128 protein-coding genes, 1 pseudogene and 1 riboswitch (1 of these 130 running past the window's edge) are annotated in these 167,431 nt (G+C 64.9%); of the genes and pseudogenes, 45 read left to right on the top strand and 84 right to left on the bottom strand.

Features of this window, described 5'->3' with window-relative positions:
- Window positions 1-92: 92 nt before the first annotated feature.
- The 54 genes from flhA to LN450_RS09130 form a co-directional block, all read right to left on the bottom strand.
- Complete coding sequence (gene flhA / locus LN450_RS09395) at window positions 93-2,165, bottom strand: flagellar biosynthesis protein FlhA (protein ID WP_029819345.1); 2,073 nt, start codon at window positions 2,163-2,165, stop codon at window positions 93-95.
- Window positions 2,166-2,182: 17 nt separating this feature from the next.
- Window positions 2,183-3,313, bottom strand: coding sequence for a flagellar biosynthesis protein FlhB (gene flhB / locus LN450_RS09390; protein ID WP_008572477.1), 1,131 nt, complete (start codon window positions 3,311-3,313; stop codon window positions 2,183-2,185).
- A gap of 139 nt (window positions 3,314-3,452) precedes the next feature.
- Window positions 3,453-5,534 (bottom strand): putative bifunctional diguanylate cyclase/phosphodiesterase, encoded by a 2,082-nt coding sequence (locus tag LN450_RS09385; protein WP_011347260.1) that lies wholly within the window; start codon window positions 5,532-5,534, stop codon window positions 3,453-3,455.
- A 270-nt stretch (window positions 5,535-5,804) separates the two neighbouring features.
- On the bottom strand, window positions 5,805-8,726 hold the full coding sequence (locus tag LN450_RS09380) for a ligand-binding sensor domain-containing diguanylate cyclase (RefSeq protein WP_011347261.1): 2,922 nt from the start codon (window positions 8,724-8,726) through the stop codon (window positions 5,805-5,807).
- A 379-nt stretch (window positions 8,727-9,105) separates the two neighbouring features.
- The gene (locus tag LN450_RS09375; RefSeq protein WP_011347263.1) at window positions 9,106-12,057 is read right to left on the bottom strand and encodes a diguanylate cyclase domain-containing protein; all 2,952 of its coding nucleotides are present in this window, start codon (window positions 12,055-12,057) and stop codon (window positions 9,106-9,108) included.
- Between the two features lie 201 nt (window positions 12,058-12,258).
- Window positions 12,259-13,050 (bottom strand): flagellar biosynthetic protein FliR, encoded by a 792-nt coding sequence (fliR, locus tag LN450_RS09370; protein WP_008572484.1) that lies wholly within the window; start codon window positions 13,048-13,050, stop codon window positions 12,259-12,261.
- Between the two features lie 13 nt (window positions 13,051-13,063).
- Entirely contained in the window at window positions 13,064-13,333 is a 270-nt protein-coding gene (locus tag LN450_RS09365) for a flagellar biosynthetic protein FliQ (RefSeq protein WP_005917968.1), read from the bottom strand.
- 860 nt (window positions 13,334-14,193) lie between these two features.
- Window positions 14,194-15,039 (bottom strand): flagellar type III secretion system pore protein FliP, encoded by an 846-nt coding sequence (fliP, locus tag LN450_RS09360; protein ID WP_057680414.1) that lies wholly within the window; start codon window positions 15,037-15,039, stop codon window positions 14,194-14,196.
- 1 nt (window position 15,040) lies between these two features.
- Window positions 15,041-15,448 (bottom strand): flagellar biosynthetic protein FliO, encoded by a 408-nt coding sequence (gene fliO, locus LN450_RS09355; protein ID WP_011347264.1) that lies wholly within the window; start codon window positions 15,446-15,448, stop codon window positions 15,041-15,043.
- On the bottom strand, window positions 15,445-15,783 hold the full coding sequence (gene fliN, locus LN450_RS09350) for a flagellar motor switch protein FliN (RefSeq protein ID WP_007969679.1): 339 nt from the start codon (window positions 15,781-15,783) through the stop codon (window positions 15,445-15,447). Before fliN ends, fliO begins: the two co-directional genes overlap by 4 nt.
- Window positions 15,780-16,793, bottom strand: coding sequence for a flagellar motor switch protein FliM (gene fliM / locus LN450_RS09345; RefSeq protein ID WP_011347265.1), 1,014 nt, complete (start codon window positions 16,791-16,793; stop codon window positions 15,780-15,782). Before fliM ends, fliN begins: the two co-directional genes overlap by 4 nt.
- A gap of 10 nt (window positions 16,794-16,803) precedes the next feature.
- The gene (locus LN450_RS09340; protein ID WP_011347266.1) at window positions 16,804-17,355 is read right to left on the bottom strand and encodes a flagellar basal body-associated FliL family protein; all 552 of its coding nucleotides are present in this window, start codon (window positions 17,353-17,355) and stop codon (window positions 16,804-16,806) included.
- 165 nt (window positions 17,356-17,520) lie between these two features.
- A complete protein-coding gene (locus LN450_RS09335) occupies window positions 17,521-18,813 on the bottom strand; it encodes a flagellar hook-length control protein FliK (RefSeq protein WP_011347267.1) in 1,293 nt (430 codons plus the stop codon).
- A complete protein-coding gene (fliJ, locus tag LN450_RS09330) occupies window positions 18,810-19,265 on the bottom strand; it encodes a flagellar export protein FliJ (RefSeq protein ID WP_005918178.1) in 456 nt (151 codons plus the stop codon). Before fliJ ends, LN450_RS09335 begins: the two co-directional genes overlap by 4 nt.
- A 3-nt stretch (window positions 19,266-19,268) precedes the next feature.
- The gene (locus LN450_RS09325) at window positions 19,269-20,645 is read right to left on the bottom strand and encodes a FliI/YscN family ATPase (RefSeq protein WP_005918170.1); all 1,377 of its coding nucleotides are present in this window, start codon (window positions 20,643-20,645) and stop codon (window positions 19,269-19,271) included.
- Entirely contained in the window at window positions 20,642-21,262 is a 621-nt protein-coding gene (locus LN450_RS09320; protein WP_011347268.1) for a FliH/SctL family protein, read from the bottom strand. The genes LN450_RS09325 and LN450_RS09320 overlap by 4 nt, the downstream gene beginning before the upstream one ends.
- On the bottom strand, window positions 21,259-22,248 hold the full coding sequence (gene fliG / locus LN450_RS09315; RefSeq protein ID WP_005918162.1) for a flagellar motor switch protein FliG: 990 nt from the start codon (window positions 22,246-22,248) through the stop codon (window positions 21,259-21,261). The genes LN450_RS09320 and fliG overlap by 4 nt, the downstream gene beginning before the upstream one ends.
- Before the next feature lie 10 nt (window positions 22,249-22,258).
- Complete coding sequence (gene fliF, locus LN450_RS09310) at window positions 22,259-23,983, bottom strand: flagellar basal-body MS-ring/collar protein FliF (RefSeq protein ID WP_011347269.1); 1,725 nt, start codon at window positions 23,981-23,983, stop codon at window positions 22,259-22,261.
- A 13-nt stretch (window positions 23,984-23,996) separates the two neighbouring features.
- Window positions 23,997-24,368, bottom strand: a complete 372-nt coding sequence (gene fliE, locus LN450_RS09305; RefSeq protein ID WP_011347270.1) for a flagellar hook-basal body complex protein FliE — start codon at window positions 24,366-24,368, stop codon at window positions 23,997-23,999.
- 220 nt (window positions 24,369-24,588) lie between these two features.
- The gene (locus LN450_RS09300; RefSeq protein ID WP_011347271.1) at window positions 24,589-28,089 is read right to left on the bottom strand and encodes a glycosyltransferase; all 3,501 of its coding nucleotides are present in this window, start codon (window positions 28,087-28,089) and stop codon (window positions 24,589-24,591) included.
- Between the two features lie 570 nt (window positions 28,090-28,659).
- A complete protein-coding gene (locus tag LN450_RS09295; RefSeq protein WP_129111546.1) occupies window positions 28,660-29,028 on the bottom strand; it encodes a hypothetical protein in 369 nt (122 codons plus the stop codon).
- A gap of 244 nt (window positions 29,029-29,272) precedes the next feature.
- A complete protein-coding gene (locus LN450_RS09290) occupies window positions 29,273-30,040 on the bottom strand; it encodes an FkbM family methyltransferase (protein ID WP_228729387.1) in 768 nt (255 codons plus the stop codon).
- Complete coding sequence (locus LN450_RS09285) at window positions 30,037-30,786, bottom strand: 3-deoxy-manno-octulosonate cytidylyltransferase (RefSeq protein WP_011347274.1); 750 nt, start codon at window positions 30,784-30,786, stop codon at window positions 30,037-30,039. Before LN450_RS09285 ends, LN450_RS09290 begins: the two co-directional genes overlap by 4 nt.
- A gap of 41 nt (window positions 30,787-30,827) precedes the next feature.
- Window positions 30,828-32,102, bottom strand: coding sequence for a hypothetical protein (locus LN450_RS09280; protein ID WP_011347275.1), 1,275 nt, complete (start codon window positions 32,100-32,102; stop codon window positions 30,828-30,830).
- A gap of 184 nt (window positions 32,103-32,286) precedes the next feature.
- Window positions 32,287-33,516, bottom strand: coding sequence for an FkbM family methyltransferase (locus LN450_RS09275; RefSeq protein ID WP_011347276.1), 1,230 nt, complete (start codon window positions 33,514-33,516; stop codon window positions 32,287-32,289).
- A gap of 54 nt (window positions 33,517-33,570) precedes the next feature.
- Window positions 33,571-34,185, bottom strand: a complete 615-nt coding sequence (locus LN450_RS09270; protein WP_011347277.1) for an LbetaH domain-containing protein — start codon at window positions 34,183-34,185, stop codon at window positions 33,571-33,573.
- Entirely contained in the window at window positions 34,182-35,321 is a 1,140-nt protein-coding gene (locus tag LN450_RS09265) for an aromatic ring-hydroxylating oxygenase subunit alpha (protein WP_011347278.1), read from the bottom strand. The genes LN450_RS09270 and LN450_RS09265 overlap by 4 nt, the downstream gene beginning before the upstream one ends.
- 30 nt (window positions 35,322-35,351) lie before the next feature.
- Window positions 35,352-36,011 carry an acetyltransferase gene (locus LN450_RS09260; RefSeq protein ID WP_011347279.1) on the bottom strand — a complete coding sequence of 220 codons (660 nt, stop codon included), beginning with the start codon at window positions 36,009-36,011 and terminating at the stop codon, window positions 35,352-35,354.
- Window positions 36,008-36,787 (bottom strand): SDR family NAD(P)-dependent oxidoreductase, encoded by a 780-nt coding sequence (locus LN450_RS09255; RefSeq protein WP_087944902.1) that lies wholly within the window; start codon window positions 36,785-36,787, stop codon window positions 36,008-36,010. Before LN450_RS09255 ends, LN450_RS09260 begins: the two co-directional genes overlap by 4 nt.
- The gene (locus LN450_RS09250; RefSeq protein WP_041855049.1) at window positions 36,784-37,551 is read right to left on the bottom strand and encodes an SDR family NAD(P)-dependent oxidoreductase; all 768 of its coding nucleotides are present in this window, start codon (window positions 37,549-37,551) and stop codon (window positions 36,784-36,786) included. The genes LN450_RS09255 and LN450_RS09250 overlap by 4 nt, the downstream gene beginning before the upstream one ends.
- Window positions 37,548-38,588 carry a ketoacyl-ACP synthase III gene (locus LN450_RS09245; RefSeq protein WP_011347282.1) on the bottom strand — a complete coding sequence of 347 codons (1,041 nt, stop codon included), beginning with the start codon at window positions 38,586-38,588 and terminating at the stop codon, window positions 37,548-37,550. Before LN450_RS09245 ends, LN450_RS09250 begins: the two co-directional genes overlap by 4 nt.
- Before the next feature lie 5 nt (window positions 38,589-38,593).
- Window positions 38,594-38,818 carry an acyl carrier protein gene (locus tag LN450_RS09240; protein WP_011347283.1) on the bottom strand — a complete coding sequence of 75 codons (225 nt, stop codon included), beginning with the start codon at window positions 38,816-38,818 and terminating at the stop codon, window positions 38,594-38,596.
- Window positions 38,819-38,882: 64 nt separating this feature from the next.
- Complete coding sequence (locus tag LN450_RS09235) at window positions 38,883-39,992, bottom strand: DegT/DnrJ/EryC1/StrS family aminotransferase (protein WP_011347284.1); 1,110 nt, start codon at window positions 39,990-39,992, stop codon at window positions 38,883-38,885.
- A 117-nt stretch (window positions 39,993-40,109) separates the two neighbouring features.
- On the bottom strand, window positions 40,110-41,594 hold the full coding sequence (locus tag LN450_RS09230) for a sigma-54 dependent transcriptional regulator (RefSeq protein ID WP_011347285.1): 1,485 nt from the start codon (window positions 41,592-41,594) through the stop codon (window positions 40,110-40,112).
- Entirely contained in the window at window positions 41,587-41,970 is a 384-nt protein-coding gene (locus LN450_RS09225) for a response regulator (RefSeq protein ID WP_003482992.1), read from the bottom strand. The genes LN450_RS09230 and LN450_RS09225 overlap by 8 nt, the downstream gene beginning before the upstream one ends.
- An 8-nt stretch (window positions 41,971-41,978) precedes the next feature.
- A complete protein-coding gene (rpoN, locus tag LN450_RS09220) occupies window positions 41,979-43,382 on the bottom strand; it encodes an RNA polymerase factor sigma-54 (RefSeq protein ID WP_011347286.1) in 1,404 nt (467 codons plus the stop codon).
- Between the two features lie 216 nt (window positions 43,383-43,598).
- Complete coding sequence (locus LN450_RS09215) at window positions 43,599-44,231, bottom strand: response regulator transcription factor (protein WP_003482986.1); 633 nt, start codon at window positions 44,229-44,231, stop codon at window positions 43,599-43,601.
- A 68-nt stretch (window positions 44,232-44,299) separates the two neighbouring features.
- Window positions 44,300-44,866, bottom strand: coding sequence for a PilZ domain-containing protein (locus LN450_RS09210; RefSeq protein WP_008575948.1), 567 nt, complete (start codon window positions 44,864-44,866; stop codon window positions 44,300-44,302).
- Window positions 44,866-45,159: a hypothetical protein gene (locus tag LN450_RS09205; protein ID WP_008575949.1), complete on the bottom strand. Its 294-nt coding sequence runs from the start codon at window positions 45,157-45,159 to the stop codon at window positions 44,866-44,868. The genes LN450_RS09210 and LN450_RS09205 overlap by 1 nt, the downstream gene beginning before the upstream one ends.
- 8 nt (window positions 45,160-45,167) lie before the next feature.
- Window positions 45,168-45,581, bottom strand: a complete 414-nt coding sequence (gene fliS / locus LN450_RS09200) for a flagellar export chaperone FliS (protein WP_008575950.1) — start codon at window positions 45,579-45,581, stop codon at window positions 45,168-45,170.
- Between the two features lie 150 nt (window positions 45,582-45,731).
- Window positions 45,732-47,057 carry a flagellar filament capping protein FliD gene (gene fliD, locus LN450_RS09195; RefSeq protein ID WP_008575951.1) on the bottom strand — a complete coding sequence of 442 codons (1,326 nt, stop codon included), beginning with the start codon at window positions 47,055-47,057 and terminating at the stop codon, window positions 45,732-45,734.
- Between the two features lie 271 nt (window positions 47,058-47,328).
- Complete coding sequence (locus tag LN450_RS09190) at window positions 47,329-48,528, bottom strand: flagellin (protein WP_011347288.1); 1,200 nt, start codon at window positions 48,526-48,528, stop codon at window positions 47,329-47,331.
- Between the two features lie 317 nt (window positions 48,529-48,845).
- Window positions 48,846-50,051, bottom strand: a complete 1,206-nt coding sequence (gene flgL, locus LN450_RS09185) for a flagellar hook-associated protein FlgL (protein ID WP_008575954.1) — start codon at window positions 50,049-50,051, stop codon at window positions 48,846-48,848.
- Complete coding sequence (gene flgK / locus LN450_RS09180) at window positions 50,051-51,925, bottom strand: flagellar hook-associated protein FlgK (RefSeq protein ID WP_008575956.1); 1,875 nt, start codon at window positions 51,923-51,925, stop codon at window positions 50,051-50,053. Before flgK ends, flgL begins: the two co-directional genes overlap by 1 nt.
- A gap of 11 nt (window positions 51,926-51,936) precedes the next feature.
- Window positions 51,937-53,115 (bottom strand): flagellar assembly peptidoglycan hydrolase FlgJ, encoded by a 1,179-nt coding sequence (locus LN450_RS09175; RefSeq protein ID WP_008575959.1) that lies wholly within the window; start codon window positions 53,113-53,115, stop codon window positions 51,937-51,939.
- Window position 53,116: 1 nt separating this feature from the next.
- Complete coding sequence (locus tag LN450_RS09170) at window positions 53,117-54,235, bottom strand: flagellar basal body P-ring protein FlgI (RefSeq protein WP_007971976.1); 1,119 nt, start codon at window positions 54,233-54,235, stop codon at window positions 53,117-53,119.
- A gap of 10 nt (window positions 54,236-54,245) precedes the next feature.
- The gene (gene flgH / locus LN450_RS09165) at window positions 54,246-54,938 is read right to left on the bottom strand and encodes a flagellar basal body L-ring protein FlgH (protein WP_005914445.1); all 693 of its coding nucleotides are present in this window, start codon (window positions 54,936-54,938) and stop codon (window positions 54,246-54,248) included.
- A 38-nt stretch (window positions 54,939-54,976) separates the two neighbouring features.
- Complete coding sequence (flgG, locus tag LN450_RS09160) at window positions 54,977-55,762, bottom strand: flagellar basal-body rod protein FlgG (RefSeq protein WP_003482961.1); 786 nt, start codon at window positions 55,760-55,762, stop codon at window positions 54,977-54,979.
- A 759-nt stretch (window positions 55,763-56,521) separates the two neighbouring features.
- Window positions 56,522-57,277 carry a flagellar basal-body rod protein FlgF gene (flgF, locus tag LN450_RS09155; protein ID WP_011347289.1) on the bottom strand — a complete coding sequence of 252 codons (756 nt, stop codon included), beginning with the start codon at window positions 57,275-57,277 and terminating at the stop codon, window positions 56,522-56,524.
- Between the two features lie 144 nt (window positions 57,278-57,421).
- Window positions 57,422-58,645, bottom strand: a complete 1,224-nt coding sequence (gene flgE, locus LN450_RS09150; RefSeq protein WP_011347290.1) for a flagellar hook protein FlgE — start codon at window positions 58,643-58,645, stop codon at window positions 57,422-57,424.
- Between the two features lie 31 nt (window positions 58,646-58,676).
- Window positions 58,677-59,342 (bottom strand): flagellar hook assembly protein FlgD, encoded by a 666-nt coding sequence (locus tag LN450_RS09145; protein ID WP_011347291.1) that lies wholly within the window; start codon window positions 59,340-59,342, stop codon window positions 58,677-58,679.
- 37 nt (window positions 59,343-59,379) lie between these two features.
- Window positions 59,380-59,787, bottom strand: a complete 408-nt coding sequence (gene flgC, locus LN450_RS09140) for a flagellar basal body rod protein FlgC (protein ID WP_005914451.1) — start codon at window positions 59,785-59,787, stop codon at window positions 59,380-59,382.
- 3 nt (window positions 59,788-59,790) lie between these two features.
- Window positions 59,791-60,192 (bottom strand): flagellar basal body rod protein FlgB, encoded by a 402-nt coding sequence (gene flgB / locus LN450_RS09135; RefSeq protein WP_003482950.1) that lies wholly within the window; start codon window positions 60,190-60,192, stop codon window positions 59,791-59,793.
- 333 nt (window positions 60,193-60,525) lie between these two features.
- Entirely contained in the window at window positions 60,526-61,470 is a 945-nt protein-coding gene (locus tag LN450_RS09130; RefSeq protein WP_003482947.1) for a chemotaxis protein CheV, read from the bottom strand.
- Between the two features lie 350 nt (window positions 61,471-61,820).
- Here LN450_RS09130 and flgA point away from each other — a divergent pair, with 350 nt between their 5' ends.
- The 4 genes from flgA (at window position 61,821) to LN450_RS09110 (ending at window position 64,584) form a co-directional block, all read left to right on the top strand.
- Window positions 61,821-62,465, top strand: coding sequence for a flagellar basal body P-ring formation chaperone FlgA (flgA, locus tag LN450_RS09125; RefSeq protein WP_008575794.1), 645 nt, complete (start codon window positions 61,821-61,823; stop codon window positions 62,463-62,465).
- 66 nt (window positions 62,466-62,531) lie between these two features.
- Complete coding sequence (flgM, locus tag LN450_RS09120; RefSeq protein WP_003482943.1) at window positions 62,532-62,843, top strand: flagellar biosynthesis anti-sigma factor FlgM; 312 nt, start codon at window positions 62,532-62,534, stop codon at window positions 62,841-62,843.
- A 15-nt stretch (window positions 62,844-62,858) separates the two neighbouring features.
- Window positions 62,859-63,191, top strand: coding sequence for a flagella protein (locus tag LN450_RS09115; protein ID WP_003482942.1), 333 nt, complete (start codon window positions 62,859-62,861; stop codon window positions 63,189-63,191).
- A 166-nt stretch (window positions 63,192-63,357) separates the two neighbouring features.
- Window positions 63,358-64,584, top strand: a complete 1,227-nt coding sequence (locus LN450_RS09110; RefSeq protein ID WP_008575791.1) for an ATP-binding protein — start codon at window positions 63,358-63,360, stop codon at window positions 64,582-64,584.
- Between the two features lie 135 nt (window positions 64,585-64,719).
- Here LN450_RS09110 and LN450_RS09105 read toward each other — a convergent pair whose 3' ends face one another.
- Together LN450_RS09105 and LN450_RS09100 are read right to left on the bottom strand one after the other, a co-directional pair.
- Complete coding sequence (locus tag LN450_RS09105; RefSeq protein ID WP_008575790.1) at window positions 64,720-66,441, bottom strand: EAL domain-containing protein; 1,722 nt, start codon at window positions 66,439-66,441, stop codon at window positions 64,720-64,722.
- A gap of 3 nt (window positions 66,442-66,444) precedes the next feature.
- Window positions 66,445-68,577: a sensor histidine kinase gene (locus tag LN450_RS09100; protein WP_008575789.1), complete on the bottom strand. Its 2,133-nt coding sequence runs from the start codon at window positions 68,575-68,577 to the stop codon at window positions 66,445-66,447.
- 119 nt (window positions 68,578-68,696) lie between these two features.
- On the opposite strand from LN450_RS09100, the gene LN450_RS09095 reads away from it, so the two are divergent.
- The gene (locus LN450_RS09095) at window positions 68,697-71,483 is read left to right on the top strand and encodes a sensor domain-containing protein (protein WP_011347293.1); all 2,787 of its coding nucleotides are present in this window, start codon (window positions 68,697-68,699) and stop codon (window positions 71,481-71,483) included.
- A gap of 948 nt (window positions 71,484-72,431) precedes the next feature.
- On the opposite strand, the gene LN450_RS09090 is transcribed toward LN450_RS09095, so the two are convergent.
- The 5 genes from LN450_RS09090 to LN450_RS09070 all read right to left on the bottom strand — a co-directional run bounded on the left by LN450_RS09090 (window position 72,432) and on the right by LN450_RS09070 (window position 76,347).
- Window positions 72,432-72,716 (bottom strand): hypothetical protein, encoded by a 285-nt coding sequence (locus LN450_RS09090; RefSeq protein ID WP_011347295.1) that lies wholly within the window; start codon window positions 72,714-72,716, stop codon window positions 72,432-72,434.
- 86 nt (window positions 72,717-72,802) lie between these two features.
- A complete protein-coding gene (locus tag LN450_RS09085; RefSeq protein WP_014090132.1) occupies window positions 72,803-74,080 on the bottom strand; it encodes a methyl-accepting chemotaxis protein in 1,278 nt (425 codons plus the stop codon).
- 61 nt (window positions 74,081-74,141) lie between these two features.
- The gene (gene hflD / locus LN450_RS09080; protein ID WP_011347296.1) at window positions 74,142-74,756 is read right to left on the bottom strand and encodes a high frequency lysogenization protein HflD; all 615 of its coding nucleotides are present in this window, start codon (window positions 74,754-74,756) and stop codon (window positions 74,142-74,144) included.
- Entirely contained in the window at window positions 74,756-75,892 is a 1,137-nt protein-coding gene (gene mnmA / locus LN450_RS09075) for a tRNA 2-thiouridine(34) synthase MnmA (protein ID WP_011347297.1), read from the bottom strand. The genes hflD and mnmA overlap by 1 nt, the downstream gene beginning before the upstream one ends.
- On the bottom strand, window positions 75,889-76,347 hold the full coding sequence (locus LN450_RS09070) for an NUDIX hydrolase (RefSeq protein ID WP_008575782.1): 459 nt from the start codon (window positions 76,345-76,347) through the stop codon (window positions 75,889-75,891). The genes mnmA and LN450_RS09070 overlap by 4 nt, the downstream gene beginning before the upstream one ends.
- 250 nt (window positions 76,348-76,597) lie before the next feature.
- Here LN450_RS09070 and clpS point away from each other — a divergent pair, with 250 nt between their 5' ends.
- A complete protein-coding gene (gene clpS / locus LN450_RS09065; protein ID WP_039417147.1) occupies window positions 76,598-76,924 on the top strand; it encodes an ATP-dependent Clp protease adapter ClpS in 327 nt (108 codons plus the stop codon).
- A 142-nt stretch (window positions 76,925-77,066) separates the two neighbouring features.
- On the top strand, window positions 77,067-79,349 hold the full coding sequence (gene clpA / locus LN450_RS09060) for an ATP-dependent Clp protease ATP-binding subunit ClpA (protein WP_008575777.1): 2,283 nt from the start codon (window positions 77,067-77,069) through the stop codon (window positions 79,347-79,349).
- Between the two features lie 274 nt (window positions 79,350-79,623).
- On the opposite strand, the gene infA is transcribed toward clpA, so the two are convergent.
- From infA to trxB, 5 genes are all read right to left on the bottom strand, one after another.
- On the bottom strand, window positions 79,624-79,842 hold the full coding sequence (gene infA / locus LN450_RS09055) for a translation initiation factor IF-1 (RefSeq protein ID WP_002813418.1): 219 nt from the start codon (window positions 79,840-79,842) through the stop codon (window positions 79,624-79,626).
- A gap of 80 nt (window positions 79,843-79,922) precedes the next feature.
- Window positions 79,923-80,675, bottom strand: a complete 753-nt coding sequence (gene aat / locus LN450_RS09050) for a leucyl/phenylalanyl-tRNA--protein transferase (RefSeq protein ID WP_011347300.1) — start codon at window positions 80,673-80,675, stop codon at window positions 79,923-79,925.
- Between the two features lie 130 nt (window positions 80,676-80,805).
- Window positions 80,806-81,849 (bottom strand): NAD-dependent epimerase/dehydratase family protein, encoded by a 1,044-nt coding sequence (locus LN450_RS09045; protein WP_011347301.1) that lies wholly within the window; start codon window positions 81,847-81,849, stop codon window positions 80,806-80,808.
- A 268-nt stretch (window positions 81,850-82,117) separates the two neighbouring features.
- Entirely contained in the window at window positions 82,118-83,239 is a 1,122-nt protein-coding gene (locus LN450_RS09040; protein ID WP_011347302.1) for a GNAT family N-acetyltransferase, read from the bottom strand.
- Between the two features lie 57 nt (window positions 83,240-83,296).
- Window positions 83,297-84,265, bottom strand: coding sequence for a thioredoxin-disulfide reductase (gene trxB, locus LN450_RS09035; RefSeq protein WP_011347303.1), 969 nt, complete (start codon window positions 84,263-84,265; stop codon window positions 83,297-83,299).
- 283 nt (window positions 84,266-84,548) lie between these two features.
- Here trxB and LN450_RS09030 point away from each other — a divergent pair, with 283 nt between their 5' ends.
- The 3 genes from LN450_RS09030 (at window position 84,549) to lolA (ending at window position 89,721) form a co-directional block, all read left to right on the top strand.
- Window positions 84,549-86,906 carry a DNA translocase FtsK gene (locus LN450_RS09030; protein WP_011347304.1) on the top strand — a complete coding sequence of 786 codons (2,358 nt, stop codon included), beginning with the start codon at window positions 84,549-84,551 and terminating at the stop codon, window positions 86,904-86,906.
- A 171-nt stretch (window positions 86,907-87,077) separates the two neighbouring features.
- Window positions 87,078-88,985, top strand: coding sequence for a DUF3857 domain-containing transglutaminase family protein (locus LN450_RS09025; protein ID WP_033478956.1), 1,908 nt, complete (start codon window positions 87,078-87,080; stop codon window positions 88,983-88,985).
- 64 nt (window positions 88,986-89,049) lie between these two features.
- Window positions 89,050-89,721: an outer membrane lipoprotein periplasmic chaperone LolA gene (gene lolA, locus LN450_RS09020; protein ID WP_039417145.1), complete on the top strand. Its 672-nt coding sequence runs from the start codon at window positions 89,050-89,052 to the stop codon at window positions 89,719-89,721.
- Window positions 89,722-89,836: 115 nt separating this feature from the next.
- On the opposite strand, the gene xopZ is transcribed toward lolA, so the two are convergent.
- The gene (xopZ, locus tag LN450_RS09015) at window positions 89,837-94,003 is read right to left on the bottom strand and encodes a XopZ family type III secretion system effector (RefSeq protein WP_011347306.1); all 4,167 of its coding nucleotides are present in this window, start codon (window positions 94,001-94,003) and stop codon (window positions 89,837-89,839) included.
- Here xopZ and LN450_RS09010 point away from each other — a divergent pair.
- The 3 genes from LN450_RS09010 to crcB all read left to right on the top strand — a co-directional run bounded on the left by LN450_RS09010 (window position 93,932) and on the right by crcB (window position 96,188).
- Window positions 93,932-94,237: a hypothetical protein gene (locus LN450_RS09010; RefSeq protein ID WP_223648267.1), complete on the top strand. Its 306-nt coding sequence runs from the start codon at window positions 93,932-93,934 to the stop codon at window positions 94,235-94,237. The genes xopZ and LN450_RS09010 overlap by 72 nt on opposite strands.
- A complete protein-coding gene (locus LN450_RS09005) occupies window positions 94,234-95,607 on the top strand; it encodes a replication-associated recombination protein A (RefSeq protein ID WP_011347307.1) in 1,374 nt (457 codons plus the stop codon). The genes LN450_RS09010 and LN450_RS09005 overlap by 4 nt, the downstream gene beginning before the upstream one ends.
- A 2-nt stretch (window positions 95,608-95,609) precedes the next feature.
- A riboswitch (Fluoride riboswitch) is annotated at window positions 95,610-95,678 on the top strand.
- 108 nt (window positions 95,679-95,786) lie between these two features.
- A complete protein-coding gene (gene crcB / locus LN450_RS09000; RefSeq protein WP_008575332.1) occupies window positions 95,787-96,188 on the top strand; it encodes a fluoride efflux transporter CrcB in 402 nt (133 codons plus the stop codon).
- A 313-nt stretch (window positions 96,189-96,501) separates the two neighbouring features.
- Here the strand turns inward: crcB and LN450_RS08995 are convergent, their stop codons facing one another.
- The 3 genes from LN450_RS08995 to LN450_RS08985 form a co-directional block, all read right to left on the bottom strand.
- Complete coding sequence (locus LN450_RS08995; RefSeq protein ID WP_011347309.1) at window positions 96,502-97,707, bottom strand: acetyl-CoA C-acyltransferase; 1,206 nt, start codon at window positions 97,705-97,707, stop codon at window positions 96,502-96,504.
- A gap of 154 nt (window positions 97,708-97,861) precedes the next feature.
- Window positions 97,862-100,234, bottom strand: a complete 2,373-nt coding sequence (locus LN450_RS08990; protein ID WP_011347310.1) for a 3-hydroxyacyl-CoA dehydrogenase/enoyl-CoA hydratase family protein — start codon at window positions 100,232-100,234, stop codon at window positions 97,862-97,864.
- Between the two features lie 24 nt (window positions 100,235-100,258).
- On the bottom strand, window positions 100,259-100,891 hold the full coding sequence (locus LN450_RS08985) for a TetR/AcrR family transcriptional regulator (RefSeq protein ID WP_003482890.1): 633 nt from the start codon (window positions 100,889-100,891) through the stop codon (window positions 100,259-100,261).
- Window positions 100,892-101,109: 218 nt separating this feature from the next.
- Between LN450_RS08985 and ndk the strand changes: the two genes are divergently transcribed.
- The 8 genes from ndk to LN450_RS08945 all read left to right on the top strand — a co-directional run bounded on the left by ndk (window position 101,110) and on the right by LN450_RS08945 (window position 109,272).
- Window positions 101,110-101,535 carry a nucleoside-diphosphate kinase gene (gene ndk, locus LN450_RS08980; RefSeq protein WP_002812972.1) on the top strand — a complete coding sequence of 142 codons (426 nt, stop codon included), beginning with the start codon at window positions 101,110-101,112 and terminating at the stop codon, window positions 101,533-101,535.
- Between the two features lie 18 nt (window positions 101,536-101,553).
- Window positions 101,554-102,759, top strand: a complete 1,206-nt coding sequence (gene rlmN, locus LN450_RS08975; protein ID WP_039417727.1) for a dual-specificity RNA methyltransferase RlmN — start codon at window positions 101,554-101,556, stop codon at window positions 102,757-102,759.
- Window positions 102,760-102,769: 10 nt separating this feature from the next.
- Window positions 102,770-103,558, top strand: a complete 789-nt coding sequence (gene pilW / locus LN450_RS08970) for a type IV pilus biogenesis/stability protein PilW (RefSeq protein WP_011347312.1) — start codon at window positions 102,770-102,772, stop codon at window positions 103,556-103,558.
- A complete protein-coding gene (locus LN450_RS08965) occupies window positions 103,555-104,415 on the top strand; it encodes a RodZ domain-containing protein (RefSeq protein ID WP_011347313.1) in 861 nt (286 codons plus the stop codon). The genes pilW and LN450_RS08965 overlap by 4 nt, the downstream gene beginning before the upstream one ends.
- A gap of 70 nt (window positions 104,416-104,485) precedes the next feature.
- Window positions 104,486-105,124, top strand: coding sequence for a YfgM family protein (locus LN450_RS08960; RefSeq protein ID WP_011347314.1), 639 nt, complete (start codon window positions 104,486-104,488; stop codon window positions 105,122-105,124).
- Window positions 105,124-106,341: an outer membrane protein assembly factor BamB gene (bamB, locus tag LN450_RS08955; protein ID WP_008575359.1), complete on the top strand. Its 1,218-nt coding sequence runs from the start codon at window positions 105,124-105,126 to the stop codon at window positions 106,339-106,341. The genes LN450_RS08960 and bamB overlap by 1 nt, the downstream gene beginning before the upstream one ends.
- A gap of 10 nt (window positions 106,342-106,351) precedes the next feature.
- Complete coding sequence (gene der, locus LN450_RS08950) at window positions 106,352-107,749, top strand: ribosome biogenesis GTPase Der (protein WP_011347315.1); 1,398 nt, start codon at window positions 106,352-106,354, stop codon at window positions 107,747-107,749.
- A 302-nt stretch (window positions 107,750-108,051) separates the two neighbouring features.
- On the top strand, window positions 108,052-109,272 hold the full coding sequence (locus LN450_RS08945) for a molybdopterin molybdotransferase MoeA (protein WP_011347316.1): 1,221 nt from the start codon (window positions 108,052-108,054) through the stop codon (window positions 109,270-109,272).
- 339 nt (window positions 109,273-109,611) lie between these two features.
- On the opposite strand, the gene moeB is transcribed toward LN450_RS08945, so the two are convergent.
- On the bottom strand, window positions 109,612-110,817 hold the full coding sequence (moeB, locus tag LN450_RS08940; RefSeq protein WP_011347317.1) for a molybdopterin-synthase adenylyltransferase MoeB: 1,206 nt from the start codon (window positions 110,815-110,817) through the stop codon (window positions 109,612-109,614).
- 185 nt (window positions 110,818-111,002) lie between these two features.
- On the opposite strand from moeB, the gene LN450_RS08935 reads away from it, so the two are divergent.
- From LN450_RS08935 to LN450_RS08915, 5 genes are all read left to right on the top strand, one after another.
- Window positions 111,003-113,666 (top strand): TonB-dependent receptor, encoded by a 2,664-nt coding sequence (locus tag LN450_RS08935; RefSeq protein ID WP_011347318.1) that lies wholly within the window; start codon window positions 111,003-111,005, stop codon window positions 113,664-113,666.
- 97 nt (window positions 113,667-113,763) lie between these two features.
- Complete coding sequence (locus LN450_RS08930) at window positions 113,764-113,979, top strand: hypothetical protein (RefSeq protein WP_008575367.1); 216 nt, start codon at window positions 113,764-113,766, stop codon at window positions 113,977-113,979.
- 495 nt (window positions 113,980-114,474) lie between these two features.
- Window positions 114,475-115,053: a DUF4142 domain-containing protein gene (locus LN450_RS08925; protein WP_011347319.1), complete on the top strand. Its 579-nt coding sequence runs from the start codon at window positions 114,475-114,477 to the stop codon at window positions 115,051-115,053.
- 3 nt (window positions 115,054-115,056) lie between these two features.
- Window positions 115,057-115,587 carry an SRPBCC family protein gene (locus tag LN450_RS08920; protein ID WP_008575371.1) on the top strand — a complete coding sequence of 177 codons (531 nt, stop codon included), beginning with the start codon at window positions 115,057-115,059 and terminating at the stop codon, window positions 115,585-115,587.
- 13 nt (window positions 115,588-115,600) lie between these two features.
- Complete coding sequence (locus tag LN450_RS08915; RefSeq protein ID WP_011347320.1) at window positions 115,601-116,770, top strand: zinc-dependent alcohol dehydrogenase; 1,170 nt, start codon at window positions 115,601-115,603, stop codon at window positions 116,768-116,770.
- A gap of 197 nt (window positions 116,771-116,967) precedes the next feature.
- Here LN450_RS08915 and LN450_RS08910 read toward each other — a convergent pair whose 3' ends face one another.
- Window positions 116,968-117,738 (bottom strand): OBAP family protein, encoded by a 771-nt coding sequence (locus LN450_RS08910; protein WP_039417725.1) that lies wholly within the window; start codon window positions 117,736-117,738, stop codon window positions 116,968-116,970.
- A 145-nt stretch (window positions 117,739-117,883) separates the two neighbouring features.
- Here LN450_RS08910 and xth point away from each other — a divergent pair, with 145 nt between their 5' ends.
- Window positions 117,884-118,879: an exodeoxyribonuclease III gene (gene xth, locus LN450_RS08905; RefSeq protein WP_008575375.1), complete on the top strand. Its 996-nt coding sequence runs from the start codon at window positions 117,884-117,886 to the stop codon at window positions 118,877-118,879.
- 34 nt (window positions 118,880-118,913) lie between these two features.
- Here the strand turns inward: xth and LN450_RS08900 are convergent, their stop codons facing one another.
- Window positions 118,914-119,189, bottom strand: a complete 276-nt coding sequence (locus tag LN450_RS08900; protein ID WP_008575377.1) for a PQ-loop domain-containing transporter — start codon at window positions 119,187-119,189, stop codon at window positions 118,914-118,916.
- Window positions 119,190-119,372: 183 nt separating this feature from the next.
- On the opposite strand from LN450_RS08900, the gene LN450_RS08895 reads away from it, so the two are divergent.
- The 4 genes from LN450_RS08895 to LN450_RS08880 all read left to right on the top strand — a co-directional run bounded on the left by LN450_RS08895 (window position 119,373) and on the right by LN450_RS08880 (window position 122,909).
- Window positions 119,373-120,647 (top strand): molybdopterin molybdotransferase MoeA, encoded by a 1,275-nt coding sequence (locus LN450_RS08895; RefSeq protein ID WP_109298528.1) that lies wholly within the window; start codon window positions 119,373-119,375, stop codon window positions 120,645-120,647.
- A 37-nt stretch (window positions 120,648-120,684) separates the two neighbouring features.
- On the top strand, window positions 120,685-121,254 hold the full coding sequence (mobA, locus tag LN450_RS08890) for a molybdenum cofactor guanylyltransferase (RefSeq protein ID WP_011347323.1): 570 nt from the start codon (window positions 120,685-120,687) through the stop codon (window positions 121,252-121,254).
- Window positions 121,238-121,600 carry a hypothetical protein gene (locus LN450_RS08885; protein ID WP_008575384.1) on the top strand — a complete coding sequence of 121 codons (363 nt, stop codon included), beginning with the start codon at window positions 121,238-121,240 and terminating at the stop codon, window positions 121,598-121,600. Before mobA ends, LN450_RS08885 begins: the two co-directional genes overlap by 17 nt.
- A gap of 226 nt (window positions 121,601-121,826) precedes the next feature.
- Window positions 121,827-122,909: an AraC family transcriptional regulator gene (locus tag LN450_RS08880; protein ID WP_011347324.1), complete on the top strand. Its 1,083-nt coding sequence runs from the start codon at window positions 121,827-121,829 to the stop codon at window positions 122,907-122,909.
- Window positions 122,910-123,010: 101 nt separating this feature from the next.
- Here the strand turns inward: LN450_RS08880 and LN450_RS08875 are convergent, their stop codons facing one another.
- The 3 genes from LN450_RS08875 to LN450_RS08865 form a co-directional block, all read right to left on the bottom strand.
- Window positions 123,011-123,943 carry an SDR family NAD(P)-dependent oxidoreductase gene (locus LN450_RS08875; RefSeq protein WP_011347325.1) on the bottom strand — a complete coding sequence of 311 codons (933 nt, stop codon included), beginning with the start codon at window positions 123,941-123,943 and terminating at the stop codon, window positions 123,011-123,013.
- Entirely contained in the window at window positions 123,936-125,369 is a 1,434-nt protein-coding gene (locus tag LN450_RS08870; protein ID WP_039417726.1) for a flavin-containing monooxygenase, read from the bottom strand. Before LN450_RS08870 ends, LN450_RS08875 begins: the two co-directional genes overlap by 8 nt.
- A gap of 349 nt (window positions 125,370-125,718) precedes the next feature.
- Window positions 125,719-126,696 carry an NAD(P)-dependent oxidoreductase gene (locus LN450_RS08865; protein ID WP_011347327.1) on the bottom strand — a complete coding sequence of 326 codons (978 nt, stop codon included), beginning with the start codon at window positions 126,694-126,696 and terminating at the stop codon, window positions 125,719-125,721.
- 80 nt (window positions 126,697-126,776) lie between these two features.
- On the opposite strand from LN450_RS08865, the gene LN450_RS08860 reads away from it, so the two are divergent.
- The 8 genes from LN450_RS08860 (at window position 126,777) to LN450_RS08825 (ending at window position 138,060) form a co-directional block, all read left to right on the top strand.
- Window positions 126,777-127,349: an ANTAR domain-containing response regulator gene (locus LN450_RS08860; RefSeq protein WP_008575394.1), complete on the top strand. Its 573-nt coding sequence runs from the start codon at window positions 126,777-126,779 to the stop codon at window positions 127,347-127,349.
- 4 nt (window positions 127,350-127,353) lie between these two features.
- Entirely contained in the window at window positions 127,354-128,442 is a 1,089-nt protein-coding gene (locus LN450_RS08855) for a CmpA/NrtA family ABC transporter substrate-binding protein (RefSeq protein WP_011347328.1), read from the top strand.
- A 926-nt stretch (window positions 128,443-129,368) separates the two neighbouring features.
- The gene (locus LN450_RS08850; RefSeq protein WP_029819404.1) at window positions 129,369-130,538 is read left to right on the top strand and encodes a nitrate/nitrite transporter; all 1,170 of its coding nucleotides are present in this window, start codon (window positions 129,369-129,371) and stop codon (window positions 130,536-130,538) included.
- A 58-nt stretch (window positions 130,539-130,596) separates the two neighbouring features.
- Entirely contained in the window at window positions 130,597-133,014 is a 2,418-nt protein-coding gene (gene nirB, locus LN450_RS08845) for a nitrite reductase large subunit NirB (RefSeq protein ID WP_029819406.1), read from the top strand.
- Entirely contained in the window at window positions 133,011-133,379 is a 369-nt protein-coding gene (nirD, locus tag LN450_RS08840; protein WP_008575400.1) for a nitrite reductase small subunit NirD, read from the top strand. The genes nirB and nirD overlap by 4 nt, the downstream gene beginning before the upstream one ends.
- Complete coding sequence (locus tag LN450_RS08835) at window positions 133,376-136,186, top strand: nitrate reductase (RefSeq protein WP_039416790.1); 2,811 nt, start codon at window positions 133,376-133,378, stop codon at window positions 136,184-136,186. The genes nirD and LN450_RS08835 overlap by 4 nt, the downstream gene beginning before the upstream one ends.
- An 81-nt stretch (window positions 136,187-136,267) precedes the next feature.
- Window positions 136,268-137,014, top strand: coding sequence for a uroporphyrinogen-III C-methyltransferase (cobA, locus tag LN450_RS08830; RefSeq protein ID WP_170808543.1), 747 nt, complete (start codon window positions 136,268-136,270; stop codon window positions 137,012-137,014).
- A 788-nt stretch (window positions 137,015-137,802) separates the two neighbouring features.
- Complete coding sequence (locus LN450_RS08825; RefSeq protein WP_005916070.1) at window positions 137,803-138,060, top strand: KGG domain-containing protein; 258 nt, start codon at window positions 137,803-137,805, stop codon at window positions 138,058-138,060.
- Between the two features lie 81 nt (window positions 138,061-138,141).
- On the opposite strand, the pseudogene LN450_RS08820 reads toward LN450_RS08825, so the two are convergent.
- Window positions 138,142-138,342: pseudogene (locus LN450_RS08820) on the bottom strand (hypothetical protein).
- Between the two features lie 367 nt (window positions 138,343-138,709).
- Between LN450_RS08820 and LN450_RS08815 the strand changes: the two are divergent.
- From LN450_RS08815 to LN450_RS08805, 3 genes are all read left to right on the top strand, one after another.
- A complete protein-coding gene (locus LN450_RS08815; RefSeq protein WP_008575404.1) occupies window positions 138,710-139,219 on the top strand; it encodes a ferritin-like domain-containing protein in 510 nt (169 codons plus the stop codon).
- Between the two features lie 101 nt (window positions 139,220-139,320).
- Window positions 139,321-140,241 carry a M14 family metallopeptidase gene (locus LN450_RS08810; RefSeq protein ID WP_011347332.1) on the top strand — a complete coding sequence of 307 codons (921 nt, stop codon included), beginning with the start codon at window positions 139,321-139,323 and terminating at the stop codon, window positions 140,239-140,241.
- A gap of 332 nt (window positions 140,242-140,573) precedes the next feature.
- Window positions 140,574-141,272: a DUF1349 domain-containing protein gene (locus LN450_RS08805; protein ID WP_011347333.1), complete on the top strand. Its 699-nt coding sequence runs from the start codon at window positions 140,574-140,576 to the stop codon at window positions 141,270-141,272.
- Window positions 141,273-141,402: 130 nt separating this feature from the next.
- Here the strand turns inward: LN450_RS08805 and LN450_RS08800 are convergent, their stop codons facing one another.
- Complete coding sequence (locus LN450_RS08800; protein ID WP_011347334.1) at window positions 141,403-143,214, bottom strand: EAL domain-containing protein; 1,812 nt, start codon at window positions 143,212-143,214, stop codon at window positions 141,403-141,405.
- A gap of 752 nt (window positions 143,215-143,966) precedes the next feature.
- Here LN450_RS08800 and LN450_RS08795 point away from each other — a divergent pair.
- Window positions 143,967-154,160: an autotransporter-associated beta strand repeat-containing protein gene (locus LN450_RS08795; RefSeq protein ID WP_011347335.1), complete on the top strand. Its 10,194-nt coding sequence runs from the start codon at window positions 143,967-143,969 to the stop codon at window positions 154,158-154,160.
- 300 nt (window positions 154,161-154,460) lie between these two features.
- On the opposite strand, the gene LN450_RS08790 is transcribed toward LN450_RS08795, so the two are convergent.
- From LN450_RS08790 to LN450_RS08765, 6 genes are all read right to left on the bottom strand, one after another.
- On the bottom strand, window positions 154,461-155,072 hold the full coding sequence (locus LN450_RS08790) for a response regulator transcription factor (protein ID WP_008571961.1): 612 nt from the start codon (window positions 155,070-155,072) through the stop codon (window positions 154,461-154,463).
- Window positions 155,069-156,091 (bottom strand): sensor histidine kinase, encoded by a 1,023-nt coding sequence (locus LN450_RS08785; protein WP_046934763.1) that lies wholly within the window; start codon window positions 156,089-156,091, stop codon window positions 155,069-155,071. Before LN450_RS08785 ends, LN450_RS08790 begins: the two co-directional genes overlap by 4 nt.
- A gap of 118 nt (window positions 156,092-156,209) precedes the next feature.
- Window positions 156,210-157,694 carry an efflux transporter outer membrane subunit gene (locus tag LN450_RS08780; protein WP_011347337.1) on the bottom strand — a complete coding sequence of 495 codons (1,485 nt, stop codon included), beginning with the start codon at window positions 157,692-157,694 and terminating at the stop codon, window positions 156,210-156,212.
- Window positions 157,691-160,783: an efflux RND transporter permease subunit gene (locus LN450_RS08775; RefSeq protein WP_011347338.1), complete on the bottom strand. Its 3,093-nt coding sequence runs from the start codon at window positions 160,781-160,783 to the stop codon at window positions 157,691-157,693. Before LN450_RS08775 ends, LN450_RS08780 begins: the two co-directional genes overlap by 4 nt.
- Window positions 160,776-161,891 (bottom strand): efflux RND transporter periplasmic adaptor subunit, encoded by a 1,116-nt coding sequence (locus LN450_RS08770; protein ID WP_011347339.1) that lies wholly within the window; start codon window positions 161,889-161,891, stop codon window positions 160,776-160,778. The genes LN450_RS08775 and LN450_RS08770 overlap by 8 nt, the downstream gene beginning before the upstream one ends.
- 487 nt (window positions 161,892-162,378) lie before the next feature.
- Window positions 162,379-165,114 carry a S8 family serine peptidase gene (locus LN450_RS08765; protein ID WP_039416781.1) on the bottom strand — a complete coding sequence of 912 codons (2,736 nt, stop codon included), beginning with the start codon at window positions 165,112-165,114 and terminating at the stop codon, window positions 162,379-162,381.
- A gap of 1,104 nt (window positions 165,115-166,218) precedes the next feature.
- Here LN450_RS08765 and LN450_RS08760 point away from each other — a divergent pair.
- Complete coding sequence (locus tag LN450_RS08760; protein WP_008571932.1) at window positions 166,219-166,494, top strand: hypothetical protein; 276 nt, start codon at window positions 166,219-166,221, stop codon at window positions 166,492-166,494.
- A 203-nt stretch (window positions 166,495-166,697) separates the two neighbouring features.
- Window positions 166,698-167,431: the 5' portion of a sensor histidine kinase gene (locus LN450_RS08755; protein WP_011347342.1), read on the top strand. The gene runs 307 nt beyond the window's last position; 734 of the gene's 1,041 nt are visible here — the first part of the coding sequence; its start codon is at window positions 166,698-166,700; its stop codon lies off the right edge, out of view.

Genomic DNA, 167,431 nt, shown 5'->3' with positions numbered 1-167,431 from the left:
CGATCGCCTTGGATGTCGTAGGAGCGCACCCGGGCGCGACGGGCCGTCCCGGCAAGCCCGGCGGGCGATGGGTGCGTTGTTGCTGGACGGTCTCAGCTGATCGTGCCGACCAGCTTCAAGCGCTTGTCTTCTGGCACTTCGCTGTAGGCCAGCACCGACAGGCTGGGCACGCTGTGGCGCACCAGACGGGCCAGTGCGGCGCGCACCTGGCCGGGCACCAGCACCACCGCCGGTTCGTTGCGGGCTTCCTGCTTGCCCACGCAATCGGCCAGGCTCTGGTGCAGGCGTTCGGCCAGCCCGGGCTCCAGCGCCACGCCGTTGCCGTGGGTGGATTCCTGCAGGACGCGCTCCAGCTGCGGGGCCAGGGTGAACACCGGCAGCTCGGCCGACATGCCGGCGATTTCCTGCACGATGAAGCGGCCCAGCGAGGTACGCACGGCGGCGGTGAGGGTGGCCGGGTCCTGGCTATGCGGGGCGTGTTCGACCAGCGCTTCGACAATCTTGCGCAGTTGCCGCACCGGAATCTTCTCGATCAGCAGGTTCTGCAGCACGCGCACCACCACCGACAGCGGCAGTGCCTTCGGGGTGAGGTCTTCGACCATCTTCGGCGCGGTCTTGGCCAGCGTGGCCAGCAATTGCTGCACTTCTTCATGGCCGAGCAGTTCGGGCGCATGCTCGCGGATCAGGTGCGACAGGTGGGTGGCGACCACGGTCGCCGGGTCGACCACGGTGTAGCCCATCGATTCGGCATAGGCGCGCTGGTGCGGCTGGATCCAGGTGGCGTCCAGGCCGAATGCCGGGTCCTTGCCGGGGATGCCGTCGAGCTGGCCGAGCGCACCGCCCGGGTCCAGTGCCAGTTCGCGGTCGGAATAGATTTCTGCGGTGGCCACCGGCACGCCATGCACCAGTAGCCGGTAGGCATTGGCCGACAGTTCCAGGTTGTCGCGGATATGCACCGGCGGCACCAGGAACCCGATGTCCTGGGTGAGCTTGCGGCGCACGCCCTTGATGCGCGCCATCAGTTCGCCGCCCTGGTTCTTGTCCACTAGCGGGATCAGCCGGTAGCCCACTTCCAGGCCCAGCGGGTCGATCGGGCGCAGTTCGTCCCAGCTCAGCTCGGCGCTGGCCTGGGCGGCGGTCGCCGCGGCCGCCGCCTGCGGATCGGCCGCCGGATCGCCGGCCGCCGGCTTTGCCAGGCTGCGCTTGTACAGCTTCCAGGCGATCACGCCCAGGACCAGGCCCAGCGTCAAAAACGCGACGTTCGGCATGCCGGGCACCAGGCCGACCAGGCCGAGGATGGCCGCAGCCACCGCCAAGGCGCGGTGCTGGCCGAACACCTGGCTGACCATGGCCCCGCGCATGTCCTGCGCACGCGAGGCGCGGGTCACCAGCAAGGCGACCGAAGACGAAACCAGCAGGGCCGGCAGCTGCGCCACCAGGCCGTCGCCGATGGACAGCAACGTGTAGGTGGAGGCGGCATCCATGAAGCTCATGCCGTGCTGGAGCATGCCCACCGCCATGCCGCCGATGAGGTTGATGAACAGGATCAGGATGGCGGCGATGGCGTCGCCGCGGATGAACTTGTTGGCACCGTCCATCGCACCGTAGAAGTCGGCTTCCTCGCGCACTTCCTCGCGGCGGGCCTTGGCCTCCTCGCGCGTCAGCAAACCGGCGTTGAGGTCGGCGTCGATGGCCATCTGCTTGCCGGGCATGGCGTCCAGGATGAAGCGCGCGGTCACTTCCGACACGCGTCCGGCACCCTTGGTGATGACCACGAAGTTGATGATGGTCAGGATCGCGAACACCACGATACCCACGGCGTAATTGCCGCCGATCACGAACTGGCCGAAGGCCTCGATGACCTTGCCGGCGGCGGCGTGACCGTCCTGGCCGTTGATCAGGATCACGCGGCTGGAGGCGACGTTCAGCGCCAGCCGCAGCATCGTGGTCATCAACAGCACGATCGGGAAAATGGTGAATTCCAGCGGGCGCTGCACGTACACCACCGCCAGCAGCACCATCAGCGAGATGGCGATGTTGAAGGTGAACAGCGCATCCAGCACCGGCGCGGCCAGCGGCACCATCAGCATGGCCAGCATGGCCATCAGGGCCAGCGGGGCGCCCAGGCCGTTGCGCAGCAACTCCATGACGCGGCGGGCGTTCATCGGGGCGGGGCGGGCGCTCATGCGCTGGCTCCCTTGCCGAACTCATCCACCTCAAGCGAGGGCAGTTCCGGCATCGGGCCGCCGTTCCAGCCACGCAGCTGGTAGACGTAGGAGAGCACCTGGGCCACGACCGAATAGAGTCTCACGGGAATTTCCTTGCCGATTTGCGCTTCCCTATACAAGGCGCGTGCCAAAGGCGGGGCGGTGACGATCGCCACCCGGTGCTGTTCGCCGGCTTCGCGGATGCGGAAGGCCATTTCGTCCACCCCCTTGGCCACCACGATCGGGGCGCGCATCTTGCCGCCTTCGTACTTGAGCGCCACCGCGTAGTGGGTCGGATTCATCAGCACCACGTCGGCCTTGGGCACCGCTTCCATCATCTGGCGCTGCGACATCTGCATCTGCATCTGGCGGATGCGGCCCTTCACTTCCGGGCTGCCCTCGCTTTCCTTCATCTCGCGCTTGATCTCTTCGCGCGTCATCTTCAGCTTCCGCAGCCAGTTCCACTTCTGGTACGGCGCGTCGATGGCGGCCAGCAGCACCAGCGCGCCGGCGGTGTAGAACAATAGGCTCTTGGTGAAGTCCAGCCCGTTGCCGATGGCCTGTTCCAGCGGCTGGTTCACCAGCGAGCGCAGGCCGTGCAGGCCCTTGGAAATGCAGAAGCTGGCGGCCAGCCCGACAAACAGCAGGCGCAGCACCGACTTGATCAGCTCAGCCAGGCTGTTGCTGCCCCACATGCGCTTGATCCCGTTGGCGGGGTTGAGCTTGCTGAGGTCGGGCATGATGGCTTTGCCGGAAAAGCGCAGGCCGCTCATCATCAGCGGGCCGGCCAGCCCGGCAGCCAGGCAGATGCCGATCAGCGGCAGCATCACCCACAGCAACTGCAGCAGCAGATCGCCGAAATGGCCGAACAGCGCCATCGGGGTCTCGCGCAGCTTCGGGTCCGGGCTGAGCGCGGTCTTCATCCACACCGCAGCGCCATCGCCGATGCCGCGGGCCAGCACCATCAGCGCGAATACGCCGGCACCGAACACCGCTGCGGTCGACAACTCGCGCGACTGCGGAATGTTGCCCTGCTCACGGGCCTCGCGTAGGCGTTTTTCGGTGGGAAGCTCTGTACGCTCGCCGCCGTCTTCGGACTCGGACATGGAGGTGCCGGTGGGGGATTAATCCAACCGATGCAAGCGGCGTTCCAGTTTGTGGAGCTGGGAATCGGGATTCGGGATTCGGAAAAGCGGTGGCTGCGGGTTGCACCGTAGGCCAGACGCCGGGGCTGCAGCAAGCGGCTCAGCTGACCAGGCGGCGCGGGCCGTCGCGCTGGGCGACCACGGTGGCGATGAAGCGTTCGGCGTCCATCGGCCGGCCCAGCAGATAGCCTTGCAGCTGGTCGCAGCCCAGCCGTTCCAGGGTGTTGCGCTGGGCGAGGGTTTCCACGCCTTCGGCCACCACTTGCAGGCGCATGGTGTGCGCCAGCGCGACCACGGCCGCCACGATGGCGATGTCTTCGGCGCTGCCGTCCATGGCCTGGACGAAACTGCGGTCGATCTTGAGCTCGTGCGCCGGCAGCTTGCGCAGGTAGAGCAGGTTGGAATAGCCGGTGCCGAAGTCGTCGATGGCGATGCGCACGCCCAGCGCGTTGAGCTGGCCCAGGGTGCGCAGGCAGGCCTCGGCGTCGCGCATGGCCATGGTTTCGGTGATTTCCAGGGTGAGCTGGCCAGGGGCCAGCGCATACTCGCTCAGCGTGGTGGCCACTTCGTCCAGCAGGCTGGGCGAGGCCAGCTGGAGGGCCGACAGGTTGACCGCCACCCGCCAGTCGCCGTGCCCGGCCTGCCGCCAGTCGCGCATCTGGCGGCAGGCCTGCCGCAGTACCCAGCTGCCGAGCAGGCCGATCATGCCGCTGCGTTCGGCCAGCGGAATGAAGCTGTCCGGCGGCACCAGGCCGCGCTCGGGGTGCTGCCAGCGGATCAGCGCTTCGGCGCCGATCGGGCGGCCGTCCTCGGCACAGTACTTGGGTTGGTAATGCAGCACGAACTGCCCCAGTTCCAGCGCGCGCGGCAGTTCCTGCAGCAGCTGCAGGCGGTCGCGGGTGGTGGCCGTCATCGAGCGTTCGAAAAAACTGTAGCGGTTGCGGCCGGCATGTTTGGCATGGGTCATTGCCGCATCGGCATGCGTCAGCAGCTGGTGCTCGCTACCGGCGTCTTCCGGGTACAGCGCAATGCCAATGCTGCTGCTCAGGCGCAGCTCGTGGTTGGCCACCAGGAACGGCACCGCCAGCGCCTGCACCAGGTGCGCGGCCAGCGCAGCGGCATCTTCCGGGTCGGCGATGTCGGCCACCAGCACGAATTCGTCTGCGCCCAGCCGCGCCAGGCTGCCATGCGCGCGCCGGTGCGCGTTCAAGCGCTCGGCCACCACCACCAGCAGGCGGTCGCCCAACGCATGACCATAGCCGTCGTTGATCACCTTGAACCCGTCCAGGTTGATCAGCATCACCGCAAAGCGCTGCCCCTGGCGCTGGGCGCGTTCGATGTTCTGCACGAGATGCTCGTGCAGCAGGATGCGGTTCGGCAGCCGGGTGAGTGGGTCGTGCAGCGTGGCCAGTGCCAGTTCGGCATTGGCCTTGGCCAGCGACTGCGCCAGCACATCGGTGCGCTGCTGAAAGCGGCGCGACAGCAACGAAATGACCAGCGCCAGCATCAGCAGGACCAAGGTCACCAGCACCACCACCGCCGTCAGCCACGACAACGGCAGATGCGTATCGGCCACCGCGCCACACACGCTACCGGGCGCGAACCGGGCGGCGGCCATGCCGGTGTAATGCATGCCCACGATGGCTACGCCCATGATCGAGGCGGCGATCAGGCGCAGGCTGGAGCGCTGCCCATCGTGGCGCAGCCGGAACGCGATCCACAACGCGGCGGCAGAGGCGCCGATGGCGATGGCGATCGACAGCCCGAACAGCAGCGGGTCGTAGCGAATGGCCGGCACCATGCGCAGCGCATCCATGCCCATGTAATGCATCAGCGCAATGCCCAGTCCCATCAACAGCGCGCCCAGGCCCAACCGAAGCGACGGCAGGTCCGCGCGCGAGGTCAGCCAGAGCGCCAGCGCCGAGGTCAGGATCGCCGCCAGCATCGAATAGCACGTCAGCGCCAGGTCGTAGCCGACCGGAATCGGCAGGCGAAACGCCAGCATGCCGACGAAGTGCATCGACCAGATGCCCATGGCAATGGCGCCGCCCACCAGCCACGCGGCTGCGATGCCGCCACGACTGGCAGTGGTGCGTGCGGCCAGATACAGCGCGGTGTAGGAAGCCAGCACGGCCACTACCAGCGACAGCATCACCATGCCAGGGTTGTAGGTTCCGACCACCTATCCACTTCCCACGTCGAAAGACGCGTTGCCCAAGACCTAGCGACCCCTTGCGCGACTTCTTGAGCGCGGGGAAGCGGCCAAGGCCATCAACCCGGCGTTGCCGCCAGAGACGGCACGCTCGAAGGTCCTGCGGCCGCCCTGCGTGCGCTGTCGGCGTACCCAATCACGGCATGGTCGCGCATCGACTGCCGGTGCGCCGTGGCTTGCCGATGAGACGCGTGCGCTGCCTGCCTGCGCGTGCCCGCCGGGCCTGGCCGCCTGCGCGGCTCATGCCACCGAACTTTCCGGTTCCTCCGGTTCGATCCGGTTACGGCCGGAGCGCTTGGCCCGATACAGCGCCTCGTCCGCACGCGCCAGCTGCGAGGCGGCGGTATCGCCGACGCGGAACCAGGACACGCCCACCGAACAGGTCACCTGCAGCGGGCGTGCGGCGCCCACTTCGTAGGGCGCAATGCTGAGCGCTTCGTGGATGGCGCGCAGCCGGTGCTGGCTCTGTTGGCTCATGCCTGGCAGCAACAGCAGCAATTCTTCGCCGCCGTAGCGGCCCACCTTGTCCGAATCGCGCAGGCAGGCCGTCAGCCGTGCGCCCACCTTGGCCAGCACCGCATCGCCGACCAAGTGCCCATGTTCGTCGTTGACCTGTTTGAAGTGGTCCAGATCGATCAACACCACCGCCAGCGGATGCTCGCCGTGCGCGCAGCCCTGCAGTTCTTCGGCCATCGCTTCCAGGATGCCGGAGCGGTTGAGCAGGCCGGTCAGCGCGTCGTGGCTGGCCTTCAAGGCCAGCGCCGCACGTGCGTTTTCCAGTTCGCGTTTTTCGCGCTCCAGCTGGTAAGTGCGCTCGGACACCAATTCGGCCAGCATGCGTTCGCGCGCCACCAGATGGCGGTGCCGCCAGCGCCACAGGCCGATCAGCAGGCCGCCGCCGATCAACACATACAGCGCGATCGCCGGCGGGCTGCGCCACCACAGTGGCGCGACCGCGAAGGGCAGGTCGGCGATCGGCGAAGCGGTGCGACGGTAGCGGTCCAGCACCTGCACCTGCAGGCGGAAGTGCCCGGAAGGCAGCGGTGGCTGGTCGATGGAGAGGTTGTCGCTCTGGATCCATTGGTCGTGCAGGCCGAGCAGGCGATAACGTACCGTCAGGCGGCTGGGGTCGTCGTAGACCTCCATCGTCGACAGCTCGATGTGCAAGGGCTTGTCGCTCCAGCCCAGCAGCTGCCCGCGCTGCACCGGCATGCCGCCGCGGCTGACGCTGTCGATGCGCACGCTGGGTTGGCGTTCGTCGAACAGGCGCGCCGGGTCGCTCACGTGGCTCACCCCGCGTGCGGTGCCGATCCACACCGAACCGTCCGGATCTTCGGCAAACGCGGCCTCGGAAACGTCATCCCAGATCAGCCCCTGCGACTGCGACAGATGCGCCCAGCGCTCGCCGTCGTAGACCTCGACGCCGCGCGCATGACCCACCCAGACCCGGCCGAAGCTGTCGCTGCGCAGCAGGTACACGCCGACATCGCGCAGCGCCTCGTCGCTGATTTCCTGCAGGTCCAAGCCGTCGTGCAACAACATGCCGTGCCACAGGCCGGGGCGATAGAACGCCAGCCACACCTCACCGCTGTCGCTGATATGGAACTTGGCGATCCATGGCTCCGGCGCGCCGCCGTTGACCTTGACCCTGACCTTGGACCACCGCCCATCGCGCAGCTGGAACAAGCCGTTGGAGCTGGAAACCCACAGCGTGCCGTCGGCGGTTTGCTGGATGTCGGTGTAGGCGATGGCGGGCACATCGGCCACGGCCTGCATGCTGCCGCTGTCGAGCGGGTGTTCGATCACGAACAAGCCGCCGGCGCTGAGCATCCACAGCCGGCTCTGGCGGTCGATCAGCAGGCGACGCGCAGTGCGCGGCAACTTGGCGATCTGCGCGCTGCGCCCATCCGGCCAGGTGCGGCGCAGGAAACCGGCCGAATTGAGCGTCCACAAGCTGCCGTCTGCGCAGCGCTGCATGCCTACGACCTGGATCCCGGCGCTTTGCAGGGCCGGGACGAAGCGCTTGTCCGGCTCGGCCTGGCGGCCGATGCCGTGCTCGTTGCCGACCAGCAGTGCGCCCTGCGTGTCGCGGGCGATCGACCAGGTCGGCGCGGCCGGCATGCCTTGCGAAGCGTCCCAGTTTTCGATCCATTCGTAGCCGGCCCAGCGCACCAGACCTTCGCCGTCCACGGTCATCCAGATATCGCCATCGCGGTCCACCAGGATCGCGTCGCTGCTGCCGGGTGGTAGCCCATTGTCTGCGCCAAAAGTGCGCCAGTGGCCGTTTTCCCAACGCGCCAGGCCGTCGTTACGACGCACCAGCACGCGTCCTTCGCTGTCCATCACCAGCGCCGCCGGCCGCCCGACCGTGCTGCCATCCAGCAGCGGCAGCGAGCGAACACTGAAGGCACTCGCCCCGCGTGCGCGATAGAGCAGGGTGCCCGCACCGCGCACCCACAGCCCGCCGTCGTGGTCGCGCAACACGCTATACCACCGGTCGTCCGGCACCCCGTGTTCGGGTCCGAATACCTGCACCTTGCGCTGCGCATCGATGGCGCACAGCTTGCGTGCGCAGCCCACCCACAGCGTGTCGCCGTCCACCGACAGGCTCAGCGACTTGGACAACTCGGGAACGCGTACGCGGGTTGCGGTGTCCAGCAACGGTTCGCTGTGCCAGCGATCGTTGGCGCGGCCCTGCAGGATTTCCAGCGTGCCGCCATTGGCCAGCACCGTGCCCCAGGGCAGGCTGGCGAGCTGCATCTGGTCCCCCAGGTGCTCGGCTTCATCGGGCTGCAGTTTGCGGAAGCCGTGCTCGTCGCCGACGAACAGTGCCTGGAAGCCGGCCACCCACAACCGCCCATCGGCGGTTTCGGCGATCGAGGTGGTGGGCTCGTTGCGCAGGCCATCCAGCGGCACCTGTTGGAAGATGCGCCCGTTGTAGCGATACAGCCCGCTCTCGGTGCACACCCACAGCAAGGTGGCGCGGGTCTGCAGCAGGCAGGTACCGGCAAGCCCGAGCAGGCCCTGGTCGTGGGCATAGCGGCGGATGCTGGCGCTTTGCGCACCGGCCAGGTCGGCCAACGACAGCAATGCCAACAGCACCACGACGGCAAACGGTGCACGCCGGTGCGACGACCTCCATTGGCGGTGCTCAAACCCCACGGACGTTGCAGTCTCCCACGCATCGGCAATGCGGTCCGCGCCCCTCGCGCGGTGTCTCAGGCTTGCCTTGGCAGCCCCCCGTTGCAGGCCGCATTGGAATCACTAGCGGCTGCCAACGCGTAATCCTTTAATGCTTCAGCGAGCACGACGGCGTGAGGAACTGGCATACGCGGCTGGTTGCTGGCGTGTTGTAGGACGCAGGTCACACGGGTGCGCAAGCGCGATTCACCTGTCGTCCCTGCCGGGCTTTGCATGGCGCGGTACTGGGCAGGCGCAGGCTTGCGCTTGACCAGGCGTTGCAATCGATTGTCGGCGCTTGTGCGTCTCCGGCGTGCGGGTGGAACAGGTGCAATGCGCGGCAAGCTCAGCTGCGCTGCCGTCACACCTGATCGAACGTATCCAGCGGCACGTGATCGTAATCGATGCGATTGCGGCCACTGCGCTTGGCCCTGTACAGCGCTGCGTCGGCGCGAGCCAGCAGTTGCTCGAGCGTTTCGCCACGCTGGAACCAGGCCACGCCAACCGAACAGGTGACATGCAGCCAGCCGCCATCGATGGGGTAGTCGCCGCAGATGCCGTGGTGCAGGGCGTCCAGCCGATGGGTGGCATCCAGGTTCAGGCCTGGCAGCAGCGCCAGCAATTCTTCGCCGCCATAACGGCCGATGCGGTCGTCGCCGCGCATCAGCGTGTCCATGCGGCGGCCGACCCCGGCCAGGACGGCGTCGCCGGCCAGATGGCCATGCTGGTCGTTGACCAGTTTGAAGTGGTCCAGATCGATCAACACCACCGCCAGCGGACGCCCGGTGTGTTCGGCGTGCAGCAGCATCTCGCGCAACGCGGCCAGGATGCCGGCGCGGTTGAGCAGGCCGGTGAGTTCGTCGTGGGTGGCCTTGAGCGAGAGTTCGGCGCGCGCCGCTTCCAGATCGCGCTTGTCCTGTTCCAGCTCGGCGGTGCGCTTGGCCACCAGTTGCTCCAGTTCGCGCTTGCGTCGCAGCAGTTTGGCAGTGCGCCAACGCAGCAGCGCGATCACCGCCGCGATGCTCAGCAGCACGTACCCGACAATCGCCGGAACGCCCCGCCACCACGGTGGCACCAGCTCGAACCCGAAGCGGGTGATCGGGCTGCTGCTGCGCTGGTAGGCATCCATTGCCTGCACTTCCAGCGTGTAACTGCCTGGCGGCAGCAGCGGGTAGGTCAGGTGGCTGAGCGAGGTGCTGGTCCAACTGGCCTGATGGCCTTCGACCCGGTACCGGAAGCTGATGCGGTCCGGGCCGCCTTCCGCCCCCGGGGTGCTGAGCTCCACATCCAGCGGCACCTGCGACCACTCCACCCGGGATTGCGGCAGCAGCGGTTGGCTGCCGCGGCGCACATGCAGGATGTCCACCCGCAGCGGCGGTGCGGCGAACAGGCGCATCGGATCCAGCAGGTGGGTCAGGCCACGGCTGCTGCCGAGCCAGACGCTGCCATCGGTGTCTTCGAAAAATGCATTGGCCGACATGTCGTCCCACAACAGCCCTTCCGTGCGCGTGGCCCGCGACCAACGACCGTTCTGGTACACATCCAGGCCCTGGCTGCTGCCCAGCCACAGCCGGCCCTTGCTGTCGTGGCGCAGGATGAAGGGCATCACCCGCGCCACCAGCGGGTCGTCCACGGCGGCAAGCGTCAGCACGCCGTCGGCCTGCAGCCGGCCATGCCACAGCCCGGTATCGCGCAGCGACAGCCAGACCTCGCCATCGGCGCTGAAATCGAGCAGGAAGAAATCCTGGCTGGGCAGGTCGCCGCGCACCTGCACGCGCTGCCAGTTGCCGTCTTTTGCCTGCAGGAACAGGCCTTCGCGCGTGCTGGCCCACAGCCGCCCCTGCGGATCCAGGTCGATATCGCCCACGAAGGCTGCCGGCAGGGCCGTTTCGCGCTCGGCCCGCAGCGGCGTGTCGCGCTGTACGCGGTACAGCCCACGCGGGGTGGTGATCCACAAGGTGCCGGCCGTATCGAACATCAGCCTGTTGATCGGCAGGTCGAGCTGCAGCACATCGGTGGTCTTGCCGCTGCGCGGGTCGCGCCGCGCCACGGCTCCGGACGAGCGCGCCACCCAGGCCGCACCATCGTCCGGCGACAGTGCAATGGAAATGGATTGCAGCAGGGGTTGGCCGTTCTCCAGCGTCCACGGCTGCATGCGCCCGCTACGCGGATCGAGCATATTGGAACCGGCATCGCCACCGACCAACAGCTCACCGCTGGGCAGTCGCTGGCTCACCCAGGTCGGCGCTTCGGCCAGCCCCTGGCTTTCGTCCCAGTGTTCGACGGTGCCGTAGCCCAGCCAGCGCTGCACACCCAGGCCGCGCGTGCCGATCCACAGGTGGCCGGTGCTCTGCATCATCAACGGGCCAACCATGGGGCTGATCTGCAGCCCCTGGCTTTGGCCGAAGTAGCGCCAGTGGTCGCCTTCCCAGCGCACCAGGCCGCGGTCCGAACGCGTCAGCAGGCGGCCCTGCGCGTCTTCCGACAGCGTCGTGGCACCGGAGAGGGTGTTGAACCGGGTGCCCGCCGGCGCCGGACGATTGCGGAACACGCGCTCGCCGGCAGCGCGTGAGAGCACCAGCCCGCCCCCACGCAACCACAAGGTGCCCAGGTGATCGCGAAAGATCGCGCGCCATTGCCGTTCGGGCACGCCATCGTCCTCGGACAGCAGGGTGATCCTGCCGCCGGCATCGATCCGGCAGACGTGCTGGCCGCAACTGGCCCATAACGCGGTTCCATCGGCCAGCAAGGCCCTGCCGGCCGGCAAGAGGCGTCCATCGTCCATCTGCAAGGGCAGGGGGTTGACCGACCAGCCGCCTGCGGCATTGGGCGACACCCGCAGCAGGCTGTTTTCGCTGACCACCACCACGCCATCGGCGTAGGCGGCAACGACATTGCCGCTGTCGGCACGGATCGGCTTGCCCTCGCGCAGCACCTGCACGAAGTCGTTGCCCTCGCGCACGAACAGGCCATTGGCGCTGGACACCCACAGACGTCCGGCCGCATCCAACCCGAGCGCGCGGATATAGCGCGCATCCAGCCCGCTCTCCTTGCCGACCGGGGTGAAGTGTTCGCGTTCGAAACGGTGCAGCGCCAGCTCGGTGCCGACCCAGACCACGCCCTGGCGATCTTCGAGCAGGCTGTTGACGGTCATGCCCTGCAGGCCATCGGCCTGGGCGTAATCGCGGAAGCTGTAGGTTTGCGCCCAACTTGTGCCGCAGATCAGCACCGCTGCCAGCAACAGCCACGCCCTCGCACGCAGGCGAGCGCCTTGCAATCGCATCGGGGCCAACAGCGCAGGCACAGTAAGCATCGATTCCCGTGGGATGGGTAAGTGTTGGACGACGATACGCAGCGTCAATCGTGTAGGGGCTTTAGCGGCTGCGCGGCTAGAAACTTGAGGCGTGTCACGGTTTGAAACGGTGCAGGCGGGGCGGCCCGTCGAAGTGGTGGCGGCGCCGGCAAGTTGGCGGCCTGCCGTGCTTGCAGTGGTCGGCCATTGTTCTAGTGTGGGTCAGGCCGTCAGCTCTCTGGCGGCATCGAAGGCGGTATCGAACATGCGTTGCACCGGCGGGGCGAACTCGCTGGCGAAACTCGACAGTAGGAACAGCCCCAGCAACACCGTCAGCGGCAGGCCCAGTTGCATGGGATTCAATGCCGGCGCCGCCTTGGCCAGCGCGCCGAAGGCCAGGTTGACCGCCAGCATCGCCACCATCATCGGCAAGGCCAGGGTCAACCCGCCGCGCAGGATCTGCAGGAACAGGGTGGGCGCCACTTCGGCGAATGCGCCGGCATCGGGCAACGCGGTCCCGATCGGCAACGCCTTGTAGCTGTCCACCAGCAATGCGATCACCGCCAGATGCCCGTTGGCCGCGAAGAACAGCAGCCCGAAGCCGAGATAGAACCACTGCGCGATCACCCCCGACGTCACGCCGCGCATCGGGTCGGACATCTGCGCGAACGACAGGCCGGTGGACTGCGACACCAGTTCGCCGGCCAATGCGCCGGCTTCGAAAATCAGCTTCAGCATGAAGCCCATGCTGGCCCCGACCGCCAGCTCGCGCGCAATGCTCAGCACTGCCTGGGCGGTAAAGCCGTCCCACTCCGGCACCGGCGGCAGGATCGGCGCCAGCACCATCGCCAGCGTCCCGGCCAGCATCACCCGCACCCGTCCGGGCACCGCCCGCGTACCGATCAACGGCATGGCGGTGAGCAACGCACCGGTGCGCAGCATGGTCCACATGATCGCCCCGACCATCGCGAACGCGCGCTGGCCATCGATCACCATCTGGGTTGCAGAATCCATCCGGTCTGGCCCGCTAGCCGATCAGGTGTGGAATGCGCTGGAATAGCGCGATGGTGAACTCCACCAGATGCCCCAGCAGCATGCTGCCGGTGGCAAACAGCGTGGCCGTCAGCGCGACCGCCTTGGCCACGAAGGCGATGGTCGGCTCGTTCAACTGGGTGGCGGCCTGCACCACGCCAATCACCACGCCGACCACCAGCACGGCCAGCAACATGGGCCCGGCGATCCACAGGACGGTGACCAGGCCACCACGCAATTCAGTCAGGGCGATTTCAGGGCTCATGGGAGGTGCTGATGCAAGTGGGGTGCCAAAGGGGCGGGGATTCGGGATTCGTGGTTCGGGATTGGTTGGCGAACGGGGATCTGAGTTGCCTCGTGTTGCACTCGCTGTCGCTGTCGCTGTCGCTGTCGCTGTCGCTGTCGCTGTCGCTGTGCTCTGGCTTTGGTTTGCTGTTGCCTTGCTGTCGGCTTTACGGGCCCCCATACCGCAGCGGCGGGCCGCGTGGGTCAAACCCCGAAGGGGCGGCGCGCATGGATGCGCGACGTTTTTCAAAGGGACATGGATGTCCCTTAGAAAAATTCCCACGTGGACTGCGTACCCGTAGCGCCTTGGCGCGTAGGGGCGCGAGGACGGGGTGTGTTTCTTTGGTTACTTTCTTTGCACAAGCAAAGAAAGTGACTCGTTCCCCGAAGGGGAGCGAAAGCCCTGTACTTGAGTTTGCTCGGTTTGCAGTTTCGTTTTTGGTGTGAGACAGAGAAATCAACGGCTTTCACGCCCTGCGGGCGCGAGTCACTTTTCTTTGCTTGTGCAAAGAAAAGTAACCAAAAGAAAGCACACCCCGTCCTCGCGCCCTCCGCGCCTACGGCGCTGCGGGTGCGCAAGTCCGGCAGAAATTTTTGTAAGGGACATCCATGTCCCTTACAAAAACGACGCGCATCCATGCGCGCCGCCCTGCGGGTTGTATCTGCCGGCCTTGCCGCTGCGGTATGGGGCCCTGGAGAAGCTAGAAGCCAAAGCGAAGCACAAAGGCAAAAAGCGGAAGGCAAAAAGCGGCAAGCGGAGCTGATGGTTGAGCAATGCAACCCCGCAGTGCGCGAAAATCAGTCAACTGACAAGCGCTACCGCGCACCGCGCGTCCACACCTACGACGCATTAAAGCTCGCAGCCAGCGTCCCCACCACCAATACCCACCCATCCACCAGGATGAACAGCAGGATCTTGAACGGGGCGGAGATCAGCATCGGCGACAGCATCATCATGCCCATCGACATCAGCACGCTGGCGACCACCAGGTCGATGATCACGAACGGAATGAAGATCAGAAAACCGATCTCGAAAGCGGTCTTCAGCTCGCTGGTCACGAACGAGGCCACCAGCACCGTGAACGGTACTGCGTCCGGGCCAGCGTACTTGCCGTCGCCGGCCATGCCGGCGAAGGTCATCAGATCGGTCTCGCGGATCTGGGCCAGCATGAAGGCGCGCAGCGGCTGTGTGGTGAGCGTCCAGGCAGTGGAAAAATCGATCTGGTTATTGAGGTACGGCTGCAGTCCGGCGCCCCACATCTTCTGCCACACCGGCATCATCACCAGCGCGGTCAGGAACATCGCCAGGCCCAGCAGTACCTGGTTGGAAGGGGTCTGGCCGGTGCCCAACGCCTGGCGCAGCAGGCCCAGCACGATGGTGATGCGGGTGAAGGCGGTCAGCACCAGCAGCATCGACGGCAGCAGGGTGATCGCCGTCATCAGCAGCAAGGTCTGCAACGGCAGGCTCACCGGCTGGTCGCCGATGCGGCCCACGCTCACGTTCGGCAGCGACGGCAACTGATTGGAACCGGCCGGTACCGCGGCAGGGGTCGCCGCCGGTGCCGCGGCCTGCGCCATTGCCGGCAGCGCGGCCGGGCTGGCCGCGGCCAGCAGCGGGCAACTCATCACCAGCAGGATCAGCACCAGGCGCACACTGCGCCCCCAACGATTCCAACGGCTCAACATGTCACGGGTCCTTGCGCAGCTTCTGGGCGAGCAGCTGGGCGAAATTGGGAAGTTGCTTGAAAGTGGGCAGGGTGGGTGCGGGCGTGGGCGGCAGCGGTTCGGGCAAGGTGTGCAAGGTGCTGATGCCGCCGGCGGTGACGCCCAGCAACAACTGCTGGCCGTTCACCTCCACCACCACCACACGTTCCTTGGCACCGACTGCCAGGCTGGTCACCACGCGCAGGCCCTCGGTGCTGCGGAATCCGCTGCCGGGCATGCGCTTGAGCAACCAGCCCAGGCCGACGATCAGCGCGAGCACCAACAGCAATGCAAAGACTGCGCCAAACAGGCTGGGCGAGGACGGTGCCTGCGCGCCGACCCCGGTCGCCTTGGCCGCGACCGGCGCGGCAGTGGCCAGCAGGCCGATCACCGCAGCCTCCGGATCCGTTCGCTGGGGCTGACCACGTCGGTCAGGCGGATGCCGAAGCGGTCGTTGATGACGACCACCTCGCCGTGCGCAATCAGGGTGCCGTTGACGTAGACATCGAGCGGTTCGCCGGCGCCGCGTTCCAGTTCCACCACCGAGCCCTGGTTGAGCTGCAGCAGGTTGCGGATCGGGATGCGTGCGCGGCCCACTTCCAGCGACAGGGTCACCGGTACGTCCAGGATCACGTCCAGGTTGAGGTCGGCGGCGTTCTGGTCCTGCTCGGCCTGCAGGCTGTCGAAGGTGGCAGGCGAGGCGTCGAGGATGTCGGAGTTGATCATTTGCTGGGGTCCTGGGAGGGAACGGCGCGTGGGGCTTGCACGCCGGGCGGGCGTACGGCGGTGATCTTGACGGCGTTGTTGCCATTGGAAACGCCGAATTCGCCGGTGAATAACGGGATGTCTTCCACGCACAGCGGCACCTGGGCGGGCAGGTCGATCGGCAGGATGTCGCCGACCTTCAACCCGGTGAGCTGGCGCAGGCTCATGCGCTTGCTGGCCAGCACGCTGGAGAGCGTGACCTCGGCGGTGTCCAGCTGCTCGCGCAGCATCACGTTCCACGAGTCGTCGCGGTCGTTGCGGTCGCTCTGGATGCCGGCATCGAGCAGTTCGCGGATCGGCTCCAGCATCGAATACGGCAGGGTGATGTGGATCTCGCCGCCGCCGCCTTCCAGCTCCACATGGAACCGGCACACCACCACGTACTCGCGCGGGGTGACGATGTTGGCGAAGTGCGGGTTGATCTCGGAGTTGATGTACTCGAAGTCCACGTCCATCACCGGTGCCCAGGCTTCCTTCAGGTCGGCGAAGGTCTGCTTGAGCATCAGCTGGATCACACGCATCTCGGTGGCGGTGAATTCGCGGCCTTCGATGCGGGTGTGGAAGCGGCCGTCGCCACCGAAGAAGTTGTCCACCACGGTGAACACCAGGGTGGGTTCGAACACGATCAGCCCGGTACCACGCAGCGGCTTGAACCGGATCAGGTTGAGGTTGGTCGGCACGTACAGCGAGTGCATGTACTCGTTGAACTTGACCAGGTCGATGCCGCGCACCGACAGGTCGGCCGAGCGCCGGATCAGGTTGAACAGGCCGATCCGCCACAACCGCGCGAAGCGCTCGTTGACCATCTCCAGGGTCGGCATGCGCCCACGGATGATGCGGTCCTGGCTGGACAGATCGTATTGGCGCGCCTCGCCGGGCAGCGGCTCCGGCTCGATGTTGACCGCGCCCGAATCCACGCCATGCAGCAGGGCATCGATCTCGTCTTGGGAAAGCAGATCACTGACGCTCATCGGACAGGCCTTACTGGGTCACGAAACTGGTGAACAGCAATTCTTCGACGCACTTCTTGCCGGTCTCGCTGGTCATGACCTTCTGCGCTTCGGCCAGGGCGGACTTCTGCAGCTTCTGCTTGCCAGCCAGGTCGGCCACTTCGGCGGCCTTGACCTGCGACAGCAGCATCAGCAGGTGCGCGCGAATGGCCGGCGCGTTCTCGGTGATGAGCTTGAGCTCTTCGGGGTCGCGGGTGACCAGCTGCACTTCGACCTGCAGGTACTGCGGGCCATCGCCGGGGTCGGCCAGGTTGACCACGATCGCCGGGTCCATCGGGAAGTACTGCGCCGGCTTGGGCACTTCGGCCACCTTGGGGGCGTCGTGCTTGCCGCCTTTTTCCTCGCCCTTGTGGCCCAGGAAGAACCAGGCGCCGCCGCCAGCGGCTGCCAGCACCACCACGCCGATGGCGATGAGCAGGATGGGCTTCTTGCCGCCCTTCTTCTTCTCGCCCTTGTCGTCTTTGTCGTCGGTCTTCTTGGTTTTTTCGGCCGCTGCCACAGTCTGCTCCAGGGGAATGCTCACCCTGTCAATGCAACTGGCATGCCAAAACCGCGTCGGTTTCCTGGCGCGGGCTGCGTGGAAACCAGAAAACCCCCGCAGGCCTTGCGCCGCGGGGGTGGGAGGGCGTCATCGGCCAGCGGCCGAGCGCGAGGATCAGCGGCGCCGGGGTGTGCCCGGCGCGTCGTTTCAGGCGTAGGCGTCCAGCAATCCACGCTGGCGTAACACCACCGACGGAATTCCGACGGGCGGGGCGTCGTCCAGGGTCAGGCCGTTGCCGCTGTCGTTGCCGCCATTGCGATTGCCCGCCGACTGCTGCTGTTGCTGGCCGACATCGGCCTGGCCAAGCTGGAAGCCATTCTGGCCGAGCATTTCGCGCAGCCGCGGCAGGCTCTGTTCCAGCGCCTGGCGGGTGTCGGCATTGGCGGCGGTGAAGCTGGCATTGACCTTGTCGCCCTCCAGATGCAGGCGCACCTCGACCGGACCCATCTCGTTCGGAGTCACCTTGATGTGGGCATGGCCGATTTTCTGGTCCGCCAGCCAGCTCATGCGCGCGCCGATGGCATCGTCGAAATTGTCGCTGCCCAGGTCCGGGGTGGGCGTGGGCGAGGCGCTGAAGATCGGTGCGGCGTCCTGCAGGCGGGTGAGTGCCGGCGCGGTGGTGGTCGGCAACACGAACGCCGGGGCGTCCGGCGCTGCGGCAGCGGCGCTGTCGTCGGCGGCCGGCTCCAGCGCCTTGGCGGCCATGCTCATCAACGCGGCCGTCTGCGCATCGCCGCTTACGGCGGTGGTCGAGGTCGGCTTGGCGCCTGCAGCAGCGGCCGGCACCAGCGCTCCCAATGCGGGCAGGGCGGCGCCGGCGTTTGCCGTGGCGGCGGCTGCGGTTGCATCGGTGGGCAGTGCGGTGGCGGTCGCCGCAGCGCCGTTGGCGCCGGCCATGCTGGCCGTCAGTGCGGCTGCTGCGGCCGCCAGCACGTCGCCACCCGGCAGCGCCTGCGCCAGCAGGCCCATGCCGAAGCCACCCAGGCCTGCCGGCGGCCAGCTGGCATCGGTCGCGGTGGCCGCTTCTGCGGGCGCGTCTTCGCCGGTCGCGGCGGCCTTGGCCGGTTTGCCGGTCTTGCTGGCAGTGGCGGCTGTGCTCTTGTCGGTGGTTGCCGCGTCCTTGGCGGCACCTGGCTTGGCCTGCTTGGCATCGCCGTCCTGCGCCCGCGGCCGGGCAGTGGCATCGCCGGCCGCATCGTCGTGGGTGTCCTCGTCGCCGCGGTTCTTGTCGGGCTGGTTGGGCTTGGGCGCGGCCTGCTTGGCAGGCACGCGCTCGGGTGCCTGCGGCGGGGCCTGGTTCGGCGTGTAGGCCGGATTGAGCATGCGCGCAAACTGGTCCTGGCCCGCGTCCGGTTCGGACGACGGGTCGCTGTAGCTGGATTTCTTGCCGGTGCCGGCAAGCGCACCAAGGCCGGCGGCGAAGGCGGACAAGGGGTTCATGCGGATTCTCCGTGGGTGTCTTGGCTGCGGGCCAGGCGCGAACGACGCGCGCCGAGGTCGTCCATCTCACGCTGGTCGCGGCGTTCGATCACTTTGTTTTCCTGGGCACGGTAGCTGGCGGCCAATTGCTCCAGCACCTGCTTCTCGCGGCTGGCCAGCAGCAGGCGGGTGCGCTCGGCTTCCACCTTGGCGATGTTGCTTTGCACGGTCTGCGCCTGTTGCAGCACGGCGCTGTCCAGGCGGTCCAGGAAGGCGCGGCGGTTGCTCAGCGCCACCGCGCTGGTGCCGGCCATCTGGCTGTTGGCGTATTCCTCGGCGTAGCGGCGCAATTCTTCCAGGCGCGACTGGTGGGTTTCCAGGACGCGCTGGCGCTCGGCCAGATCGCGGGCGACCTTGTCTTCCTGTTCCTGCGCGCGGCGCAGCAGTGGGTCGATCCGTTTGGACTGCATCATGGATTAGTTCTCGGGTTCGACCAGTTGTTGCAGGGCGGACAGGCTGTCGCTCAGGAGCGAGGCCTTGTGCACGTCCTGGCCGAGGAATTCGACGATTTCCGGCCAGCGCGCCAGCGCTTCGTCGGTGGCCGGGTCGCTGCCACGCTGGTAGGCGCCGATGGCGATCAGGTCGCGGTTGGCGGTGTAGGCCGAGAGCAGCCGCTTGAGCTTGCGGATGCGCAGGCGCCAGGTGTCGTCGGCGATGTCCTGCACCACGCGGCTGACCGAGGATTCCAGGTCGATGGCCGGATACAGGCCGCTGTCGGCCACCCGACGCGAGAGCAGGATGTGGCCGTCCAGGATGGCGCGGGCAGCATCGGCGATCGGGTCCTGCGGGTCGTCGCCTTCGGTCAGCACGGTGTAGAAGGCGGTGATCGAACCGCGCCCCTTGGCGCCGTTGCCGGCACGTTCCACCAGCGCCGGCAATTTGGCGAACACCGACGGCGGGTAACCGCGGGTGGTCGGCGGCTCGCCCACCGACAGGCCGATCTCGCGCTGCGCCTGGGCGAAGCGGGTCAGCGAATCCATCAGCAGCAGCACGTTCAAGCCCTGGTCGCGGAACCATTCGGCGATGGCGGTGGCGCGGTAGGCGCCATGCAGGCGCGCCAACGGCGGGCGGTCGGCCGGTGCGGCCACGACCACGGCGCGGCGCAGGCCTTCTTCGCCCAGGGTGGTTTCGACGAAATCGCGCACTTCGCGGCCACGTTCGCCGATCAGCCCGACCACGATCACGTCGGCCGAGGTGAAGCGGGTCATCATGCCGAGCAGCGTCGATTTACCGACGCCGGAGCCGGCGAACAGGCCCACGCGCTGGCCACGGCCGATCGGCAGCATGGCGTTGATGGCGCGCACGCCGACATCCAGCGAGGTGGTGATGGGCTCGCGCGCCAGCGGGTTGATCGACACGCCGGCCATGCCGATGCTGCCTTCGGCGCGGATCGGGCCCTTGCCGTCCAGCGGGGTGCCGTCGCTGTCGATGACGCGGCCGAGCAGGCCTTCGCCCACTTCCACGCCGCCGCGGCGGCGCGAGGGCACCACCCGGGCATTGGGCAGCAGGCCATGCAGTTCGGCGCTGGGCATCAGGTAGGTGCGTTCGCCGGCGAAGCCGACCACTTCGGCGTCGACCCAGCCGCCATCGACCTCGACCTTGCAGGTCGCGCCCATCGGCGCTTCGCAGCCGGTCGCTTCCAGGGTCAGGCCGACCGCGCGGCGCAGGATGCCTTCGCGGATCAGGGTGCGACCGGCGGTGGGCTCCAGGCCAAGGGTGCCCAGGCGCGTGGCCAGGCGCAGATTGCGTGCATCCAGCCAATCGGCCGGGGTGGCACCGAACAGGGCGCTCACAGGCCCGCTCCGGATTTGCGCATGACCGTCTCCAGCGCAGCCCGCAGGCGCGCGTCCAGGGTGCCGTCGATGCGCACGCTTTCGGCGTGCACACGCAGGTCGCCGCGGCTCAGGCTCATGTCCGGGGCCACGCGGGTGGTGCTGCTGGGCGCCAGATGCGGCAGCAGCGCGGTGATGTCGTCCGGGTGCAGGCGCACTTCGACCTCGCGGCCGGCGCCGCCAACCGCATCGACCGCCTCGCCGACCAGGTCGGCCAGCAGTTGCGGGTCGGCCTGGTAGGCACGGCCGACCAGCTGGCCGGCAATGCGCACGGCCAATTCGCCGAGCGCGCCGACCACTTCGTTTTCCAGCCGCGCCAGCGGGCGGGTGAAGTTGTCCAGAATGCCGTCGATCTGCGCGGTGAGGCGGCGCACTTCCGACTGGCCCTGGGCGAAGCCTTCGGCATGCCCACGCGCGAACCCTTCGTGCTGGGCGGCATCTTCGATGGCCTGGATCTCTTCCAGGGTCGGCGGGCGCAGCACCGGCTCGAGCATGGCCGGTTCTTCGTAGTCCGGTTCCGGCAGGGCCGGGACGAGCTGCAGGTCCGGGGCCAGCCAGCGGGTGACCACCTCGTTCATACCATGGCCTCCGCACCGGCGCCGCCCAGGCTGATGGCGCCTTCGTCAGCCAGGCGGCGGACGATGGTGAGGATTTCCTTCTGCGCCGCTTCCACGTCTGCAAGGCGCACCGGGCCGCGCGCTTCCATGTCCTCGAGCAGGATTTCGGCCGCGCGCTGGGACATGTTGCGGGTGATCTTTTCGCGCACCTTGACGTCGGCGCCGCGCAGGGCCAGCCCCAGGCGCTCGCCGGAGACTTCGCGCAGCAGCGTCTGCAGGCCGCGGTCGTCCAGGTCCACCAGGTTGTCGAACACGAACATCAGGTCCTGGATCTTGCCGGCCAGGTCGGCGTCGATCTTGCCGATCTCGCCCAGCACGCCCTGGTCGGCGCCGGTGTCCAGGAAGTTGAGGATGTTGGCCGCCACCTTGATGCCGCCCACGTTGGACGACTTCAGGTTCTGGTTGCCGGCGAATTGACGCTCCATGATGTCGTTGAGCTCGCTCAGCGCATTCGGCGGAATGCCGTCCAGGGTGGCGATGCGCAGCAGCACGTCGGCGCGGGTGCGCTCGGGCAGCAGCTTCAGCGCCTCGGCGGCCTGGTCGCTGTCCAGGTGCGCCATGACGATGGCGATGATCTGCGGGTGCTCGTTGCGCACCAGGTCGGCGACCGCGCGCGGGTCCATCCACTTCAAGGTGTCCAGGCCGGTGGTGTTGCGGCCCAGCAGGATGCGGTCGATCAGCCCGCCGGCCTTGTCGGCGCCCAGCGCCTGGATCAGCACGTTGCGGATGTAGTCGTCGGCGCCCACGCCCAGCGAGGTCTTGCCGGCCAGTTCGCCGTTGAACTCGTCCATCACCTTCTCGACCTGGTCGCGCGAGATGCCGGTCATGGTGGCCATGGCGATGCCGATCTTCTGCACCTCCTTGGGGTCCATGTGCTTGAGCACTTCGGCCGCGTCGCTCTCACCCAGCGACAGCAACAGCACCGCGGCGCGCTGCACTCCAGTCATCGGTTGTGTATCAGGCTTCACTGGCGACCCATCCCTTCACGACTTGTGCGACACGTTTTGAATCGGCTTTGACGGCCTCGCGCGCCAGGCGCATGCGCTCTTCGTAGGCGTCTGGCAGAGCGATCGGGGTCTTCTTGTCCTGACCGATCTGCGCGGTGTCTTCTTCCAGGCGGGGCATCAGGTCGTCGTCTTCGTCGACCATCCGCACGTCGGCGCTCTGTGGAGTGCCATCCTTGCCAGCCTTGCCTTGCTTGTCCTTGACCGCGGTCACGCCGGTGAGCTGACGCAGGGTGGGGCGCACCACACCGAACAACAGCGCCAGCACCACCACCGCACCGACCAGCAGGCGCAGACCGTTCTGCACGCGCGGGTCTTCCCACCACTTCGGGCCTTCCTCGCCCGCCACCGCTTCGCGCACGAACGGGGCATTCATCACCGACACCGTGTCGCCGCGTGCCGCGTCGAACCCCACTGCCTGCTTGACCAGGCCTTCGATACGGGTGAGCTCGGCAGCGGTGAGCGGCTGTTCGACCATCTTGCCCTTGGCGCCTGGGCGCGGGACGTTGTCCAGCAGCACCGCCACCGAGACGCGCTTGATGCGACCGGCCGGCTGGCGGGTGTGTTGCAAGGTTCGGTCCAATTCGTAGTTACGCGTGGCGCTCTTGGAACTTTCGGTCGGCGTGGCCGGGGCCGCGGCCTGGCCATTGGCGGCCGCCGGGGTGCCCGGCGCGCCGGCCACGGCCGGTGCCGGCGGCTGGCCGGGGCTATTGCTGGTGGCGCCCGGAGGGCCCTGCGGGCCGGTGGCGCTGGTGCTGGTGTCGCTGACCTGCTCGCTGCGCAGCTTGGCCGGCTCGCCGTTGTAGAGCTCGCGGGCTTCTTCGACCACCGAAAAGTCCATATCCACGCTGGTTTCCGGATTGACCCGGCCCGGGCCGGTCATCGGCTCCAGCAGCTCGCGGATGCGCTGGTTGTAGGAGCTTTCCTGGCGGCGCACCTGTTCGAACTGGGCGGCGTGCTGGGCCGCATCGCTATTCGGGTCGGCAATGGAGAGCATGCGGCCGCTCTGGTCGACCACGGTCACGCGTTCGGGGGTCATGTCCGGGATGCTGGACGCCACCAGATTGACGATGGCATCGACCTGGTTGCGCTCCAGGCCCTGGCCGCCGCGCAATTCCAGTACCACCGAGGCGCTGGCTACATCGCGCTGGCGGGTGAAGGCGCTGGGCTTGGGAATGGCCAGGTGCACACGGGCCTCGCGCACCGGGCGCAGGGTGCCGATGGTGCGCGAGAGTTCGGTTTCCAGCGCGTGCTGGTAGCGGGCGTTTTCCACGAACTGGCTGACGCCGAAGCCCGGGTCCTTTTCCATCAGTTCGAAACCGCCGCCGGTTTCCTTGCCGGTCAGGCCGGAGCCGGCCAGCTTGAGGCGGGCGTCGTACAGACGGTCCTGCGGCACCGAAATGGCGCCGGTGGCCTGGTCGATCTTGTAGGGAATCTGCGCGGTGCGCAGCAGGTCGGCCGCTTCGGCATTGCCCTTCTCATCCAGGCCGGTGTACAGCGACTGATAGCCAGGCTTCTGCGACCAGAAGAACACCGCCAGACCGGCCGCGACCGCCAGGGCGATCATCGCCATCATGGTCAGCTTGCGGGTGATCTGCAGGCTGCGGACACGGTCGAACCATTGCCCCGCCTTTTCGGCGTTCTGGTTCATGTTTTCTTTGCTGATCGCGAGTGCCATGTGTCGTCAACCTTTACAGCGGCATGTTCATGACGTCCTGATAAGCCTGGACGAGACGGTTGCGGACTTCCACGGTGGCGCGGAAGGCCACCTGGGACTGCTGGGAGGCGACCATGACCCGTGCCAGATCGGCATTGGGGTCGCCCATTTCGAATGCTTTGGACAGCGCGCCGGCCTTCTGCTGGGCCTCGTTGACGCCGCCGATGGCGCCGCGCAAGGTCTCGCTGAAGCTCGGTGCCTGCGTCGCCGGTGTTCCCTGTGCGCCGGCCAGGCCCTGGATCTGGTTGCCAAGCGCCGCATCGCCCACCGCGCCCATCGGGCCTTGGCCCATCTGCGTCTGGTAGCTGCGGATCTGCGAGAGGATGGAGGTGACGGAATCGCTCATGGGTGCGGTCAGCCAGGGAGGCATCCACACCGATGCAAGCGGCGTGCCGAAATGGCGCCGGGATTCCGGCGCGGGGGCGTTCCAGTCGCGGCCGCGTCGCAGCGATTGGCTTGTTTTCTCCCGCAGCCAGGTGTTCCTTCTCCCGCCTGCGGGAGAAGGTGGCGCGCAGCGCCGGATGAGGGCAACCCGGTGGGTGGTCAGCTGAAGCAGCGCATCCGCGTTAGTCCGGCAACCAGGCGGCCCGCCAGGTGTCCAGATTGCTGCCGCTGAGCATCCAGTCGCGCCGCACCACCTCGCGCAAGGCCGCACCCCTGGCGCGTGCTGCGTCCAGGTCGGCCAAGTGCTCGCGGATGGCGCCGATCCAGTCGCGGTAGCGGTTCTTCACCAACGTCACCGGCAGGCTGCCCTGGTAGCAGCGCACGTCGCTGGCGATGACCGGGTAACCGCAGGCGCCGTACTCCAGGAGCCGCAGATTGCTCTTGCATTCGTTGAACAGGTTCTGCTCCACCGGCGCCAGCGCCAGATCCAGGTCCAGCGCCGCCAGCGCGGCGGGGTACTCATCGATCGGCACACCCGGCTGGAACTGGTGAATATGCTGGCGCAGCGCAAACGGGTACATCCCCATGAACACCCATTCCACTTCGCCGGCCAGCTCCTTCACCACGTCGGCAATCAGCTCCAGGTCGCCGGTATGGCTGGCGCCCCCAGCCCAGCCGATCCGCGGCTTGCCACCCTGGCGTTCGGCCCGCGCAGGCAGATGTTCCCACCAATGCGGCGGCAGGCGGTTTTCGGCCACGCGGATATCGCTGTGCAGCCCAGCAAACGCCTCGGCCAGGGCAGGGGTGGAGACCACGAAGCGGTCCACCATGCCGAGCCCGCGCCGCACCGTCTTCAGAATGTCCTTGGGCATGTGCTCGCGGTGCGCATTCTTCAGCGGCAAATTGGGCAGGTAATCGTCCAGCTCGTACACCTTGAATGCGCGCGACAACGCCTTCATCCGCCGCATCGCCTCCAGCCGCGGCTCGCCGACCTGGCGTTGCAGGATCACCACGTCGGGATCCTGGCGCGCCAGCTCGCTGATCTCCAGATAGCCGTTGAACAACACCCCTTCGGCCATCCCGGCCTCGCGCAAGGCGCGCAGTGGCTGGATCACCCGGTAATGCCCGCAGCCTTCGATATCGGCCGGCAGCGCCATCACGCTCGGCAGCGGACGCCACGACTGCAGCGGCCGCCAGCTGGCGCGCGGGTCGGCCAGCTGGAAGCCGGCGCCCGGGTCCAGCGAAAATCCCGGGTTGTAGGCCGGGTCGTTGGCCATCAGCGGCAGCCAACGCGCATACATCGCTTCTTCGTCGAGTGCAGTGGCGGGCGTCGCGTCGGGCGGGTCGATCAACAGCTGCGCGCGCGCGGCGTAGACATTGAGATAGCCGGCCTGCTGCAGGCGCAGACACAGGTCGACGTCGCTCCATTGCGCCAATGCCGGTTCCTGCGCAAAGCCGCCGGCGTCCAGGAACAGCTGGCGCGGCAGCATCAGGCATTCGCCACTGAGCGCGCTGTAGTTCTGATCCAGTTGCAGGCGCTGCAGATAGCCCGATTCGTCGAACGCCGCACCTGCGAAGGCGCGTGCTGCCGGTGCGCCCAGGCCCAGCAGCAGGCCGGCGTGATGCACGGTGCCGTCGCCGCGCAGCAGCTTGCCGGCCACCGCGCCGACCTCCGGGCGCAGCGCGTGGTTGAGCAGCTGCGCCAACCAATCAGCCTTGATCGCTGCCGTACCGGCCGCCAACCACAGCAACACCTCCCCACGTGCCTGTTCGGCTGCCGCATTGCAGGCTGCCTCGCGCGAGGGGTCGCCTTCGAAGCGCAGCACGCGGATCTGCTGCAGGCCGAGGTTGTCGATGCCCGCCAGCCAGTCGCACAGCGCCGGCTCGGCGCTGTCGCCGCGATCCAGCAACAGCAGCTCGTAGTGCGGGTAGCCGGTGTTGGCGAGCACGCTTTCCAGGCAGCGCTGCACCTGCGCCAGGCGTCCATCCACCAGCACCAGGATGCTGACCAATGGTTGCTGTGCATGACGGTAGTCCACCGCGTGCCTGCCGGGGCCGTTGCTGCTCACCACCGCGTCCACGTACCCGCGCGCGGCAAGATGGCGGCTGATGGCGCGCTGCTCGTCTTCGTCGCCATGCCGCGTGGTGGCCGATGCCACCAGCAAGGGTTCGGCGATGTGCTGGATGCAGGCCAGGCCGTAGCGTTCGACCAGCCCAAGCTGGTAATCCAGTTCGAAGGCGTCGCTCGTTTCGGTTGCAAAGCCGCCATCGGCCACTAGCGTCTGGTGCCGGAACAGCCAATGCCGCGACATCGTCGACGGTGAACTGAGCAACATGTCCAGATACAGCGCCGGCCGCATCGCCAGCCCCAGTTGACCGCCGTCCAGCGCGACCACTTCACCGGCGTAGATGGCCTGACACGTGTCAGGCAGCGCGAGCATCTCCAGCGCCAGCATCAGCAGGCCACTGGCGGTGAACAGGCTGCCGGCCTGGACCAGCAGCACCCAGTCGATGGACTGTTGCGTGGCGATGGTCCGATTGAGCGCGGGCACCAAGCCGTCCGGACCGATCAGCACACCGCGCCCGCCGTGCTCGGCGGCCTGCTGCGGCGAGCTGCTGATCACCCAGGTCTGCTGGTTCCGATAACACGCCACCGCCGCCAGGCTGGCCTGGGTTGCGGCCACCGCTGCCGCATCGCCGTCGCTGTCGACCACCATCACTGCGATCCGCGGGCCGCCCGCATGCGCCTGCAAGCGGGCCTCGATCAACGCGCGCTGCACATCGCTGGGATGGCGCACGCCCAGCCAGGTGGCCGGCGACACGCGCTCGGCCATTCCTGCGCTCTGCATCAAGGCGTTGACCAGATCCACCGACTTGAACACCCGCGCCTTGTGCGGGCTAAGCGGGGCGACACGCACCTGGCGGTTGTCGCCGCCCTCGCGCCGCCAGCCGAGTTGGCGGATGCCCTGGCGCAGGTCGTCGTGGCCTTGATCGCCGATACCGGGCTGATCGCGGCCGGCCTGACTGAACTGCGCGCTGGACACGCGGAACTGCGTGAGCGGGCTGGACAGCAAGGCCAGGTTGCCGCGACGCAGCAGTTTGACGTAGATCGCCAGGTCGCCAACCCAGTGGATGGCCTTGCCGTTCAACATCATCAGCTCGCCACCCAGCGCCATCAGGTCGGCGCGCCGTGCAAGCACGCAACTCGGCTCGCCGATGAAGTTAATGGCGTGGTCGGCCAGGAACGACACCAGCTCGGGCCCGTCGATCAGCATATCCTCGGCAAACGGGAAGCTGGTGGCCAGGATGTCCGGCAACGGCGCACCGTCGTCGTCGATCCGCAGCCGGCGCGAGGACGCCAGCGCGGTGCCGGGGTTGCGCTCCATTGCGCCCACCAGCTGCGCGACGCAGTCCGGCTCCAGCACGTCGTCGTCGTGCAGGAACTTGACGTACTCGCCCTGCGCCAGGCCGATCCCCTTGACCGTGCTGCCGAGTTCGCCGAGGCGGGGGGTATTGCGGTGGTAGCGGATCGGAAATGGGGCGTCAGCCAGCCTCGACGCCAGCACGGCCTCGATGGCGCCATCGGCGTTGTCGTCGCAGATCACCAGCTCCAGCACCGTGTAAGTCTGCGCCAGCACGCTGTCCAGCGCCTGCGCGAAATAGCGTGGCTTGTAGGTCGGCATGACGATGCTGACTAGGGCAGGAGAGCTCACGGGTGGTGGTTCGAGTTGATCATTCAAGAATTATCCGATGCTGGATGCAGTGCCAACGCGAATTGGTCCGATCACGCGGAAGGCAGCGAGCATCGGATTGGCCGAACCGATGCAATATGCATGCCGCTCGAAGCATGACGCGTCGTTATCGGGAGGAATGGCTGCGCTGCTACCGTGCTGCCCATCGGCGACCATTTCCGTCCTGCCTGGCTCCTGAAGTAGGCAACGCGCTTGGTTACGGGCCATTTGGCATTCAAGAGCAGGCAGTGGCGTTTGGCGGCGTGCCACCGGAATTCGGCAGCACTCATCAAGCCCATCGCTTGCGCGGCAGATGGATCGTCCAACGAAGAACGCCACATCAATGCCCCGTGCCTGGCTTGCTCGCCTGAACGGGTGTGGGCGATGAAAATACCCTCGACCGGTGAGTGGTGATGTCCAGACAAGGTTGCAGGATTACGAGTGCTGTGATCCAGGTCTCCTGCATGTCAACGATGGACGCATTGATAGCGCAATGCACTCGAGATCTGGGCCGGTGAACAGTCAAAGGCCGGTGGGCAGTCTATCCAGGACGTCATAGGTTATGTTGATACTGCCGTTTCCGTTCGTTACCAGCCAAACGCCATAGCCGGGAGGTAGGTAGACCTGGTAGGGGAAGTGGTCTGAGGGAGGAGCAACGCCGAGAAATATCACCCTTTTGGTTCCGTCCCCATATCCGGATGGTGCCGAAGTATCTGCGTAGACGGCAAGGCCTATTGCGGACGAAGCGCCGCTCAGACTACATGTGCGAATCACGAGGCCGTACTGGTTGGTGGCAGGAGAGACAATTTGCGTAACAACGTTGGCTGCAACGCCGACATTCGCAAATTGAGTTCCTACCGGAACAATCGTTGTCTTGCCCGAGATTTCCATGGTGGTTTCCTCGCTTCAGAATACTGCTGAGATGCGTCGATAGGATGATATCCGTCGAGATCTAAAGGACGTTTCGATGCACGACGCGCACACCAAACCATGACACTGCCCAGGATAGGATAGGCTGGCAAGTCGAATTTTTCGCCGCGTCAACAGCGTGGCTCATGACGTTAAATGACTGATCGTTAGCATGCTTGCACACGTCGACGTCGGCATAGACCGCCTGGCAGGTTTCCGGCTGCGTTCATGGCTGCGGCAGATATTGCGACTGTGCTGATTCCTTGCGATAAACCACTTCGATCCAATCAGTGCGCAAGCTCTTAGGATTCTTCGACAGCTTGGCGATGTCCCACAACGAAAAGCCGGCCGCCTGCATCAGGTTGACCACCTCGACGAAGCTGTTGGTCTTGCCGTAGAAATCGTAAAGGCCGATCTCGATCACTGCGCAGTCGGTGTGTTGCAGGATCGCAGTCGCGCCTTCCAGCACCTGACGCTCAAACCCCTGCACATCGATCTTGAGAATATTTATCTGTGCGATTCCCAGCGCGGCGCAGGCGTTGTCGAGAGTGGTCTTGCTGACCACAATCTCCTCGTTCGACGCCTGCCGCGCATAGCCAAGCGAGTCGGTGGAATCCGCATTGACCGGCAGCAACCCGCCCAGGTGCGAGATGCTCTGCCGGTAGTAATGACCGACTTCTTCCTTCTCGCCCAACGCAACGCACATGGTGGTCGTGCCGAACTGAGCAGCCACTTTTTCCAGTTCGGCAAAATTCTGCGGGTCCGGTTCGAACGAATACAACTGGCAATCCGGATAGATCGACTTGAAGTGCTGAATCGACTCGCCGCGATGCGCGCCCACGTCCACTATCAATGGGGCGTTGGTCGTCAGTAACTGGTCGAAGAAGCGGCGTGGCGAATACGCCCGGGCATGTTCTTCATTTCTGAGATCGGAAGTGCCACAGATGGGCGAATGCACGCCGGGCGGCGTGTGGGGCATCTTATCCTGCGTCATGGCGCGTTCCGCTCGCCGAGCTGCGTCATGCGTAGTGCTGCTTCCACCCGCACGACATCAGCCGGCGTATCCACCGCGATCGATTGGTTGCTCATCTGCACCATACGCACTTCAAAGCCAAGTTCCAGAAAACGCAGGATCTCGATGTCCTCAATGTCTTCCAACGTGGTCTTGCAAGATACCGACGCAAACGCCTGCAAGGCTTGTTTGGGAAACGCGTACGCACACACCTGCCGCCAGGCACGCCGGAACTCGCCTTGCTTGGTGACCGGGATCGCCGCGCGCGACATGTACAGCAGACGCCCATCCGGGCGAACCACCACCTTGGGCACGCTCGGGTTACGTAACTCGTCGATGTTGGCGACAGGGCAGTAACCGTTGATGACATCATTCGGTGAAGCTGCCGCAGCGTCGATCAGCAGACGCACGTCCTGCGGATTGAATAGCGGATCGTCACCTTGCACATTGATATAGGTGTCCACATCGAGCTGCTGCGCGACCTCGGCAACACGATCGGTGCCGGTCAGGCAGTCGCTGGAGGTCATCAAGGTGCGGATGCCGGCCTGCTCGCAGGTACGTTGAATCACATCGCAATCGGTGGCGACGAGAATGCGCTCGGCTGGCGCCGCTTTGGCGCATTGCTGATAGGTGCGCACGATCATGGGCACGCCGCCCAACTCGATCAGCGGTTTTCCGGGCAGGCGCGAAGAGTCGCGCCGCGCGGGGATGATGATGGCGTAAGTCATGGAAGCCTCCTGGCAACCGATATATTGGCCGTTCGGAGCGGTCAGCCCGCTCGTCCTTGCCAGAAGTCGGTCGAATTGAGCGCCAGCCGGCTGACTGCTTCCGCAGCCTCCAGCGCCGCCTCGGGATCTGTTAACAGGCGGTTCCAGCTGTCCATCGAGAAGGAATAGCTGGTGTCGCGCACCACGTTGAACAAAGGCACAAACTTCAGCGAACTCCAACTCATATGCGGTTCCAGGGCAAGCAGCCGCGACTGCGCAAAGCGATAGCCGTCGGCCAAGGTGTCTGTAGGGAATCCGAGACGGCGTGCATAGTCCCGCCACAACGAAGACTCGAAGGTGTACTGGCTGAGCTCCTGGAAATGTCGTTCCGGTGCGAGTTCAAGTGTCGGCGACAATTCATCGTCCGCATAACTGGCTGGCCGCGGGTCTTCCAGGGTCGACCATAACGCCACCATGTCATCGGTCCTGCCCAACATGGCTTTTTCCGAAAAGTGGAACGGCATGTGCTGCCAGGAAGCCGCCAACGACACAGCAATCTTTCCCTGGTTGCGTTTGGCGCGAAAGTACGTATCGATGACCTTGTGGACCGAGCCGGTAAGCACGTTATCGCGGCGGCAGCGCACGGCGACCGGTATTCCATGCTCGGCCAGGTGCTCGGCCCCCAACCGCGCCGACCTGAGTACGGCGTTGCGGTAATGCAGGCCAAGGTTCTCCGGCTGCGGCACCAGGATCAGTTTGTCCAGCCAGGGACGGCAGCGATCAAGGAGCTCCTCGGACTGATGGTCCCATGTCACCATGCACTGATAGACATCAGGAAAATGCAGCCGATTCCAGGCCAGCACCAGTGGTGTGAAGTCGGACGCAAGACCCTGGACGAAAATTCCCGCCTCCGGCGAGATCAGCCGACGCGAGATGCGCAGGTCCGGCAACAGGCCGGCAAGCTTCTGCAGCTCCTGCAGCGTCACGATGCTGCTCTGGTCGTAATCGACTGCGCGCACCGTGCGGAAGTGGCCATGCGCCGCTGCGATCTGATTCATCACCTCCGGGTAGTGATTAGAGAAGATGACAATCAGCACATCGTCGGTGGATTCGTCATTCAGCGCAGAGGGCGGCCTGACCTGGATTCCATGGACCGTCGCGCCCTGATTTTCCTGCCGCGGACAGATGGTGTACGCCAGGTTCAACCGTTCGGCGATGGCCGGATAGAAATCGCGGAAGAACTGTCCGGCTCCCCAACCGACAAGCTTAGTACACGCCGGATCCAGTCCAGGGTACTTGATGGTGGCTCGCTCGATCGAACCGATTGCTAACGCCATTTGGCTTGGTTCCTATTCAAGGCTGCATGTGGTATCCGCTGTGGGTATATGACAATTCCGTATGACGACCTTCGTATAAAAGTGCAGCTGCTCTCGACATTCAATTCCGTCTTGCAGCCATTACGCATGAGGAAAGAGGCTGCTTTGTTTATTGGGAAAGGTCAGATTGCTTGAGGCGGATGACCTAATAGAAGTAAAGGCAGGTATCCCATCGGTCCTCGGTGTGGTGGCGCAGGCCGATACGATAATCGTCGCGGATGTTTTCAATTGCGTCGACCAGATCAAGCAAGTCCGAGGAGCGGTGATACGCGGAAATCGCTAACGTTGGACGTCCCGTTGCGATGTGCGCACTGGCACCGCGCAAGGCCCCCAGCTCCGCTCCTTCAATGTCCATTTTTATGAGTGTCGGTGTGCGATCGAGCAGGTCGTCCAGGCGGCGTACCGACACGTTGTGGCAGTGTGCCTGCCCAGACGGCACCGGCACCAGTTGGCCGCCAGGTCCGCCTTCATGCAGGAACGGCAGTTCGCCATCTGCTTCTCCCAAAGCGCACGCAATTAACTCAATTTTGCAATTATCGCCGGACAGAGAAGAACGGGTCTGGATGAATTCACGGAGTGTGCTGCCATTGATCTGGTCGGGCTCGATCATCCATATTTTTTCAAATCGTTCATCCACGCTATCCAGGAAGGCGCGGCTTGATTCGGCGATCGACGCACCGCAGTCGGCAAAGCATTCCTTCAAACCAGGCACGAACAGACCTGATCGAAAATACAGACTCGAATATGGCTTGGCTGCGTGGAGGAGCCATTCCGGATTGCAGCTCAAATGCGCCAGCAGCACGCTGAACAGCGTGAAGCGAGAGTATGGATCGCCGAGGCGCGTAGCCAGGGCATCGAAGCGCGGCAAGTTGCGGACGATGTAACTGCCCCAGTCGTCTACCCGGTGATCGCTGCATGCCGTAATGCCTAGCCAACGGATGGCCTGCTCGTAGTTGAGTAGAGGAATGCTGTTTGCAAACGTGAGGTGTTTGAAGTAACGACGCGAGTAGTCGAAGCGACACGTGTTAACACAGACAATCTGGCGGGTGCGTGCCCAATGGATCAGAGTCGCGGACGTAATGAAAGGGATGCCGTGGAAGGTCTGGCCGCTATCGACCTTGTAGTCGTCCACGACGCCGACGATGTCGACGCGTGATGCTGCCTCTCGTACGAATACGCTCCCGAACAGCTTGCTGCCGAGCAGGACCACCTGCACCCTCTTTCCTTTCTCTTCCAACACCCGACGCGCCTCTTTCGGCACGCAAAAGTTCGGCTCGCGCGCATACGAGTCCGCGCAGGCAACAAGGCATTCACGCAGGATGCGGTCGTCCCCGTCGGGATTGATGCTCATCCGTTGGTACTCATCCAGCGTCATTACATGTTCTCGGGAAAGGCAAAGTTTGTTGGGCTGTTTGAATGATTAGGTCAATCACAAAATGCGTGCTCCCTGGGGCATCAGCGCATCGTAGAAGGAACGGTCCGGGAGGGTGATGGGCAATACGCCGGGCAGCAGCCACTCGCAATGACGGCCGATTTTCGTGCCAGCGCCTGCGATGCTGCCGCTGCCCAGTGTACTGCCTTGCCCGATGTCCACAGCTCGCCCAATCGAGACGCCTGCATGTAGAGTTGTGCAGGCACCCAGGCGGACATCGGACTCGATCACGACCTGGCGATCGAGCCAACAACCGACGCCGATGCGCGTGCCAGGAGCAACGTTGCACCCGGGTCCGATGTAGACATTGCCTGCCAAACGCACATCGTCATCGACTATGGCCGTTGGCGAAATCAGGTTCGCCAATCGATAGCCGGCAAGCCGCAGCTGCGCGACCAGCTTGTGGCGTGCGTAGTTCACCGCCCGTGCGTCCAGCGCGACAAAAACTTCGCTGTCTGCCGTCGGGAAGCGCGCGAAGATGTCGTCCAGCTCGAAGTTGTGACGGTCGGCCGATTTCAGTTCGATCACGGTGTGCACCAATCCGCATGCGTTTGCCGCGCGTACCGCCTGCGTTAGCGCATCGTCCTGACCCAGCAGGATGAGTGAGGTCAATGCGTTTCCTCCAGCACCGCGCCGCGGTACCAACGATGCTGGCGCACCAGTTGAATCTCGTAATCGCCGTGCGTGATGTGGTCGGAGTGCGGTCCGAAACCGGCCTGCATGCGTTCCAACAAGACAGTATCCTCCGCGATGACGGTACGCTCGCCGCGGATCAGATCGCTCAACAGGGCCGTGAAGTCGGTGCGCTCGTGCTTGCGCTGCGCTGTCATTACCCACAGGTGGTAGTCGGTTTCCGATGACGAAACCGGATCGTATTGCTGAAGCAGGAAATAGTCGCCGCGCACACTGCAGAAGTTGACGTTAGGGTAGACGAACCAGTTGTAGTAGGCCTCATCCTCGCCGTAGCGGTCGCATAGCGAACGAAACCAGCTACTTTGCGCTGTGATATGCGCCTTGACCGGGAAGCTGAGCTCGCTCAATGCGGGAACGGCCTTGGACTGTAGTAGTTGTTTCACCGGCGAAGCAGCGTCGGACCCAGACTCCTGGGTGCGTGCCGCCTTGTCCGTACTCGTCATCAACGGGCCGAAGGTCTTGGGGTGAACGAAAGGGACGTGGTTATAGTCCTTGACGTTTTCCATGTTCAACTTCCAGTTGTAGCGCACCCGATGGCAGCTGTAGATGATCTGCGAGTCCAGATGCGAGGACGCCAGGCGCAGCTGCTCCAGGTACTCGGGTGAAAACTGTTCGGTCAGCGGCAAGGGTTGTTCGGAGAGATTGACGAACAACAGCTGGCCGACCTGCTCTAGGTGCAGTTTGCGCAGACAGATGGCGTCCTTCTCTTCGGCGGTGAATTGGTACAGACCTGGGTTGGGCAGGCCACGCAACTCGCCCTCCGGTCCGAACGACCATGCGTGATACGGGCACACCAACGGCCGCTTGCCATGGCTGTCGATCTGGATCGCCGATTGACGATGCGGGCACTGATTGATAAAGGCGCGAATTCCGGCATCGGTGCGCTGCACCAGCACTGGCACACCAGCAACCTGGCGCGCGAAGAACTGATTACGTTTGGCCACTAATGATGAAAAACCGACAAATGTCCACAATCGGCTGAACAGCCGCGCCTGCTCCAGCTCGAAGGTATGCGGGCTGGTGTAGTGTTTGACGTCAAGTGCGTGGCGTCTCATGTCCTACCTCCTGAAGTGCATATTTGCGCGCTACCTACTGAAGATGACGCGCGCAGGATTGCCAGCCACGGTGCTGTTGGAGGGAACATCTTTTACCACCACGCTGCCGGCGCCGATGATGGCGCCGTCGCCGATTGTGATGCCGGGAATGATGGTGGCATGCGGATGAATTGTCACCTCGTTGCCGATGACCACGCCGCCACCAATGAAGACGAAGCTGCCGATCTGTACGTAGTCGCCTATGCTGACTTCGTGCGCGATGATCGAGGTAGAGAGCACAGTGACGAACTCACCGAGCCGGCTGCCCGAGCCGATGGACACGCGCGAATCGAAAACGCCGCCGCGCCCGATGTAACCGGCAGATGCCTCGCGCGAAGGAGGTGGGTGGAACACGATGAAGTCCGCGCCCTTTTCGATCAGCGCCTGAGCGTAGCGGCGTCGCTCCACCGGGTTGCCGATCGCGCAGATGAAAATATCGCCTTCGACGGGTTGATAGGTGACAGGGTCGCCGACGATCGGCCACCGCGATGTACCCTGCAGATGCGCGCGGTCGTCCAGAAAACCCTTGATGTCCCATTCGACGCCGAAAGCCGGATCCTCATGGTATGCCAGCGATGCGATATCTCTTCCGTAGCCACCTGCGCCAACGATCAGCAGGTGATAAGGCGGTGCGGGAGTAGCGGATGTCATGCGAATTCCACGCCTCCGTCCATGCTGAAGGCTTGTCCGGTGACCTTGCTGCTGGCATCGGAGAGGAAGTACAGGCATGCCAATGCAACGTCTTCCGGCTGCCCGATGCCCAGCGGATAGCGCTTGCGACTTTCCTCGAACCAGGCCTTGTCCTCGTTGATCAATGAGGTCTCGACCAGGCCGGGGCACAACGCGTTGGCGCGGATTTTCCGACGTGCTAGCTCCAGCGCCAACGGTCGCAAAGTACCGAGCAATGCGGCCTTCGAGCCTGCATACGGACCAACGCCGACAGTACCGGTCAACGCGGCGATGGACGACAGGAAAATCACCGAGCCACCGGAGCGTAGTGATTGCCGCGCCAACAGGTGGCGGGTCAGCATCACCGGCGCCAGATAGTTGATGTCCATGACCTCGCGCAGGAATTTTTCGCTTACCAGCTTCATCGGCGACAGCCCGCGAATGCCGGCGCTGTGCACCACACCGTCGACGGGCCCGCAATCGGCAGCGAGTTGTTGCACGACAGCCGCATCGCTCAGGTCGCCAGCAAACAGGCGATGGCCATCGCCGTGCAGCGATGCCAGCGTGGTTTGCAGACGTTCCGCATCGCGCCCGGTGACGATCAGGCGTGCCCCTGCGGCGGCGCATGCACGTGCGACCGCTTCACCGATGCCTTTGGATGCGCCGGTCACCAATACGGTCTTGCCGTGCAGGCCATATAGGTCGCGCAGCAGCGCGGAAACAGGATCTTCTGCTGCCATGGTAGTGTCAATGCTCATAGGCGGATGGGCAGGGAAATCCCGCCATCGATGGTCAAGGCGCTGCGGGTAATCCAGCGGCTGGCCCCCGACAGCAGATACACCGCGCCTTTGGCGATGTCGTCCGGGTCGATGCGCCCCAGCGGCGTCAGTCCGATCTTGTCGTCCAGGTCTGCTGCGGCGCCCAATTTCTTCAGCATGGGCGTGTCCACGTAGCCTGGCGCGATGCAGTTGGCGCGGATGCCGTGTTTGGCCTGTTCGAGCGCCAGCGTGCGGACCGCAGCTTCCAGCGCTGCCTTGGATGCTGCGTAGCCGGCGGCGGCCTGAGGCGCCGCGCGTGCGGACAATGCCGAGATATAGACCAGCGATGCGCCTTCGCTCAGGCGGCGCTTGACCAGCAACCGCTGCGTCAGCGCGATCGGTGCCAGATAGTTCACCGACAGCATTTGTTGCAGATGCTTTTCTGCGGCCATGCGGAACGGCACCAGCGCCGCGATGCCTGCGCAGGAAACCAGCCCGTGATACCGTTCTGCAGCGTTGATCAGACGTGTACGGGTGTCTTCTTCGGTCAGATCGCCGGCCACCACCGCATGCCCATTGCCCTGCAACGCGACCGCAACCGCATCCAGTCGCGCAATATCGCGGCCGGTGAGCACCACCCTCGCGCCCAGACGCGCGCACAACGTGGCGACTGCAGCGCCAATGCCCGACGACGCGCCGGTCACTAGAACGGTCTTGTTTTGCAGCCCGAACGCATCAGTGGTTGCTGCAGGTGTGGCCGTCATGACTCGATCAAATCAGGAAACACCGCGCCCTCGATATCCACCAGGCAGGTGCCCCACGACAGCCCGATGCCGAAGCCGCATAGCAGCACGCGCTTGCGGCCCGATTCCAGTTCCTTATTAATGCGCGCGGTCATGGTCACCGGCAGCGAGGCGCCGCTGGTGTTGCCGAAGTCGCGCAGTGTCGAAGGCACCTTTTCCACCGGCAGGCCGAGCTTTTTGCGAATTGTCTCGTTGATCATGCGGTTGGCCTGGTGAAACACGAAGTAATCGATGTCTTCCTTGGCCACGCCGGTGTACTCAAGCAGTTTCTGCACGGCAGGTGGAATGCGCTGGGTAGAGAAGCTCAGCACTGCCACGCCGTCCAGGATCAGGTCCACGCCACGCTTCCAGGCACCATCCGCCTCGTCGCGATACGGCACCAAGTGCTGGATGCCGACCGGTTCGCGGTGACCACCCACCGGCAGGATGATGGCCTTGTAGCCACTGCCATCGCTGTTGAGGTCGAAATACATCGGCGGCGCGTCGGCGCTGAACTCCAGCGCCGTGGCGGTGCCGGAGTCGGAGAAGATCGGGTCTTCAAGGTTGGCGCTGCGGTCGCCGACCAGCAGCAGGCCCTTCTTGACGCCACCGGCGGCGATCATCGAGCCGAGCAGGTTGATGCCAAACGGGTAGGCCGAGCAGCCCAGGTTGACGTCGAAGGCGACCGTGGCATGCGACAGCCCCAGCCTGTCCTGCAGGATGATGGCGGTGGCCGGAATCGGGTAATCCGGCGACTGGGTCACCACGATCAATGCATCGATCTCCTCGCGCTTCCACTGCAGCTTTTCCAGCAGCACCTCGGTCGCATCGAAGGCCAGGTCGGAAAAACACTGCCATTCCGACGCCATCCGCCGGGTCTCGATGCCGATGTTGCGCACCAGACGCTCGCGTTCGGAGCGAATCTGCGGACGGCAATCGGTGAGATTAGACACTACACGCTTTGGCACGCATGTCGCCATGCCGGCAAAGCGGACGTTATGCAGCGTGGAGGTCGGCATGGTGCTTACGCCTCGGTCAGTTTGTAAAGATCGCCGACGGTGATGGCAACGGCGAGATCTTCGCCGGTGATGGTCTTGCCGTATTCCATGTCGAACATCACGATCACGCCCAGCGCCGCCAGCGAATCCCATTCCGGGAGCTCGAGCAGCACGGTGTCCATCGTCACTTCCACCGGCTCCTGGAAGTCGGTGGCGGAGAGGAAGTTCTCGATAAATGTTGCCTGGGTCATGCGAGCTCGCCTGGTTGCCTGTTGTAGAGATGTGAGGTTGAAATGCAGCTGCAGCGTTATACGGTCACGTCGCCTGTTGGCCGGCGATGAGATCGGCGATGGTATCCACCTGATCGCTGCTCAAGCCAGGAAAGATCGGCAGGCACAGCACCTGCGCGGCCACTGAGCGCGCCACCGGCAACCATGCCGGCGCCGACGAGGGTAGGGCACGATACATCGGGAAGTCGCTGATCAACGGATAAAAGTAGCGCCGCACCAGGATGCCGTGCTCGCGCATCAATTGGTATAGCGCATCGCGCGCCAGTGGGTAGTCGTCCTGCACCAGAATCGGAAAGTACGCGTAGTTGGGCGTGGAGTGATCGAGCCGCGCAACGCAATGGATGCCGCGCACATCGCTCAACCGTTGCCGGTACTGCGCATCGATGGTGCTGCGTTGCGCAATGGCCTCATCGATGTGCTTGAGCTGCAGCAGACCAAACGCTGCGCTGATCTCGTTCATCTTGCCGTTGATGCCCGGTGCCACCACCGTGGTTTCGTCGACGAAGCCGAAGTTCTTCAGATGCCCGATGCGCTGATAGGTCCTTTCGTCGGGGCAGACAATCGCGCCGCCCTCGAAGGTATTGAAGACCTTGGTTGCATGGAAGCTCAATACGCTCAGGTCGCCGTGGCGCAGGATCGAGCCGCCGTCATCGCGCACCCCAAAAGCATGCGCCGCGTCGTAGATCACCTTGAGGTTATAGATATCGGCGATGCGGGTGATTGCGCTGGTGTCGCAGGCGGTGCCATAGCAGTGCACCGGCATGATCGCGGTGGTCTGCGGGGTGATGGCCGCTTCGATCTTCGAAGGGTCCATGTTGAGCGTCACCGGGTCGATGTCCACGAACACCGGGGTGATGCTTTTCCACAGCAGCGAATGCGCGGTAGCCACGAACGAGTAGGGCGTGGTGATCACTTCGCCGGTGATGCGCAGCGCCTGCAGCGCGGTGATCAGCGCTGTGGTGCCATTGGTCAGCAGTGCAAGGTGCGGCACCCCCAGGTACTCGCACAGTGCGCGTTCGAGTGCATGGTGCATCTCGCCGCCGTTGCTGACGATGCGGCTGGTCCAGATCCGTTCCAGATAGGGCAGGAACTCTTCCAGCGGCGGCAGCAGCGGACTGGTGACGGGGATGGGCATCAATGCCTCGCTGGTGCGGGTGGATGTCGGGATTCCGCCGCAGCCGGCAGCTGCGAACGGAGTGATCCTGCTGAAGCAAGCGCTATGCCAGCGAGCGGAACCCGAGCGTGTGCTGGCTCAGTTGGCCAGCTCGGTCTGCTCGCGATCGATGCCGTACTTGCGCAGTTTCTCCACCAACGTGGTGCGGCGCAGGCCCAGCAGCTGAGCGGCATGCGCCACCACGCCCTGCGTGCGTTCCAGTGCTTCGTTGATCAACGCCAACTCGATATTGGCCATATGCCCGCGCAAATCGATGCCATCGTCCGGCAGGCTGGACGTGGCGGCCGGTTCGGCATCGGCGTCCTTTGGTTGCAGCGTCACCACATTGCTCGGCAGGGCGCTGACTTCGACCGGTGCGGCCACCAACGCCGGCTCCGGCGGCAGCTCGACCGGACTGGCCGAAGCGAAATCGCCGCGATAACGCGCCGGCAGATCCTGCACCCGCACCAGCCCGCCGGGATGCAGCACCGCCAGGCGCTCGACCAAATTGGTCAGCTCGCGCACATTGCCCGGCCAATCGTAACTGCGCAGCGCCTGCAGGGCCTCGTCGGCAAAGCGCACTTCGCCGCGACCGGTGCGTGCCAGCTGGCCCGCAATGGTCTGTACCAGCATGGCCAGATCGTCCACGCGCTCGCGCAGTGCCGGCATTTCGATCGGAAACACATTCAGGCGATAGAACAGGTCCTCGCGGAACTGGCCATCGCTGATGCGCGATTCCAGATTGCGGTGGGTCGCGGCGATCACGCGCACGTTGCAGCGGATGGTCTGCCCGCCGCCAACGCGCTCGAAGCTGCGCTCCTGCAGCACGCGCAGCAGCTTGACCTGCATCGGCAGGCTCATGTCGCCAATTTCGTCCAGCAGCAGCGTGCCGCCCTCGGCCATCTCGAAGCGACCCTTGCGGGTGGTCAGCGCGCCCGTGAAGGCGCCTTTTTCGTGGCCGAACAGTTCGCTTTCCAGCAGATCCGGCGGGATCGCGCCGCAATTGATTGCCACAAACGGCCCGTCGCGCCGCGGCGAATGCTGGTGGATGGCGCGCGCCACCACTTCCTTGCCGGTGCCGGATTCGCCCAGCACCAGCACGGTGGTGTCGAACGCGGCCACCTGGTCGATCAGCCGGCGCAGGCGGGTCACCGCCTCGCTGTTGCCGGTCGGGCCGGAGTCCTGCTGCACACCGGCCTGGTGCTCGGCGTCCAGCCGCTTGAGGCTGGCACGGCGCAGCAACGCTTCCAGCTGCGCATGCCGCAGGGGAGTGTCCAACGCCCACACATTGGCTTCGTGCAGGCCGTGGGATTGCGCAAACGCGCTCGGGCTGCCCTCCATCAGCAGTACCGGTGGCGGCAGTTTGGCATCGGCCAGCCAGTCGAAGAATTTGTCGGCCTGTGCGGCGTCCTGCGCCGAGCCCACCATCACCGCCATCCACTCATCGTGGCGGTGACGGCCAGGATTGATGTCGGCGCCGTCGGTGACCCAGCGGGGATTGAAGTCCATGAACTCGAGCAGCGACACGGTGCGCTCGGCGCGCACGGCGTCACTGTCGATCAACAGAATGCGGGACTCACTCATTCCTGGCTCCTTCCGTCAGGCCCTCCAGGATTGGCATGACTTCCTGGATATAGGACAGCTTGCTGACAAAATTGTCAGCACCCGCGCGAAGAGCGTGTTCACGATGCTCGGCATCATCGAAGTGGCTCGCGATGACAATATACGGCGGATCGTCCTGCGTCTTGATCAGACGCGTGGCCTGCAGCCCGCCCATCTCCGGCATGGCCAGGTCCATCAGCACGACATTGGGGCGCAGCGACTCAGAGCGCTCGATCGCTTCCAGCCCATTGGCGGCACTGCCCACGATATTGAGCCAATCGACCTTGCGAAAATGACGCATCGCAGCGTTGATGAAGCCCTCGTGGTCGTCGACCAGCAGCACGGTGAGTTTGCTCATAGTAGTCCTTATCCTGCCCGGGCAAGCAGCGGTTTAGTGGTGCGGCGGCGCTCGCGTGCCGGTGCGATATCAAGTTGTTCGCGGTACTTGGCCACGGTGCGGCGCGCAATGTTAACGCCTTGCCGCGACAGCAATCCGGCAATCGCCTCGTCGGCCAGCGGCCGGCCGGCCGGCTCGCTTTCGATCAAGCGGCGCACCATCGCCTTGACGGCCTGGCCGGAGACGCTGGCGCCTTCCAGCCGCACGGCGAAGAAGTGCTTGAGCTCGAAGGTGCCGCGTGGAGTCTGGATGTATTTGCCGGTGGTGATGCGCGAAATGGTCGATTCGTGCATGCCGATCTCGTCGGCGATTTCCTTCAGCGTCAGCGGTGCCATCGCTTCTTCGCCACGCGCCAGGAAGGCGGCCTGGCGTTCGACGATGGCACGCGTGGCGCGCAGCAGGGTCTCATAGCGCATCGACAGCCCGCGGGTCAGCCAGCGCGCTTCCTGCAGCATGTCGCGCAACGGCTGCGCGGCCTCGCCGGCGTCGGCCAGCGCGCGTTCGTGCACCGGATTGATGCTGACGCGATGGGTGGTGGCCGGGTTGAGTGCGACGCGCCAGCTGTCGTCGGCATGCCAGGCGAGCACATCCGGGATCACGCTGGCATTGCTTTCCTGCAGCAGGTCGTCGCCGGGGCGAGGTTGCAGCGACAGGATCAGCCGCACCGCTTCGCGGGCATCGTCCACTTCGGCATCGTGTGCGCATGCCAGCACCGTGTAGTCGTGCGCGGCCAGCAGCTCCAGATCGCCGTCGAGGATGCGCGCAGCCAGGTGGCGTGCCGGGACGCGGCCGGGCAGGGCGCTCAACTGGGCCTGCAGACACTCGCGCAGGTCGCAGGCGGCCAGGCCGGCCGGGTCGCCGTGCAGCAACCGCTGCCGGATCGCTTCCACCGCCTGCACGGTCATGCCCAGACGGGTGGCGCCCAGCTGTTGCAGCGTCGACAGCGCTTCGGTCAGATAACCGGCGTCGTCGGTCTGCTCCAGCCAGAACGCAGCGGCCCCCAATGCCGCCTCGTCCAGGTCCAGCGCCAGTTCGCGCAGGATGCGCACATGCGGGTCGGTCGACTCGCCGGCGGCCATGCGCTGCATGCGATCGTCGTCCCCATCGTTCCAACTGCCGCCCTGCACGTCCCACATCGTGCCTTCCGGCAGTTCGTCGAACGCGGCGATATCGCTGGCGCCATCGTTGTCGGTGGCGGCCTGATCCCCGTTATCGGCCAGCTCTTCCAACTCCAGCAACGGATTGGTTTCCAGGGCACGACGGATTTCCAGTTCCAATTGCATGCCGTCCAATTGCAACAGACGGATCGACTGCAGCAACTGCGGGGTGAGGTGCAGTTGCTGGCCAAGCTGAGCGGAAATGGTCGTCTTCATGGAAGCGCTTCCGATGGGCGCTGCACGCAGCAGCGATGGAATGCATCTTGCAGTACAACGCGACGGGTTTCTAATCAGGGAGTCAGGTGAGGTGACTCATGATTTTCCCGACAGTTTGTCAGGAACTTCCTGACGTTGCAGGCGGGCTCAAGCGTGCCCGCCGGAATCCCGTCACTGTTTTCAGCGTCGCTGGCCCACGCTTGCCCGGATGGCGCGTCAGACCAACTCGTTGTGATGTTTGGCGGCCAGCAGCACCAGATCGTTGGCGCGACGGCATCCGAGCGATTCCATCATGCGGGCGCGGTGGGTTTCCACGGTCTTGACGCTGATGCCCAAATCGGCGGCGATTTCCTTGTTGCTCTGGCCGCGGCCGATTTCGCGCAGGATCTCGCGCTGACGCGGCGACAGCGCGGCAATGCCGACCGGCTTTTCGCGGCCCAGCATCGGCGCAATCATCTTGGACGAGATCTGCGGGCTCAGGAACACCTGGCCGGCGGCGGCAGCGCGCAACGCCAATTCCAGCTCCAGCGGCGCGGCGTCCTTGACCACGAAGCCGACCGCGCCGCGATCGAGCGCATCGCGCACATGCACCGGGTCGTCGTGCATCGACATCATCACCACGTGCGTGCGCGGCGCGGCGCGCAGCACGTCGGTCATGGCATCCAGGCCGCTGCGGCCGGGCAAAGACAGGTCCATCAGCACCAGGTCGGGCCGGTGCAGGGACGTCATGTCCAGGGCTTGTTGCGCATTGCTGGCTTCGCCCACGACATCGATGCCGGCGAAGGTTTGCAGCAGCCTGGACAGGCCGGCACGGACAAGGGTGTGATCGTCGACGATGATGACTCGCACGGCGCAGAAGAGACCTTTTTCAGTAAAGGGCACCTTAGCTGACCCGGCGCCCGGCGCCAACTATCGGATCAACGCTGGCGGCGGGCGTCGGCGATCTGACGGCGGTGCAAGCGAAACAGGTGGCGTTCCAGCGCGTCCTGCAGGCCGGGCGCGAGCGGGGCAAACCGCAGCCACAGCCAGACATCGTGGCCATCGCTCGCGTTCGCCAGCACGGTAGCAGGAAGCTGTACAAGTTCAGGAAGCCAGTCGGACGGCTGCAGGCAAACGGCGCCGGTTGTGCCGGGCGGGTGACTGGTTGCGCAACTCAGGCGGATCCCGCGCACCGACCAATGCACCATTCCCTGGCTCAGGCCGCTGTCGCCCTGGCGCACCAGGCGGCCGATCAGCGCCAGCATCAAATCCAGTTTGGCGTCCATGCGCTGCACCAGCAGCGGCAGTTCGCCGCGGTCCTCGCTGGTTTCTTCGCTACGCAGGTCTTCGACCTGGCCAAGACTGCGCAACAGGGTTTCAGCGGCGCTGTGCGCGCCCGCATCGCTCCCGGCGCGGAAGCCGGCCGGCAACTGCAATTGGCAACTAAGCGTGTCGGCAAACAGCTCGGCATCGGCGGATGGCGCGAGTGTGCCGAGCGCGCTCATCAGATCCGTCCGACCCGCGCGTAGGCGCGGCTGGCCGACGATGAGGTGCGCTGTGCGCGGATCAGTTCCAGCAGCTTGCGCTGCCGCTCGCGCATCATCCGCATCAAGTCCTGATGCATGGTGAGCAAGGCCTGCAGCGCGTCGCGGTCCTGCTGGATGTCCACCTGCTGCGCGTATTCGCGCAGGTGCAGGTCGTGGTTGTCCAGCATCTGCGGCATCGCCTCGAACTCCTCTTGCGCCATGGCCAGGCGGAGGTCGGCGATTTCTGCTTGAAGGCTTTGCACGCTATGCATGGCAGGACTCACGAAACGGCGGAAAGGCCGCGTTGTTCGAGGGGGATGGAGTTCCACGCCGAGTCGATTTCGCTGAGCAACCTCAGCGCTTCGGTCAACGCGGTCTCGTCGTTGTGCAGGTTGGCCGCGGTCAGCCGCTGCATCACGTAGTCGTACAGGGCCGAGAGGTTACCAGCGATCTCGCCACCGGCTTCGTGATCGAGCGAGCCGTTCAAGTGACCGACGATCGCGCAAGCCTCGCCGATGGCCTTGCCCTTGCGCGCCTGGTCGCCCTGCGCCAGGCAGGCCTGGGCCAGACGGATGCGTTGGCAGGCACCGGCAAACAGCAGCGAAACCAGCTTGTGCGGGTCGGCTTCGGTCACGCTGGTGGCCACGCCGACCTTGCGATATTGCTCGGCATACTGACGATTGGAACCGTACATGGATGACTCCTCAATGGGCTGACCTTCGCTGGTCCCGTAGCGCTGCGCTCCTGCGACGACGCTCCTGCCGGAAGGCAAGGCCGAAATCACGATAGGCCTTACTTGTATCGGCAATACCCTGACAGGACTTGAGGATCGTCATCACGGAAATCAGCTTGTCAGCAGGCCGCTGAGCGAGCTGGTGCTGCCTTGCAACTTGCTGATCATGGCGTCCATCGCGGCGAACTGCGCGGTGTAGCGGTCGCTGAGTTTTTCCATGCGCGCATCGAGATCGTCCAGCTCCGATTCATAGCCCTTGATGGTCTTGTTCAAACTGTCCGAGCGCAGGGTCAGCGTGCCGTTGGTTGCATTGACGTTGCTGTCCAGCAGCTTGGTCAGGTTGCCACCGAATTTGCTGTCCTTGCCCAACACCTCGGCCGCGGCGCCGCCGTCGGAGGCGATGGCGGTGTCGAACTTGGCGCCGTCGAAACTCATCACGCCATCCTTGTCGATGGTCAGGCCGAGCGCCTTGAGTTCGTTGACGTTGCCGCTGACCTGGCCGCGCAGCTGTTGTTGCAGGCTGCGCACCAGCGAATCGCCGGTCAGCGCCGAGGCAGTCTTGGTGGTGGCGTCGTAACTGCTGCTCTTGGCCAGCAGCGTGTTGGCGGTGTTGTAGGCCGCGGCGAACGCGGTGAGGTTGCCCTTGAGGCCGCTGGTGTCGGCGGCCACGCCCAGATTGAACTTGGTGCCTTCAGCGGCCTTGGTCAGGGTGAGCACCACGCCGGGCACGATGTCGCTGACGGTGTTGGAGCTGGACGTGCGCTCGAAACCGTCCACGCGTACCAGCGCGTCGGCGGCAGCGACGGTCTGGTTCAGCCCGCCGGTGACGCCGGGGCCGTAGGTGAGGCTGCTCAGGCTGGGGTCGCTGGCGCTGATGGTCAGGGCGCCCTTGGTACCGGAGTCGACCGCATTGAAGACCAGGTGCTGGCCATCGTTGGCGGTGACCACGCTGGCAGTCACGCCCTTGCCGCCGGCGGCCTTGTTGATGGCTGCAGCGATGTCGGTGAGCTTGTCGGTGCCGCTGATGTCCACGGTGACGCTCTGATCGCCATAGCCGATCGTCAGCGTGCCGCTACCCACGGTGGCATCGGCAGCGAATGCACCGGAGGCCAGTTTCTGCGAGGTCGCCAGCGAGACCACTTCCACCGAATAGTTGCCCGGCGCCGCCGAGCTGGTGGTGGTGGCGGTGAAGCCGGCATCGGTCGGCACCGTGGCCTTGTAGGCGTTGGTGTCGGCGCTGCTGATCACCTTGTCCAGCGCAGACTTGAGCGTGGTCATGCTGCTCTTGATCTGGCTGATCGCCGACAACTGCGTGGTCGCGGCGGTGCCGGCCTTGTTGATGCGTGCCTGCTCGGGGTCTTTCTGCCGGGACACCAGGGTGGACACCACGGTAGGGATGTCCAATCCGGAGGCGGAAGTGCTGATCACCGATGCCATGTTGCATTCCTCGTCTGGGCGTCCGAAACAGACGGACGCATGGGATTACGTGACGGGTATCGGCCGCATCCGCTAGGACTTTAGCGGCGGCGAGGGTCACGTGCACGGTTGCTATCTGTGCAAGTTCCATGCCCGTCGCGGCCGGCGGCGCGCGTCAACAAACCGTCCATGGCGGGCGTGGACGGGCTGCGGCCACAAAATAGCCCCTCCGAAGAGGGGCTTTGGACATGCTGTGGAGCGCTGCCGCATTGCTGTGGCAGGTGACTGCCCGTTACTGCAGCAGGCTCAGCACGTTCTGCGGAACCGACTTGGCCTGGGCCAGCATCGCGGTACCGGCCTGCTGCAGGATCTGCGTGCGGGTCAGTTCGGCGGTGGCCTTGGCATAGTCGGTATCGGCGATCCGGCTGCGTGAGGCCGACAGGTTTTCCGAGGTTGCGCTCAGGTTGGCGATGGTGGAGGTGAAGCGCTTCTGCACCGCACCCATGTCGGCGCGCGAGGAGTTGACCGTGGTCAGCGCCTTGTCGACGATTTCCAGTGCTTTCTGTGCGCCGGAGAACGTGGAGATATCCAGGCTGCCCAAGGTCGAAGCGGTGGAACCGGAAGCGGCCGAAGCGGTGGTGATGCCGGCGCCGACGGTGATGCCAGCGGCGCTGGAGGTGCCGGCCGACAGCGAGGTGAAGTCCTGGCCAGCCTTCAGCGATTCGATCTGCACCGAGCCGTCGCTCTTGATCGAGGCGTACATGCCGGTCTGGTCGAGCTTGTCGTTGATCGCCGAGGCAACCTTCTTGTTGACGTCGGCAGCGGTGTCGCCGGCAGCGACCTTGACGTCGGCAATGGTGATGCTCTTGGCCGAACCGCTGGCGTCCTTGAACGACAGGCTGATGCCGCTGACAGAACCGGAGGCGGTGGCGGTGCCGCTCACGCCGGCGCCGGAAACGGCGGCAGCGAAGTTGGCCTTGCCCAGCGAATCGATGTTGGCGTCGGCGATGCTGTTGATGCCGATGGTCTGGCCGGCGTCGGCGCCGACCTGGAACAGCGCGCCGGAGAACGAGCCGTCCAGCAGCTTGGTGCCGTTGAAGCTTGTCTGATTGGCGACGCGGTCGATTTCCGCGGTCAGCTGCTTGACTTCGGAATTCAGGGCCTCGCGGTCGGTGGACGAGTTAGTTGCTTTCGCCGACTGCACCGACAGCTCGCGGATACGCTGCAGATTGTTGCCGATTTCCTCCATCGCGCCTTCGGCGGTCTGGGACAGCGAGATGCCGTCGTTGGCGTTGCGCGAGGCAACGTCCAGGCCGCGGATCTGGGTCGTGAAGCGCTCGGCGATTGCGCCGCCGGCTGCGTCTACGGCAAAGCTGGTGATGCGCTTGCCAGACGAGAGCTGCTGGATGCTCAGCGCCAAGCTGGAGCTGTTGGTGTTGAGGTTCCGCTGAGCGTTCAGCGACATTACGTTGGTGTTGATTACCTGTGCCATTTTGATTTCTCCTAAGCGATTTTTCCGGCAAGGGGGACTTGCCTGGAGCCTCCGCAGGGGGGCCATCAAGTTGGCCGTTGCCGCTGCTGAGATGAATAACGGCGTTGCGTCGGGAACCTTTAGCGAAATTCAGTATTTTTTACTGTCTTTCTGCGTCGGGACGAAATACGTAAGCGTTGTGTATCAACGGTTTGGTTTATTCGGCAGCACCCCGCCAATCTTTAGCGTTGGTATAACTCTTCGGAAAATAAACACCGTACGCCTGCGCAAGCGCTCACGCGCAGGAGCGAAGAAAGCCCAGGTTTTCTGCGGCAAAATCAGCGGATGATGTTGAACAACGACGATGACTGCATCTGCTGAAAAATCGTTTGAGCGGCCTGCAACGAGGCCTTCTCGAGTTGGTACTGCCCAATCGCCGAGGCGTAATCCAGATCGCGGATCGACGACAGGCTGGTCTTGAGGGTGACTTCGTTGGATTCGAGCAATGCGTTGGCATTGTCGATGGCCGACAACTGCGCGCCGCCGGAGGCGCGCGCATCGATCATCTTCGAAGACGCCTGGGTGATGTCGCGCATCGACGACTGCAGCGTGTTGATCATCGCTGTCTTCTGTGGCGCGGTCAGCGTATCGGAGTTGAGCGCGCCGACCAGGTCGCCGATGGTGGAGAACACATCCTTGGTGCCGGAGGCGCCAATCTGGAAACTGTCGCCCACCGCCGGTGCGCCGCTGATGCGCATGCGCACGCCGGCGGCGTTGATGTCTTCGCCCTCCTTGTAGGTGCCGGTGCCGACCACCGTATTGGTGCTGTCGCGCACTTCATAGGTGTCGGCGGCGGTGAACTGCACGCTGTAACTTCCACCGTTCCAGCTGCCGGTGCTCGCGTCGCGGCTGAAATCCAGCAGCAAGCCGGTCCCCGTGTTGGCGGCGTTGGCGTGCGCATCCACGGTGCCGTCGCCGGTGCGGATGCGCATGAAGATTTCGCTGCCGGGCAGGGCGTCGCTGACGAAGGTGTCCGGCGCCACTTCGACCTGCTTCTGGGTCTGGTCGCCGTTGTAGGTGACGCTGCCATTGCTCTTGATGAAAGGCGCACTGCCATCGGCGGTGCCGCCGAACAGGTAGCGTCCGGTGCCGTCGGTGCTGTTGGCCAGGCTCACCATGCTCTCGCGCAGCGCTGTCAGTTCCGAGGCGATCGCCTTGCGGTCATCGGGGCTGAGCGAAGAATTGCTGGCCTGCACCGCCAATTCGGTGACGCGCGCCATTTTGTCGCCGGCTTGCGAGAGCGCGTTTTCCTGCAGCCCGAGCCGGTTCTGCACGTTGTTGGCGTTTTCGCCGAAGCGCGTGATCGCCGCCAGGGCACGGTCCAGGCCGACCGCCGTGCCCGCAGCCACCGGGTCGTCCTTGGCGGTGACCAGGCGCTGCCCACTGGAGAGCTGCGATTCGAGCTGGTTCAGCCGCGACTGCTTGGCGCCCATCGAGGCGACCGACTGGCTGTACATCATGCTGGTGGAGATACGGTCGGTCATCAGCGTACGGCACCCAGGATGGCTTGGAAGACGGTGTCGGCGGTAGAGATCATCTGTGCGGCGGCCTGGTAGGCCTGCTGCAGCTTCAGCATGTTGGCGGCTTCCTCGTCGAGGTTGACGCCGGAAATCGAATCGCGGCTGGCCTGCGCCTGGTCGTTGATGACCTTCTGCGCATCGGCCGAATAGCTGGCCGCACGCGCGGCCGAACCCACCGAGGTGGTCAGGCCGGAGAGCGCGCCATTGAGGGTGACCGTGCCGCCGCTGAGCGCCTTGGCATCGTCGATGTTGGCCAGCAATTTGGCATTGCCGTTGTCGCTGGAGCCTGCGCCCATCGGGCCGACGCCGAAGGTGTCGCCGGCCTTGGGTGCGCCGTCCAGCGCGAAGCTCCAGCCGTTGGCGCTGATGGTCTGGCCGGCGGTGTAGGCGAACGGGCCGGCGCCATCGATGGTGTACTGGTTGGCGTCGATGAACTCGATCGACGAGGGGGTCAGCAGCGCGGGATTCTGCGCATTGGTGACCTTGACGTCGCTGATCTTGCCAGTGCCCAGGTTGGCGACCGTGGCGGTGGCCTTGACCGGGGTGGCGGCGGCAATCCGCGAGGGATCGGTAATGGCCACCGACAAGCTGCCGGCCAGCCCGGCGGTGGGCTGCAGCAGGAACTTGTCGCCGCTGGCCGGCGTGCCGCCCACCACCATGCTGACGCCATTGAGCACCAGCGGGTCGGCGGCGGTGCCGGTACCGGTCATCGGCACGGCAGAGCCGGTACTGGCGTTGATGGCTTTCCAGGTGGTGCCGTCGAAGCTGAGCGTGACGTTCTGGCCGTCAACGGCACTCACGTTGCTGAAACTGGCGCTCAGCGATGCGCTGCCGGTATTGCTCGGATTGGCGGCAACGGTAGGCGAACCGATATTGAAGAAGTTGCCGCCCATCGCGCCATACAAGTCCATCCCCTGACTGTGGCCGGCATTGAAGGTGCTGGCCATGCCCACGGCCAGGCGGCCGAGTTCGGCCTGGGTCGGCTCCAGCACGCTGCTGCGAAATTCCAGCAGACCGCCGATCTGGCCGCCCAGCGAACTGGCGCTGAGGCTGACGTTCTGGCCTTGGGTCTGCATCGCCACCTGCAGCTTGGTCGGCTGATACGGGTCGGCAACGGTGACGAGTTTGGAAGAGGTGGTACCGACCACCAGCGGCTGGCCGCCGGCGGTGAAAACATTCATGAAGCCGCCGTCCTGGATCACCGCCGTGCCGCCGGTAAAACCGACCAGCTTGCTCACCAGCGCGTCGCGCTGATCCAGCATGTCCGGCGCTGCCGCCTGGGCACTGCTGCCGATGGTGCCGTTGAGCTTAGCGATCTGCTGCGTCAAGCGGTTGACTTCGTCCACCGAGGAGGTCAACCCGCTGTTGACTTCGTTGCTCAGGCTGTCCATCTGCCCGTTGAGCTGCTTGAAGCGCGTCGCCAGCGAATTGCCGCTGTCGAGCATGCTCTGGCGCTCGGGGGTGGAGGAGGCGTTGGACGACACCGCGCTGGTGGAATCGAAGAAATTCGACCACAGCCCGGCCACGTTGGTGGCGGTGTTGGAGTACAGCGCGTCGACGCGGTTGGACAGCGAGGACAGCTGCTGCAGGCGCGAGAGTTCGCCGCCGCTGTCGAGCAGGCGCGAGATGGCCAGCTGGTCGGCGACCCGGCCCACATCGGTGATCTTGGCGCCATTGCCCACGAACGCGTAGCCCATGTCGGTGGGCGTGCGCGTTGCAAATTCCACACGTTGGCGGCTATAGCCTTCGGTATTGATGTTGGCGACGTTATGGCTAACGGTCGACAACGCCCGTTGGAAGGCGATGAGCGCGCTGGTCCCGGTGGACATGATGGACATGAGCGTTTACCTCAGCGACGGATGGTGCCGAGCCCGACCGGCTCGACGGTACTGGCATAGCGGTTGGACAGATCGGCCGCCGCGTTGCCGATGGCGGCCACCGCACGGTCGATGGTCGGGCCGTTGGCGATCGCCGCGATCTTGGCCGCATAGCCCGGATCGGTGGCGTATCCGGCTTGTTGCAAGCCGCGTGCAAAACCCTTGATATCGGTGCCGGCCTGCAGCGCGGGCTGGTAACGGCTGTTGTTCTTCAGCAGCCGCACGTAGTCGGCAAAACTCTCCTCGGCCGAGCCATAGGCGCGGAAATCGGCGGTTTCGGTGGTTTTGACGCCGTTGACGTATTCGTGGGTGCCGGTGGTGACCTTGTCGCCGCTCCAGCCGGTGGCCTTGATGCCGAACAGGTTGTTGGAGTCGCCACCGTTGCCGATGCCGCGACGGCCCCAACCGGTTTCCAATGCGGCCTGGGCCACCAGCGCGCGCGGGTCCACACCCAGTTCGCGCGCAGCCTTTTGCGCATGCGTCCAGATCTTGGCGACAAAGCCTTCCGGGGTGCGTTCGCCCAGGCTGGCAGCGGCGCTGCTGGCGGCGCTCGCATTGACCGCGGCATTGGCATCGGCTGCATCGCTGGCGGCCACATCGGCCCAGCGATCGTTGGCCGACGGCCAGCTCAGTGCTGCAGCATCGTCGCTGCCGGCTTCGCCAGCGCCGGTACGCCCGGCAATCAGATCCAGCACCTGGCTCATGCCGATGCCGCTCAAGTTGCCTGCGCCCAGGGCCGCCTTCGCCACGCTGCTGGTCGTGATGCCGGTGGCCGCGCCGTCGCGGGCGGGCAGCGGCAACGAGGCGTCGCGCTTGCCGGCAACCAGGGCGTACGCCTTGGCCGCTTCGGCAGTGTTCAACGAGGTGTTCAAGGCCGGGCCGCCCGTGTCGCCACTGAGCTGCTTGGAGATCATCGCCGACAGTCCCAGCCCCTTGCCGTCGGTCAACGCCTTGGCCATCTGCTGGTCGTACATTTCGCGGAACATCTGGTTTTGGCCCGGAAACATCGGGTCGCCGGAGCTCGCATCGCGCATGCTCTTGACCAGCATCTGCGCGAACTGACCTTCGAGCTGACGGGAGACCTTGTCGATCTTTGCCGGATCGGCCTTGGTGCTCGGGTTGAGATCAATGGGCGAGGCTGCGATACGCATGTCAGATCACCTCTAGCTCCGCCGTCAGCGCACCGGCTTGCTTGAGCGCTTCCAGGATGGCCACCAGGTCGCCGGGCGCGGCGCCCACTTCGTTGACTGCGCGTACGATCTGATCGAGCGTGGTGCCGCCTTCGAACTTGAACATGCGGCTGCCTTCGGAGGTGGCCGTGATCGTCGATTGCTGGGTCACCGCAGTGCGGCCGCCACTGAAGGCGCCCGGCTGGCTGACGTTGGTGTTTTCGCTGATGGTGACGGTGAGCGAGCCATGCGCGATGGCGGCCGGCATCACCCGCACCAGCTGGCCGATGACCACGGTGCCGGTACGCGCATTGACCACCACCTTGGCCGGTGCATCTCCCGGGGAGAGCTCGACGTTTTCCAGCCGCGACAACAGGCCGATCCGCGCACCCGGGTCGGTCGGCGAGCGCACCGCCACGGTCACGCCGTCGACCGCACGCGCGGTGCCGGCGCCGAAGCTGCTGTCGATCGCCGCGACCATGCGCGAGACGGTGGTGAAGTCGTTCTGGTGCAGGTTGAGGGTGATCTCGCCGGTGCCGGCGAACACGTCCGGCAATGCTCGTTCGACAGTGGCGCCGTTGGGAATGCGCCCGACGCTGGGCACATTGACCGAAACGCGCGAGCCGTCCTTGCCTTGCGCACCGAAGCCGCCAACGACCAGGTTGCCCTGAGCCATCGCATAGACCTGGCCATCGGCGCCCTTCAGCGGTGCCATCAGCAGCGAGCCGCCGCGCAGCGACACTGCGTTGGCGATCGAGGAAACGGTGATGTCGATGGGCTGGCCGGGCTTGGCGAACGGCGGCAATTCGGCATGGATGGCCACGGCCGCGACGTTTTTCAGCTGCGGGTTGACGTTCGCCGGAACATTGACGCCCAGCTCGCCGAGCAGGTTCTTCAGGCTCTGCACGGTGAAGGGTGCCTGGCTGGTACGGTCGCCGCTGCCGTCCAGGCCAACCACCAGGCCGTAGCCGACCAGCGCGTTGCCGCGCACGCCGCCGACCTGGGCAAGATCCTTGATGCGCTCGGCGCTGGCCGGCGCGGCAATCGCGCACAGCGCGACGGCGGCAGCCAGCAGACGGAAGGGCAGGGAAGACAGGTTCATGGTCGCAGGCTCAGTAGGGCGACAGACGGGAATTGAAGAAGCGGCTCAGCCAGCCCATTGCATTGGACTGCGCGATCGCGCCGCGGCCGCCGTAAGCGATGCGGGCGTCGGCGACCTTGCTGGAGGGCACGGTGTTGTCCGGGGCGATGTCGGCGGCGCGCACGATGCCTTGCACCTGCACTAGTTCGTCGCCCTGGGTCAGGCGCAGGTTCTTCTGCCCCTGGATCACCAGGTTGCCGTTGGGCAGGCGTTGCATCACGGTGACGGTGACGCTGCCCTGCATGCGGTTGCTCTGTGCGGTGTTGCCCTTGCCGGCAAAGCTGCGGTCGCCGCTGGTGCTGTTTTCCAGCACATTCAAGCCACCCACGGTGAGCGGTGCGCCCAGCAGCGTCGGCGCGCCCATGGTAGTGGCGTCCTTCTTGCTGATGCTGGTGTTGGCGGTGGACGAGGCGGTAGTGCTTTCGACCAGGTTCACCGTCAGCAGATCGCCGACATCGCGGGCACGGCGATCGCCATACAGGTTCAGGCTGGGGCCGGCGGCGTAGATCGCACCGGCCGTCGGCTGCGCCACCGGTGCCACCACCGGCACGATCGGCGCCAGTTCGGCGAACGGACGTACATCGCCGGCGGCCACGCAGCCACCCAGCAGCGCGCTGCAGGCAATGGCGAGGCACAGGCGGGAGAGAGAAGGCAGGCGTGACATGGCGTTGATTCCTGAGAGGGCGAGGAGCGGCGAGCCGATCAGACGTTGTTGTTCAAGTAACCGAGCATCGAGTCGGTGGTGGAGATGGCCTTGGCATTCATTTCGTAGGCACGCTGCGTCTCGATCATGCTCACCAGCTCTTCCACGGTATTGACGTTGCTGCCTTCCAGCGCTCCCTGCACGGTGGTGCCCAGGCCGTTGAGGCCAGGCGTGCCGTTCTGCGCGGGGCCCGAGGCGGTGGTTTCGACGAACAAGTTTTCGCCCTTGGCCTGCAGGCCCGAGGGATTGATGAAGTCGGTCAGCGTCAATGCGCCGATTTCCTGCGCGGCGGCCTGGCCGGCCAGCGTCACGCTGATGGTGCCGTCGTTGCCGATGGTCAGCGACTGCGCGCCTTCCGGCACCTGGATGCCCGGCTGCAGCGGGTAGCCGCTGTTGGTGACCAGTTCGCCCTGCGCGTTGATCTGGAAGGTGCCGTCGCGGGTGTAGGCCGAGGTGCCATCGGGCATCTGCACTTCGAAGAAACCGCGACCGTTGACCATCACGTCCAGCGCGCGGCCGGTCTGCTGCTGGCTGCCCTGGTCGAACCCCTTGAAGGTGGACACCACGCGCACGCCGGTACCCAGTTGCAGGCCGGTCGGCAGCTGCGTCTGCGCGGAGGTCGAGCCGCCGGGCGCACGCACCTGTTGGTACAACAGGTCTTCGAACGCGGCACGGTCGCGCTTGAAGCCGGTGGTATTGGTATTGGCCAGGTTGTTGGAAATGACCGACATGCGCGTCTGCTGCGCATCCAGCCCGGTTTTGGCGACCCACAAAGCCTGATTCATGACCCGATTCCTCGTTAGACCCGGGGATGTGTTCCGGGTACGGGTGGGTATATGCACGTGCCGTGCCAAACCCGCGTCGGATTTCTGCCGGTTGTGCAGTGGGTCACGTGGGGTGGGGGTGCTGCGGGCTGCGTGGGGCAGGGCGGCAGCTGGGAGCAGGTGTCAGCTGCAGCGGTTGGGCTGGCGATGGATCCGCTTTGAAATCTGCCCGATCAGGTGTCGGACGCGCTTGGCGGCAAGCGGGTGGGTTGTTGGCCGTGTCTTGCTTGAGCTTGGTCCGGGCTTGAGGCAAAAGCTGGGTCTGTCGAGGGCGCGGTGCCCTCACCGCTCGCGGGACACGCCGTGAACCCATCCCTGGGGCCTCGATGGCGGCATCCATGCCGCCAACGGTCCCGCAAGCGGCGAGGACACCGCACCGGACAGTGGGCTGGTGGTTTTACCGAAGAACGAAGACACCGCGTTGCACGGTTTGCCTAACTGCTTTGTTGAAAGCTCGACACATCGACCAACTTGACTGGTCCTTGTCCGCCCACCGTCGCGTGACCCTTGGCGGCATGGATGCCGCCAAGGAGCTTACAGGGACGTACTTGCAGCGTGTCCCGCGATGGTGGGCGGGCAAGGGCCCCCGCAGCGAGGCCGAAGATCTGCTTGTCCGCAGCAAGGATCCAGATCATTGGCTCTGCAGTAAACCTGTCAAGCTGCCTTCCGATTTGCCAACGGCGCTGGTTGGCACGAAGGCGCAGCCCGCCTGACCTGCGCTTAGCCGCTCACCCGCAACAGCGAATTGGCCGATTGCGCGTTGTCGTCGCCGTTCTTGATGATCTTGACCTGCATTTCGAACTGCCGCTGCAACTGGATCATTTCCACCAGCGCGCCGGCCGCGTCCACGTTGCTGCCTTCCAACATCCCGCTGTTGACGGTCTTGCTGGTGGCCACCGCAAACGCCTGTGCCGGGTCGGTGCTGGTGTTGCGCATCAGCCCGTCGGGGCGCCGCGTCAAACGGTCGGCGGGCGCATCCACCACCTTCATCTTGCCGACGATGGCCATGGTCTGCGGGCCTTCGCCCTGCGGAATGATGGAAATACTGCCGTCGCTGCCGATCTCCATCGCCTGGTGCGGCGGGATGGTCATCGGGTTGCCGCCTTCGTCCAGCACGGCGTGCCCGTTGGCGGTGACCAGTTGGCCATTGGCAGTAAGCGCCAATTCGCCGTTGCGGGTGTAGGCCTCGCTGCCGTCGGGCGACTGCACCGCCAACCAGCGGTCCTGCTGCAGCGACACGTCCAGCGGGTTGCCGGTGACCTTCTGATGGCCCTGGCTACGATCGAACCCTTGGTCCACATGCAGCGCATCGATCCGCGACGGATAGCCCTTGCCCTGGATCTTGAACGCCTCGGTGTTGGCCAACGCGGCCTTGAATCCCACCGTATCGACATTGGCGAGATTGTGCGAGACGGTGCTTTGCGCCTGCAGTGAGGCGCGGGCACCGGTCATCGCGACGTAGAGGGCTTTATCCATGGGACACCGGGATTTGAGATTCGGGATTTGGGATTCGTAAAAGCGGGCTGTGACTGGCGATGAGGTTGGGGCCGCGGGCTGGCATCCGATGGACGTGATACCAGCGTTTGCGAATCCCTAATCCCGAATCACCAATCCCGGCTTTTAACGAATATTGATGATCGTCTGGGTGACCTGATCCTGGGTCGAGATCATCTGCGAGTTGGCCTGGAAGTTGCGCTGGGCCACGATCATGTTCACCAGCTGCTCGGTCAGGTCCACCGTGGAGGCTTCCAGCGAGCCGGATTCGATCTGGCCCAGGTCCGAGGTGTCCGGCGCGCCGGTGCGGGCGGCACCGGAGGTGTAGCTCTCGGCCCACATGTTGTTGCCCTGCGACTGCAGGCCCTGCGGGTTGACGAAGCTGCTCAGCGCCACCTGGCCCAGCGGCTTGTCGGCACCGTTGGAATAGCGCGCGAACACCACGCCGCTGGTGTCGATGCTGATTTCGTTGAGCTTGCCGCTGGCGTAGCCGTCCTGGCGCGTATCGCGCAGGGCGAAGGCTTCGCCGTACTGGGTGGAGCCAGTGACGTTGAGCTGCATGTTCAGCACGCCCGCGCCGGTGCTCGGGGTGAACGGGTCCATCGCGATGATGCCGTTGGCCGGGGTGGTCAGCGCGCCGGTATCGGAGAACTGCAGGGTGGTCGGGGCACCGACCGCAGCGCCGTCCACGTAGTTGTAGACCTGCCACTCGTTGGGGTTGGCGGTCTTGACGAAGTAGGAGGTCTGCACATGGCTGACGCCCAGCGAATCGTAGACATTGATGCCGCCGGTGGAATGGCTATAGGTCTTGTCGTCGGCCGGGTTGAACGGGGTCACCGTCGGCGCGGTGGCATTGCCGGGCAGGGTGAAGGCCAGGTTGACCGTGGAGGTGGATTTTGGCGGGCTGTCGGTGGTCAGCAACTGCAGGTCCGACAGGCGGCCTACGTCAAACCCGTTGCCGCTGGGATTGGGCGCGAACACCTGCAGGCGTGCGCCCTGCGGGTTGACCACATAGCCGTTGGCATCGGTCTGGAAATTGCCGGCGCGGGTGTACATCTTGGCGCCGTTGGACCAGACAGTGAAGAAGCCTTCGCCGGAGACCGCCAGGTCCAGGCTGCGCCCGGTCGGGTCGATATTGCCCTGCGAGAACTGCTGCGCCACGTTGCTGACGCGCACGCCCGAACCGACCGCATTGCGCGACAGGCCATAGCTGGTGCTCTGGAACATGTCGGCAAATTCGGCGCGCGATTCCTTGAACCCGGTCGTGTTGACGTTTGCGATGTTGTTGGAGGTGACGTTCAGATCGGCATTGGCTGCGTTGATGCCGGACAACGAGGTATTGAAGCCCATGGATGAGTTCCTTTAGGTGTTGGTTGCCGGCTCAGCTGACGCGGAGCACGTTGGCGAGCGGGGAAGTGCCTAGCCCGGTCAGGTTGAGATACAACCCGTCCGAGCCGATCGTGACGCTGTCCACCGGTGCCTGGACATAGGTAGACAACTTGCTTTTGGAGCCGGCGGTGTCGGTCTGGGTGGCAGTCACGCCGTATTTGCCGGCCGCCATGCGATTGCCGTTTGCGTCGGTGCCATCCCAGTCGAAGGACACCTCACCGGCGGCGCTGGCCGGCACGCTGATCTGTTTGACGAAGGTGCCGTTGGCGTCGGTGATTTCGAAATTGACGAAACCGGCCGAAGTCGCGGCCACCACGCCCTTGGCCGAGCCGGTGGCATCGATCGCTACCTGCGCCGAGGGCACCAGCACGTTGTGGCCAACCAGCGCCGCGCCCTTGAGCACCTGGTCGCTGTTCATCGAATCGGAAAAGTTGCTGACCTTGGTATTGAGGTCGCCAATGCCCTGCACGGTGGAAAACTGCGCCAATTGCCCGAGAAACGCGCTGTTTTCCATCGGCTTGAGCGGGTCTTGATGCTGCAGCTGTTCGGTCATCAGTTTGAGGAAGTCGGCTTGGCCGAGTGCCTCCTCCTTCTTGGCGACGGTGCTGCTGGTACTCAGGCCAGGGCTTTTGTAGAGATCGCTGCCGATCGTGCTCATGTGGAGTATTCCGTTGGTAAGGGTCAGCTAGGAAGGGTCAGCGACCCATGGTGAGGGTCGCGAGCGCCAGTTCCTTGGCGGTATTGAGCATTTCCACGCCTGCCTGGTAATTGCGCGAGGCGGAAATCATGTTGACCATCTGCGAGACCGGATCCACGTCGGGCGAGAACACGTAGCCGTCGGCGTCAGCCAGCGGGTGGCCGGGTTCGTAGCGGCGGATCGGCGGCGCATTGGTGGTGGTGATCTCCTTGACGTTCACCGAGGTCAGGCTGGGGTCCTGGCGGCTTTGCTGGGCCTGGAAGATCGGCTCGATCGGCTTGTAGGTCGCCTCGGCCGAGCCTGCGACCGAATCGGCGTTGGCCAGGTTGGAGGCAATGGTGCTCAGGCGCACCGACTGCGCGTGCAGCGCCGAGCCGGCCACATCGAAGATGGGAAGATTGCTCATGACTTATTGGCCCGTGATCGCGGTGAGCATCGAGCGCACCTTGGATTCGAGGAAGCTCAGCGACGCGCGGTATTCCAGCGCGGCGCGGCCGTAGGCGGCGCGTTCGGCATCGGGATCGACGGTATTGCCGTCAAGGCTGGGCTGATCGGCTTCGCGGGTGAACTGGAAAGGGTTGAGCCCGGCGCCGCCGCCCACTTCGTAATGCTTGGCGTCGGTGGTCTGCAGCAGACCGCCATCCTGCTCGCCCTGCGCCGACTTCAGCGCCGCCTCGAAGTTCAGGTCCTTGGCTTTGTACCCGGGCGTGTCCACATTGCTCAGATTGCTGGCAATGAGCTTCATGCGCTGCTCGCGCAGCGTCAACGCGTCGCCATGGACGCCGAGGAACGAAGAGAAGGGGCTGGACACGGTGCTCTCCCGCGAAGTGTTGCCAGGGAGGAAGCAATGTTTGTGCCAATCGAGGTGGTACGGGCTATGGAACGCGGAGAATGATCGGCGCTGCCGACGCACGGCAGCTTGCTGTCCGGAAACGCGATGGCCACGCCATCCGTCGCGGAATTGGCGCGGTCACACTCACAGGCCGGAAGGTTCGACAGTTCCGAGGCGCAGTCTGGCGTCAGCAGATGTGACGTCGGATCGCGTGGACGCGCTTGCCTCACCTTTCTGCGCTGCAGTGCTTTTGCAGCTAGGCAGCACCTTGTGGTTGCCATCGGCTCCGACCCGGCAGCCGCTTGGTCTTGCTCAGGCCGCTTCGGCGACCACTTTCAGGCGGGCCAGCACATAGTCGGCCAGTTCATGGGCGCTGTATTTGGCCACGAAGGCATTGGCGCCCACCTGCTCGACCATTGCGTTGTTGAACACGCCCGACAGGGAGGTGTGCAACAGCACATACAGGCCTTGCAGGCCCGGCGTGCGCCGGATTTCCGTCGTCAGCGTATAGCCGTCCATTGCCGGCATTTCGATGTCGGAGATCACCATGGCATAGCGGTCGGCCGGGTTTTCGCCCGAGGCGGCCACCTGCAGCAGGTGATCCAGCGCCTGGCGGCCATCGGACAGCAGGGTTGCCGAAACACCCAACTGGTCGAGCACGCTGCGGATCTGCTGCCGCGCCACGCGCGAATCGTCCACCACCAGTACCTGGAACTGGCGGTCGTAGGCCACCAGCTGCAGCGAGGGATCCAGCTGCACGTCCTTGCTCACCTTGGCGATATCGGCCAGCACGCTCTCCACGTCGATGACCTGGATCAGCTCGCCCTGGAAACGCGTCACCGCCGTCAAATAAGTGGCTTCGGCACCCAGTTCCGGCGGCGGGTGGATATCCTCCACCGCGATATTGACGATGCGTTCCACTCCGCTGACCAGGAAACCCTGGACCGAGCGGTTAAACTCGGCAACGACCAAATAGCCGGGGCCGTTTTCCGAATGCGAATCGCGTTCCGGGTGGCCGATGGCCAGGCCCAGATCCAGCACCGGCACCGAGCGCCCGCGCACGTCGGCCACGCCGGCGAACTCGGTCGGCAAGCCAGGCACCTGGAACAGTTCCGGCCGGCGCAGCACTTCCTGCACCTTGAAGACGTTGACGCCAAAAAGCTGGCGTCCGCCCAGCCGGAACAGCAGCAGGGCCAGTCGGTTGTGGCCAGCCAGTCGCGTGCGCTGGTCGATGCGGTTGAGCAGATCGTGGGTCATGGGGCAGATATCGACAGCGCCCTCGGGAAACTTGAGGGCTTTATGGTTGGTCGGGGCGCTGTTGGGATTGGGGATTGGGGATTCGCTCAAGCGCCGGGATGAGGTGATTTGGGATTAGGGATTCGCTTAAAGCGTGCATTAGCGAGTTTGTCTGCCGCTGCTGCTTCTGCATCCTTGAGAGCTCGGTATGGTTGTCGAAGAGATCCGGTCGGTGAAGGGGCTTCGGCAGTGGATAAATGAATCACCCGCAAGGCCGCTTTTACGAATCCCCAATCCCGATTCCCCAATCCCGGCAAAAAACAGGCACGCCGCTTGCAACGCCTGTCCCGTCTTCCTCCGGATCTGGTCCCATGCGTCTGCTCCTGCTTGTCATCTTGTTGGCTGCCGCTCCGGCCTGGGCCCAGAGCTATCAGTCCGTCGATTCCATTCGTGCTGCGGCGCTGGCCACCGTCGGCCCGGACGCCGAGGCCGAGGCCACGCTCGATCCGGGTCTGCGCATGCCGGCTTGCCCGATCGCGCTGCAGGCGCAGCCCACCGGCACCAATACGGTGGAAGTGGCGTGCCCACAGCCGGCCGGTTGGCGCCTGTTCGTGCCGCTGAAGGTGCGTCGCAACCAGGACGTGCTGGTCTTGCGCCGCGGCATCAGCGCTGGAGAAACCATCTCGCTGGCCGATATCAGTATCGAGAAGCGTGACGCCGCCCGCATCGTCGGCGCGGTGCTGGCCGACCCGGTCGCTGCGGTGGGCAAGACCGCCCGCCGCGTCCTGCCGGCCGGCTCGCTGCTCTCGGCCAACGATCTGGTGACGCAGCGGCTGGTCCGGCGCGGCGACACCGTGCCGCTGGTCTCGCGCAATGGCGGGCTGGAGGTGCGCATGAGTGGTCGCGCCCTGTCGGACGCCGGCGAAAACGAGCGCGTGTCGGTGGAAAATTCGTCCTCGCGCCGGGTGGTGCAGGGCATCGTTGAAGCGAGCGGAACCGTTGTGGTCTCCAGGTAAAAAATTTCTATAAAGTTTTTTTTCTGGGTGCCGTTATCCCCTACGACCTGTAGAGGAGTTCCTGACATGACCCAGAAAATCGAAGGCAATCTACCGACCGCTGCCACCCTTCGCACCACGGCCACCAGCAGCAAGATCGCTTCGGCCGGCGAAGACCGCGCGTCTCCGGTTGCCGCAACCCCGCCGACCGACAGCGTCAAGTTGACCGGCGAAGCCACCAACCTGCAGAACCTGCAGCGCGAGCTTTCGCAGTCCTCGGCGATCGACACCGGTCGCGTCCAGGCGGTGAAGGATGCATTGCAGAACGGCAGCTATTCCATCAACCCGGACGCCATCGCCAGCCGCATGATGGATCTGAATCAGCAACTGGCGGGTTGATCCCCGACGGAAAGGATGAACGTGAACGAGTTCCTGCAACGTCTCAGCGATGCGCTGGCCGGCGAACGCCAGGCATTACTCGAGAACGACATCGATGGGCTGATGCGACACACGCAGGACAAGCTGTCGGCGCTGCAAGCGCTGGAAGCGGCGATGCCTGCAGGCGAAGAAGAGCGGCTGCGTGAGCTGGCCGAAGCCAACCGCGCCAATGGCGCGCTGCTGGCACGCCGGCGCCGCGAAGTGAACTGGGCGCTGCGTCACTTGGGCCGCACCGAAAGTGCGCCGTCCTACGATGCCAAGGGGCAATCGAGCGTGTTGCGCGGCGGGCGTTCGTTGGCAGTGGCCTGAGGTGCACGCTGTTCTGCAGCACGCCGGGTTGCAGATGGTGCGGCAAGCGTGGGTGAGCAGGCAGGTGCCGTTGGCTCTGCGTCCCATCGCCGGGTAATGCAAGACGACAATACGGAGCGTCAATGGTTCGGCGTATATTGAGGCATCCTCTACGCCGCCTGCTCCCGTGACCGCCAAGTTTTTTCTCAATCAAGCCTTACTGCCTTCCCCGGATATCCTGCGCGCCTTCGGCGACCAGATGATGGAGGGGCTGCTGCTGTTCCGCGCAGACGGCAAGCTGATTCTGGCCAATGCCATCGCACGCCAGAGCCTGTGCAAGGAAGACCCCACCGACGACCGCAATCTGGGCGAGCGCATTTCGCAGGTATTGCCATCGGACGCACTCAATCAGGCGCGTAGCAAGGGCAGCTGGACCGGTAGCCTGCCGGTCGCCGACCGGGTGGTCATCGCGCATCTGTATTACAACGAAGAGTCCGGGCCCGGGCATTTTCTGGCGCTGTTCCACAACATCGAAGGCCAGCAGGATTACGAGCGCGAGCTGCAACAGCGCCATGCCGAATTACGCCAGGCCTATCTGCGCCTGAACGGTGCGCAGGACAAATTGCTGCAATCGGAAAAGATGGCCTCCATCGGCCAGCTGGCCGCAGGCGTGGCGCACGAAATCAACAATCCGATCGGTTATGTGCACTCCAATCTGGGCAGCCTGCAGGAATATCTACGCAGCTTGTTCACTCTGATCGAAGCCTACGAGCGCGCGCTGCAGGCGCCGGATCCCAAGGCGCTGATTCCGGAAATCGACGAAATCCGCAACCGCGCCGACATCGACTTCATCAGCCGCGATCTGCCGCAATTGATGGCCGAATCGCGCGAAGGCATCGAGCGGGTGACCCGCATCGTGCGCGATCTCAAGGACTTCTCGTACTCGGACCGGTCCGAGTCGTGGAAGATGGTCGACCTGCATGCGGGTCTGGAATCCACCATCAACATCATCTGGAACGAGCTCAAGTACAAGGTCACGCTGGAGCGCAACTACGCCGAGTTGCCGCTGGTGGAGTGCCTGCCATCCGAGCTCAACCAGGTCTACATGAACATGCTGCTCAACGCCGGCCAGGCCATCGTCGAGCGCGGCACGATCACCGTGACCACCGGTCGCGACGAAGCAGAAAACGTCTGGATCCAGTTCCAGGACAGCGGTGCCGGCATCGCCCCGGATCTGCTGCAGCGCATCTTCGACCCATTCTTCACCACCAAGCCGGTCGGCAGCGGCACCGGCCTGGGCCTGTCGATTTCCTACGGCATCATCAACAAGCACCACGGCCGCATCGACGTGGAAAGCACGCCAGGGCAGGGTGCCAGTTTCAGGATCACGCTACCGATCCGGCAGCCGCGCTGACGCGCTGGGAGTGGGGAATCGGGAATCGGGAATCGGGAATCGGTGAGGCAGCTTTTCGCTCGCTTGATCTGGTTGCGTGTCTGAGCAGCAACAAGACGCAGAGGTCTGCTCTACCGATTCCCCAATCCCAATTCCCTATTCCCGGCCATTACGCAACTCATCATGCGTGCGGAATGCCTGGCGAATGTGCTCGCGCAGCTCGTCGTCGTTCCAGGGCTTGGTCAGGAAACGGTAGATCGCGCCGCGGTTGATGGCCTCGGTGACGGTGGCCAGGTCGGTGTAGCCGGAGAGCACCAGACGCACCGTGTCCGGGTAGAGCATCTTGACCCGGCCCAGGAACTCGGTGCCGCTCATGTCGCTCATGCGCTGGTCCGACAGGATCACCTGCACATCGTTGGTGGCGAGCAGGTCGAAGGCGTCGCGCACGTTGCCGGCTGCCAGGATGCGGTAACCGTCGCGGCGGAACAGCCGCACCAGCGAACGCAGCACGTTTTCTTCGTCGTCCAGCAGCAAGAGCGTGCGGTCGGGGCGGCTTTCGGCAAATGATTCCGGGCGCAGGTAGCGGCGACGCAGTGCCATGCCGGCCGACTCGGCCGACATCGGCTCGCCGAACAGGTAGCCCTGGAAGATGTCGCAATCGTTGCGGCGCAAAAAGCCCAGCTGCGCCTGCGATTCGACGCCGTTGGCAATCACCGTCATGCCGAGCTGGTGGCCCATGGCGATGATGGCACGCGCAATCGCCGCCTCGCGGCTGCCGGCCGGTGCGCTCTTGATGAAGCTGCGGTCGATCTTGAGCCGGTCCACCGGGTAGCGCACCAACGCGCTCAGGCTGGAATCGCCGGTGCCGAAGTTGTCCAGGCTCAGGCTGATGCCTTCGTTGCGCAGATTGGCCATCGTCTCGTGGACGAAATTGACGTTGTTGGTCAGCGCGCTTTCGTTGATCTCCAGCGTGACGAACTGCGCCGGCACACCGGCGGTCTGCAGCATCGCCATCACTTCGTTGAAGAAGCCCGGGCGCAGCAGCTGCAGCGTGGAAACATTCACTGCAATGCTGAAATCGTCGAAACCCTGGTCGCGCCACAGCCGCGCCTGGCGCACTGCGTTCTGCAATACCCATTCGCCGATCTGCACGATCACGCCCAGGCGCTCGGCGGTACGCATGAAGCGTTCCGGCACCAGCATGCCCAGGGTGGGCGATTGCCAGCGCAGCAGCGCTTCCATGCCCACGATGCGGCCGTCGCGCGCACTCACCAGCGGCTGGTAGCGCAGGCGCAATTCGCCGTGCGGAATCGCATCGACGATCTGCCGCGCAATGATGCTTTCGCTGTGCGCGTTGGTGGCCGAGTTGCGCGTGTACAGCCGCACTGTGTTGCCGCCTTCGCGCGCGGCCTGGTAGCTGGCTTCTTCGGCGTAATCCAGCAGCGTGGACAATGAGGTGGAATGTTCCGGACACAGGCTGATGCCGACCTTGCCGGTCATGAACAAGGTATACGGCAGCACCGACAGCGGCAGTTCCAGTTGCTGGCGGATTTCCTCGGCAAAATCTTCCGGCAGGGGCGTGTCGTCGCGGCGCACCGCTACAACCACCATTTCATCGCTGCCGTGGCGCCACAGCTTGCCGCGCGTGCCGAGAAATTCCTGCAGCCTGCGCGCTGCCAGCGTCAGCGCCTGGTCGCCGACCTCGCCACTCATGTTCTCGTTGATCGAGGCAAAGTGATCGATATCGACGTGGAAGATCATCAGCGGCGGGCCGCCGGACGCGGCCGCATCCACCAGGTGCAGCAATTCGGGGTTGCCCGCGCCAAGCCGGGTGGGCTTGACGATTTCCAGTCCGGGCGGGATTACGGGACTCCACATGACTCAACGTCCACCATCGTCGTGGACGGACTCGCCGACCGGGTGATAGGGCAGGCGCAACGTCACGCGCGTGCCTGCTCCGGGGGCTGATTCTATCGCGAGCGTGCCGCCGACGGTTTGCGCACGCTCACGCATCACGATCAGCCCCAGCCCACGCGGACCCTCCGGCTCGAACCCATCGCCGTCGTCGCTGACTTCCAGGCGGAAACTGTCGCCATCGATCGAATGCAGACGCAGGTGCACTTCGCCGGCGCAGGCGTGCCGCAACGCATTGGTCAGGCTTTCCTGCGCGATCCGGAAGCAGGCCTGTTCGATCTCGTTGCCCGGCCGTTCCTCGAGTGCCTGAATATCGAGCTCCAGCCGAACCTGCGAGGCGCGGAACAGCATCGATGCCTGCCAACGCAGCGCTGCCTCCAGGCCCAGGGCATCGAGTTGTGGCGGGCGCAACAGCATCGACAGATTGCGCAGCTTGGTCACCGTGGTGTCGGCCAGCGACACGACTTCCAGCAAGTCCTCGCGGCGCGCGTCCGCGTCCGGCTCATCCAGGGCTGCGTGCGCAGACAACTTCATCGCAGTGATCGCTTGCCCGATGTCGTCATGCAGGTCGCGCGAGATGGCACGCCGCTCATCTTCCTGCAACGAAAACAGACGTTTGGCCATCGCCTGCAGTTCGGCATTGCTCTCGGCCAGGGCATCGCGCATGCGCTCGGGTTCGCTCAGATCGCGCACCACCAGCAACTTGCAGCTGCGTCCGCCGTAGCGGATGTCGCCGGCCGACAGACCTGCGTAGAAGGTGCTGCCGTCGCGACGACGCATCGCGCGTGCGCTGGAGACCGGCTCATTGCGATCGCTGCCTGCGCGCAGGTATTCGCGCACCACCGGCAGGTCGTTGTCGCCCACCAGGGTCTGCAGTGGTTCGCCCAGGATGGTTTCGCCCTGGAAGCCGAACTGGGCCGAGCCGGCCGCGTTGGCATACATCACATGCTCGTCGGCGAGAATCAGCACACCGTCGGGCAGCACGCGCACCAACTCGCGAAACTGCTCCTCGCGTTCGCGCAGCAGCCGGCGCGATTGCTCGCGTTCGCTCACGTCCTGCAAGGTGCCGTGCACATGGCGCACGCCGCTGGGGCTGGTCACGCTTTCGGCGCGCAGATGCACCGTGCGCGGTTGCGAATCGCCACCGGTCAGCGGCAGCAGCACATCGATCTGCACCTCGCCACCGGTACACATGTCTTCGATCATGCGTTCGATGCGCACCTGGGTCGCGCTGTCGGAGGCGGTCAGCAATTCTTCCAGCCGATGCTCACGACGGTGCATCGGCACGCTGCGCCCCAGCAGGCGGTAGACCGCTGGCGAATAGCGCCCCAGGCCAGTGGTGCGATCCAGTTGCCAGGAGCCCAGCCGCGCGATGCTCTGCGCCTCTTCCAGGCGTTCGAGCGCCTCGTCGCGCAGATCCTGCGCCCGGCGCTCTTCGCTGCGGTCTACGGTGACGACCAGGCGGGCAGGACCGCTGGCCAGATGCAGCTGGTTGCTGCGCACCTCGACATGCCGCGGGCCGCTGCGCGTCATCAGGTCCTCGTTCAACACGCAGGTGGCATCCCCCTTGCCACGGATCTGCGCAATGATCTCTTCCAGCCGCTCGCCATCGGCATTGGGCCAGATCGCCTGCAGCGTCTGCTGCAGGAACTCGTCGCGCTCCCAGCCGAAGAATTCCAGCGCCGCCGGATTGGCGTCGAGGATGCGCATGGTGGCCAGGTCGTAAATGAAGGCCGGGCTGGGCAATGCCAGGAACTTGGCTTGCAGCAACGCCTCGGACTGCGCCAGCTGGGCGTACTCGTCCACGATCAAGCCGGTAAAGCGGCGCAGCACCAGGTGGATGACGATGCTGGACAGCACCAGAAAGCTCGCATCCGACCAGCGCTCCGGCATGGCGGCGCCGGCCAGGTTGAGCAGCCGGTTGCCCAGCAGCAGCCAGATCACGCCAACCAGCAGGTACAGGCCGGTCAGTGTCCACAAGCCTTGCTGCAGGCGCTCGGCCAGACGGAGGCAGGAGACGGGGGCAGACGAAAATGCGGGCGCGGCGACGGGCTGTTGCATGGATCCGCGGACGACCTTGAGTGCTGGCGATGCGGCCATCTTAGCCGTAACTCGGGCCGGTTCGGTCCAGCTCGCAACAGGTGGCTCAACTATTGGCCGGCACGGCCGTTATCCATTGCGACTCCGAGGCCGGGGTCGATTCTTCGGAGTGTTCCAGAGTGGACTCAGGCGTCATTGCAAGCATGCTGCAGCACCCGCTGACCTCGGCGGTGGTGTTGTTGGATGCGCATGGCCAGCCTCTGGCGGCCAACCGCGTTGCGCAATCCCTCGGATTGCCGGCAACCCTCGGCGCATACGCCGATGTGTTGGAAAGCAGCCGTGCCCAATTGGCCGAAAGCGGGGGCATGGCGCCCTGCGTATTGCCAGGCACCGGCGGCGGGCGGCTGGAGGGCTGGCTGCGTGCGGTCTGCGACGAGCACGGCCAGATCATGGCATTCACCCTGAGCATTCCCGAGCCCAAGGGTGCCGATGGCACCAGTCGCTGGGAGATAGGCCTGGACAGCGCCGATCATGGCTTGTGGGATTGGGATATTCCGGCCGATGTGGTGTATCGCTCCGAGCGCTGGACGCGCATGCTCGGCTATTCCGAGCAGCCGCTGCCGAACAATCTCACTGCCTTGTCCGGGCTGATTCATCCGGAAGACCATGCGCATGTCAGCGCGGCGGTGCAGGCGCATCTGGAAGGCCGCACCGATACCTACGTGGCCGAATTTCGGCTACGCCAGCACGACGGCCAGTGGCGCTGGATCCTGGATCGCGGCCGCGTGGTATCGCGCACCGCCGACGGACGTCCGTTGCGCATGGTCGGCACGCATACCGACGTGCACCATCACAAATTGCTCGAGCAGCAGCTGCGCGATCAGCAGGCGCAGCTCGAAGAAGCCCAGCGCATTGCCAGCATGGGAAGCTGGAGCTGGGATTCGCATCACGATGCGCTGTGGGTGTCGCAGGATTTCCTGCAACAACTCGGCATGACCCAGGTTCGTCTGCAAGGCATCCGCGACATCCTGCGCCTGCTGGCTGGGCCTTCGGTTGCGCAACTGCGCAGCGCCTGGCGCAAGATCAAGCACGAAGGCATGCCGGTGCACTTCGAGATGGAAATCAACGGCCTGCTCGGTGCCAACCCGCATCATCTGCGCGTGTGGGCACAGCCGGTGTTCGATGGCGACGGCAGCATGGTGCGCGTGCTTGGCCAGCTGCAGAACGTCACCGAACAACGCCAGACCGACGCGCTGATCCGTTGGCGCACCGAGCTGCTCAATCGCGTGTCCGCGTTGGGCAAGATCGGCGGCTGCGAGATCGAGGTCGACACCCGGCGCATGCAATGGACCGAGGAGTGCTATCGCATTCACGGCCTGCGCAAGGAAAACATCACCCTGGAGCAGGCGCTGTCGCTGTATACGCAGGATTCGCGCGACGCTTTCGAGGCGGCGCTGCTGCGTATCTCCGATGGCGGCCTGCCCGAGCAGCTGGAGCTGTGTTTCTATCGCAACTCCGGCCAGCGTGTCTGGGTGCAGGTGCTGATCGAACTGGATCGTCGTGAGGGCTTGCCGCCGCGGTTTGTCGCCTTGTTCCGCGATATCACCCGCGAGCGCGAAGCCAACGAGCGCATCGAGCTGCTTGCCCATTACGACCGTCTGACCGGTTTGCCGAACCGCTTCTTGTTGCGCGAGCAGGCAGAAAACGCCATTCGCGAAGCGAGCGAGCGCGGCCAGACGTTGGCAATGCTGTTGATCGATCTGGATGGCTTCAAAAGCATCAACGATTCGTTCGGCCACGCCACCGGCGACAACCTGCTCAAGCTGGCCTCGTCGCGCCTGCATCAACATCTGCGTAATAGCGACCTGTTCGGCCGCTTCAGCGACGACGAATTCATCGTGCTGCTGCGCGATATGTCCGAGCCCGAAGATGCCGGCCACGTGGCGCGCAAATTGATTGCTGCGCTGGGCGAGCCGCTGCGCAAGGAGCACGTCACCCTCAAGCTCGGCGCCAGCATTGGCATCGCGCTGCAGGGCGAAGGGCTGTCGGATTTCGACAGCCTGTTGCGTGCCGCCGACGCGGCGATGTATGCAGCCAAGGAGTCCGGGCGCAATACCTACCATTACTACAGCCAGGACGTGCTGCTGCGCGCGCAGCGCCGCCTGGAGCTGGAGCATGCGCTGCAAGGCGCGCTCGAGCGCGAAGAATTCACGCTGGTCTACCAGCCGCTGGTCAACACCGTGGACGATGCATCGCCGGCGATCGAAGCGCTGATGCGCTGGAATCGCCCTGGCCATGGACCCTGCAGCCCGGTCGAATTCATCCCGATTGCCGAAGAATGTGGCGAAATCGTGCGTCTGGGCGAGTGGGTCATCGGCGAAGCGTGTCGTCAGGCCGTTGTCTGGGATCGGGCCGGGCTGCATTTCAGCCGCGTTGCGGTGAATGTGTCTGCGGTGCAATTGCGCGAACGCGGCTTTGCCGAGCGCGTGCTGGAAATCTGCCGCGACAATGGCTGGCCGCCTTCGCGCCTGGAGCTGGAGCTGACCGAATCTGCCTTGATTCGCGATTCGGACTCGCTGCGCCGCTGCTTCGAATTGTTCGAACAGAACGGCGTGCTGCTGGCGGTGGACGACTTCGGCACCGGCTTCTCGAACCTGCATTACCTCAACCGGTTCCCGGTACAGCGTCTGAAGATCGACCGAAGCTTCGTGCAGGGCATGCTCGACGACGCCAACACGGCCGAAGTCACCCAGGCCATCGTCCATCTGGGGCATGCCCTGGGCATGCAGGTGGTCGCAGAAGGCGTGGAAACCGTGCAGGAAGATGCACTGCTGCGCCAGCAGGGCTGCGACGAAATCCAGGGTTACTTCTACTCACGCCCGCTATCGCCGCGCGACATGGCGCAGTGGTTGCGCGAAGCCGACGCCGGCATGCGGTTGGGCGCACGGCTGGTGATTGCCAACTGACCCAGTGCGTTGCGTGGGTTTGAGCCGCGGCGCATCCGCCCTACAGGTGTCGGTGTATATTGCCCAACGGGTCGAAGACATCAGACATGGCGAGCCATATCGGCGTTCTCACGCCGCTGATCACTTGTCAGGTCGGGTACGCAGGGCCTCACCAGTCACAGGGCAGGCCATGAGGGCGTCCCACACATACTTCGCGGCGGCATCAACGACGCTCAAGCTGACGTAAGCGACAGGGCCACAACCACGTCCTGGCGTCGAAGGCGGCGCGATGCCTTGCCGCTCGCGGGACACGCTGCTGGTCCATCTAGTGAAGTTCGATGGCGACCTCCATGCCGCGCCAACGCTCCCGCACTCGGCGAGGACATCGCACCCGAGCGTTGGCAGGTCGATAAGTGAAAAGCAGGGGGCGATGCACTGCGCACATCGCGCAGCGACCATCTCCACGGTCGCTGCGCACCCGCCATCGCAGGACCTCGAACGGCATGGCTGCCGCGTAAGCTCTTACAGGCTGCAATGCATCTGTCCTGCGATGAGGCGCGCGCAAGGACCCGCAGCCACGCTACACATCAGCGTCGGTGCAACTGGCGGGTCCACTTCCACTGCTGAAGTGGTTTGGGTTGCTCAGCCGGCAAAGACGCACTTCGAGTGTGTGCCGCAACAGGGGCGCGAGAGAGTTGCGACGCCGCGTAGCAGACGCGCAATTCCCTCGCGCAGGCTCGTTCCGATCGCGCGGTAGCGATCAAAGGCGCACGTTCAGTCATAAGAATCGCCGCAGACGGGCGGGCAGAGCTCACCTGACGCTGCAGGTGAGCGGTGTCGCGTGCGTGGGCACTGCTTGTCGGCAGAAGCGCCTTGGCGGCAAGGCGGGGCGCAAAGGCCTCAATCTCGGGCAGTGGAAACAACCAGCGGGGCGCCTGCCGAGGCATGCCCCGCTGTGCGGCGCTGGGCTTACCGCGCCGATCCGCTGACCGCGGCACCATCCAGACCGAGATCCCAGGCCACGGTTGCAAACAGCAGTTCTTCTTCGCTGCATGCACGGCGCGGGTTGATCAGGGCCAGCAGCTCCGCGCGTGCGCTGTGTTCCAGCCGTTCCAGCGCGGCCGGCATGCGGACGCGCCGCAATGCAGGCCTGGCCGCATCGCTTTGGGCGATGCGCTCGGCTTGTGCGGCTGCCAATGCAGCGGCCTGCAGTGCGGCGGTAGGGGCATCGATGGTCGGGGCAACAAGCGTCATGGGCGGAACACCAGGTCGTAACGGAACGACAAATCCCCGGAAGGCCGGGGAATGTCGGAATCAGCAGCTGCGTGGCGGCATCGGTCTTAGAACAACTCGACCGTGCCGGCACCCATGCCTTGCTGCGCCACCGGCTTGTGCGGCGGGCGCTCCCACTCCACGCGCATGTCGCGCAGGCGGTTGGACACCTTGGCCAGCGCGGCGACCAGATCGCTGTCGTATACGCCGCCATTGCGATGCAGCAGTTCCTGCAGCGCCACCGCTTCGCGGTTGATCGCGGTCAGGCGATCCAGGTGGGTGTGGATACCGCTCAGCGTCTGCGTGGCGATGTCCTCGAACTGCAGGGCACGCACCGCTTCGGCCACGCTGCCATCGATCGAGCGTGCGCATTCGGAGATCTCGCGCATGCCATCGCCCAACGAGGCGTTGATCTGGGCGACGTTCTCCAGCATGGCGGCCGATTCATGGCGCGCCTCGCGGGAGCGGTCCATGTGGCGCGAGGCCAGCTGCGAGACCGTTTCACGCACCTTGGCGATCGATTCCTTGGAGCTGTGTGCCAGCTTGCGGATCTGCTCGTTGAAGGTGGTGGAACGCTCGGACAGGTTGCGCACCTCGTCGGCAACCACGGCGAAGCCGCGACCGGCTTCACCGGCACGCGCTGCTTCGATGGCGGCGTTCAAGGCCAGCAGGTTGGTCTGGTCGGCAATCGACTTGACGTCTTCCAGCAGCGCGAAGATGCCATCCAGATGCTGCGCCATCTCGTCGATGTGATGGACGGTATTGGTACTTTGGCCGCTCACCTGTTCCAGCGCTTCCACCAACTGCTCCATGCGGGAGCTGGCGTGCTGGGCGAAGCGGGCGACGTCGACGCCGGCGCTGCCATCGTCACCGGCACGGTCGACGATGCGGGCCAGTGCCTGGCTTTGCTGACGCGATTTGCGATTCATCGCTTCGAAGCTGCCACCCAGGCCGGACACGGCCTGGCGGATCAGTTCGCGGGCACGCTCGACTTCCGAGCGCGAACCGTCGACTTCGTTGCTGACGAACGTGCGCAGTTCGTTGAGCAGTTGGTCCTGCTCGCGCAGGATGCGGGCCTGGTCCGGATTAGGCCGGAACTGGGAATACGTCACCCAGGCAGCGAAACCCAACCAACTGAGGGTCATGGTCGCCAGGATCGCCCAGCGCACCGAAGCGGGCCAGTCGAATCCGACAGCGAAGGGGAACAGCAAGGTCAGAGCCAAAGGAGCGGCTAGACGGATGAGTGGACGTGAATACATGGGCGTTCTCGGCAGAGTCACGGTTGCTGTATCGGCACTGCCCCCGTTGTCTTTAGCGACGATCGCCACATCGCCTGGCCCATTCAACCGCCGTTGGCGCGCGTCAGCGGCCGCTAGCGTGCAGATGCAGGCGGCTTTTTCGCGCCATTTAGCGCAACGCGCGGTCCACCGCTTCGATCATCGCGCGCTTGGCGAACAAAAAATCCCACAGGTTGCCGCCCATCTGCCGCCACAGCACCGCCGAGCGCACTGCTGCCAGCAACAGCGCGCGGATCTCCGCGACCACGCCGGCCTGGCCCAGGTAGTGCGGGTTGCCCTGGACCATGACCTTGGGCCGCAAGTGGCTGATGGTCTGTGCGTACAGCCCGCCGAGCGAGCTCAATACGTCGGGGTGGCTGCTGTCGCCCAGCTGCTGGGCCTGGCGCGCTGCCGCGTCGATTCCGCTGGCGACAGTGGCGACGGTGCTGGTATCGCGTACGAACCGGCGCTCCAGCTGCAGCACGGCCAGCGCCAGACGCGGCAGCACTTCGTCCTGGCCCTGGTTGCGGAAGTAGTTGTGCAGCAGGCGCAGGCCAGGCGCCAGCGCCGCTGCCGAGCCGTACACGGCCTCTGGCGAGGCGGCGTCCACCCGGAACACGCTGTCCATGGCGGTACGCACCGTCGCCGCTTCCGAATGCCCGGTCTCGGCGATCCGCCGCACCTGTTGCAGGGCCTGAGCGACGCCGGCAAGCGCCAGCACACGGTGATCCATGGAAACACTCATCAAGCCACTACCTCAGAGGAAAAAGAAGATCCCGCCAACTGGCGTTCCAGCGGTGCGTCGGTGGCGGCGATGACCGCGCCGCCCAGGCACTCCTCGCCGTCGTACAGCACCAGCGACTGCCCCGGCGTCACCGCCCGTTGCGGCCGTTCGAAGCGCACCTGCACGCTGCCATCGTCCTGCACATCCACCGTGCAGGGCTCGTCGGGCTGACGGTAGCGCGTCTGCGCAGTGCAGGTGAACCGGCGTGCCGGCGGCGCCCCGGTCACCCAGTGGGCTTGTTCGGACTGCAGCCAGCGCGATTGCAGCAGCGGGCTGTCGCGGTCCTGGTCCACATACAGCACATTGTTCGCCACATCCTTGCCGACCACATACCACGGCGCGGCCGCCCGTCCGCGCACGCCGCCGATGTTCAGCCCTTCGCGCTGGCCCAGGGTGAAATAGAACACCCCCGGATGCTCGGCGATGCGCTGCCCCTGCGGGTCGCGGATCTCGCCGGCGCGCGCGGGCAGGTAGCGGCCCAGAAACTCGCGGAAATCGCGTTCGCCGATGAAGCAGATGCCGGTGGAATCCTTCTTGGCATGGGTCGGCAAGCCGGCATCCTGGGCAATCCGGCGCAACGTGCTTTTTTCCAGGTCGCCGATCGGGAACAGGGTGGCGGCCAACTGCGCCTGCCCCAACTGATGCAGGAAATAACTCTGGTCCTTGCCGCGGTCGGCGCCACGTAGCAGCCGCCACCGCCCGCCGCGATGCGCCACCTGCGCGTAATGGCCGGTGGCGATGCGCTCGGCCCCCAGCGCCTGTGCTGCATCCAGAAAATGCTTGAACTTCACTTCGCGGTTGCACAACACGTCCGGGTTGGGCGTGCGTCCGGCCGCATATTCGGCCAGGAAATGCGCGAACACGCCGTTCCAGTATTCGCCGGAGAAATCGCGAAAATGAAACGGGATGCCCAGCACGCCGCACACCGCCACGGCATCGCGGCGGTCGTCTTCGGCGCGACAATCGCCGCTGCCGTCGTCGGCCCAGTTCTGCATGAACAGCCCCGCGATCGGCTCGCCTTGCTGCGCCAGCTTCCACGCCGCCACCGACGAATCCACGCCGCCGGACACACCCAATACAATCCGTGGCGTACTCATGCGACGTGCCGCACCAGGGAGAGCGGATAGCGCTGCCCGGCCAGGTAGTCGGCAACCACCTCCCACACCAGTGGGCTGCGCAGGCGCTCGGTGGAGGCGCGCAGTTCGTCCGGGGTCATCCACAGCGCGCGCACCACGCCGGTGTCGAGGCTGCGTTCGGAGTGATGGGCTAGCGCATCGGCAACGAATGCAAAGCGCAAAAAGCACTGTCCGTTGGGGGCAACCCATTGGTAGGTACCGATGAACTGGGTCAGGCGCACGTCCCAGCCAGTCTCCTCGAGGGTTTCGCGCACGGCCGCATCCAGCAGGCTTTCGTTCGGCTCCAGATGCCCGGCAGGCTGGTTCAACAGCAGGCGGCCGCCGATGGCTTCTTCCACCTGCAAAAAGCGTCCATCGCGCACCACGACGGTGGCCACGGTCACATCGGGATGCCAGCGTTGCTCTGGCGTACTCATCGAATCTGCTCCAACGCGGTCGACCACCTGTGCGCCGCTTGCGCGGCGGGGCCGGCATCGCGGTGCCACCCCGGCACGGCTGCGCCGTCGTGTGCGGTGCGCATCGGGGCATCTGCGGTCGACGACGGCGCCAGCAGCTGCGCGGTCATGGGATCGGTCATCAAGGGCCAGCCAGGGAATTGGAGACAAATTGTGCGGGGCGCAGCGTAAATCGTCCAATGCGTGCGAGGTTGAACCGTATAATGGCCGGATGCCTCGGAATACCTCACACGAACACGAACACGACCACGGCCTGATGGTCGAAGCCAGCAAGCCCGAAGTGGCGCCACCGCCGCGCTACCAGGTGCTGTTGCTGAACGACGACTACACCCCGATGGACTTCGTGGTGACCGTCCTGGAACAGTTTTTCAACCTGAATCTGGAGCAGGCCACCCAGATCATGTTGCACGTCCACACCCGCGGACGCGGCGTGTGCGGGGTCTACAGCCGAGAGGTTGCGGAGTCGAAAGTGGCCCAGGTCAACGAGTTTTCGCGCATGAACCAGCACCCGCTGCTGTGCACGATGGAACAGGCCTGAGGCGCCCGGCAGGTCATTCCAGCAGCGCAACAGTGTGGCTGCGATCACGTGCTAACGCTGTCTGAACATGCCTATCCGATAGGGTTGTGGAAAATCCCAACAAAAGCCGCATATTGTTGGCAACAGCCGTTCGGAGTTACCAATGTTCAGCAAAGACCTAGAGCAAACCATCGGCCAGTGCTACAAGCGAGCACGCGAGGCGCGTCATGAGTTCATGACCGTCGAGCACCTGCTGCTCTCGCTGCTGGACAACCCTTCCGCCCAGGCCGTGCTCAAGGCCTGTGGGGCAGACCAGGTGCGCCTGCACAATGACCTGGAACAGGCGATCGAGGCCTCGGTCTCGCGCCTGGCCGAGGACGACGGGCGCGACACGCAGCCCACCCTGGGATTCCAGCGGGTGTTGCAGCGCGCGGTCTACCACGTGCAATCCTCGGGCAAGAAGGAAGTCACCGGCGCCAACGTGCTGGTCGCGATCTTCGGCGAGAAGGACTCGCATGCGGTGTACTTCCTGAACCAACAGGACATCACCCGTCTCGATATCGTCAATTATCTCTCGCACGGCATCGCCAAGCTGGGCGAGGACGGCGAGCAGCCGTCCGCGCCGGATGGCGAGTCCAAGAGCGAAGGCGGCGAGGGCGAAGCCAAGGGCGACGCCCTGGCCGAGTTCGCCACCAATCTCAACGATCAGGCACGCAACGGCAAGATCGACCCGCTGGTCGGCCGTAGCGACGAGATCGAGCGCACCATCCAGGTCCTGTGCCGCCGGCGCAAGAACAACCCGCTGTACGTGGGCGAGGCCGGCGTCGGCAAGACCGCGATCGCCGAGGGCTTGGCCAAGCGTATCGTCGACAACGACGTGCCGGAAGTGCTCGCCGATGCGGTGATCTACTCGCTGGATCTGGGCGCCCTGGTGGCCGGCACCAAGTACCGCGGCGATTTCGAAAAGCGTCTCAAGGGCGTGCTGGCTGCGTTGAAGAAGGTGCCGAACGCGGTGCTGTTCATCGACGAAATCCACACGATCATCGGTGCCGGCTCGGCTTCGGGGGGCACCATGGACGCCTCCAATCTGATCAAGCCGGCGCTGTCGTCGGGCGAGCTGCGCTGCATCGGCTCGACCACGTTCCAGGAATATCGCGGCATTTTCGAGAAGGACCGTGCGCTGGCGCGTCGGTTCCAGAAGATCGATATCGTCGAGCCGACCGTGGGCGAGACCTTCGAAATCCTGCAGGGCCTCAAGCCCAAGTACGAGGCGCATCACGGCGTGACCTACGCCGATGACGCGCTACAGGCCGCCGTCGACCTGTCGGTGAAGCATATCGGCGACCGTTTGCTGCCGGACAAGGCGATCGACGTGATCGACGAGGCTGGTGCGCGTCAGCGTCTGCTGCCGGAAGGCAAGCGCAAGGAACTGATCGATATCGAAGAGATCGAGACCATCGTCGCCAAGATGGCGCGCATTCCGGCCAAGCAGGTCAGCGCGACCGACAAGGACGTGCTGCAGCACCTGGAGCGCAACCTGAAGATGGTGATCTTCGGGCAGAACCCGGCGATCGAGACGCTGGCCGGTTCGATCAAGCTGGCGCGCTCGGGCCTGGCCAATCCGGAAAAGCCGATCGGCAACTTCCTGTTCGCCGGCCCTACCGGTGTCGGCAAGACCGAGGTCACCAAGCAGCTCGCGCTGCAGCTGGGGATCGAGCTGGTGCGTTTCGACATGTCCGAGTACATGGAAGCGCACTCGATCAGCCGTCTCATCGGCGCGCCCCCGGGCTACGTCGGTTTCGATCAGGGCGGCTTGTTGACCGAAAAGATCGTCAAGACACCGCACTGCGTGCTGCTGCTGGACGAAGTGGAGAAAGCGCATCCGGACATCTTCAACATCCTGTTGCAGGTCATGGACCGCGGCATTCTGACCGACACCAACGGGCGCGAGGCCAACTTCAAGAACGTGATTTTGGTGATGACGACCAATGCCGGCGCCACGCAGGCATCGCGTCGGTCGATCGGTTTTACCAAGCAGGATCATTCCACCGATGCGATGGAGTCGATCCGTCGCGGTTTCACGCCCGAATTCCGCAACCGTCTGGATGCGATCGTGCAGTTCCAGCCCCTGGCGTTCGACCACATCCTGCGGGTGGTGGACAAGTTCATCATCGAACTGGAAATGCTGTTGCAGGAAAAGCACGTCTCCCTGTCGGCCACCCCGACCGCGCGCGACTGGCTGGCCCAGCATGGCTTCGATCCGCTGATGGGTGCGCGGCCGATGTCGCGGGTGATCCAGGAGAAGATCAAGCGCCCGCTCGCCGACGAACTGCTGTTCGGCAAGCTGGTGGACGGTGGCCGGGTCAGCATCGACGTCAAGGATGGCGAACTGGTGGTCGAGGCGCATCCGGAACCCGAACGCCTGTTGCCCGCGACGGTGGATTGATCGTTGTAAGGTTGTTTGGCAGTCAAGGAAAAGCCGCTCGAAAGAGCGGCTTTTTTACGTCTTCAGCGCGCATCGCGATCACGCACCCTGACGATGGCACGCTTGGCGGGGATGGCTGCTGGGTGATGCGTTTCTACGCTGCCGGCAAGTCTTGCCCAGCCGCCGGTGCGGAGCAGGGCAGTGCGTTTCGGTGACTGCCTTGCACTGCGCGCTCGAATTGCGGGCACGACAAAAAGCGGCCAATGGCCGCCTCGCGTCTCGGTACCAAAACCGCTTACTTCATGCGGTAGGTAATACGACCCTTGGTCAGGTCGTAGGGAGTCATCTCAACTTTGACCCGGTCGCCGGTCAGGATGCGGATGTAGTTCTTGCGCATACGTCCGGAGATGTGGGCGATGATTTCATGCCCGTTCTCCAGCTTGACCCGGAACGTGGTGTTGGGAAGCGTCTCGCTGACGCTGCCTTCGAATTCAATGGAGTCGTCTTTCGACATGTAATCCTGTGCAGTCACGGCTGGCCCGGCAGGGCCGTAAGGGACGGCATTTTACGCGCCATCTCCCCGCGGTGCAAATTTTATGTTAAGCGGGTCTCACACAGCCCGCTGGCGGCGTGTTCGCCGTAACGCGCAGACCAACTACCCGGCGGTTCCGTCAGGGCAACCTGGCGTTGCACCTGGTGCAAAAAGTCAGCGCGCGGCAAGCGTTCGGCGCCCAGGCTCAGCAGGTGCGGATTTTCCACCTGCGCATCGATCAGTGGCCACCCTCGGCCATGCAGATTGGCGGCCAAGGCGGCTAGTGCCACCTTGGAGCCGCCGCTTTCCCCGCTGAACATGCTTTCGCCAAAAAACATCCGGCCGATCGCGACGCCGTAGATCCCGCCAACCAGGCGCGCGCCGTCGAACACCTCGATCGAATGCGCGTGGCCGAGACGGTGCAAGGCGATATAGGCCTGCTGCATTTCCGCGGTGATCCAGGTGCCGTCCTGGCCAGGGCGCGGACTCGCAGCACAGGCGTCGATCACCTGTTCGAAGGCGGTATCGGCGCGAACCGTCCAGGTGCTTGCGCGAAGCTGGCGCTTGAAGCGAGAGGACAGGCGCACGCCGTCAGTGCGAAAGACCATGCGCGGATCCGGGCTCCACCACAGGATCGGTTGGCCCTCCGAATACCACGGGAAAATGCCGTGCGCGTACGCGTTGAGCAGGCGCTGGGGCGACAGATCTCCGCCAACGGCAAGCAGTCCGTCGGGATCGGTCAGGGCGGCCTCGGCAGGCGGGAATGGGGCCGAGGCGGAAGTGCCCAACACGGTGGGACGACGAAAGGGCGTCATCACGCCGGCCACCGGCCGGATCGCCACGGCGCGCCACGCAGGCATGGAAATGGAGCGGCAAAGGGCATGGGCAGGTGCCTGGTTCGGTTCCGGCGATGGTACAGGTGCGCCTGCGGAGCACCCAGCTGGCTCAAGCCCGTCGCTGCCGGTCCCAGCTGGCGTAGTGCTCGTGCAAGGTCTGCTCGACCGGACGGTAGTCCACGCCCAATTCCTGGCGCGAGCGCCGGTTGTCCAGGCCGAAGCGGATGCCGAGATGATTGCGAATGTACTTGGGGCTCAGCCCGAAGAAGGGGCCGAGTAGCCGCAACGCCAAACCGGGAATCTGCAGACGCGGCAACAGGTAAGGGCGGCGGTGGACCTTGCGCAGGAACCGCGCGATTTCCAGGAACGAGATCATCTGTGCCGAGGCGACGATGTAGCGGCCGTGCGCGCTGGGCCGCTTGGCCGCGGCGATGTGTGCGTTGGCAACTTCACGCACGTCCACCGTGGCAAAGCTCAGGTCCGGCACGCCATAGAAGAACAGGCCGCGCATCAGTTCGTCGAGCAGGAACAGGCTGCCCGAATCCGAGCCTGCGGCCGGGGACGGACCGAGCACCAGGCCGGGATTGATGCAGACCAGGTCCCAGCGCTGCTGCGCACGGTACATGGCCCACGCCTCCTGCTCGGCGACCACCTTGGAGTAGTGGTAGGGATTGTGATCGAGGCTGCTGGTGGTGTTGAAGAAGGCTTCTGACAGCGTTTGCCCGGGCATGTCCAGCACGTCGCGGTAGTCGCCGAAGATCGCGCCGATGGTGGACGTGAGCACCACCCGCTCGACGCTGGAAGTCGCGTTCACCGTGGTCAGCACGTTCCTGACGCCTTGCAGCGCGGGTTCCAGCAGTTGGGTGCGGCCGTTCTTGATCTTTTCCGGCATCAGGAACGGCGAGGCGACGTGATGCACCACAGAGCAGCCCTGCATCGCACCGACGAAGGAGCCGGGTACCAGCAGGTCTGCTTCGAACAACCGCAATTGGTCCGGGTGGTCCGCCTGCAGCTGCCGTAAAGGCCGCAGCTTGGGCGAATCGTGCAGGCTGCGCACGGTGGCGTGCACGGTGTCGCCCGCTTCCAGCAACTGCTTCACCAGCCGGCAGGCGACATAGCCACTACCGCCGGTGACCAACACCGTTTGCTTCATGGGCCGATTCCGGTGCGGGCGACATGCCCGAATCAATAGTCAACGCTAGCATATTCTGCGGTAGCGTCCGCAAGTTCGGAATGATCGGGTACCAGGCACGGCAAATGCGCGGCTTGCGCAAGGGCTACGATGAGGACTGATGAACGGGTCTCGCGCGACGGCGCAGAGGCCTGCCACGTCGGCCTGCCACGTCAGGCGGTGCCTGGATTTGTGCGGCGGCGGTGCGATGTATCGACCCGGGATGGGTGGAGAAGCCGCCGCAGGGCGATCACGCTTGGCGGAACGGCGAATGGCGCAGCAGGGCGGCGGCGTGCTGCTCGACCTCGGCCCGCTCTTGCGCGCACCAGTCCGCCAGCGGCTCGCGAAAGCCCGGATCGGCAATCCAGTGGCGGCTGCGCACCAGCGTCGGCAGAAAGCCGCGCGCGATCTTGTGCTGGCCTTGTGCGCCAGGTTCGAAGCGGGTCAGGCCTTCGCGCAGGCAATATTCGATGCCCTGGTAGTAGCAGGTCTCGAAATGCAGGCCGGGCAGGGCTTCACCGCCCCAGTAGCGGCCGTACAAAGTGTGCTGCCCGCGCAGGCAGAGTGCACCGGCGATGGGTTGCCCATCGAGGTCGGCCAGGAACATCACCAGCTGGCGCGGCATGGCCGTGGCCAGGTGCTGCAGGAACTGCGGCGTCAGCGCGGGCGAGTTGCCGTACTCGTTGAAGGTCTTGAGATAAAAGCCGTACATCGCGGCCAGCTCCGCATCGCTGGCCTCATCACCGTGCACCACGCGCAGTTGCACGCCGGCGCGCTGCACCTTGGCGCGTTCCTGGCGAATGTTCTTGCGGTGCTTGTGATCCATCGCCGACAGGAACGTCTCGAAGTCGCCCCAGCCGCTGGCGTTGTGCCAGTGGTACTGCAGGTCGTTGCGTTCCAGCCAGTCGGCATCGAAGGCGGCGTCTTCACCAGCGGGGTAAAAGTTCACATGCGCCGACGACAGTCCGCTGCGCTCCACCAGCTCGCGCATCGCCTTCAGCAGGTGGCCGCGCCACGTGGGCGCACCGAGCAGGCGCGGGCCGGTGACGGGCGAGTAGGGCACCCCACACAGCCATTTGGGGAAGTAGTCCTGGCCATAGCGCGCGTACGCATGCGCCCAGGCATGGTCGAAGACGAACTCGCCGTGCGAGTTGTTCTTGAGGTAGCCGGGAGCCGCGGCGACCAGAGTGTCACCCTCCCACAAGGTCAGGTGCAGCGGGTTCCATCCCCAATCCGGGCGCAGGCAACCCTCACGTTCAAGGCCTTGCAGAAATGCGTAGCTGATAAAGGGATGCGTGCCATCGTGCAGCGCATCCCAGGCGCCGGCCGGCAACTCGTCCAGCTGGCGACACCAGCGTGCGGTTATGCCCATGCGGGCAGCCCCTTGGCGATGCTGGCCGCGTGGCGCGGCCGGCAATCAGGCGCCATCTCAGGCGCTCTTGTCGAGATAACGCTCGGCATCCAGCGCGGCCATGCAGCCGAAGCCGGCCGAGGTGATGGCCTGGCGGTAATGCTGGTCGGCCACGTCGCCGGCGGCGAACACGCCGGCCACCGAGGTCTCGGTCGCGGCGCCGTTCAGGCCGGAGCGGATTTCCAGGTAGCCGTTGTTCATTGCCAACTGGCCATCGAACAACTGCGTGTTCGGGTGATGGCCGATCGCCACGAAGAAACCATGCGCATCGATGTCGCGGGTGCTGCCGTCGATGGTGGACTTCACTCGGACGCCGGTAACCCCGGCATCGTTGCCCAGTACCTCGTCGATGGCATGGTGCCAGACGGTCTCGATCTTGCCGGCGGCCACTTTGGCGAACAGCTTGTCCTGCATGATTTTCTCTGCGCGCAGCGTATCGCGGCGATGCACCAGGTAGACCTTGCGGGCAATGTTGGACAGGTACAGCGCCTCTTCGACCGCGGTGTTGCCGCCGCCGACCACCACCACGTCCTGGTCCTTGTAGAAGAAGCCGTCGCAGGTGGCGCAGGCGGAGACGCCACGCCCCTTGAAGGCTTCTTCGGTGGGGATGCCCAGGTACTTGGCGGTAGCGCCGGTGGCGATGATGAGCGCGTCGCAGGTGTACTCGGCCCCGTCGCCGATCAGCCGGAACGGACGCTGCGACAGATCTGCCGTGTGGATATGGTCGAAGATGACCTCGGTCTCGAAGCGCTCGGCATGCGCCTGCATGCGGCTCATCAGGTCCGGACCCATCAGGCCGTGGGGGTCGCCCGGCCAGTTGTCCACCTCGGTGGTGGTCATCAGTTGGCCGCCTTGCTGCAGCCCGGTGATGACCACCGGCTTGAGATTGGCGCGGGCGGCGTAGACCGCGGCGGTCCAGCCGGCCGGGCCGGAGCCCAGGATCAACAGGCGGGAGTGCTTGGCGGGGCTGGCAGAAAAGGCGCTCATGTATACTCGCGATCTAGGAATTGGTAGGGCAGGCGAAGTAATTCGCGCCCCCGTGGCGGCATAGAGTGGCGGTCCCCACCCGGTGAATCAAGGCGGCGCGATGGAACTGCTTGAACCGCAGATGGAATGCTCCGCTCCAACCACGTGCTCGACGCCGCCTTGTGCGGCGTTTTTCGTTGAGCGGCGCTTGGTTGGATGGCCAGGGCGCATGCAACTGCTGAAACCGTGGCTTCAGTCGTTTATTATCAAACACTAACAGCATTTTTCTAAGGTCTGGCTACAGGTGGCAAAGCAGGTTCCCGAACGCAGCAGCAAGCCCGCAGAGGGCAAACCGTCGTCGCGCAAGACGGCGGTGGCGGACAATCCGCGGCGGCAGAAGCTCTGGCGCGATCTGGCCTTGATCGCGGTGGCGCCGTTGCTGCTGTATCTGCTGGCCAGCCTGTTCACTTACTCGGCGACCGATCCGGGTTGGTCGCGCACCGGCAATCTGGTTGCGCCGATCCATAACATGGGCGGCCGATTCGGCGCCCTGGCGGCCGACGTGCTGCTGCAGCTGTTCGGGTATGTGGCCTTCCTGCTGCCGGTGCTGTTGGGAGCGGTCGCCTGGATCGCCTTGATCGGCGAGCGCGAGGAGCAGAGCCAAAGCGACCTGGGGCCGGCGCTGCGCCTGGTTGGGATGGTGGGGTTCCTGATTTCCTCGACCGGCTTCCTGCACCTGCGCCTGTTCCGGGGCGAGGTGGCCGAGGCCGGCGGCATCCTGGGCAAGTTGGTCGCCGGCTCGCTCAGTTCCGGCTTCGGTTCCTTGGGCGCGAACTTGTTCGTGTTGGTGCTGCTGCTGGTGTCGATCACCCTGGCGACCGGCTTGTCGTGGTTTGCGGTGATGGAGCGCATCGGCAAGTGGGTGCTGGCGCTGGGGCCGCTAATGCAGCGCAAGACCCATCAGGCCACCGAGTGGCAGCAGACCCGGGTGATGCGCGAAGAACGCGAGGAAGTGCGCAAGGTCGATGCGGTCAAGCAGGCCAAGCGCGAGCCGGTCAAGATCGAGCCGCCGCCGGCGCCGGTGGTTGAAAAGAGCGAGCGCGCCAAGCGCGACACCCAGATTCCGATGTTCCAGGGCGTCAGCACCGACGGCTCGGACCTGCCGCCGCTGGCGCTGCTGGACGACCCCAAGCCGCAGACCAAGGGCTATTCGGAAGAGACGCTGGAAACGCTGTCGCGCCAGATCGAGTTCAAGCTCAAGGACTTCCGCATCGAGGCGCAGGTGGTCGGGGCCTATCCGGGCCCGGTGATCACCCGCTTCGAGATCGAGCCGGCGCCGGGCGTCAAGGTCAGCCAGATCAGCTCGCTGGACAAGGACATCGCGCGCGGGTTGTCGGTGAAATCGGTGCGCGTGGTGGACGTAATCCCGGGCAAGTCGGTGATCGGCCTGGAAATTCCCAATGTCAGCCGGGAGATGATCTTCCTCTCCGAATTGCTGCGCTCCAAGGAGTATGACAAGTCGGCCAGCCCGCTGACGCTGGCCCTGGGCAAGGATATTGCCGGGCGCCCGACCGTGGCCGACCTGGCGCGCATGCCGCACTTGCTGGTCGCCGGTACGACCGGCTCGGGCAAGTCGGTGGCGGTCAATGCGATGGTGCTCAGCCTGCTGTTCAAGGCCTCGCACAAGGAACTGCGGATGCTGATGATCGACCCGAAGATGCTCGAGTTGAGCGTCTATCAGGGCATCCCGCACCTGCTGGCGCCGGTGGTCACCGACATGAAGGAGGCCGCCAACGGCCTGCGCTGGTGCGTGGCCGAGATGGAGCGCCGCTACAAGCTGATGAGCGCGGTGGGCGTGCGCAACCTGGCCGGCTTCAACAAGAAGGTCAAGGACGCCATCGACGCCGGCCAGCCGATGATGGACCCGCTGTTCAAGCCGAACCCGGAACTGGGCGAAGCGCCCCGGCCGCTGGAAACGCTGCCGTTCATCGTCATCTTCATCGACGAATTCGCCGACATGATGATGATCGTCGGCAAGAAGGTCGAAGAGCTCATCGCGCGCCTGGCGCAGAAGGCGCGTGCGGCCGGCATCCACTTGATCCTGGCCACGCAGCGGCCATCGGTGGACGTGATCACCGGCCTGATCAAGGCCAATATCCCCACCCGCGTGGCGTTCCAGGTCAGCTCCAAGATCGACTCGCGCACCATCCTGGACCAGTCCGGCGCCGAGGCGCTGCTGGGCAACGGCGACATGCTGTACCTGCCGCCCGGCACCGCGCTGCCGGATCGCGTGCACGGGGCTTTCGTCAGCGACGAGGAAGTGCATCGCGTGGTCGAGCATCTCAAGGCCAGCGGGCCGGTGTCCTACGTCGAAGGCGTGCTGGACGAAGTGCAGACCATGGGCGATGGCACCGTGGTCGGTGCCACCGGCTTGCCGGAAAGCAGCGGCGGTGGCGGCGACGAATCGGATCCCTTGTACGACGAAGCCTTGCGCATCGTCACCGAGACCCGGCGTGCGTCGATTTCCGGCGTGCAGCGGCGTTTGAAGATCGGCTACAACCGTGCCGCGCGTCTGATCGAAGCGATGGAGGCGGCCGGCGTCGTCAGCCCGCCCGAGCACAATGGCGACCGTACCGTGCTGGCACCGCCGCCGCCGAAGTAGGCGCCGGCGATGTCGTGGCGCGTTTTATGTGCAGCTTCCGATCGGGCGCCTGCAGCAATGCCGCATTGTTGGAAGCCCGTGCCTGTCATTGCCTGGCACAACGGCTACCCTGTGGGTGAGGGCCGCTCCGGCCCGCCGTGATCGAGACCCATGTTGCATCGTCCCTCGTTAGTGCTCGTGCTGCTCCTCTGTCTCCCGCTGCTTGCCCAGGCACAGCAACGGCCCGCGCCCACTGCCAGTGCTGCAACACGCACGCAGGCCGACACCAATTACAGTTTCGTGCGCTACCGCGCCGACTACGAGGTGCGCGCCGACGCCAGCAGCGTCGAAACCGACGAATACGAGATCCTGCTCAAGACCAAGTCGGCCGTGGAGCAGTTCAGCCAGGTCCGGCTGAGCTATAGCGAGAAGATGGAAACGCTCGATGTGCTGCAGGCGTATACCGTCACGGCCGAAGGGCTGCGCCAGGACGTGGCGGCCGACAAGATCTATACCCAGGAAAGCTATTCCAGCGCCTCGGCAGCGATGTATGCCGACCGCAAGGTGAAAGTGGTGGTGTTCCCGAATCTGGCGCCGGGCGCGCGCATTGTGTACCGCGTGCGGCGGGCACAGAACACGCCGTATTTCCCCGGTTACTTCAGCCTGTGGGAGACCTTCAGCGTCTTCGCGCAGTACGACGATGCGGTGATTACGTTGGTCGCGCCGAAGGGGCTGCCGATGCATCTTTCTGCACGCGGGCTGCAGGGCAGCACCAAGCCGGTGGTGCGCGGCGACCAGGCACGCTGGGAGTGGCGCTACCAGCGCACCGCGCCGATGAAAAACCAGAACTGGAGCGCTGCGACCTGGGAGTTCAGCCCCACCTTGATGGCCAGCACCTTCGACAGCTGGTCGCAGATGGGCCTGGCGTACCACGTCAAAGGCGGGCGCGCTGCGGCGGTGACGCCGGCGATCCAGGCGCTGGCCGATGAGGTCACCCGCGGTATCGATTCCCCGCGCGCGCAGGCTGCCGCGCTGTATGCATGGGTGGCGCGCAACATCCGCTATGTGGCGGTGTATCTGGGCAATGGTGGGCTGGAACCCAACAGCGCCGAGAGCATCCTGGCCAACCATTACGGCGATTGCAAAGACCACACCGTGATTCTGGAGGCCCTGCTTGCCGCCAAGGGGATTGCCAGCACACCGGTGCTGATTGGGGCAGAGGGCGGCCCGACCTTGCCGCAGATCCCGGTGCTGGGCCGCTTCAACCACGCCATCACCTACATTCCCGCATTCGATCTGTACGTGGACTCGACCAACCCCTACGCACGCTTCGGCCAGTTGCCGGCCGGCGATCTCGGCGCGCCGGTGGTGCATACGCGCGATGGCAAGGTCACGCAGACGCCGCCGAACGACCGCAAGGTCAATCGCTATGTCGCCCGCACCGAATACCGGTTCACGCCGCAAGGCGATCTGCAGGGCACCACCACGCTCGACAGCGGGCAGACCGGCGAAGTGGGCTTGCGCGCGATGTTCGTGCAGCTCAATGCGCAGAATCGCAACCGGATCGAAGAGTCGATCCTTGCCCAGTCCGGTTTCGACGGCACCGGCGATCTGCTGATTCAGGGCGACCCGCTGGATCTGGATGCACCGTTCAACTACCGCTACACCTTCCAGGCCAAGGACGCGGTGGATTTCTCGGTGGTCGGCGGCATGACCTTGCCGGATATGCCAGGTGCCGAGTCAACGCGCGCCATCTACACCACCACCTCGGCCGAAAACAATCTGACCCCGTTTTACTGCAACGACAGCGTGCGCGAAGAAACCTACGTGGTGAGCTTTCCCGAGACGGTGCCGATCATCGCCATTCCGCGCAGCAGCACCTTTCGCAATGCCGCCGGCGAATACGTGGTTGAGTGGACACGGCAGGGGCAGACGGTCACCGCCGTGCATCGCCTGCAGCGTGCCGCCGTGCGCGGGCCACAGGCGTTGTGCCAGCCGCAGGATTACCGTGCGTTTCGCGAGCTCTACCAACAGGTGCGGCGCGGGTTTCGCGGGCAGATCGTCTATGGCGATCTGTCCAGGGTGCAGACGGCACGATGAGGCGAATTGCCGCGCACACGCCGCCATCTGAACATGCCGTGCGATAGCGCTCGCCCATTCATCTATGAAGTATCAGAATCTACGCATGTCCTTCTGGAAGACCGCGATGCATCGCCAGCTCCGTTATGCCGTCCTTGCCACTGCTCTGTTCGCCAGTACCGCCTTTGCCGGTGCGCGCCAGGAGCTGGACACCTTCACGCGAGGGTTGAAGGGACTGGATGGGCAGTTCAGTCAGCGGGTGACCGACGCGAAAGGCCGGGTCAAGGAAACTTCGAGCGGGCGGGTCGCACTGGCGACACCGCGTCAGTTCCGTTGGGAATACGCCAAGCCCTATAAGCAGCTGATCGTGGCCGACGGCAAGAAGGTCTGGGTATTGGATCCGGATCTGGAGCAGGTCACCGTGCGCGCACAGGGCAGCGAAGAACAGAACAGCCCGCTGGTTGCATTGATCGACCCGGCGCTTCTGGACAAGAAGTACGATGTCAGCGAAGAAGCCGCGCCACGCGACGGCCTGCAATGGTTGTCGCTGACGCCCAAGGTGGACACCGACGCCAGCTTCCAGATCGCCTCGCTGGGGTTCAGCAAGGATGGCCTGGCCAGGATGGAAGTGGTGGACGCAGTCGGCCAACGCACCGCGATCAGCTTTAGCGGCTGGAAGCGCAACCCGGCGTTTGCTGCAGACACCTTCCGCTATACGCCGGCCAAGGGCGTGGATGTGGTGGGCGACGCGCAGTAAAGCGTCTGCGGGGCTCTCGGGATGAACGCATGGCGCAGCGAGCGGCTGTGCCTGCGAGTGCGCAGCAGTTGTCGTGACCTGACAGATGCACCCGCACAGGAGCGATGCCACCACGCTACGGGACTGGCTCGTACGGGATCCACTGACCAACCGTCCGACTCGCCTCCGCTGCCTGGTTGGTCTGGCGTTTGATGAAGAAATCGAGGCCACGTTCGCGCTGGCGTTTGCCCTTTTCGCGCAGGATCAAAATGGTCGGTTCCCAAATGCTTGGGTGGCTGATCAGCTCATCGAACGCGCGATCGGCTTCTGCCGCTTGCGCTTCGCATCCGGCGACCCGCAATAGCTGGGCCTGCGCGCGCAGCGCGTCCAGGCGTGGTGCAGCCTCTGCCTGCAACACCCAGTCCACGATCAGCGAGGCGAACTTGTTGTCTTGCATGTGGAGGCGGACCCGGTCGATGAAGTCCTGCAACTGGCGCTCGGCCACCATATAGAGCCGCTGGTCATCGACCTTGCCCTGCAGTTTGGAGATTCCGTAGTGGGTCCATAACTGCCAGTTGCGCTTCACTTCGCGTTCGAATGAGGCGAAATTGAAGAATTCGAAGCCACGATCGGTGCGCACGGGATCGATTTCGTTGTTGAACATCCACAAGGTGGAGAACGTCGTGCTGCCGGCCGAGCGCAGTTCCCTGCTGTAGCCGAGATCAAGCGTGGCCATGGACAGCCGCGCCACTGGTGTGGGCGGCGCATTGCCGGTGCCTGGGTCCGTCCACTGCCGGGCGACGACACTTGCCGATGCGCGCCCTGCGATCTCTACCCTGGATTGCGCGCTCGAATCCTTCAGCACCATGGTCATGTAGCCTTCGATCGGCGTCTGCGACCGGGAGGTTTCGCGCCGCGCTTTCACGCCGAGCGACGCGCCCAGGGTGGCGCGACGCGGTTGGCCATCCATGTTTCCCACGCGCACGCCGGCAGCGACGCTGAGGCTGGATTCGGTGGCCGAAGTGTTGCGTTCGGCCTGGCCGATCAAGCCAACGGTAATGCTGGGGTGGTGCGCCAGCAGCTCCCCCAGGAAGTCGCGCTCGCTCAACTGGCCTGCATCGTCGCCGGATTGCTCGGCCAGTTGCAGCAAGTGTTCGAACATGGCCAGGAATTGCGCGCGCTGCTCCAGCTCCTGGCCCTTACCCCGCCGTGGTACGCGGATTTGCACGCCATGCTCGATGCCCGATTCCTTTTTCATGCGCCATTCGGCTGCGCCCGTGATACCCACCGGTGCGTGTTCGGTGCCCGGCAGCAGCACGCCCGCGCTAATGCCGGTACTGGCGTTGAACTGCCGCGCCTTCTGCCGCCCGATCTGCAGCGACAACCCGGTCCGCCCCATGTAAATCTCCACCGAGCGATCGGAACTGGTCTGGCCGCCCGCGGAGAGTTTCAGTCCCAGGCCGCTGGGGATGATCGCCAGCGCGGCCGACAGCGGCGTCGTATTGAGTCCGATCACCCGTTGCTCGGTAAGACGCAGCTTGTCGCGCCATTCCAGCCGTTCCAACAGGTTGCGCAGGCATTCGAACAGCGCACGTGGCGATCTGACGCGGGAGGTGTCGCCCTCGTGCAGAAGGCGACTTGCATGACCGATGGCCTGATGAAAGTGAGTGCGCGCGTCCGACGCCAGTTCTTCATCCAGGGTTGCTGCACCGACCGGCAGGTCGCTCGGCTGTCCGGCGTGGTCGAGCAGGCCACGCTGGATCAGACGCAGCGTTTCGGGCAGACGCATGCGGCCGGCGCGTAATGCACCCCATGCGGATGCGATGGCCGGATGGCACGCCGCCGGCTGCAGGTCGTCGGTCTCGTTCACGGAGGCAGCCACCGAGCGCTGAAGCTCCTGGGCACGCCGTTCGATCGTGCCCAACACCTTGGCGGTGAAGGTCAGGTCGGTTGCGTTCTGCTCGTGTGGGAGCCATTGCACGTATTCCAACAGTGCCTGCATTGCCAGCTCGTCCTGCGACGGCATTCGCCCGCCAGCCAGCTGGATCTGGCGGCGCGCGACGAGCCAGCTGGTCAGGTGGCCGGCCGCTTCGCGAAAAGCGTCGTTGGCACGCCGCACGGCGGTGGGAAGCGCTTCGGAGGCGCCAACCTTCATTCCCAGCTCAAGTGCGTTGAAGGGATTGAGGGCGCGCCTGCCGCGCCGCCCACTGCCTGCGACCGCCCATTGCGCAAACATCTGCAGGCATGCGTTGACGCGCGCATAGGGTGAACCTGCCCGGGTGGTTTCGTAGCCATTGCGGAATGCGTGAAATGCGCTGCGCTGGGCATCGGTTGCAGACTGCAGGCCCTGCAGCGGCGAGTCTCCATGCACGGCATGGCGCGCTCCCATCTGCGCATCGCCCAGCCAGCTGCGTTCAGCCTGTTCTGCGTCCGGCGTCAGTGCAAGCCGGTGGCTGGCACGCAGATGGACCTGCGCCGCCTCCAACCATTCCCTGGAGGGGGGCGTGGCTTCTTCGCGCAGCATGTGCGAAAGAACCTGCATGCCGCGCGGAACGCTGGCCAACAGGCCGACGCAGGCGGTGACGATCTCCATTGGCTGGGCCGCCTCGGCAGCGATGGAGACCTGTGGCGGCGGAATCAGCTCACGCAACCGCACCATGCCCAGGCGTCGCAGCACGTCGGCCGCTGCGGCAGCAGCGCCTTCGCTGGCGATCGCCAAGGCCTGCAGGGCGATGCGCAAGGCGTCGACCGGCTGCAAGGCGTCGCCCCCGAACGCAGCGCTGCGGCCATGCAGACCGTCAGCCCAGGCGCGCAGAACCTGTCGACTCACGGGGTCGATGGTTTCCTCGCGAAAGCCGGGCAGGGCGCCAAGCAGTGCGTCCATGGTGTCGGCGACGATCTCGGCAGCGACGGGCCGGGCCTCATCGGCCGGCGGCTGCGCGGCTGCATGTTCCGCCACGCGCTGCATGTCGCCGTTCGCAGCTTCCAGCGCGTTGACCGTCTGTTCGTGCTGCCACACCTCCTCGGTGTTGATCCGCGACGAATGCCGCGCCTGCTGCAGTTTTGCCTCGACCTGGTCGAGGCGCTGCTGTAGGCGCCGCGCATGCCGCCGACAGCGCTCGGCATGCGTGCGTTGCAGGGTCAGCATGTTCTCGTTGCGTCCCAGCCGTGTGCGCAGTGCCTCGACTTCTCGGTTTCGCTCTGCAGCAAGGTGCGAGCCGAGCGTGCGCGAAGCCGGCCTGTTGGCAGAGTTGCCTGCTTGATCCGACTGCAACGCATCGCGTGCTTGCGCATACGCACTTCGCAATCGATCGATTTCCGCGTTAGCTTCCGCAAGTGCTTGCTCTGCTTGTGCTGCCTGTGCCGAGCCGCGGCCGAAAAAGACCGCTTTGGCCAGCGCATCGCCGCGTGCGCGCGCCTGCTGCACTGCGTGCTCGAGCCGAGTGCAGGCGCGCTGCAGCTGTAAGCGATCAACGCCCTGCTGCGCGTCGGCCGAGGATGGGCCCGCGTGCGCTGCGACACCGCGCGACGGCTGATCGTGCGGTAGCGCGTTCAATGCGGCGCGTGCGGAGAGGATGTCCGACTCGAGATCGTGGATCGCGGCCGCCACTGCATCAGTCTGCGCATTGCATCCATGCAGCTGTTGCAGCAGTTCGGCACGTTCGTGCGTCAGCGCGTTGATGCTGTCGCTGAGGTTGGCGGCGCGCCGGGCTCTGAGGGCCAACTGCTCGCGCGCAGCCTGTAGCGTTTGTGCATGTGCGTAGCACAGCTCGTCCTGGCGACGCCGCCAGATGCGTGCGGCCAGGTCGTTGTTGGATTGTTCCAGGCGGGCGATCAGGGCTTCATTGAGATGCTGGGTGGCATTGGACAGCAGCGGGGCTGCTCGCAGATCACGGGCGGCATCGGCGTTGCGATCCGATGGGCCGGCTGGTGTGTCCCGCGCGTACTGCACCGAGGAATAGCGCAGCAGGCTCGTATGTGGTTCTGGCGAACCGCTACTGAGCCCCAAGCGTTCTGCGGCCTTCCTGCAGGGACGCGGGAGGGCGTGTTTGCGTTTGGGAGCGGCCTTCAGTCCGGGATCGACGACGCTTGGCTGTCTTGCTTGCTCAAGTAGCGTCGCGGACCAACCCAGCGGATCTTCCTGTGCCTGGATCAGTTCCGCCTCGAACGCGCATGGGTCCGGAGTCGCCAATTTGTTGTGCGTCTGCCGCCGCGCAGAAGGCTTGGATGGATGCGCGATGGTCTCGGCCATGCCTGGAAGGCAAGCGGCGATGACGGAGGGGCGAAGCGGAATGCGAGGCATGGTGGAATCCGTGCGCTGAACCTGCCGCTTGCGCTTGCGCAGCTCGTGGCCGATGCGGAATGCCGGCAAGCGATTGCGGTCACTCGTTACTCAGTAACAGTATTGCGCTACGCAGTCGATGCGTTGCACCTGCGCGAAGTGGTCGCTTGGAAAGAGAACGTCGGCGTCCCAGCGATGGCCGAACACTGCGTTGTGGAACGTCCATCAGGCGCAGGCGGTAGAATGAAGGGGTGAGCAAAGCCAAACGTCCCGACTCGATCACACCCGATCTGCTGCACGTCGATCGCAGCGCCATGGGGCCCTTGGCAGAGCGGATGCGGCCGCGCACGCTTGAGGAGATGGTGGGTCAGAAGCGATTGCTGGCTCCCGACAGCGCCCTGCGGCGCGCGGTGGAATCCGGGCGCGTGCACTCCATGATCCTGTGGGGCCCGCCGGGATGCGGCAAGACCACATTGGCCTTGTTGCTCGCGCATTACGCAGACGCCGAATTCAAGGCGATCTCGGCCGTACTCTCCGGCTTGCCGGAAGTGCGGCAGGTGCTGGCAGAGGCGGCGCAGCGTTTTGCCGGTGGCCGCCGCACCGTGTTGTTCGTCGATGAGGTGCATCGCTTCAACAAGGCCCAGCAGGATGCGTTCTTGCCGCATATCGAACGCGGCACGATTCTGTTCGTCGGTGCGACCACTGAAAACCCGTCCTTCGAGTTGAATTCAGCGCTGTTGTCGCGCTGCCGCGTGCATGTGCTGGAAGGCGTGTCGCCGCAGGATATTGTCGAAGCCTTGCAGCGTGCCTTGCGCGATGCCGAGCGCGGCTTGGGGGCAGAGACGATCCAGGTCAGCGAAGCGTCGCTGCTGGAAATCGCCAGCGCCGCCGACGGCGATGTGCGTCGGGCACTGACGCTGTTGGAAATTGCCGCGGAACTGGCGGCAGGCGAGGGTGGCGAGATTACGCCGCAGACGTTGCTGCAGGTGCTGGCCGACCGTACGCGCCGCTTCGACAAGAACGGCGAGCAGTTCTACGACCAGATTTCGGCGTTGCATAAGTCCGTACGCAGTTCCAACCCGGATGCAGCGCTGTACTGGCTGACGCGCATGCTCGATGGCGGGTGCGACCCTGCGTATCTGGCGCGTCGGTTGACCCGCATGGCGATCGAGGACATTGGCCTGGCCGATCCGCGCGCGCAGAGCATGGCGCTGGAAGCCTGGGACATCTACGAGCGCCTCGGCAGCCCGGAAGGCGAGTTGGCATTCGCACAGCTGGTGCTGTACCTGGCCAGCACTGCCAAATCCAACGCCGGCTACGCGGCCTTCAACCAAGCCAAGGCCGAGGTGCGCGCCACCGGCACGCAGGAGGTGCCGCTGCATCTGCGCAACGCGCCGACCAAGCTGATGAAGACCCTGGGGTACGGCCAGGATTACCAGTACGACCATGATGCCGAGGGCGGCATCGCGCTGGATCAGACCGGGTTCCCGGATGCGATGGGCGAGCGCGTGTACTACAACCCGGTGCCGCGCGGGATGGAGATCAAGCTGAAGGAAAAGCTCGATCGGCTGCGCGAGGCGCGCGCGCTGGCACGGGCTGACAAGGCCGGCAAGTCCACGGCATAATCGGCCGCACAGGAGATGGCATTCCTCCTCGAACCGCACGCACCCTGCGCGCTGATGATGCCTGCCCACCCCGCCGGGGCGGCAGGCCTGTGCCCCGGCATCGCTTTTGACTCACAAAGGATGACGCCGATGTCGCACACTTTTTTTTCGAACACACGCTCTGGTCGCGGGGTGCGCGTATGAACGCACCGGTGTGGTGGCAACAGCTGTTGTTGGCGATGACCGGTGGCGCACTGGGATCGGGCTTGCGTTTTGCGATCGGTGCCTCGTTGATCCAGCGCTTCGGTACCGGCTTCCCTTGGGGAACGCTGACGGTGAACCTGCTCGGGTCGTTCGTGGCCGGCGTGTTGCTGGTCTGGCTGGATGCACGCGGGCCCTCGAGCTGGCCGCTGCGGGCCCTGTTGATCGTCGGCGTGATCGGTGGGCTGACCACGTTTTCGTCGCTGATGATGGAGTGCCTGGTGTTTGCGCGCACCGACCGCTCGACGATGATCGGAATCTATCTGGCGGTGACCTTGCTGGCTGGACTGGCGCTGGTCGTTGCAGGGGCGCGGACCGGTCAATGGTTGGTGGCGCGCTGAGCGTCGCCGTTTGCTAGCGGTATCTGTGGCGTACCTATTGCGACAGCTGGATCGACGGCTTCAGTGGCCGCAGCGACATGACCGATGCATCAGAACGCAACGCTCAGCGTTTCACTGGGCACGCGGGGGATGTGCGTTGGAGCGCCGCGACTTTGGCAAGACCGCATTGACCGAGAAAGGAAAGGGCGTGCTTGCGCACGCCCTCTTGGTGACAGCATCGCGATGTGATCGTTAACACCTGATCTCCGCGGATGGATGACACAGATGGAAACACCAGACCGACCCGGAAGGCCGACCCGGCGCTCCACGCGCCTCACAGCGCTTCGATGATGCCAGCAGCGCCCATGCCGGTACCGATGCACATGGTGACCATGCCGTACTTCTGCTGACGACGGCGCAGGCCATGCACCAGCGTGGCGGCACGGATCGCGCCGGTGGCGCCCAGCGGGTGACCAAGGGCGATTGCGCCACCCAGCGGATTGACTTTGGATGGATCCAGTTCGCTGTCGCGGATCACGGCCAACGCCTGTGCGGCGAAGGCTTCGTTGAGCTCGATCCAGTCGAGTTGATCCTTGGTCAGCCCGGCCTGCTTGAGCGCCTTGGGAATGGCGGCGATCGGTCCAATGCCCATGACTTCCGGGCGCACGCCGGCCACCGAGAAGCTGACAAAACGCGCAAGCGGTGTGAGGCCGTAATCCTTGATCGCCTGCTCGGAGGCCAGCAGCACGGCACCGGCGCCATCGCTCATCTGCGAGGAATTACCGGCGGTGACGCTGCCGCCGAACTGGCCGTTGCGGAACACCGGGCGCAGCTTGGCCAGGCCCTCGAGCGAGCTGTCCGGACGCGGGCCTTCGTCGGTGTCGACCAGGCGCTTGCGCAGCGCGATGACGTTGCCTGCCAGATCGGGCTGGTGCGAATGGATTTCGTACGGAGTGATTTCGTCGCGGAACTCGCCGGCGGCAATTGCGGCGATCGCCTTTTGATGGGAGGCCAGCGCAAAAGCGTCCTGGTCTTCGCGCGACACCTTCCACTCTTCTGCGACCTTCTCGGCAGTGATGCCCATGCCATAGGCAATGGCCACATGGTCGTCGGCGAACACGCTTGGCGACATCGCCACCTTGTTGCCCATCATCGGCACCATCGACATCGACTCGGTACCGCCGGCCAGCATCAGGTCGGCATTGCCCAGCCGGATCTGGTCGGCGGCCATGGCGATGGCCTGGATGCCGGACGAACAGAAGCGGTTGATGGTCTGGCCGGCCACCGAATTGGGCAGGCCCGCCAGCAACACGCCGATGCGCGCCACGTTCATGCCTTGCTCGCCTTCGGGCATGGCGCAGCCGATGATGGCGTCGTCGATGCGCGAGGTATCGATGCCCGGCGCCTGCGCGACCACGGCGCGCAGCACATGCGCCAGCATGTCGTCGGGACGGGTATTGCGGAACACGCCCTTCGGCGCCTTGCCCACCGGCGTACGCGTGGCGGCAACGATGTAGGCTTCTTGAATCTGCTTGCTCATGGCTATCTCCGATAGCCGGGATTCGGGATTTGGGATTCGTCAAAGCGAATCCGCGTGCCCGAATGTTCCTGCCCGGCGGATGAATTTGGTGGAAGCGAGAAAGTTGGAGGGCGGGGACCCGCTGTTGCGAATCCCCAATCCCCAATCCCGATTCTCAGTTCCTGAGTGGCTTACCCGTCTTGAGCATGTGCCCAATCCGCGCCTGGGTCTTTTCCTGCTGGGCCAGTTCGACGAAGTGCTTGCGCTCCAGCTTGAGCAGCCATTCTTCATCGACCAGCGCGCCGCGATCCACTTCGCCACCGCAGACCACCGTGGCGATGCGGCTGGCGATTTCGTAGTCGTATTCGCTGATGAAGCGACCTTCCAGCATGTTGACCAGCAGCATCTTGAAGGTGGCGATGCCGACGTCGCCGGCGACCTGGATGCGGCGTGCCGGCAGCGGGGCGCGGTAGCCGCCCTCGGCCAGTGCGCGTGCTTCGGCCTTGGCGATGTGCAGGCTCTCGTAGCTGTTGAACACCACCTTGTCGGTGGCACGCAGCAGGCCCAGTTCCTTGGCATTGACGGCCGAGTTGGAGACCTTGGCCATTGCCACGGTCTCGAAGGTCTTCTTCAGCTCGGCGAACACGTCGCCGCCCGGACCTGCGGCGATCGACGCACGCACCGCGATTTCCTTCAGGCCACCACCGGCCGGCAGCAGGCCGACGCCGGCTTCGACCAGGCCGATGTAGCTCTCCAGCGAAGCCACGGTCTTGGCGCTATGCATCTGGAATTCGCAGCCGCCGCCCAGCGCCAGGCCACGCACGGCCGAGATCACCGGCACCTGCGCGTACTTGATGCGCTGGCTGGTGGCCTGGAAATTGGCGACCAATGCTTCGAACGCATCGACCTTGCCGGCCTGCAGCAGGCCAAGCGCGCCGGCCAGATCGGCACCGGCGGAGAAGGGCTCCTTCTGCTGCCAGATCACCAGACCGGCGAAGTCTTTCTCGGCGCGGCCAACCACTTCCTGCAGGCCATTGAGCACGTGGTCGGAGACGGTGTTCATCTTGGTCTTGAAACTGACCACGGCGATGTCGTCGCCGTCGTGCCACATGCGCACGCCGTCATTTTCGAACACGGTTTCGCCCGGCGAGAACTGCTCGCCCAGCAACGGATCGGGGAAGCGCTGGCGCTTGTACACCGGCAGCGACGAGCGTGGCAGCTTGGCGTCGCGCGCCGGGCTGTACGAGCCTTCGGCGCCATGCACGCCATCGCGACCGTCGAACACCCAGTTCGGTAGTGGCGCGCTGCTCATGCTCTTGCCGTTGGAGATGTCTTCGGCAATCCACTGCGCCACCTGCTTCCAGCCAGCGGCCTGCCAGGTCTCGAACGGACCCAGCGACCAGCCGTAGCCCCAGCGGATCGCCAGATCCACGTCGCGTGCGGTCTCGGCGATATCGGCCAGGTGGTAGGCGCTGTAGTGGAACAGGTCGCGGAAGCTGGCCCACAGGAACTGCGCCTGCGGGTGCTGGCTTTCGCGCAGCTTGGCGAACTTTTCGGTCGGGTTCTTGATCTTGAGGATCTCGACCACTTCCGGCGCGGCGCTACGATCGGCCGGGCGATAGTCCTGCTTCTCCAGGTCGACCACCACGATGTCCTTGCCGACCTTGCGGAAGATGCCGGCACCGACCTTCTGGCCCAGCGCGCCCTTGCCGATCAGCGCCTCCAGCCACTTGGGTGATTTGAAGTACTGGTGCCACGGGTCGTCGGGCAGGGTGTCGCCCATGGTCTTGATGACGTGCGCCATGGTGTCCAGGCCGACCACATCGGAGGTGCGATAGGTGGCCGACTTCGGGCGACCCACCAGCGGGCCGGTCAGCGCATCGACTTCGTCGAAGCCCAGGCCGAATTCCTGCGTGTGGTGGATGGTGGACAGGATCGAGAACACGCCGATGCGGTTGCCGATGAAGTTCGGGGTGTCCTTCGCATACACCACGCCCTTGCCGAGCGTGGTCACCAGGAAGGCTTCCAGGCCTTCCAGTACCGCCTTGTCGGTGCCCTTGGCCGGGATCAATTCGGCCAGGTGCATGTAGCGCGGCGGATTGAAGAAATGCACGCCGCAAAAGCGGTGACGCAACTGCTCGGGCAGCACGTCGGAGAGCTTGTTGATGCCCAGGCCGGAGGTGTTGGAGGCCAGCACGGCATGATCGGCCACGAACGGGGCGATCTTCTTGTACAGGTCCTGCTTCCAGTCCATGCGCTCGGCGATCGCTTCGATGATCAGATCGCAGTCGCGCAGCTGTTCCAGGCCGCTCTCGTAATTGGCCGGCGTGATCGCCTCGGCCAGCGCCTTGCTGGCGAGCGGGGCGGGGCTCAGCTTGCCGAGATTGGTGATCGCCTTGAGTACGATGCCGTCTGCCGGGCCTTCCTTGGCGGGCAGGTCGAACAACACGGTGTCGACACCGGCATTGGTGAGGTGCGCGGCGATCTGCGCACCCATGACGCCGGCACCGAGCACGGCGGCACGACGGACTAGCAACGGGTTGGACATAGCGATAGGCCTCTTGTGGAACGTTTACGGTGTGGAATGAGCGCGGAACCCGGGTTCCGCGAAACGGATGAGTTCGCGCGCCGCGCGCGCACGATGGTCGGCCTCGCTGACGCCCGCAGGCCGCTTGATGAGCCCGAAATCGGCCATGGCATAGGTCAGTGCGCCGGCCAGGAAGTCCAGCCGCCAATACAGCTCTTCCTTGCTCAGGCCCGGCACGCAGCCGGCGATGGCCTTGCCGAATTCGCGCAGCACATGTCCGTAGTGGTCGGACAGGAACTTGCGCAGGTTGTCGTTCTTTTCCGCGTAAGCGCGCGCAATCACGCGTACGAACGCGCCGCCGTTCTGGCGGTCCTGCGCCATGGCCAACGCCGGCTCGACGAAGGCAGCGAGCACGGCCGTGAGCTCGCCGGGCTGGGACTTCTTCGCCGTTTCCAGCTGCTGCAGGCGCGCGGCGGTCATCTCGTCCATGCGCCGGCGGAACACCTCGTTGACCAGGTTTTCCTTGGAGCCGAAGTGATAGTTGACCGCGGCGATATTGACGTCGGCCTGCGTGGTGAGCTGGCGCAGCGACGTGCCGGCGAACCCGTGCTGGGCGAACAGCTCCTCGGCCGCACCGAGAATGCGGTCCTTGGTGGAGAAGTGGGCGGGCTTGGGCATGCGTGAAGACAGGACTCAATCAAACGATTGTTTGAGTCTACGGGCTCGCCTGCGGGCAGGTCATGTCGCAACGCAGCACGATTCAGGGGGCGGTGTGCAAACGTAGCGTTGACGAGATAGAATTGACCATCGCAAAGAAGCCTAAGCCCGCGTTTTGTCGCGGGTTTTTTTCATGATAACCTCGGGCCTTCAGTGGCCCGCCCAACGGAGAACTTCCCATGGCGCTGGAGCGCACCCTGTCCATCATCAAGCCCGACGCCGTTGCCAAGAACGTCATCGGCGAAATCTACAGCCGCTTCGAAAAGGCTGGCCTGAAGGTCGTGGCCGCCAAGTACAAGCAGCTGTCGCGCCGTGAAGCCGAAGGCTTTTACGCTGTTCACCGCGAGCGTCCGTTCTTCAACGCGCTGGTCGAGTTCATGATCTCCGGCCCGGTGATGATCCAGGCGCTGGAAGGCGAGAACGCCGTTGCCGCACACCGTGACCTGCTGGGCGCGACCAATCCCAAGGACGCTGCGCCGGGCACCATCCGCGCCGACTTCGCCGATTCGATCGATGCCAATGCCGCCCACGGCTCGGATTCGGTCGAGAACGCTGCCAACGAAGTCGCGTATTTCTTTGCTGCCACCGAAGTGGTCTCGCGCTGAGGCCGAGTGAGTCGAATTGTGAATGAGGTCGTGATCCCTTCCGTGCTGCAGGACGGCTCCGTCCGTCCCCCGGAGTCGCGCAAGCAGAACCTGCTTGATCTCGATCGCGAGGGTCTGGAGCGCTTCTTCGCCGACACGCTCGGCGAGGCGCGTTACCGTGCCCATCAGGTGATGAAGTGGATCCACCATCGCTACGTCACCGATTTCGACCAGATGACGGACCTCTGCAAGGCGCTGCGTGCGAAGTTGCACCAGCATGCCGAGGTCCTCGTCCCGAACGTGGTGTTCGACAAGCCTTCGGCCGATGGCACCCACAAATGGCTGTTGGCCATGGGCGCCGACGGCAAGAACGCCATCGAAACCGTGTATATCCCCGACAAGGGCCGCGGCACGCTGTGCGTGTCCTCCCAGGTCGGCTGCGGCTTGAACTGCACCTTTTGTTCGACCGCGACCCAGGGCTTCAACCGCAACCTCACCACCGCCGAGATCATCGGCCAGGTGTGGGTGGCGGCGCGCCATCTGGGCAATGTGCCGCACCAGCAGCGCCGTCTCACCAATGTGGTGATGATGGGCATGGGCGAGCCGCTGATGAATTTCGATAACGTCGTGCGCGCGATGAGCGTGATGCGCGACGATCTTGGCTACGGGCTGGCCAGCAAGCGGGTCACGCTGTCGACCTCCGGCCTGGTGCCGATGATCGACCGGCTCTCCACCGAAAGCGACGTGTCGCTGGCGGTCTCGCTGCATGCCGCGAACGACACGCTGCGCGAGAGCCTGGTGCCGTTGAACAAGAAATACCCGATTGCCGAGCTGATGGAGTCGTGCGCGCGCTACCTGCGCGGCAGCAAGAAGCGCGATTCGGTGACCTTCGAATACACCTTGATGAAAGGCATCAACGACCAGCCGGAGCATGCGCGCCAGTTGGCCAGGTTGATGCGGCAGTTCGACAACGCGGTGCAGTCCAAGGACGCCGGCAAGGTCAATCTGATTCCGTTCAATCCATTTCCTGGAACGCGCTATGAGCGCTCGGGCGAGACCGAGATTCGCGCGTTCCAGAAGATCCTGCTCGATGCGCAGGTGTTGACGATGGTTCGCCGCACCCGTGGCGACGACATCGACGCCGCATGCGGGCAGCTCAAGGGGCAGGTCATGGACCGTACCCGTCGCCAGGCGGAGTTCCGCCGCACATTGGAAGGGCAGGCCGATCGAGATGCGGCAGCGTGAACTCGCGTTAATGGCGGCCGTGGCGATCGCGCTGAGCGCGGTTGGCTGCGGTGGTCGCAATGCCAAGGCCGGCTCGGCCAAGAGTGTGGAGGAAGTCGCGCCGGTGTACTCGTTCCGCGACGACAAAGCCACCAAGAATCGCTTGGCTGTCCAGGAAAAATTAGGCCTGGCACGCAATCGGCTGCAGACCGGCGATTACGCCAGTGCCGAAGAGCAAGTGCGCGCCGCCTTGAAAAAAGACGCGCAGTCGGTGGATGCCATCGGCCTGCTGGCGCTGATTCAGGGCGCCAGGGGCGATACGGCGGCGGCCGGGGCGTCGTACCGGCAGGCCGCAGAACTCGCACCGCAACGCGGCGACGTGCTGAATAACTATGGCGCCTGGTTGTGCGCGAATGGCTCGCCCGCCGAAGCGTTGACATGGTTCGATCGTGCGCTGGCCGACCGGACGTATGCCTCGCCTGCGTCTGCCTTGGGCAATGCCGGCGGTTGCGCGCTCAAGGCAGGACAGCCTGAGCGAGCAGCGGGCGATCTGCGCAAAGCGCTCGATCTCGACCCGAATAATCCGTATGCGCTCGAATCGATGGCACGTCTGGAAGCCGGGCGCCGCAATTATTTCGAAGCCCGCGCTTTTATCGAACGCCGCCTTGCGGCTGCACCGGCAACTGCTTCCGTGTTACAACTCGCCATTCAGATTGAGCAAGGGCTAGGCGACAAGGTAGCTGCCGGCCGTTACCAACAGCGGTTGGTCAAGGAATTCCCTGACGCAGCGACCGCTACTCCCGGGGCCAATGCATTGTGATCAGTGATTCCAATCCGAACCTTTTCGAGCAGGAAAAGGGCTGCGGACAGCATTTGCGCGAAGCGCGCGAGGCAGCAGGTCTGAGCGTGGACGAGGTGGCCGGCAAGCTGCGCATGCCGGCCCATGTGGTGCACGCGTTGGAGCAGGAGGACTGGCAGCGGCTGGGCGCGCCGGTGTTCGTACGCGGGCAGCTGCGCAGCTATGCGCGCTTGTTGCAGGTCGATCTGGAGCCGCTGTTGCAGCAGGCCACCATTGCGCCGATCGAGCCGGTCAAGCTGGTCAGTCACACGCATACGCCGCGTGCGCGGCGCATTCTCGAAAGCACCGCGCGCAAGGCCATGTACGTGGTCATCACCGGCGTGTTTGCGGTGCCGGTCTGGTACGCAACGCGCTCGCATCTGGATGGCAAGGCGCCTAGCACGGTGTCCTTGGACAGCATGCCGGAGGCTGCAAAGTCCGCTGCGCCAGGTACTCCGGCAACGCAGCCGGCCGCCGCGCCGCGCGAGCAGCCGGCGCCGTATATCGCGTCGATGACCCCGGTGCCGCGTGCGACCGCCGACGCCAAGGCGCCTGCGGCGGCAGCTGCTGCCGGCGGCAGTTTGTCGCTGAGTTTCAGCGGCGACAGCTGGGTGCAGATTCTGGCACCGGATGGCAGTGCGGTGGAAAAAGCCCTGATACGTGCCGGTGAACAACGCACGTATTCGCCCGGTCAGGTGGGGCGCATCGTGCTCGGTAATGCCTCGGCGGTACAGGTTCAGCAAGGCGGCAGTATCGTCGACGTGAAACCGTTCCAGCGCGCTAACGTGGCCCGTTTTGCGGTATCCTCCGACGGCTCCGTGGTACCTGCTTCCGAGTGAAGCGGACTGCGGTTTTTCATTTATCCCTTTTGATGTTCCGTGCCTCCGGGATGACGGAGCGAGAGTACGCATGGCGATCGACGATCTGCTGGACGAACACGAACAAGGCGAACGCGTTCGTTCCTGGTTGAGAAAGAATGGCGCAGGTCTGGTGGGCGGTGTCCTGCTTGGTCTGGCGCTGATCCTGGGCTGGCAGTGGTGGCAGACGCGCACCAATACCGCATTGGTCGAGGCCAATGGCCGCTACGAGGCGGTGGTGAAGTCGATTCAGGCCAAGGACCTGGACAAGGCCGCCAAGGACATCGTGGCACTGGACGACGGCAAGGGCGGTATTTATGCCGAGCTGGCGGCGCTGCGGCTGGCCAAGGCCCAGGTCGATGCTGGCAAGAACGCCGAAGCGATCAAGATCTTGCGCGACGTGCCCGCCGAAGGCGAGCTCAAGCAGATCGTGCAGCAGCGCCTGGCGCGCGTGCTGACAGAAAGCGGCAAGCCCGACGAAGCGATCAAGCTGCTGGCCGACGCGCAGGACCACGCCAGCCTGGAGATTCGCGCCGACGCATTGGTCGCGCAGGGCAAGCCGGATGAGGCGCGTGCGCTGTACACCCGCGCCCTGACCACGGTGGATGTGGCTTCGCCGCAGCGCCGGTTGCTGGAAACCAAGCTGATGGATGTGGGCGGCAAGGTGCGCGATCCGGCGGAGCAGATTTGATGAAGCAGGTTGATATGTATAAGCGCGTTGCGTTGATTGCCGTGATGGGTCTGTCGCTGGCTGGCTGCAGCACCGTGAAGGGCTGGTTCGCCGGGAAGGACGCTGCTGCCAAGAAGGCGCAGGAACCTGCCGAGCTGGTGAAGTTCGAGCCGTCGGTCAAGGTCGAGAAGATCTGGTCTGCCGGTGTGGGCAAGGGTGAAGGGCATATCGGTGTCCGTCAGCGCCCGGCCGTGGCCGATGGCAAGGTGTATGCAGCGGCGATCACCGGTGGCGTGGAGGCACTCGATCTGCAGACCGGCAAGCGGGTCTGGGAATACAAGCCCAAGAAAGAAGAGCGTAACGACCGTAAGTTCAAGCAGCGCCTGTCCGGTGGTCCCGGTGTGGGCGAGGGCCTGGTGGTGATCGGTAGCCTGTCCGGCGATGTGATCGCCTTGAACCAGGCCGACGGCACTGAAAAATGGCGGGCCAAGGTGCCGAACGAAGTGATTGCTGCGCCGGCCATTGCACAGAACCTGGTGCTGGTGCGTAGCAACGACGGTCGCGTGACTGCGTTTGATGCGGCAACCGGCGAGCGTCGCTGGTTCCATGCCGAAGAAGGCCCGACCTTGTCCGTCCGTGGCAATGCGCCGATCGTGACCGGCCCGGGCGTGGTGTTCGTCGGTAACGACAGCGGCACCTTGAGTGCGCTGGCGCTGCAGGACGGTCGCCCGTTGTGGGAGCAGGCCATCGGCGTGCCGGAAGGCCGTACCGAGCTGGAGCGTATGTCCGATGTGGATGGTGCGCCGGTGCTGGATGGCACCACGCTGTACGCGACCAGCTTCAAGAACGAAACCCTCGCGCTGGAAGGCCCGAGCGGCCGTCCGCTGTGGACGCGCGATCACGGCGGCGCCGGTGGCGTCGGTGTGTCGTCGGCCGTCGTGGTGGTGTCCGACAATGCTGGATCGGTGTGGGGGCTGGACAAGAGCAGCGGTGCGGCGATGTGGTCGCAGGCTGCGTTGGCACGCCGTTCGCTGACCGGTGTGGCCATCCAGGGCGATTACGCCGTGGTTGGCGACTACAAGGGCTATCTGCACTGGCTGAAACTCAGCGACGGCGCACTGGCTGCGCGCGCACGTGCCGGACGCGATACGCTGCTGGCGCAGCCGCAGGTGGTCGACGGCATTTTGCTGGTACAAAACACCGACGGCGATCTCACCGCCTTCCGGTTGGCACAATAAGGACCTTGCGATGCTGCCCCTGGTCGCCCTGGTTGGACGGCCCAATGTCGGCAAGTCCACCATCTTCAATGCGCTGACGCGCACCCGTGACGCGCTGGTCCACGACCAGCCTGGCGTCACCCGCGACCGTAACTACGGGGTCTGCCGTCTCGACGAGCAGCAGCCCTTCATCGTCGTCGATACCGGTGGTATCGCCGGCGACGAGGAAGGTCTTGCTGGAGCCACGGCCCGCCAGGCACGGGCCGCCGCCGGCGAAGCCGATCTGGTGCTGTTCGTGGTCGATGGCCGCGAAGGCGCGTCCTCGCTCGATGACGAGATTCTGGCCTGGTTGCGCAAATTGGCGCGGCCGACCGTGCTGGTGATCAACAAGATCGACGGCACCGACGAAGAAACCGTGCGCTCGGAATTCGCGCGCTACGGCTTCTCCGACGTGGTGGCGTTGTCTGCGGCGCATCGGCAGGGCATCGACGAATTGCTTGACGAGGTGGGGGCGCGGCTGCCCGAGGAAGGTGCCGGCGAGCTGCTGGACAACGACCCGGCACGCGTGCGGATCGCCTTCGTGGGCCGGCCGAATGTCGGCAAATCGACGCTGGTCAATCGCCTGCTGGGCGAAGAACGCATGATCGCCTCGGAAGTGCCGGGCACCACGCGCGATTCGATCGCGGTGGACCTGGAGCGCGATGGCCGTCAGTACCGCCTGATCGATACCGCCGGCCTGCGCCGGCGCGGCAAGGTGGAAGAGGCGGTCGAGAAGTTCAGCGCGTTCAAGACGCTGCAGGCGATCGAGCAATGCCAGGTGGCGGTGCTAATGCTGGACGCTACCGAAGGCGTGACCGACCAGGATGCGACGATTCTCGGCGCGATCCTGGATGCCGGCCGTGCGCTGGTGGTGGCGATCAACAAGTGGGACGGGCAAAGCGATTACCAGCGTGCGCAGGCCGAAGACCTGCTGTCGCGCAAGCTGGGCTTCGTCAATTGGGCAGAGGCGGTGCGGATTTCTGCATTGCACGGCTCGGGCATGCGCGAGCTGTTCCAGGCCATCCATCGTGCGCACGCCTCGGCGACGCACGAATTCAGCACCAGCGAAGTGAACCAGGCACTGGAAATCGCTTACGAGACCAACCCGCCGCCGAGCATTCGCGGGCATGTCTCCAAGCTGCGGTATGTGCACCCGGGCGGTGCGAATCCGCCGACCTTCATCGTGCATGGCACGCGCCTGAAGGTGTTGCCGGAGTCGTACAAGCGCTATCTGGAAAACTTCTTCCGCAAGCGTTTCAAGCTGGTTGGTACGCCGGTGCGTTTCATCTTTCGCGAGGGCGTCAACCCGTACGAGGGCAAGAAGAATCCGCTCTCCGATCGCCAGGTGGCCCGCAAGCGGCGCCTGATGCGGCATGTCAAAGGGAAGTAAGGGCCCCAGGCTGCCTGAGCCGTGATGTTCAGGCGGTTCGGCAGGCGCGCAGATCGGTCAGGCTGCGCGTTCGCCGCGTGCAGGCAGGGTTCTAAACGTTCCGCGCCTCCTCCCGATCGCTCGATCGATACGTGAGGCAGTTCCTGCCGCGTGCAGCTTTTCGGTCTTTGGCGCGGGTGGCGGCGCGTGCCGGTGCAATCGAAGTCGCTCGCAGCGCGGCGCGTCGTTAAAGCCCATCTCCTTTGGCCGACGCGTGGCGCGGCCCCCCTTCGCGTTGGCGATGCGCTGGTATCCTGCGCGGCATGACCGATTATCCTTCCCGCATTCCGTACGCGCAGGCGCTGCAGATTCTGCGCAGTGTCGCGGCCAGCAACCGTTCGCCTGATGAAAACATCGCCACCTCGCGCGCCGATGGGCGGATCTCTGCCGGCGACCTGATCGCACCGCTGGCGCTGCCGCCGTTTGCCAATAGCGCGATGGATGGCTTTGCGCTGCGGCACGCCGATGTTGCTGGCGGCGATGCGTCGCTGCAGCTGGTTGGCGAACAGTTTGCCGGCGAGCGCTGGGCCGGCACACTGGGCGCCGGGCAATGCCTGCGTATCACCACGGGCGCGCCACTGCCCGATGGCGCCGATACCGTGATTCCCAAGGAAGATGCCGACGAACGCGATGGCATGGTGCGGTTTCAGACCGCGCCTGCATCGGGCGCAGCCGTACGCCTGGCCGGCAGCGACGTGCGTGCCGGCGACCTGGTGATCCAGGCCGGGCAGGTGTTGACGCCTGCACGTATCGGCCTGGCCGCTGCGCTGGGCGTGTCGCGGCTTGCGGTCGCGCCGCGCCCGACCATTGCGGTGCTGGCCACCGGCGATGAGCTGATCGAGCCGGGCATGCCGCTCGGCCCGGGTCAGATCTACAACAGCAACCGCGACATGCTGATGGCGCAGCTGCGTGCACTGGGCTATGCGCCGACCGCGTGGCCGACCTTGCCGGACGACCCGCAACGCATTCGCACCATGCTGGAAGATGCGGCCGCAGCGTTCGATGTGGTCATCACCTGCGGCGGCGTTTCTGCTGGCGAAAAGGATTATCTGCCGCGTCTGATCGGCGAATTGGGGCGCATCCATTTCTGGCGTGTGCGAATGCGCCCGGGCATGCCGGCGGTGTTGGGGCAGATTGGCCGCTGCCTGGTGCTGGGCTTGCCGGGCAACCCGGTCTCTGTGCTGGCAACGCTGATCGCCTACGGCGTGCCGTTGCTGGATGGATTGCAGGGACGCAGCGAGCCGCGCCCGGTCTGGCATGCGGCGTTGGCAAGCCCATGGGACAAGCGCCACGAACGGCTGGAATTCCTGCGTGGGCGATTGGAATGCGGCGAAGATGGGCGGCTGACCGCGCTGCCGCACCGCGGCGATGCATCGCATCTACTGCGTGGCGCGGCCGACAGCAACGCATTGATCGTGCTGCCCGAGCAGGCGCGGCGCTTTGAGGCTGGCGAGATCGTGCGGGTGATTCCTTACGCGTTGTGAGTGTTTGCTCGATCGTTGGTGCCCGGCAGAATGATGCGCGCCCTGTTGGAGTGTTTACGTCATGCGCAGCGCATGCGACGTGCGTGTCGCGGCGTTTCAACATGTAGGGCGATCGTCAAACTGCTCAAGCGTCTTGGGCGTGGCCTGGAAGCGAACGCCTCGACAATGGGAGCCAATCGCTCGATAGCCGCTCTCCCGGTGGGAGAGTGGTGAGGTGGGGCGCAAGACAGCCATCCACGCAAACGTCGCCGAAATGTTTGACGTACCGATATACCTCGCATTGCATCGGCGGCAAGCCAATCAGTCAGCGACCGACACCGCACGCCGCTGTGGGCTCGCTCAACCAACCGCACTACCGCAGAACGCCGCGTAATCTGCATAACCGCGAAATGCCGCGCCAGGCGCGCACACCGGGCAGTGCGGGTCCGGCGACAAGCGGATGTCGCGAAAGCGCATCGCCAATGCATCGAAACTGAGCAGGCGGCCAGTGAGGCCGTCACCAATGCCGAGCAGCAACTTGATCGCTTCGGTGGCTTGCAAGAGTCCGATCACTCCGGGCAGTACGCCGAGCACACCAGCCTCGGCACAACTGGGCGCGAATTCCGGCGGCGGTGGTTCGGGAAACAGGCAGCGGTAGCAGGGCGCATGACCGCGGTGGCGGCCGGCATCGAACACGCTGACCTGTCCTTCGAACTGCTGCACGGCGCCGTAAACCAGTGGTTTACCGAATTTGACGCACGCATCGTTGAGCAAATACCGCGCAGGAAAATTATCTGCGCCATCCACCACCACATCCACATCCTGCAGCAGCGCTTCGACATTGTCGGCCGTCACGCGGGTTCGCACCGCCTCGATGTCCACGCGCGGGTTGAGCGCGGCAATGCGCTGCGCGGCGGAGTCGACCTTTGCAGTGCCGACGCTGTCTTCGGTGTGCAGAATCTGGCGTTGCAGGTTGCTGCGGTCCACCACGTCGTCGTCGGCAATGCGCAGATGCCCCACACCGGCTGCGGCGAGGTAGAACGCGGCCGGCGAGCCTAGTCCGCCTGCGCCGATCAGCAACACCCGCGCGCGCGCCAGGCGCCGCTGACCTTCCAGGCCGACCTGGGACAGACGCAGATGGCGTGAATAACGCTCAAGAAAATCCTGCTCGTCCGCCGGCAACGTCGGGCGTACCAACGGCAGGCCGGCGCTGGCCCATGCGCTGGTGCCACCGGCCACCGACGCCACGTGCGCATAGCCGTGCGCGCGCAAGATGGCGGCCGTGTGTGCCGAGCGTTTGCCGCTCTGGCAGATCAACACGATTGCGCGGGTTTGCTCCGGCAGATGGGCTGCAGGCTCGGTTTCCAGGGAGTTCTGTGCGATCGCCAACGCGCCTTCGGCCTGGCCGCTGGCACGCTCATGCAGTTGCCGGATGTCGACCAGCAGGGCGCCTTGCAGGGCGCGGGCACGGGCGTCGGCGGGAGAGATGTCGTGGCTACTCATGCGGCCATTGTCGCGCAAACGCAGCAGCTGCGATGTGCAGTCTTGCCCATGACACGCACGCACCTCGCCGTTGATGAAAGGCGCGTCATGATTGCGGTGCGATGGCGGACGCGATCACGCTGCACTGCGAGCGGCACCGCTGTAATTCGGCCTTGTTCAACACCTCGCGGCTCGTCCGGCCCGGTTTGCCTGACTTGCGCGGGCGCGCCCAGCCGCGCGTCATCGCACTGCTGCCCCAGGAGGCCATCATGCTTGTTCCGTCGCAGCATGCGTCTGTCGCGCGGCGTGCCATTACGTATCGGCCGCTGGGTGTGTGCATCGGTTTGGTCCTGAGTTGCAACGCGGCGGCGCAACAGGCCGCGCCCAACCCCGATCCCGCGGCGCCGGCCACATCCACGTTGGAGGCGGTGCAGGTCAAAGGCGTGCGCAGTAGCGTGGAAAGCGCCATCGCGATCAAGCAATCGACTGCGGAAATCAGCGATTCCATTGTCGCCGAAGACATCGGAAAGCTGCCCGACAACAGCGTGGCTGCGGCCCTGCAACGCGTGACCGGCGTGCAGGTGGCGCGCGCCGGTGGCGAAGTGGGGCAGGTGCTGGTGCGCGGCTTGCCGAACGTCATCACCACCCTGGATGGGCGAAACGTCTTCACAACGGTGGGTCGCGACATGGAGTTGGCCGATGTTCCGGCCGAATTGCTGCGCAGCGTGGATGTGTATAAGACCACTGGCGCGCAATTTCAGGAAGGTGGTATCGCCGGGGTGGTCGATGTGCATCTGCGGCGGCCATTCGATTTCGATCAGGACAGCACCATTGCCGGCAGCATCAGCGCCTTGCGGGGCGACCAATCAGGCAAGACCGTTCCCAATGGCAGCCTCACCCTCAGCCAGCGCCGCGACACCGGGTTGGGCCGCATGGGCTGGATGGGAAGCGTGTCCTATCAACGCCGCCCGTATCAGGAATCCAACACGTTGTACGGCACTTACGACCGGAAGGCGAACCCGCTCGATCCGGCCCAGCAGATCTACGTGCCTTACAGCGCAGGCGGATTGATGGCGCGCGGCGATCGCAAGCGCAAATCGGCGAATTTTTCGTTTCAATGGGCGCCAAGCGAGAACAGCGAGGTGTATTTCGACACGCTGTACATCGGGTACGACAACCGGCCCCAAGTGAATTACTGGTTGCCATTCCCGGGGCTGGCCACGCCAGAGAACACCGAAGCGGTCAGCCTGCGGCCGGGCAGTGATGTGCTGGCTGGCCTGGTGGCGCGCGAGGTGCGCACGCTCTCCAGCACGCAAGCGCACAAGAACGCATCCGATACCTACCAAGCTGCGCTGGGCGGGCGTTGGGCCGGCGAGCGCATGCGTGCGAGCAGCGAGCTCGCCTATACCCATAGCACTGCCAGGAACCGCTCGTTCACCCTGGACATGACCACGCAGGCGCCGCGATTGAACATGCGTTCGTCAGGCGGCGCTGCAGATGTCTGGATCACCCAGGCCGATGGCAGCGCTTATGACGTCACAGCGCCAGGAAATTGGGAACTGAGTCAGTACTACGACAGCTGGAACACGCAGAGAGGCGAAGAGTGGGCATGGCGGGCCGATGCCACCTTCGACCTGGAGCTGGGGCCGTTGCGATCGGTGGACGTGGGTGCGCGCACAAGCCGGCGGACGGCGACCAATCACTCCGGCGATACCGGCGCGCGCAACAATCTGACCGGCGCACCGATCTACTTGAGCGAGGTGTCCGGCCTGGCATCGGTAACGCCCGGCAACATGCTCGACGGGGCGCGTGCATTCACCAGCGATCGCTGGGCATCGGCCAACCAGGACGTCCTGCTGCAGCAAAGCACCCGGTTGCGTACCGTGATGGGGCAGCCGCCGGGCCGGCCCGATGAAAACCCTGCCTTGTTCTTCGACGATCGCGAAGACAGCTATGCGATCTATGCGCAGGTGAATTACGGGTTCTCGCTTGGGTCCATTCCTGTCGATGGGCGTGTGGGGGCGCGCGCGACGCGATTGGATTCGCAACTGCAGGGCAGCCAGTCGGTGGATGGCGTGCTGAGCCCGGTCAGCATCGACCGGCGTATCGACAAGGTGTTACCCAACTACAGCGCCAACCTCACCTTGCATGACAACCTGATGCTGCGGCTGGCAGGCAGCACCACGATCACGCGCCCGGAATTTGCCGATCTCAATCCGCAGCTGGCCTTGTATCAGTCCACCGAATCGTTGCCGGCGCGCGGCAATGGCGGCAACCCGCAGCTGCGTCCGGTGGAATCGCGCAATGCCGATGTGTCGCTGGAATGGTATTTCCGTCCCGGCTCATTGCTGTCGGTTGCCGGCTTTCATCGCAAGATCGATGGCTATATCCAGAATTACGCAGCCGATGAATCCATCGGTGGCATCGTCTATTCGATCAGCCGGCCGCGCAATACCGGCGAGGGCAGCTTGAAGGGCGTGGAGGTGGGATACACGCAGTTCTACGACTTTCTGCCGGGTGTGTGGTCCGGCTTCGGCAGCCAGCTCAACTACACCTATATCTCGGCGAAGGCCGAATCGCCGGAAGGGATCAGCCAGCCGTTGACCAACGTCTCCAAAAATTCCTATAACGCGATCCTGATGTACGAATACGCGCGGTTCTCGGCGCGGGTCGCCTACAACTGGCGTGGCGACTATGCGGTGAGCTTCAACAGCTCAGGCGATCAGCCCGAGCAAATCAATCAGGGGCGGGAGCAATGGCTGGATGCCGCCTTCAATTACGAGCTCAACAGGCATGTGACCTTGTTTGCCGAGGCCACCAATCTGCTCGGCACCACGACCAACAATTATTTCGGTCAGCGGCATGGCGATTTCCCGCGCGAGATCGCATCGCCCGAGCGGACTTACACCCTGGGTTTTCGCTTCCGTTTGTGATGCGGATAACGTTGATGCGGATAACGCGGTCTGCGCACCACGTTGGCATCGGGCTCACCGGCGCAGCGGTAGCGTGAGCACAGCAGAGGAGACCGTGATGACACCTGACATCGATGCACAATTGAAGCAGCTTGCCGAAGCGTTGCCGGAGATGCGCAGTCAGCACCCGGACGATTTTTGGGATGTGTTCCGGGCCCGTTCCGAGAAGATCACCGGTGCGGCGCAATCGCAGGAGCAGGCAGCGCAGATCGTCAAACGTATCGACGAGATATTGGCCGCCAATCAGCTGGGGCCGGCGGATCCTGGCGCATGACACGGGACGCTGACGGGATGCGGTAGGCTCGACCCTATGCCGTGAATCGACGTTGCAGCGCCAAGCGCTGCAGCGACAGCTTGCCCGTGATTACGCCCTTGCTGCGGGACAAAGCGGCTCGCGGTGCGCGTGCATCGCCACAGCACTGCCAGTGGGACGATTGCAGCACAAAATGCACGTAGAGCCGATCCTCGATGTCTCGGGGGAAGCCGACCATTGCCTTGATGATTGCAGCGCCAGGCGCTGGCGGCGAGCGATTACGTTCCCAAACAGGGTTTTCGATAGCCGATGATGCGGTATCCCGCGCTGCCGCGCAGCGGCATGGTCGTCAGCGAATTCAAAGTTGGAGGAAAACCCCGACTGCGTGACCTTCACACAGTGTGACGATGCGTTGCGCTGCAGCACGCAGCCTTCGCCAGTTCTCGACGCTAGCGCGACGATCGAGTCACGCAGCCAAGCCCAGCATCGAGCTACATCATCCAGCTGGAGACTTCCATGAACATACGTCGCCCGATCATCCTTGTCCTGGCCCTGTGCGTTGGCGCCAGCATATCTGCGCAAGCACAGAACCGGACACAGTCTGCAATGCCCGCCGGGCAGCAAACCGCGGGTGCAGCGACACCCAGCGAGGACGAGCGCGAGGCGCTCGGTATGCTGAGTGCCATCAACACCAGCGAAATCAACGCGGCAAATCTGGCATTGCAGAAGCAGGTGCAAGGCGGCGCACGCGACTACGCCACGCGCATAATCAAGGAACACACCGACAACAACCAGAAGATCGCCAAATGGCAACCGGACACGTCCGCCGCGGGTGCAAAGCTGCAGATGACGAAGGGCAAGGCGGAGTTGGCCAAGCTGCAGAAGCTGGACGGTCATGCATTCGAAACGGCCTATGTCACTGCGATGGTGAAAGACCACACCGACGCATTAACGGCGCTCGACAGCAAGCTGATCCCGCAGGCAAAGACATCGCCGGTGCTCGAACACCTGCAGACCACGCGCCATCACGTCGCCGATCATCTGAGCAGCGCCAAGGCATTGCAGGCCGACGACAAGAACGCCGGAGCCCGCTGAGCCATGGCTGCATTACCGACCGATCCGGTACGTACCGACGATGACGGTACGCACATCGTACGCAGCATGACCATCCGTGCCGAACCTCATCAGATACTGGATGCCTGGTGCGATGCGAATGTGCAGCAACGCGTGTTGGAAGGTGCTGCCGAGCTGGTCTCCGGCGACGGCCATGCGTCCCGCTGGAAGCTGCACGCGCCGCTGCGTCAGGATGTGGAGGTGACCTTGCGCCGCGCAGATGCGCGGCTGGGCGAGTCGGTGCGTTACGAGGCCGAGGGCGAACATGGGCTGCAGCTCGCTATCGTATTGCAGGTGCGCCCTGCACGTGGGCGCGAAGCCAGCGAAGCGACGCTAAGCCTGCACTATGCGGTCGAAGGCCTGCTGGCGCAGGTGTTCACCAAGCTGGTGAATCCCGCGCCGTACGTGCTGGTCGGCAAGGGACTACGGCGATTGCGCGCATGGCTGGAGGCCGGCGAGGTGCCGACCTTGTTGCATACCCCAGCGGCGCGCGCGTCGACGCACGCGCATTCTTGAGGAGGGCTTTTCTGTGCGAGCACTGTGCTGGAATGGCATCAACGATTTGCGCGTGGAAACCGTGCCCGATCCGGTGCTGGTCAATCCCCGCGATGTGATCCTGAAGGTCGGGCTCACCACCACCTGCGGCTCTGATCTGCATTTCATCGATGGCTACCTGCCAACCATGCGCGAGGGCGATGTCATCGGCCACGAGTTCATGGGTACGGTGGTGGAGGTGGGCAACGCAGTGAAGAATGTGCGCGTGGGTCAGCGCGTGGTGGTGCCGTCGTTTATTTCCTGTGGCGGTTGCTGGCATTGCGAGCGCAAGGAATTTTCGCTGTGCGACAACACCAACCCCAACTGGGAAATGCAGGAACCCTTGCTTGGGCATGCGACCGCCGGGATTTACGGCTATACGCACGCCTTTGGCGGTTACGCAGGTTCGCACGCAACCTACATCCGCGTGCCGCATGCGGATGTGGGGTGTTTCGAGGTGCCCGATGGGGTCTCCGACGAAGATGCGCTGTTTCTCTCGGACGCGGGGCCCACTGGCTTCATGGGTGCAGACTTTTGCAATATCCAGCCCGGCGACACGGTGGCGGTGTGGGGATGCGGTGGCGTGGGGCTGATGGCCCAGCAAAGTGCACGTATTTTGGGCGCAGAACGCGTGATCGGCATCGACCGCTTGCCGGAGCGTCTGGCAATGGCGCGCGATGTGTTAGGTGTGGAGGTGATCGATTATTCGGCGGTCGACAGCGTGGTGGATGTCCTGCGCGAAATGACCGGTGGGCGTGGCCCGGATGCCTGTATCGATGCGGTCGGAATGGAGGCGCATGGCACCGGCATCGGCCATACCTACGATCGGGTCAAGCAGGCTTTGCACCTGCACACCGATCGCGGCCAGGCGTTGCGCGAAGCCATCCTCGCCTGCCGCAAGGGCGGCATCCTGTCGGTCTTGGGCGTGTACGGAGTGATGGACAAGTTTCCGCTGGGTGCCGTGATGAACAAGGGTCTGACGGTGCGAACCGCGCAGCAACATGGGCAGCGATACGTGCCTAGGTTGCTGGACCTGGCGCAGGCGGGACGTTTGAAATCCGGATTTTTGCTGACCCACAAGATGCCGCTGGAAGACGCCGTGCGGGGCTACGACATGTTCAAGCACAAACACGATGGGTGCGTGCGTGCGGGGTTTGTGCCCTAGCGTCGAAGAACCTTGGTCGCACTGAGTTGCGCTGCAGGCGCTGCCGGGAATCGCTTGGCATCTGGCGTGTGCAACAGGGCAGGGTACGTGCGTACCGCTAGCTGCATCGCGCGTTTCTCCAGGCTCTAACGCATTGCCAAGTACTCGCGCCACGCCTGACCCTGCTGCACGTTGGTGCAGCAGGGTGTCCTCCGGGCTCAGGGATGCTTGCCCCTTGCGTCGGTCACCCCGGGTATGGGTTGGGCGTTGGGAAAATGGGCACTTAATGCATCCACGCCTTCTTGCGGCTTTGCCAGCGGCACAAGCTCTTGACGGTTGGCGCGGCGCTCTGCGGTGGACACCGAAACGGGCTGATCGCGTTGCGCAACCAACGGTTGCTGCAACTCACCATCGCGGTTGAACGACCACGCCAGCATCGGCTCGCCCAGCGGCAAGGTGTCGCCAGGCGCGGTGCCCTTGCGCGAATGCCAGGTGTGCCAGGTCTTGCCGTAGCTGTTGATCTTGCTGCGCATCAGTTCCTTCTCTGCGACCTGCGGCAGGTTGGGAGCAGAGAGCTGGCCGGAAAGAATTTCACCGTTATGCGGATGCCAGAAGTTGCGCTCGTGTGCCGGCAACTGCGCAAATAACGTCTCCGAGATGATGTACTCGATACCGGTGAGGTTGGCACGGTCGGTGTTGCCGTCGTAGAGCGCGCATTGGGCAAGATCTTCATTGACCTGTTGGCAATAGTGATGCGCCTCCATTTGCTCATCTGGCGCATCCTTCATCGGATGGAAGCCGACCAGATAGATGTCCAGCTTGCCGACCGGGCCGCTGGGCTGCAGCACTTTCGCGCCGGCTTCCAGCACATTGGTCTTGGGCGTTTCCGGTGCGCCGGGCGGGGTGACCGACGGTGGGCTGCGCGAGCAACTGGCGCAGAGCGCAAGGCCGATCAACAGTGCGGAATGTCGCATGGCAATTCCCATCAATGAATGTGCTTCAAGCTAACAGCGCCGGCGGTGTGCCAGGCGTGAGCATGGGCCGGGGCACGCAGTGCAGCTTCACCTCGCTTGAGCATCGGCTTAATCAAGCGGCGGTCATGCTGTTGCACCACGGAAGCGGCCATTTGCACCCATGTCAGGTACCTTACGTAAGATCGCGACGTTCAACGTCAACGGTATTGCCAGCCGTCTGCCACACTTGCTGGAATGGCTGCAGCGCGAGCAGCCGGACATCGTGGGCCTGCAGGAATTGAAATCGACGCAAGCTGCGTTTCCGGAGCAGGCAATCCGCGATGCCGGGTACGGTGTGATCTGGCAGGGCGAAAAGTCCTGGAATGGCGTGGCGCTGCTCGCGCGGGGGACCGAGCCAGTGGAGATTCGTCGCGGGTTGCCCTGGGATCCACGCGATACGCAAAGCCGCTATCTGGAGGCGGCGATCCATGGTGTGGTGGTGGCCTGCCTGTATTTGCCCAACGGCAACCCGCAGCCCGGGCCGAAGTTCGACTACAAGCTTGCATGGTTCGAACGCTTGATCCGGCATGCGAAAACGCTGGTGGACCTGCCGCATCCGGTGGCGCTGATCGGCGACTTCAATGTGGTGCCGACCGATGCGGATATCTACGACCCCAAGGGCTGGCGCAAGGACGCCCTGCTGCAGCCGGAGAGCCGCGAGGCCTACCAGACCCTGCTGGCACAGGGCTGGACCGACAGCCTGCTGGCCATCCATGGCCACACGCCGATCTATACGTTCTGGGATTACTTTCGTCAGCACTTTGCGCGCGACCGTGGGTTGCGCATCGATCATCTGCTACTCAATCGCACGCTGGCGCCCGACCTTCAAGATGCCGGCGTCGACAAGTGGGTACGTGCGCTGGAAAAGGCCAGCGACCATGCACCCACCTGGATCAGTGTGCGTGTACCGGATGCGCCCGCCGAAGCAGCGGCGGATGCCACGTCGGCCGCGAAGGTGCGCAAGCCGGGCACAGCGAAAAAGGCGGCCGTGCCCAAGGCGGCCGCCAAGAAGACGCCCAGTGTCATCGCGAAAAGAGCGGCCAAGAAGATCGCTGCGAAGAGGGCCACAGCCGCTTCGGCAAAACCACACAAGTCGGCGAAAAGAACGGCTGACTAAGCTCGACCGGCCGGCAGGAGTCCACGCAGCCTGTCTACGCTGCGCGTTCCAGCCTGCGGCGCTTGACCCGCTGCAATGCATAGCCGATCAGGGCCGTCAGCAGGATCAGCACATTGCTGACGATAAACACCGCGTTGCCAACCAGATAACTGTAGAGGATGAACAACACCGAAGCACTGATCTGGCCGAGGAACAACCAGCGCGAGACGCCCTGCGCGGCGTCGGAGCGCCATTGTTTGTAGATCTGCCGGATCAAGGTGGCGATCAGGATGATGCTGGCGAGCCAGCCCACGACGTCGACGAATTGCATGCGTGCAGTTGCTCAAGGAAGGCCTGCAACCTTGCAGCGCACGCTGTCTGCATACCGTTCGAGCAGCTTCAAGCGTGGTGTCTGCGGTGATGCCCATCATGTGGCGGATGGACACACGACCGCCCCGCACGGCCACGCCTGTACCTGCTGCGCCAGGGGCCGGTATCCTAGCCGGGTCATCCATTGGTCGGCACTGTCCTGCACATGATCAGCTATGCCGAAGCACTCGCGCTGGTCCACGCGCACGTCGCACCCCTTGCCAGCGAGTGGGTGGCAAGCGCCGATGCCGAAGGTCGCGTGCTTGCCGACGCCTTGTCGAGCCAGGCCGAGTTGCCGCCCTTCGACAACAGCGCAATGGATGGGTTTGCATTGGCGACCGCGGGGATGGGTGCGTTGGCAGACCGCGAGTACGTGGTGAGCGGTACCGTTGCGGCAGGGCAGGACGCCGGTGCGGCTGCGATCGGTGCGGCCTGGGAAATCATGACCGGCGCCGGCGTGCCGCCGGGTGCCGATGCGGTAGTGCCGATCGAGCAAGTGCAGATCCTTGAGCACGACGGCGAGCGCCCCAGCCGCATCCGCCTGCGTCAGCCGGTGCGTGCGGGTCAGCACATCCGTCGTCGCGGCGAAGACGTGCGCTTGCACGATCGCGTGATCGACGCCGGCACCATGCTGCGCGGTGCGCATCTGATGCTGCTCGCCGGCCTGGGCTGCGCGCATGTGCAGGTGGTGCGGCGGCCGCGCGTGGCCTTGATCGCCACTGGACGCGAGTTGATCGGCGACCCTGCACAACCCCTGCAGCCGGGCCAGATCCGCGATGGCACCAGCAGTTATCTGCTGGCTCAGTTGCGTGCCGCCGGCGCCGATGTCGTGTGGCGTGGGCAGGTGGGCGACGACGATGCTGCGTTCGATGCGGCACTGGCACAGGCCCGCCATGCCGGTGCCGATCTCATCCTGAGCACCGGCGCCGTTTCGCGTGGTCGGTACGATTTCATCCCGGAGGCATTGGCACGCCACGCTGCCGAAGTGCTGTTTCATAAGGTCGCAGTGCGACCGGGCAAACCGGTGCTGCTTGCGCGCTTTAGCGATGGCGCGCTGTATATGGGTTTGCCCGGCAACCCGATGGCCAGCGCGGCCGGTCTGCGCTTTTTCGTCGAGCCGGCATTGCGCGGTTTGTTGGGCATGCCGGTTGAGCATGGCGTGCGCGTCGCATTAGAGGCACCGATGCAGGCCAGGCCGATCTGGCGGCAGCATCTGCGGGCACGCCTGCTGTGCAGTGCGGCCGGCGCGTTGTCGGTGCAGATCCTGCCGCAGCAGGAATCCTTTCGTGTGGCCCCGTTGCTGCAGGCCAACGTCTGGGCGGTGCTGGAGCCACAGGACGAAGGCGCCGCAGCGAGCACGCATGCCCAGGTCTTCGGCCTGGGCCACCTGCACCCGGCCGCGCCGGCCATCGCGCGATGAACATGCCGGTGGGTGCCGCCCATTCCGGGGCTGTCGGATGACGCTGCAGCGGCCGTGGACGGGCGTGGTGCTGGCCGGTGGACGTTCGTCGCGCATGGGGCAGGACAAGGCCTTACTGCCCTGGCATGGACGTCCGCTGCTGGAACAGATGCAGGCGCTGCTGCGCCAGGCAGGTGCGCAGCACGTGGTGGTCAGCGGCAACCGGCCCGAATATGCCGGCATTGCCGACGTCCATCCCGATCTGGGCCCGCTCGGCGGGCTGGCAAGTGTGATCGCGAACGCGGCCGACGCGACCACGCTGGTGGTGGTTCCGGTGGATATGCCGCTGTTGTCGGCCGCGTTGCTGGGCAAGCTGCTTGCGCCGTCGCAGCACCGCTGTGTGGCCTTCGAGGACCAGATGCTGCCGATGTGCCTGCGCCTGGATGCCAGCGTGCGCGAGGCGTTGACGGTGCTGATGGCGGGCGCTGCATCGTCACGCTCGCTGCGCGCCTTGCAGCATTCACTGCAGTGCCATCGCGTGACTGTCACTGCCAGCGAACGCGCTGAGTTCGTCAATTGCAATACGCCCGAGCAATGGAGCCGGCTGATCCATGAAAATCCAGATTGAAGGCCAACATCTGCGCTTTCGTATCGACGAGGACGAGCTGGCCAGCCTGCTGGCCGGGCGTAGCGTCGACAATCTCAGCCGGTTGCCGAGCGGGCAGGGCGCGCGGTTGGTGAGACACAGCGTGAGCCTCACCGGCGGTCACGCCGCATGTAATTGCGCCACCGATCATTGGCAACTGGCGATCCCGCGCGACGCGCTGGAGGAACACGCACGCCAGCTACCGCGCCGTGACGGGCTTCAGTTCAGTTTCGATGCGGGCGCTGGGCATGCCGAGGCGATGACCTTGCAGGTCACCTTCGACGTGGATGTGCGCGACAGCACGCGCAAGCGTCTGTTGCGGGATTGATGGTTTGACGCGCCGGCAGCTGTTGGCTGGACCTGCACGTCATCACTTGCGCTAAAGTGCGGCCGAGCGGTTGAGGCCGCATTGTCGCGAGGACGCAACGCATGCAAGACGTTCGGCTCCGGCCGGCTTGTACCGCCACATGGCACGCGCTGCATTGTGGCGTTATTGGCTGCACGGCACGCTGGCACCGCGGCGAACGCGAACGCTCCGCGGAGCACTGCTGAGCATGCCGCGTGCGCGCGCGGCCGTCACCCGCAGCCAGCCCATCTCCGAGGTCGGCAACGCGCGTCCTGCGCCGGCCGATAACCGCCGCACCGCCAACATCGTTCCCAACACCGTGCGCTCGCTGCTGGGCCTGGTCGAAGATCGCGGACACGCGCCGGAGCGGCTGTGCAAGGGGTTGGGATTCACCGACCGCGACCTGCACGACCGCGACCTGCTGCTGTCCTACCAGCAGGTGCGTGCGCTGATCCTGCGCGCACGCCGTCTGCTGGAAGAGCCGGCGATGGGCCTGGCGGCCGGTATGCGGCAACGGCCGGTGTCCTGGGGCCTGACCGGGCTGGCCATGCTCACCTGCGAAACCTTCGGCGAAGCGATCGCCTATGGCCTGGGGCATCAGCACGAAGCCGGGGCGATGATGCAGCACCTGTTCGCACAGCAAGGCCCCGAAGCCTGCATCGAACTGGTGCCGCATGTGTTCGACCTGGAGATCGAGCCTTACCTCATCGAGGAAGCCTTTGCCGGTGCCCTCAATGTCAGTCGCTGCATGCTGGGGCCGGACATCCGACCGCGCGCGGTGGAACTGGCCTTCGCGCGATCGGCCCCGCTGGAGATCTACACGCGTTTTTTCCGCTGCCCGGTGCGGTTTGGCGCCGGCCGCAACCGGATGACGCTGGAGGCAAAGTGGCTGGCCGCGCGGTTGCCGGGCTACGACCGCACCACCTGCGGACTGTTGCGGCAACAACTGGAGACCCTGATCCAGCGGCCGCCGTCGCGCAACGAGTTGGTCGAATCGATCGCACTGCGGCTGCGCAGCGATGCCGAGCATGCGCCGCGGCAACCGGAGCTGGCGCGCCAGGCCAATTGCAGCGAGCGCACGCTACGGCGTCGGCTCGGCGCGCAACAGGTCGGCTACCGGGCACTGCGCGATGCCGCCCGCTACGAACGTGCGCAGGATCTGCTGCGCAATTCGCAGATGACCGTGGCCGAGGTGGCGCAAGCGGTGGGATACGCCGATGCACGGGCGTTTCGGCGCGCCTTTCAACGGTGGTCCGGTCGTTCGCCCGGACAGGCGCGCGATCCGCGCTGAGGGTTCGACCAGACACGGTACTTGGCCTTAGCGGCGCACCGGTTTGCCCTCCAACAGCGCTGCCGCCGCATGCGCTGAGCGTGCGGGCGCCAGGCAGCGGCTCAGGTCCGCTGCGTGGTTGCTCGCGTTGCAGCAAGGGTGTGCGGGTCTTCGCGGTGAGCGGGCGGCACCACTTCCCATCCGTCCTGGCGCGGGCGAATCAGGCCACGCTGCTGCAGCGACGCAAGATAGTTGCGATGCCCACGCTCGGCGCTGCGTGCGAACAGCGGCAGGGCGCGCGTCAGCAGGTTGGGCAGCAGCATGGCCAGCCGCACCGTCCACGATTCGCTGGGGCGCACGAAGCGCTCCAGGCACGGTGCGTCCAGGCACCGCAACACCTGCAATGCGACTTCGTCCGGTTGTTGCGGCCGATCCATGAACTGCAACTTGTTGCCGCCGTTGAGGGCCTCGCGCATCAGCATCGGGGTGTCGGTGGCCGACGGGTTGACGATGGAGACGCGAATGCCCAGGCGTGCGCCGTCCAGTCCCAGGCAGAGCATGGCACCGCGCAGCCCGAACTTGCTGGCCGAGTAGACCGTCGATTCCGGCAACGGGAACATGCCGCCCAGCGAGACGATGTTCACCACGCGCCCGTCGCCACTGCGCTGCAGCAGCGGCAGCAACCGGTGCGTGAGCAACAACGGCGCCATCAGGTTCAACTCCAGTTCGCCGCGGATCGACGCCGGCGTGCGCTGCTCGAACGGAGTGGTGCCGACGATGCCGGCGTTGTTGACCAACAGCTGCAACTGGCCCCAATCCGTGTCGAGCCGCTCGGCGAGACGGTCGCGCGCGGCCGGGTCGGTCAGGTCGGCCACCTGCGCGCACGCCAGCGGCCCCAGCGCCTGCACCGCACGTGCCAGTGCATCGGCATCGATATCCACCAGCAGACAGCGCACGCCGCGCTGGATCAGGCGCGCGGCGATCGCGCGTCCCAGCCCGCCGGCGCCGCCGGTGATCACCGCATTCCAGCCGCGCAGATCCTGCGGCTTAGCCATGGGCAACCTCGCTGTCGGCCAGCCGTGCGGTGGCGGTAGTGCCCATGCGTGGATCGCCACCGGCGTCGAGCTTGAGCGCGTCGTACATGTGTTCGCCCAGCTCGCCCCAGCCCAATCGCCTGCGCAGCTGATGCAGATAGCGTTTGAATGCATGCGCCTCGATGTAGACGGCGTGGCGCTGCGATGCCACGAAACGGATGCCGCCGGACAGGTCCGGTGTATCGTTTTCGATCAATGCATCGAAGCGGCGTGCGCTGGCCGGATCGCGGCGCTGCGCGGTCAGGTAGGACGCGATCATCTGGGCCTGGGTGTCGAACAGCTTGTACGCGCTGGAATTGGTTTCCAGGTAGCCGATCCCGAACAGATTGCGATGCGTGCGGTTGAACATCGACAGGTACATCTGCGGGCGTCCGCCGTTCCAGAGGAAATAGTCGCTGGCATACGGGCAGCTCCAGCGGTAGCCGGTGGCGCACAGCAGCAGGTCGATCTGCTCGCGGCTGCCGTCCTTGAACACCACGTGCCTGCCGTCCAGTCGGTCGATATCGGGTTTGACGGCGATGTTGCCGTGCTGGAGATGGTGCAGCAGCTGGGCGTTGAGCAGCGGGTGACTTTCGAACAGGCGATGGTCCGGCTTGGGCAACCCCAGCCGGGCCAGGTCTCCGTTGACCAGCCGCAGCAGGGCCGAAAAGATCGGGCGTGCCAGCCACAGGGGCAGGTGCGGACCGGTTTCGGCGATCTGGTCGACCGGAATCCCCATCAGGTGCTTGGGGATGAAGTGATATCCGCGGCGCACGCTCAGAAAGGCGCGCTGCGCATGCATGGCCGCCTCGCAGGCGATGTCCGCGCCGGAGTTGCCGGCCCCCAGCACCAGCACGCGCTTGCCACGAAATTCGTCGCCATGCCGGAAACTCACCGAGTGGCGGATCTCGCCATCGAAGTGGCCCGGCAATTGCGGCATGCTGGGGTCCCAGTTGACGCCCGACGCGCAGATCACCGCGGCGTAGAGGCGCTGCGAGCCATCGGCCAACGTCACCTGCCAGCGCCCGTCCGCCTGTTTGTCGATGCGCAGGACGGCGGTGTCGAACTGGATCTTCTCGCGCAGACCAAACGTCTCGGCAAAGCTGCGCAGGTAGGCCAGGATCTGCCGATGCGACGGGTAGTCGGGGTACTGGCGCGGCATGGGATGGCCGATGAAGGCCGACAGATCGCGCGAGGAAATGAAATGGGTGGAGTCGTAGATCGGCGAGCCGGGGTTGCTGACGTCCCAAATCCCGCCCAGGTCGCCGTGGCGTTCGAACTGGTCGTAGTCCAGCCCCTGCGCCTTGAGCGCACGTGCCGCACTGAGCCCACCCGGGCCAGCACCGATGATGCAGACCGCATCGCTGCGGTCGAGCGGGAACGTCTGGGACGGCGAAGGCGTCTGCATGGTGTGGCGATGTCCGAACCGGGATGACGTGCTCGACTGTAGGCGGATGCGCGCGCCGTGCTGGGGACTTTTTCGGCCAGGCAGGGGGTGAAACCGGTCACGCTGGGTGGCTGTTGCTTGCCTTGCTGCACGCCGTGACGCGGTGCCGATGGCATGCGCTGGCGGGTAGCGGTCGAGCGCCATTGCGCGGCGGCGGGCCGTCATTTCCCGCGGATGGTATGGGCGGGCGCTCCGGCGATCGGTGTGTCGAACGCACGCGTTGGCAGCAGGACACGGCGCGCCGAGCGTTGCTGGCGCGGTAGGCAGTCGCGTTCAGGCGCGTCGAATCCGGCAACGCGCTTGGAAAAATCTAGCGGAGCGGCAAACCCGGAACCCGCACCGACAGGATGCCCTGCGCGTGCAGCGCGGCGTCCAGCTCCGCCGGGATGGCATCGCCGCTGCCCATGCGCAGGACCACGACCTGCAGCCCGGCGCCGACCAACTCCACTACGGCGGCCTGCTGCGCGCCCGGCGTCTCCGGCCAGGCGCGCCGTTGCGCGTCCCGGCGCGCCAGTTCCACCACCGCGGCGGGCACGTCCGACGCCAGCAGCAGCACGTCGGCCAGGTTCAGGGCACGCAAGGCATTGAGCGTGAGCAGGCCGGGATCGCCCGGGCCGGCACCGACCCATTGCACGCTGCCGCGCGCCGGAACGCTGTCCACCGCGTCCAACGCAGCGGCAAAGGCGGCTTCGGCGGCGACGGTATCGCCGGCCTGCAGCAATTGCGGCACCTTCCCGTCGATCACCTGGTCGAACCAGCGGCGCCGCCGGTTCATGTCCGGCAACTGCTGACGAATGCGCTCGCGGTGCCGGGCGAACAAGGCCGCCAGCGTACCCACCGACGCATGCAGTTCGCGCTCCAGTCGCTCGCGCAGTCGGCGCGCCAGCATCGGCGCCGCGCCCGCCGACGAAATCGCAATCACCAGCGGATCGCGGTCGACAATGGCCGGCACCTGGTAGGTGGAGAGCTCGGCATCGTCCACGACATTGACCAGACGCTGGCGTGCGCCGGCCGCTGCGGCCACACGTTGATTCAGATCCACATCATCGGTGGCGGCGACGACCAGCCACACGGTGTCGATCCAGGCAGGATCGAACTCGCCTGTCATTTGCTCAAAGCGCCCGGCCTGCATCAACTGGGCAAGTTCGGGCGAAAGCGCATGCGCATACAGCCGGATGTGCGCCTGCGCCTTCAGCAGCGCCAGCACCTTGCGTGTAGCGACTTCGCCGCCACCGATCACCAGCACAGCGCGCCCCTGCAGGTTGGCGAACAACGGGAACAACGGCATCGGACACTCCGAAAAGATGGCTCGCACGAGCGGCATGTTGCATGGCACCATCAGGCCACGTCCATGCCTCGCTGCTGTCAATGCGTGTTTTGCTGGTCAACGATACCGAAAAGCCGATCGGCGAACTGCGCCAGGCACTGACGCGCGCCGGCTACACGGTGCTCGATGACGTGGCCTCGGTCAGCGCGCTGCTGCATGCCGTGCAACGCCAGCAGCCGGATGTGGTGGTGATCGACGTGGATTCGCCTTCCCGCGATACCTTGGAGCAGCTGTCGATGTTGCATGCGCATGCGCCGCGGCCGGTGGTGATGTTCTCCGGCGATGGCGACGATGCGTTGATCCATGCAGCGGTCGGCGCGGGCGTGACGGCGTACGTGGTGGATGGCTTGGCGCCTGCGCGGTTGGCGCCGATCGTGCAGGTGGCGCTGGCCCGTTTTGCGCAGGAAAGCAGCATGCGCAAGCGCCTGGACGAGGTCCAGCAGGCGCTGCAGGACCGCAAGCAGATCGACCGTGCGAAGGGCTTGCTGATGGAAAAACGTGGCCTGAGCGAGGCCGATGCCTATGCCGCATTACGCCAGCAGGCGATGAAGCAGGGCGTCAAACTGGCCGAAGTGGCGCGCCGCATCGTGGCCATGGCCGAGTTGTTGGGATGAATCTATGAGTCAAGCCGAATATCCCGTCCTGCGCGTGGCCTATCTGCCATTGATCGACTGCGCGCCGCTGGTCGCTGCGCAACACCTGGGTCTGGACCATCAACATGGTCTGCAGCTGGAGCTGCAACGACAGGCATCCTGGGCCGGCGTGCGCGACCGTTTGCTGGCCGGTGAAGTGGAGGCAGCCCACACCCTGGCCAGTTTGGTGTATGCGATCGACCTGGGCATCGCCGGCCCGCAATGCCCGATGGCATTGCTGATGACGCTCAATCATAACGGCCAGGCGATCACGCTCGCGCCTGCACTCGCGCACGCGTTGGCGGCCGGCCGCACGCTGCCACAGGCATTGGCAGGATTGGGGCGGCGTGCGGTGTTCGCGCAGACCTTTCCCACCGGAACGCATGCGCTGTGGCTGTACTACTGGCTGGCTGCAGGCGGGGTGGACCCGATCGGGGATGTGGATGTGCTCAGCATTCCGCCACCGCAAATGCCCGAGGCGTTGGCCAGCGGATTGGTCGACGGCTATTGCTCCGGCGAGCCGTGGGCGGCGGTGGCCGAAGCGCAGGGCACGGGGCGGCGTGTGATCCGCAGCGGCGAGTTGTGGCCTGGCCATCCGGAGAAGGTGCTCGCCTGCCGCCGTGAATTTGCAGCACTGCAGCCGGAGTTGAGCGAGCGCTTGACCGCTTGCGTGCTGGAGGCCTGCCGTTGGCTGGACGCGGCGCCAGCCAATCGCGCGCACTGTGCGCAGTGGCTGGCCGAGCCGCAGCATATCGGGGTGCCGGCGACGCACCTGGCGGTGTGTCTGGGGGCGCATCCCGAGGTTGAGTCGCATGTTGGTTGCGGCGCTGCCGCCGATGATGCGACTGCGTTGGCCTTTCACCGCGGCGGGGTGGTGAATATGCCGTGGCTGTCGGACGGCGAGTGGTTCCTGGGCCAGTTCCAGCGCTGGGGATGGCATGACGTTCAAGACGACGACATCGCCCGGCTCGGCGATATCCACCGACTCGACAACTATCGGCGTGCCGCCGCACGTGTGGGTGTCGTCGCTCCGGACAGCGATCATCGCAGCAATCGGTTGTTCGATACGCCGTAACGCGATGGAACAGGCGTGCTGGAGTCTGCGGTGATGGCTGCAGAGCGTAGAGGGATCGCAGGGAGAGCGGCTGGTCTGCAGTTTGGCTGCAGGGCCCTTGCCGGCCCACCAGCGCGGGACACGCTGCAAGTACGTCCATGTAGGCTCCTACGCGGCATCCATGCTGCGTAAGCTCCCGCGACGGTGGGCGGGCAAGGGCCAGTGGAGATGGTCGGTGCGCCAGGTTTCAAACAGAGCAAACAGCAAGCCGCACGAGGCGGTTTCCTCGCTCTTCGACAAACCGCCGGCCAACTCCCAGGTGCGGTGTCCTCGCCGCTTGCGAGACCGTTGAAGGCATGGATGCCGCCACCGAGCCTGTACAGACGTACTTGCAGCGTGTCTGCGAGCGGTGAGGGCACCGCGCGCTCCATCGGCCAGGCGTTTGATCTCGGCAGTCGCGCCAATGCGTTCGACTGCACCCAGTCACGCCGTCTAGCTTCCCTGACGCGCAATGCGCCAGCCTGGCGTCACGATCATGCGTGGAGGGACGGCGTGTCGCAGGAATATCGATCGATCGCGCCCGCCAGCAACGCACGGTGTTGGTGCATTGCTGCACGAAAGCCGGGAATGGTGAGCCGCGCCAGCGGCTACCCGTTACCTCGCGCGAGACCGGCAACCAGCCGCCAACCCTTAATTTATCAAGCGCTTGCAGCGCAGTGAGGTCGTGGTGAGAAAGTTGGCACGTTGATTGCGTAGTACGCACGTGCAGGTACAACGGCGTGCCTGCAACAACATGCAGACGATGCCAGCGGCTCAACGGCGAGCCGCACGCATCCAGGACAACGGCGTCCTTCCGGTTTACCGGAGGGCGCCGTTTTTTTTTGGCCATCGCACTCGAAGAGGTCTCTATGCAGCGCTCGTTCTGGCGATCAGGGCATACGCCCACGTTGTTCGCATCTTTCCTGTATTTCGACCTGAGCTTCATGGTGTGGTATCTGCTCGGTCCGCTGCAGGTGCCGATCGCGCAATCGCTGGGGCTGGATACGCAGCAGCGTGCCTTGATGGTGGCAGTGCCGATCCTGTGCGGCGCCGTGTTGCGCCTGGTACTGGGCATGTTCGCCGACCGGATCGGCGCCAAGCGTGCCGGCATGGTCGCGCAGCTGGCGGTGATCGCAGCACTGTTCGGTGCATGGCAACTGGGCGTGCACAGCATGGGGCAGGTGCTGTTGCTGGGCGTGCTATTGGGGATTGCCGGTGCATCTTTCGCGGTGGCATTGCCGCTGGCTTCGCGCTGGTATCCGCCCGAGCATCAGGGCACCGCGATGGGGATTGCCGGAGCCGGCAATTCCGGCACGGTGCTGGCGGCGTTGTTCGCCCCGATGCTGGCGGCCGCTTTCGGCTATCAGAACGTGTTCGGCCTGGCGTGCATTCCGTTGGTGCTGACGCTGGTCGTGTTCGCAACCATCGCCAAGGAAGCACCCACGCCGGTCGCGCGCAAGCAGTGGTCCGACTATGGCCGCGTGCTGGTGGGCAACCGCGATGCGTGGCGCTTCATGTGTTTCTACGCGATCACCTTCGGTGGCTTCTCCGGCTTTGCCAGCGCACTGCCTGGTTACTTCCACGACCAGTTCGATTTCGATGCGCGTACCGCGGGGTGGGCCACCGCAGCGTGCGTACTGGCCGGCTCGGTGATGCGCCCGCTCGGCGGCGTGATTGCCGACCGCCTCGGCGGCACGCGCGCCCTGTTGGCGGTGTATCTGCTGGTCGCCGGGCTGGTGGCAATCGCCGGATTTGGTGCCGGCGGTGCCACGATCACGCTGGCGCTGTTCGTGCTGACCTTGTTGTGCCTGGGCGCCGGCAATGGCGCGGTGTTTCAACTGGTGCCGCAGCGCTTCGGCCAGGACATCGGCGTGATGACCGGCCTGATCGGCATGGCAGGCGGCATCGGTGGATTTGCGCTTGCCGCGGGGCTGGGCGTGCTCAAGCAGCACACCGGCAGCTACGCGATCGGCATGTGGTTGTTCGCTGCCTTCGCGCTCGGCGGCTGGGCGTTGCTGGCCGGCGTGAAGGCGCAGTGGCGCAGCGAATGGTCAACCGCAGGCGCGGCGCGCGTCTGATATGTCGACAGGAGCCCAGGCAATGAAGCAACCCAGACTCGTCGTCATCGGCAATGGCATGGCCGGTATCCGCACCGTGGAAGAACTGCTCAAGCTGATGCCGGGCATGTACCACATCACCGTATTCGGCGCCGAGCCGCATCCCAACTACAACCGCATCCTGCTCTCGCCGGTGCTGGCCGGCGAGCAGGAATTCGACGACATCGTGCTCAATCCGTTGCAGTGGTATCAGGACAACGGCATCCACCTGCATTTGAACAAGGAAGTCACGCGCATCGACCGCGTGCGCCGCCGCGTGATTGCGGCCGATGGTACGCAAGCCGAGTACGACCGGCTGCTGATCGCCACCGGCTCGGTGCCGTTCGTGCTGCCGATTCCCGGTAACGACCTGAAAGGGGTGATTGGGTATCGCGATATCCAGGACACGCGCACCATGATCGATACCGCGCGTACCAAGCAGCACGCGGTGGTGATCGGTGGTGGGCTGCTCGGACTGGAAGCGGCCAATGGGCTCAAGCTGCGCGGCATGGAGGTGACGGTGGTGCATCTGGCCGGCTGGTTGCTGGAGCGCCAGCTCGACCCGGTGGCCGGCAACCTGCTGCAACAGGCCCTGCGCGCGCGTGGCCTGCACTTCAAGCTGAGCACCGCCACCAGTGCGCTGCTGGGCAATGCGCAGGGCGAGGTGATCGGGGTGAAGTTCGCCGACGGCAGCGAGATTCCCGCCGATCTGGTGGTCATGGCGGCCGGCATTCGCCCGAACACGCGTCTTGCCGAAGAAGCAGGGATTCATTGCTCGCGCGGCATCGTGGTCAACGACAGCCTGCAAAGCTTCGACCCACGCGTGTACGCGGTAGGCGAGTGCGCAAACCATCGCGGCATTGCCTACGGCCTGGTCGCGCCGCTGTTCGAGCAAGCCAAGGTCTGCGCAAACCACCTGGCGCAGTTCGGTATCGGCATTTATCGCGGTTCGGTGGCATCGACCAAGCTCAAGGTCACCGGCATCGACCTGTTTTCTGCCGGTGATTTCATGGGCGGCGACGGCTGCGAAGAAATCGTGCTCTCCGACCCGGCCGGTGGCGTCTACAAGAAGCTGGTCATCCGCGACGATGTCCTGGTGGGCGCGTGCCTGTACGGCGATACCAGCGACGGCGGGTGGTACTTCAAGTTGCTCAAGGACGGCACGCCGATCCAGGCGCAGCGCGATCAACTGATCTTCGGCGAAAGCGCGCTGGGCGATGCCGGCACCGGTGGCCAGGACCGCGCCAGTGCGATGGCCGACAGCGATGAAGTGTGCGGCTGCAATGGCGTCTGCAAGGGCACGATCGTCAAGGCGATCAGCGAGCAAGGCCTGTTCACCGTGGACGAGGTGAAAAAGCACACCAAGGCGGCCAGTTCGTGCGGCTCGTGCACCGGCCTGGTCGAGCAGATCCTGATGAATTGCCTGGGCTCCAACTTTCAGGAAACCCCGAAAACCAAGGCGGTATGCAGCTGTACCGACCTCAGCCACGGCGAGGTGCGCCGCGCCATCCGCGAGCACAAACTGCTCACGCATGCACAGGCCTATGCCTTCATGGAATGGCGCACACCCAACGGTTGCGCCACCTGCCGGCCGGCAATCAACTACTACATGCTGTCGACCTGGCCACATGAGGCCATCGACGATCCGCAGTCGCGTTTCATCAACGAGCGTGCGCACGCCAATATCCAGAAAGACGGCACGTTTTCGGTGATTCCGCAGATGAAGGGCGGGGTGACCAATGCCAGCGAGCTGCGCCGGATTGCCGATGTCGCCGACAAGTATGCGGTGCCCATGGTCAAGGTGACCGGCGGCCAACGCATCGATCTGCTTGGGGTCAAGAAGGAAGACCTGGTCGACGTGTGGCGCGATCTGGGCATGCCCTCCGGCCATGCGTACGGCAAGTCCATCCGCACGGTGAAAACCTGCGTGGGCAGCGAATTCTGCCGCTTCGGTACCCAAAACAGCACGCAGATGGGGATCGATCTGGAAACCATGCTCGCCAACATGTGGAGCCCGCACAAGGTGAAGCTGGCGGTGTCCGGATGCCCGCGCAATTGCGCCGAATCCGGCATCAAGGACGTGGGCATCATCGCGGTGGATTCCGGCTGGGAGATCCATATCGGCGGCAATGGCGGCATCAAGACCGAGGTGGCACGCTTCCTGGTCAAGGTGGCCACCGCCGACGAAGTGCGCGAATACACCGGCGCGTTCCTGCAGCTCTACCGCGAGCAGGCGTATTACCTGGATCGCACGGTGCACTACATCGCGCGGGTAGGGCTGGATTACATCCGTGCGCAAGTGGTGGACGACGCCGCCAACCGGCGTGCGCTGTACGAGCGCCTGCTGTATTCGCTGGAGGGTCTGGTCGACCCGTGGAAGGCGCGTATCGCCGGCGAGCGCCGACAGGAATACCAACCGCTGCGCGTTGCGGCGCCGGCCGCCACGGTGGAGCAATGAGCATGCATAAGCCGCCTGCCTGGATCCGCATCTGCGCTTTGCAGGAATTGCCCGCATTGGGCGCACGCGTGCTGGAGATCGAGGGCATCGAACCGATCGCGTTGTTCCGCACTGCCAGCGACCAGGTATTCGCGCTACGCGACCGGTGCCCGCACAAGGGTGGACCGCTGTCGCAAGGGATTGTTGCCGGCGACACCGTGACCTGCCCGTTGCATGGTTGGGCCATCGCGCTGCAGAGCGGGCAGGCATGTGCGCCGGATGTAGGTTGCGCGCCGCGCTATCCGGTGAAGGTGGAAGCCGATGCGGTATGGATCGTGTTGCAGCCGGTGACCGCGCCGGATGCCGTCGCCGAGCCCGCCGTATGAGCGAAGGCCTGCAGCATCTGTCGAGCGACGAAGCCGCGCAGCCGCAGGCCGCGTTACCGATGCACCGCATCACGCGTTCGACCTGCTGCTATTGCGGGGTGGGCTGCGGTGTGCTGATCCACAGCGAGCATGCCGCCGATAGCGAACGCATCGTCGGCATCGAAGGCGACCCGCTGCACCCGGCCAATTTCGGGCGCCTGTGCAGCAAGGGGCTGGCACTGCCGCAGACGGTGGCCAGCACGCAGGGGCGTGTGCTCCAACCGCAGCTACGCCGTCATCGCCAGGCGCCGCGTACCGCAGTGGGTTGGGAGCAGGCACTCGACCATGTGGCCCACAAGCTGGCCGCCATCATCCAGGAGCACGGCCCGGACGCGGTGGGGTTCTATCTCTCCGGGCAACTGTTGACCGAAGACTATTACGTCTTCAATAAGCTGGCCAAAGGCCTGCTCGGTACCAACAACATCGACACCAATTCGCGGCTGTGCATGTCCAGCGCGGTGACCGGCTACAAGCTTGCGCTGGGTGCCGATGGCCCGCCCACCTGTTACGACGATCTGGAGCTGGCGCACACCGTGCTGTTTGCCGGCAGCAACATGGCCTATGCGCATCCGGTGCTGTTTCGCCGGCTGGAAGAGGCACGCGCGCGCAACCCCGACATTCGCTGGATCGTGATCGATCCGCGGCGTACCGACACGGCGGCCATGGCCGATCTGCACCTGGCGATCGAGCCCGGCACCGACGTCGCCTTGTTCAACGGCATGCTGCATCACCTGATCTGGGAGGGCCTGGTAGACGCGCGTTTCGTCGCGGCACACACCGAGGAGTTCGATGCCCTCAAGCGGATGCTGCGCGAGTACACGCCGCGCATGAGCGCCGAGATCTGCGGCATTGCGCACGAGGATTTGGTGCAGGCGGCCGAGTGGTTCGGGCGCAGCCCTGCAGCGTTGTCGCTGTACTGCATGGGCTTGAACCAATCCGTGCACGGCACCGACAAGAACCTGGCCCTGATCAACCTGCATCTGGCCACCGGGCAGATCGGCAAGCCGGGCGCGGGGCCGTTTTCGCTGACCGGTCAACCCAATGCGATGGGCGGACGCGAGGTCGGCGGCATGGCGACCATGCTGGCGGCGCATCGCGAGATTGCAAATGCCGACGACCGCGCCGAACTGGAACGGCTGTGGGGCGTACCAGCCGGGCGAATCTCGCCAACGGCAGGCGCACCGGCCGTGCAATTGTTCGAGCGGCTGCGCGCGGGCACGCTCAAGGCGGTGTGGATCGTGTGCACCAACCCCGTGCATTCGATGCCGGAGGTTGCCGGCATTCGCGCCGCGCTGGAAAACGCCGAATTGGTGATCGTGCAGGAGGCCTTTTCCGGTACCGACACCGTGCCGTATGCCGACGTGTTGCTGCCTGCCGCCAGCTGGGGCGAGAAGGACGGCACGGTGACCAACTCCGAACGCCGAATCACTCGCGTGCGCAAGGCGGTGGAAGCACCCGGGCAGGCACGTGCGGATTGGTGGATTGCCAACGAGGTGGCGCGCCGGCTGGAAGCGCGCCTGGCACCGGCGCGCGGGCCGGGCCTGTTCGCATTCAAGCACCCTGCGCAGATTTTCGACGAGCATCGCGCCCTCACGATTGGCCGCGACCTGGATATCGGCGGCCTGGATTACGCGCTGCTGGATCATGGCCCGCAGCAATGGCCGTTTCCGGCAGGCAGCACGCAAGGGCAGGCCCGGCGTTACACCGGCGGCGTATTCGCGCACGCCAACGGACGTGCGCGCTTCCACGCCACGCCGTATCGCAAGGTGGCCGAAGCCACTTCGGCACGGTTCCCGATGCGGCTGCTCACCGGACGCCTGCGCGACCAGTGGCATGGCATGTCGCGCACCGGGCGGGTCGCGGCGGCATTCGCGCATAGTCCAGAGCCGGCGCTGCGCATGCATCCAGGCGATGCACAGCGGCGTGGGCTGGTGGCCGGCGAACTGGTGCAGATCGCAAGCAAACGCGGTGCGCTGGTGCTGCCGCTGGAACTATCGGACGAACTGCGCTCGGGCACGGTGTTTGCCCCCATGCACTGGAGCGGGCAGAGCCTGTCCAGCGGCGGCATCAACGAAGTCAGCACGCCGGCAGTGGATGCGCGTTCGCAACAGCCCGAACTCAAACACACGGCCGTGCGGGTGGAAAGGATCACGTTCGGCTGGCATCTGCTGGCGGCGCGGCGCGGGGATGCACTTGCCTTGCAGCAGGCGTTGCAACCGCTGTTGCGCGACTGCGGCTATGCCTCCCTGCGGCTGCATGCCGAGCCATCGAGCGGCACCAGGCGCCGTGCAGCCGGGGATTGGGTCGTGTTGCATGCCGCCTGCGAACGCGCACCCGATGCCAGCTGGATGGATCGCCTGGTCGTCGCCTTGCAGCTGCCGGCCGGCGCGGATGTGCTGGAGTACCGCGACCTGCGCCGCGGGCTGATGCGCCGCGTTGGCTGGCGCATGCAGGACGGGCATCACCATATCGACGGCGTGCTGCTCACCGCCGCGCAACCCAGCGACGCCGATCGATCGTTGCTTGCCACCGCACTGGCGGGTGAACCGTGGCGTGGTGCGCGGCTGTCGGTCTTCGCCCATACCCACAGCGCACCGAGCGACCCGATTGTGTGCACCTGCATGCATGTCTCGGCCGCCGCGATTCACGCGGCCATCGACGACGGCGCCGATGTTGCGCAGCTCAAGCAACGCCTGGGCTGCGGCACCGTGTGCGGCTCCTGCGTGCCGCAACTCACTCGGCTGTGCCGGCAAACGCGGCTTGCGTGAGTGCACCTGTCCTCTGAATGCACCGTCCCTCCACACCCAACGAGAACTCCCATGTCAGTCACACCTTCCTGCGCACGTGATGTGGTGTTGTTGTCCGCCGGCCCGGGCGACCTGGAATTGCTCACCATCAAGGCGGTGAAGGCCCTGGCGTCGGCGCAGGTGCTGCTGCTCGACGATCTGGCCAACCCGGAGATCGTCGAACTTGCGCCGCAGGCGCGCGTGATCCGGGTGGGCAAACGGGGCGGATGCCGTTCGACACCGCAGGAGTTCATCTGCCGGCTGATGCGTCGCTACGCGTTGCAGGGCCTGCGCGTGGTGCGCGTGAAGGGGGGCGATGCGCTGCTGTTCGGCCGCGCTGGCGAAGAGATCGCCTTTCTGCGGCGTGCCGGCGTCGGCGTGCAGGTGATCAACGGCGTGAGTGCGGCCTTCGCAGCGGCGGCCGCACTGGAGGTCTCGCTGACCCATCGCAGCCATTGCCATGGCATCACCTTCGTCACTGCGCACACGCACGACCACGGCGAGCCGAATTGGGGTGCGCTGGCGGCCAGCGGCACGACGCTGGGTATCTACATGGGCCTGCGCCGCGCGGATGCGCTGGCCGCTGCATTGCTGGCGCATTTGCCGGCCAGCACGCCCGCCGCCATCGTGCAGGCCGCCACACGGCCGGAGCAGCAACGTCGCCTCACCACCCTGGGCGAGCTGGGGATGACAGCCGCCGCGCTGCCACCGGGCATGCCGACCTTGTTGCTGGTGGGCGGTGCTCTGTCCGAAGCTGCGGCAGCGTGCGACGACCGCGATGGGCCAATGGTGGTGCAGGCCGTGGGGTGAGGGCGGCGCACCACCGCTGACGCGGCTGCGGGGCAGGGCGATTCGGGCTCACGGTTGCCGCCCGACATGGTACGTGCGCGTCCGGAGACTGCTTGCCCAGCCTCTGGGGCAGCCGCATCCGGGCGTGGACGGCACGGCACGGCTAATGGTTCCGGCCCGGCGTCAACATCGGCCAGTGGTACCCACTTGCACCCAACCGCTAAGTCTTTCGCGAGGCGGGTAGCAACGCCTGAGGCGTTGATGGCGCATCAGTGCGCGTCCAGATCCACGCGCAGTCTGTGTGCGGGCCCTGCCTGTTTCAACCTGTGGCTGCGCCGCTGTCTGGGCAGTCCAGTGGCGAATTGGCCGGGCGATCTGCGGCATCGGCAGCACACGCCTTGCGAGGCGCTGCGCACGCCGACACCGGGGCAACTGGCGCACGCAGACGATGAGTGAGCTGTACGCTGACGGCTGTTCCCGCACCGTGCGTCGCAGCCGGACTACGCGAGATTGCAACACACCTGCATCAGGGGCGGGCGCTTGGTCCAGGCATAGCGGCTGATCCCTGCGGCGCCTGCGCAACCCGTCCAGCGGCTGCAGACGGGTTGCGCCCCGTGATAGCGCTATCTACCTAAGAGGTAGGCCGAATCGTCCGGCGATGCGAAGGTGTGCAAGATTTGCGCAGCGAGCGCAGCCGTTTTTTCCTGCATCCATCCGCAATGCACCGCGGAGCCTGCCTTTCCGGGTTGGCACGAATGTTGCGGTTAGCCCAATACCCAGGCGTAACCGAAGCATCGAGAGGAGGCACAGTGGAAGACGGACAAAACACGACCCGTAGCCGGCGCGGCTTTGCCGCATTGGATCCGGAGAAGCGCCGCCTGCTGGCGAGTAGCGGCGGCAAAGCCGCGCATGCCAGCGGCAATGCGCACGAATTTACCAGCGACGAAGCGCGCGAAGCTGGCCGTAAGGGTGGCCAGGCCGTGAGCCGCGATCGCGATCACATGTCGCGGATCGGCAGCAAGGGCGGGCGTTCCAAGCAGGCCAAGCCGCAGGAAGAATCCGCTTAATCCAGCCATCGGCGCGCCATGGCGCGCCGGTTTGGGAGCGAATCTTGCGGAAGGCTGGACACAGGCGCTACGCCCATGCGGCTAGCGCCTGTGCTGTTTTCGGTTTGAAGCAAGCCGATTGCTGCACGCGGTAATGCGCAATCGATTGCAGATTTTTGCACGCCGTCATCGTGCGTGATGGCCTGTGCACCTGGAAAGATTCATGAGCGCCTGCTGTGCAACGCATCAAGCGCAAGCGAGAAATTTTTGCAGTCGTGCATTGATGTCCGACATCGATTGCATGGAAAAATTTCACTCCAGCCACAATGCCGTTTCCAACATCGGCAGGATTTGCAGCCCACCCGGTTTGGGGCTCACCTGCGCCACGGCGGCATGAAGCGTCCCCACCATTGGTCGCAGGGCCCGGTGCCTTAGATGGTCAGCGCGGTCAGTGACCCACGCATTGCATGCAGATCCCTCAGCGATCGCCACGCAGATCCTCGGTTCCGTTGCGACCACATGCAAACAGGCTGTGGAAGGCGGAGCCGCCAGTCCCTCTGCGTCCTGTCAATGCCACGTAGACGTCGCACGCAGCGTTCACTTGGAACAGTCACATCTTTCATCCGCGCCGCTGCAGGCTGGACATATCGCAAACACACAGGAGAACCCCATGGCCGAACCCCAAGAAAACCTGATGGACTGGCTGCGCGATGCGCATGCGATGGAGCAGCAGGCCGAGCAGATGCTCAAGGCCCAGGCCGCACGCATCGAGCACTACCCCCAGCTCAAAGCCCGCATCGAGCAGCATCTGGAAGAGACGCTGGGGCAACAGCGCCTGGTCGAATCGTGTATCGAGCGCCTGGGCGGTTCGCCGTCGATCATCAAGGACGCCATGGGCAAGATGGCCGCGTTCGGGCAGGCAATGGGCGGCATGACCACCTCCGACGAAATCGTCAAGGGTGCGATGGCCAGCTATGTGTTCGAGAACCTGGAGATCGCGACCTACACCGCCTTGCTGGGTGCCGCCAAGACGGTGGGCGATACCGAAACGCAGCGCGTGTGCGAGCAGATCCTGCCCCAGGAACAGGCCATGGCCGATTGGCTGTTGGCGCATCTGCCGGAGTTGACCGAAGAGTTCCTGGTCCGCGACGCCACCCCAGGGGTCACGGCGAAGAAGTAAACATCAGCGACGCAGGTTTCATCGGCCCCGCAGCGCGGGGCCTTTTTGCTTCTGTGCGCAGAGCGCTTACCCTTGGCGGCTCCTTCGCACCGGTGTCTGCAATGACGACAAACCCAACGTATCCGATCGGCACGCCCGGGCAACCGTGGGGTGAGCCGGAACGCGCCCTATGGCGCGCACGCCAGCTGCAGCAACGCAGCTATGCGGAGGATGTCGTGCAGCAGGTCGCCGCACTGGCCGAACAGTACGAGCGCGTGCAGTACGGCACCATTACCCATGCGCAAGGGGAGTATCCGTTGCTGGCACTGCGCAGCGCGCAGTGGGACGACAGCCTGCCGTGCGTGTTGGTCACCGGCGGCGTGCACGGCTACGAAACCAGCGGCGTGCAAGGTGCGCTGCAATTCCTGCAACAGCGTGCTGCCGACTACGCAGGCAAATGCAATCTACTGGTGGCGCCGTGCATCAATCCCTGGGGCTATGAACGCATCCAGCGTTGGAATGCCGATGCAGTCGATCCGAATCGCGCGTTTCGCCGCGACAGCCCGGCCGAAGAGTCGGCTGCGCTGATGCGGCTGGTGGCCTCGATTTCCGGCCGAATGCTGGTGCATATCGATCTGCACGAAACCACCGATAGCGACGAGAGCGAGTTTCGCCCGGCGTTGGCGGCGCGCGACGGCGCGGTGTTTGTGCCGGGGAGCATTCCGGACGGGTTTTACCTGGTCGGCGACAGTGAAGATCCGCAGCCCGCCTTCCAGCAAGCGGTGATCGCAGCGGTGGCCGAGGTAACGCATATCGCGCCTGCCTATGCGGATGGGCAGCTCATCGGTGCACCGGTGGTGGGGCATGGGGTCATCAATTATCCGGTGCGGCGACTGGGCTTGTGCGCCGGCGTCACCGATGCGCGGTATCGCACGACCACCGAGGTCTATCCGGATAGCCCACGCGCCACACCCGACCAATGCAATGCTGCGCAGGTGGCGGCAATCTGCGCGGCAATCGATTACGCACTGGCGCAGCACTGAGGGCAGGGCACCTGGAGCAGCTAACAAAACGACTGCACAGCCGCCAGGCCCACCTGACGACTGTTCGCTACGTTTGTTGGCCGCTCTTCGGCGCCACGCGGCAGGGTTGGCCGGCAAATCGCTGTACGCCGCGCGCCGCGATTGCTCGCGCGGATTCGGGCCTGGGTTTTGCGGCGACGTCGCATGTATGCGGCCCGTCTGCACGGCTGCGCATCGTCGAAGCACAGGCCGGCACCTTGCCTGCCTGGCGAACAGAGGAGGGGTCGCACCCATGCGGCCTTGCGCGTACAGCACGTAAACTACGCGTTCATAAGTCGCAGGAGCGCAGATCCATGCAACACGATGCATTCGCCGGCGCACGCAGGCGCGTGTTGGCTGGCGTGGTCGGGATGACGCTCAGTGCTGGCGCGTTTGCACAACAGACCGACCCGAGGAAAACCATGGTGCAGGACAGCAGCTGGCACGCCGGAACCTGGCTCAACCGGCCGAAGACACTCGATATCAACGGCGACACGTTGGATGTGGTGACCGACCAGGCGACCGACTTCTGGCGCAAGACGCATTACGGATTCACCCGCGACAGCGGGCACTTTCTGGGCATCAAGGCGGGCGCGGGCTTCACCGCGCAGTTGCGTGTGCGCGCGCAGTACGAAGCCTTGTACGACCAGGCCGGCATCATGGTGCGGGTGGACGAGCAGCACTGGGTCAAGGTCGGGATCGAACTCAGCGACGGGCGCGCCATGCTCAGCAGCGTGTTGACCAACCCGGTTTCGGATTGGGCAACTGGTCCTTACGAAGCCGACCCCAAGGATTTCTGGATCCGTGCCACGGTTGCCGATGGTGTGCTGCGCCTGCAGGTCTCCGCGGATGGCCGTCACTGGCCGCTGGTGCGGCTGTGTCCGTTTCCGCCGGCAAGCGCCTATCTGGTCGGACCGATGTGCTGCACGCCCGAGCGCTCAGGTCTGAAGGTGCGGTTCTCCGATTGGGCACTGAGTGCGCCGCTGGGCAAGGACCTGCACGATCTCAGTTGAGCGCTAGGAGCATTGCTGCATTGCAGGCAGCAGGTTGGACGTGCATCGCATCGCAAGGCATGGCGCATGCATCCGCACGGCGCGGCGTGGTGCGGTTGCCTGTCCGGCGCATCCGCGCACCGCCGCGGCTCTACGGCAGACGCTGCAGCGCCCCGGTTTGTTTGACGTAGTCGGCCACCAGATGCGCCTCCATGGGTTTGGCGAGCAGATACCCCTGCGCCTCATCGCATCCCCAGCTCCGCAGCAACGCAATCTCATCGGCGTGCTCGATGCCCTCGGCCACGGTGCGATAACCCAACGCGTTGGCCAGGCGCACCACCGCCTCGGCGCGCATCTGCATGCCGGTTTTGGTGGCGATGCCAGTCACCAGCGACCGGTCCAGCTTGAGCACATTGACCGGCAACTCGGTGAGATAGCCGAAGTTGCTATAGCCGGTGCCGAAATCGTCGATGGCCACGCTCACGCCTGCATCGCGCAGCGCGCGCAGCCGCGGCACCGCTTCGACATTGCTGCGCAGCCAGCGGCCTTCGGTGATTTCCAGTTCGATGCATGTGGTGGGAATCGCCAGGTCCTTGCAGCGGTTGATCACATCCGCTGCCAGGTTGATGTTGCCGAAATCGCGCGACGACAGGTTGATGGAGATGGAAAAATCCAAGCCCTGGGTACGCCATTCCGCCAGCTGTACCAAGGCGCTTTCGATCACCCAATTGGTGACCGTGCACATCAGTGCGGTTTTTTCGAAGAGCGGGATGAACTCGTCGGGACCGATCGGGCCGAGGCTGGCGTGATGCCAGCGCAGCAACGCCTCGAAGCCGGTCACCGATAAGTCTTCAAGGTTGATGCGTGGCTGGAACACCAGCCGGAAATCGCCGGCTTTTAGGGCCTGTTCGGCATCCAGCGCCAGGCGGTACGAGCGTTGAATCGCATCGTCGTGCGAAGCGCTGTACCAGCACACGATGGCATGGTTGTTGATGGCATCGCCCAGCGCCACCAGGCCCTTGCGCATCACATCGTTGGTGTCCGGCTGCTGCGGGGCGAAGCGCACCACACCGGCATGAAAGGTCAGCGACATCGGTACGCCGGCGGCATCCACCGGCTTGTGCAGCATGTCGCGCAGATCCAGCAGCAGGTCTTCCATCTCGTCCGGCGCGGAGTTGAGCAGAAAGAACGCAAAGCGCATCGAGGCCACGTGGTAGACGGTGGCCTTGCCGCGCAAGGCGCGGGTCAACACGTAGCTGGCGTGGCGAACCAGCTCTTCCAGCGGCTGCATGCCCAGCGCCTGGCGCGCCTCGTTGGCGGCCTGGGTGTCGTAGACCTCAATGAACGCGGCAATGGTAGGCACGCTATGGCTGCCGAAGGCGAGGGCGTCCAGATCCGATTGCAGCTGACGCGTATTGAGCAAGCCGCTGTGCGGCTCGCGTCGGCCCGCACCGAACTGCAGTTCCAGCTGTGCGGCAGCCACGTTGGCGAACATCAGCAGTTGCTGATGCTCCTGGCTTGCCAGCCGTCGCTCGCGCGTGTCGATCACGCACAGGGTTCCGGCAATTCCTGTCTGCGGCGCACCCACGGGCACGCAGGCGATGAAGCGCGCGGGCAAGCCGGGGAACGCGGCATCGCCGAGTTGAATTTGCGCAAGCGTTGCATGCTCGATCAACTCGGTCACGCCATTTGGCGCTGGCGGAACCTGCTGGCACAGCTCCATGGCCTGCCTGACATGACTGCTGCTGATGCCACGCGCTGCCAGCACACGCAGGCGCCCGCCCTCCGTGATGGTCAGCGCAGCAGCCGGTGCCACCAGGGCATGGCAGAGCAATCGTGCGATTTGCTCCAGGGGCTCCATGCCGCCCAGGTCGATCGGCACGCCTGACCAGTCGAAGTGGCGATCCTGCGGTTTGTCGTCCGGGGCAAGCGTCATGGCATCGGGTTCCGTGTCGAAGATCACACACTGCACCGCTACTAGAAACAAACCGAGGTCATCGATAGGTGACGGAAACTCCACGAACTACGTGTCGAGCCAATCACTTTCGATTTTTTCTGCAAACGTCGAGCTGCCTGGCAGTCCCGACAATAAACCATGCTGTTGCGCTCGCGATATACAAATACCGCACTCCACTGTCCGCTGTCGACTACAAAATGGTCTTACTCTCTAAAGCAAACTCCGAAACTGATTGGCACCCTGCTGGAGGGTGTGTCGGGCTTTGCAACGCAGCAAGTTTCGTTGAACGCGATTGTTATAAGTCAAAGTTGCCGGCCCAGCTCAATTGCGCATCAGTCTGCTTTATCAAGCTCGGGCTCATCCGTTCAAATCACTTCAAAAAATTCAAAATTCCGCTTTGCAAGTGATGAATCCGGCATAGATGGTGTGGGTCAGTACAGATGAGGCTGAAAAACCTGCATTTAGCGGGCACGAGCAAACCAGTCCACAGATCTGGCCTGTGTCATGGATGAGGTGAGAGTTAGTGATCTTCAGCACAGTTTCAATCGTATTGAATCGCCTATTAATTTAATGGCGCGGCGAATAGAGAGTGGTATTAACTCAACTTCTCCCTGCAAGCGATGTTCGCGGCTAATCGCCATTATTCGTCTAGGTGGCCTGGCTGCTTTAAACCAGCTCTACCGTTATTCCAATCCCGTCTTTGGAGGCGCGCGCCTGGGTGCGCGCTGGTCTCTGCCCGGCAATCAGGGGGAATTCAAATGAATCGTGCATTTGCGCTGGTCTGGAACGCAGCCATTGGCAATTGGGTGGTGACGCATGAATTGGTGCGTCGGCGTCGCAAGCCTGGCTCACCCCGTCGTCAATTGCCGGCCTTGGTGGTCCTTGCGGTGGGGGCCGCCGCACCGATGCTGGCCTGGGGCGCATGCACGCCGGCCATCCCCGCGGCGGGCGCAACCGTCACCTGCTCGGGTACGCCGGTCACCAGCAACAGTTTTTCCAGTAGCGCCAACAACCTGACCGTGAATGTCGCCTCCGGCAGCCAGATGACCGCAGGCCTGTTGGGCGGCACCGCCATCGCCCTGAGCGGTACCAATTCCACACTCAACAACGCCGGCACCATCGACCCTTCCGTGCTTGGGCTGCTCTCGGTACTGAGCAGCGGCGTGACCATGGGCAATGCCAGCTCCACTGCAGTCACCGTCAACAATCTTGCCAGCGGCACGCTCTACGGCACCGGCGGCTTGCTGGGCGCCAATCTGCTCAATCTCGACGGCATGGCGCTGGGGCTGACGTCGGCCAGCAACGGAACGGTGCAGATCAACAACGCTGGCGTGATCGATAGTCGCCCGTTGCTGGGATTGTCAATCCTGGGGTCGGACACGCCGGTGATTGCGGTGACCGGTGGAGGCACCGTCAACGCGGTCAATACCGGCACCATCAACGGACGGGTGGGCTTTCAAAGTTCGGCCACCGGCAACACGTTCGTCAACTCAGGCACCATCAACGGCAGTGTTTCGATGGGGGCGGGCAGCACCAACAGCTTCACTGCGGTCACCGGTGGCAGCGTCAACAGCGGGGGAGGCCTTGCACTGGAATTGCTCGGCCCGGGCGGTTTGCTGAGCTTCGCGCAAACCGGTGTGGTGGATGGAGGCCTGGGCGGAAACAACACGCTGATCCTGCAAAATTCTGCGGTGGGTACCGGCAGCGGCAGCACCGGCACCGGAACATTGAGCACCGCGCAATACATCAATTTCGGAAATTTGCGCGTCAATAGCGGCACCTGGTCGGTGGGCGGGGCGAGCAACTTCGCCAACAGCGCGCTCAATGGTGGCGTGTTGCAGTTTGCCAATCCTGCGCAGTTGGGCACCACCATCACCGCCAACGGCGGCACGCTCCAAGCCACGGCTGCTGGCCTGACCCTTGCACCGACCAATGGCATTGCGCTTGGCGCGGGCGGCCTGACCGTGCAGGGCACCAATAACCTGACCGTTGGCAGCGCAATTACCGGCACCGGCGGATTGACCAAGACCGGCACCGGCGGACTGGCGCTGACCGGTACCAGCACGTTCAGCGGTGGCGTCAATCTGGTCGATGGCGCGTTGACGGTGGGCACCAACAGTGCCTTGGGCACCGGCACGGTCACCGCATCCGGCGGCAGCCTGTTGGCAGGTGCCGCAGTGAACCTGGCCAATGCGTTTTCGCTAAGCAACACGGTGGGTATTGGCGGCGCAAACGCGCTGCGAATCGGAGGGACAATCAGTGGCACCGGGGCGCTCAACAAGGTTGGCGCCGGCACGCTGACCTTGGGCGGCAGCAATACCTACAGCGGTGGCACCACCCTGGGTGCAGGCAGCGTGCTGCTGGAGACTTCCGGTGCGCTCGGCACTGGCACGGTCACTGCGGCAGGCGGTTTGCTGGATAACACTGCACCACTGACCCTGACCAACAACTTTGCGCTCGCCAATACGCTGGGCCTGGGAGCCAGCGGCAACGCGTTGACCTTGAGCGGCACGCTGGCCGGCGCTGGCGGTGTCAATAAAACCGGCACCGGAACGCTGTCACTCAGCGGCACCAATACCTATAGCGGCGGCACCACGCTGGCAGCGGGCACGCTGCAACTGGGTACCGCGTCCGCGCTGGGCACGGGCGCATTGAATGTCACCGGCGCATCCAGCCTGAGCACCACTGCGCCGTTGACGGTGACCAATGGCATCAGCCTTGCCGCACCGTTGAACTGGACCGGCGCACAAGCGCTCACGCTCAGCGGCGCCATCAATGGTGCCGGCAGTTTGATCAAGAGCGGTACTGGCGATCTCACCCTGACCAACGCCAACACCTACACCGGCGGCACTACGCTCAGCACCGGGCGACTGGTGGTCGGTTCGAATGCGGCCCTGGGCACCGGCACGCTCACCGCCAGCGGAGGCGAGCTCGATGCCACGGCCGCGTCCACGCTGGGCAACGCGATTGCGCTGACCGGAAACCTGGGCGTCGGCAGTAGCGGCAACGCGTTGAATCTCACCGGCACCATCAGTGGCGCCGGTGCATTGAACAAACTCGGTGGCGGGACGCTGACGCTGGCTGGTCTGAACACCTATACCGGCGGCACCAGCCTCAATGCCGGCACCTTGCAGGTGGCCAGCGGCACCGCACTGGGCACCGGTACGTTGAATGTCACTGGCTCTGCGAGCTTGCAAAACACCGCCGCTGCCACGCTGAGCAATGCAGTGACGCTGAGCACCGGCGCGCTGACCCTTAATGGCGCGCAGGCGTTGACCTTGGGTGGCGCCATCAGCGGTGCAGGCAGCCTGGTCAAGGCCGGCGGCGATCTCACGCTCAGCGGCAACAACACCTATACCGGTGGCACCGCGCTCAACACCGGCAAGCTTACGGTGGGCAGCAATACCGCGCTGGGGAGCGGGACCTTGACCGCAGCGGCCGGCACGACGCTGGACAACGCAGCAGTGAGCACGCTCGCCAATGCCATTGCACTGGCAGGGCAGTTCACTGTGGCTGGGAGCAACGCGCTCACGCTGACCGGGGGCATCAGTGGCGCCGGCAGCCTGGACAAACTCGGCCCGGCCAGCTTGACCCTCAGCGGCAACAACATCTATCTGGGCGGCACCCGCCTGACGGCAGGCAGCCTGATTCTGGGCAGCGATGGCGCACTCGGGACGGGCAGCCTGAGCGTGAGTGGCGGCCTGCTCGATAGCACCGCTGCACGCGTGCTGGCCAACAACGTGGTGCTGGATGCGGATCTGCAACTTGGCGGCAGCCAGGACCTGACCCTCACCGGTGGCATCAGCGGCATCGGTGGCCTGGTCAAAGACGGTGCAGCAGCGCTGACACTGACCGGCGCAAACACCTTCGGTGGCGGCGTGGATCTCAACGCGGGGAGCTTGTCGGTCGGCAGCGGCGCGGCGCTGGGCAGCGGTGTGTTGACCGCAGCCGGCGGAACGCAACTGCAGGCCACCACCGCCACCACGCTTGGCAACGATGTGGTGCTCAATGGTGCGTTGTCATTGACCGGCAACAACAACCTGGGCTTGAGCGGTACCGTGAGCGGCGCCGGCAGCCTGGTCAAGCAAGGCACCGGAGCGCTCACGCTCAACGGAAACAACAGTTACACCGGCGGCACCGCGTTGAACGACGGTGCCCTGGTCGTGGGCAGCAATACCGCACTCGGTAGCGGCGCACTTACTGCTGCCAACGGCACGCTGCTCACCGCTGCCTCTGCGGTGACCTTGCAGAACGCGCTCACCACCAACGGTGCGCTGACGATCGATGGACAAAACCTCACGCTCGATGGCGCGATCGATGGCACGGGCAGCCTGATCAAGACCGGCGCGCAGACGCTCACCCTCAATGGCAACAACACCTGGAGCGGTGGGCTGCAACTGCAGGGTGGTTCGTTGCTGGTTGGCAGCGACACGGCATTGGGCGCAGGTACCTTGACTGCCGCAGGCGGTACCACGCTGGATGCAAGCACCGCCGTGGCGCTGGGCAATGCAGTCGCCTTGGATGGCACGCTGACCCTGCCTGGCACGCAGAATATTGCGCTCAACGGCGTCGTCAGCGGCATCGGTGGCCTCGACAAGCAGGGCAGCGCCACCCTGACGTTGAGCAACGCCAATACCTTCACCGGTGGCGTTGCGCTGGATGCGGGCAGGCTGGTGCTTGGGAACAATGCCGCGCTTGGCGTGGGTGATATGCGAGTCAACGGCCCTGCCGAACTGGATGCCACTGCCGCGTTGACGGTAGGCAACAACCTCGCGTTGAACGATCAACTGACGTTGGTGGGCAGCAACGATCTGGTCTTGAACGGCAGCGTCAGCGGCACCGGCAGCCTGGTCAAGAATGGCGCCACCACCCTGTCGCTCACGGCCAGCAACAGCTACAGCGGCGGTACCAGCCTGACCGCAGGCACCATCGCGGTGGGAGCCGACAATGCGCTCGGCACCGGCAGCCTGTCGGTGCTCGGCAATTCGGTATTGAGCAATGCGGTCGCCGTGGCGCTAGGCAACGACATCGCGCTGGGCGCCGCGCTCACCGTAGATAACGCCGCAGACATGTTGGCAAGCGGTGCCATCAGCGGAAGCGGAAGCCTGGTCAAGACCGGCCTGGGCACGTTGACCTTGAGCGGTAACAACAGCTACACCGGCCCGCTGGCGATTCAGGCCGGCACCGTGGTGGCCAGTACCGCGGCCTCATTGGGCAACGCCAGCAATGTCGATGTCGCGGCAGGTGCGCTGTTGAACCTGACCAACGGTGGCTTGATCAACACACTCACTGGTGCGGGCGGTGTAGACACCGATACCGGCGCCACGCTGCAACTAGGCGGCGGCGATTTCGCCGGCAGCCTGGGCGGTGGCGGCAACCTGGACAAGGTGGGGGCCGGTACCGTGCGTTTGCTCGGTACCAGCGCGATCGGTGGCAGCACGCAGGTCAGTGCGGGCACGCTCGATGTGGTCGGCAGCCTCGGCACCGGCGCCTTGAACGTCGCATCGGGCGGCACGCTGACCGGCACCGGCGCCGCCGGTAATGTGGGTGCGGCGGTCACCGTCAGCGATGGCGGCAGGCTCGCACTGACCAGCGGTTCGTCGTTGAGCGTGGGCGCGTTGACGCTCGCGCCAGGCGCGTTCGTCGATGTGGCATTGGGCGCGCCAAGCGCAACCCGCTTGCTGGCCGTCAATGGCGATCTCACCCTGGACGGTACGCTCAACATCACCGATCTCGGTGGCTTCGGGACCGGCGTGTACCGGTTGATCGACTACACCGGCGCGCTCACCAACAACGGCATGCTGATCGGCCTGTTTCCGGGCAGCGTGGACATCAGCCAGCTCGCCCTGCAGACCGCCATCGGCCAGCAACTCAATCTGGTGGTGACCGCGCCGGGCAGCATCGTGCAGTTCTGGGATGGGGTACAGACCACGGCCAATGGCACTGTCGATGGCGGCGCCGGCACCTGGGGTGCAGCCACCAACTGGACCGGCCAGGACGGTAGCGCCAACAGCACGTGGCAAGGCGACTTCGCAGTGTTTTCCGGTACGGCCGGCACGGTGGGCGTGCAGGGCACGCAGAACGTCGGCGGCCTGCAGTTCGTGACCGATGGTTATCAGTTGACCGATGCCGGCGCGGGCGCACTGGCGGTGACTGACCCGTTGACCTCCATCCGCGTCGATCCGGGTGCCACGGCGAGCATCGATGTGGCCATCACCGGCACCGGCGGCGTGCAGAAGCTTGATACCGGCACGCTGGTGCTGAGTGGTCCCAACACCTACACCGGTGGCACGGCGCTGGGCGGCGGCAGCCTGGTGTTGGGCAATACACAAGCGCTGGGCAGCGGCACGCTGACCGCCGCAGCGGGCACCACGCTCGATACCAACCAAGCATTGGCCCTCGGCAACGCGGTGGTGCTCGATGGCGGGTTGACGCTGCCCGGCAGCAACGACCTGACATTGGCCGGCGCCATCAGCGGTGCAGGCAGCTTGATCAAGAACGGCACCTCCACGCTCACGCTGGACGGCAGCAACAGCTACCTCGGCGGCAGCGTGTTGAATGCCGGCACCCTGGCGGTGGGCAGCAACACCGCACTCGGCACGGGCAGCCTGTCGGTGCTGGGCGATGCGACGTTGAGCAATGCCATTGCCTTGGCCCTGGGCAACAACGTCAACCTGGGCGCCAACCTGACCATCGCCAGTGCGGACGCTCTGGCGTTGACCGGCGTGCTCAGTGGCGCGGGCGCGCTGACCAAGACGGGCCTGGGGACCTTGACCCTGTCCGGCAGCAACCTGTTCAGTGGCCCGGTGTCGGTACAGGGCGGCGTGCTGGCCACCTCCGCCACCGGCACGTTGGGGACCAGTGCCAGCGTGGATGTTGCGGCAGGGGCGGGGCTCTCGCTCGGCAGCAATACCGCATTGAGCAGCGTGACCGGCCTGGGCAATGTCGCGATCCAGGGGGGCAGCACCTTGCAACTGGGCGTTGGCAACGTCGGCAGTACCTTCGCAGGTGCGTTGAACGATGCGGGCAATCTCGAAAAAGTCGGCACCGGCACCGTGCAACTCACCGGCACCAGCACGATCGGCGGCACCACGCAGATCACCGCGGGCACGCTGGATGTGGATGGCACGCTGGGCAGTGCCGGTGGCGTCACCGTGGGCACCGGCGGCACGTTGAGCGGCAGCGGCGTGGTCAATGCCGCGGTCACGGTGAATGACGGTGGCCGCCTGGTGGTGACCAGTGGTGCGCTGCTGACCACCGGCAGCCTGAGCATGGCGCCCAATGCCACGCTCGATGCGTTTTTGGGGATACCCAGCCAGACCGGTGTGCTTGCGGTCAACGGCGACCTCACGCTGGATGGCACGCTCAACATCACCGACATCGGCGGCTTCGGCACCGGTGTGTATCGCCTGATCGATTACACCGGCACCTTGACCAACAATGGCATGGGTTTCGGCACCTTGCCGGGCACGGTCGACCCCGCCCAGCTCACGCTGCAGACCTCGCTGGCGCAGCAGGTCAACGTGGTGTTGTTGGCTTCTGGCAGCAACGTGCAGTTCTGGGATGGTGCGCAGACCGTCGCCAACGGCAGCGCCGAGGGCGGTACCGGCACATGGACCGCCGGCACCACCAATTGGACGTCGGTCGATGGGCTGATCAACAGCGATTGGCAGAACAGCTTTGCGGTCTTCGCAGGCACAGCGGGCAACGTGGGCGTGCAGGGCACCCAGGGCATCACCGGCATGCAATTCATCACCGATGGCTATGTGCTGAGCGATGCAGGCGGTGGCGCATTGAGCGCCAACGCAGCGAACACCATCATCCGCGTCGACCCCGGCGTGACCGGCACCATCGACGTCGCCATCGGCGGCAGCGGCACGCTGCAAAAGCTCGACACCGGCACGCTGGTCCTGACTGGTGCCAACACCTACACCGGCGGCACCGCGCTCGGCGGCGGCAGCCTGGTGCTGGGCAATGCGCAGGCGCTGGGCACCGGCACGCTGACTGCCGCAGCGGGCACCACGCTCGATACCGATCAAGCATTGGCGCTGGCCAATGCGGTGGTGCTCGACGGCGCGTTGACGCTGCCAGGCAGCAACGACCTGGCATTGACCGGTGCAATCAGCGGTGCAGGCAGTTTGATCAAGAACGGCACGTCCACCCTCACGCTCAGCGGCAACAACAGCTATGCCGGCGGCACGACGCTCAGCGATGGCACGCTGGCGGTGGCCAGCAACACCGCCCTGGGGAGCGGCACCTTGTCGGTCACCGGCGATTCGGTGCTGAGCAATGCCATTGCCGCGGCATTGGGTAACGCGGTCACGCTGGGTGCGGCGCTGACCGTCGACAACCCGGCCGACCTCACCCTTGCCGGCAACATCAGCGGCAGCGGTGCGTTGATCAAGACAAACACCGGCACCCTCACGCTGGACGGCAGCAATACCTACAGCGGTGGCACGACGCTCACTGCGGGTACGCTGGTGGGCGACAGCGCAAGCCTGCAAGGCGCCATCGTCGATAACGCAACCTTGGCGTTCAACCAGGCGGCCGATGGCGTGTTTACCGGTTCGATCACCGGCACTGGCACGGTGGTCAAGGAGGGCGCCGGCGCATTGCTGCTCAGCGGCGCCAATGGCTACGCCGGTGGCACCACCATTGCGGCCGGCACCCTGATCGGCGACACCGCCAGTTTGCAGGGCGATATCACCAACAATGCAGCGTTGGTGTTCAACCAGACGACCGGTGGCGTGTATGCCGGCGCGGTCAGCGGGACTGGCTCGCTGGAAAAGACCGGCAGCGGCGTGCTGCAATTGCTTGGTGCCAATACGTATACCGGCGGCACCGTCATCAGCGCCGGCAGCCTGGTCGGCAACACCACCAGCTTGCAGGGCGATGTGGTCGACAACGCGACGTTGATCTTCGATCAGGCCAGCGATGGCGTGTTCGCCGGCGTGGTCAGCGGCACCGGTAGCGTGATCAAGCAAGGTGCCGGCGCGTTGACCTTGGTGGCGCCCAACACCTACAGCGGCGGCACCACCATCGCCAGTGGCAGCCTGATCGGCACCACCGACAGTCTGCAGGGCAACATCGTCGACAATGCAGTGCTGGTGTTCGACCAGGCAACCGATGGGACCTACGCCGGCAACGTCACCGGCAGCGGCGTGCTGGTGAAGAACGGCACCGGTACGCTCACCCTGGACGGCGTCAACGGTTACCTGGGCGGTACGACCGTCAACGCGGGCACGCTGGTTGGCAACACCGCCAGCCTGCAGGGCGACATCACCAACAACAGCACGCTGACCTTCCTGCAAAACAGTGCCGGCAGCTATGCAGGCAGGTTGTTCGGGGTCGGTCGCTTCATCAAGCTGGGGACCGGCACGCTGTTGCTCACCGCCAACAGCAGCACCTTCACCGGCCCGACGGAGGTCAACGCCGGCACCCTGAGTGTCGGCAACCTGGCCAACCCGGGCGCGGTGCTGGGCGGGCCGGTCACAGTGGGTCCGGGCGGCACGCTCGCCGGCAGCGGCAGTGTCGGCAGCCTGGTGTCATCGGGCACGGTCGCCATCGGCGGTGCCGGTGGCACCATCAGCGTCGGCGGCAATGCCACGTTTGCACCAGGCTCCGCGTTGCAAGTGACGCCCGGCGACGGCGGTGTCGTCACGCCGGTGGCGGTGGGCGGCGCAGCCAGCGTGGCAACCGGCACCACGCTGGCGCTGGTGCGGGCGACCGACTTGCCGCTGTTTACGGAAATTCCGGTGATCAGCGCCGGCGGCGGCCTCACCGGGCAGTTCACCAACGTCATTTCCGACTACGCGTTTATCGAGCCGGATGTCAGCACCACCGCGACCGGATTGTCGGTGACGTTCGGGCGCAATACGGTGGGCATGGTGGACGCGGTCACCACGCCGAACCAGCAGTCCACGGCGGCGGCCGTGGACGGCTTGCCGAACACCAGCCCGATCTATCAGGCCGTGGTGCGTTTGCCCGACGACCCGGAGGCGGTGCGCACCGCGTTTGCCTCGCTGTCGGGCGAAAGTCATGCCAGCACTGCAACGGCCCTGCTGGACAGCCGCTTTCTCTACAGCGGCATCGCCAACCATCTGCGTGGCGACAGCCAGGACACGCTGGTCGGCGACACCATGGTCTGGATCACCGGGCGCAGCCTGCCCACCCGTGTCGATGGCGATGCCAATGCGGTGTCGGTACGTCGCGAGGACAACGGCGTGATGGCCGGTGCGGAACGCCGCTTCGGCGAACGCAGCGTGGTGGGCATTGCGGTCGGCAACCAGGATATCGAGAGCTGGTCGCGCGAATGGGGCGACCGTGCCGATGTGGATGGCACGCATGCCGGCGTGTATGGCCGGGCCGATTGGTCTGCGTTCTCGCTGCAGGGTGCGGTGGACTACGCCAGCTATCGCGTCGACAGCACGCGCCGGGTGATGTTGCCCGGCGTGCTCGAAGAGCGCATGGACAGCCGCTACGACGCCACCGCCGTAACGGTGTCGCTGGAAGCGGCCTGGAATCTGCGCACCGAAGGTGCGGTGTACAGCCCGTTCATTGCGGCCGATTACACCCGCCTGAAGACCGACGGGTTCACCGAACGCGGCGGCATCTCCGCGCTGTCGGTGGACAGTGCCAGCGACACCTTCAGTACCGCCACGCTGGGCGTACGTGGTGATTGGGACCTCGGCCAGAAGGCGGCGTTGTATGCGTCGGCAGGCTGGCGGCATGCCTTCGGCGACCGTTCCGTGCAGCGCTCGGCCGGCTTCGTCGGCACCGCCTCGGAGTTCTCGGTGCAAAGCGTCACCCTGGCCAAGAATGCGGCCATCGGCGAGCTGGGCGTGAGCCTGATCACCTCGCCACGCAGCCGGCTGGCACTGTCGCTGCAAGGGCTCAGCGGCGACGGGCAGACGGCGTACGGTGGTCAGGTGACCTGGGGAGTGAGCTTCTGAAGTCTTGTCTTGCGGCATGCCTGACACCGGAAACAAAAACGCCCCGGATACCGGGGCGTTCTTTTTGCCCGCATTCCTGTGTCTGTCGCGCGCGCCGCAAGATACGCACCGGAGCGTCAGGTGCGTTGCGGTGACCAGGTCAATGCATGACATCGAGAGCCGAAAAAGCGCTGCGTGGGTGCTGCGGCATGGCGCTGTCATCCTGGAGCACGCAGGCCGTCATGGCGGCTGGATGCCCGCCGATGGCGCGTGCGCGGGCAGCTAGCACAGCACGCCTGCGCACCGGTCACACAGCGCGCATCACAGCCCGATGCGTTCGGCCAGGCGCACCAGTTCGGCCAGCGAGCCAGCCTGCATCTTGCGCATGGCCTGGCCACGCCGCACTTTCACGGTGATCTCGCTCAGGTGCAGGCGCGCGGCGATCTGCTTGTTCAACAGACCTTGCACCACCAATCGCGTGACATCCTGCTCGCCGCTACTCAGCGACTCCCAACGTGCACGCAATTGCGCGGCCACCGCCTCGCTCTGGCGGCGCGCACGGTCACGCCGGATGCCGTCCTGAATGGCATCCAGCAGGGCCTGATCGCGGAACGGTTTGGTCAGGAATTCGATCGCGCCGTTCTTCATCGCCTCCACGCTCATCGCGATATCGCCATGGCCGGTAATGAAGATGGTGGGCAGGGCAACGCCGGATTCGACCATGCGCCGATGGAACTCCATCCCGCTCTGGCCCGGCATGCGAATGTCCAGCACCAGGCAGGCGGGTGCCTCGTGCAACCGGTGCGCGAGGAATTGATCGGTGGAACCGAACGCGTAGACCTGCAAGCCGACCGAGGCGAACAGATCCTCCAGTGCAGCGCGCATCGAGGCATCGTCGTCGATGAGATACACCACCGGGGCCGGCTCGCTCATGGCCTGCGCTCCGTCGCGACCAGGGGCAGACGCAGGCCGAAGCGCGCGCCGCGTACACCGGCCGGCTCGGCCCAGATCTGCCCGCCGTTGGCTTCCATGATGGTGCGGCTGATGCTCAAGCCAATGCCCATGCCATCGTCCTTGGTGCCCCAGAATGCTTCGAATACATGCGCCAGTGCGTCATCGGACAAGCCTGGGCCGGTGTCGTCGATGCACAGGCATGCCCACCCACCATCGGTGTGCGAGCGTACATGGATGCTGCGCGCCTCGTCCGGCAAGGTCGCCAGTGCCTCCACGGCGTTGAGCAACAGATTGCCGATGACCTGCTGGATCTGTACGCCATCGGCCAGCACCGCGGGCAGGGCAGGGTCCAGCTCCAGCGACAGCGCGATGCCATGGCGCTCGGTTTCGCCACGGGTGAGGGCAATCATGTCGAGCACGGTGCGGTTCAAATCCAGCGGCTGGCGTTGGCTGGCTTCGCCACGCGCCAATGCACGCATGCGCGCGATGATGGCGCTGGCGCGGCCGGCGTCGGCGAGCATGCGCTCCAGTGCTGCATCGGCCTTGGCCAGGTTGGGCGGTTGCTGCGCCAGCCAGCGCTGGCAGGCATTGCCACTGGTCACGATGGCGGCCAAGGGTTGATTGACTTCGTGGGCGATCGATGCGGCTAGCCCGCCCATGCTGCCGCTGCGGGTGAGCCGCAACAGCCGTGCCTGTGCGGCATGTGCGCTCGCCTTGGCCGCTTCCATCTGCACCGCCAGATAGGTGGTGACCGCCACCACCACCGCACTGATGCAGGAGTTGATCACGCCCACGCGGTAGCTGCCGGCCGGGGTGAGATGGAAGCTGAGCACGATCAGCGCCAGGCAGGTGGCCGCCAGCAGCACTACGCCCGTGCGCGTCAGCAGGCGTACCGACAGCAGCACCACCAACGTATAGAACAAGGCTGCCGCCACCGCATAGTCGGTGAAGGTATCGGCCACGAAGATCGCTGCCATGCCCGCCACCAGCCCGACCATGCCGAGCAGGTCGGTACGCGTGGGTGGCGAGCGGAAGAGAGAGGTCATGCGCATGGCGGCGATTGTCTCAGCTGGCGGCGCCGCCGTTACACAACCGGCGCTGGCTGCGGTGCGTGATTCATGGAGCCGCGGGCTTGGGCGTCTGGGCCGCTGGCGACCACCACGGCCCGCCACCCAGGGCCTGATACAGCGCCACGGTGTCGGTGTAGCGGGCGGCTTGTGCCTGGACCGTGGCGGCCTGCGTGCTTTGGTAGGCCTGCTGCGCCTGCAGCAGATCTGCCATGCCCACCGCACCGACCGCCTGTTGACGTTGCACCAGCGCCAGCGTGCGCTCCGCAAGGGCCTGCGCATCGGCACAGGCGCGCAGGTTCTGCGCGTCGCTCTGCAGCGCGGTGAGCGCGTTGGAAACCTCGCCAAATGCGTTCAGCACCACGCTGCGGTATTGCGCCATGGCCTGCGCGTAGCCAGCTTCGGCCGCCCGTTGCTGATGCGCAAGCGCGCCGCCATGGAACAGCGGTTGCAGCAGGCTGCCGGCCACCGACCATTGTGTATTGCCGGCCGCGAACATGCGCCCGACACTGGAAGCAGAGCCGCCGCCGGCCGCACTCAAGGTAATGGATGGCAAGCGCGCAGCGGCCGCCACGCCGATCAATGCGCTGGCAGCATGCGCCTGCGCTTCGGCGGCGCGGATGTCCGGGCGGCGATCGACCAACCGCGAGGGCAGCGATAACGGCAATTGCGCCGGTAATTGCAGCGTGTCCAGCGTAAACGGCGCACCCGCAGCGTCGCCAGGCAACTGCCCGCCCAGAATCGCGAGCAGGGTCCGTTGCTGTTCCAGCTGTTTTTCCAGCCCCGGCACCGCGGCCTGTGCCTGTGCCAGCGCAGTGCGTTGGGCCAGCACCTGCGCTGCACCGAGCGCGCCAAGCGCCTGCTGGCGTTCGGTGAGCGTGCAGAGCTGCTCGGCGATGGCGACCTGCGCGCGCGCAGCCTCCAGTTGCGCGCGCACGGCCGCCTCGCCAATGGCCGCGTTCACCACGTTGGCGGTGAGGCTCAGGTACGCCGCATCGCGCTGATCGCGCTGGGCCTGTGCTTGCGCACCGGCCGCTTCCACTTGCCGCCGCGTACCGCCAAAGACGTCCAGCGTGTAGCTGACGCTGAGTTGGGCGGTGCGTAGCGCATACGGTGTGTCGATGCCGGCATCTGGCGCCGGCACCACCGAATCGCGTTGCCGGCTGGCATCCACATGCAGATCCGCTTGCGGTAGCCAGGCACCGCGTTGTGCGGCCAGCGTCTGCTGCGCCTGCCGGAGCGCTGCGTCGGCGGCCTGCAGGTCCGGATTGGCACGTAAGGCCCGCTCCACCACAGCATTGAGTTGCGGCGAGCCGAAGGCGCGCCACCAGGCGGCCGGCACGTCCTGCCCGGGCTCGAACTGCTGCGCACCACCATGCGCCGCGTCGGCGTCCACGATCGTTGCCGGTAACGCATTGGCGGTATAGCGATCGGCAGCAGGTAGAGCGGGGCGCTGAAAGTCCGGTCCCACTGCGCAGGCGGCGAGCGATACCGCCACGGCACCGGCGAGCAATGCGTTGCGAACGTCGGTCATGCGGTCGTCTCCGGGCGGCCCTGGCGCGTTGCGACGAAGGCTTCCATCAGGTAGTAAAGCGATGGCAACAACACCAAGGTGAGCACCGTGGCGGTGACCAAGCCGCCAACCACCACGGTGGCCAACGGGCGCTGCACATCGCTGCCCAGGCCAGTGGCGAGCATTGCCGGTGCCAGGCCAAGCGCTGCCACCGTTGCGGTCATCAGTACCGGACGCATGCGGCTCACCGCACCGGCCACCACCGCCTCGCGCAAGGACATGCCCACGTCCTGGCGCAGCCGGTTGATCTGCGCGAGCATCAGCACCGCGTTCAGGACCGCCACCCCGAACAGGGCGATGAAACCTACCGCGCTGGAGACATTGAGGGTCATCCCGCGCAGGTGCAATGCAGCCAACCCGCCGATCATGGCCAGCGGCACGGCGGCAAGCACCAATGTCGGCTGGCGCAGGTTGCCGAATGCGCCAAACAGCAACACGAACATGATGCACAACGTGGTTGGCAGCACCACCAGCAAGCGCGCCTGGGCACGCTGCAGGTTCTCGAACTGGCCACCCCACACCAGCTGCATGTGCTGCGGGTCGAGGTGCACTTGCCGCGCGAGCGTGGCCTGCGCATCGCTCAGGAAACTGGACAGGTCGCGGCCGCGCACGTTGAGCCGCACGATGATGTTGCGCCGGCCCATCTCGCGCACGATCACGCTCTGGCCACTGGTGGTGATGATGCTGGCCACCGCCGAGAGCGGTATCTCGGCGCCGGCAGCGGTGCGCAGGCGCAACGCGCCGATGGCCTGCGGATCGTTGCGATACCGTTGCGGAAAGCGCACGGTGAGGTCGTAGCTCTTCTCGCCGATGTACATCTGCCCGATCGGGCTGCCGCCGATGCCGGTGGAAATCAGATCCGACACATCGGCCGCATTGATGCCATAGCGTGCTGCCGCCGCGCGGTCGAAACGTACCTGCAGGTTGGGCAGGGGCGGCTCTACATCCACGGCGATGTCCGCAGCGCCCGGCACCTTGTGCAAGGTTGCAGCCACCTGGTCGGCAACGCCGCGAACCTGCTGCAGATCGTCGCCGAACACCTTCACGGTCAGATCGCTATGCGCGCCGGAGAGCTTGTCCTGCACGCCGTCGATCATCGGCTGCATCATGCTCACCGTGTAACCGGGCATCCGTGCATAACGTGCGCCGAGCGCAGCGATCAATGCCTGCTTGTCCATGCCGGCCGGCCAGTCTTTGTAGGGACGCAGGCCCACGCTCGCTTCGATATGCGAAGGCGTCCAGTAGTCGGTGCCATCGTCGTTGCGCCCGGTCTGGGTCACCACATACGAGACCTCGGGAAATTCCAGCGTGGCCTTGCGCAAGGCATTGGCCATGGTGGCGGCCTTGTCCAAGGTGATGCCTGGCGGCATCTGCACCTGCAGCCACAGCGATCCTTCATCGATATACGGCAGGAAGTCGCGGCCGATGCTGCCCCCCAACACCGCCAGCACGCACAGGGCCAGCGCCGCGCAAGCCAGCAGCCAGCCGCGTCGGCCCACGCTGCGTTCCAGCAATGCGCGGTAGCGCTGCCCCAGTGTTTCCAGTACGCGATTGTGCATCATCTTGCGCGGCTTGCGAAACGCCAGCCACGCCAGGCCAGGAATCAGTGTCAGCGCCACCAGCAGCGCACCGATCAAGGCCGCGCCCACCGCGTAGGCCATCGGCGAAAACAGCTTGTATTCGATGCGTTCGAACGCCAGCAGCGGCAGGTACGCACAGCCGATCACGGCCATGCCGAAAAAGATCGGCCGTGCCACCTGCAGGGTGGCGTCGATCGCATCGCGCGCCGTCAATGCACGCTGGCTGTTTTCTTCGCGCAGGCGCAAGACGTTTTCCACCAGCACCACCGCACCATCGACCAGGATGCCGAAGTCGATCGCGCCCAACGACAGCAGATTGGCCGGAATCTTGAGGTGGTGCATGAAGATGAAGGCGATCAGCAACGACAGCGGGATGGTCAGCGACACGATCGCCGCCGCACGCGGGCTACCCAGGAAGATCAACAGCACCACGCACACCAGCAGCATGCCTTCGGTCAGCGTGGCGCTCACCGTATGCAGCGTGGCGTCGATCAACGCGGTCCGATCCAGGTACGGCACCACCTTGACGTCCCTGGGCAGCACGCCGTTGTTGAGCTCCTCCACGGCGCTGTGGATGCCTTGCAAGGCCACCGACGGGTTGCTGTCCTTGAGCAGCAACGCGATGCCTTCGATCGTGTCCGGGTTGCCGTCCTTGCCCAGAATGCCGCGTCGCTCGACATTGTCGTAGCGCACCTGGCCTAGGTCCTTGACCAGGACCGGTACGCCATTGCTGCTGCTCACCACCACATTGCCGATGTCCTGCAACGAATGCAGCAGGCCGATGCCGCGGATCACGTAACTTTGTTCGCCACGATCCATCACGCTGCCGCCGCCATCGGCGTTGTTGCTGGTGATGGCGCTCTTGACCTGCTGCAACGACACCCCGTACCGGGTCAGGCGGTCCGGCTCCAGCGCCAGCGAAAACTGCGTGGTAAGGCCGCCGAAATTGGTCACATCGGCCACGCCTGGCACTTTCTGCAGGCGCGGAATCACCGTCCAGAATTGCAGGTCCGACAGCTCGCGCAGGCTGCGTGTTTTCGATTCCAGCGTATAGCGATAAATCTCGCCGGTGGGCGAGGTGTATGGGTCGAGCCCGGGAATTGCGCCATAGGGCAGGGTGACCGCCTGGATGCGTTCCAGCACACGCTGGCGCGCGAAGTAGCCTTCCGTCCCATCGTCGAAGACCAGCGTGATCAAGGAAAGGGCGAACAGGCTGCGCGAGCGCAACACATGCAGGCCGGGCGTGCCCATCAACGCACGTTCCAGCGGCACGGTGATCTGCTGTTCCACTTCTTCTGCACCCAGGCCCGGGACCTGCGTGACCACCTGCGAGGTGACATCGGCGATGTCCGGGTAAGCCTCCACCGGCAGCTGCGTCCAGCTCCATGTGCCGTATAACGCAATGAGTACGAAGACCAGCCAGACGATGCCGCGACGCTGGAAGCAGGTGGTGATGATCGCCTCAATCATTGAGCAAGGCTCCGTCCTTGATCACCACACGCTCGCCGGCCTTCAAGCCGGACAGGATTTCGGTATAGCCCTCCATTGCGCGGCCGGTGGCCACGATGCGCGAGCGATAAGCGAACGGCGCGGTTTCGACAAACACCCGCGTGTACAGTCCCATCTGCAAGAGCGCACTATCGGGCACCACCAATGCCTGTTGCGGGCGCGACTGGAATTGGGCGCGCGCAAACATGCCCGGCTTGAGCAGGCCGTCGCGGTTATTCAAGGCCACCCTGACTTTCAACGTGCGGGTGGCGGGGTCGAGCAAATCGTCCAGGTGTTGCACGTGGCCGACGAAGCGTTGGCCAGGATAGGCATCCAGGCTGGCAGTGACCGGCTGACCTTCGAAGACCTGGCCAATCTCGCGTTCCGGCACGCTGGCGGTGAGCCACACCTGCGAGATATCGGCCACCGTCATCAGTGACGCCGACGTGTCGTTCCAGAAGCCGCCCAGCGCAGCGCTCAGCTCCGCCACGCGGCCGGCAATGGGCGCACGCACGACATAGCGCCGGTGCGAGCTCGCCTGCGCAGCCACACCCAGCTGGGCCAGGCGATCGCTGGCCGCCCGTGCATCGTTCTGCGCGCTGTCGAAGGCCTGCTGCGCCGCCTGCAGATCGCGTGCAGCGGAAATGCTGTCCACTGCCAGCGCCTTCTGCCGGGCAAGTTCCAGGCGCGCCTGTTCCAGCGTGGCGCGCGTCTTGCCGGCATCGCTGTAGGCACTGGCGAGTTCGGCAGAATCCAGCACGCACAGCACATCGCCCGCATGCACGGTGTCGCCCAGGGTCTTGGGCAGTGCGACCACGCGCCCGGCCAACGGCGGCACGACGCGCACCAGGCGCTCGGGCAGCACGTCGATCACCGCCGGCATCTGCAGCAGCGGGGCGATGGGTTGGCTGCGCACGGCCTGCACGCGCAGGCTGGCACGCAGGGGCGAGTGCGCCGGCACCATCACCTGCGTGTTGGTGTGGATCAGCAGCGGCGAGGGAGCAGCCGGCGGCGGCGTGGCTCCGCAGCCGGCCAGCAAGCTGCACACACAGGCAGCTGCCAGCGTAGAACGCAGGAAGGGGGACGACATGCGATGACTCGTACGGGGAGAGGGAAGGCGTTGCACCCGCAGCCTGCGATGCGCGAACGCAGGCCGCGGTTGCATCGGCGATGGATCTACGCGCGCTGCCGGCAGCGGCGTACATCGGCATCGCCTGGCACCCATGGCGCATCGCCACAGGTGTGAGTTGCGCGCCAGCCATCCGGGCCGGCGCAGTTGCAACGCGTGCTGCAGCCGCGTCGATGGCGTGCATGGTGCCAGCCGTCAGCGCGCGAAACCAGGGGTTTTCGGGCGTTTTCGCCAGTCCATGGACATCGCATCGATATACTTTCGTATCGTCTGCGCGGGGCCGGCACGCAAGACGCCGTGTCAGCCAAGCGCTTGGCGGTTTCGCCATTGGCACGCGGCCGTCAACGAAAAGGCCCCGGACATGCCGGGGCCTTCTTTTATCTGTCACGCAGCAGTGTGCGTGACATCGTCACGTGCATCGCCTGCAGCACCGCTGCATCGGCTGCAATCAGAACTGCCAGCGCAGACCGATGTTGGCGTTGATGCTGTTGGTGTCCGAACGAGCGCGCTCGGCACCCACGTTGCCGTAGATGGAGAACGCATCGTTGAGCTGGTAACGCAGGCCAACCGAGGCGCGCAGCGACTGCTTGGACACCGGCTCGCCGGCGACATTGAAACGCGCTTCCGGCAGGCCGGTGAACCACGCAGAGAAGTCGGCATTCGGGTTGCCCAGCAGCGAGCGATAGGCCACCAGACCATCGAAGCCCCAGTTGCCGCGCGCCAGATGGCCACGCACACCCACCTCGCCGTACCCTGCGCGCAGGGTGTCGCTGTTCGCGCTCAGGCCAAGGCCCGTCACCGAGGCTTCGCTGAAGGCATCCTGGGTCTGGCTCACCACACCGGCGGCCACGAACGGCGACAACCCGGCATGCGGCATGAGGCCGATTTCCGCGCGCGCCGACCAGTTGGTGTCGTGGCGACGGTCCTGCAAGCGCTCGCCGATGCTGCCGGCCTGCACGTTGCGTTCGGTCTGGACGTTGCTCATGCCGTACGAACCGATCGCCGACAGATACGCCTGGCCGATCGGCTGGTACAGGTACGCGGTCATCGCATACCGGTCCGAGCGCAGACGGCTCGAAGACGCGGCGATGTGCGCACGGTCCTGACCGGAGGTCACGGCCGCACCGACGATGGTGCCGCCGCTGCCCATCGGCAGATCCACGCCGAAGGTGGTGGCCTGCTGGGTGTAATCGGCCGAAGCGAAACCGCTACGGCCCAGATTGCCGTCCAGGTAGCTGCCCTGCATCCAGGTGGTCAACGTGGTGGTGTCGGCCAGGTAGGGCAGGCGGTCGGCGGCCACACGTGCGTCGTTGAGCGCGGACTGGAAGCCCAGCGTGCGCTCGATGCCGTGCACCTGGCCGGTCAGGGTCGGCAGCGACGCGGCAACCTGCGCATCGGATGCTGCAATCAGCGAACCGGTGGCGCTGATCAGGCCACCCAGGTTGTCGGTGTCGCCCGAGGCGACCCGGGTATCGAGCACCTTGACCAGCGCGTCGGCCTGGTTGGCACCGTTGACCACCGACTGCGGTGCACCGGCCGCCTGTGCGCTGGCCGCGGAGGCATTGCGGGTCAGGGTCGCGGTGACGGTGGTCGGGTCGTAGGACAGTGCCGCGGTCCAGAAGAAATTGTTGGCGTACTGCACGCGATCGAACGTGCCTTGCAGGAAGCCCGCCTTGACGATCTTCTCGGTGCTGCCGACGGTGTAGCCGGCCGCTTCCGGCAGCAACAGCAGATTGCCCTTCAAGCTGGCCTGGCCGGTGACGGTGAGGCCCCTGCCCAGTTCGACGGCCGTGGTGCCGGTCGCGTTGACCAGGCTGTAGTTGCCGTTGATCACACCGCCGCGCGATTCGAACGTGGCCGAGTTCAACACGATCACATCCGAACGCAGGCTGCCGGACAGTGTGAGCACGCCGTCGCTAATGCTGGTGCCGCCGGTATAGCTGTTATTGCCGCTCAGGGTGAGCTTGCCGGCCCCGTTCTTGGTCAGGCTGCCCGCGCCGGAGATGTCGTTGCTGAAGGTGCTGTCGTAGCCAGCGGTCACATTGGCCGCCCAGTTGCTTGCGAACTGGCCCGGGCCCTTGATCGCCTTGGCCGCATTGACCAGGCCCCAGCCGTACAGCGCGTCCACGCCCGGGTCGCCCAGGTCGGTGGCGGTGGTCAGCAGGGTTTGCTGCAGGTTGGAAGCGCTCATCCACGGATACGCGCCCAGCACCTGCGCGGCGACACCGCTGACGGCGGCGGTGGAGAACGAGGTGCCGGCAATCTGGCCCTGCAATTCGGTGCCGGCCAGGGCCGGGGCGGTGTAGCTGCCCGGCGCGACCAGGCACCACTGCGCGGCGGCGCCGCAGTGATTGGAATAGCTGGTCAGGCCGGCGGCGTTGCCGGCGCTATCGATGTTGATCGCACCGACGGCCAGCCAGTTGTTGCGCACACTGGCTTCCTGCACCGGCGTTGCCGCCGGGTAGGAAGCTTCTGCCGCGCCTTCATTGCCGGTGGATGCCACGATCAGCGCATCGGCCTGCACCAACGGGGTCAGTGCGTATTTCCAGGCCAGCGCAGCGTTGGCACTGGAGGCGGCATCGGGGTAGGAGGCACCGATGGAGAGATTGGCGATCCGCACGCCAGCCGCGGCCAGGTCCACCGCCGCACGACGGGTCTGCTGCGTGCCGCAGGAATTTTCGGCGCAGATGCGCGCATAGAACAGGTCTGCATCCGGCGCGACACCACCGGCGAAGCCGTCCTGCGCGGAGCCCAGCACCAGCGCAGACACAATCGTTCCGTGGCCGCGCAAGGCATTGGCCGACGACTCGGGCGTGCCTGGGCTGGCGGTGTAATCGTTGAAGCTGTCGACCTTGCCGCTGATCGGTGCGTAGCTGGGCACCAGGTTGTCGTCCAGCACGGCCAGCTTGACGCCCTGGCCCCGCGCGCCCGCCTGCTGCGCCAGATCCGCATTGGTCGGCACCAGCAGATTGCTGCCCACGCCCTGATAGCGTGGCGGAGCCGGCGTCGGCGCGGGCGTGGTCTTGGGCAGCGGGTCCGCTGCCGGCGGCGGGGTCGTCGGAGTCGGCGCGATCACCGTGGTCTGCGGTGCGTCGCTACGCACGTTGCCGCCACCGCCACCGCCGCCACAGGCGGTCAGGACGAGGCAGGAGGCGATGGTGGTTGCCAGTAGCGAGCGATTCATTGGTTGGTCGGTTCCAGTTATTGAGTGCGCCGCTACTGCTGGTGATTCAAATTTGGCGCAGAAGGACCCCTCGCCGGCGATCGCCAGCGAAGGCATTAATTTCACGCGTTATTCATTTCTCGACCGCTGCGCCTTTTCCCCACGAGTGCGCCCGCGGAGCATCTGAAAAATACGTTTGGTATTACTCAGTGCTTGCGAGATTGTTTAACGGCGCTATCTGAGATCTCTGAAATCTGAATGGACAGTTGCTATTCAGAGAAAAATCGCCCAAATAGGATTTGCCGATTTAATCCATAGCCAAAACGAATTAGAGGCGCATTAGCAGGTGAGCCTGCAGATTATTGTCGGAGCGTACTCAACAATAATGCGTCACAAATCTCGCGGGGCGACAATCCTAAATGCGACTGCGGTCTTCGTGAATCAGGGAATCGCATCCGCCTTGTCGGTGAAATCACTACGCTGGGTAGCGAATTCAAGCGCGAGTTAGCGGATCTAACGGGCTCTAGCGCAGGACGTTCGTGGCCGGACTGATACTGGCAAAATTATACTAATTTGCTCATTTCCTCTTGCCGATTCGTTGAATATATTTACGGGAATATAATAAGCAAGGTCAGGCGCAAACCCCCATTGTGCGTAATCCAGCACTTCAGGTGGGTCAAATTCACCAGTTCGCCACCTTGCTTAAACACCGGGCAGCAATTTCGAATAAATCTCGCAGCCTCAGGTCGTTGATCTTTCAGACGGGGGCGCAGCTGAATGGCGCGTGTTTTTTTCCTGTGTGTGGATTTAAATTCCGACACGCGCAGCTGCATTCCCCGACGGCAGGCCGGGTCAAACGCCAGCGATGACGCTTACCGTCATGGGCGGGAAGCGCATCGCCTGCCGCTGCGCGGCTGCGTCCGGTGTCGCCGTTCGGCGCACGCTGGCGGCCAGGTTCTGCCACGCCCCATCGCGGTTCTACATCACACAAGGCCGATCGCCGCGCAACGCCACCTGTGCCGGCGACAGGTTTGGCGATGCTCGCTGCAGCGCAGACTGCGGTCGTGTAAACGGTTCAAGGTGTGCTGCTGCCCCGCTGATCGATCGTCGCTATGCTCGCTGGGGATGAGCACCACATCGCCCGAGGATCTGCTGACGATGGAAGGCACGCTGCATGGCATTGCCTATGCCGTGGTGGCCCGTCAGCTAGAGCGCCAGCGCGTGGTACTGGACACCTTGCAGGTAGGCGGGCAGTCGGTGCCGTTGACGGGCTCTCCCACCTTCGGTTCGCTGCAGGCTGCAGTGGACATCGGCAGCAAACTGGCCCGGCAATACATCGGCGAACTGCTGAAGAAGCAAACGCGCCCGCGCTCGACCCCGCCCGGCAACGCACAGGGCTAGCGCGCAGACGCCAGCACACGGCGGCTACGTTGTCGACCGGTGCGATCAGCGATGCAGCGATGCACCGAGAAAGCATCGGCGGTCATCCATATCGTGCAATCGCCTTCACTCGGCCCTATTCTCTGCCTGGGCATCGGTGGCACGCGTCGCTGGCATGCCGGACGGAGATGAGGCTGCGTGACAGAGGCAAGGAAAGACCCGGCATGCGCGGAGTAGGGCGCATGTTCTGGCTGATGCAGGCATTGGGCTGGTCGCTGTTCCTGGCGATTGCCTACGTCGCTCTGCCTAGCGAGGAAGCGGTGCCCGATGGGCTGCAGTTGGCCGCAGTGGCTGGCTTTAGCGTGGGCGGGTTGCTGGGCAGCCTGCTGCTGCGCCGGCTCTATCGAACACTGCAAGCCGATGGCTACGGCGAAGTGCGTTGGCTGGGCCTGTTGCTGGTTGCCAGCCTGCTGGCGGCGCTGGGCGTTGATGTGGCGGTCCACGGCGTACTGCTGTGCTTGCGCGGATTCTCGCCGGGGTTGATGGCGCTGTCCGAGGCGCAGCCGATGATCGCGGGCACGGCCCTGCTATGGCCGGCCTACATCGCCTGGAGCCTGCTCTACCTGTCGATCAGCAGACAGACGCGGCTAGCCGAAGCGACTCGCCATCAGAACGATCTGCGGCTGGCGCTCAAGGAGGCGCAGTTGCAACGTCTGCTCGGCCATATCAGCCCGCATTTCACCTTCAACACGCTCAACAATATTCGAGCGCTCATCCTCATCGATCCAGAGCTGGCACGCGAACAGATCACCCGCTTCGCCAGCACGCTGCGCTACCAGTTCACCGGCGGCGAAGAAGCCCTGGTGACCGTGGACGAAGAAATGGCGGTCGTGCGCGACTATCTGGGCTTGGTCGGCATGCAACTCGGCAAGCGCCTGCGCTATGCCGAACACGTGGA

This window comes from Xanthomonas euvesicatoria pv. euvesicatoria, assembly GCF_020880415.1.
Lineage (GTDB): Bacteria > Pseudomonadota > Gammaproteobacteria > Xanthomonadales > Xanthomonadaceae > Xanthomonas > Xanthomonas euvesicatoria.
Note: the sequence above shows the minus strand (reverse complement) of the source record. Positions and strands in the feature narration are given on the sequence as shown.

What these genes read in the sequence shown, in the direction of transcription:
- flhA (WP_029819345.1), bottom strand. Translation starts at nt 2,165, where the DNA reads ATGAACGCCCGCCGCGTCATGGAGTTGCTGCGCAACGGCCTGGGCGCC.
- flhB (WP_008572477.1), bottom strand. Translation starts at nt 3,313, where the DNA reads ATGTCCGAGTCCGAAGACGGCGGCGAGCGTACAGAGCTTCCCACCGAA.
- LN450_RS09375 (WP_011347263.1), bottom strand. Translation starts at nt 12,057, where the DNA reads ATGCTTACTGTGCCTGCGCTGTTGGCCCCGATGCGATTGCAAGGCGCT.
- fliR (WP_008572484.1), bottom strand. Translation starts at nt 13,050, where the DNA reads ATGGATTCTGCAACCCAGATGGTGATCGATGGCCAGCGCGCGTTCGCG.
- LN450_RS09365 (WP_005917968.1), bottom strand. Translation starts at nt 13,333, where the DNA reads ATGAGCCCTGAAATCGCCCTGACTGAATTGCGTGGTGGCCTGGTCACC.
- fliP (WP_057680414.1), bottom strand. Translation starts at nt 15,039, where the DNA reads ATGTTGAGCCGTTGGAATCGTTGGGGGCGCAGTGTGCGCCTGGTGCTG.
- fliN (WP_007969679.1), bottom strand. Translation starts at nt 15,783, where the DNA reads ATGATCAACTCCGACATCCTCGACGCCTCGCCTGCCACCTTCGACAGC.
- fliM (WP_011347265.1), bottom strand. Translation starts at nt 16,793, where the DNA reads ATGAGCGTCAGTGATCTGCTTTCCCAAGACGAGATCGATGCCCTGCTG.
- LN450_RS09335 (WP_011347267.1), bottom strand. Translation starts at nt 18,813, where the DNA reads ATGAACCCCTTGTCCGCCTTCGCCGCCGGCCTTGGTGCGCTTGCCGGC.
- fliJ (WP_005918178.1), bottom strand. Translation starts at nt 19,265, where the DNA reads ATGATGCAGTCCAAACGGATCGACCCACTGCTGCGCCGCGCGCAGGAA.
- LN450_RS09320 (WP_011347268.1), bottom strand. Translation starts at nt 21,262, where the DNA reads ATGAACGAGGTGGTCACCCGCTGGCTGGCCCCGGACCTGCAGCTCGTC.
- fliG (WP_005918162.1), bottom strand. Translation starts at nt 22,248, where the DNA reads ATGACTGGAGTGCAGCGCGCCGCGGTGCTGTTGCTGTCGCTGGGTGAG.
- fliF (WP_011347269.1), bottom strand. Translation starts at nt 23,983, where the DNA reads ATGGCACTCGCGATCAGCAAAGAAAACATGAACCAGAACGCCGAAAAG.
- fliE (WP_011347270.1), bottom strand. Translation starts at nt 24,368, where the DNA reads ATGAGCGATTCCGTCACCTCCATCCTCTCGCAGATCCGCAGCTACCAG.
- LN450_RS09300 (WP_011347271.1), bottom strand. Translation starts at nt 28,089, where the DNA reads ATGCCGACCTACAAGCCACGCTATTTCGCGCAGGCGCTGGACAGCGTG.
- LN450_RS09295 (WP_129111546.1), bottom strand. Translation starts at nt 29,028, where the DNA reads ATGGAAATCTCGGGCAAGACAACGATTGTTCCGGTAGGAACTCAATTT.
- LN450_RS09290 (WP_228729387.1), bottom strand. Translation starts at nt 30,040, where the DNA reads ATGACGCAGGATAAGATGCCCCACACGCCGCCCGGCGTGCATTCGCCC.
- LN450_RS09285 (WP_011347274.1), bottom strand. Translation starts at nt 30,786, where the DNA reads ATGACTTACGCCATCATCATCCCCGCGCGGCGCGACTCTTCGCGCCTG.
- LN450_RS09280 (WP_011347275.1), bottom strand. Translation starts at nt 32,102, where the DNA reads ATGGCGTTAGCAATCGGTTCGATCGAGCGAGCCACCATCAAGTACCCT.
- LN450_RS09275 (WP_011347276.1), bottom strand. Translation starts at nt 33,516, where the DNA reads ATGACGCTGGATGAGTACCAACGGATGAGCATCAATCCCGACGGGGAC.
- LN450_RS09265 (WP_011347278.1), bottom strand. Translation starts at nt 35,321, where the DNA reads ATGAGACGCCACGCACTTGACGTCAAACACTACACCAGCCCGCATACC.
- LN450_RS09260 (WP_011347279.1), bottom strand. Translation starts at nt 36,011, where the DNA reads ATGACATCCGCTACTCCCGCACCGCCTTATCACCTGCTGATCGTTGGC.
- LN450_RS09255 (WP_087944902.1), bottom strand. Translation starts at nt 36,787, where the DNA reads ATGAGCATTGACACTACCATGGCAGCAGAAGATCCTGTTTCCGCGCTG.
- LN450_RS09250 (WP_041855049.1), bottom strand. Translation starts at nt 37,551, where the DNA reads ATGACGGCCACACCTGCAGCAACCACTGATGCGTTCGGGCTGCAAAAC.
- LN450_RS09245 (WP_011347282.1), bottom strand. Translation starts at nt 38,588, where the DNA reads ATGCCGACCTCCACGCTGCATAACGTCCGCTTTGCCGGCATGGCGACA.
- LN450_RS09240 (WP_011347283.1), bottom strand. Translation starts at nt 38,818, where the DNA reads ATGACCCAGGCAACATTTATCGAGAACTTCCTCTCCGCCACCGACTTC.
- LN450_RS09235 (WP_011347284.1), bottom strand. Translation starts at nt 39,992, where the DNA reads ATGCCCATCCCCGTCACCAGTCCGCTGCTGCCGCCGCTGGAAGAGTTC.
- LN450_RS09230 (WP_011347285.1), bottom strand. Translation starts at nt 41,594, where the DNA reads ATGAGTGAGTCCCGCATTCTGTTGATCGACAGTGACGCCGTGCGCGCC.
- LN450_RS09225 (WP_003482992.1), bottom strand. Translation starts at nt 41,970, where the DNA reads ATGAGCAAACTCACCGTGCTGCTGGTCGACGACCACGAGGGCTTCATC.
- rpoN (WP_011347286.1), bottom strand. Translation starts at nt 43,382, where the DNA reads ATGAAGACGACCATTTCCGCTCAGCTTGGCCAGCAACTGCACCTCACC.
- LN450_RS09210 (WP_008575948.1), bottom strand. Translation starts at nt 44,866, where the DNA reads ATGAGCGCGCTCGGCACACTCGCGCCATCCGCCGATGCCGAGCTGTTT.
- LN450_RS09205 (WP_008575949.1), bottom strand. Translation starts at nt 45,159, where the DNA reads ATGCATAGCGTGCAAAGCCTTCAAGCAGAAATCGCCGACCTCCGCCTG.
- fliS (WP_008575950.1), bottom strand. Translation starts at nt 45,581, where the DNA reads ATGTACGGTTCCAATCGTCAGTATGCCGAGCAATATCGCAAGGTCGGC.
- fliD (WP_008575951.1), bottom strand. Translation starts at nt 47,057, where the DNA reads ATGGCATCGGTGATCAGCACTTCCGCCTCCGGATTGGACATCCCTACC.
- LN450_RS09190 (WP_011347288.1), bottom strand. Translation starts at nt 48,528, where the DNA reads ATGGCACAGGTAATCAACACCAACGTAATGTCGCTGAACGCTCAGCGG.
- flgL (WP_008575954.1), bottom strand. Translation starts at nt 50,051, where the DNA reads ATGACCGACCGTATCTCCACCAGCATGATGTACAGCCAGTCGGTCGCC.
- flgK (WP_008575956.1), bottom strand. Translation starts at nt 51,925, where the DNA reads ATGTCCATCATGTCCACCGGGACCAGCGCGCTCATCGCCTTCCAACGG.
- LN450_RS09175 (WP_008575959.1), bottom strand. Translation starts at nt 53,115, where the DNA reads ATGCGTATCGCAGCCTCGCCCATTGATCTCAACCCGAGCACCAAGGCC.
- LN450_RS09170 (WP_007971976.1), bottom strand. Translation starts at nt 54,235, where the DNA reads ATGAACCTGTCTTCCCTGCCCTTCCGTCTGCTGGCTGCCGCCGTCGCG.
- flgH (WP_005914445.1), bottom strand. Translation starts at nt 54,938, where the DNA reads ATGTCACGCCTGCCTTCTCTCTCCCGCCTGTGCCTCGCCATTGCCTGC.
- flgG (WP_003482961.1), bottom strand. Translation starts at nt 55,762, where the DNA reads ATGAATCAGGCTTTGTGGGTCGCCAAAACCGGGCTGGATGCGCAGCAG.
- flgF (WP_011347289.1), bottom strand. Translation starts at nt 57,277, where the DNA reads ATGGATAAAGCCCTCTACGTCGCGATGACCGGTGCCCGCGCCTCACTG.
- flgE (WP_011347290.1), bottom strand. Translation starts at nt 58,645, where the DNA reads ATGGGCTTCAATACCTCGTTGTCCGGCATCAACGCAGCCAATGCCGAT.
- LN450_RS09145 (WP_011347291.1), bottom strand. Translation starts at nt 59,342, where the DNA reads ATGAGCACGATCGGCAGCGATCTCTACAAAAGCCCTGGCCTGAGTACC.
- flgC (WP_005914451.1), bottom strand. Translation starts at nt 59,787, where the DNA reads ATGAGCAATCTTCCCATCTTCGATGTGGCCGGCTCGGCGCTGCACGCG.
- LN450_RS09130 (WP_003482947.1), bottom strand. Translation starts at nt 61,470, where the DNA reads ATGACCCACGATCTGCTCAACCGCATCGACCAGCGCACGCGACTGGCT.
- flgA (WP_008575794.1), top strand. Translation starts at nt 61,821, where the DNA reads ATGCGTCTGCTCCTGCTTGTCATCTTGTTGGCTGCCGCTCCGGCCTGG.
- flgM (WP_003482943.1), top strand. Translation starts at nt 62,532, where the DNA reads ATGACCCAGAAAATCGAAGGCAATCTACCGACCGCTGCCACCCTTCGC.
- LN450_RS09115 (WP_003482942.1), top strand. Translation starts at nt 62,859, where the DNA reads ATGAACGTGAACGAGTTCCTGCAACGTCTCAGCGATGCGCTGGCCGGC.
- LN450_RS09105 (WP_008575790.1), bottom strand. Translation starts at nt 66,441, where the DNA reads ATGTGGAGTCCCGTAATCCCGCCCGGACTGGAAATCGTCAAGCCCACC.
- LN450_RS09100 (WP_008575789.1), bottom strand. Translation starts at nt 68,577, where the DNA reads ATGGCCGCATCGCCAGCACTCAAGGTCGTCCGCGGATCCATGCAACAG.
- LN450_RS09090 (WP_011347295.1), bottom strand. Translation starts at nt 72,716, where the DNA reads ATGACGCTTGTTGCCCCGACCATCGATGCCCCTACCGCCGCACTGCAG.
- hflD (WP_011347296.1), bottom strand. Translation starts at nt 74,756, where the DNA reads ATGAGTGTTTCCATGGATCACCGTGTGCTGGCGCTTGCCGGCGTCGCT.
- mnmA (WP_011347297.1), bottom strand. Translation starts at nt 75,892, where the DNA reads ATGAGTACGCCACGGATTGTATTGGGTGTGTCCGGCGGCGTGGATTCG.
- LN450_RS09070 (WP_008575782.1), bottom strand. Translation starts at nt 76,347, where the DNA reads ATGAGTACGCCAGAGCAACGCTGGCATCCCGATGTGACCGTGGCCACC.
- clpS (WP_039417147.1), top strand. Translation starts at nt 76,598, where the DNA reads ATGCCTCGGAATACCTCACACGAACACGAACACGACCACGGCCTGATG.
- clpA (WP_008575777.1), top strand. Translation starts at nt 77,067, where the DNA reads ATGTTCAGCAAAGACCTAGAGCAAACCATCGGCCAGTGCTACAAGCGA.
- infA (WP_002813418.1), bottom strand. Translation starts at nt 79,842, where the DNA reads ATGTCGAAAGACGACTCCATTGAATTCGAAGGCAGCGTCAGCGAGACG.
- aat (WP_011347300.1), bottom strand. Translation starts at nt 80,675, where the DNA reads ATGACGCCCTTTCGTCGTCCCACCGTGTTGGGCACTTCCGCCTCGGCC.
- LN450_RS09045 (WP_011347301.1), bottom strand. Translation starts at nt 81,849, where the DNA reads ATGAAGCAAACGGTGTTGGTCACCGGCGGTAGTGGCTATGTCGCCTGC.
- LN450_RS09040 (WP_011347302.1), bottom strand. Translation starts at nt 83,239, where the DNA reads ATGGGCATAACCGCACGCTGGTGTCGCCAGCTGGACGAGTTGCCGGCC.
- trxB (WP_011347303.1), bottom strand. Translation starts at nt 84,265, where the DNA reads ATGAGCGCCTTTTCTGCCAGCCCCGCCAAGCACTCCCGCCTGTTGATC.
- lolA (WP_039417145.1), top strand. Translation starts at nt 89,050, where the DNA reads ATGAAGTATCAGAATCTACGCATGTCCTTCTGGAAGACCGCGATGCAT.
- LN450_RS09010 (WP_223648267.1), top strand. Translation starts at nt 93,932, where the DNA reads ATGCGCGATGGTCTCGGCCATGCCTGGAAGGCAAGCGGCGATGACGGA.
- xopZ (WP_011347306.1), bottom strand. Translation starts at nt 94,003, where the DNA reads ATGCCTCGCATTCCGCTTCGCCCCTCCGTCATCGCCGCTTGCCTTCCA.
- crcB (WP_008575332.1), top strand. Translation starts at nt 95,787, where the DNA reads ATGAACGCACCGGTGTGGTGGCAACAGCTGTTGTTGGCGATGACCGGT.
- LN450_RS08995 (WP_011347309.1), bottom strand. Translation starts at nt 97,707, where the DNA reads ATGAGCAAGCAGATTCAAGAAGCCTACATCGTTGCCGCCACGCGTACG.
- LN450_RS08990 (WP_011347310.1), bottom strand. Translation starts at nt 100,234, where the DNA reads ATGTCCAACCCGTTGCTAGTCCGTCGTGCCGCCGTGCTCGGTGCCGGC.
- LN450_RS08985 (WP_003482890.1), bottom strand. Translation starts at nt 100,891, where the DNA reads ATGCCCAAGCCCGCCCACTTCTCCACCAAGGACCGCATTCTCGGTGCG.
- ndk (WP_002812972.1), top strand. Translation starts at nt 101,110, where the DNA reads ATGGCGCTGGAGCGCACCCTGTCCATCATCAAGCCCGACGCCGTTGCC.
- pilW (WP_011347312.1), top strand. Translation starts at nt 102,770, where the DNA reads ATGGCGGCCGTGGCGATCGCGCTGAGCGCGGTTGGCTGCGGTGGTCGC.
- LN450_RS08960 (WP_011347314.1), top strand. Translation starts at nt 104,486, where the DNA reads ATGGCGATCGACGATCTGCTGGACGAACACGAACAAGGCGAACGCGTT.
- bamB (WP_008575359.1), top strand. Translation starts at nt 105,124, where the DNA reads ATGAAGCAGGTTGATATGTATAAGCGCGTTGCGTTGATTGCCGTGATG.
- der (WP_011347315.1), top strand. Translation starts at nt 106,352, where the DNA reads ATGCTGCCCCTGGTCGCCCTGGTTGGACGGCCCAATGTCGGCAAGTCC.
- LN450_RS08945 (WP_011347316.1), top strand. Translation starts at nt 108,052, where the DNA reads ATGACCGATTATCCTTCCCGCATTCCGTACGCGCAGGCGCTGCAGATT.
- LN450_RS08935 (WP_011347318.1), top strand. Translation starts at nt 111,003, where the DNA reads ATGCTTGTTCCGTCGCAGCATGCGTCTGTCGCGCGGCGTGCCATTACG.
- LN450_RS08930 (WP_008575367.1), top strand. Translation starts at nt 113,764, where the DNA reads ATGACACCTGACATCGATGCACAATTGAAGCAGCTTGCCGAAGCGTTG.
- LN450_RS08925 (WP_011347319.1), top strand. Translation starts at nt 114,475, where the DNA reads ATGAACATACGTCGCCCGATCATCCTTGTCCTGGCCCTGTGCGTTGGC.
- LN450_RS08920 (WP_008575371.1), top strand. Translation starts at nt 115,057, where the DNA reads ATGGCTGCATTACCGACCGATCCGGTACGTACCGACGATGACGGTACG.
- xth (WP_008575375.1), top strand. Translation starts at nt 117,884, where the DNA reads ATGTCAGGTACCTTACGTAAGATCGCGACGTTCAACGTCAACGGTATT.
- LN450_RS08900 (WP_008575377.1), bottom strand. Translation starts at nt 119,189, where the DNA reads ATGCAATTCGTCGACGTCGTGGGCTGGCTCGCCAGCATCATCCTGATC.
- mobA (WP_011347323.1), top strand. Translation starts at nt 120,685, where the DNA reads ATGACGCTGCAGCGGCCGTGGACGGGCGTGGTGCTGGCCGGTGGACGT.
- LN450_RS08885 (WP_008575384.1), top strand. Translation starts at nt 121,238, where the DNA reads ATGAAAATCCAGATTGAAGGCCAACATCTGCGCTTTCGTATCGACGAG.
- LN450_RS08880 (WP_011347324.1), top strand. Translation starts at nt 121,827, where the DNA reads ATGCCGCGTGCGCGCGCGGCCGTCACCCGCAGCCAGCCCATCTCCGAG.
- LN450_RS08875 (WP_011347325.1), bottom strand. Translation starts at nt 123,943, where the DNA reads ATGGCTAAGCCGCAGGATCTGCGCGGCTGGAATGCGGTGATCACCGGC.
- LN450_RS08870 (WP_039417726.1), bottom strand. Translation starts at nt 125,369, where the DNA reads ATGCAGACGCCTTCGCCGTCCCAGACGTTCCCGCTCGACCGCAGCGAT.
- LN450_RS08865 (WP_011347327.1), bottom strand. Translation starts at nt 126,696, where the DNA reads ATGCCGTTGTTCCCGTTGTTCGCCAACCTGCAGGGGCGCGCTGTGCTG.
- LN450_RS08860 (WP_008575394.1), top strand. Translation starts at nt 126,777, where the DNA reads ATGCGTGTTTTGCTGGTCAACGATACCGAAAAGCCGATCGGCGAACTG.
- LN450_RS08855 (WP_011347328.1), top strand. Translation starts at nt 127,354, where the DNA reads ATGAGTCAAGCCGAATATCCCGTCCTGCGCGTGGCCTATCTGCCATTG.
- nirB (WP_029819406.1), top strand. Translation starts at nt 130,597, where the DNA reads ATGGCCGGTATCCGCACCGTGGAAGAACTGCTCAAGCTGATGCCGGGC.
- nirD (WP_008575400.1), top strand. Translation starts at nt 133,011, where the DNA reads ATGAGCATGCATAAGCCGCCTGCCTGGATCCGCATCTGCGCTTTGCAG.
- LN450_RS08835 (WP_039416790.1), top strand. Translation starts at nt 133,376, where the DNA reads ATGAGCGAAGGCCTGCAGCATCTGTCGAGCGACGAAGCCGCGCAGCCG.
- LN450_RS08815 (WP_008575404.1), top strand. Translation starts at nt 138,710, where the DNA reads ATGGCCGAACCCCAAGAAAACCTGATGGACTGGCTGCGCGATGCGCAT.
- LN450_RS08810 (WP_011347332.1), top strand. Translation starts at nt 139,321, where the DNA reads ATGACGACAAACCCAACGTATCCGATCGGCACGCCCGGGCAACCGTGG.
- LN450_RS08805 (WP_011347333.1), top strand. Translation starts at nt 140,574, where the DNA reads ATGCAACACGATGCATTCGCCGGCGCACGCAGGCGCGTGTTGGCTGGC.
- LN450_RS08795 (WP_011347335.1), top strand. Translation starts at nt 143,967, where the DNA reads ATGAATCGTGCATTTGCGCTGGTCTGGAACGCAGCCATTGGCAATTGG.
- LN450_RS08790 (WP_008571961.1), bottom strand. Translation starts at nt 155,072, where the DNA reads ATGAGCGAGCCGGCCCCGGTGGTGTATCTCATCGACGACGATGCCTCG.
- LN450_RS08785 (WP_046934763.1), bottom strand. Translation starts at nt 156,091, where the DNA reads ATGGTCGGGCTGGTGGCGGGCATGGCAGCGATCTTCGTGGCCGATACC.
- LN450_RS08780 (WP_011347337.1), bottom strand. Translation starts at nt 157,694, where the DNA reads ATGACCGACGTTCGCAACGCATTGCTCGCCGGTGCCGTGGCGGTATCG.
- LN450_RS08775 (WP_011347338.1), bottom strand. Translation starts at nt 160,783, where the DNA reads ATGATTGAGGCGATCATCACCACCTGCTTCCAGCGTCGCGGCATCGTC.
- LN450_RS08770 (WP_011347339.1), bottom strand. Translation starts at nt 161,891, where the DNA reads ATGTCGTCCCCCTTCCTGCGTTCTACGCTGGCAGCTGCCTGTGTGTGC.
- LN450_RS08765 (WP_039416781.1), bottom strand. Translation starts at nt 165,114, where the DNA reads ATGAATCGCTCGCTACTGGCAACCACCATCGCCTCCTGCCTCGTCCTG.
- LN450_RS08760 (WP_008571932.1), top strand. Translation starts at nt 166,219, where the DNA reads ATGAGCACCACATCGCCCGAGGATCTGCTGACGATGGAAGGCACGCTG.